Genomic DNA, 230,686 nt, shown 5'->3' on the forward strand with positions numbered 1-230,686 from the left:
ATGAAGGCGCGCATGGTCACCGACGCTCCCTCCGCCGACCTCGAGTTCGACGACGAGGTGTGGGATGCCGACCGCGTCCGCCGTTACGAGACGGGGTACGCCGGCCGGCACATGCTCGTGACGGCCGCGCAGCACGTCGACACCGGCGAACTCGCGGCGTTCAACGAACTCGTCATCGGCAAGGACCGTACGGCGGCGACCAGCCAGGAGGACACCCTCGTCGTCGCCGCGCACCGCGGACACCGCCTCGGCATGCTCGTGAAGTGCGCCGGACTGCTCGCGTGGCACGACGTCGCCCCGGATTCCCCCCGCGTGATCACCTACAACGCCGAAGAGAACCGTCCCATGCTCTCCATCAACGAGCGGATCGGTTTCGCACCGACGTCGTACGAGGGCGTGTGGAAGAAGGTGCTGGCCTGATCACGTGCGTCGCCGGCATCCGCCCGCTCGTCGGGGCGGACGCCGGCGGCCTGCGCCGGTCAGCGCATTCGCTGGCAGCGCGGGCAGAAGTGGCTGGAGCGGTTCATGAACGACACGCGCACGATCGGCCGCCCGCACCGAGGGCACGGTTGACCCGTTCGCCCGTAGGCATTGAGGGAGTGCGCGAAGTACCCGGCCTGGCCGTTGACGTTGACGTACTGGGCGTCGAAGCTCGTTCCCCCCTCGGCCAGGGCCTTCTCGAGAACGGACCGCACCTCGCCGAGGAGGCGGTTCACGCTCCTGGTCGGCAGATCGGATGCCGCGGTCTCGGGGTGGATGCGCGCCGCCCACAGCGACTCGTCGGCGTAGATGTTGCCGATGCCGCTCGCCGCGGTCTGATCGAGGAGAACGCGCTTGATACCCGACGAGGTGCGGGCGAGTCGTGCCCGGAACCGAGCCGCATCGAACGCGGGATCGAGCGGGTCCCGGCCGATGTGCGCGACCTGCGTGGGCACACGCGCCAGATCGGAGCCGCGCCCGCCCGCGGCGCCGTCGGGGGTGTCAACGAGGTGATCGATGGCGAGCGAGCCGAAGGTGCGCTGGTCGGCGAAGACGATCGACAGCGGGCCGTGCTCGGGATGCTCCAGCTCGATCCGGATGCGCTCGTGTCGCTCCTCGGGCGCACCCGGGACCCGCAGGAGCATCTGTCCGCTCATTCCCAGATGGGTGACGATGGCTTCGTCGCCGGCCACCGGCATCCACAGGAACTTGCCCCGCCGGACGGCGGCGACGATGCGCCGCCCCGTGAGCTCCGCCTCGAAGTGCGCCGCTCCCCCGGTGTGCCGCGTCAGGGCGCGTTCGTCCCGCACGTCGACGGACGCGATGAGCGCGCCGCGGACGGCGGGCTCGAGGCCCGCGCGCACGACCTCGACCTCGGGGAGCTCAGGCACGGGCGTCGAGCTCGCGCCACGCGGTGAGGGCGGCGGCCATCTCCGCCTGCTTCTTGCTGGATCCGGCACCCGAGGCGCGGAGGTCGCCGACCGTGACGGTGGCGGAGAAGCGCCGATCGTGATCGGGCCCGGTCGCGTCGACCCCGTACACGGGGGCGGAGAGCCCCAGCCGGGCGGCGATCTCCTGCAGACTCGTTTTCGGATCCATCGCGGCGCCGTAGCGGGCGGGATCGTCCAGGAGCGGTTCGACCAGCCGCAGCACCATGGCCGTGGCCGCATCGGGGCCGGCTGAGAGGTATGCCGCCCCGATGATCGCTTCCATGGTGTCGGCGAGGATCGAATCCTTGTTCCGGCCCCCGGTGAGGATCTCACCCCGGCCGAGGCGCACGTGCGCGCCCAGACCGATCGCCCGCGCCACCTCGGCGAGGGCGACGGTCGACACCACGCTGGCGCGCCGCTTGGCGAGGCCGCCCTCTTCGAGCTCGGGATGCCGCGTGAACAGGCGCACGGTGACGGCTTGCCCGAGTACCGAGTCTCCGAGGAATTCGAGCCGCTCGTTGTGGGGAATGCCACCGTTCTCGTAGGCGTACGACCGGTGCGTCAGCGCAAGAGAAAGAAGCTCGGGGTCGATGTCGACCCCGAGCTTCTCGGTGAGCGCACCGCGCTCGACGTTGTTAGGCGTCACGAATAGCCGATCAGACGTCGGCGACCTTGCGGCCCTTGTACTCGAGGAAGAGCTCGGTACCCTGCGAGTCGGTGACGACCTTCGCCTGGTGGGGGCGGCTGTAGACGACCTTGCCGTTCTCGATGGTCTTGACCAGCGGGGTGGCTTCGGCCTTCCACTGCGCGCGACGCGAGCGGGTGTTGGAGCGGGAGACCTTCCGCTTCGGGGGGTTACCTGCCATGGCTAGCTCTTCTCTGTCTTGGGGGCGGCGCGGAGCGCATCGCCGTCGTCTGGGGTGTACTGCTGGAGCGCAGCCCATCGAGAATCGACGGGCGTCTGCTCCGTGTCGCCGGTGCTTTCTGTCAGCCTCTCGCCCGTGTTCGGGTCGAGCCCGGGGCAGTCCGGCTGACACACCGGCTGGAACGGAAGCGACAGGACAATGGCGTCCCGGACCAGAATTTCAAGATCCACGTGGTCGTCTTGAACGTCGAAGTCACTCGCTTCATGTCCAGGGTACGCGAAAAGTTCTTGGAACTCGACTTCGACAGGCTCCTCGATGTCGATCAGGCAGCGTCCGCACACACCGGTGGCGATGGTGTCGACGGTGCCGGAGACGAGGATCCCCTCGTGCACCGACTCCAGACGCACCTCCAACTCGAGGGGCTCGGCCTCCGGAACGGAGACGAGTCCCTCGCCCCACTTCTCGGGCGCGGGGATCTCGAGACTGTGCTCGCGCATCTCACCGGGCTTGCGCTCGATGTCGCGCACGGGGAGCTGGAAGGGGCCGGGTCGACGAGTTCTCACGGTCGTCCATGCTACCCGGGCGCCCCTGGACGAGGGCCGGGCGGCGGGCACGTGTGCGCGGCGGGCACGTGGTGCGGTGCCGGGCGCACGTGGGAGCGCGCCCGCCCGCACGAGAACCAGGCGGCGGCATCCGATCGCCTGCACCCGAGGTGCCGCGCGGGGTCAGAAGCCGCGCGCGCCGGTGTCGAGGAAGCGCGCGACGGCGGGCGGCACGTAGGGCGACACGTCGCCGCCCAGGCCCGCGACCTGGCGCACCAGTGAGCTCGACACGAGGGCGTGCGAGGGGTCGGGCAGCAGGAACACCGTCTCGACGTGCGCGAGGTCGCGATTGACGATCGCCATCGGCGTCTCATAGGCCACGTCGACCTGTGAACGGATGCCCTTGACGAGAACCTTCGCGCCCACGTCCGTGGCGTAGTCCACCAGCAGCCCCATGCTCCACGCGGCGACGATCACATCGCCCTCGACGTCGGCCTCGGCGATGGATCGCTCGAGCAGACGCAGCCTTTCGGCGATGGGCAGCATGGCCTCTTTGCCCGGGTTGTGCACGACGAGCACGTGCAGCTGGTCGAAGAGCCCGGCCGCCCGACGGATGACGTCGAGATGACCGAGCGTGGGCGGGTCGAACGAGCCGGGGACGACGGCGATCCGGGGGTCCATGCCGCCAGCCTAGCGACGCGATCCGGCCGCGAGCCCGTCGTTCAGGACTTCGCCAGCGCGGCGCGCTCCTCCACGCCCACGCGGCGCTCGAGGGCGGCGGCGAGTCCGGGATGCCGAACCAGCGCCGGGTCGTCGGCGAGCAGACGCTCCCCCTCGGCGCGCGCCTCGGTGATGAGGTCGGCATCGGTCACCACCCGGAGCAGACGCAGCGACGAGCGCGCGCCCGACTGCGCCCCGCCGAGCACATCACCCTCACCGCGCAGCTCCAGATCGACCTCGGCGAGGGCGAATCCGTCGAGGGTGGCGGCCACGGCCTCGACGCGCGACCGCGACGACGTGCCCGGAGCCGCCTCGGTCACGAGGAGGCAGAGACCCGGCACTCCCCCGCGACCGACACGCCCGCGGAGCTGGTGCAGCTGGGAGACACCGAACCGGTCGGCCTCGAGGATGACCATCGTCGAGGCGTTGGGCACGTCGACGCCGACCTCGATCACGGTCGTCGCCACGAGGACGTCGATGTCGCCGCGCGCGAAGGCCTGCATGACGGCGTCCTTCTCGTCCGACGGCATCTTGCCGTGCAGGATCCGCACACGGATGCCGGAGAACGACGGCAGCCGGGTCAGCAGCGCCTCGACCTGCACGACGCCCCAACGGGTGCGATCGTCCTCCCCCGTCGCGGGCGTCGCGGCGGCGGGGGCATCGGCGGGCTCGTCGGTCTTGTCGCCGGCCGCGAGCTGTTCGGCGTCGATCGCGGCGCAGACGACGAACGCCTGGCGTCCCTGCGCCACCTCCTCGGCCACACGGTCCCACACCCGGGCGAACCAGCCCGGCTTCTCGGCCAGCGGGGCGACGAAGGTCTGGATGCCGGCGCGACCGGCCGGCATGGTGCGGATCGTCGAGACGTCGAGGTCGCCGAACACCGTCATCGCGACCGTGCGAGGGATGGGGGTGGCCGTCAGCACGAGCGTGTGCGGGGACTCGCCCTTGGAACGCAGCGCCTCGCGTTGGTCAACACCGAAGCGGTGCTGTTCGTCGACCACCACGAAGCCGAGATCGGCGAAGGTCGTGGTGGCGCTCAGGAGCGCGTGCGTCCCGACCACGATCCGCGCGTGGCCCGACGCCACGCGGAGGGCCGCACGACGCCGCTCGGCCGCCGACATCTGCCCGGTGAGGAGTGTCGGCATGAGTTCGGGGGCGAGGTCGGGTCCGAGCATCCGCGCGATCGACCGCAGGTGCTGACCGGCCAGCACTTCGGTGGGGGCGATGAGGGCCGACTGCCCTCCCGACTCGGCCACCTGCAGCATCGCGCGCAGGGCGACCAGCGTCTTGCCCGAGCCCACCTCTCCCTGCACGAGACGGTTCATGGGCCAGTCGCCGACGAGATCGGCCGCCAGCTGCGCTCCGACGCTCTGCTGGTCGGGGGTGAGCTCGAACGGCAGGATCGCGTCGAACCGCTCGAGCAGACCGCCCGGCGCGGCGGCGCGCTTCGTCGCGGACAGGGCGCGCACGAACTGCCGCTGCTGCAACAGCGCCGTCTGCAACACGAACGCCTCGTGCATGCGCAGGGTCGCCACGGCAGGGGGGATGTCGTCGTCGCCCTCGGGTCGATGGATGTGCTCGAGCGCCGCACGGGCGGGGAGGAGGCCTCGACGACGTCGCAGGTCTTCGGGCAGCGGGTCGTCGACCTCTCCGAGCGCGTCGAGCACGACCGCGATTGTCTTCTGCACGAGGGTGCTCGGTACCGAACTGGTCGCGGGGTAGATCGGGATCGGGCGTTTCGCCGTGACCTCCGCCTCGGCGCGGGCTTCGGCGATGTCATCGAACAGCTCGTAGTCGGGATTGGTGAGCTGCGTCTGCCTCCGGTACTCGCCGACCTTGCCCGAGAAGATGCCCCGCCGCCCCGGGGTGAGGTCTTTCAGCCGCCACGGCTGGTTGAAGAACGTCAGCGACATGCGCCCGTCACCGTCGCTGATGACGACCTCGAGGAGCGATCCTCGTCGATTCTGCATGCGACGCTCGGTGGCGGTGACGACCTCGGCCACGATCGTGACGGGTTCGCCCAGCGGCAACGACGCGATCGGGGTGAGTTCGCCGCGGCGGGCATAGCGGCGCGGGTAGTGCTCGAGGAGCTCGCCCACCGTCTTCATGCCGAACGCGCGATCGAACGCCGACGCGGTCTTGCCGCCCACGGCACCGTCGAGCCGGGAGGCGAGCGAGAGTCCGGGCATGCCCCGAGTCTAGGCAGGGGGCCCGACATCGACCTCGCCGCGCGTCCGGGACGGCGACGCGCCAGACCGCCCATCACCTCGGAACCGTAGGCTGGGACGGTGACGCGCATCATCTCCGGCCGCGCCGGCGGCACCGTCCTCGACGTCCCGCCGAAGGGCACGCGCCCCACCAGCGACCGTGTGCGCGAGTCCCTCTTCGGCGCGCTCGAATCAGCGGGAGTCCTCGACGACGCCCGGGTCGCCGACCTGTTCGCCGGCTCCGGTGCGCTGGGATTGGAGAGCCTGAGCCGCGGTGCCGCCTCCGCCGATCTGGTCGAGCTGTCGGCTCCCGCCACGACAATGATCCGCAGGAACGCCGACCGTGTGCGCGCAGCGGGTGTCGCCGCTCCCGCGCGAGTGCACCGGGCGAACGTGGCCACGTACCTCGCGGCATCCACCGGGGAGTGGGATCTCGTGTTCCTCGACCCGCCCTACGACTTCGCGGACCACGACCTCACGAAGGCGCTCGTCGCCCTGGCGCCGCGCCTGAGCCCGGATGCCACGGTGATCGTCGAGCGCGCGAAGCGTTCCGCGGCGCCCGATTGGGCGTCGGCGGGACTCGAAGCCGAGCGCGATCGCGCGTACGGCGACACCACGATGTGGTGGGGTCGCCCGCCGGCGTGACCCCTCGGCGCGGACCCCGAGAGGCGGGGACCACCGGCCTGGGCCCGCGGCCCTGAGCGGCTGACCGCGCCGCTCAGACCTCTGGGGAAGGAGTCAGCCCCGCCCGGCGTCCCAGTCCCGGTACGGGTCCCACCCGGACCGCCCCGTCCAGGGCGTGCCGTCGACCTCGATCGACGTCGCTCCACGCCGCTGTACGCTGCCGATGCGGCGGCCGAGGGGCTCGGCATCCGGGGCGAAGGTCACGAGGAAGCCGTGATCCTCCCCTCCGCCGAGCGCCCGCGCCGGGTCGTCGCCCAGGGCGGTCGAATCGATCGCGATCGTCACGCCCGAGGCGTCCGCCATCCGGGTCGCGTCGAGCGCGAGACCGTCCGAGACGTCCATCATGGCCGTGGCCCCCGATACCGCGGCGCGCAGCGCCTGGGCGAGGGGTGGGCGCGGGGTGAGCTGGCGCGACAGCGCCTTCGCCTCGGCAGGGTCGAGTGCGGCGCGAGCCTTGGATGTCACGGCGACGGGGACCCCCTCGGCATCCGTGAACCGCTCGAAGAGGATGTCGAGCCCGCGGGCCGCCTCCCCCAGCTCCCCGATGATGTAGACCTGGTCGCCGACCCGGGCCCCCGACCGCCGGACGGGGTCGCGACCGTCGAGGCTGCCGAGGGCCGTCACGGCGATCGTCAGTGTGTCGGAGACGGTCAGGTCGCCGCCCTCGACCGCGCAGCCGGGGGCCAGCTCGTCGCAGGCGGCGGCCAGTCCGTCGGCGAATCCGCGGACGAACGCCAGCGGCGTCGCATCGGGCATGGCCAGGGCCACGAGAAGCGCGACCGGGCGGGCTCCCATGGCCGCGACGTCGGCGAGGTTGACCGCCGCCGCCTTGAATCCCAGGTCGAACGGCGACGACCACGCCAACCGGAAGTCAGGGCCGTGGACGAGGGTGTCGGTCGTGGCGACAACCCGCCCGTCGGGAACCGACAGCACCGCCGCGTCGTCGCCCGGCCCGACCGGCGCGTGGGAGGGCGGGAGGCGGTCGAGGATGCCGCGAAGGATCTGTCCCTCGGACAGCTCCCCCACGGTGGTCTCACGGCTGGGCTCGGCGTCGGTCACCCTCCCACGCTATTAGCCTGGAGGAGTGCCCCGCTCCTCCCGCGCCCTCGCGCTCCTCGCCGTCGTCGCTCTGGTTCCGGGGCTCGCGGGGTGCGCGACGACCGTGGCGATGGAACCGGCGAAGCTGGCCAACGACCCCGCCTGCGCCGCGGTGATCTCGCGTCTTCCGCAGAGCATCTCGGGCCAGGAACGCCGCTGGACCGATGCGCAGGCGACGGGCGCCTGGGGCAACCCCGCCTCCATCCTCCTGACCTGCGGTCTCGAGCCCCCCGCGCCGTCGACCCTGCCGTGCCGCTCGTTCGACGGCGTGGACTGGCTCGTCGACGAGTCGCAGGCCGCCGACAACCGCTTCACTCTGACGACGTTCGGGCGCAGCCCCGCCCTGCAGGTCTACCTCGACCGTGACGCTGCCGGCAGTGGGGACGTCGCCCAGGCTCTCGGCCTCCTCATCCGCGAGTACCTCGAGCCGACCGGGTCGACCTGCACCGCGGCATCCGACACGACGCCCACGCCGACACCGGCGCCGTAGCCATCGGCGCCGACGCGCCTCAGGCCTTCGCGAGCGCCGCGTCGAGCAGGTCGCTGATCAGATCGGGGTAGCTCACTCCCGACGCGATCCAGCACGTGGGGAACATCGAGATCGGCGTGAAGCCGGGCATGGTGTTGACCTCGTTCACGAAGAACTCGGTGCCGGTGTAGAAGAAGTCCACGCGCGCCAGGCCCTGGCCGCCGATCGCCTCGAACGCCTGCGCGGCGATCCGCTGCATCTCGGCCAGCTCGCCGTCCGCGAGCTCGGCGGGGCAGACGAGGTCGACTCCCGGGGCGTCGAGGTATTTCGCCTCGAAGTCGTAGAACTCCCGCCCCGTTACGACGATCTCGCCGGCCACGCTCACGCGCACCGGTCCCCCGTCGCGACCAGGCAGTACGCCGCACTCGAGCTCGCGACCGACGATGGCCTGCTCGACCAGCACGAGGCCGTCCTCGGCGAAGGCGGTGTCCAGCGCGGCATCCAGGTCGTCCCAGCGCGAGACCTTCGTGACGCCGACGCTCGAGCCCGCCTCGTTCGGCTTCACGAACACGGGCAGGTCGAGCGCGCGCATACGGCGCTCCCACAGCCCCCGGTCGCGCTCGAGATCGGCACGCGTGACGGCGACCCACGGGACGACCGGCACGTTCGCCGACCGCAGCACGCGCTTGGTGACGTTCTTGTTCATACCGACCGCCGACATCAGCACACCGGCTCCGGCGTACGGGATGCCGAGCAGCTCGAGCAGCCCCTGCACGGTGCCGTCCTCGCCGAAGCGCCCGTGCAGGATCGGCAGCACGACGTCGACCTCGCCCAGGGAGCGTGTGCCCTCGGCATCCGTCACGGTCCACTCGCGCGACAGCGTCGAATCGGGCAGCCGCACGCGCGTGCCGTTGTCGACGACCTCGGGCAGGGCCTCCGGGCGCAGGGCGAACTTGTCGGGATCGTCGACCTCAAGCACGAACGCGCCGTCGCGGGTGATGCCGACCGGGATCACCCGGAAGCGGTCACGGTCGATCGCCCGCAGGACCCCGCCCGCCGTGGCGGAACTGATCGAATGCTCGCTGGAGCGCCCTCCGAAGAGCACCACCACCACCGGTCTGGTCATTCTGCGTCCTCTCGCCCTGCGGCTGGTCGTCGTCGGTCGTCAGGTGCGGCGCGATGTCGCGCGGGTCCATGGTGCCGTCCAGCACCATCTTCACCTGCTGCACGATGGGCATGTCGACGCCGACCTGCTTCGCGAGCTGGAGCACGGGGGCCACGGATGCCAAGCCCTCGGCGGTCTGCTGCATCTGGGCCACGACCTCTTTGTAGCCGTATCCCTGGCCGAGCAGGCGCCCGGCGGTGTTGTTGCGACTGAGCGGAGACTGGCACGTCGCGATGAGGTCGCCGAGACCTGCGAGCCCCTGCAGCGTCTCGGGCTTCGCCCCCTGGGCCACGGCGAAGTCGGTCATCTCGACGAGCCCGCGCGTGATGATCGAGGCCTTGGTGTTCTCGCCGTAGCCGACGCCGTCGACGATCCCGATCGCGACGGCGATGAGGTTCTTCAGCACGCCGCCGAATTCGGTGCCGATCACGTCGGTGTTGACGAACGAGCGGAAGTACCGGTTGCGTGCGCGCCGGGCGACGGCCTCGGCCGTCTCGGGGCTCAGCGAGCTGATGACCGCGGCCGTGGGCTGTTCGCGCGCGATCTCGAGGGCGAGGTTCGGACCGGATGCCACCGCGATCCGCGCCGGGTCGCACTCGAGCACCTGCTCGATGACCTGGCTCATGCGGAGTCCCGTCGACTTCTCGACGCCCTTCATGAGCGAGACGATCGGCACGTCGGTGTGCGCCACGAGTGGCTTGATCGCGGCGAGGTTCTCGCGCAACGACTGGCTCGGCACGGACAGGTAGATCTGCTCGGCGCCACGCAGTGCTTCGGCGAGGTCGGTGGTGGCCGTCATCGTCCGCGGCAGGTTGATGCCCGAGAGGTATCGGCTGTTGCGTTTGGACTCGGTGATCTCGGCGGCCAGCTCGGGGCGGCGCGCCCACATGACGACGGAAGCCCCACCGTCGGCGAGGATCTTGCCGAACGTCGTCCCCCAGCTTCCGGCTCCGACGACGGCGACCTTCGGCCCTGCGGCGGGCAGGGCGTTCTTACGACTCAAGGCGCCCCGTCTCGTTCTGTCCGTGCTTCGACGGATCCCAGCGTTCGGACGGCGCGGGAAGACCCCGGATACCGGACAGCATGTCCGCGATGCGGTTCATCGTCGTGTCGGTCGCCGCCATCAAGGTCGAAGGCTGAGTCGGTGTTGCGGCGTGGGCCGAGAGGTCGATCGCGGGCCCGAACTCCACGACGACGCGCGAGCGCCGCGGGAACCTCAGCTTGCCGTATCGCGGCAGGATCTGCTGAACACCCCACTGCGCCATCGGGATGAGCGGGAGGTCGCCGGCCAGGGCGAGGCGGACGGCACCGGTCTTGCCGCGCATGGGCCACAGGTCGGGATCGCGCGTGAGCGTACCCTCGGCGTAGACGATCACTCCGCGACGGTCTCGGGCGATCTGCTCGGCGGCCTTCATGGACTGGTTGGCGCCGGACGACGCGCGCGGCACGGGCACCATGCCGGTGGCCTTCAACGCCGCCCCCAGCACGGGCACGCGGAACAGGCTCTCTTTCGCCATGAAGCGCGGGGCGCGACCGAGCCGCCACACGGCGACCGCCACGACCAGCGGGTCGAACTCCGAGTTGTGATTCGGCGCGAGCACGTACGCCCCCTCGCGAGGGAGGTGCTCGGCGCCGCGGATCTCGATCCGGGCGAACAGCCCCACCGCCGGCACGACGATCGCCGCGAGCGGCCAGAAGACGCTCGGGCGACTCTTCTCGGGGGTCGCGCTCACCGACGTCACCCGACGACGTCGAAGTCGGCGTCGAGGGCGGTGAGCTTCTCGAGGAACTTCTCGTAGCCACGGCGGATGATGCCGATGTTGCGCACCGTCGACTCGCCCTGGGCGGCGAGTGCCGCGATCACATAGCTGTACCCGCCGCGGAGGTCGGGGACCTCGACGTCGGCCGCGTGCAGGGGCGTGGGGCCGTTGATGACCGCGGCCTGCTCGAGGTCGCGACGCGGAACGCGGCGATCCGGGCTGCTCAAGCCCTTCGGGTGCACGACGATGTCGGCACCCATCTTGTTCAGCGCCTCGGTGAAGCCGAGGCGGTTCTCGTACACGGTCTCGTGCACGACGGAGGTGCCGTCGGCCTGGGTGAGGGCCACGATGAGCGGCTGCTGCCAATCGGTCATGAAGCCGGGGTGCACGTCGGTCTCGACCATGACGGGCTTCAGCTCGTGCCCGCGACGGAACAGGATGCCGTCCTCACGGACGTCGAACCAGCCACCGGCCTTGCGGAAGACGTTGAGGAACGTGAGCATGTCCTGCTGGCGGGCGCCCTTGGCGAAGATCTCGCCGTCGGTGGCGAGGGCGGCGCAGGCCCACGACGCGGCCTCGTTGCGGTCGAAGATCGCCCGGTGGTCGTAGCCGTCGAGACGCTCCACGCCCTCGATGAAGATGACGCGGTTCGGCTCGTAGGAGATGATGGCGCCCATCTTCTGCAGCACCGCGATGAGATCCATGATCTCGGGCTCGATGGCGGCGTTGCGGAGCTCGGTGACGCCCTTCGCGCGGACGGCCGTCAGCAGCACCTGCTCGGTCGCGCCGACGCTCGGGTAGGGCAACGTGATGTTCGCCCCGTGCAGACCGTTCGGGGCCGTGATGCGGATGCCCTCGTAGCTCTTGTCGACCACGGCACCGAAGGCGCGGAGCGCGTCCATGTGGAAGTTGATCGGGCGGTCGCCGATGCGGCATCCACCGAGATCGGGGATGAGAGCCTCACCGAGCAGGTGCAGCAGCGGGCCGCAGAACAGGATGGGGATGCGCGAGGCACCCGCGTGCGCGTCGATCTCCTCGAAGTGCGCGGCCACCGCGCCGGAGGGGTCGAGGTGAAGGGTGCCCTCCTCGTCGCCCTCGGTGACGGTGACGCCGTGAACCTCGAGCAGCGAACGCACGACCTTGACGTCACTGATCATCGGCACGTCGCGCAGTGTGCTGGTGGTGTCTCCCAGGAGAGCCGCCACCATCGCCTTCGTGACGAGGTTCTTCGCCCCCTTGACCTCGACGGTGCCGCGCAGAGGACGACCGCCGCGGATCAGCAGGGTCTCGGCCGCCTCCCAGTCCGGCTGCCCGGGGGTGCGATCTCCGGAATCGGTGACGAGTGTGCTCATAGGGGGGTGGACCTCACTTCGTGGACGAGGGGCGGCGAGTCGACCCCGATCGGGTCGATCGGGACTCAGCGGACCGGGAGGGTCCGCGGCCGCCATGCCTCGCGGCGCGCCTCGAACTGCGTGATCTTGTCTTCGTCACGCAGCGTGAGCCCGATGTCGTCGAGCCCTTCGAGAAGCCGCCACCTAGTGTAATCGTCGATGTCGAACGAGACCTGGAGATCGCCGACCGTGGCGGTCTTGGCACCCAGGTCGACGGTCATCTCGATCCCCGGCTGCGCCTCGATCACGGCCCAGATGCGCTCGAGGTCGTCTTCGGTGATGACGCCCGTCACGAGCCCCTGCTTGCCGGAATTGCCGCGGAAGATGTCGGCGAACTTGGGGCTCAGCACAACCTGGAAACCGTAGTCGCGAAGCGCCCACACCGCGTGCTCGCGGCTGGAGCCGGTGCCGAAGTCGGGACCGGCGACGAGCACGGATGCCGAGCGGTAGGCGTCCTGATTCAGGATGAACTCCGGGTCCTGGCGCCAGTTGGCGAACAGGGCGTCATCGAAACCGGTCTTGGTGACCCGTTTGAGGAACACCGCGGGGATGATCTGGTCGGTGTCGACCGCGGATCGCTTCAGCGGAGCGGCGATACCGGTGTGCGTGATGAACTTCTCCATGTCAGGCCTCCGCCCCGGTCGAGACCGTCTGGTCGGTGCGAGCGGCACCGGTGATCAGTGTGCCGTCGTTCGAGACCGGGTCGAGGTCGGCGGGGCTCGACAGGGTGCCGCGGACAGCCGTGGCCGCCGCGACCAGGGGCGAGACGAGGTGCGTCCGACCGCCCTTACCCTGGCGTCCCTCGAAGTTGCGGTTCGAGGTCGAGGCGCAGCGCTCCCCCGGAGCGAGCTGGTCGGGGTTCATGCCCAGGCACATCGAGCACCCGGCGAACCGCCACTCGGCGCCGAAGTCGACGAAGACCTTGTCGAGACCCTCCGCTTCGGCCTCGAGGCGCACGCGCGCCGAACCCGGAACGACCATCACACGGACGTTCTCGGCCTTGGTGCGGCCGTCGATGACGGAGGCGAAGGCCCGCAGGTCTTCGATGCGGCTGTTGGTGCACGAGCCCATGAACACGGCATCCACCGGGATGTCCTTCATCGGAGTACCGGCTGCGAGGTCCATGTACTCCAGCGCTCGCTCGGCGGCGGCGCGCTCGTTCGGGTCGGAGATGTCGGACGGGGTCGGCACGACGTCCGACAGCGAGACGCCCTGGCCGGGGTTGGTGCCCCAGGTGACGAAGGGCTCGAGGTCGGCGGCATCCAGGAACACCTCGGCGTCGTAGACGGCGCCCTCGTCGCTGGGGAGCGTGCGCCAGTAGGCGACGGCGTCGTCCCAGTCCTGACCCTGCGGGGCGTGGGGCTTGTCCTTCACGTAGGCGAAGGTCGTCTCGTCGGGGGCGATCATGCCGGCGCGGGCACCGGCCTCGATCGACATGTTGCACATCGTCATGCGCCCCTCCATCGAGAGGGAGCGGATCGCGCTGCCGCGGAACTCGAGCACGTAGCCCTGACCGCCGTTCGCGCCGATCTTCGCGATGATCGCGAGAATGATGTCTTTCGCGGTGACGCCCGGCTTGAGGTCGCCCTCGACGGTGATCGCCATCGTCTTGAAGGGCTTCAGCGGCAGGGTCTGCGTGGCGAGCACGTGCTCCACCTCGCTCGTGCCGATGCCGAACGCCATCGCCCCGAACGCACCGTGCGTGGACGTATGCGAGTCCCCGCAGACGACGGTGATACCCGGCATGGTGAGGCCCAGCTGCGGGCCCACCACGTGCACGATCCCCTGCTCCTTGTCGCCCAGCGAGTGGATGCGCACGTCGAATTCGGCGGCGTTGCGGCGCAGGGTCTCGATCTGGGTGCGACTGGTGAGGTCGGCGATCGGCTTGTCGATGTCGAGCGTGGGGGTGTTGTGGTCTTCGGTCGCGATCGTCAGATCGAGCCGGCGCACGGGGCGCCCTTCGGCGCGCAGACCGTCGAAGGCCTGGGGGCTCGTGACCTCGTGCACGAGGTGCAGGTCGATGTAGATGAGGTCGGGCTGACCGTTCTCACCCTTGACGACGAGGTGGTCGTCCCAGACCTTCTCGGCCAGGGTGCGAGGGTTGTCGGGAATGGTGCTCATGTTTGCGTTTCTCCTCGGGAGGGGTGTGAGGCCCGCGACGAACTCCGCGACGAGAAAGGCCTAGAACAAGGTCTCGTCGCGGCCGCTAAGGAGGAGGCCGACGATCCGCACCTCGTCACGATACCACCGGGTCGGTCGGCGCCTCCCCCGTAACACGAGGCCGCATTCTTGGGCGATCGAGACGCCCGCGTGCGAGCCTGGGCCGACCCGAAGAAAGGAGCATGCCCATGACCGCAGACGCCGTCACCGGATTCTCGACGCGACAGGTGCACGCCGGCTCCGCCACCGCGCCCGCCACCCCGCGGGCGACGCCGATCTACCTGACCGCCGGATTCACGTTCGGCGACCTCGACGAATCCGCGGCGCACTTCGGCACGGGCTCGGGGTTCGGCTACACCCGCACCGGCAACCCCACGGTGCAGGCCGTGGAAGAGCGCCTCGCTTCGCTTGAGGGCGGCGATCAGGCCGTCCTCGTCTCCAGCGGGCAGGCCGCGGTGACCGTCGCCCTGCTGGCCCTCGCCGGCGCGGGCGACCACGTCGTGGTGTCGGAGCACATCTACGAGGGCACGCGCGGACTGCTCCTCGACAACCTCGCGCGGCTCGGCATCGAGACGACCTTCATCGACACGTCCGACCTCGACGCGTGGCGGGATGCCATCACTCCCCGCACGCGGGCGTTCTTCGCCGAGACATTGTCCAACGCGCGCAACGACGTGCTCGACGTGGCGGCCGTCTCGGCGATCGGCCGCGAGCACGGCATCCCTCTCGTGGTCGACAGCACCTTCACCACTCCGTACCTCCTGCGTCCGATCGAGCACGGCGCGGCCGTCGTCGTGCACTCCGCGAGCAAATTCCTCGCGGGCCAGGGTGCGGTGCTCGGCGGCGTCATCGTCGACGACGGCCGGTTCGACGCGGCGGCATCCGGACACCGCTTCCCCCACCTCGTGCAGACCGACCGCCTGGGAGGCGCGAGCTACGCCGAGAAGCACGGCGCGCGCGCCCGTGGTGCCTACATCCGCGAGAGCGTCGCCCCGCGCTTCGGTCCCGCCCCCTCGCCGCTGAACGCCTTCCTCATCGGCCAGGGCATCGAGACCCTGAGCCTGCGGGTGGAGCGCCAGTCGCAGAATGCGCTGACCATCGCCCGGTGGTTGCAGGAGCGCCCCGAGGTCGAGCGCGTCGACTACGTCGGACTGGAGTCCCACCCGCACCACGACCTCGGGCGGCGCTACCTCACGCGCGGCACCGGCTCGGTGTTCACCGTGACGCTGCGCGGCGGGCTCGAGGCCGCCCGACATGTCGTGCAGTCGGTGAAGCTGATCACGCACATGACGCACCTCGGGGACGTGCGTTCGCTCGTGCTGCACCCGCAGAGCACGTCGCACGCGGCCCGCACCGTCGAGGAGCGCGAGCACGCGGGCGTCTTCCCCGGCACGATCCGGCTGTCGATCGGCATCGAGGACATCGGCGACATCCTCGCGGACCTCGATCAGGCGCTCGTCGGGGTGCCCGCCCTCGAACGCGAAACCGTCGTGCTGTGAGCCACCTGCAGCACTTCGGGTGGTTCCTCGCCCGCGGCTTCGGCCCGCACGGCTGGGGGCAGCCCTCGCTGCGGTGGAACCATCGCTGGACCGAACCCGGCCTCTACCAGGACTCGGCCCGGACGCTCGAGCAGGCCGGCTTCGACCTGCTCATCATCGAGGACGCCCCGTCACTCGGCAGCGCCGAGACCATCGACCTGCGCGTGCGCCACGCGTTCGGCGGTCCCAAGCACGATCCGCTGCTGCTCGCGCCCTACCTCTTCGCCGCGACGCGGAACCTGGGCATCGTGCCGACGGTGAACCCCGCCGCGTACCTGCCCTACACGGCGGCCCGGCAGTTCGCGACCCTGCAGCACCTGAGCGGTCACCGCCTGGGGCTCAACGTCGTCACCGACACGGGCAGCGCGCGTCACTTCTCCACCGCGCCGCAGCTCGGGCACGACGCGGCGTACGACCGCGCCGAGGAGTGGCTGAGCGGCATCCGGGACCTTTGGCGCAGCTGGGGCGAGGGTGCGCTCGTCGTCGACGAGGAGTCGGGCGTGTACGCCGACGGGACGAAACTGGATGCCACGCGCCACCGCGGCGAGTACTTCGGCTTCGATGGGCCGCTGAACGCCGTGCCGTTCACCGACGGGGACCCGGCGATCGTCTCCCCCGGCGGGTCGGGCCGCGGGCTGGCGTTCGCCGGGCACAACTCCGACGTGCAGCTGGCGCTGGCCCCGCTCGACGAGCAGAGCATCCGCGGCTATCGGGGGCGCATCCACGCCGCCGCGGAGGCCGCGGGACGACGTCCCGGTGACATCAAGATCCTCTTCGCCATCCAGCCCGTGCTCGTGTCGTCGCCGGAGGAAGCCGACCGGCTGGTCGCGGCATCCTCGGATCCCTCCGAAGACGCCCTCATCACGATCGCCCGCAAGCAGTCGAGCGACCTCGAGACCGACCTGACCGGCCTCGACCTCGACAAGCCGCTCGACGGATCGATCTTCGGGGAGCATGTCTCGGAGGGCAGCATCAAACGGCTCGTCGGGAAGCATGATGCCGACGCACCGCTGCGCACGGTGCTCGCCGCGCACGCGCGTCTCGGGCGCCTGAACGACGGCACCGGTTTCGTCGGCACCGCCGACGAGTTCGCGGACCGCATCGAAGAGCTCGGCACGTGGGGTAACGACGGTGTCCTGCTGTGGGGCGACCTGCACCCGGTCACCGTTCACCGCGTGCTCGACGACCTGGTGCCGATCCTGCGCCGGCGCGGGATCCTCCGCGAGGAGTACGTCGACGGCGGCCTGCAGGCGAATCTGCGCGCGTTCTAGATCTCGGCTGCCGGGATCCCGGCGACGCAGACGGGTCGGTGCGTCTCTCCGACGGGTGTGGGAAACGCCGCCGGCGCTCGCGCCGGTGGCTGAGCCCGTCGAAGCCGCCGGAACCAGCGGCCCCCGGCCACAGGTGGCTGAGCCTATCGAAGCCACCGGAATCGCGGGCCCCGGACCCTTCGACGGGCTGAGGGTCCTCTCGCTCCTGGGCCGCGGGTCCCCTCGCTCTGGGGCCGCGGGTCAGTCCCGCTCGGGGTGCTCGACCGTCGCGGGGGTGCCCTTCTCGTCGGCGACCTGCGCCGCGGCATCCTGAGGTCCGGCGGCGGCGGGCTCGCGGCGGGCGGCGATCAGGCTCGCGACGGTGGCGACCGCCATCGACAGGACGATCACGGCCAGCGACACCCACGTCGAGATCTCGGGCGCCCACTCGATGGGCTCGCCGCCGTTGAGGAACGGCAGTTCGTTGACGTGCATCGCGTGCAGGATCAGCTTCACGCCGATGAAGGCGAGGATGAACGCGATGCCGTAGTGCAGGTACTTGAGGCGGTCGAGCAGGTCGCCGAGCAGGAAGTAGAGCTGACGCAGACCCATCAGGGCGAACAGGTTCGCGGTGAACACGATGAACGGGCTCTGCGTGATGCCGAAGATGGCGGGGATCGAGTCGATCGCGAACAGCAGGTCGGTCACGCCGATGGCGACGAAGACGATGATCATCGGCGTGAACAGCTTCTTGCCGTCGACGCGCGTGATGACCTTCTTGCCGTCGTACGAGTCGCTCATCGGCAGGACGCGACGCAGCGTCCGCACGATGAGGTTCTCTTTCTGCGTGTCGTCGTCGTGGTCGCCGCCGGGGAACGCCTGACGGATCGCGGTGTAGATGAGGAACAGGCCGAACAGGTAGAAGATCGGGCTGAAGTTCTCGATGATCGTCGCGCCGACCAGGATGAACGCCCCGCGCAGCACGAGCGCGATGATGATGCCCACCATCAGCACCTCCTGCTGATAGCGACGGGGGACGGCGAACTGGCCCATGATCAGCACGAAGACGAACAGGTTGTCGATCGAGAGGCTGTACTCCGTCAGCCAGCCCGCGACGAATTGCCCCGCGACCTCTCCCCCGGTGACGACCCACAGGATGCCGGCGAAGATGAGCGCGAGCGTGACGTAGAACACGACCCAGAGGGTGGATTCCTTCGGCGAGGGGATGTGGGGGCGCTTCAGGATGATCAGCAGGTCGGCGACCAGGATCAGCACGAGCACCACGAGGGTGACCGTCTGGAAGAGCGGGTCGAGCTGCAGCTCCATCGCGGGGCCTTTCGTCGGGGGAAACGCTCGAGTTTATCCGTCCGCTGCGACCGCCCGAGGGTTATGTAAGTTCTTCGCCCGGCACGGATGCGCGACGCACGCTCGTCGCCACTGCGCATGCCGCAGCGGATCGCCGTGAGACGATCCGCCGCCGCGAGACACCTCTCAGTGAGAGAGTGCTCACGAAGCCCGCCGAGCGGGGGAACGGATGCCATGACCGACGACGAGATCGACGACAGGGCGCTGGTCGCGCGTGCGGCCGGCGGCTCGGAACAGGCGTTCCGCGAGCTGTATCGCGCGTACGTCCGGCCCGTGTATTGGGTGGCTTTCGGGCTCGTCGGCGACGCCGCGGACGCGGAGGACGTCGCCCAGGAGACCTTCGTCGTCGCGTGGCGGAAGATCCCCTCGCTGCGGCTGGAGGGCGCGTCCCTCCTGCCGTGGCTCGCGACCGTGTGCCGTCTGCAGGCGCAGAATCGACTGCGCGCCCGACGCCGCCACAGCGCGCACGCCGAACTCGACGAACGGATCCCCGCCGTCGTCGACGTGGAGGCGCAGGTCGTGCAGGCGCAGACCGTGGCGGCCATCCTCGCCGCCGTCGAGCGATTGAGCGACCTGGACCGCGAGATCTTCCGCCTGTGCGCCGCCGAGGGCTACGGCTACGAAGCCGCGGCCGCGGCCCTCGGAGTGTCGCACGGCGCGGTGCGCAACCGCCTCTCCCGCATCCGTTCCCGGGTGCGTGCCAGCGCGATGGAGACGGAGACGCCATGACCACCCCCACACTGCCCTCACTGTCCGCCGAGCGAGTGGATGCCATCGAATCGGCCGTCTTCGGTCGCATCGCCGACGAGCGGCACCGCGTGCGCCGTCGTCGACGCACCGTCTGGACGGGCGTCGGCGCCGCCGCCGCGGTGGTCGTGATCGCGGCCGTGGTCGGTCCGTCGTTGACGTCGACGCAGTCGACCGGCGGGTCGACCGTGGTCGGCGCGAGCGGGGCGGAGAGCGCGCCGGACTTCTCGGGGCAGTTCGACCAGGGCAGCATCGAGGTCGTTCCCGAACAGGATGCCGCCGGATCGAGCTCCCTCCCCGAACAGTCCGCCGCGAGGGATGCCGGGACGCGCGACATCGTCGCCACCGGCTCCAGCACGGTCGAGGTCGATGACGTCCGCGCCGCACTCGACGAGGTCACCGCCGCTGCGACCGCGGCCGGCGGGTACATCGAGTCGTCGCAGCTCGGCGGCGGGATGACCGGGATCCCCCTCGAGGGGTCGGCGACGACCCCCACGGCATCCTCGGGATGGATCACCGTCCGAGTGCCCGCCGAGGCGCTGACGCAGGTCATGGACGGCCTCCGCGACGTCGGCGATGTCACGGCGACGAGCGTGAACCGCTCCGACGTCACCGAGCAGACGGTGGACCTGCGCGCGCGGGTCGCCGCCGGCGAGGCATCCGTCGCGCGTTTGACCGAGCTGATGGCGCAGGCCGCATCCGTGTCCGACCTCATCACCGCGGAATCGGCGCTGGCCGAGCGTCAGGCGCAGCTCGACAGCGACCGGCAGGTTCTGCAATCGGTCGAGTCCCAGGTGGCGATGTCGACGCTGAGCGTGCAACTGACCGAGCGCGCGGCATCCGTGACCGCGGATCCCGCGGGCTTCGGCGACGGGCTCGTCGCGGGCTGGAACGGTCTGGTGGCGACGCTGAACGGGGTCGTGATCGGCGTCGGGTTCCTGCTGCCGTGGATCGTCATCGCGGGCGTGGCCGCGGCGATCGTGTGGGGCGTCCGTCGACTCGTGCGGCGGCGCCGCGAGGGCTGACGCCGACGGCGGATGTGCGCGGCGGATTCGGATGCCGAGGGCTCGGGGATCGGGATCCGGATCCGTTGCGCCCATCCGCCGTCGGTGACGCCCCCGGGCGCTCCTGCGGCGCCTCGTCCAGCTACGGCACCCGTACGACAAAAAGGCCCCGACCATTCGGTCGGAGCCTTTTTCTTGTTGGTGACCCCAGCAGGATTCTCCCTTCGCCCCCTCCACACACCGCTTCGCGGTGCGCGGAGCCTCCGGGCGAGGGGGCCCCACCCGCACATGCGGCTCGTCGTCCAGCCGCGTTCGCTACAACGAAAATGAGCCCCGACCTAACGGTCGAGGCTCATTTTCGTGTTGGTGACCCCAGCGGGATTCGAACCCGCGTTACCGCCGTGAGAGGGCAGCGTACTAGGCCGCTATACGATGGGGCCGCGTTGCAACCGTTCAAGTATGCACTACGAATGACACGCACGCAAAATCGGCTCGGAACCGCGGAAATCCCGGGCGTGTTCGCACAAGCTACCGCGAAGCGGCGGCGCACGGAAGAGGAACGAGAAGCTGTTCACTCTCAGCGCCAGCGCTTGCCGCGCTCCCCCGGCGAGGAGTTGACTCGTCGACATGCGTCTCACGAAGCACGAACATGCCGCCCTTGTCGTCGTCGAGTCGGGCCAGTCTCTGGTCATCGATCCCGGCAGCTTCACCTCCCCGCTCGACGACCTCACCGGCCTGGTCGGCGTGGTCATCACGCACGAGCACCCCGACCACTGGACGCCCGAGCATCTCACTCGCCTGCAGAAGGCGCATCCGGGCGTTCCTTTCTACGGGCCCGAGGGCGTCGTGAACGCGGCCGCCGGGTTCGAGGTCACCGCGGTGCGCCCCGGCGACACCTTAGACCTCGGCCCGTTCCACCTCGAGTTCTCCGGTGGGCAGCACGCGGTCATCCACGAGTCGATCCCCGTCGTCGACAACGTGGGCGTCCTGGTGAACGATGCGCTCTACTACCCCGGTGACTCCTACACCGTCCCGAAGCACGCGAGGGTAAAGCTGCTCGCCGCTCCCGTCGGCGCTCCGTGGCTCAAGATCGGCGACGCGATCGACTACGTGCTCGCGGTCAAGCCCGAGCGGGTGTTCGCCACCCACGACATGACCCTCTCCGTGGCGGGGAAGCAGATGGGCGACGCGCGTCTGACCTGGGCCGTCGAGCAGAACGCCGGCTCGTTCGTCGACCTGAAGCCCGGCGACTCCGTCGACGTCTGAGCGGAGCGCTCGAGGCGTGATAAGCCGTTCGGGTCGTGATTTCGCCGCCCCGAGCAGCGGAATCTGCCCCGAACGGCGGAACCCGCCCCGAACCCCGGGACTACGCGCAGATCACCGTGAGCTGTCCGAGAAGCGCCGGTACACGCACGAACACCGGATGCCACGAGCCCTGGGCCCGTGGCATCCGGTGTTCTGTTGCGGAGTGCTTACTGCGCGTCGAGATCGGTCTCGAGGAGGGCGACGAGCTCGTCGAGCGCCTGCTCGGCACCCTCACCCTCGGCCTTCAGCGTCACGACGGTGCCGTGACCGGCGCCGAGGCCCATGAGCGACAGGATGCTGCCGGCGTTGAGGTCGGCACCGCCGTTCGCCGCGATCGTGACGGGGATCTTCTTCTCCTGCACGGCCTGCACGAAGAGCTTCGCGGGGCGGGCGTGCAGACCCGAGCTGCTCGCGATGGTGGCCTGACGTTCTGCCATGGTGAATCCTCTCGATTCGACGGGGGTCTTAGGCTGCGACCGTGACCGCGGGAGCGGTCTCGGCGACGGCGACGTCCTTCGCCGGACGACCGATGCCCTTGAGGGCGACGACGATGAGCGCCGTCACGACCGTACCCACAATGATCGCCAGCGGGAAACCCCACACCGGGTTGATCGCGAACAGGACGAAGATGCCGCCGTGAGGGGCGTACGACTGCACGCCGATCAGCATGCTCAAGCCACCGGTGATCGCGCCGCCCACCATCGAGGCGGGGATGACGCGCAGCGGATCGGCCGCGGCGAACGGGATCGCACCCTCGGAGATGAACGACGCACCCAGCAGCCAGGCGGCGGCGCCGTTCTCACGCTCGACCGGGGTGAACCGGCCGCGGGAGAGCACGGTGGAGGCCAGCGCCATCGCGAGCGGGGGCACCATACCGGCGGCCATGACCGCGGCCATGATCAGGTACGGCGTGGTGTTGGTCTGGGTCGCGGCGGCGAGGCCCGTGGTAGCGAAGACGTAAGCGACCTTGTTGACGGGGCCACCGAGGTCGAAGCACATCATCAGGCCCAGGATCACACCGAGCACGATGGCGCCGGCGCCGCTGGCCGCGAGTCCGGTGAGACCCTCGGTGAGGGCGGCCATGAGGCTGGCGATCGGACGACCGAGGAAGAGGATCATCAGACCCGAGGCGAAGATCGAGCCGAGGAACGGCACGATCACGACCGGCATGAGGCCGCGGAGCCAGCGGGGGGCGTTGAAGCGGCCGAGCCACCACGCGATGAAGCCGGCGAGCAGACCGCCGATGATGCCGCCGATGAAGCCGGCGTTCATGAGCACGGCGACGGCACCGGCGACGAAACCGGGGGCGATACCGGGACGGTCGGCGATCGCGTAGGCGATGAAGCCGGCGAGCACGGCGACGAGGAAGCCCATCGACGTCGCACCGATCATGAACGCGACCGAGCCGAGGTACTGGCCCAGCGGGCCGAACGACGAGGTGATGTCCTCGGTGGGGAGGTCCCACAGCGAGTTCTGGATGATCACGTTGGCCGCGTTCTGCGTGACCTGGTACCCGCCGAGCAGGAACCCGAGGGCGATCAACAGACCACCACCGGCGACGAACGGGATCATGTAGCTGACACCGGTCAGGAGCCACCGCTGGATGCGGCGACCCACCGACTGCTGCGCGACGGGGGCGTCGGAGACGGCTGCTCCGGCTGCTCCGCCGGGTACGCGCGGCGCGTTGGGGTTGTCGCTCGCGGCGACGGCCTCGGCGATGAGCTGCGTGGGCTGCTCGATGCCGCGCTTCACACCGGCGCGGATGACCGGCTTGCCGGCGAATCGCTGGGGCTCGCGCACGTCGACGTCGACCGCGAAGATCACGGCGTCGGCGTCGTCGATGACATTCTGGGGCAGCGCCTTGTAGCCGCTGGAACCCTGCGGCTCCACGATCAGTTCGACACCGTCGGCCGCCGCGCCGGCCGCGGTGAGCGCGTCGGCGGCCATGAACGTGTGCGCGATCCCGGTGGCGCACGCGGTGACGGCGACGATCTTCTTGGTCTTCGTCGCGGTGCGGGCCTCGGCGCGCGAGGTCGCCGGAGCCGCCGTCGGGGCCGCAGCGGCCGGGGCCACGGCCGGGGTGGGCTCGGCCGCGGGGGTGACGGCATCCGTGATGATGCGCACGGCGTCGGCGGGCGCCTGAGCGGCACGCAGGCCCGACATGAAGTCGTCCTTCATGAGGCTCCGGGCCAGCTGCGACAGCACCGCGAGGTGGGCCTCGTCCGCGCCGGCCGGGGCGGCGATGAGGAACACGATGTCGGCGGGACCGTCGGGGGCACCGAAATCGACGCCGGGCGTCAGACGGGCGAAGGCGAGGGTGGGCTCGGTGACCGAGGCGCTGCGCGCGTGCGGGATGCCGATGCCGCCGGGCAGGCCCGTCTCGTCCTTCTGTTCGCGAGCCCAGGCGTCGTCGAACAGTTGCTGGGCGCTGGTCGCGCGGCCCTGCGCGACCACGCGCTCGGCGAGGGCACGGATCACCGACTGCTTGTCGGTGCCCAGGGGCACGTCGAGGGTGACGAGCTCCGGAGTGATGATGTCGGACATTGTCATTGACCTCCGTGGTCAGGATGTAGCGATGGGGGTGGCGAAGTCGGTGACGACGATGCGGCCCGCGGGCAGATCGTCGGGTGTCGGGGCCTGTGTCCCCGGCAGGGTCGCGGCGGCGGCGCCGTAGGCGATGCTGCGCGCGAGGCGGTCGGGGGCCGAGGCCCCCTCGAGGTCGGCCAGCAGGTAGCCGGCGAGCGAGCTGTCGCCCGCGCCGACGGTGCTGGCGACCTGGATCTGGGGGGCGCGGCCGCGCCATTCTCCGTCGCCCGTGAACAGCAGGGCGCCGTCGGCCCCGAGGGTGACGAGAGCGGATGCCACGCGGCCCGGCACGAGGGCGCGGGCACGCCGGGCGGCCTCGGCGAGCACGTCGGTGTCGGCGGCGGCATCCTCGCCGACGAGCTCCGCGAGCTCTTCGTGGTTGGGCTTGATGAGATCGGGGCGGGCCGTCTCGACCACGGCGGTCAGAGCCGCACCCGACGCGTCCACCGCGATGCGGGGAGCGTCAGCGCCCCACCGAGCGCGCACGGCGACGATGAGGTCGGCGTAGAACGAGCTGGGCACACCCGGGGGCAGTGAGCCGGCCAGCACGAGCCAGGTCGCGCCCTCGGCGGCGGCGACGACCCCGTCGACGAGAGCCTCCGCCTCGGCGGCGGTGAGCTCGGCGCCGGGGAGGTTGAGCTTGGTGGTCTCGCCGGTCGGGTCGGTGATCGTGAGGTTCGCGCGGGCGCGCCCGGCGACCTCGACCGTCTCGAGGGCGATCCCCGTGTCTTCCAGCAGCATCCGGTACGGGTCATGGGCGTTCACGGGCACGACGGCGCGGGCGGGGGCGCCCGCGGCGGCGACCACCCGTGCAACGTTCACACCCTTGCCCCCGGCGTCTTCTCGCGACGACAGCGCGCGCTGCACCTCGCCGGGAGCGAGGGCATCGGCGAGTACGACGGCGCGGTCGGCCGACGGGTTGGCGGTCAGGGTGACGATCACGCGACACGCACCTCGACGTCGGCGTCGGCGAGAGCCTCCGCGAGCGGGGCGGGCGGGGCCGCATCGGTGACGAGGACGTCGATCTCGTCGAGTCGAGCGAAGCGCACGAGCAGTTCCTCTCCGAACTTGGCTGCGTCGGCGACGAGGATGACGCGACGGGCCGACTGGATGATGGCGGTCTTGACGGCCGCTTCTTCGGGGTCGGGGGTGCTCAGGCCGAATCCGGCGCTGAGTCCGTTGGTTCCGACGAACGCGATATCGGGGCGGAGTTGCCCGATCGCGCGCACCGTGTGCGCTCCCACCGCCGCGGCGGTGACCCCGCGGACGCGCCCGCCGATGGTGGTGAGCGAGAGCTGCTCCTCGCCCGCGAGCAGGTGGGCCGCCTCGAGCGAGTGAGTGACGACTTCGACGCCGTTCGCGCCCGCGTCCAGGGTGTCGGGCAGCATCGCGGCGACGGCAGCGGGCGTCGTGCCCCCGTCGAAGTAGATCGACCCGCGGAAGCCCGCGCCGAGAAGGGAGGCGGCCTCGAGAGCGATGGCACGCTTGGCCTCGCCTCGGCGGTCGCGACGCTCGATCAGCGTGGACTCGGCGGTGCTGGCGCGGTCGGTGCTCACCGCGCCGCCGTGCACCCGCCGGAGGGAGCCGGATCCTTCGAGGCGGTCGAGGTCGCGGCGCACGGTCTCGGTCGTGACGTCGAAGCGACGCGCGAGGTCGACGACGCTGACACGTCCGACGTCGCGCAGTTCGCGCTCGATGAGCTGCTGGCGCTCCATTGCGTACACGGAATCTCCTTCGAAGATTCCCACACGATACAACACAGAACCACACGGAGCAACAGGTTCACGCGACCGGATTTCCGCAGACGCGCCTGCGACCCCGCCGCGGCCACCGTCGTCGCCGTGCCACTCGCCTCACGCGCTGCGCACGCGCCCACGGCCGTCGCGCTGACGCGGGATCGGATGCCGACACCCGTGCGCGGACGGCCCCGGCGGTGACCCTCCCCGATTCCCACCGGTGGGGCGCCGCAGACGAGCGCGGCGACGACCCACGGCATCCCGAGCCGGCGCGCCTCGCTCGCGCGCGTCACCTGCGGCCGCACCGCCGGTGCGAGCAATGCGCGTCAGTACGGGACGACAGTGATCGTGAACGCGATCGTCCGACCGTCGGGCCCGGTGACGGTGGCATCCGTCGTCCCGACCTCACGGACGATGAACCCGGGCCGGAAGACAGCGCCCTCCGACGGACCTCCCGGGGAGAACTCGGCGATCGCGACATCGGCGGTCGTGCCGGTCCACTCCCCCTCGCTACCATCGGCGACGGCCAGCACGAGGGAGGTTCCGAGGATGACGCGGGCGTCGGTCCCCTCGAGATCGGCGGGAGCGACCGTCGTCGGGGGCAGCAGTTGGTCCGCCGCCGTTGCGGAGGGAACCGAAGATGCGTCGGCGCCTCCCGACGAGTCCTCCGAGGCCGATGGGGTGCACCCGGCGATCATCAACGGCAGGGCCACGGCGACCGCGGCGGTGGTGATGCGCTTCACGAGGACCTTCTTCCGACGAGGATGAGGATGAGGACGGCGCCGACGACGTCTGCTGCTCGGATGCTATCCCTCGAGCCCGCGACGCCTCGGAGGCGACGCCGTGTCGAACGCGCGCTCAGTCCGCGTCGGCCGCCTCACCGAGACCGTCCAGCGAGATCACCACGGAGGTCGTCGTGGTGCCGGCGAGGCCGAGCAGGTCGGTCGGCGCTGCCGCCCGCTGTTCGTCGTCGGGCAGAAGCTCTGCTCGGGTGCGCGGGCGCGCCGGTTCGCCCGGAAGTCCCGCCCACTCGCTCGGTTCCTCGGGTCGCTGTACGAAGAGTCCCATCTCTCCATTGTCTCCCTCGGCGACCTCAGGAGACGATCGTCGTCGGCACGGACGACGTCGGGAGGGCCGGCCCCCGCACCGCCACCCCCACCTGCGCACCCACTCCGGGGAGTTCCGCGTACCCCGAGAGCTCGAGCAGCGCGGTGCCGCCGTCGTCGAACACCACGCCGATCACGGCGCGGGAACCCTCGTCGTGGGCGGCTACGACGCGCGCACGGACGTGGGCCGACGCGTCGAGCACGAGCTGCTCGGGGCGAACCCCGACCCCGTCGCCTCCCCCCAGCACGTCCGGCAGCCGCACCACTTCCCCCGTCAATGCGGCCACAGTCGGCGTCGCGGGAGCGCGGTAGATCTGCGCGGGCGTCCCCAGGTGGGCAAGGTTTCCATCGTGGAAGGCCGCGACCCGATCACCGGACGCGAAGGCTTCGGCCCGATCGTGTGTGATCAGCACCGCCGCCACCCCCGCATCGCGGAGCAGACTCAGCACCCCATCGCGCACACCGGAGCGAAGGCCCGCGTCCAACGCATTGAACGGCTCGTCGAGCAGGACCACCGTCGGCTGCGGCGCGAGCGCACGCGCCACCGCCACGCGCTGACGTTGGCCACCCGACAGCTCATGCGGCATCCGGTGGGCGAGGTCGTCCACCTGCACGAGGGCGAGCAGGCGCCGCACCTCGGGATGCTCGGCGGCCCGTCGGGCGCGCACGCCGCGTAAGCCGTAGGCGATGTTCGCAGCGACGCTCAGACCGGGGAACAGCGCACCCTCTTGTGCGACGAGTCCGATCCGGCGTCTGTGGGCGGGCACGTCGGTCACATCGCGACCGCCCGAGACAATCCGACCGGACGTGAGGGGATGCAATCCCGCGATCATGCGCAGGAGAGTGGTCTTGCCGCTGCCGGAGGGCCCGAGCACCGACACGATCTCACCGCGCGGCACGTGCAGATCGACGCCCCGGATCACGGTGTCGGAGCCGTACCCGCCGGCGACGGCGTGCAGGTCGAGCGTCATCGCGTGTCCTCCCCGATCGAACGGATGCCGCGGGCGACGGCGAGCGCGGGCACGAGGCCGACGGCCACGAGCAGCAACGCCGGCAGGGCTGCCGCCCCGAAGGCGCCGACACTGGTGGCCCGCCACAGCTCGGTCGCCAGCGTGTCGACGCCGATGGGGCGCAGCAGGAGCGTGGCCGGGAGTTCTTTCATCACGGCGGCGAGAACGAGCACTCCACCGGCCAGCACGCCGGGAGCCGCGAGCGGGAACGTCACGCGCGCGAAGACGCGGGCCGGTCCGTCTCCGAGACTGCGGGCGGCGTCCTCGAGGTCGGGTCGCACTCCGGCCACCGCCGCGCGCGCCGAACCCACCGCTTTCGGCAGGAACAGCACCACGTAGGCCGCGACGAGGGCCGTCGGTCCTTGGTAGGCGGCCGGGGCGACGGCCAGCGTCAGCGACACGAGGGCGAGCGCCACCACCAATCCCGGCAGGGCGTGGCCGACATAGGTGACCGACTCCCACAGCGACACGATCCGCCCGGGCCGGCGGGCGGCGAGCCAGGCGACGGGGAGGGCGGCGACGACGGTGACGATCGCGGCCATCAGCCCGAGCGCGAGGGTGGTGACCGTCGCGCGGGCGAGGTCGTCGACCCCCGAGAGGTAGCGGTCGGCCGACGGCAGGCGTGCAACGAGCGCAGCCGGCGGAACGACCACGGATGCCACCGCCACCGTCGCGAGCGCCGCGGTCACCAAGGACGAACCGGCGGGGCCGAACGAACGCCGCACCGCGGGGACGACGCGTCCCCGCGCGAGCCGCGCCGACCTCCGCCGGAGCGCGCCCTCGGCCCCGACGCAGGCGAGGGCGAGGGCAGCGAGCACGAGAGCCATGGCGGCCGACAGCGATCGGTCGAAGCCGCCGGCGAACTGGGCGTAGATGCCGGTGGTCAGCGTGTCCACCCGCAGCAGGGCGGGAGCCCCGAAGTCCGAGAGCGAGTAGAGCGCCACCAGGAGGGTTCCGGCGAGCGCGGCGGGCAGCACCTGCGGAAGCGTCACCGTCACGAAGGCGCGCCACGGAGACCGACCGAGCGAGATGGCGGCATCCGTCACCGCCTGATCGGCGCGGACGAACGCCGCCAGGGTCGGCACGGTCACATAGGGCGCCGTCGAGAGCACCAGTACTCCCACGAGAGGGCCGATGCCCGACAGGCCGGGGAACACGCCCATCCATCCGAAGGCGGCGACGAAGCTGGGTACCGCTAGGGGCAGGCACGCGACGACGCGCCAGAGACCGCTCCAGGGAAGAACCACGCGGGCGAGCACCCACGCCGTTCCGACGCCCACCGCGAAGGCTCCGACGCTGGTCGCCAAGGTCACGACAACGCTCGTCGACAGCAGCTCGAGCGTGCGGGGGCGCAGGAGGACGGGCGCGACCCGCTCCGGATCAGCGCTCATCACGCGTACCAGCAGGTGGATCAGCGGGGCCGCCGCCGCGACGGCGACGAGACCGGCGGCGCACAGCAGCGCCGGGGTACCCGTGCGGCATGCACGAGTACCCCGGCGAGCGGGAGACACCGAGAGGGTCAGAGCAGACCCGTCGCCGTGAGCAGGTCGACCGTCTGCTGGACCGACGACAGCTGGGCGAGGTCGATGTCGGCGCCGCCGAGCTCCGACAGCGCCGGCACGCCCGCGGGAGCCGTCACGCCGTCGACGAGCGGGTACTCGAAGGTCTCCTGCGCGAAGTACTCCTGTGCGGGCACCGAGACGAGGTACTGCACGAACTCACGCGCCTCGGCCGATTCGGTGCTGCCGGCGAGCACTCCCGCGCCCGTGACGTTGACCAGGGACGAGACCGAGCCGGGCTCGCCGAACTTGAGCTGGGCACGCAGGGTCGTCGGGTCCTGCTCGGAGCGCGCCCAGTAGTAGTGGTTGATGAGGCCGAGGGGCACCGCACCGCTGTTGACGGCCTCGAGGATCTCGCCGTTCTTCGCGTAACGCTGCACGCCGTTGGCGACCATCGCCTCCACCCACTGGCGGGCGCGGTCCTCGCCTTCGGCGACGCGCAGGGCGGTCACGAAGGCCTGGAACGATGCGTTCGACGGGGCGATGGCGACCTTGCCGTTCCACTCCGGCTTCGTGAGCTCCCAGACGTCGGCGGGGATCTGATCGGCGGTGTACGTCTGGCTGTCGTACGCGACGACGCGAGCGCGGCCGGTCAGTCCGACCCACGATCCGTCGGTGGAGGTGTACTCCGCCGGCACGGCAGAGGTGATGTCGGCGGGGAGCGTCGCGAGCAGACCCTCGGCATCCAGCGCTCCGAGCGAGCCCGAGTCCTGCGACAGGAACACCTGCGCGGGGGTGCGGTCGCCCTCCTCGAGGATCTGCGCGGCGAGCTCGGTCGAACCGGCGTACCGCACCTCGACGTCGATCCCGGACGCCTCTTCGAACTGCTCGATGAGGGGGGCGACGAGTTCTTCGTCACGACCGGAGTAGACCGTCAGGGTTCGTTCTTGTGCGGCGTCGGCGCCGGCCTCGGCGGGAGCGGAAGCGGCCCCCGAGCAGGACGAGAGGGCGAGGGCGCCGGCGACCGCGAGCGCGAGCGCTGCGGCGACGGAGGGGGTACGGGACATGGGGACTCCTGGGATCGACGGTTCGGGTCGTCGCGACTCACTGAGGCTAGCCTTACCTCCACGGCATCCCTCCCCCTAAACTGAGGGGGTCATGACCTGGCCCGCCGCTCTCGACGCCCCCGTGCGGGTGCTCGTCATCGACGACCATCGCGTCTTCACGGACTTGCTCGCCTTCGCCCTGGATGCCGCGGCCGACACGGTCTGCGTCGGCACCGCCGCGACGGTGCCCGAGGGGCTTCGCAAGGCCGAGGCGTTGCCCGTCGACGTGATCGTGCTGGATGTGAGCATCGGCGACGAGGACGGCCTGTCTGCCATCGGCGACCTCCGACGGCTCTGCCCGCAGGCGCGGATCGTCGTGCTCACGGCACACCCCGTCGCCGCCGGGGCCGACGCCGCGCGGGCCGCCGGAGCCAGCGGGTACCTCGCGAAAGACGTCCGCCTCGACGATCTGATCACCGCATTGCGCACGGCGACGCCCGCGCGCCCGGTCATCGCGCGGGGACTCGTGCGCACCCCGCTCGATGACCTCACGCCGCGCGAGCACGAGGTGCTGGCGCTGCTGTGCGAGGGCCGCCGACCGACGGACATCGCCCGCGATCTGTCGCTGTCACCGCACACCGTGCGCGATCACGTCAAGCGGCTGCGGCTCACACTGGGTGCGCGTTCGCAGCTGGAGGTGGTCGCGAAGGCCCGTGACCTCGGCGTGAGCGCGCGGGGCGGACGATGACACGACCGGTGCCGAACGCGGCGACGATCGTGCGACGCCACCTGCTCGCGGCGGTGGTCATCGCGCTGGCGATCGTCGGGGCCGTGGTGGGCGTGGAGTGGTCCCTCGCGACCGCGGAAGCGGATCGGGTGACCAGGGCCGCCGCTACCCGTGTCGCGGAACGGGTCTCGTCCGTCCTTTCCGCTTCGGATTTCGCGCGCGACAGCATCGATGTGACCGCCCTCGACGGTCAGCTCGCTGGTTTCTTCGCCGCCGGCTCGGTCGCGCGCGTGAAGGTCTGGCGGATCGAGGGCGACACGGCACGGGTGGTCTTCTCTGACGAGCGCCGCCTGATCGGCGACCGACGGCCCTACTCTCCCGCGCTGGCCGAGCGCCTCGCGCGCGACGGCGTCGTGGTGTTCGAAGTTCCCGACGACGCGGAGCACCGCTTCGAGACGGGCGGCAGCGGCGAACTGCGAGAGGCGCTCATCGCCTTCGAAGACGCGGGCGGAGCCCCCTTGCGCCTCGAGGTCTACGTGCCGGTCTTCCGCGACGCGTGGGTGGCCTCGACCCTCGCCGTCAACGTCCCCGTGCTCGTCGGGGGGATCGCTGCGCTGATGGCCGTGCTGCTCCCCCTCGCCGTGCTGCTGGCGCGGCGACTCTCGGCGGCCGACGTCGACCGGACCCTCGCCATCGAGTTCGGACTGCGTTCGCGAGAGCGCGAGCGACTGCGGCTCGGCCGGCGCCTCCATGACGACGTGCTGCAGGATCTCGCCGGGTCCGCTCTCGCCCTCGACGCTCTGGCATCCGCCGCCCCCGACCCCGCGCGCCTTCGCGCCATCGCGGAGACACTGGCGGGAGATGCCCGCACGCTTCGCGGGATCCTCGACGGCACAGCAGTGGCACCCAGCCCTCCCGTCGGTGACGCCCTCGTCGAGGCGGTCTCCCCCGCCCGCGCCGCGGGAGTGACGGTCGACCTCGACGTGGCCGTCGACGAAGAACCGGATGCCGAGACCTCACGGCTCGTGATCGAGGCGGCGCGCGAGCTGGTGCGGAACGTCGTCGAACACGCCGGCGCCACCCGTGTCGAGGTGTCGGTGCGCGCGACCGTGTCGTCGGTGGCGCTCAGCGTGACCGACGACGGCCGTGGCTTCGCCACGGGGCGCAGCGCGGCATCCGGGCACGGACTTCGCCTGCTGAAGCGGGCCTTCGCCGAGGCGGACGGCGCCCTGACGGTGACCTCGACAGACGCTGGCACGCGCGTCGACGCGCGCCTTCCCGTGCGCGCCGCCGACATCGGTTGCCCCGCCACGGCGGCCGTGCTTTGATGAGCGAAGTCCTGGGGGATCGGGGAGCGCCGCGCCCGATCGTTCTGATGCGGCGCCGACCACGGCCGTCGTAGCCAGTGTCGCGAGTCGCCGCTCCGTGGGGGCATGGGAGGCGTCGAGCGAGCCAGAGACGTCCGACGAACCGCGCGCTCGCGCGCGGCCCAGGGGGGGGTACTCATCGTGTTCATTCATCGCGCCACGCGTTCGCTGGCCGGCGCACTGTCGTTTGTCGTGGCAATCGGATTGACCGGAGGGACCGCTGCGCACGCCGCCGCGGATCCCGTCGACCCGGACTCGTCGACGACGGCGGGACGCTGGCACACGGCCGAGGAGCGCGCGCAGTCGCGGGAGGAGCGGTCGGCGCCGGTCTCACCGAACCGTCTCTTCTCCGCCGCCGAGGCGCCCGCCAACGACATGCTCGCGAACGCGACGAAGGTGTCGTCGCTGCCGTTCCAGGTCAGTGGGCAACCTTATGCCGGTGCCACGTTAGAGGCGGGTGAGCCGGCGACGTGCCGGACCACCGATCCGGATCAGTCCGAATACTTCACGGACGGGGACCGATCGGTCTGGTACACCTACACCTCACCGGTCGCTCAGACGTTGTCGTTCGGCGGCGGGGTCAGCGGGGCCTCGAGCATGGTCATCGCTTACGCCGCTGCGGGGATGAGTGCCCTCACCCGCATCAGTTGCACGGAAACCAGCTACCGCGACGAGAACCATCTGCAGGCACGCGCCGGGGCCACCTACCTGTTTCAGGTGACCGACGATTCGTACGACGCAACGCCCTCGGACACGGCATCCCTGTGGATCCGCGCCAGTGCTCCCATCCCGAACCTCTCCCCCGCTACCTCGACGTCCCTTTCGGTGCCGAGCACCGTGACGGGATCGATCTCGAAGGTCGACAACAACTGGTACGCCCCGTACAACCGGACGTGCAGCGAGGACTTCGAGACGATGTTGGGGTCGCGATGGTACAAGTACGTCGCGACGACCACCACCGGGGTCAGGCTCGACCTCCGCGACAGCTTCTACAATGCGGATGCCGTTGTGTGGGCGTCCGACGGATCGGCACCGACTTCGCCCCTGTCGTGCCCGAGGGCGAATGCAAACGACCCGAGCACGTACTCCAAGGCAGATGCGTACGCGGACTTCGCAGTCGAACCCGGCAAGACCTACTTCATCCAAGTGGGCGGCTACCACTTCAGCGTCGGCGACTACGTCATGAAGCTCTCCACCTACCAGCTGCCCCTCCTGACGTCCACGCCGACACCGAAGATCACCGGCACCGCGCAGGTGGGCTCCACGCTCACCGCGAACCCGGGGACGTGGGATGAGGGCGCGACCCTCACCTACCAGTGGATGCGGGGTGGCGGCACGTACATCTCCGGAGCGAGGTCGTCGACCTACACGGTCAGCGCAGCCGACGTCGGGACGCAGATCACCGTCGCCGTCACCGCGAGCAAGCCCGGCTACTCCGGAGCGCGCAAGACCAGCGCTCCGACCGCCGTCGTGGCGAAGGGCGTTCTCACGTCGGCCACACCGACCCTCAGCGCGACACCGGTCGTCGGTACGGCGGTCACGGCCGTGCCGGGTGCGTGGGGGCCGTCGCCGGTGACCTACACCTACCAGTGGCTCCGCGGCGGCGCGTCGATCTCGGGCGCCACCTCTGCGACGTACACGCCGGTCGCCGCCGACGCGGGTACCCCGCTCGCTGTCACCGTCACGGGTGCGAAGAGCGGGTACACGACGAAGGCCGTGACGAGCGCATCGGCCACGGTCGCCAAGGGCACGTTGACCGGGGCGACGCCGACGATCTCGGGAACCGCGAAGGTGGGCTCGACCTTGACCGCCCGTGCCGGCACCTGGGCGCCCGCGCCCGTCGCGCTCAGCCACCAATGGTTGCGCAACGGCGCGGTCATCAGCGGCGCGACGGCGACCACGTACAAGCCGACCGCGACCGATAGGGGCAAGCGCATCACCGTCCGGGTCACCGGGACGAAGACGGGGTACACCACTCTGGTCAAGACCAGCGCCGCAACGGCCGCCATCGGCTGAGCGCCCTTCGCCGGCCGGACGCCCGCTGCCCTCGTGTATGACGCGAGGCGGCGGGCGTCCGTGTGCGGGCGGCGGGTGCCGTGGGGCCGTCGCGGATCGACAGACGCCGACCCCGAAGGACCTCGGACTCCCCGGAGTCCGGACGCCGGTCGGCATCCGCGGGACACGACACTCCGAGTCAGGGCGCGAACACGTACTGCAGGGAGATCTGCCCGGATTCGTCGATCACGACGTCCGCGCTGACCGTCATCCCGTCGACGAGCGTCGGCGGCAGGCTCACCGTCTGCGCGTCACCCTCTTCACGCGCCGCCTCGCCGACCTGAGCCTCGAGGGTCGCGAGGTCGCTCGCCGTCCAGCCCCACTCGCCAGCCCGTCCCTCGAGATCGGTGCGGATGGTGGTCCACGCACCGCTCGATCCGGGCGTCACCGACAGGGACGTCAGCCGGTCGTCGGCGGTCCCGAGGGAGAACCACGACACCCCGGGGAACGCGATGGCCGCCCCATTGCCCCGCACCTCGACCGTGAGCGGCACGAGGGTCTCGACGGGCGTCTCGCCCTCGGTGGGCAGCCCCAGCTCGCTCGCCCGCGCGGGAGCGGCGATGTCGACGGTAGCGAGGCGCTGTCGATTCAGGAAGTCGACGCCCGCGCGATCGAAACGCGACTGCCCGTCGGCGAGTTGCTGATCAGCGGACGGGGCAGGAGCGTCGGCCACCCACCAGGAGTTCGCCATCGCGTAGGCCCCGACACCCACCACCGCGCAGATGATCGCGACCACCGAGAGCGTGATCCAGGTGGCGCGACGCTCGCGGCGGGCGCGCCGTTCTCCGGGCGACATTCGTCGCGGGGGCGAGATCGTCGAGGCCATACATCGTGCCTACCACCGACGGCGGGAGGATGCCAGGCGAAGGCCGAAAGCAAAAGCCCCGGCCTCCCGCGCTTTGCGCGATGACCGGGGCTTTTCGTCTTGCTGGGGTACCTGGACTCGAACCAAGAACAACGGAACCAGAAACCGCCGTGTTGCCAATTACACCATACCCCAAGGCGCTGAGCCGCAACTCGTGCCGAGGGACAAGCTTACGTGAGATGCCGAGGTGAGCAAAATCGAGGCCCGTCCGCGCAGGTCGCTCGGTGCCGGATCACGCACGGGCGAACGATGCTCGCAGCTTTCGCCGCGGGATCTGCGAGGGTCGTCACCTTCTGCGAGCTTCGCGTGCGTCCGACCGTGCGCCGCCGCACCCGGCGCGCCCCCCACCGCACGCAAAACGCCGCGATCCTCGCAGCCCCCATGAGGGTATCTGCGAGGATCGCGGCATTCTGCGAAGCCGGACGTCAGCCCAGCTGCGCCGCCAGCGCCGCCAGGCGCCGCAGCGTCTCGTCCTTGCCGAGCAGCTCCATCGACTCGAAGAGCGGCGGCGACACGCGACGCCCGGTGAGGGCGACGCGCGGCGGGCTGTAGGCGACGCGGGGCTTGAGGCCCAGCTCGTCGACGAGAGCCGCCGACAGCGCCTCCTGCACCCCGGCGGCGGTGAAGTCGTCGACTCCCTCGAGGGCGCGGACGGATGCCGTGAGCACCTCTGCCGCGTTCGCGGGGAGTCCCTTCATCGCATCCTCGGCGTACTCCACGTCGGAGACGAAGAGGAAGCCGAGCATGCCCGGAACCTCGCCGAGCAACTGCACGCGCTCCTGCACGAGAGGTGCAGCCTGGGCGATGATCGCGCGATGCTCGGGCGACGGCTCCTCGGAGATCAGCCCCGCACCCGCGAGGTACGGAACGATTCGCGACGCGAAGTCGTCGGCATCCAGCATCCGGATGTGGTCGCCGTTGATCGCCTCGGCCTTCTTCTGGTCGAAGCGGGCGGGGTTGGGGTTGACGTCGGAGATGTCGAAGGCCGCGATCATCTCGTCGAGCGAGAACACGTCGCGGTCGCTCGCGAGCGACCAGCCGAGCAGCGAGAGGTAGTTGAGCAGCCCCTCGTGGATGAAGCCCTTCTCGCGCTGCAGGAAGAGGTCGGCCTGCGGATCGCGCTTCGACAGCTTCTTGTTGCCGGTCTCGCCGAGGACGAGCGGCATGTGACCGAAACGCGGGATGAACGTCGTGACTCCGGCATCCACCAGCGCCGAGTACAGCGCGAGCTGCCGGGCGGTGGACGGCATGAGGTCTTCACCGCGGATGACATGGGTGATGCCCATCAGGGCGTCGTCGACGGGATTCACGAACGGGTAGAGCGGCACTCCCCCGGCCCGCACGAGCACGAAGTCGGGGAAGGACCCCGCGGGGAAGGTGACGTCACCGCGGATGAGGTCGTCGTAGCTCAGGTCGTGGTCGGGCACGCGCAGGCGCCACGCGGGCTGACGACCCTCGGCGCGGAAAGCCGCCCTCTGCTCGTCGGTGAGGTCGCGGTCGTGGTTGTCGTAGCCGAGCTGCTTCGCGCGTCCGTTCGCCTCGTTGCGGGCGTCGATCTCTTCGGCGGTCGAGTAGCTCTCGTACACCGCTCCCGCGGCGACGAGCTTGTCGAGCACCTCGCGGTACAGCTCGTGGCGCTGGGACTGGCGGTAGGGCGCGTGGGGGCCGCCGACCTCGACGCCCTCGTCCCAGTCGATGTTCATCCAGCGCAGCGCGTCGAGAAGCTGCTGGTAGCTCTCCTCGCTGTCGCGCGCGGCGTCGGTGTCTTCAATACGGAAGACGAGCTTGCCGCCGTTGTGCCGGGCGTAGGCCCAGTTGAACAGGACGGTGCGAATGAGTCCCACGTGCGGCAGACCCGTCGGAGACGGGCAGAAGCGGACGCGGACGTCGGCTCCGGTGGCGGTCGTGGTGCGGGGATCGGGCGTGTCAGACATCCCCTCGATCCTACCGGCGGTACGCGGCGCGCCCCGAGGGCATCGGATAGTCGACGAGCACCTCGGTGAGGACCTCGAGCGCGACCCCCACCGCCGGCACGTTCTCAGCCCCACGGGCGGTGACGACGTGGAGCGTGCGGGCCTCGGCATCCGGAAGCCGAGGGGCGGCGATACCGGTGAGGAGGGGGAAGGATGCCACGGCCATGCGCGGCAGGATCGCGACGCCGACCCCCTGAGCGACGAGGTTCTCGACGGCGATGTAGTTGTCGGTCTCGAAGGCGATGTCGGGGACGAACCCCGCCCGGGCGCAGGCCTCGAGCAGGTGGCCGCGGCACTGGGGGCAGCCCGCGATCCACCGCTCCCCCGCGAGTCGCGAGAGGTCGATCGGGCCCTCGGCGGCCGGGTGATCGACCGGGAGGACGAGCACGGTGTCGTCGCCTCCGACGGTGCGCACCGCCAGTCCCGTGGCCGCGAGGTCGAGTTCGCGGCGGTCGCCGGGATAGCTGTAGGTGAGGGCGACATCGGCGCGGTCCTCTCGGACCGCCACGATCGCCTCGGGCGGCTCGGCCTCGACGAAGCTGATCGAGACTCCGGGGCGACGCGCCGTCACCGCCGCGATGACGCGCGGCACGACGGTGGACGACGCCGACGGGAACGCGGCGATCCGCACGCGCCCCGCGCGCAGGCCCCGGAGTTCGGCGAGGTCGCCCGCCGCGGCATCCAGGGCCGTCGTCACCGCGGCGGCGTGACGCGCGAGGACGCGACCCGCCTCCGTCAGGCGCACGCCGCGTCCGACGCGCTCGACGATCGGCATGCCCGCGCGTCGCTCGAGACGGCGCAGCTGCTGACTGACCGCCGGCTGGCTGTAGCCGAGGGAGCGGGCGGCGGCCGTGATCGATCCGGTGTCGGCGATCGCCTTCACCACCCGGAGGGAGTGGGCGTCGAGGTCGTCGTCGGCATCGGTCATGCTGACACATAAGCAGAGGCGATGGTTCTCATGCAACACCTGCTCTAGTCCAATGGACGGCGGCGCGAGAACCTGGATCCATGAGCAGCCTCGCATCGCGCTTCGCCGGCGGCCGCGACTACCTCGCCGCCTGCACCGTCGGTCTCCCTTCGCGCGACACGGTCGATGCCGTCCGCGCCGACCTGGATGCCGCGGCATCCGGTCGCCCCGATGTCGCTGCCGCGTCGCGCGCCGTCGACGACGCCCGCGCGTCTTACGCGCGCCTGGTGCACTCCCCCGTCGGCGAGGTGGCCATAGCGTCGCAGACGTCGGTGATGGTGTCGCTGATCGCGGCCTCCGTGCCCGACGGTGCCGAGGTCCTCTGCCCCGAGGGGGACTTCTCGTCGCTCGTCGCGCCCTTCGCCCTCGCCGGTCGCGGCGTTCGTCTGCGCACGGTGCCGCTGGTGGGACTCGCCGACGCCGTGACGGACGACACGTGGCTCGTCGCCTTCTCGCTGGTGCAGTCAGCCACGGGTGAGGTGGCGGATGCCGCGGGCATCGCCGCAGCCGCTGCTCGCTCCGGCGCCCGCACGTTGTGCGACCTGACGCAGGCGGCCGGATGGCTGCCGGTCGACGCGACCCTGTTCGACGCGACCGTCTGCCACGCCTACAAATGGCTGTGCTGCCCGCGCGGGGTCGGCTTCCTGACCGTGCGCCCGGACTTCGCGCGTCTGCTGCGCCCGGTGCAGGCGGGGTGGTACTCGGGAGACGATCCGTGGGCGTCGTGCTACGGCACCGGCGGGATGCTCGCGGCGGACGCGCGTCGCTTCGACGTCTCGCCGGCCTGGCAGGCGTTCGTCGGCGCGGCGCCGGCATTGCGGATGTTCGCCGACGCCGACATCACCGAGCTGTACACCCACACGACGGGCCTGGCGGCGCGATTCCGCGCGGGGCTGGGCCTGGCGCAGCCGGAGCGGCCGTCGGCCATCGTCACCTGGCCGGATGCCACGGGTGAGGCGCTCGCGCAGCTGACGGCCCACGGCATCACGGCGTCGGGCCGGGCCGGCCGGGCACGCGTCGCGTTCCACGTCTTCAACGACGTGTCCGATGTGGACCGCGCGCTCGACGCTTTGGGTGCAGAGGGCGAGCGGCGGGCGGAAAGCGCGCACCGCACGCTGACCTCGGAAAACCGGGGCGCAGCGTCCCTCGTCCACCCCTTGACCGGCCTCAGCTACTCGATCTGATCGCTGCAGCCGCGCGCACGCGGTCAGGGTGAGCGCGCGCACGTCTCTCGCACTCCGAGGCGAGAGGACACCGAACATCGCCCGTTCTGCCCGCCGGAGCAGCGCGGGCACCGGCGTGCGTGTCAGGCCGGGCGCACACGGGCGACGACGGCACCCGCGCACACCAGGGCGATCGGCACGAACGCCCACAACGCGAGCCCTCCGTATCCGACGAGGCCGAGGATCAGCCCGGCCAGCACCGACCCGACAGCAGCGGAGCCGGTCATCAGCGTGTCGCTGCGTCCCTGACGCCGCGGGCGCGCAGCGAGCGGCGTCGCTTCGGTGAGCAGGGCGGAACCGGCGACCGTCGCGGCGCTCCACCCGAGCCCGAGCAGCACGAGAGCGACGAGCACGCCCGCCTGCGCCTCGGCGAACAGCGCCGCCGTGACGAGGGCTCCCGCCAGCAGCACCTGCCCGAGCAGGATGACCGCGACCCGCCCGACACGGTCGGCCAGGATGCCGAACACCGGCGACAGGCCGTACATGCCGAACACGTGGAGCGAGATCGTGACGCCGACGGCGAGGGTCACGGCATCCGGTGACACGATGTGCGCCAGGTGCACGGGCGTCATCGCCATCACGGACGCCATGGTCACGTGCGAGGCGGCGACAGCGAGCATCGCGAAGCGCGCGAGGCGCGGTCGGTCGGTCTCGGGCGCCGTGCCAGGCGTCGGCGCCTTCTCGCGGTCGAGTCGCTGGGCGAGCAGCAGCGGGTCGGGCCGCAGGACGAGGACGTACAGGGCGAAGGCGCACGCCTGGGCGAGGAGCGAGAACAGGTAGGCACCGGTGAGCCGCGGCATGCCGATGCTCGCGCCGAGCAGCTCCCCCGGCGCCAGAAGCAGCGGGCCCACGACGCCACCGACCGTGGTCGCCCACACCACCGTCGACAGATCGCGCCCTCGCCGCGCCGTCGAGGAGAGGTCGGTCGCGGCGAAGCGCGACTGCAGGGTGGCCGCGTTACCCGCGCCGATGAGGGCGATGCCGACGAGGAGGAGCGGGAAGGCGCGCGCTGCCGCGGCGACGATGACGAGGGCGATGCCGGTCAGGGCCGCGAGATTGCCGGTCGTGAGCGCGAGCCGTCGACCGCGCCGAGCAGCAAGCCGTGCCAGCGGGATCGCCGTGAGGGCGGCGCCGAGCGTCACTGCCGCGGTCGCGAACCCCGAGAGAGCCTCCTCACCCGACAGGTCGGCGGCGAGGAGAGCTCCGAGCGACAGGGTCGACCCGAACGCCACGCCGCTGAGCACCTGTCCGGCCGCCAGCACCCGCACCGTACGGCGCTGCGTGGCGACGAGGTCGACCGCCGCGGGCGCCGCGGTGTCAGGCATCGCGCGCGGTGTTGCGCAGGATCCCGATGCCCTCGATCTCGATCTCGATCGTGTCGCCCGCGTCGAACGACCCGATGCCCGCCGGCGTGCCGGTCAGGATCAGGTCGCCGGGCAGCAGCGTGTACACCGCCGACGCGTAGGCGATGAGGGCCGGGATGCCGTGGATCATGTCGGACACCGGGCCGTTCTGGCGCACCTCGCCGTTGACCCGCGTGGTGATGACGGCCGCGTCGAGGTCGAGATCGGTCTCGATGACCGGACCCACGGGGCAGAACGTGTCGAAGCCCTTGGCGCGCGACCACTGGCCGTCGGTTCGCTGCAGGTCGCGGGCGGTGACGTCGTTGGCGACGGTGTAGCCGAAGATGTAGTCGTTCGCCCGCTCGGCGGGCACGTTCTTGGCGATGCGCCCGACGACGACCGCCAGCTCGCCCTCGTAATCGGTGTGGGAGCTGAGGCTCGTGGGCCGCACGATCACGTCGCCCGGGCCGATGACCGACGTGTTGGGTTTGAGGAACATCAGCGGTTCCGCGGGAGCCTCGCTGCCCATCTCGGCGGCGTGGTCGCGGTAGTTCTTGCCGATGCACACGACCTTGGAGCGTGGGATCACGGGCGCGAGGAGGGCCACCTCGGCGAGCGGGATGCGCTCCCCCGTGGTGTCGAACCCGGCGAACATCGGATCGCCGGCGAGGACCACGAGCTCGCCATCATCGACGATTCCGTAGCGAATGGCATCCTGGTGACTGAATCGCGCAATCTTCACCGGTTCAGCCTATCCGCGAGGTCCGACACGCGCCGGGGCGATCAACGACCCACCGCGGTGCGGCTTCATGACAGCGCCGCGCCCTCGGCAGGTGAACGCGTGTGCGGGCCCCGCCGAGCACGCATGAACACCATCCCTGTCCATGAACGCGCCGTCACCGTGTTTGCGGACACGGGTCGCGTTCATGCCGCAGTGGCTCGACGACACAGGCTTCGGCCCGCCGACGAAACCCGCAGCACCTCGCGGGAACGACGGAGGGACCCCCGGCATCCGGGAGCCCCTCCGTGAATCGCCGTGGCTTCAGGCGTCGAGGCGGTACAGCCAATCGTGCTTGTCTTCGGCGCGACCGTACTGGATGTTCGTGAGTTCTTCGCGCAGTTCGAGGGCGAGGGTGCCGGTGGGCTGCTCGTCGATGAAGTCGCGACCCTTGAGCGTGCCGATCGGGGTGACGACGGCGGCGGTGCCGCAGGCGAACACCTCGACGATGTCTCCGGATGCCACGCCCTCGCGCCATTCCGTCAGCGAGACGTTGCGCCCCTCGACGTGGTGGCCGCGGTCACGCGCCAGCTGCAGGAGCGAGTCGCGGGTGATGCCTTCGAGGATCGAGTCGGACTGCGGAGTGACGATGGTGCCGTCCTTGTAGACGAACACGACGTTCATGCCGCCGAGCTCTTCGACGTTGCGGTCCTGGTCGAGGAAGACGACCTGGTCGCACTCGTTCTCGTACGCCTCGGACTGCGGCAGCAGGCTGGCAGCGTAGTTGCCGCCGGTCTTGGCCGCCCCCGTGCCGCCCTTGCCGGCGCGCGAGTAGTCCTCGCTGAGCCAGATCGACACGGGCTTCACGCCGCCCTTGAAGTAGGCGCCCGCGGGGCTGGCAATGACGTAGAAAGCCACCTTGTGGGCGGGACGCACGCCGAGAAAAGCCTCTTTCGCGAACATGAAGGGCCGCAGGTACAGGCTCTGATCTTCGCCGGAGGGCACCCACGCACCGTCGACGGCGATGAGCTCGCGCAGAGCCTGCAAGAAGTACGGCACCGGCAGCTCGGGAAGCGCCAGGCGGCGGGCCGACCGCTGCAGACGCCGTCCGTTCTGATCGGGGCGGAACGTGTGCACCGATCCGTCGGCGTGACGGTAGGCCTTGATGCCCTCGAAGATCTCCTGCCCGTAGTGCAGGACGGCCGCGGCCGGATCGAGCGAGATGGGGCCGTAGGGCGAGACGCGCGGGCGGTGCCATCCGCCGCGGACCGACCAGCAGATGTCGACCATGTGGTCGGTGAAGCTCTGTCCAAAGCCGGGGCTGGCGAGAATGGCATCGCGGTCGGCGTTGCTCTTGGCCGCGAGGTTGCGGGTGACGGAGAAGTCGAGCGGGTCGAGTCCGGTGTCGGGGTCGGTGTCGATGGTGGTCATCTGGGGTCCAAAACTGTTCGTTGCACGGGGGTGATGCGGGCCGATCGGTCCAGGTTACGCCTGGACGCGTTCGGCGATGGCGTCACCGACCTGCGCGGTGGTGCGGGCGCCGGCGCGGCTCGCGATGTCGTCCTCGACCGCGCGGGTGACGCGTGCGGCTTCGTCGGTGAGCCCGAGGTGATCGAGCAGGAGGGCGACGGAGAGGATCGCGGCCGTGGGGTCGGCCTTCTGGGTGCCCGCGATGTCGGGCGCCGATCCGTGGACGGGCTCGAACATCGAGGGGAACGCGCCGTCGGGGTTGATGTTGCCCGATGCGGCGAGGCCGATGCCTCCGGTGACGGCGCCGGCCAAGTCGGTCAAGATGTCGCCGAAGAGGTTGTCGGTGACGATCACGTCGAAGCGGCCCGGGTTCGTGACCAGGAAGATCGTTGCCGCGTCGACGTGCAGGTAGTCTACGTCGACCTCCGGGAACTCGGATGCCACGGCATCCACGATCCGCTTCCACATGCCGCCCGCATGCACGAGCACGTTGGTCTTGTGTACGAGGGTCAGCTTGTGACGTCGCCGCTCGGCGAGAGCGAAGGCATATCGCACGACACGCTCGACGCCGTAGGCGGTGTTCACGGACGTCTCGTTGGCGACCTCGTGCGCCGTGCCGCGGCGGATCGAACCGCCGTTGCCGACGTAGGGGCCCTCGGTGCCCTCGCGGACGACGACGAAGTCGATCTCGCCGGGCTCCGCCAGCGGGCCGGTCGCCCCGGGGTAGAGCTTCGACGGGCGGAGGTTGACGTAGTGGTCGAGCTCGAAACGCAGCTTGAGCAGCAGACCGCGCTCGATGTTCGCGTCTTTCAAGCGGGGGTCGCCGGGGACCCCACCGACGGCGCCGAGCAGGATGGCGTCGTGCGCGGCGATCGCGGCGAGGTCGTCGTCGGTGAGGGTGTCACCGGTCTCGAGGTAGCGACCGGCGCCGAGGGAGAACGGCGTCTTCTCGAACGACACATCCGACGCGGCGGTGACGGCGTCGAGCACCTTCACGGCCTCGGTGACGACCTCGGGACCGATGCCGTCACCGGGAATGACGGCCAGCTTCACGACACGCGACATCGCTCTCCTCAGAGCTCGGGGCACGTCACTTCTTGGACGTGCTGCGGGTTCCTCCCAGGGTAGCGGCAGCGATCAGTCCGGCCAGGACGATCAGACCCGCACCGATGAGCGCGGTGACCACGACGCCGGAGTCGAAGGCGTGCGCCGCCGCCAGGCGCAACGACTCCGCCAGGGCGGGGTCGTCGAGCGTCTTCGACACGGCCACGGCCCCGGCGAGGGTCTCGCGAGCCGCCTGTGCTGCGGCGTCGGGCAGACCGGCGGGCAGCACGAGCTGCGTCCGGTAGAACGCGGCGAGGATTCCGCCGAGGACCGCGGTGCCGAGGACCGCGCCGATCTCGTACGCCGTCTCGGACACGGCGCTCGCGGCGCCCGCCTTGGCGGGCGGGGCGCTGGAGAGGATGAGCTCGTTCGACACGGTCTCGGCCGCTCCGATGCCGATGCCGAGCAGTCCGAAGGCCACGATGAGCAGCACGAGATCGGCGGTGGAGAAGGCGACCATCACGTAGGCCACGACCGAGAACGACAGCGCGATGGGTACGACGATGCGCGGGGCGAAGCGCTTGGCGACGGGCACGATCGCCAAGCCGGACACGATCATCAACACGAGCCCGGGGAGGAGGGCGAAGCCCGCGACCATCGGGGAGAGGCCGACGACCAACTGCAGGTGCTGCGCGACGAAGTAGAGGAAGCCGACGAGGCCGACCACGCTGAGCAGGTTCACCAGGATCGCGCCCGAGAAGGTGCCGCGGCGGAACAGCGTCATGTCGAGCATGGGGCTGATGAGGCCTCTCTGCCGCCGCACGAACAGCCAGCCGAAGACGATGCCGACGACGAAGAGCACGGGGGCGAGCGAAAGGGGTCCCTCGACCGCGAGCTTCTTGATGCCGTAGACGATCGGCACCATCGTCGCGAGCGAGAGGACCACGCTCATCGGGTCGAAGCGGCCCGGTGCCGGGTCGCGGCTCTCGGGCACGAAGAACGGAGCGAGGACCAGCAGCGGCACCAGGACCGGTACCGCCATGAGGAACACCGAACCCCACGAGAAGTGCTCGAGCAGGAAGCCGCCCACGATCGGTCCCAGGGCGGCACCGGCCGAGAAGCCGGAGGCCCACACGGCGATCGCGAACCGCCGCTGGTCGCGGTCGCGGAAGATGCTGCGCAGGAGCGACAGGGTCGACGGCATGAGCATGGCGCCGAAGACACCCATGAGTGCGCGCCCGGTGATCAGCAGCGCCGCCGTCGGGGCGAATGCCGACAATGCGGACACCGCGGCGAAGCCGGTGGCGCCGATGAGCAGCATGCGGCGACGGCCGAAGCGGTCGCCCAGCGTGCCCATCGTGACGAGCAGGCCGGCGAGGACGAGCGGGTAGACGTCGATGATCCACAGCTGCTCGATACTCGAGGGCTGCAGGTCGAGGGCGATCTCGGGAAGGGCGAAGCTCAGCACCGTGTTGTCGACCGAGACCAGCAGCACGGGCAGCATGAGCACCGCCAGCGCGAACCATCCGCGCCAGCCGGCGCGGGGCACGTTGATCTCTTGAGTGGGCAACGACGAGGTGAGCATGGTTCCGTTCCGTTTCTAAACCGTCCAGCCGGTATAGTAACAGATGAGCCGACCCGCCCACCAGTACGATCGAGGAGCCATGAGCCGCCCCCCACTCGCCCGCGACGCCGTCCTCGACGCGTTCACCCGCATCCTGGTCGACGACGGGGAACGCGCGGCCACCATGGACGCCACCGCCCGCACAGCGGGGGTGTCGAAGGGCGGGCTGCTCTACCACTTCAGCTCCAAGAGCGCCCTCGAGTCGGCCCTGGTCGAACGCCTCGAGCGTCTCGCCCAGGAAGACGTCGCCGAGATCGAAGAGTCCGACGAGGGCGTCGTCGCCGCGCACCTCCGCTCCTCCCAGAACACCGGCTCACCCCTCGACGTGACGATCCTCGCGGTGTCGCGCCTCGCACAGAACGGCAACGACGCGGCATCCGCTTCTCTCCGCCGCGTCCGTGAGCTCTGGGAAGACAGCCTCCGCGCGCACACGCGGGACGAGACCGCCCTGCAGATGGTGCTGCTGGTCAGCGACGGCCTCTACTTCAATGCCGTGCTCGACCTCAACGCCGTGCCCGGACCGACGCTGGAGGGCGCCGATCTCGACGCCCTCATCGCCCGGGTGGTCGCGGCGACCACCTGACGTAGGTCGCTTTCCGCGAGGACCTTTCTCACTTTCGCACGGCTCGACGGCCGCACGAATGGCTTACGCCGGCGTCTCTTTGGCTGACTCGATACGCCTCAGCTCCGCGAGCGCGGCAACGTCTCCGACAGAAGACACCCCGTCGTCCACTACCTAGAGATGCGAACGACAGGGTGCCGAGCCTTTGCTACTACTGTCGGCGAATAGGCCCCTCAGGTCCGAGGACGTCGCAGTCTGGCCAGGGCAACGATGCCCCCGCCGACCAACAGCACGCCCCCAACGCCCCCGAGGGAGCCCACGATGACATCGCTCGAAAGCGTGACTACTCCGACCGTGAGGAAGACCACCCCAAGGATGATGAGCATCACGCCGATGAAGCGAGAAGTGTTCACAGTCAGCCCCTCCTGAACCGGGCGGTGGAGTTCCAGAGATCCTTGCAAGGACCGATCAGGGCGGCACCCCCATTGAAAGCGCCGCCAAGAATCGCCATCCAGTTGCGGCCTGCAAGCCCACTCGCCAAGGCGAAACCACTCCCAGCGAGCCTCAGCTGACACTGCCCGAGCAGCGCCCTTTCGCGAGCGGTCAAATTTGGACCCAGCGTAGTGTAAACCGCACGACCGGTCGACGGGTCTGTATAACAGCCGACCGACGACGAACAGTATTGCTGAGGGGCGGGAGCGCCCCACTGGGCCGAGGCCGTGGACGCCGGTACCAGCGAAGCCGCCACGATGGACGCGACGACAAGGCCGGCCCGCAACCGCCGGCGCAGGCGGCAGGGGATGTGCGAGATGGTTCGACCACCGGGGACGCTAATTCACGATAAGAATTTTGACGCTTCATGGAGGCAGGCTGGCAGTTGCTGACGTGTCCCCCGTTCGGTGGACAATCGCCGCATCCCGCAGAAAATCAGGGTAGACAGAGGTGATCTCCGCGAAGGTTCTGCAAAACCTCACCTGACGAATCGCCCTGCCAGGAAGTTAGGGTCCTCCTACGGCTACCCAGCGCAACCAAACAGCACGTCGATCCCCGCGCGGACGTTGCGCAGTACTACGGAAACCAGCCCCTTCTTGGAAGGCCGCTTCTGCGGGGGCACGTGACACGCCGCACACGCGTGACGGATGTGTCGAGAGGGGGCCGCCGCAGCGACCCCCTCCCCCACGACCTTCGGTCGTCAGTCCTCGATGATGTCGATCTGTCGGAACAGGTCGGCGCCGACGGCCTCGCGCATGGCGCCGAGGATGTCGTCGGGCACCGGCGAGTCCACCGTGAGCACGGAGAGCGCACGGCCCGTGGCATCCGGAGCCGCCACCTGGAGACCTGCGATGTTGATGCCCGCCTCGCCCAGCTTCTGGCCGTAGATGGCGACGATGCCGGGGCGGTCGGCGTAGCGCATGACGAGGTGGTGCTTCTCGATGGGCACCTCGATGTCGTAGCCGTTGATCGAGACGACCTTGGGTACCATGCGGGTCCCGGCGAGCGTACCGGCGACCGTCAGCGTGGAGCCGTCGGCCAGGGTGCCCCGCAGGATCGTGATGTTGCGGTACAGCGGGCTCTCGGCCTCCACGACCAGGCGCGCCTCGACGCCGCGCTGCTCGGCGAACAGCGGGGCATTCACGTACGACACGCTCTCGCTGACGATGCGGCTGAAGTAGCCCTTGAGCGCCGCGAGCCGGTAGACGCTGACGTCGTACTGCGCGAGCTCGCCGCGCACCTCGATGTCGAGGCTCGTGAGCGCGCTGTCGGCAAGGCCGCTGAAGAACTGACCGAGCATCTCGACAAGGGCGATACCGGGACGCACGAACGGATCGATCGCGCCTCCGGCGACATTCACGGCATCCGGAACGAGGTCGCCCTCGAGAGCGAGCTTGACCGAGCGGGCGACCGAGACGCCGGCCTTCTCTTGCGCCTCTTCGGTGCTGGCGCCGAGGTGGGGGGTGACGACGACGTTCGGCAGATCGAGCAGCCGGCGCGCGGGGCCGTCCTCGGCGGGCGGCTCCGTGGAGAACACGTCGAGACCCGCCCCGGCGATCTCACCGGTGGTCAGCGCCTCGAAGAGCGCGTTCTCGTCGATGAGTCCGCCGCGCGCGACGTTGATGACGTACGCGGTCTTCTTCATGCGACGAAGCTGCTCGGTGCCGATCATGCCCGTGGTCTCGGGCGTCTTCGGCATGTGGATGGTCACGAAGTCGCTCTGCTCGAGCAGCTCGTCGAGCGAGACGAGCTGCACGCCGAGCTGCTGCGCACGGGCGGCCGTGACGTAGGGGTCGTAGGCGATGACACGCATGTCGAACGCCTGCAGGCGGGCGGCGATGAGCGCGCCGATGCGGCCGAGACCGATGATGCCGATCGTCTTCTCGAACAGCTCGGTGCCCGTGAACGAGCTGCGCTTCCACAGGCCCTGTGCGAGCGAGGCATGGGCGGCCGGGATGCGACGCGCGAGGCTGAGCACGTGACCCACGGTGAGCTCGGCGGCCGAGATGATGTTCGAGGTCGGCGCGTTGACGACCATGACGCCGGCAGCGGTGGCCGACTTGATGTCGACGTTGTCGAGTCCGACGCCGGCGCGTGCCACGACCTTGAGCGACGGCGCGGCCGCGAGGGCCTCCGCGTCGATCTGGGTGGCCGAGCGCACGAGCACCGCGTGCGCGTCGGCCAGGGCCGAGAGCAGCGCGGGGCGGTCGGTCCCGTCGACGTTGCGCACGTCGAAGTCGGGGCCGAGCGCGTCGATCGTGGCGGGAGAGAGTTCTTCGGCGATGAGCACGACGGGCTTCGTCACGGATGCGTCCTTCGAAACGGTGCTGGGGACTGGCGCGCACCGCCGCGCATCACCGGCGCGAGCCGGGCGCGCGGCCCGTGCGGGCCGTCTGCCAGCCTAGCGCGGAGGCGACGACCCCTCCGACCGCGTGTCGGCCGGCGACGGATGCCCTGCCCCGGCGCCGCCGGGCGCGCAGCGACAGAGCATCTCACTGGCATCTCGTCGGCAGCCTGCAACCGACTCGTCAGCGAGATGCCGTCTCGCGCCGCGGGAGGCGCGCTCAGCCCCCGTACAACCCGTACGACGTCGTGCCGTAGCCCACGATGGCGAGCCAGAATGCGGCTGACAGGGTCAGACCGGCGAGCAGCACGATGGCGAACTCCCCCACACGGCGCCGCCCGCCGATCGCGAAAGCGACTCCGAACGCGACGAGTGGGAACACGATCGGAAGGATGTAGACGAACCAGCCCAGGCCGTTGAGGCCGAGCGGCCCGTTGACCTGCTGGATCAGCAGCGCAACGGAACTCCACACGACGTAGGCGTAGAACAGCCCGAAGATCCCGGCGATCGTGACGACCAGCCAGGTGGGGAGGAGGCGCGTGCGTGCGACGTCGCTCATGCGAACGCTCCCAACGACAGGAAGGGCCAGGGAACGAGCAGCACGATCCCGAGGATCAACAGCAGGAACCGCTGCCAGGTTCGCCAGCTGCGCGTGAGCACGAGCACGGCGACGAACCACGCGATCGGCGCAAGAGTTGCGCCGACGGTGAGCGCGATGACGGTCACCGACGGGATGGGCAGTCCCAGTCCGCCGAGACGGAGTCCGGCGATCAGCCAGCCGATCGCGAAGAGCAGACAGGTCGCCGCGACCATGCCGATGCCCACGAGACCGACGTTGCCGAGGGGCGCCGCGTGTCCGGCCTCCTTCTCGTCGACGGCGGGCTCGATGTCGGATTCCGGATGCCGATGCCCCGGTGACTCTTCCGAAGCGCGCGGTCGATTCGGCTCGGGCGCAGACTGCAGGAGTTCAGGCTCCGCCGCCGCCGGGGTATGGACGCGCCCCGGTAGCGGGTCGGCGACCTCCGATGCCGAGGCACCGGCGCGGCCGGGAACGTGCTTCTCGCCGACGTCGAGCGTCGGATCGTCGTCGCCGCCCCACGAAAGGGCGTCGTCATCGCGCGGAGTGCTCACGCGTCCACGCTAGCGGCGCTCCCCCGCGGCCGACGCGCGCCCCGCCGAGCGGGTATACGCCCGGAATCCGATCGCGACGCGACCGGCGGGAACCGTGAACGCCCCGCGACCCCAGGAATCCCCCGACGCCGTTCACCCCCGTGAACCACGAACGCCCCGCGGCCGGAGCCACGGGGCGTTCGTGAGGAGAGGACTCAGCGCGCGGCCGAACCCTCGACGTAGTCGCTGTCCTGCTGCTTCCACGCGAACAGACCGCGCAGTTCCTTGCCGGTCGCCTCGATGGGGTGACCCTGCTCCTTCTCGCGGAGCTCGAGGAACTCGGTGGCGCCGTTGTCCTGGTCGTCGATGAAACGCTTCGCGAACGCGCCCGACTGGATGTCGGCGAGGACGGCCTGCATGCTCGTCTTGACCTCGGGCGAGATGACGCGGGGACCCGAGACGTAGTCGCCGTACTCGGCCGTGTCGGAGATCGACCAGCGCTGCTTGGCGATGCCGCCCTCCCACATGAGGTCGACGATGAGCTTGAGCTCGTGCAGAACCTCGAAGTAGGCGATCTGCGGCTGGTAGCCGGCCTCGACGAGCGTCTCGAAGCCGTACTGCACCAGGTGGCTCATGCCACCGCAGAGCACGGCCTGCTCGCCGAACAGGTCGGTCTCGGTCTCTTCGGTGAAGGTCGTCTTGATGACGCCGGCGCGGGTGCCACCGATGGCCTTCGCGTACGAGAGGGCGGTGTCCCAGGCCGTGCCCGAGGCGTCGCTCTCGACGGCGATGATGTCGGGGATGCCGCGGCCGGCGACGTACTCGCGACGCACGGTGTGGCCGGGGGCCTTGGGGGCGACGAGGATGATGTCGACGCCCTCGGGGGCGTCGATGTAGCCGAAGCGGATGTTGAAGCCGTGCGCGAACGCCAGCGTCTTGCCCTCGGTGAGCTTGTCCTTGATGGAGTCGGCGAAGATCGAGCGCTGGTGCTGGTCGGGCGCGAGGATCATGATGAGGTCGGCCCACTCGGCGGCGTCGGCGACGTTTCGAACCTCGAAACCGTCTTCCTGCGCCTTGGCGGCCGACTTGGAGCCGTCCTTGAGCGCGATGACGACCTCGACGCCGGAATCGCGGAGGTTCTGCGCGTGGGCGTGGCCCTGCGAGCCGTAGCCGACGATCGCGACCTTCTTGCTCTGGATGATCGAGAGGTCGGCGTCGTCGTCGTAGAAGATCTCTGCCATGGGGATGTTCTCCTTGGATTCAGGTCCCTGAACGTGTCGAAGGGACCGGGGGTGTGTGGACGAGTGGAGTTCGGGGCGTCGGACCCTTCGACAGGCTCAGGGACCGACGTGGTTCACGGTGTCGGCCCCGTCGACAGGCTCGGGGACCGACGTGGCTCAGCCGCGGAGGACGCGCTCGGTGATGCTCTTGCCGCCCCGGCCGACGGCGAGAAGGCCCGACTGCGCGAGTTCTTTCACGCCGAAGGGCTCGATGGCCTTGAGGAACGCATCGACCTTGCCCTTGTCGCCGGTGATCTCGATGACCATGGCGTCACTGGCGTAGTCCACGACCGAGGCGCGGAACAGGTTGACCACCTCGACCACGTTGGAGCGGGTGGCGTTGTCGGCGCGCACCTTGACCAGCACGTGCTCGCGCTGCACGGATGCCGCGGGGTCGAGCTCGACGATCTTGATGACGTTGATCAGCTTGTTCAGCTGCTTGGTCACCTGCTCGAGCGGCAGCCCCTCGACATCGACGACGACCGTGATGCGCGAGAGCCCGGGCACCTCGGTGGGACCCACGGCGAGGGATTCGATGTTGAAGCCGCGCCGCGCGAAGAGACCGGCGACGCGGGTCAGCAGACCAGGTTTGTCCTCCACCAGGAGGCTCAGCACATGCCTCGACATCTCAGTCCTCCTGCTCGTCGAACGTCGGCGAGTGATCGCGCGCGTACTGGACGTAGCTGTTGCTGACGCCCTGCGGGACCATCGGCCACACCATCGCGTCGGCGCTCACGACGAAGTCGATCACGACCGGGCGGTCGTTGGTGTCGAGGGCCAGCTGGATCGCGGCGTCGATCTCGTCTTCCTTCTCGACGCGGATGCCGAGGCATCCGTAGGCGTCGGCGAGCTTGACGAAGTCGGGGATGCGACGCGTGCCGTGACCCGTGTTCAGGTCGGTGTTCGAGTGGCGTCCGTCGAAGAACAGCGTCTGCCACTGACGCACCATGCCGAGCGAGGAGTTGTTGATGATGGCGACCTTGATGGGGATGTCGTTGATGACGCAGGTCGCGAGCTCCTGGTTGGTCATCTGGAAGCAGCCGTCGCCGTCGATCGCCCATACCGCGCGCTCGGGCTGGGCCACCTTGGCGCCCATCGCCGCGGGCACCGCGTAGCCCATGGTGCCGGCGCCGCCGGAGTTGAGCCACGCGTTGGGGCGCTCGTACTTGATGAACTGCGCCGCCCACATCTGGTGCTGGCCGACGCCCGAGGCGTACACGCCCTCCGGGCCGGTCATCTCGCCGATGCGCTGGATGACCTGCTGGGGCGAGAGCTGCCCGTCGGTCGTGGGCGCGTAGCCGAGGGGGAACTCCTCGCGCAGGCCGTTGAGGTAGGTCCACCACTCCGAGTAGTCGTGCGGGTGCTCGGTGTCTGCCGCGCGGAAGGCGGCATCGAGGTCGATGAGCACCTCGCGCAGATCGCCCACGATCGGAACGTCCGCGACGCGGATCTTGGAGATCTCGGCGGGGTCGATGTCAACGTGCACCACCTGCGCGTGCGGCGCGAAGAGCGCCGCCTTGCCGGTCACGCGGTCATCGAAGCGGGCGCCGAGCGAGACGATGAGGTCGCTCTCCTGCAGGGCGAGCACCGCGGGCACGGTGCCGTGCATGCCGGGCATGCCGAGGTGCTGCTCGTGCGAGTCGGGGAACGCACCACGCGCCATGAGCGTGGTCACGACGGGCGCACCGGTCGCCTCGGCGAGCACCTTCAGCTCGGCCGACGCGTTGGAGCGGATCGCGCCGCCGCCCACGTAGAGCACGGGCTTCTTCGACGTCGCCAGCAGCTGAGCTGCTGCCTGGATCTGCTTACCGTGCGCCTTGGTCACCGGGCGGTAGCCGGGTAGGTCGATCTTCGGCGGCCAGATGAAGGGCGCCTCGGCCTGCTGCGCGTCTTTGGTGATGTCGACCAGAACGGGGCCGGGGCGGCCGGTCGAGGCGATCTCGAACGCCGCGGCGATCGCGCCGGGGATCTCCTCCGCCGACTTCACCAGGAACGAGTGCTTGGTGATCGGCATCGTGATGCCCACGATGTCGGCCTCCTGGAAGGCGTCCGTCCCCATCAGGGTCGAGAATACCTGACCCGTGATGCACACCAGCGGCACCGAGTCCATGTAGGCGTCGGCGATCGCCGTGACGAGGTTGGTCGCACCGGGACCCGACGTCGCGATGGCGACACCGACCCTGCCCGAGGCCGCGGCGTAGCCCTCGGCCGCGTGGCCGGCGCCCTGCTCGTGGCGCACCAGGATGTGACGGACGTTCTCGTCGTCCATGAGCGGGTCGTAGACGGGCATGATCGCACCGCCGGGCAGACCGAACACGTCGGTCACACCGAGCAGATCGAGCGAGCGGACCACGGCCTGCGCGCCCGTCATGACGGGCGCCGGTGCGGTGCGAGCGGGCGGCCGGGGAATGGCCGCGGTGGGGGAATCGATGGACATGGGAGTACCTCGAGAACCAGGAGAGGGTGAGAAGGGGACGGCCGTCAACCCGTGACCGCGCCCTCCGCGGCGGAGTGCACGAGCTTGGAGTACTTGGCCAGAACGCCACGGGTATAGCGCGGGGGAAGCGGTTCCCAGCCGTTGCGGCGGGAACTCAGCTCGGCGTCATCGACGATCAAGTCGAGAGTGCGAGCGGCGATATCGACCCGTATCAGATCACCATCGCGCACGAAGGCGATAGGACCTGCGTCCACCGCTTCGGGAGCTATGTGGCCGATGCAGAGGCCGGTTGTGCCGCCTGAGAATCGACCGTCCGTCAAGAGTAGTACATCTTTTCCGAGACCCGCGCCCTTGATGGCCGCGGTGATGGCGAGCATCTCACGCATACCGGGACCGCCCTTGGGGCCCTCGTACCGGATGACCACCACGTCGCCCGCGGCGATCCGGCCCGCTTCGAGGGCGTCCATCGCCGCGCGCTCGCGCTCGAACACCCGCGCCGGGCCCTCGAAGACGTTGCCGTCGAAGCCCGCAGACTTCACGACCGCGCCCTCGGGCGCCATCGAGCCGTGCAGGATCGTGATGCCGCCGGTCGCGTGGATCGGGTTGTCGAACGAGTGGATGACCTTGCCGTCGACGGGGTCGGGGCTGAGATCGGCGAGGTTCTCGGCGAGCGTCTTGCCCGTCACCGTGAGGGCGTCGCCGTGCAGCAGGCCCTCGTCGAGCATCGCCTTCATGATGACGGGGATGCCGCCGTGACGGTCGACATCGTTCATGACGTACTGACCGAACGGCTTCATGTCGGCCACGTGCGGCGTCTTGTCGCCGATGCGGTTGAAGTCGTGCAGGTTCAGCTCGACCTCGGCCTCGTTCGCGATGGCCAGCAGGTGGAGCACGACGTTGGTCGAGCCGCCCAGGGCCATGGCCAGGGCGATGGCGTTCTCGAAGGCCTCTTTGGTGAGGATGTCGCGCGTAGTGATGCCCTGGCGCAGCAGATTGACCACGGCCTCGCCCGAGCGGTGCGCGAAGTAGTCGCGGCGGCGGTCGGCCGACGGCGGGGCTGCCGACCCGGGGAGGCTCAGACCCAGCGCCTCGGCGACGGATGCCATGGTGTTCGCGGTGTACATACCGCCACAGGCACCCTCACCCGGAGCGAAGGAGCACTCGATGCGCTTGAGGTCGGCCTCGCTCATGCGGCCCGCGAGGCACGCTCCGACTCCCTCGAAGGAGTCGATGATCGTGATCTCTTTCTCGGTGCCGTCGGAGAGCTTGACCCAGCCGGGGGCGATGGAGCCCGCATAGAGGAAGACGCTCGAGAGGTCGAGGCGAGCCGAGGCCATGAGCATGCCGGGGATCGACTTGTCGCAGCCGGCCAGCAGGACCGAGCCGTCGAGGCGCTCGGCCATCATGACGGTCTCGACGCTGTCGGCGATGACCTCGCGCGACACGAGCGAGAAGTGCATGCCCTCGTGACCCATCGAGATGCCGTCGGAGACGGAGATGGTGCCGAACTGCAGCGGGTACCCGCCGCCGGCGTGCACGCCCTCTTTGGCGCCCTGCGCCAAGCGGTCGAGGCTCAGGTTGCAGGGGGTGATCTCGTTCCAGCTCGACGCGATGCCGATCTGGGGCTTGTCCCAGTCGTCATCGCCCATGCCGACGCCGCGGAGCATGCCTCGCGAGGTCGTGGCTTCGATGCCATCGGTGATGACGCGACTGCGGGGCTTGATGTCGAACTCGCCGGTGTTCGGATTGTGCGGTGCGGGCATCCTCGAAGTCTATTGCGCACGCGCGACCCGCCGATGCGCCACGGACGATGAACGACGGATTAATCCGAGTGTGCAGGACGGTCGACGGGCGAGCGCCGCGGGACGGCGAACGCTCCGGGCGTCACCCGCTGTGCGCGCGGCGGAGTCGCGCGACGGCCTCCAGTACGGCGACGAACGCGTCGATGTCGTCGACCCGCAGGCTGGCCGCCGTCTCACCCCCGCCGACGCGGACGCCGAGGTCTTCCGCTCCGAGCGAGCGCAGCGCGTCCTCATCGGTCACGTCGTCGCCGGCGAAGAGCACAGCTGACGCCCCCACGCGGTCGCGGAGCCGCGCGATCGCGGAGTCCTTGCCCTCGTGACGGAACGCGAACTCGAGGATGTCGTGACCCGTCCGCCGACGCCAGGTCGGCGCCGCGCCCGCCACCAGCCCATCGACGAGCTCGCGCACCGCGCGGGCGGTCTCGGCATCCGCGGTGCGCGTGTGGACTCCGAGCCCGTACTCCTTCGGCTCGATCCACACGCCGCCCATCCCGCTCGTGCGGGCCGTCACTTCCTGCTGCAGGCGGTCGCGAAGCGCGAGGTCGGCGGTGTCGTCGGGCGTCGACTCGACGCCGGCGCCGGGAACCCAGAACTGCGCGCCGTGCGAGCCGGCGAGCCACACCGGCGAATCGTCGGTGTGCTCGGCGATCTCGCGAAGGTGACCGAGCGAACGCCCCGAGACCAGCGCCACGACGGTTCGCGGCAGCGCCGAGAGCTCGTCGATGACGGCGCGGGCAGCCGGGGTCATGCGCGCCGACATCGGCTGGTCGACCAGCGGCGAAAGCGTGCCGTCGAAGTCGAGGGCGACCAGCAGGGTGTCGGTGGTGGCCGCAGCCTCCACGGCGGCGTCGGCGGCGGTCATCCGGCATCCCTCTCGTCGTCGGCATCGGCGTCGGGGTCGACGGCCTCGACCTCGGCGGCACCCGCGGTCGACGGGCGGTCGTGGAACGCCGACAAGGCTTCGAGGAAGCCGCGCGACCAGTCCTCGACGTCGTGTTCGCGCACGCGCCTGCGCAGAGTGCGCATGCGACGGCCCTGCTCGGCCGCGGGCATGTCGATGGCGCGGATGACGGCATCCTTCAGCCCGTCGATGTCGTGAGGGTTGATGAGCAACGCGCTGCCCATCTCGTCGGCGGCCCCGGCGAACTCGCTGAGCACGAGCACTCCGCGATTGTCGATGCGGCTCGCGACGTACTCCTTGGCGACGAGGTTCATGCCGTCGCGCAGCGCGGTCACGAGCATGACGTCGGCGGCGAGGAAGAGCGCCACCATTTCTTCGCGGGGATAGGACTGATGCAGGTAGCGGATCGCGGTGTGGGTCGTGGAGTCGTAATCGCCGTTGATGCGCCCGACCGTCATCTCGATCTCATCGCGCAGCTGCATGTACGCGTCGACACGCTCGCGGCTGGGACTCGCGACCTGCACGAGGGTGGCGTCCTCGACGCTCGCGCGGCCGTCCTCGAGCACTTCCCCCCACGCCTTCAGGCGGTGTCGGATGCCCTTGGTGTAGTCGAGCCGGTCGACGCCGAGCAGGATCTTGCGGGGGTTTCCGAGACCCTCGCGGATCTCTTTCGCCCGCTGCTGGATCTCGGGGCGCTGGGCCATCTCGATGTACGACTCCGCGTCGATCGAGATGGGGAACGCCTTCGCGAGTGCGACGCGGGTGCCGCCGTCGCCGTCGGGGACGAGGATGCCGCTGGCCTTCGTCTCGTACCGCAGCTGCCGTCGCACGGCGCGGGCGAAGTTGCCGGCATCCGCCACCCGCTGGAAGCCGATGACATCCGCGCCGAGCAGCCCCTCGAGCACCTGCTTTCGCCACGGCAACTGCGAGTACAGGCCGTACGCGGGGAACGGGATGTGGTGGAAGTACCCGATCGTGAGGTCGGGACGCTGCTCGCGGAGCAGCTTCGGAACGAGCTGCAGTTGGTAGTCCTGCACCCAGACGATCCCGCCCTCGGCGGCGACCTCCGCGGCTGCGTCGGCGAACCGCTTGTTGACCTTGACGTAGGCGTCCCACCACGCGCGCTTGTAGGTCGGCGGGGAGATGACGTCGTGGTACAGCGGCCAGATCGTGTCGTTCGAGAAGCCCTCGTAGTAGAGCTGCACGTCGGCGGACGACAGCGTGACGGGCACGAGGTGCGTCCCGTCGAACTCGAAGGGGTCGACGTCCACGTCCGCTTGGCCGGCCCACCCCACCCACGCGCCCTCGGCGCGGCGCATGACGGGCTCGAGAGCGGTCACGAGGCCCCCGGGCGAACGCCGCCACCCCTCTCCGTCCGGGGTGCGGTCGACGGGCAGTCGGTTCGCGACGACGACGAAATCGGCCTGGGTCACAGGTCCTCCTCGGGGATCTTCCTCAGGCTAACAGCGGGCCTCCCGACCACACGGGGGGTAGACGCCGAGCGCTCCCGGCACCAGGGCGGTAAACGCCAGTCCTTTCGAGACAGGGCGCGTTGCGGCGTGTCTCGGCAGGGATCGCGTTTATCGGCGGGGGTGGGGCGCCTGTCAAGGCGCGGCATCCGGGACTCGGCCTCGGTAAGTTGGGCGCATGCGCCAGTACATCTTCGGAACGGGTCTCCTCAGCGCCATCACCGGCGGCGTCACGCTTCTTCGGGCGCTGCGAAACGATGAGCCCTTCATGTGGCGCACCGCGCTCGCGTGGCTCAGCTGGGGCATCACCCTGGCTCTCGCCGTCGGTGCGGTCGTCGACACACGTCGCGCCCGCCGCGGCAACGTGATCTCCGGCGACTCCCCCGTGTCGAAGAAGCAGCAGAAGCTGCTGAAGAAGCGTCTCGCGCGCTGATCCGTCGCGACGATCGGATGCCACGGCCTCGGGGCCGTGCAAAACGTTCGTCCGCGTGCGGGCCGAGGGCGCGGAGACCACGGGGACTCCGCGAGAGCACCCGGCGCGGTCCGGCCGGAACCGGCGATCTCGACGCGATCGGGTGATCTCGTCGCCCGGTGGTGCGGCGCGTGTCTCAGCGGGTGAGGATGAGCGCGTCGCCCTGACCGCCGCCGCCGCACAGGGCGACTGCGGCAGTGCCGCTCCCCCGTCGCACGAGCTCGTGGACGGCGTGGACGACGAGGCGGTTGCCCGAGGCACCGATGGGGTGCCCGATCGCGATCCCTCCGCCGTGCGGGTTGACGACGTCGTCGGAGAGTCCGAGTTCAGTCTGGGAGCGGGCGACCACCGCGCCGAACGCCTCGTTGATCTCGACGAGGTCGAGGTCGGAGGCCGAGAGCCCCTGCTTCTGCAGCGCCTGGGCGATCGCGCGGGCGGGCTGGTCGTGCAGCGAGTTGTCCGGGCCGGCGACCTGCCCTGCGGCACCCACGACGGCCAGGACGTCCCAGCCGTACTGCTCGGCGACCGCGCGGGTGGTCACGACCACCGCGGAGGCGCCGTCGGAGATCTGCGAGGCGTTGCCCGCCGTGATCGATCCGCCCTCCGCGAAGGCGGGGCGTAGCTTCGCCAGCGTCTCGACGGTGGTGTCGGCGCGGATCCCCTCGTCTGCGGTGACGACGACCGGGTCGCCTTTTCGCTGAGGGATGCCGACGGGCACGATCTCCGCGTCGAACAGACCAGCGTCGCGCGCCGCGGCCGCGCGCTGGTGGGATCGGGCGGCAACGGCATCCTGCTGCTCGCGTGTGACGCCGAATCGGGAGTTCGCCCGCTCCGTGGACGCCCCCATGCTCTCGCGGTCGTAGACATCGGTCAGACCGTCATACGCGAGATGGTCGAGCACCTCGACCGAGCCGTAGGCGTAGCCCCTGCGGGAATTCATCAGCAGGTGCGGGGCGCGGGTCATCGACTCCATCCCGCCGGCGATGACGACAGAGGCGTCGCCGACCCGGATCATGCGCGCCGCGTCGATGACGGCGGTGAGTCCCGACAAGCACACCTTGTTGACCGTCGCCGCGTGTACGTCCCAGCCGACCCCGGCCGCGATGGCCGCCTGTCGGGCCGCATTCTGACCCGCGCCCGCCTGCAGCACCTGCCCCATGAGCACGGCGTCGACGCGCGCAGCGGCTACGCCCGCCCGCTCGAGGGCACCGTCGATCGCGGCCCCACCGAGTTCGACGGCCGTCAGCCCCGCGAGCTGTCCGTTGAGCCGGCCCTGCGGGGTGCGTGCGGCGGCCACGATGACGATGTCGTTCTCGGTGTTCATGCGGTTTCGATCTCCTCGGTGAGTCTCACGGTCAGCGGGGGCTCGGTGGCATCCCGCACCTCCTCGACGCTCACCCCGGGGGCGAGCTCCACGAGCACGAGTCCATCCTGCGTCACATCGATGACGGCGAGGTCGGTGATGATGCGGTCCACGACGCCCCGGCCGGTGAGGGGCAGCGAGCACGTGTCGACGATCTTGGGGGAGCCGTCTTTGGCGACGTGCTCCATGAGGACGATCACGCGCGCCGCGCCGTGGACGAGGTCCATCGCCCCGCCGGGGCCCTTGACCATCTTCCCGGGGATCATCCAGTTCGCCAGATCTCCGGATGCCGACACCTGCATCGCCCCGAGGATGGCGGCGTCGATCTTCCCGCCGCGGATCATGCCGAAGCTCAGCGCCGAATCGAAGAAGGCGGCGCCGGGCAGGGTGGTCACCGTCTCTTTGCCGGCGTTGATGAGGTCGGCATCGACCGCCTCGTCCGCCGGGTAGGGGCCGACGCCGAGGATGCCGTTCTCGGAGTGCAGCACGACGGTCACCCCCTCGGGCACGTGATTGGGCACGAGGGTCGGCAGGCCGATGCCGAGATTGACGTACGCGCCGTCGGCGAGCTCGCGCGCCGCACGGGCGGCCATCTCGAGGCGGGAGAGGGGCATGTCAGATCTCCTTCGCGTTCATCGTCGTCCGGGTGCGAGGTCGTTGATCCCGCGGAAGGGACCGATATCCGCTCACCGCGCTCCCCCGCTCACCGTGCGCTTCTCGATGCGCTTCTCGACCTCGCCGACCTCGACGATGCGGTGGACGAAGACGCCGGGCAGGTGAACGGCATCCGGGTCGATCTCTCCGGGCTCGACGAGGTGCTCGACCTGCGCGATGCAGATGCGTCCCGCCATCGCGGCGAGGGGGTTGAAGCTGCGCGCGGCCTTGCGGAAGACGAGGTTGCCGTGGCGGTCGCCCTTCCACGCGTGCACGAGGGCGAAGTCGGTGGAGATCGCTTCCTCCAGCACGAAGTCGCGGGGCTCGCCCCGTACGTCGAAGCTCCGCACGTCTTTGGCGGGGGATGCCACGGCGATGCCGCCTTCCCCGTCGTAGCGGCGGGGAAGGCCGCCCTCCGCCACCTGCGTGCCGACGCCCGTCTGCGTGAAGAAGGCGGCGATGCCCGCGCCGCCCGCGCGCAGCTTCTCGGCGAGCGTGCCCTGGGGGGTCAGCTCGAGTTCGAGCTCGCCCGACAGGAACTGCCGCTCGAACTCCTTGTTCTCGCCGACGTACGACGACGTCATCTTGCGGATGCGGCCCGCCCCGAGCAGGATGCCGAGGCCCCAGTCGTCGACCCCGCAGTTGTTCGACACGACCGACAGATGGCGCGTCCCCTGCGCGAGGAGCGCCTCGATGAGGGCGATGGGGTTGCCGGAGAGACCGAATCCCCCGACGGCAAGAGACGCCCCGTCGGGGATGTCGGCGACGGCGTCGGCCGCCGACGGCCAGGTCTTGTCGATCACGCGCACTCCTTCGAACAGCGGTACTCCCATGTTGCGCCGCCTCCTGCGGCCGCACGTAGCCGCATCTTGCGATGTGGATGCCACGCCGCGTAGCGTCCACATGGTGGACACCCCATCCGGATCGCCCCCTCGAGCCGGGGTGCCCGGCGCTCAGGTCATCGCCCGCGCCGCGCACCTGCTACGCCTGGTGACCGCGGCGGGTGACGGCGGCGCGAGCGTCGGCGAGCTCGCGGACGATGCCGACCTGACCCGCCCGACGGCGCATCGCCTCCTCACCGCGCTGCGTGCGGAGGGACTGGTCGATCGTGACGACGCCTCCGGACGGTGGCTGCCGGGGCCGGAGCTGTATCTCATGGGGAGCGTCGCGGCATCCCGATTCGACATCACCGCCACCGCGCGCGACATCGTGCGCTCGCTGGCCGTTCGAACCGAGGAGAGCGCGTTCCTGTCGGTGCGGCGCGGCGACGAGACCGTCTGCCTCGTCCGCGAGGACGGGAGCTTCCCCATTCGCTCGTTCGTCCTGTCGGAGGGGGTGCGCTTCCCGCTCGGCGTCGCGTCGGCCGGACTGGCGATCCTCGCCTTCCTGCCGCCCCAGGATGTGGACGCCTATCTGGAACGGCATCCGGAGCTGGTGGAGCGGTGGGGGGCGTCGCACTCCCCCGCGCGCCTGCGCACGCGCATCGCCGATACGAAGGCCCGTGGCTACGCGGTCAATCCAGGGCTCATCGTCGAGGGAAGCTGGGGTCTGGGTGCGGCGGTGTTCACGCGCGCGGGCGATCCGCAGTGGGCGCTGAGTCTGACCGGAGTCGAGTTCCGGTTCGGCGGTGAGCGCCTCGCCGAGCTGGGGCGCGTCCTGTTGGCGCACGCGCATCAGCTGTCGACGCGGATCGCCGCGCGATCGTGACCTCCCGCGTTTAGATACCTTCGGTATATACCTGCGGTATGCTTTTCCCATGACCCGCGACGACGACCTGCAGACACTTCTACTCGCGGTGCACGCCCTCACGCGCATCGCGGCCATCGACACCCAGAACGACGCCCCGGCGGCGCAATGGCGCACGCTGACGCTCCTGCGCGACCACGGACCGCAGCGGCTCGGCGATCTCGCGACCCTGAGCCGGGTGACCCAGCCGGGTATGACGCGGCTGGTGCATCAGATGGATGCCGCGGGCCTCGTCGAGCGCGCCGCGCACCCGAGCGACTCGCGCGTCAGTGTGATCCGGGCGACGGATCAGGGTCTCGACGCCCTCGCGGGCTGGTTCGAGCAGTTCCGCGCCGCGCTCGCCCCGCACGTCGCAGACCTGTCGGAGTCGGAGTGGGAGGCGGTGAGCATGGCAGCTACCGCGCTGTCGTTGCGCGTCGGGCTCGTGCCCGTTGCCCCCGCCATCGGATCGACCGCGAACGACAAGGAGGTCGTCCGGTGAGCACGGCTACCGCAGCACCCCGCATCTGGCAGCAGCCCGCTCAAGTGTGGGCTGTCGCGTTCGCGTGCGTCGTGGCATTCATGGGCATCGGTCTGGTCGATCCGATCCTGCCCGCGATCGCCGATTCGCTCGAGGCGACACCGGTCGAGACCGAACTGCTCTTCACAAGCTACCTCGTCGTGACGGGCTTGGCGATGCTGGTGACGAGCTGGATCTCGAGCCGCATCGGCGCGAAGGCCACACTGCTGGTGGGCCTCGGCCTCATCGTCGTGTTCTCCCTCTTCTGCGCGCTCAGCGGCAGCGTCGACGCGATCATCGGCTTCCGCGCGGGCTGGGGTCTCGGCAACGCCCTCTTCATCTCGACCGCCCTCGCGACGATCGTGGGGGCGGCGTCGGGGGGAAGCTCCGCCGCGATCATCCTGTACGAAGCCGCGCTCGGCCTCGGCATCGCTGTGGGGCCGCTGCTGGGCGGCATCCTGGGTGAAGTGAGCTGGCGGGGCCCGTTCTTCGGCGTCGTCGTGCTCATGGCGATCGCGTTCGCGGCCGTGATGGTTCTTCTGCGCGGCCCCTCACCCGAGCGCACTCCCCTCGCCTTCAGCGCGCCGTTCCGCGCTCTCGGCCGCCCGGCGCTGGCGATCCTCGCCGCGACCGCGCTCTTCTACAACATCGGCTTCTTCACGTTGCTGGCGTTCTCGCCGTTCCCCCTCGGTTTCGGCGCAATGGGCATCGGCCTGACGTTCTTCGGCTGGGGACTGGGGCTGGCGATCACCAGCGTCTGGGTCGCTCCCCTGCTGCTGCGGCGCCTCCGGCTCACCACCGTGCTGCTCATCGCATTACCGCTCCTGGCCCTCGACCTCGTCGTCGCGGCGCTCGTCGTGTCGTCCGCGGCCGCCCTGGTCGCGTGCATCGTGGTGGGCGGACTCGTTCTCGGCGTCGTCAACACCGCGCTCACCGAAGCGGTGATGGAGGCGACCGACCTCCCCCGGTCGGTGGCATCCTCGGCGTACTCCGCCGTGCGTTTCCTCGGGGGTGCGGTCGCTCCCCCGCTCGCCGCGGTGCTGTGGCACACCTACAACGCCAGCGTGCCGTACCTGATGGCCGCGGCGGCCGTCGTGATCGCGACCGCCTGCATCCTGTTCGGGCGCCGGTTCCTCACGCACGTCGACGGCGCGCACGCAGATGCCGCAGACGTCGGAGCCGCGGTGCTGGTCGGCGACGCGGCCTGACCGCCGGCCCGCGGACGTCCTCCGGACGGCGTGACGCACGGGAGGCGCCGAGTACCGACACCCCGATCGAATTCGATCGGGTGCGGCACTCGGCGCCTCTCGCGTCAGCGGGTCAGCCCCAGATGGAGGCGAGACGCTCGGCCGTCGGCACGGGCGCCACCTCGTCGAGGTCGTCGAGGGTCATCGGCTCGAGCTTGCTGAATCCGCGGTCGCCCTTCGTGCTCTCGGATGCGCCGACCTCGGAGAACGAGTAGTAGGGCGAGACGCTGCCCGCGACCGAGGTGGTGTCCATGGCGAGGCCCGACCAGGTGCCGTGGAGCGAGTTCGCACCGATGACAGGCTGACCCCCCTCGTAGACCGGGTAGCGGAGCTGCCCCGTCTTGCCACCGACAACGAGCGTGTTGCGGAACTCGCCACCGCTGTTGTTGCCCGCGATGATGCCCTGATTCGTCGACTGGAACACCGCCGAATCCTCGATGACGACGTCGGTGATGGTCCCGTCGCCCGAGGTGGTGACGAACTGGATCGTGTCCGTGTGGGCGCTGGATCCGCGCGCTTTGTAGTGCGGTGCGGCGTACAGCCCCGAGAAGGTGAGCCCGGCGATGTCGTACCCGCCGGCGGACTTCACTTCCATCCGGTCGTACCCGGCCCCCTCCGCGGCTTCGGTACCGGCCACCACCTCGATGACCTGGGTGTCTCGAACACCCCCGGCGCCGTTCGCGGTGATCAGCAGCGTGCGCACGGTCGTGTAGCCGAAGCCGACGGCATCCACATTACGGAGCATCACGGAGGTGTCACCGAAATCGATGCCGACGATGGACACGCCGCGGAGGCCGACGAACGCAACGCCCTTGTCGCCGGCGGTCTTGACCGAGCCGACACCGTCGCACGGCGTCACAAGGATGCGTGAAGCACGGTTGGCATTACCGACGTCCTGGATGACGCCCTTCGCGCTGGACCCCGCGCCGTTGCCACCCGTGATGGTGCCCGGGGTGACGCAGACTGCCACGTTGTCGGAGGTCTTGGACTCCGTCGCGATGGCCGCGGAGATCGCGGCCCACGTCGGCTTCACCTCGACGACGCGCGCCTCTTCGATGCGCGGCGTGTTCTCGGGCCAGTGCGTGCCGTCGGGTCCGACGGTGCTGACAGGGCCGGCGGGGTCGGGCGCGGGCACACTCGGCTCGACGGGAGTCGGCGTGGGTTCGGGTGTGGTCGGCTCCGGATCCGTCGGCTCGATCGGCGGCGACTCGGGACCGGATTCGATGATGGGTTCGGCCGTGAAGGCGATGTCGACGAGGCCGCTTGCGGTCTGTCCGATGGTGGGGTACCCGGCCGAGGCCTTGTACACCCCGGCCTTCGCGGGCGTGACGATGCCGTTGGTCGTCTTCGCCTCGGCGAAGAAATTCTCGATGGCGGGCATGCGGCCGTCGTTGTCGAGCACGCTGACGGTGTACGTGACATCCGCCTCGAGGTCGAGCGCGACCGGCACCGTTCGCCAGCCGACCGCGGCCACCGGATTCACCGGGACCTGGGCGAGAAGAGCGCCGGTGGCCGACCAGACCGATGCGCTGACGACACCGGAGTTGGACGCGTTCTGATAGAAGCGCACCGCCGAGAGCGAGCCCGATTCGGCGGGCGAGAACGTGAAGCCGACTTCAAGGGGACCGGAGACCGGCATGGCGGGAACCTGCGGCCGGGCACTGTCGGGGAGGAGCCCGACGGGACCGGTGACGGCGGCGACGCTGGGCGTTGCGCTCCCGGCGACGAGGGCGGCGGCGACGGCGACGGTGGTGACCAGCAGGGTGCGTCGGTGGCGGGCGGACGGACGGGACGGAACACCGGAGGCGGCGTTGAGTTCCATGGGCGCATTGTGCTTTCGGCTCGTGCTCAGGGTGCGCATTGATTTTCGCTACGCCCCGCGGCGGGTGCAAATGTCAGGACCGCTGCGGTGCAGCAAAGCCGACCATATACCCCGCCCATTACGGGGTGATTAAAAATGGACCGCGCTCGCCCGCCATTTCATCTCTCCGCGGTTGACGCGTCACCGCTTCGACGGTGGCAGTGGGGCGGAGAATTCGGCGTCCCCGCGCAGGAAGCGAACAGTCGTCCGCGCGGCCGTCCCCCGATCCGTCGGGCCTGCATCCACACGAGGCGGGAAATTTCACGATTGACAGGGAGTCGCGAGGTGCAAGATGATATCGGTAACTTTGCCCAGGTCGCCGGATTCGTCATTTCCGCGCTCCCGCCACAAGTGCTCCCTCGGAAATGACGGCCGAACGCCCGATGAATAGACCGGGTATCTCACCGCACGGCCGACTCCGTCGCGCCGGAAGAATAACGGAATTCCTCGTCGATGACGGCTGTTCCGCCACCCGCGGCGGTCAGGGAGCTCCGGCGATGTCGGCCGCGCGGCGAACGAGCACGTCCCATAGCTGAGGGAATCGCGCGTTTCCGCCGTCTGTCGACCCGGAGGAGGGCGTCCCGGCATGCGGCGACCTGCGCCGGCTCGACGTGGCGACGAGAGTGCATCGGCAACTCGGAGCGCGTCGGCGGAACGACTCAGCCCCCTCCCGCACAAGAGTGAGGAAGGGGGCTGAGTGGGTGGTGCACCCCCTGGGACTTGAACCCAGAACCCACTGATTAAGAGTCAGTTGCTCTGCCGATTGAGCTAGAGGTGCGTTCCGTTCGGCCCGAAACTGACGTTCCGAACCGAGGGATTACGTTACCAGGCGTGACGTGAGGGCGCCAAATCGGCCGCGTGTCGACCGATATCCTTGAGCCGTGTCCCCGATCGAAGCGACGCCCCCGACCCTCACCGACGACCTCGCCCTCGCGCTCCGCCTGGCCGATGCCGCCGACGCCGTGTCGATGCAGCGCTTCGACGCGGCCGACCTCCGCATCGACACCAAACCCGACCGTACGCACGTGACCGAGGCGGACCTCGCCACCGAACGTGCGATCCGCCGGATCCTGGATGCCGAGCGGCCCGACGACGCGGTCCTGGGCGAGGAGTACGGCTCCTCCGGCGACACGGCCCGCCGTTGGGTCATCGACCCGATCGACGGGACGCACAACTACATGCGCGGCATCCCGGTGTGGGCGACGCTCATCGCCCTCACCGTCGACGGCGTTCCGCAGGTCGGCGTCGTGAGCCAGCCGGCCATCGACCGCCGATGGTGGGCTGCCGTCGGCCAGGGCGCCTGGACCACCACCGCGTCGGGCGAGACGCGTGGCATCCGCGTCTCGGCGGTCGATGAGCTCAGTGCGTCGAGCATCAGCTTCCAGAGCATCGAGCAATGGGACGGTGTCGACCTCCTGCCGACTCTCGAGAGGCTCACGCGCGCGGTCTGGCGCGACCGCGCCTACGGCGATGCCCTGCCCTACATGTGGCTCGCCGAGGGTCGGCTGGAGCTCGTCGCCGAGTTCGACGTGAAGGAGTACGACATCGCCGCAATCGCCCCCATCGTGCGGGAGGCGGGTGGGCGCTTCACCGCCTTCGACGGCTCGGACCGCCTGGACGCGGGATCATCGCTCGCAACGAACGGCACCCTGCACGACGATTTCTTCGCTCTCCTGCACGGCGAGGACTCCCGGTGATCGGCCCGCGTCGGCGTGCGACCTCCGCTGCGACCGTGGTCATTCTCGCCGTCATCGTGCTCACCGCCTGTACCAGCACCACCCCCGAATCCGCGCCGAGCGTCGCCGCGTCGGCCTCGGGCCCGGCTGTCGATGCGCCTCCGACGACGGCGACACCCGCGTCGGAGACGCCCGACCCGACGTGCGAGAACATCATTCCTCAGGCGACCGCCGACGACTTCAAGAGTCTGGGCTGGGTCTCGCAGCAGGAGCCGTTCCGCCTCGGAGGGACGGCGCTCGACGAGGGCATCCAGTGCAAGTGGGGCGATCAGAGGATCGCGTCGGACCGCGTGCAGATCTTCGGATGGGCGCCGATCGACGCCGCCACCGCGGCCACCGCTCAGAAGGAGCTCGTCGCCTCCGGCTGGAAAGTCGAGGTCGACGACAACGGCACCTACGTCACCGAGAACCCGGAATGGCTCGGCGGGCGCGGCGTCGACGGCTACGGCCTGACCTACCTGTTCGGTGACGGCTGGGTGAAACTGGCCGACACGCGGCAGAGCCTGATCCTCGTCGACGCCCCCCGCTGACCCGTCCGAACGGATGCCGATGACCCGGCGTCACCGGTACGGGTTCGCCGCGGCGGCATCGCGCGCTGCCGCGAAGCCCTCGTCCCACGCGTCGCCGCGCGCTTCGAGCCCGCGCCAGAGCTCGTCGGCCCGCAGGACGCGCTGGGCGAGGGCGACCCAGTCGCTCCAGCCGGCCTCGACCGGGATGTCGTCGCCACGGCCCACGGCCCGCCAGCGCGCCGCCTCAAGCACCGGTTCGAGGCGAAGGGGTCCGATGTCGATACGAGAGTTGCGCGGGTCGGGCATCTCCTGACGCTAGCCGGTTCACTGATCGCACGGGATTTTCCTGGACCGCCCGTTCGGCAAGAGCGCCCCCGAGCCTGACACCGCACCGTCCCGCCGCGATCGCGTCGAGCTGCACCGGACGCAGCGTAGGCTCGACCCTCGTGGCTATCGGCTCGACCATTCACACCTTCACGGTGCAGCTCTCCGACGTCGATCGCGGCGTGTACGACGAACTGCAGCTTCGTGTCGCCCGGCATCCGTCCGAGACCGCTCCGTACATGTTGACGCGCGTGCTCGCCTATTGCCTCGAGTACGAAGAGGGAATCGGCTTCAGCGAGGGCGTCGCCGCCACCGACGAGCCCGCGGTGATGGTCAAGGACATGACCGGCGCCCTCGTGGCGTGGATCGAGGTCGGAGCCCCGGATGCCGCGCGCCTGCACACCGGCAGCATGAAGGCCGAGCGGGTCGCCGTCTACACCCACCGCGATCCCGGGAAGGTGGCCGCGCCCTGGGCGGGCAAGCGCATCCACCGCGCCGACGAGGTGCTCCTGCACAGCTTCGACTCCGGCTTCATCGAGCGGCTCGCCGAGGGCATCGAACGCCGCAGCACGGCCACCCTGACCCGCACCGACGGGCGCGTGTACCTCGACCTCAACGACGTCTCCGGCGAGAGCGACATCCACACCCGCAGCGCCGCGGGCTGAGCGCGGCCACCGCTGGTGCCGACGGCACCGTCCTCGGGCGGTGGCACTCCGCGAACGGCCCGACGGTCGGGTCGCCCCCGGTGCGACGGCACGGACGGCCGAACGAAAGAAGCCCCCGCTCTCGCCGAGACGGGCGGGAGCAGGGACTTCGTCGTGCAACTCTTCGTGACAACGGCTCGTGGAGCTGGGGGGAATCGAACCCCCGTCCAACGCTGGGTCTCCGCGTTTTCTCCGGGCGCAGTCTGTGCAGACGTTCTGCTCGGCTCCGACCTTTGTCACAGACACCTAAGTCGACAAGCCCAGCCTGGGAAAAGTCCCGCGTGACGTCCAGACGCCGTCACGCAGCAAGACCCCTAAATGACGCCAGGATCCGTGGCGGGGTCGCACACGGTCTGACGGACTATCGGGCTCGCTTAGGCAGCGAGGGCGAAGTCAGTGCGCTTAGCATCGGCACTTATAGTTTTGCGGGGAGCGTTAACGAGTTAACCCCACATCCTCGGCCCGCTTCTCGCGGGTTCGCAGGCGCTGTCGAAACCGATCAGCCCCGGGAACTCCGTGAAGGAGCGGCCGTTGTCACGCTGTTGAGTTGCCACCTCGGGTGCCGAAGCATCCGAGTATCCCAGTCTACAACGGAACACGGCCCGGGGTGATTCCCGCTGACGGTCGCGCGGGGGCCGTCGCGTAGGCTCACCGCATGAGCGACGTCGTCATCACCGTCCGGGGCGAGAGCAACGCGCGTGTGCGCGCCGAAGAAGCAGCGGTGCGGGTCACCGTCACCACCGACGGCCCGTCGCGCGGCCCCGTGGTGGAGCGGGCGCAGGAACGGGCGTCGTCCGTGCAGGACGGCCTCGTGGCGCACCTGCGCTCCGGAGAAGTATCGGAGTGGTCCAGCGCCCGCGTCTCGGTGTGGTCCGACCGGCCCTGGAACAACGAGGGCGTACAGCTCCCCCTGGTGCATCACGCCAGCGTGGAGCTGTCAGCGACGTTCACCGATGCCGGGGCGCTGTCGTGGTGGCTCGGCGACGTCGCCGAGTCCGACGACGTTCAGGTCACGGCCGTGGAGTGGCGGCTCTCCCCCGACACTCGCGCCCGCGTCGAGCGCGAGGTGGCTGCCGAGGCCGTGCACGTGGCCGTCGAGCGCGCTGCGGCCTACGCGGACGCGCTGAACCTGGCATCCGTCGCCGCCGTCGAGATCGCGGATGCCGGCCTTCTCGGCACCCGCCCGCAGCCTCCGGCGCCGATGGGCGCCCGCCTGATGGCCGCGAGCGATGCCGGAGGCCCCTCGTTCAGCCTGCAACCGCCGGAGATCGTGGTGACCTCGGTCGTCGAGGGGCGCTTCCGCGCCGAGTGAGCGACGGGGCCTGCGGCCCGCACCGCGGCGAGCGAAAAGGAGTGGTCCCCGCGCCCGCACGCGATCGGAGGTCAGTCTCCCAGGCGGTTCTTGGTACGCATCGCGCGCTCCGCCTCGCGCTTGTCTTCGCGCTCGCGGATCGTCTGGCGCTTCTCGAACTCGCGCTTGCCCTTGGCGACGGCGATCTCGACCTTCGCGCGACCGTCGAGGAAATACAGACGCAACGGCACCAGCGTGTACCCGCCCGCGGAGACCGCGTGCGAGAGCTTGACGATCTCTTCCTTGTGCAGGAGGAGCTTTCGGGTGCGCTTGGCGGAGTGGTTGGTCCAGTGCCCCTGGGAGTACTCGGGAATGTGCACGGCGTCGAGGAACGCCTGCCCGCCGTCGATGTAGGCGTAGCCGTCGGTCAGATTCGCGCGGCCCTGCCGCAGCGACTTGACCTCGGTGCCGGTCAGGATCAGACCCGCTTCGTACGTCTTCTCGATGGCGTAGTCGTGACGCGCCTTCTTGTTGGACGCGATGAGCTTCTCACCTTGCTCACGAGGCACGGTGCCACCTCCTCATGATCATGGGCACACAGAGCCTTACAGACTACCTCACGCGACAGGCCGGCTCCGCACGGGGCGGCGGACGATCAGGTGCGCAGCCACCGCCGGATAGCGAAGCTGGCGCTGAGCGCGGCGAGGACCACACCGAGTACGACGATGACCGGGATGACGATGGCGACGTCGCCGACATCGACCCACGACGTGATGAAGCCGATGCGGTCCCGCAGATACTGATTCACTCCGACGCCCACGATGGCCCAGACCGCGACGCTCGCGAGCGCCGAGCCCACGAGAGCCGCGATGACACCCTCGACGACGAACGGCGTCTGGATGAAGCGGTTGGACGCACCCACCAGGCGCATGATGCCGAGCTCCCGTCGCCGGGCGAATGCGGACAGCCGGATCGTCGTGGCGATGAGCAGCACCGCGGCGATCAGCATGAGCGCGGCGATCCCGACGGCGACGTAGGTCGCGACCGTCAGCGCTTGGAACAGCGGTTCGAGGTACTGCAACTGATCGGTCACCTCTTCGACGCCGGTCTGGCCGCTGAACGCCTCGGTGATGACGTCTGACTGGCGCTGGTCGACGAGGTTGATGTTGAACGTGGCGTTGAACTGATCGGCCGTCACCACCCCCAGGATCTCCTCCGGCAACTGCTGCTGGGCGTCGGCGAAGACCTCGTCGCTGGTCTGGAAGGTGTAGTCGCGGATCAGTGGCGCAAGCGCCTCCCCGTCGAGGGTCGCGCGCACCGTGTCGATCTGCTCCTGCGTCGCCGGTTCGCCCGACGGACAGGTGTCCGTGTTCGACGACGACGCGCACATGAACACCGCCACCTGCGCCCGGTCGGCCCAGTACGACTGCATCTTGCCGATCTGCATCTGCATGAGCATCGCCGCACCGACGAAGGTCAGCGAGACGAAGGTGACGAGGATGACCGAGATCACCATCGAGGCGTTGCGTCGCAGGCCCGTGAAAGCCTCCGACAGGATGAGCCCGAGTCTCATGTCGTGGGCCCCACTTCGTTGCTGCTGTCTGTCTTCTTGCCGAGACCGAGGCGGTCCGCGAGTCCGAGCTCATCGACCTGGGGCGTCGTGACCGGGATGAACCCGGTGTTCGTCCCCGGCTCACGCGGCTGGCGAGGGGGCTCATCGGTGAGGGCTGGGGCGTCGGGTACCGCCGCAGAGGCGGAGGCCGCGGCATCCGAGGCCGGTTCCGCGGCCGGCGCGGGCGCGCCATCCGGGATCCGCTCCGCACGCGGCGCGGGCGCGGCGTCGGGTGTCGGCAGGGGCTGCAGAGGACCGGTGCGACCGGTGACCTCGCGCTGTACCTCGAGCACGGCCGAGAGGGCGGCCACAGCAGCCGCACCCTTCTCGACCTCGGGCGTCAGACGCGGGATGCTGGCGGTGTCGCCGTAGCCGCCGCCGCGCTCGTCGCGCACCATCTCGCCGCCGCTCAGTTCGATCACGCGACGCTGCATCTGGTCGACGAAGCCGGCCTCGTGCGTGGCCATGACGACGGTCGTGCCCCCGGCGTTGATGCGGGCGAGCAGCCGCATGATGTCGGTCGACGTGCCCGGGTCGAGGTTTCCGGTGGGCTCGTCGGCGAGCAGCACCTGGGGGCGGTTCACCAGGGCACGCGCGATAGCGACGCGCTGCTGCTCACCCCCCGACAGTTCGTGCGGCAGACGCTTCTCTTTGCCGTCGAGGCCGACGAGGGCGAGCACCTCGGGCACCGCCTGCTGGATGAAGCCGCGGGACGAGCCGGTCACCTGCAACGAGAAGGCGACGTTCTGGAAGACGGTCTTGTTGGGCAGCAGTCGGAAGTCCTGGAAGACCGAGCCGATCTCGCGACGAAAATACGGCACCTTGCGGTTCGACAGCGTGCGCAGGTCGCGGCCGAGAACGACGACGCGGCCCTCACTGGGCGTCTCCGCCCGCAGGATGAGCTGCAGGCACGACGATTTCCCCGACCCCGACGCGCCCACAAGGAAGACGAACTCCCCGCGCTGCACCTCGAAGTCGACGGCGTTCAGGGCGGGCTTCGCGGTGCCGCGATACCGCTTGGTGACGTTCTCGAACCGGATCATGGCTCGATGAGCCTAAGCGCGGGCCCTGAGCAGGCCGTCAGGACGCGCCGTGTCGCGGAACGAGAGAACCCCGTGGATGCCGGTGTGCGCGGCATCCACGGGGTTCTCGTCGGAGGGAGGAGGTGTCAGTCGTCGTCTTTGCGCTTGCGCCAGCGGATACCGGCGGCGATGAGTCCATCGAGATCGCCGTCGAAGACGACGGCGGGGTTGCCGACCTCGTAGCCGGTGCGGAGGTCCTTCACGAGCTGCTGGCCGTAGAGGAAGTAGGAGCGCATCTGGTCGCCCCAGCTCGCGGTGATCGTGCCGGCGAGCTCCTTCTTCTTGGCGGCCTCTTCTTCGCGCTTGAGCAGGAGCAGGCGCGTCTGCAGCACGCGCATGGCGGCGGCGCGGTTCTGGATCTGCGACTTCTCGTTCTGCATCGACACGACCAGCCCGGTGGGAAGGTGCGTGATGCGCACGGCCGAGTCGGTCGTGTTGACCGACTGACCACCGGGGCCCGACGAACGGAAGACGTCGACACGGATGTCGCCCTCGGGCACCTCGACCTCGACGGCTTCTTCCATGACGGGGATGACCTCGACCGCGGCGAAGCTGGTCTGGCGCTTGTCGGCCCCGCCGAAGGGGCTGATGCGCGCGAGGCGGTGCGTGCCGGCCTCGACCGACAGCGTGCCGTAGGCGTAGGGCACATCGACCTCGAAGGTCGCGGACTTGATGCCGGCGCCCTCGGCGAACGAGGTGTCCATCACCTTCACGGGGTACTTGTGACGCTCGCACCAGCGCAGGTACATGCGCAGCAGCATCTCGGCGAAGTCGGTGGCGTCGTCGCCACCCGCGCCCGAGCGGATCGTGACGACCGCGGAGCGCGGGTCGTACTCGCCGTCGAGGAGGGTCTGCACCTCGAGCTGACCGATCACGTCTTTCAACGAGGCGAGTTCACGACGGGCCTCGTCGGCCGACTCTTCGTCTTCCATCTCGATCGCGAGTCCGACGAGCACCTCGAGGTCGTCGAGGCGCTGCTCGATCTCGGAGACGCGCTTGAGCTCCGCCTGTCGGTGGCTCAGACGGCTGGTGATCTTCTGAGCGTTGTCGACGTCGTCCCACAGGTTAGGAGCGCCGGCCTCTTCGCTGAGTCGAGCGATGTCGGCGGTGAGTGCGTCGACGTCGACCACGGCCTGGATATCGGCGAAGGTCGAGCGCAGCGCCTGGATGTCGGCGGTCAAATCGAGTTCGAGCATTTGGTATCGAGCCTATCGTGGAGACGGTGACAGCCGACTCTCCCCGGAACGTGCTGGTGCGCTTCGCGCCGATGATCTACGGACCCACCCTGCTCTTCGCGATCGGCGAGGGCGCCGTCATCCCCCTCATCCCCGTGATCGCCGACCGTCTCGGGGCGGATGTCGCCCTCGCCGCCCTCGTCGCCGCAGCCCTCGTCGTCGGGCAGCTGTGCGGCAACATCCCCGCCGGATGGGCGGTGGCACGCTTCGGCGAGCGCATCACGATGGGCGTTGCCGGGATCGTCGTCCTGGGCGGACTGATCGGCATCGTCTTCGCCGCCTCGCTGGCCGTCTTCGCCGCCGCGGTATTCCTCATCGGCTTCTGTGCGGCGGCGTTCGCCCTGGCCCGGCACTCCTTCATGACCACGCGCGTTCCGCTCCGCTTCCGCGCTCGGGCGCTGTCGATGCTGGGGGGTACCTTCCGGGCCGGGATGTTCGTCGGACCGTTCATCTCGGCGGCGTTGCTGGGCATCTTCGGCGACGAGACGGCATCCATCGTCTTCTTCGCCGTGTGCCAGATCGCTGTGATCCTGCTGGTGTTCCTCGGACCAGATCCCGAGAAGGCGGTTCCGGTGCGGGCAACGGCCGGGTCACGAGCCCGCAGTGACGCGGCCGACGACAGCGGCGAGCCCGTCACGAGTGCGATCCCCGTACATCCGCGCGCCGGTGTCTTCCGCACGATGTGGCGCTTTCGGGGCGTGCTGGCGCGCCTGGGACTCGCGGCGGCGTCGCTGTCGGCTGTTCGCTCGGCCCGTCAGGTGGTGCTACCGCTGTGGGGCGTGTCGCTCGGTCTGGATGCCGGGACGATCGCCGTCGTCGTCGGCGTCTCCGGCGCGATCGACTTCGCCCTGTTCTACGCCAGCGGGCAGGTCATGGACCGCTTCGGTCGGCTGTGGGCGGCGCTGCCGGCGATGATCCTCATGGGCGCCGGGTTCATCGCGCTGTCGTTCACGCACGATCTGGGCTCCGCAGCCATGTGGTACGCGATGTTCGCCGCCGTCCTCGGTGTAGGCAACGGCCTCTCCAGCGGCATCCTGCTCACCCTCGGCGCCGACATCGCCCCTCCCACCGAGCCCGCCGCGTTCCTCGGGTCGTGGCGCACGCTCACGGATGCCGGGGGCGCAGTGGCGCCGCTCATCGTGTCGGCGCTCACGGCGGTGGCCTCGCTCTCGGTCGGGGTCGGGGCGATGGGCGCGATCGCGGTGCTCGGTGCCATCGGCTTCATCCGGTGGGTGCCGAGATACGTGCCGCGCACGCGGTGAGTCGGCCCGATGGCACCGAAAGGGGCGACGCGCGCGTCACCATCCGCTAGCCTCCCTCCAAAGCAAGTTCACAGGATGGAGATCCCCCCCATGTCCCAATCCCGAGCTCCACTTCGCACAGGCATCGCCGCCCTTGGCGCCGCCGCCTTCATCGCCGCGTTCGCAGTAGCGCCGGCAGGCGCCGCAACGGCCGCGACGCCCACCGCCTGCGGCAACCTTTCTGCACCTTCGCTGACGAAGGTGCAGGCGTGCATCGCGTCGATCGATCCCGCAATTCACCTCAAGGCGCTCCAGAAGATCGCCGACGAGAACGACGGCAATCGCGCGGCGACCACGAGCGGATACGACTCCAGCGTCTCCTACGTCGCGGGCGTCCTCGAGAAGGCGGGCTGGAAGGTGTCGTACGACGAGTTCGACTTCTTCGTGTCGCCGCCGCCGACCCTGCAGCAGACCTCGCCGACCGCGGCCGACTACGACTCGCTCGAGTCTGCCGGTACCGGTTACGGGTCGGTCACGGGTGACGTCGTCGCCGTGGACACCGCCCTCGCGCTTCCTCGCGACCCGGTGACGAGCGGTTGCGAAGCCGAGGACTTCGCCGCCTTCCCCGAGGGCGCGATCGCGCTCGTGCAGAGGGGTACGTGCTCCTTCCGGCAGAAGGCGCTCAACGCCGAAGCCGCGGGAGCCGTCGGCGTCATCATCTTCAACCAGGGGAACACGCCCGACCGCGAGCCGCTTTTCAGCGGCACGCTCCTGGGCACGCCCGACGACGCACCCCTGACGATCCCCGTGGTGACGACGAGCTTCGCCGACGGCGTGGCCCTCTCAGCCGGCACCACGGCGACGCTGACCATCGAGCCGCCGGTGAACAAGCCGCAGGTGAACGTCATCGCGGAGCTGCCCGGAAAGAACCCGGGCAACGTCGTCATGGCCGGCGCCCACCTCGACAGCGTCGCAGAAGGTGCCGGCATCAATGACAACGGCAGCGGCACGGCCGCCCTCCTGTCCGCCGCGCAGGCGTTCGGCAAGGTCACGCCGCAGAACACCCTGCGGTTCGCGTGGTGGGGAGCCGAGGAAGCCGGCCTGGTCGGGAGCACCTCGTACGTCGATGGGCTCGCACCCGAAGAGATCGAGAAGATCGCGCTATATCTGAACTTCGACATGATCGCGTCCCCGAACTTCGTCTACACCGTCTACGACGCCGACGAGTCGTCCTTCGAAGCGCCCGTTGAGATCCCGGAAGGGTCCGAGGCGATCGAGTCGCTCTTCGCGAGCTACTTCACCGCCCTGCGCCTCCCGTACGACGACTCGGAGTTCAACGGTCGCAGCGACTACGAGGCGTTCATCAACAACGGCATCCCGTCGGGCGGTCTGTTCACCGGCGCCGAGGAAGTGAAGACGCCGCAGCAAGCTGCACTGTGGGGCGGCACGGCGGGCGCCTCCCTCGACCCGAACTATCACACGGCCCTCGACACGCTCGCCAACTACTCCAAGAAGGCGTTGTACGTGAACACCGGCGCGATGGCCACCGCGCTGTTGACGTATGCGTACTCGACCGAGTCGGTCAACGGCGTCGCGGGCAAGAAGCTCCCGATCCCGCTCCCGAAGCCCGCGCCGCCGGCCGGAACCTTCGTCAGTGGCGGCGGCATGTCGGTCCCGCACACGTCGAACGAGTTCTGAGGCTCGACACACCCCTACCGGTGCGGGGTGACCCACGTCTGACGGCGTGGGTCACCCCGCACATTCCTGTCGAGATCGCGGGGTCTGCCTCTGCGTCCCCACCCGCGGCGAGGCGGGACGCTCCCCGCTCTCGGAATCACCGCAGCGGCCCTCCAGCCGTCGCGGGCGCCCTCACCTCGACGGAACGAGCCCCGGCCACGTCCTTCGGCGACGGATCAGTCCTCGTCGGACACGCGGATGAGCACCTTGCCCGTCGCCCCGTTCGCCACGGCGTCGTGCGCCGCCGCGGTGTCGGCGAGGGCGAACCAGGTCAGCGGCAGTCCGGCATCCTCCCCCACCGGGAGTGCCCCGTCGGCGACAGCGGCCGAGACGTCTTCGGCAGCGGCGCGCAGCGCGTCTTCGCCGACGGTGTACAGCAAGAGCCCCTGCCAGCGGACGTTCTTGGCGAAGCTCGCCCGGACGGCCGCAGAGAACCGGTCGCCCCCGTTGTCGGCGTAGTAACCGACCGTGCCGTGGTTGGCGATGACGTCGACGTCGAGGGCGGCGTTGTCGGCGATCGCGACCTCCACGATGTGGTCGACGCCGTTCGGTGCGAGCTCGCGGATGCCGTCGGCGAGCGCGTCGCTCGGGTACTGCCGCACGTGGTGGGCGCCGGCCGCGCGGGCGAGGGCTTCCTTCTCGTCGCTGCTGACGGTGGCGATGACCGTGGCCCCCGCCCAGACGGCGAGCTGGATCGCGGCGTGTCCGACGGCGCCGGCGCCGCCCTGTACGAGGACCGTGCGCCCCTCCAGCGCGCCGGGCGCGAGTCGCGACGGACCGTGCTCGTGCACCGTGAGCGCTCGGTGGGCCGTCATGGCGGGGACGCCGAGGCTGGCACCGAGAGCGAACGTCGCGTCGTCGGCCAGCGGCACGGCGCGCGCCGCCGGGATGACGGCGTAGTCGGCGGCGGTGCCGGTGGGGCGCTCGTGCTGGGCGAGGTAGATCCACACCCGCTGACCGACCGACACGGCATCGACGCCGTCGCCGACGGCATCCACGGTTCCCGCGCCGTCCTGGTTCGGCGTCACCTCGTCGAACGCGAAGGGCCGCCCGCCCTGACGGGCCTTCCAGTCGGTGGGGTTCACCCCCGACACGGCGACGCGCACGCGCACCTCGCCGGCGCCCGGCTGAGGCAGAGGACGCTCGACGAGCGAGAGGACGGAGGAGTCACCGGTCTGGGAGTACGTGATCGCCTGCATACGAGGGACAGCGCTCGCCGTGCCGCCCGCATTCCTTGGGCGTGTCGTCGGACGCCCCGCCACACTGAACCCATGAGCAGCCTCCTCGTCACCGACGGCATCCTCTTCTCGGCCGGTACGGTGCTGGATGCCGACTCGGTCGGCGTGCGCGACGGAAGGATCGTCGCCGTCGGGTCGCGCCGCGAGGTGCGGGACGCTCTCGGGACGGATGCCGACGAACTCGACGCCCGCGGAGGCCTCGTGACCCCGGGCTTCGTCGACGCGCATCTGCACCTCGGCGGCGGGGCCGTCGACGCCCTGCGCTGCGATCTGTCGGGAGCGGCCACCCTCGCCGAGGTCGATGAGCGGATCCGGTCGTTCGCGGCCGGTGCGACGGCGGCCTGGATCGTCGGAGGCGGGTGGGATCCCACGCTCTTCCCGCCCAGCGGCCCCACCGCGGCCCACCTCGACTCGCTCGTGGGCGACCGACCGGCCTTCCTCCTCGATGCCGACCACCACGGTGCGTGGGCGAACTCCGCGGCCCTGGCCGCCGCGAGCATCGACCGGGACACTCCCGACCCGTCCGACGGACGCCTCGAGCGCGCGCCCGACGGCAGCCCCACCGGCGCCCTCCGGGAAGGCGCGATGCAGCTCGTCTCTCCGCTGATCCCGCCGAACGACACCGACGACATCGCGCGGGCCCTGCTCGAGGTGTCGCGGTCGGCCCTCGCCGCCGGCATCACCGGCTGGCAGGAAGCGGCGCTCGGCGTCTACGCCGGGTACCCCGACTTCTCGCACGCCTACCTGGCGCTTTTGCGCGACGGGGCGCTGGTGGGGCGGGCGACGGGAGCCATCTGGGTGCCGCGGGATCTCACCGCCGCGGGCATCGACGCCTTCGTCGCCGAGACCGTCGACCGCGCCCGCGTCAACAGCGCGGCAGGCTTTCCCACGCGCACCGCGAAACTGATGCTCGACGGCATCGTCGAGACCCGCACCGCACACCTCTGCCATCCGTACCCCGACGGCTCGCACGGGCTGTCGTACTTCGCGCCCGACCTGGTGCAGCAGCTCGTGCCGGCGCTCAACGCCGCCGGCATCGCCGTGCACGTCCACGCCCTCGGCGACGCCGCGGTCCACGACGCGCTCGACGGGTTCGCGGCGGTCCCCTCCGCCGATCGCTCGCGCGTGCGCAACCACATCGCGCACCTCGAGCTCATCGCCCCCGACGACGTGGCGCGTTTCGCCGCCCTCGAGGTCACCGCGAACTGCCAGCCGTACTGGGCGTGCGCGAACGCCCTCGTGCGGCAGGTGACCCTGCCGCTCCTCGGACGTGAGCGAGCGGATGACCTGTACCCGTTCGCGGCGCTGCGCGAGGCGGGCGCCCGACTGGCGATGGGTTCCGACTGGCCGGTCTCGACGTTCGACCCCTGGCTCGGTGTGCACGTGGCCGTCACGCGCCGCCCGCCGGGGGAAGCGGATGCCGAGCCCCTCGGCGCCGCGCAGTCCCTCCCGCTGGAGACGGCGCTCGACGCTTACACGCGCGGTTCGGCGGATCTCCTCGGAATCGGGCCGGGCGTCCTGGAGCCGGGCGCAGCGGCAGACCTGGCCATCGCCGACCGCAACCCGTTCGCGGGGGCAGCCGCCGGCATCCACGAGACCCGCAACCGCGCCACGGTGGTGGCGGGGGAGGTCGTCGCGGTTTGACGGCTCGTTCACATCGAGCGAGGGCGCGGCCCGTTTAGACTGATGCCACTCGCGGGAGTGGTGAAATCGGCAGACACGCAGGATTTAGGTTCCTGTGCCTTCGGGCGTGGGGGTTCAAGTCCCCCCTTCCGCACGGTTACCCGCTTCACCCGCACCATCTCTCCGACCCGACGGGACCGATGTGATCCACACCACCGCCGCCCTGCTCCCGTGGCTCGACCCCGCGACGATCATCGACGCCGCCGGCCCCTGGGCCCTCGTCATCGTGTGCCTCATCGTCTTCGCCGAGACCGGCCTGCTGATCGGCTTCCTGCTGCCCGGCGACACGTTGCTCATCATGGCGGGCATCCTGTCGAACCCGGTCACGCACCCGCCTCACGGCGTCTTCGGCGTGAACGTCTGGATCACCGGCCTGCTGATCGGTCTGGCGGCGTTCCTCGGCGGCGAAGTCGGCTACCTCATCGGCCACAAGGCGGGCCCCGCGATCTTCGAGCGCAAAGAGTCGGGGTTGTTCAGCCGGAAGAACGTCGAGCGCACCAACGCGTTCTTCGTCCGCTTCGGCGGGCTCACCGTGATCCTCGCCCGCTTCGTGCCGATCGTGCGCACCTTCGCGCCGATCGCCGCCGGTGTCGGCCACATGAACAAGTGGAAGTACACGCTCTACAACCTGATCGGCGCCCTGATCTGGGGCTTCGGCCTCACCGTCGCCGGCTATCTGCTCAGCCTGATCCCCGGCGTCGGTGAGTTCGTCGCAGAGTACATCGACGTCATCCTGCTGACGGTCGTCGTCGGCACGGTCGGTTTCGTCGTCTTCCACTACTTCCGCGAGCGCGCCGCCGCGAAGCGCGACGCGGCGGCCGGACACGGCACCGTGACCCACGCCGAGGCCGAGGCGCTGACCCTCGACCCGAAGACGCTCGAAGACGGAGACCACCCGGCCCGCTGAGGCTCAGGACGCCTTCGTCTTCTTCTTGGCCGCCGGCTTCTCGTCGGCGGCCTTGTCGTTCTCCCCTGCCCGCGCGGCGCGGCTGCGTTCGACGCTCGCGCGCAACGCCTCCATCAGATCGATGACCTCGCCACCGTCGTCTTCCTCCTGCTTTCCGAAGGTGGCGTCGGTGTCGATCGCGTCACCCTGCTCGAGTTTCGCGTCGATGAGCGTGCGGAGTTCCGCCTGGTATTCGTCGGTGAACTCCTCGGGGTCGAAGTCCTTCGAGAAGCTGTCGACGAGGGACGCCGACATCTCCAGCTCCTTCGCCGAGATGCGCACGCTCTCGTCCAGCGCCGGGAAGGCCGCCTCCCGCACCTCGTCGGCCCACAGCAGCGTCTGCAGCACGAGCACGTCTCCGCGCACGCGTAGCGCCGCGAGCCGCGTCTTCTGCCGCAGCGAGAAGCGCACGATCGCGGTGCGTTCGGTCTGCTCGAGGGTCTTGCGCAGGAGGACGTACGCCTTGGGCGACGTCGAGTCGGGCTCCAGGTAGTACGCCTTGTCGAGCGTCAGCAGGTCGACCTGCTCGCTGGGCACGAACTCGACGACCTCGATCTCCCGACTGCGCTCGCTCGGAAGCGACGCGAGGTCGTCTTTGGTCAGCACGACGGTCTGCTCGCCGTCGTCGTAAGCCCGGTCGATGTCACCGTAGGGCACGACCTCACCGTCGACCTCGCAGATGCGCTGGTAACGGATGCGCCCTCCGTCTTTGTTGTGCACCTGGTGCAGGGAGACGTCGTGGTCCTCGGTCGCCGAATACACCTTCACCGGCACGTTGACGAGGCCGAAGGTCAGAGCGCCCTTCCAGATCGATCGCATGTGCCCAGTGAACACCGAAACGCCTCGGGATGCCGAGACCCTTGCGCCGCGGGTCGCCGGTTCCGCGCCGTCCACTGCCGCCCCCTGACACAACGCAGGAGATCCGACCGACCGACCGGCGGACGGGGCCGTACTGTCGGTCGGCGCAGCCGGAACTCCTGCGTTGTGTCCGGGCGCGGACGGAACTCCTGCGCTGTGTCCGGGCGCAGCCGGAACTCCTGCGCTGTGTCCGGGCGCGGACGGAACGCCGTCGGCATCCCGGACCTTCCCCGCTCTACGCTGGGGCGATGACGGAGCAGACGGTGCGGATCGGCGGTCGCCGACTGCGCCTGTCGAATCTCGACAAGGTGCTCTATCCCGAGACGGGGACCACCAAGGGCGAGGTGATCGACTACTACTCGCGCATCGCGCCGCTCCTGCTCCCCCACGTGCGCGACCGCCCGCTCACGCGCAAACGCTGGCCCGACGGCGTGGGCACCGAGGCCGAACCTGCCGAGCCGTTCTTCGCCAAGGCCCTCGAACCGGGGGCTCCTGCCTGGGTGCGGCGCCTGCCGATCGATCACTCCTCCGGGGCGAAGGACTACCCCCTCGTCGACGACCTGCCGACCCTCGTGTACCTCGCCCAGGTCGCCAGCCTCGAATTGCATGTGCCGCAGTGGAGATTCTCGCCCGGCGGCGAGCGCCGGAACCCCGACCGCCTCGTGCTCGATCTCGACCCCGGCCCGGGGGTGGGACTCGCCGAGTGCGCCGAGGTCGCCCGCTGGGCGCGGGCGATTCTGCGGGACATGGGCCTGGATCCGCTGCCGGTCACCAGCGGCAGCAAAGGCATCCACCTGTACGCGCACCTCGACGGGAAGCAGTCGAGCGATTCCGCCAGCGCGATCGCGAAAGAACTCGCGCGAGCCATCGAGGCCGACCACCCCGACCTCGTCGTCAGCCAGATGTCGAAAGCCGCCCGTCCCGGCAAGGTGTTCATCGACTGGAGCCAGAACAACGGGTCGAAGACCACGATCGCCCCCTACTCGCTGCGCGGCCGCGCACGGCCGACGGTCGCCGCCCCGCGCACCTGGGACGAGCTCGACGATCCCGGTCTGCGTCATCTGCTGTTCAGCGAGGTGCTCGAGCGCACCGTCGACCCCCTCGCCCCCGTCGAGCGCGACGACGGGCCCCTGCGGTCCTACATCTCCAAGCGCACCGCCGGCCGCACCCCCGAGCCCGTGCCTCCCGCACCGCACGGCGACGCCGCGCCCGAGGGTCTCCCCCGCTTCGTCATCCAGGAGCATCACGCCTCCCGCCTGCACTGGGATCTGCGGCTCGAGCACGACGGCGTGCTCGTCAGCTGGGCCGTGCCTCGGGGTGTGCCCGCGACGACGGCGAAGAACAGCCTCGCCGTCATGACCGAGGACCACCCGATGCAGTACCTCGACTTCGCGGGCGAGATCCCCCGCGGCGAGTACGGGGCGGGAATCATGACGGTCTGGGACACCGGCACCTACGACCTCGAGAAGTGGCGCGACGACGAGGTGATCGCGACCCTCCAGGGTCGGCCCGACGGTCCTCTCGGGCGCGTCCGGGTCACCCTCATCCGCACGCAGGGCGCCGGAGAGAAGTCGCAGTGGTTGCTGCACCGCATGAAGACGAATGCCGAGGGCCACGCGCAACGCGACGGGGCGCCGGTGGTCGCCCTCGACCATGCCGGTGCGAGCGCCGCCCCCGCCACCACCGCGTCGACCCCGCCTCGACCGATCACCGCGCCGTCGATGGCCGACCTCCGCCCCATGCTGGCGACGTCGGCCACCGCCGGGATCGCTCGCGCCGCGGCGAGCCGCTGGGGCGAGGCGTGGGTGGAGATGAAGTGGGACGGTATCCGGGGTCTGGGCGTGTGGGACGGTGAACGACTTCGCCTCCGTTCGCGTAACGGCATCGATCTGACCGCGGCCTACCCCGATTTGACGACGGTCGACCTGCGACTCGGCGAGACGCCGGCCGTGTTCGACGGGGAGATCGTCGCGCTCGACGCGGAGGGTCGACCGAGCTTCCCGCTGCTGCAGAAGCGCATGAACCTCGCCCAGCCACGCGAGATCGCGCACGAGGCGAAGCGCACGCCCGTGCAGCTCTACCTCTTCGACGTGCTGCGCGTGGGCGACGACGACGTGGCCGCGCTCCCCCTGGCCGACCGGCGCCGCCTCCTGGAGGACCTCGCAGGGAACGCCGGCCTCCCGGTGGTCGTACCGCCCGTCTTCGACGATGTGGATGCCGCGGTGGCCACCAGCGGCCACTTCGGTCTCGAGGGGGTCGTCGTGAAGGACCCCGGGTCGCTCTACCGCCGGGGAGAGCGTTCGGAACAGTGGTTGAAGATCAAGCACTCCCGGACGCAGGAGGTCGTCGTCGGCGGCATCCGGCCGGGGAAGGGCAACCGCGCCGGAACCATCGGATCCCTCCTCGTCGGCATTCCCGGTCCCGACGGGCTGCGCTACGCCGGACGCGTCGGTTCCGGTTTCGGCGAGCAGACGCTCGCCCGGCTGTCGGCCCTGCTCGAACCGCTGAGGGGCGAGACGGATCCGTTCGTCGGCGTCCCCGCCGCAGACGCGCGAGACGCCGAGTGGGTGCACCCGGAGCTGGTGGCCGAGGTGGAGTTCGCCGAGTTCACCCCGGGCGGAATTCTGCGTCAGGCACGGTGGCGGGGGCTGCGACCCGACAAGGACCCGGGCGACGTGGTGCGGGAAGACCTGCACTCCGACGTGTCTGTTCGCCGTCTGGGGTAGCCCCACCCGCGCCAACCTCTGCTTCGAACTGGTCCGACCGCCAGTGGTCACTCTGCCGAACGCCACGACCATCGTCGCCCCGAAGGGACCTCGAACACGTTAGCGGCGGCGCGTGCGCCCTCTACGACCGTTGCGCGACGAGATCCACCATGGCATCCACGACGTCGTCGAGGGACACCTGCCACATGTCCGGTGAGAGGTGACCCGTCGATCCCATGGTGGTAATGCCGTGTGCGCTGGTGAGCAGCATCGCCCCGTAGAGGTGGGCATACTCCTCACCGACGACGCTTCCCACGATCCGAAGAAACTGCTCCTGGGCGCGGAGGGCGGCGTCGATGGCTACTTCGGGGTTACTCGCCGGCACGGTGAACATTGCCCGGTAGACCTCCGGCTCCTCCGTCCCCACTTCGATGAGGGCGCGCAGCGCTGACTTCAAGAGAACGGCGCGATCAGCCGGTGGGGCGGCATGAATCTGCGCCAGTTGGTCGGTGATGCGATCCCAACTCTCCGCGCCGACTGCCGCCAGGAGACTCTCCTTGTCAGCGAAGTGCCGGTACGGAGCACCCCGGGAGACAGCGGCGCGGGCACCCACCTCTCTCAGGGTCACTCTGGAGGGGCCTCCCTCATTCAGGAGTTCCCGAGCAGCGTCCAGGAGAGACCGACGTGTTGCCGCGGAGGATTCGAGACGACTGACCATGGACAGATCATACAGTTGACAACGTCAACCGGAGTGATACAGTTCTGAGATGACAACGTCACCTCAAACCTCGGAACTCATCCTCGTCACCGGCGCCTCCACCGGCATGGGTGCAGCCACGGCCACCGACCTCGCTGCACGCGGCTACCACGTCATCGCCGGTGTCCGACGAGAAGCCGATGCCGACGCCATCCGATCCACCCGTATCCAGCCCGTCATCCTCGACATCACCCGCCCAGAGCAGATCGTCGAGGTGGCCGCACTCATCGAGGCCGACGGGCGACCGCTGCGCGCTGTCGTCAATAACGCAGGCATCGCGGTCAACGCCCCCGTCGAGGTCCTCCCCCTCGCCGAGTGGCGCCGACAGTTCGACGTGAACTTCTTCGGCCACATCGAGGTCACCCAGGCCGTGCTCCCCGCCCTGCTCAAGAGCGGCGGACGTATCGTGCTGATCAGTTCCATCGGCGGACGCGTCGCGCAGCCGACGTACGGGGCGTACTCCGGGTCGAAGTTCGCCCTCGAAGCGGTGGGCGACTCGCTTCGGCGCGAGCTCGCTCCCCACGGGGTGCAGGTCGTGATCGTCGAGCCGGGCGCCGTGCGTACGGAGATGGTCGGACGCGGCGGGGTCACCCTCAAGAAGCTCAGCGCCGACATGACTCCGACTCAGGAGCGTCGGTTCAGCGGGCTGATGCGCGCGATCCTGGCCCAATCGGAGGGCTTTCTCCGCAGCGGAGTGGATGCCTCCGAGGCCGGCAAGGCCATCGCCACCGCCGCGACCACGCCCCGCCCGAAGACCCGATACACGATCGGCCGAGACGCGGCCCTCCTGATCCGCCTGGCGCGGATCCTGCCCGACCGGGCGCTGGACAAGCTACTCGCCTCCGCCCTCCGTCGGCTCTTCCCGAAACCCCACACCTCGCTGAACGACTGACTCCACACACAAGACAACGACACCACGTCGGGAGAACACAATGAACACCACGCAGAATACGACCACGAGCCACGCAACCACACGTCCCGGCGGACGAATCGACATCGAAGACCGCGGCGCGGTGCTCGTGGCTCGTATCGATGGCGGCCCGCACGCACTCTTCGATGTCGCCATCGCGGAAGATCTGAAAACGCTCGTCGACCGCGCTGACAAAGATCCGAACATCCGCGCGGTCGTTTTCACCGGCACACATCCGGATCGATTCCTCAGCCACGCCGACGTCACCTGGCTACAGCAGGGCGGAGTGGGATTCCCGCCGATCAACACGCGCATCGCGGGTCTCGTGGCGCGGTTCGCCACAGCGATCAACAAGACACCGGGCGTCCGGGCTCTTGCCAAGAAGAGCCGGCTCAAGACGCTTCTGCAATTGGATGCCATCCATGCGACGTTCTTGAAGATGAACGCCAGCGGCACCATCTTCATCGCGGCTCTCAATGGTTCCGCACTGGCTATCGGTGCGGAGTTCGCGTGGGCGTGCGATCTGCGGATCATGGCAGAAGGGGACCATGTCATCGGCCTCTCGGAAGTGCTCCTCGGGCTCACGCCCGGCGGCGGCGGATCTCAGCGACTGCCTCGCCTCATCGGGCGCCAGCAGACGCTGACCGCAGTCCTCGAAGGCAGACCGTTCACTCCCGGTGAAGCTCTTGAACTCGGCGCTGTCGACGAAGTCGTGCCGCAGCAGGACGTCCTTGCGCGTGCCATCGAGCGCGCGGAGTACCTGAGCCTGCGCGCGAAGGGATCCCTGGGCGCGGCCAAGCGATCCATCTACTTCGGCGCCTCGATGCCCCTCACCGCCGGCCTGCAGTACGAGCACGCCGAGTTCCTCGTCAGAGACCAGCAGCCGCAGGCTCAGCAGCGGATGCTCGGCTACATCGCCGATGCCGAAGCCACCGGAGAACTCGCTCTGCTCAACCCCGAGAAGTACGCCGAGGCACTGCGCACCGGACGCATCGGCGCCGACAACTGACACAAGACCGACCCCGTCGACATCCGCACGCGGCTCATCCTGCTGCGCCCCTCACGCACGAACTCAGAACGGCATCCTCATGACCACCCTCACCAACGCCGTCGTCCTCGTCACCGGAGCGAACGGAGGCATCGGCACCGAGTTCGTCCACGCCGCCCTCGCCCGCGGCGCCGCCAAGGTGTACGCGTCCGCACGCACCCCCCGCACGTGGGACGACGAACGCGTCATCCCGCTCGAACTCGACGTCACCGACCCGGCCTCCGTCGCCGCTGCAGCCGCGGCCGCCGGCGACGTCACAATGGTGATCAACAACGCCGGCGGGCTGCCCCAGACGGCCAGTCTGCTCGAGGTCACCGAGGAAGACCTCCGCGGCGTCATGGAGATCAACTTCTTCGCGCCCGTCCGCGTGGCGCGAGCCTTCGCCCCCGTCCTGGTGTCCGCCGAGAACGCGGTGCTCATCGACATCCACTCCGTCGCGAGCTGGTACGCGGGTTCCGGCGCGTACGGCACGTCGAAGGCAGCTGTCTGGTCTGCCACGAACTCCCTCCGACTCGAACTGGCACCCCACGGCGTCCTCGTCACCGGGGTGCACATGGGCTACGTCGACACCGCGATGGCCGCCCACACCGACGACCCCAAGATGAAGCCCGCGGACCTGGTCGCCGCCGTCTTCGACGGTGTCGAGAAGGGCGAGTTCGAGATCGTCGCCGATGGGATCAGCGCTCACGTCAAAGCAGGACTCGCGGCTCCCATCGAGGCCCTCTATCCCGAGCTCCTGACCGGCCGATGAGCTCCACCCCGAAAACAGTGAGGAACCTCTCATGATCATCGCCTTCTTCATCGTCGCCGGTCTCGCCGCGATCGCCTTCGTCGGTTCCGGCCTTCTCAAGATCGTGCGCCCCGCGTCCGCGCTGAAAGCAAGCGGACTGACGTGGGTGGACGACTTCTCGCCCACGACCGTGAAACTGATCGGTCTCGCGGAACTGCTCGGAGGAATCGGGCTGATCCTTCCCGTCGTCACCGGAATCGCACCGGTTCTCTCTCCGATCGCGGGAGGTGCCCTTACCGTTGTGATGGTCGGCGCCGTCGTCGTCGACGCCCGCCACGCGCTGAGCATCGTGCCCGCGCTGACCCTGGTGCTGCTCGCGGTCGCCGTGACCGTTCTCGGCGTCATCGTGATCTCATGACCCGTCAGAGTCCGAGCGCCGAGCGAGGGGGCGATCAAGGGAGCGTCTCGCGGCGGTCCCGGAGCAGTCGCAGACCCCACACCGCAGCCGGCAGCCACCCGCCCCTGCCCGAGCGACGCGCCTAGGGCATCTCGACCGCGTCACCTTTCTCGAGCTCGGCGGCACGAGAGAGGTGACGGGCGAAGAAGCGGGCGGCGTCCTCACTCGCGAATGCCGGAACCCCCGTGTGTCCACCCATGCTGGCGTGGAGCGTCTTCTCGGTCGATCCGAAGGCGTCGAAGAGCTCGAGGGCCGTCGCTCGGTCGTTCCCCTCGTCGTCCCACTGCAGCAGCACGTGCAGGGGGATCGCGACCCGGCGGGCCTCCTCCACCGTCGCGCGCGGCACGGAGCTTCCGGCGAACAGTCCGACCGCCGCCACCCGCGCGCGCCAGGCGCCGAGCGGAGACGATTTGCCTTCGAGCGCGCTCGAACTCCTAACGTGCAGGTATGGCACCAGACGAACGAGGCCTCACGGTGGCGCAAATGAGCGCGGCGACGGGAGTGACGGCGCACACCCTGCGCTACTACGAGGGCGCCGAGCTCATCCGTCCCGTCGCGCGGAACTCCCGCAATGAGCGTCGCTACTCGTCGGACGACGTCGAGTGGGTCGGGTTTTTGCTGCGCCTGCGGCAGACAGGCATGCCGATCGCGCAGATGCGCGAGTACGCAGCCCTCCGGGAGCAGGGAGTCGCGACGACCGAGGCCCGCCTGCACCTGCTCGAAGCCCACCAGGCGGGGTTGCAGGAACAGATCGCCCGCCTCCGTGCTCACGAACAGGCGCTGGCGTCCAAAATCGCCACCTACCGCGACGGCGTCGTCGCCCTCCCCTCACGAAACGGAGCCCGACCATGACCAGATCGACCGAGCGACAGCAGAACTTCGCCCGAGGGAAGGCCGTGCTCGACGCGGTCGACGGCACCGCCGGCACGAAGGTCATCGACGCGCTCGACGACATCTCTCCCGAGCTCGCGCACCAGGTGGTCGCCTGGGGCTTCGGCGAGATCTACTCGCGCCCCGGCCTCGAACCCCGTGACCGGCAGCTCGTGACCCTCGGGATGCTCACCGCGCTCGGCGGATGCGAGCCGCAGCTCGAGGTGCACGTGAACGCGTCGTTGAACGTCGGACTGACGCCCCCGCAGATCGTAGAAGCCCTGCTTCACGCCGCCGTCTACTGCGGGTTCCCACGCGCCTTGAACGCGACGTTCACCGCGAAGAAGGTCTTCGCCGAACGCGGGCTCCTGCCGATCGAGTAATGGAGGGCCGCCGTTCCCCCGGTCACGCGTGACGCGAGTCGTGCTCGACGTGGCCGGCGGGCTCGAGCTGGAAGGTCGAGTGCTCCACGTCGAAATGATCGGCCAAGCACTCCTGCAGCGAAGCCAGGATGCCGGCGGCTCGACCATCCGCGAAGGCGGCGTCGTCGACGATGACGTGGGCGCTGAACACCGGCGCCCCGCGCGTCAGCTGCCACACGTGTACATCGTGCACGTCGACCACGCCCTCGGCCCCGCGCAGGTGGTCGCGGATCTCGGCGACGTGCACGCCCACCGGCGCCGACTCGGTCAGCACCACCACGACCTCGCGGAGCAGCCCGATCGCCCGCGGCACGATGAGCACCGCGATGAACAGCGAGGCGAGGGCATCGGCCTGCACGAACCCGGTGGTGAGGATGACGACCGCGGCGACGATGACCGCCACCGACCCGACCAGATCGCCCAGCACCTCGAGGTACGCGCCGCGCACGTTGATGCTGCGCTTCTGCGCCCGCCCGAGCAGCCACATCGACACGGCGTTGGCGACCATGCCGACCGTGGCGACGACGAGCATCAGCCCGCCCTGCACCTCCGCCTCGGCCGGAGCGAGCAGGCGCTGCACCGCTTCGAATCCCACCCACAGACACAGGACGATGAGGATGACGCCGTTCGCCAGCGCCCCCAGCACCTCGGCCCGCTGGTATCCGAACGTGCGGCGGTCGTCGGCGGGCCGCGCGGCGATCGCCGTCGCAACGAGGGCCACCACGAGAGCCGCAGCGTCCGTGAACATGTGGGCTGCGTCGGCCAGGAGCGCGAGCGATCCCGATACGACGGCCCCGACGATCTGAACGACCATCACCGTCGCGGTCAGGGCGAGGGCGGTAGCGAGCAGGCGCCTGTTACCGGCATCCCGGATGCCACCGGACGGCGCGTGATCGTGCATAGGTCCAGGGTAGGACGAGCACGGCATGCGCCGCGGGGATCGGGGGTAGTCGGGAATGAGAACCGCTGTCGGCTCGGGTCGGGCGGACGGCCGAGGCCGGAGGGCCCGCCCGGCCGGTCGCGCGTGATCCGTCACGCCCGGGTGCCGACCCCGACGCCGTCAGCTGCGCAGCGCCCGCAGCTGCGCCTGCACCCGGCGGTGCATGTGCAGTGCCGGGTAGACGCCCAGGAACACCGCCATCGGTGCACGCAGACGCACGTCGCGGATGTCGTGCGCCGCATAGGTGTTCTCGAAGCGGTCGATGTACCGCCGGAAATCGCGCGGGCGATCGTCGAGACGTCGTGCACCGATCGCCGCGACCATGTGCGAGGAGTATGCGATGCGTCGACCGCCGAGGGCGAGGTGCACCGCGATGTCGAGGTCTTCGTGCATGACGTCGTCTTCGTCGTCGCACAGGAACTCGCGCACGTCGCGCCACGCGTCCGCCCGCACCGCCATGTTGCTGCCGAAGAGGAAGACGAAGTCACCCGCGAGCCGCACCTGGAGGCGGCGGAAGGCATCGTCGACCTGCTGACCGATCGCCCGCAACGGAAGGTCGTAGTACTCCACCGGACCCGAGGCTGCATCGATCTCGCCCGACGCGAACACCCGCGACACCTGGGCGACCCAGTCGGGTTTCAGAGCGGTGTCGGCGTCGATCCGGCCGAGCACATCGCCGATCGCGGCGTCCATTCCCAGATTGCGGGTCGGGACCAGTCCCTGGCGGTCATCCTGGCGCAGCAGACGGATACCGGCATCCGGATGCCGCGCAATGAATCCCTCGACGACCGCCCGGGTGGCGTCGGTCGATCGATTGTCGACGACGAGGACCTCGACGGCGGGGACCGTCTGGTGAATGACGGCGTCGAGGCACTGGGCGATCACCGCCTCCTCGTTGAAGGCGGGGACGACGATCGACACCGAAGGCAGCACGGTCACCGATCCGGTCTACACGCTCAGAGTGACGCGAGAAGGGGCGCCAGCTGAACGAACGCCCGCGCGCGGTGCGAGTGCGCGTTCTTCTCGGCCGCCGTCCACTCGCCAACGGTGCGGTCGGCGCCCGCGGGCTGATCGTCGGGCACGAAGATCGGGTCATACCCGAAACCACCCGGTCCGGCGGGTGTCATCGCCAGGCGTCCGGGCCAGCGGCCCTCGACCGTCTGCTCGTCGCCGTCGGGGCGTACGAGGGCGATCACCGACACGAACTGCGCCGTGCGGTGCGGGTCGGCGACGTCGGAGAGTTGATCGAGCAGCAGCTCCAGGTTCGCCGCGGCATCCTTCTTGTGTCCAGCCCAGTAGGCCGAGAACACCCCGGGCGAACCGCCCAGCACGTCGACCGCGACGCCGGAGTCGTCGGCGAGGGCCGGGAGCCCGGTGTGCGCCGCCGCCGCGCGCGCCTTGATCAGGGCGTTGGCCGCGAACGTCACGCCGTCCTCGATAGGCTCGGGGCCGTCATAGCCGACGACCTCGAGGTCGGGACGGACGGCCGCGACGATCGCCTGGAACTCCTCGATCTTGTGCGGGTTGTGTGTGGCGAGGACGACGCGTGGCATCTCAGCCCTCGAGAGCCGCGGTCTGGATGCCGCGCAGCTCGGCGCATCCGTTGACGCCCAGTTCGAGCAGGCGGTCGAGTTCCGCCTTGTCGAAGGGCGCGCCCTCAGCGGTGCCCTGCACCTCGACGAACAGACCGCGGCCGGTGACGACGACGTTCATGTCGGTCTCGGCACGCACGTCCTCGACGTAGGCGAGGTCGAGCAGCGGCTCGCCGTCGACGATGCCGACCGACACCGCGGCGACCGAGTCGCGCAGCACCTCGGAGCGCTGGCCGATGAACTTCTTCTCGCGGCCCCAGGCGATGGCATCCGCGAGGGCGACATAGGCACCCGTGATGGCCGCGGTGCGCGTGCCGCCGTCGGCCTGGAGCACGTCGCAGTCGATCACGATGGTGTTCTCGCCCAGCGCCTTGGTGTCGACCACCGCGCGCAGTGCCCGACCGATCAGGCGCGAGATCTCGTGCGTGCGTCCACCGACCTTGCCCTTGATGCTCTCGCGGTCGTTACGGCTGTTCGTCGCGCGCGGCAGCATCGCGTACTCCGCCGTGACCCAGCCTTTGCCCTTGCCGCTCAGCCAGCGGGGCACGCCGTTGGTGAACGACGCGGTGCACAGCACCTTCGTACCGCCGAACGTGATCAACGCCGAGCCCTCGGCGTGCGCCGACCAGCCGCGCTCGATGGTCACGGGGCGGAGCTGATCGGCGGTGCGGCCGTCTTTGCGGGTCATGGATCCTCCAGGGGAACGGGAACGGATGCCACGCCTCAGCGCGGCAGGTCGATGGCGCCGGTCTGCACGAGCTGTACCTCGCGCACCTCACGGCCCATGAGGCGGTGCGCCAGGCGCAGGAAGTCGTCGGCCGACGAGCCGGTGGCCTCGTAGCGGTGGGAGGCCGTGGCATCCGGTCCCGCCAGGAGGTCGCGCGACACGAGCTGGCGGTACACGTCTTTCGCGGTCTCGCTGTCGCTCGAGACGAGGCTGACGTCGGAGCCCATCACGTAGCTGATGGCGCCCTCGAGGAATGGATAGTGCGTGCATCCCAGCACGAGGGTGTCGACGCCGGCGTGCCGGAGCGGGGCGAGGTACTGCTCGGCGGTGGCCAGCACCTCGGGCGAGTCGGTGACACCGGCCTCGACGAACTCGACGAAGCGCGGGCAGGCCTCGGCGAACACGGTGAGGCGCTCGTTGACCTCGAGCATGTCCTGATAGGCGCGCGAGCCGATCGTGCCGGCGGTGCCGATCACGCCGATGCGGCCGTTGCGGGTCGTGGACATCGCCGTGCGTACCGCGGGGCCGATGACCTCGACGACGGGCACGTCGTAACGCTCGCGTGCGTCGCGGAGCATCGCCGCCGAGGCGGTGTTGCAGGCGATGACCAGCATCTTCACGCCCTGCTCGACGAGGGTGTCGAGCACCTCGAGGGCATACCGGCGGACATCGGCGATGGGCTTGGGGCCGTAGGGAGAGCGAGCGGTATCGCCGATGTAGAGGATCGACTCCCGCGGAAGCTGCGCCGACACGGCCCGGGCGACGGTGAGACCGCCGACTCCCGAGTCGAAGATCCCGATCGGCGCGTCATCCATAGGAGACCAGCCTAACGGGCGGGTGGCGAGCGGCGGATGCCGCGACCCGCGGGTCGCGCGCGACGGTGGGGCCGGAGCGCGGGGCCGCGGGGGCGCGGGGGCGCGGGGGCGCGGGGGCGCGGGGGCGCGGGGGCGCGGGGGCGCGGGGGCTTGGAGCCGCGGGGCCGCGGGCCGAGGGCCGTGGGCGGGACACAACGCAGGAGATCCGGGATCGAGGTCGCGGAGAAACACGGCGCCGCGCCGAGCGGCGCCGGGGAGTCCTGCGTTCTGTCACCGGGGCCGGGAAGTCAAGGCGCCGCGCATCTCGCGGCGGGCCGGAACGGGCCGGAATAGGCTGACGCCATGACGCGCAGCACGGCCCTGCTCACCGACCGTTACGAACTCACGATGCTCGACGCGGCGCTGAGCGACGGCACGGCCGAGCGGCGATGCGTCTTCGAGGTCTTCGGGCGGCGACTGTCGGGAGGACGCCGTTTCGGTGTCGTCGCGGGCACCGGGCGCCTTCTCGAGGCCATCCGGGAGTTCCGTTTCGGCGACGACGAGCTGCGCTACCTCCGCGACGGCAGGATCGTGGATGCGATGACGCTCGACTTCCTCGCCGGCTACCGCTTCACGGGATCGGTGACCGGGTACCGGGAAGGCGAGGTGTACTTCCCCGGCTCGCCATTGCTGACCATCGAGGGCACGTTCGCCGAGGCCGTTCTGCTGGAGACGGTGGCGCTGAGCATCCTCAACTACGACAGCGCGGTCGCCACGGCCGCCGCCCGCATGAGCGTCGCAGCCGGCGACCGCCCGCTCGCGGAGATGGGCTCCCGTCGAGCGAGCGAGGATGCGGCGGTCGCGGCGGCGCGCGCGGCGTACATCGCGGGTTTCTCGGCGACGAGCAACCTCGAGGCGGGTCGTCGCTGGGGTGTGCCGACCATGGGAACCGCGGCTCACGCGTGGACGCTGCTGCACGACAGCGAAGAAGAGGCTTTCCGGTCGCAGGTCGACGCCCTCGGCAGCGGGACCACTCTCCTCGTCGACACCTACGACATCGCCGAGGGTGTGCGCACGGCCGTGCGCGTCGCCGGGACGGGGCTCGGCGGGGTCCGTATCGACTCCGGTGACCTGCCGATCGTCGCGGGCGAGGTGCGGGCACTGCTGGACGAACTCGGGGCGACCGGGACGCGCATCACCGTCACGAGCGATCTCGACGAGTACGCACTCGCCGCCCTCGCGGCGTCGCCCGTCGACGCGTACGGCGTCGGCACGTCGGTCGCGACCGGGTCGGGAGTGCCGACCGCGGGGCTCGTGTTCAAGCTCGTGGCCCGCGAAGCCTCCGACGGCTCCTGGGTGGCGGTCGCGAAGGCCTCCGCGCAGAAAGCGTCGCACGGTGGTCGCAAAGCCGCGTTCCGTGCCCTCGACGCGGGTACTGCCACGACGGAGCTCATCGTGGTCAGCGACGGATTCGAGGATCTGTCGACCGCCGCCGAGCATCCCGATGCGCGCCCGCTGCAGACCACGCTCATGCGCGACGGCGAGGTGGATGCCACAGCTATCGGCCACGCGGGCGTCGACGCCGCCCGTGCACATCATGCGCGAGTGCGCGAAGAGTTGCCGGTGCGCGCTCTGGCCCTCAGCAAATCGGAGCCTGCTCTGCCGACGGAGTACCGCGACGCGACATGAGGGGTGACCTCGCCAGCGAGGAGGTGAAGGCCGGACGGCGCCGCGCACTCCGCACGTCGCGAGGGGCGGGTGATCTGCAGGGTGATCGCATCGCGCATGTGCCGAGACGCGACCGATGGCCTGGATAGCGTGAGACCTTCCGCGACGCAGCCGACCGTGCCGCGGGAAAGGACTCTCATGCCGCGCCAGGCTGCCGCTCCCCTCGAACGGACTCGCCGCCAGGTGATCGCATCGGCAGCGTGGGCCGTGCCCGCGATCGTCGTCGTCACGGCGACCCCCGCGTTCGCGGCCTCGGGCGGGAGTGTCCCGGTGGCGAAGCTTCGACCGAGCTCGGACTTCGCGGCCGAGAACCAGCACCGGTACGACCCCGCGACGAACACCACTCGCGGGCCCATCTCCGTCTACGTGCGCGCCCGGTACGACCAGAACATCGTGTGGTGGCCACAGCGCGACCCCGACCTGGCCACCGTGCCGTACACCGTGCTGGTGACAGGGCCGCTCGGATCATCGTCGTTGACGGGTGTGCTCACCATCTCGATCGGCGGGTACGCCCAAGACGTCCGCAGCTATCCGTCGGACGGCACCCACCCCCTGCCCGCGGGTACGTACTCCTTCACGCTGGTGCTGTACGGCGGCGACGGATCGACGTCGACAACCACGACCGTCGAACTGATCTGACCGCCGAGGCGGGACCGCTCAGTTGATGAGCGACTCGTAGATTTCTTTGCACTGCGGGCAGACCGGGAACTTCTCGGGGTCGCGACCGGGGGTCCACTTCTTGCCGCAGAGCGCACGCACGGGCTTCCCGGTAATCGCCGACTCGAGGATCTTGTCTTTCTTCACATAATGCGAGAAGCGCTCGTGATCGCCGGGCTCGATGTTCTCTTCGCGGATGAGCTCCTCGAGCTCACGGTCCAGGGTCGCGAGACCCCCGCTGTCAGGTCTGTCGAGTGGCGTGCTCATGGAGAGCTAGTGTAGCCGTGGACCGCACCCGACGGTCGGGCGGGGACGTCATGACGCCTCCGCGAACTCCATGAGACGAGTGGCGCGGCTCTCGTAAAGCACCGCGCCCAGCGCGATGCCGACCACCAGCACGATCGCGCCGGCTCCGACACCGACCCACAGGGCGAACATCGCGTCGATGGCGGTGCCGTTGATCGCCTGCCATGTCAGCCAACCGGCGGGCGATGCCGTGAGCAGCGCTCCGAGCATGACGAGCCCCTGGGCCATCACACCGCCCGAACCCGTGCGCTGCGGCTGCTGGAACGGGCTGTCGCCCGGGCGCGAGACCGCGTACGGCGCGAGCACCGAAGAGACGCTCGACAAGCCGAGACCGCCGAGGAACAGCGCCGCGCAGACGCCCACCATGGCCGGGAAGATCGCCCAGCGACCGTGCGCGACGATCGCGAGCGGGAGGCTCACGGCCAGGATCGGGATGGCGATGAGCAGGACGGGCACGAGCCGCCCGATGCGATCCGGGATGCCGCGTACGCCACTGGCGATGTGCATCCACAGGGCGGTCGAGTCGTAGGCGAGGTCGTTGTGCGGCAGCCAGCCGAAGAACAGAGCCATGATGGGCACCGGCAGCAGGACGGCCAGTTCGAACGGCACTCCCGCAACGAGGAGCGGCACGGTCGAGACGACCGCCGCGATCGGCACGATCGCGACGTTGACGATGTAGCGCCGATCGCGCAGCCAGTACGACAGGCTCCGCGCGGCGACCGCTCCCCCGGGCGTGCCCGGAAGCAACGCGAACCACCCCAAGCCGCCGCGTTCACGAACAGCGACGGGGCGGCGGGTGGTGGTGAGCAGCACCTCGACCAGGGCGAACCACGCGAGCGCCAGCAGGGCGACGGTCGCGAGGGCCACGACGACACTGCCCAGCGCCGCCCCCGTCGTCGGTGCGAGGCCGATGGCCCACGCCGCGCCGATGGGCGTCCACGACAGGATCTCGGCGGCCGAGGCGAGCTGCGAGGGCACAGCGCCTCGCCACTCGAGCGACCCGAGGAACACCCCGATCGGCACGACCACGACGAGGATGGCGACGAGATAGACGCTCATCAACTCGCGCGATTGCCGAGGCCGCTGCACCAGCGCGCCCAGAGCCATACTGACGCGCGCGAAGAGAACGCACGTGGTCAGTCCCAGCGCAACGGACACCACCCCAGCCACCGCCGAAGCACCGTATGCACTCCACGCCACGGCGATGCTCACACCGAGCACCAGGGTCACGAGAACCGGGACGCTGACGAACCCGGCCAGGAGGAGCGCTCCGGCAAGACGGCGCGGTTCCGGACCGATCACGGCGAAGCGTCTCGGATCCAGCGGATCGACCGAGGCCGTGATGGGCGGTCCGACGGCAAATCCCAGGGTGACGGCGGAGCCGGCGAGCACGGTGACCACCGCGGTGGTGAGGCGATCGGCATCCGAGAGTCCGACGATGCTCACGGCGGCGAAGACGGTGGCAGCCACGAGCACGACGACGCCGATGGCTCGCCTGAGCACGTCGCGCCGGTCGCCCCGGAGGGCGCCCAGCATCATCGCCACTCTCAGCCGGAGAACGTGTGCAGCCACTCGAGCCCCTCCACGTCGCCCAGTCCACCCGACAATTCGCGGAAGCGCTCCTCGAGCGTGCCCTCACCGCGGACGTCGTCGACGGTGCCCTCGGCCAACACCTGACCGGCCACGATGACCGCGACCCGCGAACAGACCCTCTCGACCAGTTCCATGCCGTGGCTGGAGAGGATCACCGTGCCGCCGTGATCCACGTACGTGCGGAGGATGTCGAGGATGACTCCGCTCGAGACGGGGTCCACGGCCTCGAACGGCTCGTCGAGCACGAGCAGCCGGGGCGAGTGGATCATCGCTCCCGCGAGCATGACCTTCTTCGTCATTCCGGCCGAGTAATCCGACACCGGCCGCGCGAGCGCCTCGACGAGGTCGAACGCGCGGGCCAGGTCGGCCATGCGACTCTCTACCAGGCCGCTCGGCAACCCGCGGAGTGCGCCGTAGTACGACAGCAGCTGACGGCCGGTCAGCCGGTCGAACGTGCGGAGACGATCGGGCAGGACGCCGATCAGCTTCTTCGCCTCGCGCGCCCGCTTCTTGGCATCGACACCGTTGATGGTCACCTCGCCGGCGTCGGCGCGCAGCAGTCCGGCGATGATCGACAGGGTGGTGGTTTTACCGGCTCCGTTGGGGCCGACCAAGCCGTAGAAGGAGCCCGCGGGTACGGTCAGATCGATCGCATCCACCGCGCGCAGCTCGCCGAACGTCTTGGTGATGTGGCGGAGGGTGAGGGCCGGGGTCGCCGTCTCGACGCGGGGGTCACCGGTCGTCTGAGGGTCGGCGGGGTCCGCGACCGCGATCGCGTCACCGTCCGTCTCGATCGCGGCGGCGTCGTCGGGGGTCGGCACGGCCTCGGGCGTGTTGGGCGTGTCGACGGGCGCGACGATGACGGAAGTCGAGGTGGGGGCGGCGTCATCGAGCGCGTCTGCTCCCGAGGGCGTCGGTTCGACCACGGGGTCGGGCGTCTCCGCGGCGTCGAGCGAAGTCGCGTCGGAGAGAGGTTCGTCGCTCCCCGGGTCGAGCGTCTCGTCGTGGAGCGCGGTGGCCTCCGAGGGCGTCGTGTCGCGGACGGGGTCGATCGTCGCGGCAGCGTCCAGCGAAGTCGCCTCGGAGAGCGTTGTTTCGCCGCCAGGGGTGACCGTCGCGGCGGCGTCGAGCGAGGTCGCCTCAGACGGTGTCTCGTCGACCCCGGGGACGAGCGTCACTGCCGGGGGGAGAGCCTCGGCCGCCTCGTCGGTGCGCACGTCCGGCGGAGTGGGGTCCTCGGAGGAAGTGATGCCCACCGGCTCACGCTCACCCGTCTCGTCACGGGTCACGGCGGCGGCGGTCGCGTCGGCGACCTGGTCGTCGGACGCCGACATCGGATCGACGTCACCGTCGCTCGTCCCCAGCGGGGTGTCGATGACGACCTCGGGCTCGGATGCCGACAGGGCGAAGGAATCCCCCGCGTGCGCGTGGTCGGCGGCCCGCGAATCGAGGGGCGGGACTCCGGCTCTGTCCAAGGCGGTCGCCTGCTCCTCGACGGCGATGTCCGCCGGTGTCGGGTCGTCGGTGTGGGCGACATCGGCCGACAGCGACTCGATGCCATCGAATTGGTCGGCGCCGTCGGTGGACGTCGAGGGGGCCGGTACCTGGTCGATCGGTTCGAGCACAGGAAGAGGGGGACGCGGCGGGATGATGAGGTCGTCGAACACGACCGGCGACCCGGCGACGGCGGCAGACCCCGCGTCTGCGGACGCCGACGGGGCCACGGGGTCCGCAGGCGCCGACGACTCGGGATCCGATGGGAGCGCAGGCCCCCCGGCCGTACCGTCGGCCACCGGGACGGAGGCGTCGGGCGACGCGGACAGCGGAGCGAGTGGTTCCATCGCCGCCAGGTTCTGCCCGGTCTCCGACACGGCCGGCGTCACGACGGAGGCCGTCTCCACCGCGGGCGCCTCCACCGCGGGCGCCTCCACCGCGGGCGCCTCCACCGCGGGCGCATCCACAGCGGGCGTTTCCACCGAGGCCTTCTCCACCGAGGACGCGTCGACCGACGGCGTCTCGGCGGGCTGAGACGTGATCTCCGCTTCCTGCGTCCCGCCCGTCGCCACGGCTTTCGCCGCCGCGGTCTTCGAGGCGGCAGAGCCGCGCGGGCTGGCCGGCTTCTTCGCGGCGGGGCGCGCGGTCGTCGGCCCCTTGGCCGCGGGCGTGCGCGCTGCCGCACCCGACGTGCCCCGCGCCGCCGTCGTGCGCGGAGCTCGGGGCGTGCGCGGCTTGGGAGCCGGCTTCGGCGAAGCGGCACCCGTCGACTCGGACGCCGCGTCGCTCGGCGAGCCGGCGGCCGGACGCTTCGCCGCAGCACTGCGCGGCGCACGAGGCTTCGACGACGTGGGAGGGCCCGTGGGTTCGACGCTCGCCGCGGCGCCCTCGGTGTCAGAGGGGGACGAATCTCGGGGTTCCGGCAGCGACGCTGTCATCGCACCAAACTACCAACCCCCTCCGACACCGCCCGCCTCTTGCCGTCGCTCGCCCCGCATGCCTCGAGCGGTTGACAGCACGACCGCGTGCTCACGGAACCGCCGTCAAGTCTCGGCCCGCGTCAAGGCGTCCGGGAGAGGATGAGTCCATGGCTGAGAAGGTGCACCGCATACACTCGCTCCCCCAGGACGCCCCCTGGACGGGCGGGCTCCCCCCTGCGGGGTCGGACGAGCACCCCCGGACGATCCGCATGCTCGACCGCGTACTGTCGGTGCAGCGCCCGGTCGTGCTCGCGCACCTGCGCAGCATCCGTCTGCGGCATCCGGATGCCACGGTGGACGAGATCCTGAAGATCCTCGAGCGCCGCTACCTGGCCGCCGTCACGACGGGGGGAGCCGCGGTCGGCGCCACTGCCGTCGTGCCCGGCATCGGCACCGGCGTCACACTCGCCCTCAGCGGCGTCGAAACCGTCGGATTCCTCGAGGCGACCGCCCTGTACGCGCAGTCCGTCGCGGAAGTGCACGGAGTCGCCGTCGAAGACCCCGATCGTGGACGCGCCCTCGTTCTGGCGCTCATGCTGGGCAAGGAGGGGGTCGATCTGGTCTCGCAGCTCGCTGCGCAGGCGGCCGGTCGCGGCACCACCCGCGCCGGCTACTGGGGAGAACTGGTCACCAAGACCCTCCCGCGGGCGGCCGTCGGCCCCCTCGTCGACCGGCTCAAAACCCTGTTCGTTCGGCAGTTCGCCACTCGAGGCGGAGTGTCGTGGCTCGGCAAGGCCCTCCCGTTCGGCGTCGGCGCCGTGGTCGGCGGCGCCGGCAACCACATCCTCGGCCGGCGCGTGCTGGTCAACGCGCGGCGTGCGTTCGGCGCTCCCCCGCTCGCGCTGCCCCCGGACCTGGAGCCGCGCCCCGGCACCGCACGTCTCGAGCACAGCGCCGTCGGCGGGGTCCGCCGCGCGGGTTCGGCGATCGCCGACGCCGTCGGGTCCGCCGGACGTCGCACCGGCTCGGTGGCCCGCAAGGCGCTGCCCCGCCGGCATCGCCGCGACGACGGCGGCGGGGTGCGGGAGACCGGCGCAGACGACGACTCCACTGCGGCATCCTGATCTCTCTCATCGACACGGCCCCGCGCGCAAGTCCCGCACGATCGACGCGATGGCGCGTTAGCCTCACGGCATGGGCGACCTTCTCGATCTCCTCGCAATCTGGATGCCGCGTCAGCGCTGGTACGGCACGAAAGGTCGCGACCCGCGGCTGAGCGTCGTGGCCGACTGGCCCCTCGACGACGACGCGCGCGTGCTCCTCGTGCGCGACGAGGCCGTGAGGCCCGCCATCGTCTACCAGGTGCCCGTCGTGCAGCGCGCGGAGGGCTCCGTGCCGCCCGGCAGCCTCATCGGCCCGACCGGCGACGCACGGGTGTGGGCGGATGCCACGACCGATGCCGGCTTCACCGACCAGCTCTACGGGTGGGTCACCGCCGGCGGAGAGGTCGGAGCACCCGGGGACGGGTTCATCGGCTTCGCCCTCGCCACGGCGGAGGGCAGCGGTGCGCCACCGCGGGCGACCGCGAAGGTGCTGAGCGGAGAGCAGTCGAACACATCGGTGATCTTCCGCCCCGACGAGGGCGTCGACGGCGTGCCGATCATCTGCAAGTTGTTCCGACAGGTGAACCCCGGAATCAACCCCGACGTCGAGCTGCAGTCGGCCTTGGCTGCGGGCGGCGCGGAGTTCGTCCCCGCCGCCATCGGCGAGGTCCGCGGCTCGTGGATCACGCCAGAGGGAGTGCCGGTGAGCGGCTCGCTCGCCTTCGCGCAGGAGTTCTTCGAGGGTGTGGAGGATGCGTGGCGGGTCGCCCTGGATGCCGCTGCCGCCGGCGAGGACTTCGCCGCACGCGCCCACGCGCTCGGCGCGAGCATCGCCGGTATGCACGTCGCCCTCGCCGCACAGTTCCCCACCCGCGAGCCCGACGCCGCCGACCGTGACGCCGTGGTCGGCGCGTGGGACCGCCGACTCGCCATCGCCCTCGCCGAGGTTCCCTCCCTCGCCCCCTACGCCGATCGCATCCGCGCGGTGTACGCCGCTGCCGCCCGCGCTCCCTGGCCCGCGCTGCAGCGCGTGCACGGCGATCTGCACCTCGGTCAGGTGCTGCACACCCCGTCGAACGGCTGGGTCCTGCTCGACTTCGAAGGAGAGCCCCTGCGCCCGATCGAAGAACGACTGCTGCCGGATGTGGCGGTTCGCGACGTGGCCGGCATGCTGCGGTCGTTCGACTACGTGTCCGGCGCGGTCGCCGACGACGACGGCGCCGCCGTGCGCGCCTGGGTCATCGCCGCGCAGCAGGCGTTCCTCGCGGGTTACGCCGAGATCGCGGGCCCCGCGCACGCGGGCGGCGGTCCGCTCCTGGCGGCGTTCGAGCTCGACAAGGCCGTGTACGAGGCGATCTACGAGACCCGCAACCGCCCCGATTGGGTCGGCATCCCGCTTTCCGCGATCGGCCGCCTCGCCCCGCTCGGCTGACCCGCCGTTCCCGATCCGCGGGTCCACGGCATCCCGACACAACCTCAGCGATTCGCGCGAGGTCAGCCCCCTGAGACCTGAGGCGACTGAGACCGCGCAGATCACGGAGCATGCGCACACCCACACGACACAACCTCAGCGATCCGCGCGAGGTCAGTCCGCGGAGCCCCGGCACGACTGAGGTCGCGGAGGATCCGCACACCCACACGACACAACCTCAGCCATCCGAGCAAAGTCAGTCCACAGAGCCCCGGCACGACTGAGGTCGCGGAGGATGCGCACACCCCCCACGAACACGACGCCACCCCGCGAACCTGCCGCGGGGTGGCGTCGTGTCAATGAGCGCGGGGATCAGCTCGTGGGCATCGACCCCAGTGTGACCTCGGCGGTCTCCTCCTGACCGTTGCGGAGGTAGGTGACCTCGGCCTTCGCCCCCGCGGCGAGCGCGCGCACCTGGGCCGTAAGGTCGATGGAGTTCGTCACCGGGATGCCGTTGAAGTCGGTGATGACGTCGCCCGCGGTCAGGCCAGCGGCCTGTGCGGCGCCGCCGCTGACGGCCTCGGCCACGAGGGCGCCCGTGGTGGTCGCTCCCTGCTGTGCGGCGGCATCCTGAACCGACGCGCCCAACAGGCCGTGGGTGGCGGAGCCGTTCTCGATGATCTCCGACGAGATGCGCTTGGCGACGTCGGACGGGATCGAGAACCCGACGCCGATGTTGCCGGACTGCGCACCGGATGACGAGCCACCGGCGCTCGCGATGGCGACGTTGATGCCGATCAGCTTGCCCTCGTCGTCGACGAGCGCGCCTCCCGAGTTGCCCGGGTTGATGGCCGCGTCGGTCTGGATGACGGCGATCTTGATGGTCTGGCTCGCCGTCTGCGACTGCTGACCCTGGCCGAAGTCGAACCGGAAGGGGCTCTCCTGCCCGGGCTCGGTCTGCTGGTCTTCGGAGCCGTCGCTGGGAGCGGCCGAGGAAGCGACCTGGATGGACCGGTTCAGCGCGCTGACGATGCCGGTCGTGACCGTGTTGGGCAGGTCGAGGGGAGCCCCGACCGCGATGGTCGCGTCGCCGACGTTGAGCTTCGAGGAGTCCCCGAACTCGATCGGGGTGAGGCCCGACGCGTTCTGCAGCTTGATGACGGCGAGGTCGTAGGTGGGGTCGGTGCCGACGACGGTCGCGGCGTAGACCTTGCCGTCGGACGTGGTGACGGAGATCTTGGCGTCACCCGTCTGTCCGTCGAGGGTCACGACGTGGGTGTTGGTGAGGACGTAGCCGTCGTCGCTGAGCACGACGCCCGATCCCGTGCCGCCCGACTGCGTGCCGGTGGCACTGATGGTGACGACGCTCGGAACCACCTTCGAGGCGACCGCCGCAGTGGCGTTGACGTCCTGCGGGTCGTTGACGGTGATGGCGGTGGGTCCGGAGACGTTCGAGGCGTTTTCGCCGCCCCACAGGCTGAGTCCGGCATAGGTGCCGCCGAGGCCCGCTCCGCCACCGACGAGGGCCGCCGCGACCAGGAGGGCCGCGATGCGCGGTGCCGCACTCTTCTTGCGGGGAGGGGTGGATGCCGAGTCGGGCAGCGTCAGGGTGGGGTGCGCGCTCGTGGCAGCGGGGCCGAACGCGTGACCAGTGGGGTTCGGGGTGCCCGAGGGGGCCGAGGCATAGCCGCCGACCGCGGGGGACGCGGACTGCGGCGCGGCCGTTCCCGCGGCGGGCGGGGGCCACGCGGCAGCGGCCGCGGCGGGCGAGCGCGTGGGCATCGGCGGCACGTCGGAACGCGGCACCGACGCCGCGGGAGTGGACGCCTCGTGCGGCGTCGGCTGGCTGTGGTCGTTACCGTCGGGACGGTTGTCCGTGGTGTCGCTCATGGGATGCTCCTTCTTCCAGGCGCTTCTACGATGACCACGGATGCTGTGGGCCACCTATGACAGGAGTGAGCCGCCTCTATGGGTCTAGCAGCAACGCGCCCCGAAGCATTCCCCCTTGCCAGCGCGATGCGTGCGGCATGCTGGATCCATGCACCAGCTTCCCGGCGCCTGGCAGCGCACGGCCCGCGGCGCGGGCCTGCTCGCCCCCGACGGCTCCTCGGTCCCCACGATCTTCGCCGAGATGAGCGCGCTCGCCGCCTCCACCGGCGCCGTCAACCTGGGTCAGGGATTCCCCGACGAAGACGGACCCGAGCCCGTTCTCGAGGCAGCACGGGATGCCATCGCCCGCGGCGTCAACCAGTACGCACCCGGACGTGGCTTCCCCGACCTGCTGTCGGCCGTCGCCGAGCATCAGCGACGCTTCTACGGGATCGAGCTCGACCCCCAGCGCGAGGTCCTGATCACGGTCGGGGCGACCGAGGCTCTCGCGGCCACCCTGTTGGCGCTGATCGACTCCCCCGACGACGAGGTCGTCGTCTTCGAGCCCTACTACGACTCGTATGCGGCGTGCGTGGCGCTGTCGGGCGCGAAGCTCGTGCCGGTCCCCCTGCGGTGGCCCGACTTCCAACCCGACCTCGAGCAGCTGGCATCCGCGGTCACCGCTCGCACCCGGGTGATCCTCGTCAACGATCCGCACAACCCCACCGGCACCGTCTTCACGCGAGAGGTGCTCGATGAGGTCGTCCGCCTCGCTCACCTTCATGACGCGATCATCGTCACCGACGAGGTGTACGAACACCTCGTCTTCGATGGACCGCACGTGCCGATCGCCACCCTGCCCGACGCCGCTGAGCGCACGCTCTCGATCTCGTCGGCGGGGAAGACCTTCTCGCTCACCGGGTGGAAGACCGGGTGGGTCACAGGCCCTGCCGAGCTGGTGACGGCGGTGCTCGCCGTCAAGCAGTTCCTCACGTATGTGGGGGGTTCGCCCTTTCAGCCGGCGATCGCCGTGGGGTTGCGCCTGCCCGACGCGTTCTTCGCCTCGGTCGCCTCCGAGATGGCCGAGAAGGCCCAGCTGCTCGGCACCGGACTGCGCGCCGCCGGATTCGAGGTGTCGACCCCCGGCGGGTCGTACTTCACGGTGGTGGATGCCGCCCCGCTCGGCGCCACCGACGCCGACGCGTTCTGCCGCGAGCTGCCCGCCCGCGCCGGGGTCGTCGGCATCCCGCTCACCGCCTTCGTCTCACCCGCTCACCGCGCCCGATACGCCACGCTCGTGCGCTTCGCCGCGTGCAAGCGTGTCGAGGTGCTCGCCGATGCGTCGGAGCGGCTGGCCGGGATGAGGGTGGGCTGAGGCGGCTCCCCCTCCGAGCGAAAGTCGACCTGCTGGTCATCGCCGAGGCGGGAGCCAGGATATCGACGACGATCCGTCCGTCGCGACGTCGGCCCTGACCCCACCGACGCAAAGGTGCGGGCCGAAATGCCCGCGTGGTAATTTGAGCCTGGATCCCCCGAATCCGCCCCGGCCGCAAGGCCGTTGACCGATAGGGAAATGATGTCTCGCCGACGCACGCACCCCGACGTTCGTTCTGCCCGCATTCTTGAGCTGTACGGGAAGGACCTCCGCTGGATCGATGCCGATCAGGGGCTCCGCCTGGATCCCGACACAGCTGCACGCCTTCACGATGAGGGCTTCACGATGGCGACGGTGCGCATCGGCCTGTGGCGGACGAAGCGCGTCTCGCTCATCCGATGGGCCCAGCGGGAATCTGCCGCACCCTGACATCGCCGTGCACGGGCACGCCTCGACAGACGGTGCTGACCCGGATCGGGGCCGCCCCGCTCCGCTCGGGGCCATTCCCCCGCGCCTCAGCGCGGAGTGACGCGGAAACGCCGCAGCTCGAGGGCCGGGTTCACGCGACGGACGCGCGCGATGGCATCCGGATCGATATGGGCGACGGCGACGTCGGTCCCCGTCCCCACCTGCGCGACCATCACACCCTGCGGGTCGACGATCATCGAGTGACCGACCCCCAGGGGCGGCGGGTGGTCGGCGGCCGCGACGAAGAAGGTGTTCTCGATCGCACGCGCGTGCAGGAGCGTCCGCCAGTGGTGCTCCTTCACCGGTCCGCGCACCCACTCGGCCGGCACGAGCGCCACATCGACACCCGCGTCGGCGAGCGTGCGCGCGACCTCGGGGAAGCGGAGGTCGTAACAGGTCATCAGACCGAAGCGAAGGCCACCGGCGTCGAACGTCTGCGGTGGAGCGATCTCGCCCGGTTCCACCCAGTCGGACTCGCGTTGGCCGAAGGCGTCGTAGAGGTGCAGCTTGCGGTACGTCGCCCGGATGCCGTCGCCTCCGACGGCCACGACCGCGTTGCGGACCCGACGGCCGTCGTCGGCCTTCTCGAGCAGACCGGCCACGATCACGACGTCGAGCTCGCGGGCGAGGCCTGTCAGAGCGCGCACGAACGGGCCGTCGAGGTCTTCGGCGTTCTCGGCCAGCGTGTCGTCGAACGGATCGACGAAGTAGCTGGAGTACTCGGGGAACACCACCACGCGCGCACCCCGCGCGACCGCGGTGCGCGCGGCATCCGTGATGTGGGCGAGGTTCGCCTCGCGCGCGGCCACCGGCGCGAACTGCGCCACGGCGACACCGACAGCGTGGTCGTTCATCGCGCTGCTCCTCCTCCCCGGCGCCTGACGGACATCGGCACCACGACCCACAGTACGAGGATGACCGCGCCCAGCACGACTCCGGCCGCGATCGCCGCGACGAGGCTCACCACCACGTCGAACACGAAGACCACGACACCCACCAGCAGGAGCGACACGAGCGCGAGCGCGGCGCGCAGGGCGTTGTGACCGCTCCGGACGAGCGACGGCTTCACCTGCAGGTGGAACACCGCGCGGTGCAGCGCCACCGGCGCCAGGGCCACGACCGCGCTGAGCGCGGCGAGACAGACAAGGACCAGGTAGAACACCCGCTGCGCCGGCTCGAGGTCGACGAAGGAGGCCTGGAACGCCAATGCGAGAAGGAAGCCGGTGAGGATCTGCGTACCGGTCTGAAGGACCCGGAGTTCTTGCAGAATCTCGTTCCAGTTGCGATCGGCACGCTGCGCCGGGCTCTCGGGGCGCCCGTCGTCGAGATCGTCGAAAGTATTGCTCACCGGGATATTCTCTCGCGACACTCCCGGGCGGGGTGCGCGGATTTGCCATGTCACCCGACTCGGCGTAATGTTTTCTCTTGTGCCGCGGGGTGGAGCAGCTCGGTAGCTCGCTGGGCTCATAACCCAGAGGTCGCAGGTTCAAATCCTGTCCCCGCAACAAGCAGAAGGCCCCGGATCTCACGATCCGGGGCCTTCTGCCTTTCCTCGACGTTCCTCCGGTTCCACGCGGGGGTGCGTGCGGAACCGGAGGAAGCCGTCGTCAGCGGTAGCTGCGGTAGCGGCTGGATGCGGCCGCAGGCGCGGCCACGATCAAAGCGACGACGAGCAGGAAGACTCCTGCATCGCCGTGGGTGATGATCATCACGGCACCGGCCGCCGCCAGGACGATGACCGCCGTCCAGAGGATCACAGTGGCCAGAGGCGTCGCCCACACCGGCTGGTGGACGACATGGTGTGCGTAAGGGTGTTGCATTGCTCCTCGCCTTCGAGTTGCTATGAAGTGCCTGCCTAGGGGGATGCGGCAGGATCGCGCCGGACCACGACGTCGATTGCGTCGATGTTATGACCTTTTCGCTTCTCGGACGTACCGCTTGCGCGTGTCGCGTACGAATATGTCCGCGCGTCACCACGCGAATGCACCGCCGCGCGTCTAGCAAGGTCTCACTTGTCCCCCATTCGGTGGACACGTAAGATCAGCGGAGTCGGTTCGAAGTGTTCCATCGAGAACGCGAATCGGCCAAGGGGGATGGGGAAAGCGTTGAACGATGTTTGCACCACTTGCATACGCGAGGAATCTCGTGGATAGATTTCTGTACGGAGCGACCGAGGTGTCGTGCGAGACGTGCGGCGACTCGGTGCGACCCAGTCACGCGGTGTGGCGCAGTCGCCGGTCCTACTGCTCTGCGGCGCACGAGCACGCGGATCAGCTCTGACGGACCGGCCTCGTCCGGGTCAGCGCGTCGGCTCTTCCCAGTCGCCGACCCACCAGTCCGAGATCCGTGCCATGAGGTCGACGGCGTGACGATGGGCATCCGAGGTTTTCCACTCCTGGAAGTCCGCGGAGTCGGCGAAGGTCCCGTCCTCGACGATGATCGTGCCTTTGCGTTCGTCGAGCGACGTCGCGACGGTCCACGAAACGACGAGGCGATGCACGCCGAGCTTCCGCAGGCTCATCGTGGCGTCTGAGATGTCGTCGCTGTCGACACCATCTCTCACGCGGAACAGCACGACGTGGCGGAACATCAGCCCCGGAGCGACTGGACGTGGTCGCGGTACCAGGCGACCGTCCGTTCCATCCCCTCTTCGAGAGGAATCGATGCCGTCCACCCTGCTGCGGTGAGCGTCGAAACGTCAAGCAGCTTCTGAGGCGTGCCGTCGGGCTTGGAGGTGTCCCACTCGGTGGCACCGGTGAATCCCGTGACCCGGGCGATCGTCTCGGCGATCTCTCCTATCGTGACGTCGGAACCGGTGCCGACGTTGACCTGACCGGGCCCGTCGTAGTGCTCCATCAGGTGCAGACACGCATCTGCCATGTCATCCGCGTGAAGGAACTCGCGGCGAGGCGCACCGGTACCCCAATTGGTGACGGTGCTCGATCCTGCCTTCGTCGCCTCGTCGTACCGACGGATCAGCGCCGGCAGCACGTGCGACCCCCGCGGCGAGAAGTTGTCGTTGGGCCCGTACAGGTTGGTCGGCATCGCGCTGATCCACGGAAGCCCGTACTGACGGCGCACGGCCTGCGTCTGGAGGATGCCGGCGATCTTCGCGATCGCGTACGCGTCGTTCGTCGGTTCCAAGTGACCGGTCAACAGCGAGTCCTCGCGGATCGGCTGTTCGGCGAACTTCGGATAGATGCAGGACGAACCGAGGAAAAGCACCCGCTCGACCTCGTTCGCCAGTGCTGCATCCAGCACATTGACCTGAATGCGAATGTTCTCGCTGAGGAAATCGACCGGGTAGGTCGAGTTCGCCAGAATCCCGCCGACTTTGGCCGCGGCCAAGACGACGTAACGGGGCTTGATCTCGGCCATATAGGCGAAGACGGCCTCGCGATCCTTCAGATCGAGTTCTGCCGACGTCTTCCCGACGACATTCGCGAATCCTCCGGCCTGGAGCCGGCGTACGATGGCCGATCCCACCAGGCCGCGGTGACCGGCGACATAGAACGTCGCGTCGCGATCGAGCTCGCCCGGCATGTACGTCACCCCGTCGACGGCTGTCGTCACGCGCGAGCTCCCACGAGTTCGCGATTGCTCCAGCTGGGCAGCGAGACCGTGTCGATCCATTTCGCCCCCTGTTCCAGCGCGATGGTGTCGGCGTCGACCATGAGCCGGGCGAGTTCGTCGCCGTGGACGGCCGGCACCCAGCCGAGCTTGTCGGCCGCCTTGCTCGGGTCGCCGATGAGGGCGTCGACCTCGGTCGGGCGCAGGTAACGCTCGTCGAAGCGCACGTACTCGGCCCAGTCGAGCCCGACGTGACCGAATGCCACCTCGAGGAAGTCCTTGATGGTGAAGCCGACGCCCGTCGCGAGAACGAAGTCCTCAGGGGTGTCGGCCTGCAACATCCGCCACATGCCCTCGACGTACTCGGCGGCGTAGCCCCAGTCGCGGATCGAGTCGAGGTTGCCGAGGTAGAGGTGATTCTCCTCCCCCGCCTTGATGCGCGCGACCGCTCGCGTGATCTTGCGTGTCACGAACGTCTCGCCGCGACGGGGCGACTCGTGATTGAACAGGATGCCGTTGACGGCGAACATGTCGTACGCCTCGCGGTAGTTCTTCGTGATCCAGTAGCTGTACAGCTTCGCCGCCGCGTACGGGGAACGCGGATAGAACGGGGTCTCCTCGTTCTGCGGGGGCGGCGTCGCCCCGTAGAGCTCCGACGTGGACGCCTGGTAGAACTTCGTCTGGATACCGGCGAGGCGCACCGCCTCCAACAGCCGGATGGTCCCGGTGCCCGTGGTGTCGGCGGTGTGCTCCGGTTCGTCGAACGAGACGCGCACGTGCGACTGGGCGGCGAGGTTGTAGACCTCGTCGGGGTCGATCTGGCTCAGCAGCGTGACCATGCGCGCGCCGTCGGACAGGTCGCCGTAGTGGAGGAACAGCTTGGCCTGCGGGTCGTGCGGGTCGACGTACAGGTGGTCGATGCGGTGGGTGTTGAAGGTCGACGCGCGGCGGATCAGCCCGTGCACCTCGTAGCCCTTCGACAGCAGGAGTTCCGCCAGGTAGGAACCGTCCTGGCCGGTGATGCCGGTGATGAATGCACGCTTCGTCAAAGTACTTGTACCGATCTCGTTGGGGGTCAGATCAATGAACGCGCTCAGCGCCTACGGGGGCGGTCAGATTGTCGAGAAGACTACAGAACCGATCGATCGCATTTGTTTCCTCTAAAACCGTCTCTTTGTAACGTTTTCCGCTCGCACCGAACCGACGGCATCCATCGCGGTCGGCTGCGAGGACCTTCGCGCCGTCCAGAATCGCTCCCGCGCTGCCTGCCGCAACGACCAGACCCGCCCCTGCCGCGGTCACTTCCTGAGCGGTGATGCCCGTGGCATCGGTCGCCGCGAGCACGGGCCGGCCTGATGCGAAATACGACGTGAGTTTGCTGGGGACGGCCATTTCTGCCACACCGGGGAGCTCATTGACGAGCAGGATGTCGGCCGATTGCAGCGTCTCGGCGAACGCCATGTCGTCCAATGGCGGCAGGATCTGCGTCGTTGTCGGATGCTCATCGATGCGCTGCTGGAGCTCGTCGCGTTGGGCGCCATTGCCGACCAGGACGAAACGTACCCGCTCGCCGCGCTCGTGAGCCAGTCGACCGGCATCGACGACGTGGTGGAGTCCCTGTTTGACCCCCATGTTGCCGGTGTGGACCACGACGACGTCGTCATCGGACCACCCGTGCGCGCGCCGGACAGCGGACACATCCACGGGCGGCATCGGTGGAAGGTGAGTCCAGTTGCGGACGACGACGATGCGCTCGCGCGGGATCCCGAAGTCGTGATGGACGCGGTCGGCGAAGCGGTCGTGGATCACGACGATGGTCGACGCTGAGCGCAGCAGCCAGGCCTCCATGGCGCGAAGGGCGCGCGCGGCGAGCCCTCCGCCCTGCCCCGTCTCGACGACACCCAGGCCGTACAGGTCTTGGACCCACACCACGAAGGGCGTCTCGCGATGGGTCGCGAGTGCGCGGAGGCGGACGATGGCCGACGACAGAAGGGCCGGAGACGCCGCGACGATGGCCGACGGCTGACCCCATCGGACGAACGCCTGGCGCAGCCCGAAGCTCACCTCCGCGAGCGCGCGGGGCACCAAGGTGGGCCGGCGGGGCACGAAATGCAGGACGCGGTCGACGATGACGCCGTCCATTCTTTCGCGCTTCGACCACTGCCCGTAACCCGGCGCGATCTTCCACTCCGGATAATGAGGGTGCGCGACGACGGCACGAACTTGGCGCCCGCGCCGCGCGAGCCCGGCAGCCATTGCACCGGTGTACGGGGAGATTCCCGTAGTCTCCGGGGGGTAGTTCAATCCGAAGACGAGAGTTTGCGAAGATTGGCCCACAATGGCCCACTATACGGCTAGACAAAAGCATTGCACCGACCAAGAAAGGGGCGGCATGAACAGCAGCCCGGTGATCGATCTTTCGAAAGCCCCCGGGGAACAAGCCGCCTGGGACCAGCCGACCTGGAAGGTGTATCTTTGGGCCATCTGCGAGCTGATTTTCGTCACTAACCCCTGGCAGATCAGCTCGGCCGTCCGCATTTCCGTCTTGCGCGCTTTCGGTGCTCGCATCGGCCAGGGTGTCATTTTCCGCCCCCGCACCCGTGTGAAATTTCCGTGGAAGCTGCACGTCGGCGATCGCTCCTGGATCGGCGAGGGCGTCTGGTTCCACAACCAGGACGACATCCACATCGGGCACGACGTCGTGGTCTCGCAGGAGACGTTCGTCACCGCCGGCAGCCACGCCCACCGGCGCGACATGGCCCTCATCACTCGGCCGGTGCACATCGAGGACGGCGCGTGGGTGACCTCGCGCTGCGTCATCCTCGGCGGGGCGCGGATCGGTCGCAACTGCGTGATCACCCCTCTCAGCGTCGTCGACGGCCGCCCCGTGCCCGCCGGTGAGATCTGGGGCGGCAATCCCCTGGCCTACGTGGCGGATCGCGTCCTCGAGGATGGTCGGCGCCCGTGAAGATCGCCCACGTCGTCACCTTCACCTCCGCCGACGGCGCGTTCGGCGGCCCGACCCGTGTCGCCCTGGGACAGGCGAAGGCCCTCGCGAAACGGGGGCACGAAGTCACCGTTTACGCGGGCGCACCGGCCGGCGAGGCGAAAGACATCCGGCAAGACGGCTACCGGCTACGAACGTTCCCCGTCGTGAGGGTGGCCCCTTTCGGCGGCTTTGCGGCTCTGTGGCCGCGCGGCCTGCGATCGGCGCTCGCCGCCAACGCCCGCAGCACAGACGTCGCTCACATCCACCTCGCTCGCGACCTGGCGACCCTTCCGGCAGCGCTCACGCTCGGACGACTCGGTGTTCCGTACGTCACGCAGAGTCATGGAATGATCGACGACTCCGACAAGCGATCCGCCGCACTTCTCGACCGGCTAGCGACGAGACGTGCACTGTCGAGATCGGCGAGTTGGCTCCTGCTGACGGATGCCGAGGGAACTGATCTCGCTCGCATGGCAACCCCGAGGCGAACGACTCCGATCCGTAACGGGATCGAGGAGACTCCGCTGAGTTCCCTCGCCGATCGGTCACACACCGTTCTGTTTCTCGCGCGGCTACACAAGCGCAAACGTCCGCTCGCCTTCGTGCAGATGGCGCAGATGCTGTCGGAACGGCTGCCTCGAGCGCGCTTTCTCATCGTCGGACCGGACGAGGGCGAGGGCCCCGCCGTTGCTCGAGCTATCGAGTCAGCGGGGTTGGGAGACAGGCTCGAATGGGTCGGCGCTATACCTCCCGCGGAGACGATGTCAGCCATGTCGGATGCACGCGTTTACGTTCTTCCCGCCGTCAACGAGGTCTTCCCCATGTCGATATTGGAAGCTTTTGCAGCAGGCACGCCGGTGGTGACCACCTCGTCACTCGGTATCGCGGACGAATGCCAGCGATTCGGCGCGGCCATCATCACCGACGGCACCGCCCAACAGCTGGCAGATGCCACCTTGGCCGCCTACACCGACATCGACAGGGCTACGGCGCTTCGGGCCGGCGCGCGCGAGTATCTGCGTAGCGAACTCGACGTGGACGACGTGGCATCGACGCTCGAGCATGAGTACATCGCATCACTGAGTGCCCCCCGATGAGGCAGCCTCATCCCGGCGTCCCGTCGAAGCCGACCGCAGTACTCCTGCCCTGACGTTCCGTGCGGGCGCTCGGACCTCAGCGCTCACAATCTCGCACAGACCACTTACCGATCATTCTCGCCTCACGCCTGAACGGAAAGCCATGAAGCCCACTCGTCCCGACGTCATCGCCGTGGTGCAACCTTTCGTACCCACCTACCGCAAACCCCTCTTCGATGCCATTGACGCGGAGTTGCGGACGCGCGGTCTGCGCCTCGAGGTCTGGCATGACTTCCCCAAGGGCCGTGTTGCTGCTCGCGGCAACGCGGACCGAGGCTCGTGGAGTGTGCCGATCAGGCAGAGGCGTCTTTCCATCGGTCGACGCAACGTGACCTTCCGATCGGTCCACTCAGACGCGCGGCGGGTGCGTGCAGTGATCGCCGGATTGGCGAGCACGAACCTTGAAACCTACGCGCTAGCGGTGGACCCTCGCGTGAATCTCATGCTGTGGGGACACGGGAAGAACTTCACCGCGTCCAACAGCGGGTTGGACTCTCGCATCGAGCGATGGCTCGCCGATCGCTCGTCTCACGTCTTCACCTACACGGAGGAGGGCAAAGATCATGTCGTCGGACGCGGCCTGCCCGACCACATGGTGACAGTCGTGGTGAACACCACCGACACGGCCTCGCTGCGACGCGAGAAACACGCGACGACTCCGGAGATGTCCCGGGCCCTTCGTGACCGCTTCGATCTTGGTACGTCTCGCGTTGCCCTCTTCGTCGGAGCCTTCGATGCTCCCAAGCAGTTGCCTTTTCTCATCTCCGCCATGGACATCGTTGTGCGGGACCATCCGGACGTTGTCCTGGTCATGGCCGGTGCCGGACCCGATGATGCCGTGGTCCACGCCTTGGCGGAAAGTCGACCGTACGTGCGGGTGATCGGGCGACTCGAGGCATCCGAACTCGCGCAGTTCTCAACGATCACGGACCTCCTCGTGATGCCCGGCCGAGTCGGACTCGTCGCGGTCGATGCATTGGCCCTCGGCCTTCCTATCGCAACGACTTCCTACCCGTTCCACGCCCCAGAAGCGCGTTACCTGTCTGCCGGAACCGACTCGCTATGGACGAAGTTTGAGATCGAGGACTACGCGCGGGGGGTCTCAGGTCTGTTCTCTGGTCGTGAGGAGCTCTCGCGGCTGAGCAGCGGTGCCGCAGCGAAGGGCGCCGGGTTCTCGGTCGAAGCAAGCGCGCGACGATTCGCCGACGGTATCCTGCGGGGCCTCTGATGGAGACCGAGGTGACGACCGCCCGTGGCTAGTTCCAAACGGATCGCCGGTCAGTTCGCGTGGGCGTCTGCCAGCCGTGTCGGCGCGGCTCTCCTGCAGGCGCTCCTGTTCATCCTCGCGGCAAGGGCCGTCCCACCGGCTGAGTTCGGCGTCCTAGCGGCCATGCTCGGGGTGACGACCCTTCTGCAGACGATCTTCGACATGGGCGTGCAGACGTTCACGACTCGTGAACGCGCCGCGCGCGGTGACGTCGGGGCAATCGCAACCGCGCTTCGTTTCAACGCGCGCACCTCGGTGCTTCTCGCTGTCGTGGCAGCCGCGATCATCGTGGGAGCTGCCCTCGTCGTGGACCCCGCGTTCGCCCTGATGCTCCCGCTCGCGGTGTGGGTCAGTGCGGAACGGACGGCCGACGTGCGGCTGACGATATCGTTCGCCGACGGCGACGTCCGTGGCAACGCCATCAATCTCCTCAGCCGCCGGGCTCTGGCCATCGTGCTCTTCTTGGCCCTGGTCTTCGTCAGTGTCGAGCCGCTCCTGTCGTACGCCTTCGCCGTAGCCATCGCCGCAATCGGGTCTTCCATCTTCGCCAATCTCTATGTGCGCGGCCGTGTGACCGCTGTACCCGATATGAGTTACCGACAGCTGATGCGAGCGAGCTGGCCCTACTGGCTGAACTCGGTGGCGACGCAGGCGCGCAACCTCGATTCGGCGATAACGGCGGGCTTCGCCGGCGCGGTCGAGGCCGGATTCTTCTCGGTCGCCAGCCGACTCACCAGTCCTCTGCGCATTCTCCCCACGACACTGTCCAGCGTCCTCCTGCCAAATGCGGCCAAGTCAGATGGGTCTCGCGCGGACACCATCGCTCTGCTGCGGCTCGCCGGGCTCGCCTGGACCGCGACAACGGCGCTGTACGTCGCCCTGATACTCACGGCCCCGTGGTTCGTGCCCCTGCTGCTCGGCGCCGATTACGCCGGTTCGGTCTCCGCCGTCCAGATCGTCATCGCCGGGCTTCCTTTCGCCGCGCTCATCTCGCTTCTGTCGTCCATCCTCCAGGGCCACGGTCGTAAACATTTCGTCGCGACAGTCTCCACGGTCTCCGTCATCGCATGCCTGGCGATGGTCGCCCTCGGCTCATCCGCGTGGGGTGCCGAGGGTGCCGCCGCTGCTTTGACGGTGAACTTCGTGGCGCAGTCGATCGCTATCACGATCGGCTTCTACATCTACGTCTGGAAAGGGACGGGAGAAAACACGTGAACAGGTCTCAACGCCCCCGCCAGATTTTCTGCACGATCGCCGCTCAGCACGACAACCTCGGCGACATCATCATTCGCCAGCGCATGGTCGATCTCATCACCGCCCCCGACGCGCGTTTGCACGTCAGCGTCGGGAAGATGCCGCAGCCATACATCGATGCTTTCGATCTTCCCGACGATGCGAAGAAGTATCCGACGACCAGGGGATTCGTCGTCGCGTTCGTCACGTCCGCGCTCAGGAGGCGGACTGCGGTCGTCTTTCCTCCCGGCCCCTATCCCCTCACGTCGTGGCGATCGGCGGGCCGGGGTGTTCTGGCCATCACCATGAGCCTGCTCGCGAGGACGACCGGCGGAGCATCGGTCACGGTCGGCAAATCGGTCCGCGGTCGCCACCGTGGCGCGCGCGCGGTCGAGAAGGTCCTCATTCGGATCTCCAACATCTACGTGGCGAGGGATCGACTCAGCGCGATCTCCGTGGGCGTGCCTATCACCGCCGCTCCCGACCTGGCGCTCTTGGCCTCGCCCTCCGATTCGAGTACTCGACGCTTCGTGCCCCTCTCCTTCCGGTCCGACCGTCCGCTCGATGTCGAATTCCTCCGCGCGGTCGTCGACTGGGCCCGGACCGAAAGCCTCGTCCCCGTCTTCGTCACGCAGGTCGCGCGTGACGGTGCGCGCCACGCAGAACATGCCGCGGAGCTCGGAGTAGACCATCTCGAATGGGGTGCGAAGTCTCACCGTCAGCAGCTGATGGACATCACCGCTCTCTACTCCGAATCGTCCCTGGTCGTCACCGACCGACTACACGCCGCACTGCTCGGCGTCCTCGGTGGCGCCGTACCCGTGGCCGTGCGTCAGGGAGACTCCCCCAGCAAGATCGCAGACGCCCTCGATGGGGTGATGCCATATGCCACCCTCGATCGAGAAGACAGATCCGATGTGGTCGAGTCGCTCCATGCCGCGACGAGCTTGCGCGGGGCCGTCGTCGCGGGCCGGACGGCCGCCCGCGCTCGCTTACTGGAGATCCAGCGGGACGTTCGTCTGGCCACTGGTCTCAGATACTTGCAGCCTCCAGCTACCGCAACGCCCCCACACCGCGTGGGCTGACGAGCACGCTCGCTCGTGGGCGAGGAGGGCGGACCAGCAGGTACGCCCAGCGCAGGATCACCAGCAGGACGACGATTTGAGCAGCGATCCACAGCTGGGCGATCGTGTTGCCGCGGACCAGCTGCGGCATGAACGCGGCAAGCGCCAGCAGGATCAGCAACTTGTTGCCCGAGGCGCCCAGAAAGTTCGACTCGAATCGCGACAGGAGAATCCCGAGCAAAGTCATTCCGATGATGACGCCAGGGAGTCCGAGGTCGTAGAAGAGCACGCCGCTCACGCTGGGAACTGGACAATACGAGACTCCACAGGCCCCGCCGAACGCCTGAATCAAAATCTCATCACTCCATCGGGGCCCGAGACCCTTTGACAGAGCGGCCGGTAGGGGCGAGACGACGGCTTCCAACACGGTTCCGCGACCAAGGCCGTACTCGATCGTTCCCCCCAATCGTCGAGCGAGGAAGGCGATGTAGTTGAACATCTCAGTGTCGTAGGAGAGGAAGAAGTTCTCCAGTGTGCCGCCGATACCCTCTTCGCCGAAGTAATCGCCCATCGCGCCCAGAAGATCGGTCTTGCCTTGCCTCGACCCGGAGCTGCGGACGAAGGGAATGATGGACAACGCCAGAAAAGTCGCAACGGCGAGACCCACCATCCGCCAGGTGACGAGCTTGAACCAACTCGGTGGAAGTGCTCCGAGCACCGCTGCCAGGAGGGAGGGAAGAAGGAAACGGCGTGAGCCGAGCGCGGAAGGAGGGACGATCGTCACAACGATCATCAGCCAGTAGAGGATCGATTCCTGAACGGTAAGGCGCCGGAGTCTCTGAACTGTGATTCGGGCGTATGCGAGCACGAGCCCGGCGACCACAGGGAGGGCAGGGACGATGGCCGGTACGCCCGCCAGAGCGGCCTCACCGCCGGCGCCGCGTCCTTCGAACAGAACCACCAGGTAGCCGAATCCGCCGCCCGTCGCTGCCATGAGGAGCAACCATGCCAAAAGAATGGATGCGCTCGCCGCAGCCGCAGCCGCGATGCCGATCTCCGGCGCCGACCGATCGTGGGTTGTCGTGTATCCGAGCTCAGGCTCTTTCGCTCCCCTGGTCAACCGACCGAAGAAGTACCCGAACAGCACGAAGCTGACGGAAAGCAGCCCGACCCACGCCGCAATCTCGAAGCCCGACTCGACGTTGTTACCGCCGTAGAAGTTATACCTGTCGTACCCGACCATCATGACCGGCCGAATGCCGAAAATCGCCAACAGCATGAGCAGCGTCACCGACATCGGCGACACGAGTCCGCCCCGCCGCAAACCCGAGACGGCGATCAGACCCACGCAAGCGGTGACGATCGTGATCACGGGAACCACGATCGACGGTTGCGGGGTCACAGAACCACCCCAGCCCAAGACCGGAGACGGGCGCGCGTTCTGACGCGGATCAGGGCGGGCGTCGGCCGCTTCGAATCAACCCGCATCAGTTACACCCACCGTCCGCCGCCGCAGCGAGAAAGCGGCGAAGTACGTTCTCAGACTCAGCTTGATGAGGGCCGCCTGCGCGGCAAGACGCAGGCGCCTGCGCCCGGCCAAGACGGCCAGCTCCGACCACCGTACGAGCCGTCGACTGGGCGACGCTCGATGCAGCTGCTTCTGAAGGCGAGTTCCGGCGGACCTGCGCGCGAATTCGTTGACGACGGGAACGATGACATTCCGGTACTTGAACTCGATGAATGGGCCGTTCGCTTCCGAGGGTCCAGGTAACGTCGCGCGAACTTCGGTGGCGATGCGCAAGCAGGTCTCGAGGTCGCTCGAGTCGTACTCGTCGCTGTTCAGAATCGACCCGGGGTTCTGGAAGTAGACATATCGCGACACCGGAAGAGTCGCCACGGCCCTCGCCGCCGGAAGAATGCGGAGCATACCGCCGAGGTCGGAGTGCGCCCGCGTGGGCGGGAACGGATTCTCGCCCAACAGATCGCGTCGGAAGAGCTTGTTCCAAAGATGCCCCTGGAGGCGTCCGTCCAGGAGTCGGGTGAAGGCGACCGGGCCGGGGACGGTCTCCTCGATCGTCGCGTCGGTGATGAGACCCAGTCCGACGCCGTTCGGCGATCGCTTCGTCGCGTTGCAGACGACCACATCTGCGCCGGTCGTGCGTGCGCGCTCGTACATGTCGACGACGATGGTGGGGTCCCACGAATCGTCCGCATCCGTGAGCCAGACGTACGCTCCGGTGGCCACGGCAAGGGCCTGGTTACGTGCGTGCGCTACTCCACGTTGCCCGGCTGCCAGCACCGTCACCTCGCCCGGAAGTACGGCGCCCCACCCGTCGATGCGGAGGCGCGAGTCATCGACGGAATGGTCGTCGACGAGAATGAACTCGTAGTCGACACGCGTGTCCAGCGCTCGAAGATTCTCAAGCGTCCGATCGAGGTAGGAACCTGCGTTGTGAACAGGAACAATGACAGTGATCAGCGGCTTGGTGGCGTTCATCGGCCGGCGAGAGCTCGTTGGACCCGGCTCGTCAATCGGTCGTGCGCCCGCGCCGACTTTGTGACGACTTCTTCGTGTCGACCCACCTGAGCCGAGAGGAACTCCACTATGGCGGCCGTCGAGAGTCCGGCGACATCCAAGCTGAGTCCCTCGTACTCGATGGTGGCGAAATGCGTCCGAATCTTGGCTGCGGGCGCCGGTACGACCTCGACGGGCACGGCACCGGCCTTAGCCGCCAAGATCAGGACGTGGAGCCGGTCGCTCAGAACGTACGCGCAATCCTCGTACAACCGGCGGATCGCGTTCTCCTGGTCAAGATCGCTCCGATCTCCCCACGGAATGTACTCGGCGACGTCAGGGCCGAGCTGCGCGGCAACCTCCGCACAGCGCGCCTCGTCTTCATCCACCTGTGCCATCGTCACAATGCGCAGCCCCTGAGCCTTGGCGAATGTGGCGACGGCGGCAAGAGTCGCCGCCGTCGGGAGGGGACGCTTCCCCCGGAGCGTGATGAGAAGGCGATCGCGGCTTTCGAAGGGCGACCCGGCTGTGGCGGGCTCGGCGAAAGCGGTATCGGGCGTCAGCTCCCCCACGCGCATCCGCTCGAGCGACGGACGATCACGCCACAGCACAGTCTGCGAGATCCGTGCGCTGGCGCGATAGAACCATGCGGTAAGCGAGTCATACCCCCCGACCGCGCGTGGCGGACGGAAGATGTGCCCGCCCCGGAGACGCAGCAAGGCTGTGATGACCAGGAACATGATCTCGGACTTGAGATGTTCCCGACCCAGCGGGACCTCGCCAGGGTCCAACATGAGCAGGCGGCGACCACGTCCCAGCAGCAGACGGCGCAGCCACTCCCGTCGCTCTGCCGCACCATAGACAACCTCATCAGGCCGCATCTGGAGCTCTTCGACCCATCCAGCGGTCGTTCGGCCGACATAGGCGTGCACCCGTCCGAACGGCCGAGACCACTCAAGAACCCTCCGGCGGATCACTGCGTCGCCCAGGTTGCCACTCACGCCCGTCAGGATGACGAAGACTTCATGATCACGGGTCGTATCCACACTCATCTGTTCGAAACTTTCCGGATCAGCTTCCACGACTCGCGCTGAATCTTGTTGCGCACGCGAGTCACGAAGGTCATCTTGGTCTGACTTTGGTAGGAATCGATCAGCGGTTTGATCGCGTTGAGGTAGACGTTCAGGTCTCGGGCCTCCTTGGCGTCGGCGAATGCCGTCTGGCTGACCTCGGACAAATTCCGTCGATTCCTGATGAGTCCGACTCGTTCCTCCGATACGTGGTCGTAACCGGGCTTGACGCGCTTATCGGGCCGCCAACTGCCGTCTGCATCGTCGTCCGCCAAGCGCACGGCGAGCCCATCTCGCCGGTGCCGATAATTACCCGCCTGCGTCTTCGCGACACTGTCCGGGTCGAGTTCTTCAAGTGTGATCTGACCGACCTGAGCGCCCGCACGAAGGATCTCGTCGATGACCTCATTCCGGGTCACGACGACATTCGTGCCTCGCCAGTCGATCTCGTATTTGGAGAGCCATGCATCACCGAAGACGACGTCGGCGGTCTCGGCGAACACGTCGTCGCAGTAGTTGCAGGCGTTCAGCTGGAAGACGGCGTGGCCCCAACTGCCCCCGACAAGCGACAGCGTCTGCGCCTCTTCGAATCGATCCGAGCCCTTCGCGCGTGCTCCGAACTTGTACTGACGAGAGGTGAGCGACGGGTCTTTAATGCGAAAGTCAACGGTTTCGAGTTCGTCCGGTGCTATGCCGAGTTGCCAGGCGAAGGACTCGGGGTACGCCATCGTCTTCAGGTGGCCGCAGACGATCCCGAGGCAGAATGCGATCTGATCCCGCAGTGTCGAGTCCTGCTCGGTCACGTGGCGGAGAGCCTTGACCGCGCACGGGATGCCGATGAAGGCGTATCGGCGGCCATCGCCGCGAATCCCACGCAGCACTTCGTCGAAGGTCGCCGGGTAGTACTTCGACTTTCGTCCGTCTCGCAGTTCTCCGATGGTGGTGGACACGACGTAGCCGAACATCGGCTGTTCGACGTTCCCGACGTGGATGACTCCGTCGATGAGTCCTCGCTCCAGGAGTCGGGAAGCCGTCCAGCTCGTCAGCCCGCCTGAGCTACTGAACGGGATCTCGCCGTCGTCCGCGACACGGCCGGCGAAAAGCGAGCGATGGTGACCGATCCGGCCGTCTTTCGGCAGGTCGGGGAACAAGCGATGGGCGACCGTGTCCTCGTCTTCAGACTCATTCGTGAATGGGCAGACGCGGCTCGCCGTCGCGAGATCCGCCGGGGAAGCACCGGCGATGTCGGCCTCGTAGTACCCGCGTGGCCGGATGGTCACCGGGATTCGCCCACCCGTTGCGACACCGCACGCGCCGCATCCGACGCACATATTGCGCTCGATGACATTGACGATGCCCGGACGGGACGACGTTTCGGGAGTGGTCAACTGTGTCCTCGCTCAGATTTACGCGTAGAAGGTGGATGCAAGACGGCCGTGCGAGCTCCCGCTCGAAGATAGTGACACCGGAGCTCGGGAATCGACGAACCGTTCTCACCCTTGGACATTGAATACGACCCGAAGCGTCCGCTTCGTGGCTTTGTCTGAACGATAACAGGCGCGCGTCGCGTCGAAAGTCTCGGAGAGATGAACAGAGTATTTCTGCGGGCGAGCGGAGCCCCTTCCTTGACACAGACCGGCTCACCCGAGAGCCGTCCCGACGACAACCAGGACGAGGAAGGACACGTTGTAGACGAGATGCGCGAGCATCGCAGCCCACAGTCTTCCGGTCATGATGACCAACACCGCGGCCGCCGCTCCGACGAGGAAAAGCTGCAGCGCATCCGTCAGGGCCAACGGCGAGAAGAACGTGTGGAGCAAAACGAACCCGCCGGCGGATGAAAGAATCGCCGTCACACTCGCCGCCACGTAGCCCAAGCTGCGTCGGAAGATCTGGTAGACGGTGACAAGCACGACGGCGCGGAAAAAGAGCTCTTCGACGATGGGTCCGACGAGGGTCGTGGGAACCACCTGGACGGCCCACCCCCGGTACGCTTCTGAGCCTCCCTCGCCTGGGAGGACCGGAAAAGGCTTCGTGTCCGCCGCGCTCACCCACCCCTGCACAGCTCGGAGGGCGAGGCCAACTGCGACCCCCCAGAGGACATCAGTGCCGCGGAACCGGAAAAGACCCGCCGGTCGGCCCCGCACAAACGCGTAGATAACAGCCACGAGCAAGAATCCCCACAGCGACGCAATGCTCGCCGAGGCCGCCCACGCCACCTGGAACCTGCTGAGAACACCGGCCGCCATGACAGACAGGCCGCCCGCGACGAGAGCGACGGCGAGAACCTTGCCGTTCCATCGACGCACCGCCTGTCCCCCCTCGCGCCAGTCGATCCGTCTCCTGACGCGACGTCCACCCCCGTCAACGGCGCCCGAGGCTGTAGCCGCGCGCGCCGCCCCCTTACCCGCGTCATGTGAATGCGAGTCACTAAGCTGATCCGACACGTGGCAAAACTACCGCTCACCGCGCGAATGCGACGTCTGGCTCTCGACGAAATGGGTCATCGTGCTCGAAATTGTTGCTGTATGCACCGGCAATCTTTGCCGCTCGCCGTTGGCTGAACTCCTCCTTCGAACGCGCCTGTCGGACATGGGGGTTGCCCTGCGGAGCGTCGGAACTCGGACGCGAGACGGGATGCAGATGCCGCCAGAGGCCGCCGCTGTCGCTGCGGCAGGCGGGGTCGCCATCGAGCTCGTCGCCGCGCATCGCTCGCAGCGCATGCAACCGGAGCACATCCGCTCGGCCGACCTCATTCTGGCCATGGCTCGCGAGCATCGGCGAGAAGTGGTTGAGCTTGCCCCAGCCCGCGTGCGCAACACTTTCACGATTCGCGAACTAGGTCGTCTCTGCGCCGACATCACCGACGCAGACCTCCGTGCAGCCGCCACCTCGCACGCATCCGGAGGCGCCTCACCCCACCACAGGATCAGGGGGATGTTGGCGGCTGTTTCCGCTCGACGGGGCATGTCGCCACAGCCGGTGGGGCTGGATGAAGACGATGTCGTAGATCCGTTCCGTCACTCGGCGGCGACGTACCGACTCGCCGCCGAGCAGCTTACCCCCGGACTCGTTCACGTTGAACGACTGGTGCGACTCGCGCATTCGTAGCGCGCTTCGGTGGCGCGCGTTGCGGGCGGTTTCAAGACCATTGACTGCCCGTTCACTCGGCGATGAACTGAGGATAGTTTTGCGCCCCGTAAGCAAGTTCGAAACATTCCGTGTGCCAGACTGATGCCCTATTCTCATTCGGCCTCACAAGGCCGTCAGATCCTCTCCGAGAGGCACCATGGAGCTCAACGACTACGTCCGCACCCTCCGCAAGAATTGGCTCGTCATCGTCGTGCTCACTTTCCTCGGTCTCGGAGTAGCGACCGGCTACACCCTCACGCGCACTCCCACGTACGAGTCTGAGAGCACCGTCTTCGTTTCGACCCAGGTGGGGAGTACGGCCGCAGAACTGCAGCAGGGTTCGAGCTTCACCCAGGCGCGCATCAACACCTATGTCGGACTCGTCACGACTCCCGTCGTCCTCGACCCGGTGATCAGCACGCTGCGCCTGAATTCCACCGCGGCGACTCTGGGCGGGTCCATCGCCGCCTCCGCGGGGCAGAACTCAACTCTCATCACCGTGACGGCCACGGACACCAATGCGGTTCGCGCGGCCGACATCGCAAATGCTGTGGCCGCGAGCCTGTCTTCCGTGGTGCCGCAACTCGAGCCTGAGGCGGATGACGGCTCCAGCCCCGTGCGCCTGAGCCGAGTGCGGGACGCCGAGCCGGCGACACAGCCCGTGTCGCCCAACGTCACCATCAACCTGCTGCTGGGCACGATGGTCGGCCTCCTGCTCGGTGTGGGTATCGCTATCCTGCGCACGCGGCTCGACACGAAAGTCCGCACCCCTCGCGATGCCGAGGCGATCACCTCGGCACCCGGCATCGGAGCCATCGCCTTCGACGTCAGGGCGAAGGAGCGACCGCTCATTCTTCACGCTGACCCTCTCAGCCCGCGTGCAGAGTCTTTCCGCGCGCTTCGGACGAACCTGCAGTTCCTCGACATGGGGGGTCGCTCGAGCTTCGTTGTCACCAGCTCGGTGCAGAGCGAGGGAAAATCCACGACGACGATCAACCTGGCGATCGCTTTGGCGGACGCCGGCAAACGCGTGGCACTTCTCGACACCGATCTTCGCAAGCCGAAGGTCGCCGAGTACCTCGGCATCGAAGGCGGCGTCGGTTTGACCGATGTGTTGATCGGACGAGCCGATGTTCGTGACGTGATGCAGCCTTGGGGCGGTCGCAGTCTGTATGTGCTCCCCGCGGGCAAGATTCCGCCCAATCCGAGCGAGCTCCTCGGATCTCACCACATGGGGGCGTTGCTCGAGTCACTGGAGAACGCTTTCGACGTCGTCCTGTGCGACGCCCCTCCCCTCCTTCCGGTCACCGATGCCGCGATCCTTGCGCGGGTGACGAGCGGCGCGCTGATGGTCGTCGCCGCCGGCCGCACGACGCGCCATCAACTGACGGGGGCGACTGAAGCGCTCACCACGGTGGGCGCGAAGCTCGCCGGCTTCATCATGTCGATGGTGCCCACGCGCGGACCAGATTCGTACTACGCCGCATATGGATACGGCTACGGCTACGGCTACGGCTACAGGGAAGCGCCCGCCAAGGGCAGGTTCGGGCGGCGGGAACCACGGGTCGCGCGGCCGGATGGCGCCGCCGGTGCGAACGGTGGGCGGGAGGATTCGACCGGTACCAGCGCGGCTTCCCGCCGCACGGCGCGGAGCGTACGGCGGGAAGCGTGAACGAAACGCCCACCAGATCGGAGGGTCGGCGTCGCGAAGCAACGCGAACAGCTCAGGACCGCAACAAGACGTCGTCATCATTTCCCCTGGCGAATCGAAAAGCGGCGAGGATATCCGCGCTCGTCGTCGGGGCCCTGCTCATCGTGGCTGCTCTCCTGTCCGCGTGGGTGGGCGTGCGCGGCGCCCTGGCGTACCAGCACCTCTCGGCGATCCGCTCCCTCGCACCGACGGCCGCGGCATCCGTCACGTCCGATCCGAACCAGGCGACCCCTGCCCTCGAGCAGCTGGCCACGGAGGCGAGCGCGGCCCATGACCTGACGTCGGACCCCGTCTGGGCCATCGCGGCGAGCACCCCGTGGATCGGCCCGCAACTGGCGGCTTTCGCAACCGTCGCGTCCGCGTCGGACCGGCTGTTCGCCGACAGTCTTCTGCCGCTCGCCATCGCCGCGCGGGATGTCTCGCTCGATGACCTCCGTCCGCACGACGGCCGTCTCGACACCACGGCGCTGAGCACCCTGACCGCCCCCGCGCGGTCGGCCGCCGACGCGGCGACCGGCGCCGCGGCTGACGTCGACGCGATCGACCGGACGCCACTCGTCGGGGTGGTCGCGACCGCCGTTGACCAGGCCCGGTCGACCTACGACGCGGCGGCCAGCGCAATCGATGCCCTGCGGCGGGCGACAGAGCTGCTCCCCTCGATGTTGGGCCAGGACGGCCCCCGCACCTACTTGCTGCTCGTGCAGAACAACGCCGAGTGGCGCTCCCTCGGCGGCGTCTCCGGCACCGCCATCGAGCTCAGCGCTGATCACGGCGCCCTGTCGCTGGTCGAGACGCATTCCGCGACATCCCTGTCGCGGGGCATCTCGGGGCCCGTGGTCGAGCTTCCCTCCGATGTCCAGAAGATCTACGAGACACGACCTGCGCGGTACTTCCACAACCTCACGCAGATCCCGGACTTTCCGACGGACGGTCCTCTGGCGCGGGAGATGTACCGCCAGCAGACCGGGCGGGAGGTCGACGGGGTGATGGCCGTGGACCCGGTGGTGCTGTCGTATCTGCTCGAGGCCACCGGCCCGGTCGCACTGCCCGACGGCGAATCGCTCACGGGCGACAATGCCGTTCCCCTCCTGCTGGACGACACCTACCGGCGCTACGCGGATCCGGCCGCGCAGGACGCATTCTTCGCGGGCGCCACGGGGGCCGTCTTCGAGGCCCTCCGGGAGGGCCAGGGCTCCACGCCGGGGTTGATCGCCGCCCTCGCCCGAGGAGTCGAGGAACGCCGAGTGCTGGTGTGGGCGGCGGAGCCGACGGAACAATCCGTGATCGAGGGGACGACGCTCGCCGGGCAGCTGCCGGCGAGCAACGGACGAACCGCACGATTCGGCGTCTACCTCAACGACGGCACCGGATCGAAGATGAGCTACTACATCGCGCCGAAGGCCGACCTTCGCTGGGGATCCTGCCGAACCTCGGCGGACGCCTCCACGCGCGAGGTGACGCTGACCCTCACCCTGTCGAATACGGCTCCGGCGGACGCGTCGACCTCGCTGCCCGCCTACGTGACGGGCAACGGCGTGTACGGAACCGCGCCCGGCGTGGCCACCGTGGTCACCGACGTCTATCTTCCCGAGGGGTGGACCCCGGTCACGACGACGACCTCGTCCGGCACCGAGTTCACGCGTTCGACCCTCGATGGGCGCGAGGTCCTCACCGTCGGCGCAACCGTGGCACCCCAGGCGACGGCTCAGATCGAGATCACCGCGACGGCCGTCTCGACGGCAACCGAAGCCGAAGCCCTCCTCACTCCCACGGCGGACTCGACCCTGAGCCCCACCGTTCGGGCCGCGTGCACGGGCGCGGCGGGCGCCGTTCTGCGGTGACGCCGGTGGGCGGTCAGGGCCGTCCGCGGACGCGATCCCGAAAATTAATGTCGCGGAAATGCTTTCAGCTTGCGTCCATGAACCGCCTAAGCAATACTCAGGATGGTCTTTCAGTCAGTACATTCCCGCATCATTGTTGTCCTCCCCTTGCGTCGTTACGGGATAGCACGAACGCGGACCACCTATCCCTGGTTGCCCGAATTCGAAAGCAGACCTTCATGAAACTCACCCTCGCAAAAGCCGGCGCCTCGCTCGCCCTCGCCGGCGCACTCCTCGTCGCGACCCCCGTGGTCGCCCAGGCATACGTCCCCACCGCCCCCGGTTCGCAGACCATCACGGTCACGGAAGACGGCTCGTACGGCTTCGCCGGATACGAAGCCGGCTCGCAGGTCACCTTCACCCTCGTGGGCGTGGGCGTCACCGGCGCCAACATCGCCACCGCGGGTCAGCAGGTGACCGCCGCCTCGGTCACCAAGACCGCTGACGCGTCCGGATCCGCCGCGGCCGACGTCACCCTTCCCGACCCGCAGGTGGGCTCGTACAGCCTCACCGCCTCGGGCCCCCTCGCGTCCGGCGGCGGTGCGTCCGGCGGCGGCGCATCGGTCGGCGGCGGCACGAGCGGCGGCGGCACGACGAACGCCGGCGGTAGCGCCGGCGGAAGCGACTCGCTGGCTGTGACGGGTATGGACGCGAACTCGCTCCTCGGCTTCTGGGTCGGCGGTGGCGCCCTCGTCCTCGCCGGCGCGACGGTCGCCGTTGCCGCGACGGCCCGCCGCAACCGCCGCAGCAAGGCCTGACGCGCCAAGCGTCCTTGGAGGGCGTCGCCGACGAGAGTCGGTGGCGCCCTTCGGCGTTGTTCCGGGCGGCCCGTCCGTCAACCCTTCACCCGTGAGCGGTTTCGCAGATTGACTGGTCGCATGCACACGACCACCACCGCACCTCTCGATGACGATGGCCGCGTCGCCGACAGTCCGCCGACGCTGCCCTTCGTGCACATGTGGACCGGGCTCGACGGGAGGAGCCGACTCGACGAGTCGATCATGCGCGGCTTCGGCCTGCAGAGCGTCGGAGGCGGGGCTGACCCGCAATGGATGCGTCCTTTCCCGGGTGAGGTCTCCGCGGTGGTCTTCGCCGTGCTCCCCACCGGCTGGGTCGGGGACTGGCATCCATCTCCCCATCCTCAGTGGGTCATTCCGCTGCGCGGGCGCTGGTTCCTCGCGACGCAAGATGGCGCGCGGGTCGAGATGGGCCCTGGAGACATCCATTTCGGACAGGACGTCGAAACCGACGAGATCGACAGCGACCGCGGGCATCTCTCGGGCACAGTGGGCGACGAACCCTGCTGGCAGATGCTCGTGCAGTTCACCTCCTCCCCTGGCGCCCCGACACGGCATCCGTTCGGGTGAAGACGTCAACCCGCTCTTCACGCCGACGCCGGTCCGTTTGACTGGCGGAATGCCCCTCCCCCTCGACGGTCAGATCCTCCAGGCCCCCCGCTCCCCCGAGCCCGTCGACATCGCGCCGCCGCGCGTCTGGGACGAACGCCTCGCCGCCGTCCTCCCGCCGACATCGCGCCTGCTCTCGCTCTACGCCGACGCCACCTGGGCCGAAGGCCCCGTGTGGTGGCCCGAGGAACGATCCCTCGTCTTCAGCGACGTGATCGGACGCCGCACCCTGGCCTGGCGTGAGGACGGCAGCATCGTCACCGTCCGCGACCGCTCGAACTTCGCCAACGGCAACGCGATGGATGCCGAGGGCCGTCTGGTCCAGGCCGAGCACGGCCGGCGCGGCATCAGCCGCACTGACGCGAACGGCACCGAGCTGCTGGTCGACGCCTTCGAAGGCGAACCGCTGAACTCGCCGAACGACCTCGTGGTGGCATCCGATGGGGCGATCTGGTTCACCGATCCGACGTACGGGATCTCGGACCCGCGCGAGGGGTACCCGGCGAACCCGGCACTGCCCCACCAGAGCGTGTACCGGTGGCGCAGCGGTGCGGGTCTCCAGCGCATGGTCGACCTCGATCAACCCAACGGTTTGGCCTTCAGCCGCGACGAGCGCACCCTTTACGTCGCGGAGTCGAACTCCGAGGGACTCCCCCGGGTCGTGGCCTGCGACTGGGACGGCGAGACGCTCGGATCGCCGCGCTTCTTCGCCGGGGTGGATGCCGGCATCCCCGACGGCTTCGTCGTCGACAGCCGCGAGTGGCTGTGGATCTCGAGCGAGGCCGGCGTGGTCATCGTCGACGAGACGGGACGACGCCTCGGTGTCATCCCGACCCCGCACGTCGTCAGCAACTGCACCTTCGACGCGGACGAGAAGCGGCTGTTCGTCACCGGCGACAGCGACCTGTGGATGGTGCAGCTGGCGTAGCCGGGGAGACGGGATCGGCCGTCGCCCGGCGAAAATTCTCGTCCGCCGTCAAGTCGGCGACACCGACGTCGACGCAGGAGTTTCTCAAGGAAGCGACGGAATCGCAAGATCACCCAAGGAAATCCCGAAGCACCTTATCCGCCCTGTGGGGTCCACGTAACGTCGGTCACGTGACCCGCTCCACCCCGGAGGTTTCGGGGTTGCAGGACAGGGTCGAGGAGAGAAACACGATGAACATTTCCACGCGCATGCGAAACGGCGTCAACACGTTCCTGTACGGCAGCACCGCGGTCCGCTGCGAGAACTGCGGCGACACCGTCCCGTCCCACCGGGCCGTGTGGCGCGGATCGCGGTCGTACTGCTCCGCGGTCCACGAGCACGCCGACCTCGACACCGAAACTGTTCGCACACCCGTCTCCGCGTCACAGGCGCCGAGCGGCGCGAGTGTGCGAGCGAATGCGGAACTCGTCTGCTCCTGACGAAAACACCGCGGGGCGTTGACGCCACCCCGGACCCACCGCGGAAAATGTGCGTCACGCTTGGTCATTGAGCCTTCACGTCGCCGCCCGGCGCGCTGGAGCTCCCTGACCGAGGAATGGTGAGCACCGTTGACAGACGTCGAGATGGCATCCATCCCCGCCGGCCGCGTGCTGCGCGGCGACCAGCGAGGCGCGGAGCGCCGCGAGATCGTCGTCGAGGCTTTCGAGATCGGCGTCTACCCCGTCACCGAGGAGCAGCTCGCCGAACTCCTCGGCATCCCGTCACGTGATCCCCGGCGTCCGGCGACGCAGATCAGCTGGCTCCGCGCGATCCGCCTGTGCAACGCCCTGAGCGAGTGGGAGGGGCTCGATCCGGTGTATTCGTACGACGGTGAGGTCGTCGCGACGGATGCCGAAGCCGACGGCTTCCGTCTGCCCACCGAGGACGAGTGGGAGTACGCGTGCCGCGCCGGCTCCACCTCCTCCGCGTACGGCCCCATTCGCGAGGTGGCCTGGACCGCCTCGGACGGCGTCGGACACCCGTCGGAGGTGGGAGCCCGTCTGCCGAACCTGCACGGGTTGTTCGACACTCTCGGCAACGTCTGGGAGTGGTGCATGGATCCATACGATGCGGCGGGCGGCGACGACTCCCGGGTATTCCGGGGCGGGGGCTGGTCGGATGCCCCGGCACTCGTACGCGCGAGCGCGCGTCGCGGTGGGCGGCCACGCGACGCATTCGACGACGTCGGCGTGCGCGTCGCGCGGGGTGCGGTCGCTCAGCTGTAGAACAGGCGGGATCCGGACTCTTCGACAGGCTCAGGGACGTCCGGGCAGGCAGGCGGGCGGGAAGAAGCACCCGGCCCGGCGTCAGGCTCGGGGTCATCCGCCGACGGGGGCGATCAGTCCTGCGTCGTCAGGGCCTCGGTCAGTTCGTCCATGAAGCGGGTCACCGTCGCCAGCTGCGCGTCGTCGAAACGATCGGCGATCCCGCGCATGGCTCCGAGATGCACACCGAAGTGCCGGAAGAACTCCCGACGGGACTTCTCGGTGAGCACCACCACCCGCGCGCGACCGTCGGAGGGGTGGGGCCGACGCTCGAGGTGACCCGACGCCACGAGGCGGTCGATGAGCTTCGTCGTCGAGGCCGTCGAGATCCGCAGATGCGTCGCCACATCGTGCGGGCTGACCATCTGCCCTCGATGCTCGCGAATGGTGAGCATGCGCAGCGTCGCGAGGTCGCTGGCGTTCATGTCCATGTCGCCCTTCATGCCGCTGTGCATGCGATCCAGGGCGTCACTGAGCGTCTGAATGGCGCGCAGCGACCGGGTCACGGACGAGCGACTATCAAAGGTCGACGCAGGGCTTGTCACGGTGGACACCCTCTTTCCGGCTGGGTATAGTCAGGCTCACATCGCTAGCTAAACTAGCAAACGGGAGGCACGATGAGCGAGACCGAATATGTCGTCCTCCTGGACGACTTCGGAGGCGAGACCGGCACCGCGCCCAAGGCGAGTGTGCACGGAACCGACACACCTCTGCACCTCGCCTTCTCGTGCCACGTGATCAACAGCGACGGCCAGGTGCTCGTCACCCGCCGCGCGCTGCACAAGAAGACGTGGCCAGGAGTGTGGACGAACTCGTTCTGCGGCCACCCCGCGCCCGGAGAACCGATCGCAGCCGCCGTTCACCGTCGCGCCGACTTCGAGGTCGGGCTGCGGGTGGGCGACCTGGAGCTCGCCCTGCCGCACTTCCGCTACCGCGCCGTCGACGCCAGCGGCATCGTCGAGCACGAGATCTGCCCGGTGTACGTCGCCCGCACCGACGCCGAACCTCGGCCCAACCCCGATGAGGTGGCCGAATACCGCTGGGTCGACCCCCTCGACCTCGCCGCCTCGATCGCCGCCACTCCCTGGGCTTTCAGCCCCTGGCTCGTGCTGCAGGCTGAACAACTTCACCTGTTCAACGCTCCGCTCGCCGCGAGGAGAGCATCGTGATCGTCGCGGTCCCCTCCGCCCCCACCGCTCGGCAGGAGATCGAGGACGCGATCGACACGGCCCTCGAACGTCTGGAGTACCGCGTCGTCCCGCTCGGCGACGGCGCCCGCGCACTGGCATCCGCGATCCGGCGCGCGGCCTCCGGAGGCAAGCGCTTCCGCCCCCTGCTCGTCGCCGCCGCCTACGACACCCTCGACGGCGACGGCGTGGCCCTCTCGGCACTCTGGCAGGTGGCAGCGGCCTTCGAACTGCTGCACACCGCGTTCGTCGTGCACGACGACGTCATCGACCACGACCTCGAGCGACGCGGCATCCCGAACATCGGCGGCGAGTTCCGCCAGCGCGGTCTCGAGAAGGGCGCCGACGAAGACGGAGCCGCCCTGCTCGGCAACGCCGCGGGCATCCTGGCCGGCGACATGCTGCTGCACGAGGCGGGCCGCCTCGTCGCTCTCGCCGATGTGCCGGCCGGCATGCGCGCCGAGCTGCTGCGCCTCGTCGAAGAGGCGGTCATCGTCTCGGCCGCGGGAGAACTGGCCGACGTCGAGAACGCGGTCTCCGCGGGCGACGTCGACGCGATGACCGTGCTCAAGGCCACGCGCGACAAGACGGCCGTGTATTCGTTCTCGGCGCCACTGCAAGCCGGAGCCGTCATGGCCGGCGCGAGTGAGGCGTCGCTCCACGCCCTCGAACGCTTCGGCGAGCGTCTCGGCTTGGCCTACCAACTCATCGACGACCTCATCGGCGCGTTCGGCACCCCCGCCGTCTCGGGCAAAGACGAGGGATGCGACCTCCGCGAGGCGAAGAAGACGCACCTCATCTCCCTCGCCCGCGAGACCGCCGACTGGCCCGAGGTGAGTCAGGCGCTCGCTCAGGCCCACACCGGACCGGTCGCGATCCGTGCCGCGCAGGCCGCGCTGGCGGCATCCGGTGCACGCAAGGCCCTCGAGCGGATGGTCTACGAGACGCTCGAAGAAGCGACGATGATCGTCGAAGGCGCCACCCTTCCGTCGGGGTGCAAATCCATGCTGCTCGACCTCGTCGACACCGTGGCGGAGCGCGTTCCGTGAGCCCCGCCCACACGGGACTCGAACTCTATTCGCAGACGGCCGACGACGCCGCGGCCGCCGTCATCAATCGGTACTCCACGTCGTTCGGCGTGGCGACCCGGCTGCTCGGCGCCCGGCCCCGCCCGCACGTGCGGAACATCTACGCCCTGGTGCGCGTCGCCGACGAGATCGTCGACGGCCCCGCCCACGACGCCGGCCTCTCCCCCGAGCGCGAACGCGCCGTCCTCGACGGTCTCGAGACCGAGGTGATGGATGCCATCTCCTCCGGATTCAGCGCCAACCTCGTCGTGCACGCGTTCGCCCGGACCGCGCGCGAATGCGGCATCGGCGCCGACCTGATCGCCCCGTTCTTCGCCTCGATGCGCACCGACATCGACACCGCCGCCCACGACGACCTCTCGCACGACGAGTACGTCTACGGCTCGGCGGAGGTCGTCGGGCTGATGTGCCTGCAGGTGTTCCTCAACGCCGGGATGTCGGCCCCCGCCCGCCCCGCGGCCGACCTCGTCGACGGCGCCCGGCGACTGGGGGCGGCGTTCCAAGACGTGAACTTCCTCCGCGATCTCGCCGACGACGCCGACCGCCTCGGCCGCGACTACCTCGACGGCGCGGCCGACGACGACCGACGCATCGCGGTGCTCGACCGGATCGACGCCGACCTCGTCTCCGCGGCATCCGTCATCCCGCACCTGCCGCCCGACTGCCGCGCCGCCGTCACCACCGCGCACGACCTGTTCGCCGAGCTGTCGCGCCGCCTTCGCTCCTCTCCCGCCGGCGCCCCGCGCGTCCGCGTCCCCGACGGTGTCAAAGCCACCCTCGCCGCCCGCGCCCTCCTCGGGCGTCCTCCGAAAGGTTCCCGCTCATGAGCGCCCAGCGCATCGTCGTCGTCGGAGGCGGGATCGCCGGCCTCGGCACCGCGGCCCTGCTCGCCGACCGCGGACACGACGTCCAGCTCTTCGAGGCCCGTGACGCCCTGGGCGGTCGCGCAGGTTCGTGGGAGAGCGACGGCTTCCGCTTCGACACCGGCCCCAGCTGGTACCTCATGCCCGAGGTCTTCGACCACTTCTTCCGGCTGCTCGGCACGAGCGCCGCGGAGCAGCTGGACCTGGTGCGTCTCGACCCCGCGTACCGCGTCTACGGCCCTCCCGGGAAGGGCGACCCGATCGACATCGTCTCGGGACGCGAGGCCGTACGCGCCCTCTTCGAGGAGCACGAGCCGGGCTCGGGCGACAACATCGACGCCTACCTCGACTCCGCCAAAGACGCCTACGAGCTGTCGACGTCGAAGTTCTTGTACGACCCGTACTCGTCCACGAAGGGGCTGCGGGACCCGGCGCTCGTGAAGCGCCTCCCCACCCTCATCCCGCTGCTCACCCGCACCCTGTGGAAACGCGTGACGACGGACTTCACGAACAAGAGGCTGCAGCAGATCCTCGCCTACCCGGCGGTGTTCCTCGGCGGCTCGCCCTTCGAGGTGCCGAGCCTGTACCACCTGATGAGCCATCTCGACCTGGGCGACGGCGTGCTGTACCCCAAGGGCGGCATGACCGAGATCATCTCGGCGATCGAGAAGCTGGCGCGCGAACGCGGCGTCCGCATCGAGACGTCGACCCCGGTGGATGCCATCATCACCGAGTCGGGCACCGCCCGTGGCGTGCGCCTGGCCGACGGGCGGGTCATCTCGGCGGATGCCGTGGTCTCGGGCGCCGACCTGCACCACACCGAGAACGACCTGCTCGAAGAGAAGGACCGCCAGTACCCCGAGAAGTGGTGGAAGGACAAGGTTCCGAGTCCCGGTGCCCTGCTGCTGCTGCTCGGTGTCAAGGGCGAGCTCCCCCAGCTCACCCACCACACGCTGCTGTTCACCGACGACTGGCACACGAACTTCGACGCCATCTTCGGGGCGGACAAGAAGATCCCCGATCCGGCGTCGATCTACATCTGCCGACCGAGCGCCTCGGACGACTCGGTGGCGCCCGAGGGCCACGAGAACCTCTTCGTGCTCGTCCCCGTGCCCGCCGACCCCGAGAGCGGACGCGGCGGCGTCTCGGGCGCCGGTGATGCGCGCATCGAGGAGGCCGCGGACCGCGTCATCGCGCAGATCGCCGGGTGGACCGGCATCCCGGATCTCGCCGAGCGCATCGTCGTGCGCCGCACGATCGCGCCCGAGGACTTCGCGAACGACCTGCACGCGTGGCACGGCAACTCCCTCGGCCTCGCGCACACGCTGACCCAGAGCGCGATCTTCCGACCGAAGAACCGCTCGCGCAAGGTGCGCAACCTGTACTACGCGGGAACCTCGGTGCTGCCGGGCATCGGGCTGCCGATGTGCCTCATCTCGGCCGAGCTCGTGGTCAAGCGTCTGACGGGCGACACCACCGCCGGTCCTCTCGCAGAGCCCGTGCACGCGGCGGTCTGAGGTGCCGGGGATCTACCTCGGCGCGATCCTCTTCTCCCTGGCCGGCATGATCGCGATCGATGTGAAGTACTCGCTGGCGTTGCGCGTCGCGCCGGTCCGCACGACGGCGGCGGTACTGGTGTCGACACTGTTCTTCCTCGCGTGGGACCTCGTGGGCATCGCCACCGGCGTCTTCGTCAAGGGCGACAGTCCGCTTCTCATCGGCGTGACCCTCGCCCCGCACCTCCCCCTCGAGGAGATCTTCTTCCTGGTGTTCCTGAGCTACCTCGCCATCGTCCTGTACGCCGTGTTCCAGCGGCGGGCGGCGGCGCGACGCCTGCGGGAGCCCGCGTGACCTACCCGCTGATCGTCGCCCCCTTCATGATCGTCACCCTGCTGGTGACCCTCGCGACGCGACAGCATCCGCGCTTCGCCGAGCGGATGGCATCCTCGGGTCTCACCGCCCTCGTGCTGGTCGGGCTCACCCTGGTGTTCGACAACCTCATGATCGCCGCCGACCTGTTCTCGTATCCCGACGAACATCTGAGCGGATGGAAGCTGGGCCTCGCCCCGATCGAGGACTTCGCCTATCCCTTGTGCGCCGCGTTCCTCGTGCCGGCACTGTTCACCCTCTTCTCGCCGCGCAACCCGCGCCCGGCGGACTCCCCGACCTCGCCGCGTTCGTCTCGGAAGGGCACCGCATGACCTCCCCCGCCGCCCTGACTCCCGGCCGCGTACTGCGCGAACTGTTCGTGTCGTCTCGACCGGTGAGCTGGATCAACACGGCCTTCCCCTTCGCCGCCGCGTACCTGCTCACCACCCGGCAGATCGACGTGCCGCTGATCGTGGGCATCGTGTTCTTCCTCGTGCCGTACAACCTCGCGATGTACGGCGTGAACGACGTGTTCGACTACGAGTCCGACCTGCGGAACCCCCGCAAGGGCGGCACGCACGGCGCCGTGCTCGACAAGCGCATGCACCCGATCACGCTGTGGGCCTCCGCGCTGTCGTGCGTGCCGTTCGTGGTGTATCTGGTGATCGTCGGGTCGCCGCTGTCGTGGCTCGTGCTGGCGCTCAGCCTGTTCTTCGTGGTGTTCTACTCCGCCCCGCCGCTGCGGTTGAAGGAGCGGCCGTTCGCGGACTCGATGACCAGCAGCATCCACTTCTTCTCGCCCGCCGTGTACGGTCTCGTGCTCGCCGGCGCCGTCTGGACTCCGCAGCTCGTATTCGTGCTCGTCGCCTTCGCGCTGTGGGGCATCGCCTCGCACGCGTTCGGTGCCGTGCAGGACGTCGAGGCCGACCGCGCCGCCGACATCTCGTCGATCGCGACCGCCCGCGGAGCGCGGTGGACCGTGCGCTTCGCCCTGGTCGCCTACGCCCTGGCCGGCGTCGCGATGCTGTTCACCGCGTGGCCCGGCCCGCTCGCGGCGGTGCTCGTGATCCCGTACCTGGTGGTGTGCTGGCCCTATCGAAACGTGACGGATGCCGAGAGCGACCGCGCCACCGCCGGATGGAACCGCTTCCTCTGGCTGAACCAGATCGCCGGGTTCGGCACGACGATGCTGCTGATCTGGTGGTGGTTCCTGACCGCGTGACCCGGCGCGCACCGCGCCGGCATGGGGTCGCAGGTGTGGGGCCTGTCGTTGGGGTGAGTGTCCAGGACACGCGGACGCCCGTGAAACATACTCCGGGTGTTGTGGACACTCGACCCAGGATGCGTGCCCGGCGGCGCATCGTCACGCTCAGTGTCCACGACACCCGGACACCCGCGAAACTCCTCCAGGTGTTGTGGACACTCGACCGAGGTGCGACGGCACTCAGCGGCGCGGACGCCGCGCGGGACCGATGTCGCCCGCCGCAGGAGCCGGGCGCACGAACGACGCCGGCGCCCCGCAGAAGCGGAGCGCCGGCGTCGGTGAGGGATGTCAGCCCGCGGGCGTGGCCTCGGGCGTCGGGGTCGGGGTGGCCTCTCCGCCCTGGCCCTCCGCCTCGAGCGCCAGCAGGCGCTGGACGGCCGCGGTGAGGCGGGCGTCCTGCTGGGCGAACGCGGCCAGGTCACCGCTGGTGAGCGCGGCCTGTCGTGCCGTCAGCGCGTCTCCGGCTTCCTGAAGCGCAGCGGCGTAATCGCCGCCGGGAGCCGGCGTGGTACCGCCCTCGCCCGTGCCGCCCTCGCCCTGGTCGCTCGGGGTCACGGCTTCGTCTCCGGTGTTCGCACCCGAGTCGCCGCCGAACAGTGTGTCGAGCGCTTCGCTCAGCGTGTTCTCGAAGGCGATCTCATTGCCGAACGCGACGAGGACGCGGCGCAGCTGCGGCAACTTGGTGTCACCGGACGACTGCACGAACACAGGCTGCACGTAGAGCAGACCGCCGCCGACGGGGAGCGTGAGCAGATTGCCGTTGAGCACCTGCGACTGCCCCTGCTGAAGGATGTTGATCTGCGACGAGACGTTCGTATCGGAGTCGAAGGTGTTCTGCACCTGGCCCGGTCCCGGTACCGTCGTGGCCGCGTCGATCACCAGCATCCTGAGGCGACCGTAATCGTCGCGCTTCGTGCCCATCTCGTCGCCGGCGTTGGAGTCCACGGCGAGATAGCCGGTCAGGACGTTACGCGCCTGCCCACCCTGGGATGCCGGGATGAAGCTGGTGAACATCGAGTAGGTCGGTGCCTCCTGGCTCGGCATCTTCATCGTCAGGTAGTACGGCGGCTGGAAGGTCGCCGGGTCCTGCGGGTCGTTCGGGGTGGTCCAGCGGTTGTCCTGCTGGAAGAACGAGCGGGCATCGTCGACGTGGTAGACGCCGAGCATCGAGCGCTGCACCTTCATGAGGTCGGTGGGGTAACGCACGTGGCTCATGAGGTCGGCCGACATCTCGCTCCACGGCTTCAACGACGTCGGGTAGATGTTCTGCCACGCCTTGAGCAGCGGGTCCTCGTCATCCCACGCGTACAGCTCGACGGAACCGTCGTAGGCGTCGACGGTGGCCTTGACCGAGTTGCGGATGTAGTTGATGTCATCCAGCGCATACGTCGGTGCCGGGTTGTTGGAGTCGGCGATCGCGCGCGAGAGCGAGACACCCGAGGAGTACGGGTAGTTCGCGCTCGTCGTGTACCCGTCGATGACCCACTTGATGCGGCCGTCGACGACCGTGGGGTACGGGTCGCTGTCGAGCGTCAGGTAGGGCGCGACCTTCTGCACACGCTCTGCGGGCTTGCGGTCGTACAGGATCTGCGAGTCGGAGTTGACGTAGTCCGAGAACAGGATCTGCTCCGACTGGAACTTCAACGCGTAAATGAGTCGGTTGAACACGTTGCCCACGCTCGGACCGCCGTCGCCCGCGAAGGTCGTGCGCGTCTCGGTGCCGCCGTCGGCGCCCAGCGGGTAGTCGAGCTCGATCTGCTCGCCGCCCTCGGGCCCGCCGACGATGGAGTACGGCGGCGACTGCTCGCCGAAATACACGCGCGGCTCGTAGTTGAGGTCGGTGAGGAACCCGGTGCCGGGGATCGCCTGCTCGAGGAAGACGGGGTCACCGTCGGCCGTGCGCTCGTTGCCCGCGGCCGCGACCATGCCGTAGCCGTGGGTGTAGACGAGGGTGGTGTTCTGCCACGAGGCCGCGTCGCCCAGCTGACCGATGTTGAGCTCGCGCAACGACACCACGGTGTCCTGCGTCTGCCCGTTGATCGTGTAGCGGTCGACGTCGAGCGGGTTCTGGAACTGGTAGTAGGCACGGTACTGCTCGAGCTGACGAACGGTCGGACCGATGATCGCGGGGTCCATGATGCGCAGCTGCGCGGTGGACTCGGCGTCGTTGCGAAGCTGTCCGGCCTCGGCCTCGGTGGTGGCCTGGAAGTTCTCCTTCTCGACCTTGTCGATGCCGTAGGCGGCCTTCGTCCCCTCGAGGTTGCGCTGGTAGTACTGGCTCTCGAGCGCGAGCTCGTTCGGACGCACCTGGAACGTAGTGACGGCCCACGGGATCGCCGCGCCCACGACGATGGCCGACACCACGAGCAGCGCGGTGCCGATGAGCGGGTAGCGCCAGCGCCCGAGGAACGCCGTGACGAAGAAGGCCAAAGCGACGATGACGGCGGCGATCGCGAGGATCGTCTGCCCGGGGATAACGGCGTTGGCACCCACGTAGCCGGGGCCGGTGATGCGCTCGGACGGCTCCACGAGCGTGCGGAAGCGGTCGAGCCAGAGGCTCGCGCCCTGCAGCAGCAGGTAGAGGCCGGCCAGGATCGCGAGCTGGATGCGGGCGGCCTTGGAGATGCGCAGTTCGCGCTGACCGACCCGGACGGATCCGTACAGGTACGACACGATGCCGGTCAGCAGCAGGCACACCAGGACCACCGCGGAGGCGAACCCGAGGGCGGCGGCGTAGAACGGCATCCCGAACAGGTAGAACCCGGTGTCGAGGCCGAACTGGGGGTCGGTGACCGAGGTGGCCACTCCGTTCAGCCACAGCCACGTCGTCTCCCATTGCGCGGAGGCGGCGAAGCCGGCGAAGAAACCGAAGAAGATCGGGATCCCCCACATCGCCAGGCGGCGCAGCGGCTCCACGACCTCTTGGTAGCGATCGAGCTGGGAGTTCAGGCGTGCGTACACCGGACGCAGGCGGTAGGCGAGTTGGATGACGCCCCACACCGGCACCGCCATCGCCAGGAAGCCGACGACGAACATCACGCTGCGGCCGATCCACTGGGTGGTGAGCACGCCCGTGAATCCGAGCTGTGAGAACCACAGCCAGTCGGAGTACAGGTTGGCGAAGACGAAGAACGCCACGACCAGCGCTGCGATCACAGCGAGGGTGATCGAGACGATCCGTCGGGAGCGGTTAGGAGGCGTGGCCTGGTTCGGAACTGAGGTCGTGGTCACCCCTTCATCCTAGGCGTGGCCTTCTCGGGGTAAGCCGTGAATGCTACGATCCCGAGCCACACGTCGGCAGGGCGTCCAGGTCGCCCCCGTCGCGCACCGTCTCGAGCACCGTCAGGGACTGCTGCAGAGTCGAAGTCGAGAACACCCGGATGCCATCGGGCACATGGCCGACGACCTCGTTGCAGTTCGCCTCGGGCGCCAGAAAGAGCGTGGCTCCGGCATCCCTGGCCCCGTACAACTTCTGACGGATGCCGCCGATGGGGCCGACGTTGCCGTCGGCGTCGATCGTGCCGGTGCCGGCGAAGTGCTCGCCGCCGGTCAGGTCGCCGGGCGACATCTTGTCGATGATCCCGAGCGCGAACATCATGCCGGCGCTCGGACCACCCACGTCATTCAGCTGGATCGTGACATCGACGGGCAGATCGAACGAGATCAGGAGGCCGACACCCAGGAGGTACTGCGTCTCGCCGTCGGCCTCGGTCGCCCGCGGGGTGACCTGAACGGAACCGGCGATGCCGCCACGCTCGTACTCGATCTCGACGGGCGCCCCCGCGGCATCCTGGACCTTCGAACGGATGCCGCTGACGCTCGTGACGGCCGTGCCGTCGACGGAGGTGATGACGTCGTTCTGCTGCAGGGCGCCCGCGGAAGCTCCTGCCTCGTCGACCGTCATGACGGAGATCTGCTGGGGCACGTCGTAACCGAGTTCGCGGAGGGCGGCAGCGCTGGCCTCGTTCTGGGAGTCGGTCATGAGCGCGGCGTTCTCGGTGTTGCGCTGCTCAGTGCTCTGACCCGCGGGGAAGATCCGGTCGATGGGCACGACGGCGCGGGAGCGGTCGAACCACGCCGAAGCGAGCTCCAGCCAGCTCGGCGTGCGGTCGCGATTTCCGCTCACCTGGACCGTGAGCAGATCGAGCTGCCCTGTCGTGGTGGAGTCATCCTCGTCGGGAACGGAGATCAGCGGCACTTCCTGACCGTCGGCGTCGGTCGAGGTGCCCAGGGTGTTGAAGACCGGACCCGGCTGCTGGATGACGTACGCCGAGGGCAGGAAGGTGAGCACGAGCAGAACGATCGCGGCGACCGCGAGAGCCCAGACGCCGACGACCGTGCGACGGCGCCACCGCTCGCGGGGAGCGGGCACGACGGACACGTTCTCATCGAACAAGGTCACAGTGGGGGGTCCTTTGCCGGGTCGTTCGCGCGCGGCGTAAGCGGCGCGGGGCCGGGCCGGCAGATGCGGGGAAGCGTGCGACTAGCGTAGGACTCGTTCCCCCAGACCTGGCTGAAAGGCGGCCGAAATGGCAGACGAGAACCGCGGGCCCGACGACCAGAGCCCCGAGGAGGAATTCCAGGAGCTGATGCGCCGCCTGATGTCGGGCGACACCAGCGGAATCGATCCGGAACAGCTCTCGCGCCTGGCGGGGATGCAGATCGACCCCGCCATGCTCCAGCAGGTGATGAACCAGCTGCAGGGCGCGTTCGCGGGAACGCAAGAGGGCGTGGACTGGAGCCTGGCCCAGCGCCAAGCGCTGCACATCGCCAATCAAGACGGGCTCGGCGTGACCACCGGTCAGCAGACCGACCTCGATCAGGCCTTCACGCTCGCCGGTCTCTGGCTGGGCGAGGCCACCACCATCGCCGACCTGCCGCGCCCGCCCCGTGCCGTCACTCGCGGCGCCTGGGTCACCGCCACGCTGCCGGTGTGGCAAGAGCTCGCGGAACCCGTCGCCACCAGCATCGCCGACGCCCTGACCGCGGCCCTCGGCCAGCAGGTGCCCGATGACATGCAGGAGATGATCGCCGGAGCCGGACGCCTCATGCGCACGGTGGGCGGCTCGCTCTTCGCCACCCAGCTCGGCCACGTCGTCGGACGCCTCTCGACCGAGGTCGTGGGCGGGGGCGACGTCGGCATCCCCGTCATGCCCGACGGCGAAGCGGCCATCCTGCCGCAGAACTTCGCTGATTTCGGCCGCGACCTCGAAATCCCCGAGGACCAGTTGGCGCTCTACCTGGCCACGCGCGAGCTCGCGCACGCTCGCCTGTTCCGCCACGCGCGCTGGCTGCGGCTGCACGTCATCTCGCAGGTGCGCGACTTCGCCCACGGCATCCGCGTCGACACCGACGCCCTCGAAGACCTCGCCTCGCGTTTCGACCCGTCGCAGCCCGAAGAGCTGCGCGGCGCGCTCGAGAGTGGGGCGCTGCTGCCCGAACGCTCCGAGGAGCAGACCGCGGCCCTCACCCGGCTCGAGAACCTGCTGGCCACGATCGAGGGCTGGGTCGACGTCGTCACCGAGGACGCCACCTCGCGCCTTCCCTCCGCGGTGCGTATCGCCGAGGCCGTGCGCCGGCGCCGCGCGGTCGGCGGCCCCGCCGAGCAGGCCCTCGGCTCCCTCGTGGGCCTCGAACTGCGCCCCCGTCGCATGCGCGAAGCCGCCGCCCTGTGGCGCCAGGTGACCGACGCGGTCGGCGTCGAGGGCCGCGATGCCCTGTGGGACTACCCCGACCTCATGCCCACAGCCGACGACATCGACGACCCTGCCGCGCTGATTGCTCGTCTGACCGCCGCGTCGCGCGGCGAGGCCGCCCCCTCGGATGCCATGGACGACGCTCTCGCGCAGCTTCTCGCCGAAGAGGCGCAGGGCGGGCGGGACGAGGCGTCCTCGGGGGATGCCGGGGACGCGGGCACGTCGACCGATGAACGACCGGATGACGAGGGGGCCGCGCCCGGCGACCAGCGACCGGTGTAACACGCCGCAGTCGAACGCGCCCGGGGTCTCACTCCGGGCGCGTTCGTCGTGAGGCGTGATCGCGACGCGCGACGCGCGACTCGTGCGGGGCGCGACTCCCGACGCGTGCTGCGCGCGAGCGCGGGTGGAGCCGCCGGGTTGGGCGCGAGCGCGGGCGGAGCCGCCGGGCGGGGCCGCGAGCGCGGGTGGAGCCGCCGGGCGGCGCGCGAGCGCGGGTGGAGCCGCCGGGTTGGGCGCGAGACGCGATCGCGTGCGACGGCTGCGGCGCGGCTCCTCCCCAACAGCGGATGCACTCCGGAGGGTGGGGACAGCGGCATCCGGGTGTGACGAGCGGGTCAGGATCGAGCCATGATCCGACTCGATTCCTCCGCTCCCCCGCTGTGGCGCGACGACGGGCGCGTGCAGTTCGGCGCACCCGCCGTCGCGCGAGCCCCGATCGTCGCTCCCTGGGTCGATGTCGTGGTCGCCGCGCTCGTGACGGGGACGACGCGGGCAGAGGTGCGGGGTCTCGCGGGCCTGCACGGCGCCGCCGACGGCGAAGCAGACGGCCTGCTCGATGCGATCGCGCCCGCCCTCACGCGACGACGGCGGCAGGAGCCGATCGCCCTGCAGGTCGCCGACGACCTCCCCTCACGCGCGGCCCGCGCCGTCCTCGCCGCCCTGCCCCCACGCGCGAGCGTCCTGCCGTGGGCGGGGGCGGCCGCGCCCCGGGTGCCGGCGGGGACGCGGGTGGTGCTGCTGGGCGCCTACCGCGTCGATCCGCGACGCGCCGCCGGTCTCGTCCGCGACGACGTGACGCACGTCCCGCTCACCCTCGACGGCGGTGGCGCCACCGTCGGTCCCGTCGTGGTGCCCGGTCGCACCGCCTGCCTCGCCTGCCTCGATGCCCACCGTCATCGCGACGACGCGCAGTGGCCGACGATCGCGGCGCAACTCCTCGGGCGCCCGCGACCGGAAGTCGACGTCGCCCTCGCCGCCGAAGCGGGACGAGCCGCCCGGTTCCTGCTCAGCGCGCCGACCGAGCCGACGACGAGGTCGCTGCGCCTGCGCGCCGATTCGTCCCGGCGGGCCTGGGAGTTGCATCAGCCGAGCGAAGACTGTCAGTGCCGATCTCCCGGAGGAAGCGAGACGGAGATCGCTCCATCCGCCCCCGGCCTCGTGCCCAGCTCACCGATAGCGTCCGCGCTGCTCGCGTGACGCCGACGTAGGCGAGTCGGCGTTCCTCGTCGACTGCCTCGAACGTCTTCGCGTACGAAATCGGCAGCAGCCCCTCACTCACCCCCACGAGGTACACGTGGTCCCACTCCAGGCCCTTCGCCGCGTGCAGGGTGGCGAGCGTCACCGTGCGTGTGGTCGGCTCGTGCTGGTCGCGGGCACGTGCCTGCAGGTCGTCGGTGAACGAGCGCAGATCGGTCCCCTCCGACGCGTCTTCGGCGAGGCGGAGCAATGCCGCCCGCGCCTCCCATGCTTCGCGCAGCGCTCCGCCGGCCGCGGGCGGATCGTCGGTGAGTCCGATGCTTCGCAGCACGTCGCGCACCGTCGCGAGGAAGCCGGTCTCCATCGGGGCGACCGAGGCCGCGCGGAGGGCCATGAGGGCCTGGCGCACCTCGGGCAGGTCGAAGAATTTGCGCCCGCCGAGCACCGACGCCGCCACCCCGACGGCCGACAGCGCCGCGAGCAGGGCCACCGACTGCGCGTGAGCGCGGTAGAGCACCGCGACGTCGTGAGGGTCGACGCCGCGCGCGAGCGAGTCGGCGATGGACCGTGCCACCGCGGCCGCTTCGTCATCGTCGTCGTCGAACGCGCGCACGGAGGGAGTCGGGGTGTCCAGGGCGCTGGCGGCCACCAGTTCGAGAGCGCCCGCCCGACCGCGCATGAGGTCGTTGGCCACGGCGAGTACGGGGGCCGCCGAGCGGTAGTTGCGCTCGAGCCGTATGACGCGGGCATCTTCGTGCGTCCGCTCGAAGTCCAACAGGTAGCGTGCGTCGGCGCCCGTGAACGAGTACACCGTCTGACTCGCGTCACCCACCACGCAGAGGTCACGACGGTCGCCCAGCCACAGCTCCAACACGCGGTTCTGCAGGGGCGAGACGTCCTGGTACTCGTCCACGGTGAAGTGGCGGTACTGCTCGCGCACGGCCGCTGCGACCCGCGGCTCGGCCTCGATCATGCCCGCGCACGTCAGCAGCACGTCTTCGAAGTCCATCTGACGCCGATCGTCTTTCAGCTTCTCGTACGCGCGTTGCAAGGCGACGACCTGATCGACGCCCAGCCGCCCGACCCCCTCGGGACGATCCGCGGCGTACCGCTCGATGGAGCGCAGCGTGACCTTCCGCCACTCGATCGACGCGGCGACGTCGCGCAGCGTCGCGGTGTCGGGTGCGAGCCCCACGCCGTCCGCGGCGTGCGCCAGCATGCGCACCTTGTTGTCGATGATGGAGGGAGCCTGGTCGCCCGCGAGCGTGGGCCAGAAGAAGTTGACCTGCGCGAGCGCGGCGGCGTGGAACGTGCGGGCCGAGACGCCGGAGACGCCGAGGGCTCGAAGGCGTCCACGCATCTCCCCAGCCGCCTTCGCGGTGAACGTCACCGCCATGACCCGTTGGGGCGAGTACGCACCCGTGTCGACGCCGTGGGCGATCCGCCGCGTGATGACCCGCGTCTTGCCGGTCCCCGCCCCCGCCAGCACGCAGACCGGACCGCGCAGGGCGCGCGCTGCCTCGAGCTGATACTCGTCGAGTCCGTCGAGCGGCCCTGTCATGCGATCCCCCGATACCAGTCGTCGATGAGACGTCGCGCGATGGACGCCGCGCCGGGCAACTGCACGTCGGCCTCACCGCGGAGAGCCGCACCGACCTCGTCACGCGTGAACCACCGCACCTCGACGATTTCGTGGCCGTCGGCACGCGCATCACCGTCATCGACGACCCGGGCCCGGAAACCGAGCATCAGCGAACGCGGATACGGCCACGCCTGCGAACCCCGATACGCGATGTCGCGCAGCCGGACACCCGACTCCTCCTGCACCTCGCGCGCGACGGCGTCTTCGAGCGACTCCCCCGCCTCGGCGAAACCGGCGAAGCACGAGTACCGCTGGCCACCCCAGGCGGCGTTCGCCCCGAGGAGGATCCGATCGTCCGACTCCGCAGAGGTCACCAGCACGATGACGGCCGGGTCGGTCCGCGGAAAGTGCTCACGCCCGCACACCGGGCAATGTCGTGACCAGCCGGCGTGCCCGGTCAGCGTCCGCGAACCGCACGCGGGGCAGAAGGGCGCGTCGCGCAGCCACCCGGCCAGAGCGACCGCGGTGGTCAGCAGATCGGCCTCGCCGGCCGGCAGCTCGCCGCCCGCAGCGCGCAACGGCGCCCACACGGCATCCGGAACGAGCAGATCGGATGCGGAGTCATCGAGGACGGCCAGCACCACCGCGTGCCTGTCGTCGTCGCGGCCGAGGAACGCCCAGTGCCCCACGCCGGGGACGGCGGGGCACTCGCCGACGGACGGCTGCGCCTCGACGTCGGCGGCGGGGGACACCGTCGAGGCACCGTCCGTCGACGCACGCTCCACCGAGGCACCGTCCATCGACGCGCGGTCCATCGACGCGCTGTCCATCGACGCGCTGTCCATCGAGGCGCTGTCCGTCGAGGCGCCGTCCGTCGAGGCGACGGTCCCGGCGGCGAGCGGTTCGGCGCGGGCGGGGACGACCTCGACGTCGGAGGTGGTGCCGGTGGGGGAAGCCGCGCGTCGCAGCCGCGGCAGGTCCACCAGGGCGAGACGCCCCGCGGTCATCGGCGCGGCGTCGCGCCGGACGGCGAGGATCCGGGTGCCGGGCTCGGTGAGGACACGAGCCAGCAGGCTCTCGTCTTCGCGCTCCGCACCCGAACGGTCGACGCGCACCTCGGGAGCCGAGGACGGCGAGGATGCGGGAGACGACATGATGCACCTCTCTCACGGGTGGATGGGGGCGGTTCCCGCGCGACCTCCCCCCGTCAGGGCGTGGCGCGGACGACGGAGCGAGGGGCCCACCTACCCTGGGAGGCATGGCACGCTCGCCCCTCATTTTAGCTGCGTCGGCGACGACGGCCCTGCCCGGCACCGCGTTCACCAGTGCCCGGGCGCTCACCGAGAATGCGGCTGGACGTTTCGACTCGGCGCTCGCGCGCACCGGCGACGGCCACGAGGTCGTCGTGCGCATGCCCGCAGACGAAGAGGGTGCGCACGATCTCGCCGCCGAGTCGCGAGCCCTGCACGCCCTGACAGCCGGCGTCCGCGCCCTGCTGCCCTTCGCCGTGCCCCAGGTTCTCGGCGAGAGCGGTTCCGGCGCACAGCGCGTGCTCGTCGTCGACCACATCGAGGGGTACCGCATCGACCCCGCGCATCTGCCGAAGGGGCCTGGCTACGCTCCCGCGATCGGCGGAGCGCTGGCGGCGGTCCACGCCCTTCCGGCATCCATCGTGCGCACCGACGGGCTACCGGTTCGCTCGGCCGCGCAGGTGCGCGACGACGTCCGGCGCCTGCTCGATCGCGCGGACGCCACGCATCGTGTGAGCGACGACCTCATGCTGCGCTGGCGACGTGCGCTCGAGGTCGAGGAGCTCTGGCGGTTCGAATCCGCCGTCGTGCTCGGCGGGGCGTCGAGCTCCTCGATCGTCCTGGCCGACGACGCCGACGGCGTCCCGCACGTGGTCGGCATCCTCGAATGGTCGGGACTCAGCGTCGGCGACCCCGCCGTCGACCTGCGGTGGTTGGCATCGGCCCCCGCCGCCGACGACGACGTGCACGAAGGATACGCCGCCGCCGGCGACCGCTCCCCCGACCCCCTGCTGCGCGAGCGCGCCCGTCTGTACGCCGAGTTGGAGTTCGCCCGGTGGCTCGTCCACGGACACGACGCCGGTCAGGCCGATGTTGTCACCGACGCGGTGGCCCTGCTCGACGCCCTCGCCGACGGCGTGCGCGGCGACCACATCGTGCCCGAGACCCGCAGTGACATCGACGACGCCATGGCCTTGGTCGAGAGCGTGCCGCCCGTGTCGGCGGCGGGTGGCGTCGACACCTCGATGCAGACCGATGCGTACGACCCCGAGGCGCTGTCGTTGTACCTCGCTGCCGAACGCGATCGCGCGGCCGCCGCCGAGGCGCTCGCCGTCGCCATGGACGACCGCACGAATCCGGATGCCGAGACCGGCGCCATCCATGTCGACCAGCTCCCCCAGCCGGACGGCATCGACCCGGATGCCACCGCCCCCGTCGACCTCGACGGCTGGACCGGGGCTCCTGCCCGAACCGCGGATGACCGGAACGCCCCCGGAGCACCGAATCGCAGCAGCGCCCCTCCTCGCGAGGCGGAGGCAGGCGGAGAGTTCTCTGCCCACGAAGACTCCGTGTCGGCGAGCAGCGTCGATGACGACGAAGAGGACGCCGCCCGCGCGAGCCGTGCTGCCCTGCGCCGGTGGGGAGTCTCGGGCGACGCGTCGTGACGCGGACGCCCGAGTCGCCGCAGCGGAGGCCGTGGGTCGACGCCGACGGCTCCCCGTTCAGCCCCGCAGCACGAGCTCGTCACCCACGTAGAACAGCGTGACGTCGATCAGGTCGAGATCGATGCCGTGCTTGGCGTGGTACGCCTCGCGGTAGAGCTCGAGCTGCAGCATGCGGGCGCGCCGATCGGCCTCGGTGGTCGGTGGGCGGCCCGTCTTCCAGTCGACGATCTCGTACCGCTCGCCGCGTCGGTACACGGCATCCAGCTTGCAGATGATCACGTGCTCGCGCCCGTCGAGCCTGGTGGTGACGAAGTCGATTTCGGTCTCGACCTCGAGCGGACGCAGGCCCGCCCACTCGGATCGCTCGAAGCACTCACGCAGACGCTCCAGCTCTGCGGCATCCGCGACCGACGCGCCGACCTCGTCGTCGTCCCACAGGCCTTCGTCGTCCAGCCCGATTCCCGCACCGATGTGCCCCGACCGCCGCTCCACCCAGGCGTGGAAGAGGGTGCCCAGCCGCGTCTGCCGGTAGGGCCGTTCGGGCATCGGCCGACGGAGGTCGTCGATCGCCCGACCGTAGTCGGCGACGAAGTCCTTGAACTTCGACGCGGGGATCCGCGTGGGCGCGGGGGAATGCGAGGGTCGCAGTCGGTCGGCGCGTTCGGCCAGCAGCAGTTCGAGGTCGGCGTCGGCGCGGGCAGGAGGGTCCGAACGGGCGGCGTTCGCGGCCGCTGCGGCCGCCGTGATCGCGGTCCGGCGCGCACCCAGAGGGTCGAGCGGCCAGTGCAGGAGCCGGCGCTCCCCGTCGTAGGGGTCGTCACCGGGTTCGCCGGTCTCGAGGTCGATGCGCAGCGCGTCGGCAGCGTCCTCGAGGAAGACGCTCGGTCGACGTGGACGCTTCGTTCCCGACCAGCTCGACCCCGATAGCAGCAGATGATCGCGGGCGCGGGTGAACGCCACGTAGGCCAGCCGGCGGTCCTCATCGAGCTGACGCGCGCGGTTGTCCGCCACGAACGCCTCGATCGCGGCCTTGAGGTCTTGCTGGGTCTCGGCCCCGCGCCATCCGAGGACGGGGAGCCACGCGGAGTCGCCGCGGAACTCGGAGGGCAGGATGCCGAACCCCAGCCAGCCCTTGGTGTCGCGTGGCAGCGACGGCAGTTCGTCGGTCACGAGGCGGACGACGGCCACGGCATCCCACTCGAGACCCTTCGAGCCGTGGATCGTCAACAGTTGCACGACATCGGCCTCGGGCGGCTCGGTGCGCGGAGCGAATTCGTCGGCCTGCTCGGCGTGATCGAGCCACGCCAGCAGACTGGTGACCGAGCCCGACTCGTCGGCCGCGAGGAATCCGCGGATCTCGTCGACGAAAGCGCGCAGCTGAGCGGAGGCGATCCGCGCCGGCCCTCGCGACTCGTTGGCCGCGAGTTCGATATCGAGCCTCAGCTCGGCCTCGATCAGTCTCATCAACTCGGGGATCGGCGCGCCGATGCTGCGGCGCAGTCCGGCGAAGACGGCCCCCGCCTCGCGGAGACGCGAACGACCCTCGGGTGTGATGCCGGCCAACCAGCCGTGGCCGTCGGTCTGACGGGTGACGAAGTCGAGGGCGTCGACGAGCGAGGCCCGGTCGGCGCCCGGGGTGGTCCGCAGGCGGTCCACCACGTCGGCTTCGAGCGGTTGCAGGGAGACGTCGTGGGTGGCGAGGCGACGCGCCAGCTGCGCGAGCGCCCTCAGGTCGGCGAGCCCGATCGCCCAGCGCGGTCCCGCCAGCAGCCGGATCAGGGCCGAGCCCGCCTCGGGGTCGCTGATGACCCGAAGCACCGACACCACGTCGACCACCTCGGGCGTCGTGAGGAGCCCACCCAGCCCGAGGATGCGGTGAGGGATGCCCCGCCGGCCCAACGCGTCGCCGAACCGCACCATATGCTTCTTACTGCGGAACAGCAGCGCCCCCGTGGTCGCGCGTCCTTCCGCCGAGCGGGCGGCCCGCACGCCCACGAACCACGACGCGACCCGGTCGGCCTCGGCATCCAGATCGTTCTCGAAGACCGTCTCGACGACACCCGCCGGCGCATTCGGCCGCGGCCGCAGCTCCTCGACGGCGACGGCCGAGCGCGGAGCGAGCGGAGAGAGCACCGCGTTCGCGGCGACCAGCACACGCGCGCTGTTGCGCCAGCTGGTCAGCAGCGAGAAATGCAGACATCCGCCCGCCGGGGCGAAAGCCCCGGGGAACCCGCCCAGGTTTCCCGCGCTCGCGCCTCGCCAGGCGTAGATGGCCTGGTGCGGGTCGCCCACGGACATGACCCCGGTCCCGCCGAAGAGGGTGGACAGGAGATCGGTCTGAACGACGGAGGTGTCCTGGTACTCGTCGAGCAGGACGACGCGGTACCTTTCCCGGATCTCGTCCACGACCGCTGGATGCTCCCGGGAGATGCGGAGGGCTCCGGCGACCTGATCGGCGAAGTCCATGACGCCGAGACGCACCTTCTCCCGGTCGTACGCCGCTGCGAGGGTGGCGAGCAGGGAAAGCGCCGACACTTTGGCCGCCGCATCCGCGACCTCTTTGTACACGTCGACGCGGTTCGAGATCGACGGGCGTTCGACGATGCGCCCGAAATCGTCGGGGAACGCGGCGAGCCGGTCGAGGTCGACGAGATTGTCGACACCGTCACGGGCGATCCGCAGCGCCGCATCGATGAGGGAGCGCGGTGATTCCTGTCGGTCCTCGAGGCGGGGGTCGTCGGAGGCGAAGACGACGCGGCGCATGAGCAACCATGCCGCCGACTCCGACAGCACGGCGGACTCGGCATCCCGACCGATGCGCAGACCGTGCTCGCGCACGAGGGAGTCGGCGAAGCTGTTGTATGTCGACACCGTCGGACGGTGCAGCAGCTGATCGGCGTCGGTCGCCTGTTCGGCGGAGACGCCGATCTCCGCGGCGAGGGCATCGAGGGCCTCTCGCCGTGCGACGTCGCCTCGGGCGCCCTCCAGCTGCGCAAGGTCGCCGAAGACGGCGAGTCGTCCGGCCGCGTGGAGGTCGGGAAGGGCGGGCAACAGGCCGCGCGATTCGAACTCGGACAGACGCTGCAGACGCTTCTGGATGCGCTCCGCCAGCTCGCCGGCGGCTTTGCGCGTGAAGGTCAGACCGAGCACCTCGTCGCGACGGACGTGGGCGTTGGCGACGAGCCACACGACGCGACCGGCCATCGTCTCGGTCTTGCCGCTGCCGGCACCCGCCACCACCAGCGCCGGCACGAGCGGCGCCTCGATGACGGCTGTCTGCTCGTCGGTGGGCGGGAACTGCCCGAGCGCGGCCGCGATCGTCGCGGCAGACAGCCTGCCGCTCACGAGGCGCTCACCGCCGAGACCGTGTGGATGCGACACAGACCGTACGAGAACTCGTCGCGGCAGTGCACCTCGTAGGGGGCCGCGAAACTCGTCCCTCGCATGACGTCGACGGCGCGTTGCACGCGCGTGACGAACCCTTCGCGCTGCGCGTCGTCGAACGGGGGCTGTGTCGGCTCGGCGTACTCCTTCTTCGTCGCGCTCGGGCGCAGCACCAGCAGCTTCGCACCGCCGGACGGCAGACCAGCCACCTGCTCGATGGATCCCGACGAGAAGGCGAGCTGGTAGGCGGCGAGCTGCGGATTGTCGGCGACCTTCTGATCGGTCTGCGGCTCGTTCTTGCCGGTTTTGAGGTCGACGATCACGACCTCGCCCGCCGGGGTGATCTCGACGCGGTCGATGTCGCCGCTGAGCACAGCCCCGTGCACGCCCGCGTCGTCGATCGGGATCGGCACCTCGAAGTGCCGCTCCGCTCCCACGAGACGTCCGCCGGCGTCGTCGAAGCGACGCAGGTAGACGGCCAGGCGCCGCACGAGGTCGCGCGCCCGGGTGCGCTCGGCGCGCTCGCGCCAGACGGCGTCGAACGCGAGCTCACCCCAGCGCTCCTCCACGACCGCCCACAGGTCGTCTTCTGAGGGGGTTGCCGCCGTTTCGAGCGCCGCGTGGATGATTGTGCCGATACCGGCCGTCGTCCCCCCGCGGTCGCCGCCGAGGTCGGCGATCACCCAGTCCAGCTCGCACTCCTCGAGCGCGTGCAGGCGCGACGGCGAGACGCGGACGTCTTCGCGTTCGAGGTCGCGCAGAGGTGCCGTCGAGGTGGGCGGGGCGACGCCGTACCACTGCTCGCTCGCGGCCCCCGCGACGTCGGCCGCCGCGAGCAGGGCGAGCTGCGCGGCCGCGTGCGCACGCTCCGCCGCGACGACGCGCGGGCCGGTCAGCGAACGTCGGTGGCGCGCGACGAGTCCCCGCAGCGACAACGGGTGTTCCGGGATGGATGCCGCCGGCTCGGGCGCGGGAAGCATCTCGAACAGCACGCTGGGGCCGGTGTCGTCGTCGTCGACCGCGGTCACGACCACCCTCTGCTCGGCACGGCTGAGTGCCCGAACGAACAGTCGCAATTCGTCATGCATCGCCGCGCGGCGGCGGTCGAGCATGCCGGCGGCCGGGAGATCGGGGTTCTGCACGGCGTCGGCGAGGCGCCAGGTCTCGAGCAGTCCCCCGCGCAGACGGGTGTTCGGCCAGACGCCCTCCTGGACTCCGGCGATGATGACCGTGTCGAACGCCGTTCCCGCCGCCGCTGCGGGGGTGAGGATGCGCACCGTGTCGACGACGGCCGGCTGCTCGATACGATCTTCGGCGACGTCGCTGTCGATGACGGCCCGCAGAAACGTCGACGCTTCGCCGTCCGGCTCGCGTTCGGTGTAACGCTTGGCCGCCTGGAAGAGGGCGACGATGGCGTCGAGATCGCGGTCGGCTTGCTCCGCGAGGGGGCCATGCCCCTTCGACGCCTCTCGCCAGGTGCGCGCGAGCAAGCTGCGCTCCCATGCCGTCCAGAGCATCTCGTGAGCTGTCGCCCGCGACCGCGCCTGGGCGCCGAGCGCTGCGAGGGTCTCACCGAGCCGGATCGCTCGCCGCGCCTCGCGGGAGTCGACGCCGGCGAGTTCGAGCGGGAACCGCACCCCCGACACCAGCAGCTCCGTCGCCGGTCGTCCACCCCCGTCGGATACCTCCGCATGACGAAGGGCCGTGCGCAGCCGGCGCAGCTCGATCGGATCGAGGCCGCCGAAGGTACCGAGCAACGCGTCGACGACCGCATCAGGTACCCAGTCGGCGGGGTCGGTCATACCCAGCTCCACGACGCGCACGAGGTCGCGAACCGGACGCTGCACCCCGAGCGCGAGGCCGGGGCCGCTCGCGCGGGCCGGCACCTCGCGCGCCGCGAGCTCGGCTTCGAGGGTGGCCACCTGACGGGAGTCGTGCGCGATCACGGCACAGGACCCCCACGGCACCCCGTCGAGCACGTGTCGTTCGCGCAGCAGTCGGGCGATCGCGTCAGCCTCCTCGGCGGGCGAGCGCAGGAGATAGCTCCGCACCGACCCCTGCGGTGTCGCACCCACGGGCGCCCGACGATGCGCGACCACACCGGCCGCGCCGATGCGCGAAGCCACGTGGCGCACGAGGTCGACCTGCTCGGGCGTGCCGCGATGCGCCGTCCCCAGTGCGACCGTCGTGCCGAGCTCGCGCGCGAGACGGGCGAAGTTCTCGGGTGTCGCTCCGCGGAAAGCGCCAGACCCGACGTCGGGATCGCCGAAGGCCACCACGCCGATGCCGAGTGAGCGGCACGCACCGAGCACGTCGATACCTCCCGCCGTGAGTTCTTGCGCGTCGTCGACCAGGATGCAGCGCAGAGCCGCGAATCGGCCCAGCAGCTCGCGGTCCGCCCGGGCATCATCGAGAACGGAGACAGCCTCACGGGCGAGGTCGGCGGCATCTCGATGCGCCCCGCGCATCGAGGCCCGAACGGCTCGATACTCGTCGGAGAAGGACGCGAGCGAGGCCCACACGGGGAGATCGAGGTGCGTGGCCAGGTCGGTGAGGTCGGTCGACGACACCCCGAGGTCGGTGCACTCGGCCAGGAAAGCACGGACGTCGCCACGGAACCCGCGGGTCGCCCGAATCGCGGGCCCCAGCCACTCGGGCCAGCGCGAGACACCGCCGACCTCGTCGAGCGCGTCGCCGTCGAGCAGATCGCGGATGATCTGGTCTTCGTCACCGCCCGTGAGGAGTTGCGGCGGTTCCGCGCCACGGCGCACCTCTGCTCCACGCACGAGCTGGAAGGCGAACGACGCGACCGAGCGCGCGAGCGCGCCGGACGTGGCATGTGCCACAGCGAGCGCGAGGGGGTCGCGCAGAGCCGTCGCAGCCGGCCGCGTGGGGGTGAGGACCAGAAGATGGTCGGGATCGACCCCGGACGCCACGAGCTCGCGGACGCGTGCGAGCAGGGTCGAGGTCTTGCCCGAGCCCGGTGCGCCGACGACGACGCCGCTGACCTCGGCGGCCCACGACACGACCGCCTGCTGATCGGCGTCGAGGCCACCAGCGAGCAGAGGAGACGCTGCGGGCGCGGTGGCATCCGTGATCTGCATGCGTCCACGCTAAACCGGACCTCCGACATCGCTCCGCGCGGGTCCGGAGCGCCGCTCGATCTCCACGCGACCGCCCGGGCGAACAGCGGCCTCCGCGCACGTTCGCCGTCCGCGAAGACCCGCCCTCGCCGGGTCGTGGTGTCGCGCGCCTGCCCTAGAGTCGAAGGACGCGCCGGGCCGACCGCGGCCCCGCGAGGAAAGGACCCATCGTGGAGATCCGCATCGGCATCACCAACACCGGCCGCGAGCTGAACTTCGAGACCACCGAGAGCTCCGACGCCGTCAAGGCCGCCGTCGCGACGGCCCTCGACAACGCAGCCAGCCACGTCAGCTTCACCGACGTCAAGGGCAACTCCTACCTCGTGCCGACCGCTAACCTCGCCTTCGTGGAACTCGGCACAGAAGAGTCGCGCCGCGTCGGCTTCGTCGCCTGATCCCCCGGCCGTGCAGATCCTGATCGGCCTCATCCTCGGCGCCGTCATCGGTATCGCCGCGCACTTCGCGCTGCCGCACCGCGAACGGCGCGGCGCGGCACTCGCACCGCTCGCGGGCGCCGCCGCCGCCGCCGTGGTGTGGACCGCTCTGACGTGGGTGGGACTCGGAGTCGACTCGCCGATCCTCTGGATCGTTGCGGTGCTCGCACCTGCGGCGACCGTCTTCGCGCTCCTCCCCCTCGTCACCCGCGCGCGCGTCGCCCGCGACGCGACGGACCGCTCCCGGCTCGGCGTCTGACCTCGCGCCTCCCCCCGGCGCCCGCACGGTGCGACGTGTGGGTGGCGCACCTTCACCGCACAACGCGCGCTCCGCGATAGCCCGCGACGTCCAGTTCGGCGGCCACCCGCCACCGCGAGACCCTCGGCGTCAGGCCGCCAGGCCCATGGCATCCATCCGCCGCGCGTGCGCCCCCATCAGCTCGCTGAAGACGGGTTCCACCTTCGCCTCATCGGCGCGATCGAGATGGCCGTGCCGGAGCGCCGCGCGAGCGACGAGCAGCGTGTCGCCGACGAGGCGACGCCCCCACAGCGCCAGGAGCCAGCGCCACTCCTCATCGCTGTCGATGGTCCCGGCGAGGATGTCGACGATGGCCTGACGGTCGTCGTCGGCCTGCAGGATGCGGGCTACACGACGCCCCGTGTCGCCGTAGCTGGACGACAGGGCGAGGTAGAAGTCGTCGAGGAGCCCTGCCGTGATGTGCACGGTGAGCATGGTCTCCTGGGGGCGCACGCCGTGGGTGTTGCGGCGGAAGGCGTCGAGCGACTCTCGGAACGGCAGCATGAGCTGCGTCGGATCGGCCCCGCGGTCGCGGATCAGCGCGACCAGCTCTTGGTGTTTGATGAGGGCCGCCCCCGCCGCGCGCGAGAGCGACTCCTTCTCGACGAGCTCGGGCGTCAGCGCGATCAGTTCGCTGAGCGTTTCGAAGAAACCCAGCTGGAGATACGCCGCCTGCCCGAGAAATGTCTCGACGTCGGGCGCGAGTTCGGCGAAGTCGACGCGCATGGCCTCACCGAGGTCGCCGCGCGAGCGCAGTTGGAGCGTGCGGCCCACGGGGCGCTGACGACGACGGAACCACGCGAACACGTACGACAGCCTAGGCGTCGGGGGCGCCGGAGACACGCCGGGTAGAGTGGTCGAGTCCCGGCGATGGATCGGGACCCCGCGCCTGTGGACGAGTGAGGGCGTGGATTCGACTCCCCAGGCGGTCTCTCGCCGCCGGAACAGGCACGCTCATGACGACATTCGCCGAGCTCGGCATCGACCAGGACATCGTCGACGCCCTGGCATCCAAGGGCATCGTGGATGCCTTCCCCATCCAGGAGCAGACGATCCCCCTCGGTCTCCCCGGTCAGGACATCATCGGTCAGGCCAAGACGGGTACCGGCAAGACGTTCGGTTTCGGCATCCCGGTCGTCCAGCGCCTCGGGCTCGACCCCGCGCCCGGCGTGAAGGCCCTCATCGTCGTCCCGACGCGCGAGCTGGCCGTCCAGGTCTACGAAGACATGGACATGCTCGCGAGCAACCGCCCCACCAGCGTCGTCGCGATCTACGGCGGCAAGGCGTACGAAGGACAGATCGACCAGCTCAAGGCCGGCGCGCAGATCGTCGTCGGCACCCCCGGCCGCCTCATCGACCTGGCCAACCAGCGCCTGCTCGACCTGTCGAACGCGACCGAGGTCGTGCTCGACGAGGCCGACAAGATGCTCGACCTCGGCTTCCTCGCCGACATCGAGAAGATCTTCTCGAAGGTCCCGCCCGTGCGGCACACGCAGCTGTTCTCGGCCACCATGCCGGGGCCCATCGTCGCCCTCGCGCGCCGGTTCATGTCGAACCCGATCCACATGCGCGCCAACGACCCCGACGAGGGGCTGACCCAGGCCAACATCAAGCACCTCGTCTACCGCGCGCACTCGCTCGACAAGGACGAGGTCATCGCCCGCATCCTGCAGTCGGACGGTCGCGAGAAGGCGGTCATCTTCACGCGCACCAAGCGCGCCGCGCAGAAGCTCGTCGACGAGCTCGGCGACCGCGGCTTCAACGCCGCCGCGGTGCACGGCGACATGAGCCAGGAGGCGCGCGAGCGCTCGATGGCGGCCTTCAAGGCCGGCAAGAAGGACGTGCTGATCGCCACCGACGTCGCCGCCCGCGGCATCGACGTCAACGACGTCACCCACGTCATCAACCACACGATCCCCGACGACGAGAAGACCTACCTGCACCGCGCCGGTCGTACCGGGCGCGCCGGCAAGACCGGCATCGCGGTGACGTTCGTCGACTGGGACGACCTGCACAAGTGGGCGCTCATCAACCGCGCGCTCGAGTTCGGCCAGCCCGAGCCCACCGAGACGTACTCGTCCAGCCCGCACCTCTTCACCGACCTCGACATCCCCGAGGGCACCAAGGGCCGCCTGACGACTGCGCCCAAGGCCGTCGTACCCCGCCCCGAGAAGAAGGCCGAGGGGTCCGCGGATGCCGAGGGCGAACGCGGTCAGCGTCGTCGACGTCGCGGCGGCTCGCCGTCGGGTGCCGCGGGCGAGACCGTCGGCGCCGACCGCGCGGAGGCCGGTGCCGGAACGCACGACGGAGCCGGTAAGGAGCACCACGACGGCAACGCCGCCCCGCGTCGCCGCCGTCGCCGTCGCAGCGGCGGCAGCTCGGGCGCACCGACCGCCCCCGTCGCCTGATACGGAGACGCTCTGACGGCGCCGATCCCTCCGGGGGTCGGCGCCGTTCCGTCGTCGGGCGAGGCCCGTCCCGGCGTCAGGGGAAGACCGGCGCCGTCCCGCGGCCGAGGGCGAAGAGCCGCTCCACCATGTCATCCGGTGTCGTGTTCTCGCCCGGGAGGTTCGGCTTGCCGAGCCCGTGGTAATCGCTCGAGCCGGTGACGATGAGATCGCGCGCCGCCGCGAGGTCTGCCAGCAGTGCGGTGGGCCCGGGGAGGTTCTCCCGGTGGGCCAGCTCGAAGCCGGCGAGACCCGCGTCGAGCATGGACTCCAGGACGCTGTCGGGGAGGAGCGCCCGGCCCGCCGGGTGCGCGATGATCGGCACCCCACCGGCTCCCACGACCAGTTCCACCGCGGTCACCGGGTCGGGGGCGTACAGGGCGACGTAGTAGTCGCCGGACGGGTGCAGGATGCCGGCGAACGCCTCGGTTCGATCGGCGACGATGCCCCGCGCGACGAGAGCGTCGGCGATGTGCGGGCGCCCCACGGTCGCGCCGTCGGAGGTCTGCGCGGCGATGTCGTCCCAGGCGATGTCGTAGTCGTGCGAGATGCGTTCCGCCATGATCTGCGCCCGGTCCATACGCGATGAGCGGATGCGGTCGGTCATCGCCCGCAACCGCTCGTCATCCGGGTCCACGAGGTAGGCGAGCAGGTGGACGCTGCGCCACCGGTGTCGAGCCGACAACTCCATTCCCGGCACGAAGGTCATCCCGAGCGAGGTCGCCGCCTCGGCCGCCTCCGGCCATCCCGATGTGGTGTCGTGGTCCGTCAGGGCCACGGTGCGCAGACCGTGTCGATGGGCCGCCGCCATCACCTGCGCGGGCGGCTCGGTGCCGTCGGAGTGCGAAGAGTGCAGATGGAGGTCGCTCGGTCCGGTGAATCGGGGAACGTGCGGCACTCGTCGAGCGTAGCGCTCCGCTCCCGCGCTCGGACGGGGGACGCTCCCTCGTGGTACGCAGGCGGCATCCGGTCGACGTCGGTCGATCTCCCAGACGGCTGACCTAAGGTCGGGTGCGTGCGTCGGCTGGTGGGTTCTCTTGTCGTGCTCGTCGTGGCGGCGGGTGCCGCGGTGCTCACGTGGCCCTCGGTCTTCGGTGTGGAGCGCACGTTCCCGGTGGCCCAGCTGATCTCGTTCCGCGCACCGCTGGCGGCCGTGTTGATCGCCTCGATGCTGCTGATGCTGCTGTTCGCGCTGATCCGTCCGCTCCGGGTGCTGGCTCTGGTGCTGGCCCTCATCCTCGGCGTCTCGGGCGGAGTCAACGCCGCCGTCCTCGCGCAGCGCGGTCTGGGTTCCGAGGACTTTCCGGCCAAGACGGCCACGAGCCTGCGCGTCATGACGTGGAACACGGCGGGCTCTGCGACTTCCGCCGAGTCGATCGCCCAGTTCGCCGTCGGGATGCAGGCCGACGTCGTCACCCTCCCCGAGACCACGATCGACACCGGCGCTCAGGTGGCCGAGTTGATGCGCGACATGGGCCAGCCCATGTGGGCGCACCATGCGGAGTACGGCGAGTACGGCATCACGGGGTGGGATGCAACCTCCACCACCGTCCTGATCCGGCCCGAACTCGGCGATTACTCCGTCATCCAGTCTTCGCTCGACGGGTCGAGCAACACGTCGACCGTGCCCAGCGCCGTTGCGATGCCGGTCTCCGGCGACGGGCCGATCATCGTCGCCGCCCACGCTGTGGCCCCCCGCCAGGAGTACATGCCGCAGTGGCGCAGCGACCTGCAGTGGCTGGCGGACCAGTGCGCGGGCGACAACGTCATCCTCGCCGGGGACTTCAACGCCACGCTGGACCACATGACGGGGATGGGCGTCGACGGCGGCACCCTCGGTCGCTGCCACGACGCCGCCTCCGAAAGCGGCAACGGCGGCGTCGGCACCTGGCCCACCGATGCACCCGCGATGTTGGGTGCGCCCATCGACCACGTCATGGCGACTCCCGACTGGACGGTGTCGAGCTCGGTCGTCATGCGCTCGCTCGACGGCTCGGGCAGCGATCACCGCCCGATCGTCGTACAGCTCGAGCGCACCGGCGGCTGAGTCGGGTAGAGGGCGTGCGGGGCTGTCGCGGGGCCGACGCCGCTCCTCCCCCACCCGCAGGCGACCGGGCGCGTCGAGACACTCGTGCGCCCGTGGGGAACCGGTGCGAGACTGGAACGATGGATGCCCCCGCCACCAGCGACACCACCGCTCAGACCGCCGAACCCCAGGCTCACGACGACAAGCCGGTCGACGCCCCCAGCAACCGCAAGGCGCCGTTCCCCCGCGGCTTCCTCGAGACCATCTCGACGGGGTGGGCCGAACACCCCGACACCCTCCCGGAGCCGAGAGAGCAGGCCGCATGGGCGGCTCATCGCCGCGCGCGAGTGTCGGAGGCGTTCCCGGGGCGCCGGGTCGTCGTCCCCGCCGGCGGGCTGAAGCAGCGCAGCAATGACACCGACTACCCGTTCCGGGCCCATTCCGCCTTCGCGCACCTCACCGGCTGGGGCCGTGACGCCGAGCCCGACGCCGTCCTCGTCTTCGAGCCGCGCGACGAGGGTCACGAAGCCGTGCTCTACTTCCGCGAGCGGGCCGACCGCACCACCGCGGAGTTCTACTCCGACGCCTCCGTCGGCGAGTTCTGGATCGGTCCCCGCCCCGCCCTCGACGGCGTCGCCGCAGACCTGGCGATCGCCACCGCGCACCTGTCGGACTTCCAGCCCGGCGACGACGACCGCGCGGTCGGCGACGACGACGAGGTCACCCGCTTCGTCTCGGAGTTGCGCCTGGTGAAAGACGAGTACGAGCTCGCCGAGATGGCCCTGGCCGTCGAGGTGACGGGCCGCGGCTTCGACGACATCGTCGCCGAACTCCCCCGCATCATCGAGCACCCCCGCGGGGAGCGCGTCGTCGAGGGCGTGTTCCACCAACGCGCACGGTCCGACGGCAACAGCGTCGGCTACGACACGATCGCCGCGTCCGGCCCGCACGCGTGCTACCTCCACTGGACGCGCAATGACGGCACCGTGAAGCCTGGCGATCTCATCCTCGTCGACGCCGGCGTCGAGGTCGACAGCCTCTACACGGCCGACATCACGCGCACGATCCCCGTCTCGGGCACGTTCACCGACATCCAGCGTCGTATCTACGAGACGGTGCGCGAAGCGGCCGACGCGTCATTTGCCGCCGCGAAGGTCGGCGTGCCGTTCCGTCGTCTGCACGAAGCCGCGATGGAGGTCATCGCGGCGCGTGTGGCCGAGTGGGGCCTGATCCCCGTGAGCGCCGCTGAGGCACTGGATGCCGACAACGGCGGCCAGCACCGTCGCTACATGGTGCACGGCACCAGCCACCACCTCGGCATCGACGTGCACGACTGCGCGCAAGCGCGCCGCGACATGTACTACGACGGCCTCCTCGAGCCCGGCATGGTCTTCACGATCGAGCCCGGGCTGTACTTCCAGATCGACGATCTCACCGTCCCCGAGGAGTACCGCGGCATCGGCGCCCGCATCGAGGACGACATCGTCATGACCACGGACGGTCCGGTCAACCTGTCGGCCGCCATCCCCCGCACGGCCGACGAGGTCGAGGAGTGGATCGCCCGGCTTTCGCGATGACGTTCACGCCGCCGGCATCCTTCACCACTCGTCCGACCCTGCGGGGGACCTTCGGCATGTCCGCGTCCACGCACTGGACGGCGACGGCCACCGCGCAAGCGGTGCTCGAGCGCGGGGGCAACGCCTTCGACGCCGCCGTGGCCGCGGGGTTCGTGTTGCATCTGGTCGAGCCGCACCTGAACGGTCCCGGGGGCGACCTCGTCGCCCTCGTCCGACCGGCGGGGGCCGACGCTCCCGTGGTGCTGATGGGGCAGGGACCGGCTCCGGCGGCGGCGAGTATCGACCACTTCCGCTCACTGGGGCTCGACCTGGTCCCCGGCGCAGGCGGACTCGCCGCGGCCGTCCCCGGCGCTGTCGACGCGTGGTTGCTGCTGTTGCGAGACCACGGCACGTGGGAACTCGCCGAGGTGCTCGCCTACGCCGTCGGCTACGCCCGCGACGGTCACCCGCTCGTCGCGGGGGCGGCCGCCACGATCGCCCGGGTCGCCGACCTGTTCCACGCCCATTGGCCGACCTCGGCAGAACGATGGATGCCGTCGGGCTCGCCGCCCGCGCCCGATACGCTCACGCGCAATCCGGCCTGGGCGACGGTGCTGGACGCTCTCATCCACGCGGGCGGCACGGATCGCGAGTCGCGCACCGAAGCGGCGCGGGTGCGGTGGATGACCGAGGTGCTGCCCGAGGCCGCGACGTTCCTCCGGCGCCCGCACCGTCATGCCGACGGCGGCGATCACCCCGGCATCCTGGATGCCGAAGACCTGAAGTCGTGGCGGGCGGGCTGGGAACCCGCGGAGACGGTGAGCTTTCGCGGCTGGGACGTCTTCAAGGCCGGCGTCTGGTCGCAGGGTCCGGCCCTGCTGCAGACGCTGCGGATGATCGAGGACGCCGACGACGAGCATCTCGATCCGGGGACGGCCGAGGGGGCGCACCTGCTCCTCGAAGCGCAGAAGCTCGCCTACGCCGACCGCGACGCGTGGTTCGGCGACACCGAGGAGGCCGTGGAGATCGCGGCACTGCTCGACGACGACTACATCGCCGCCCGGCGTGCCCTCATCGGGCCCCGGGCATCGCCGGATCTTCGCCCGGGTGCCCCTGACGGTCGGCCTCCCGCTCTGCCGCCTCTGCGCACCGAAGCCGCGGTCGCCGACGGTTCGACGGGGGAACCGACGGTCGACCGCGCGGGTCAGACGCGCGGCGACACATGCCACATCGACGTCATCGACCGGTGGGGGAACGCCGTCTCGGCGACCCCGTCCGGCGGGTGGCTGCAGTCCTCACCGACGGTCCCCGCGCTCGGGTTCTGTCTCGGCACGCGGCTGCAGGCGACGTGGCTGGTACCGGGTCGCGCCGCATCGCTGACCCCCGGACGACGGCCCCGCACGACGCTGACCCCGACCCTGTTGACGCGGGGTAAGGAAGTGATCGCGATGGGCTCACCCGGCGGCGATCAGCAGGACCACTGGCAGCTGCCCGTGATGCTTCGGATGCTGGTCGGCGGCTACTCCGCTCAGCAGGCGATCGACGCGCCCACGCTGAACACGACCGCGCTCATCGACTCGTTCTGGCCGCGCACGTGGGTGCCGGCGGGCGCGTCCGTAGAGGACCGCCTCGGTGACGCCGTCATCAGCGCGCTGGAGGCGCGGGGACACCGCGTGCGCCGGACGGGCGACTGGTCGCTCGGGCGCGTCACCGCCGTGGGGCGCGACGCCGACGGCGTGCTGTGGGCGGCCGCCAACCCGCGAGGTGCGCAGGGGTACGCCGCCGGGCGCTGACGGCGCGCGGGGACTCGGCTTCATGGCCCACGTCGACTTATCCACAGGCTCGAAACGCTCGGACGACCGGCTCACTAGCATTCCAGCATGTCGTTTTCCGTACAGCCCGATGAGATCGTGGGCATCGCCGATCGCGTCCGTCTCGCCCTCGACGACATGCTCGAGCGCTCGAACGCACTGCGCGGCGCGGTCGATGCGCTGAGCGGCGCGCTCACCGGACTTTCGCCGGCACGAGCGGCGTTCCATCAGGTCGCCGGGGATCGGGCCGAACTTTCACGCGGCGTCGTCTCGCGTGGACGCGCCGTGGTCACCGCACTCCGATCGATCGTGCACACCTACATCGCCGCGGACGACGACATGGCGGCCACGACGTCGCGCGTCGAGGCCGCGACGCCGTTCTTCGACCCGTCTCGATTCGGGCGGCGACCGCGATGACCCCCTCCCTCAGCGATATCCCCCCGTGCCCGGCCGACCCCCTTGAATTGCGCAGATTAGCCGCATCCGTCGACACCGCGAGCTCGGCAATGCGACTGTCGACCGACCACGCGCTGTTCACGTGGGGACTCCTGCCCGGGGTGTATCACGCACCCGAGGCGACGCCACTGCAGCAGACCATGCGGCTGCTCGGACCCGCCGCGAGCGAGATCGACACCGGACTGCGCGCAGCACGTGCGGCGATAGAGACGCTGGCCGATGATCTCGAGGTGGTCAACCGTCGACGCGACGCTCTAGTCGAGGGGGTTCGGCAGCACGCGGCAACCGCGGTCCTGGATCTCCCCGAGTCGATCGACCCCTTCGGTCGACGTCTCCGCGACGCCGCGGACGCCCAGCGAGAGGCCTCGTTCCGACGGGACTGCGCCGCGCTCGTCGAGGGATGGGATGCCGCGGCGAGCGCGTGCGTCACGGCCCTGCGCGCGATCCCCGACGTGCCGTGGGCGCTCGTGCGCGACTTCCCCATCGACGCCGCCGTCCTGACCGCGCCGTCGGTGTCGATCCTCGACGAGGCTGCCCTCCCGCTCCTCCAGCGCCTCGCCGGCGAGGACGCCGGGGGCGCGGCTCGGCTGCTGCGCGAGAACCCTCGGTGGGTCGCCATCATCAGGCGCGGACGGCCCGAGGCCGTCGCGGAGTGGTGGTCGCGCCTCCCGTCCGAGGCAGCCTCCGCGCTCGTCTCCGGCGTGCCCGCGCTGATCGGCAACCTCGACGGCGTCGGCCTCAGCGACCGCGTGGCGGCCAACCGGGCCCGCGCCGCGGCGTACCTTTCGGGGCTGCGCGCGAAGCGCGACCGGGCGTTGGGCATACGCGGATCCATCGACACTCCCGGGTCTCGAGCCAAACCCTCCGCCGGACTCGTCGGTCTCAACAGAGAGCTCGCCTACTTGGAGGCCGTCGCGGCCGGGCACAAGCAGCTCTACGCGTGGGACCCCCGCCACGGCTCGCTCATCGAGATGGCGGGCGACCCGTCCACCGCGAAGTCGGCGCTCTTCGTGGTGCCAGGCACGAACACGACGACCGACTCGTTCTACGGCGAGAATCCCGTCACCCGATTCGCGAACTGGCAGGCCGTCCAAGCTTCCGGAGCGGTGGTGTCGTTCACCGTGATGACCGGCCCGATGCCCCAGCTCAGCCCGCTGATGCTCGATGGACCACAACTCAACACCTTCGCTACGAAGAGGGCACCCGAGTACTCCGCCTTCATCCGAGGAGTCTCGGCCTCGCGCCCCGACCTCTGGACTATGAGCTACGAGCACTCTTATGCGGGAGCGATCGGTAGTGCGGCCGAAAGCTACGGCGGAACGGTCGACGCGAGATTCATGGCCGCCGCCGTCGGGGCTGTCGGGCCGTACGTCCCCTCCCCCGACACGGCCTACTACGCGGCTCAAGGTCCAGACGACATTAATCGGTATTACGCCGGCCAACGCGTTGGGTACCTGGGCTTCGGCATCACGCCGGAGAGCTTCCCCGGGGTGGAGGTCGTCGATACCGGGCTCCCGGGTTTCGATCCGTGGAAACTCGCCGGAGCCTCTCCCCTCATCGTGAAGGACAGCATCGAGCATCACAACGCTCTGATGAGCGACGACGAAAAGGTGAACGGTCCTGTGCTCAAAGCAGTCCGGAGGATTCTGGCAAAGGAGATCTACGAATGAAGCGCTCGGCGTCTGTCGCAATCGCTCTTGCAGCAATAGCTACGTTGGCTGGGTGCTCAACCGGCGAACCTACCTATGCGCAGGTCCGCCATGAAACGATCGCGGCGCTGACGACGATCGTTGATCTGATTCCAGACCCCCGGGACGTCGACACCGGGGAAGAACAAGATCCATACGGCTGCTCTGACGCGCTTCTCGTCTCACAAGGCACGGGATGGTTCTACACCGGACACTGGACCGCCGAGGTCCCTCCGACCTTCGATGTCGCGGCATTCATCGACGCTCTGCCCACCACCCTGGGCGACGGATGGAAGCAGGAGGACCTCGGCATCGATGTGAACTTCGCCGCGGTCGATCTCGTCCAAGAGTCCACCGGTGTGAGCATCGCTGTCGAAGATCACTCGGTGGATGCGCGGCGGGTGATCGATGTCCTCGCCATCTCCCGCTGCGGCATCCTGAGCGACCATGACCGATCGCCGACGCCAATTGCTTCGAAGTCGCCGAGTCCGGCCCGCTATAAGCATTGAGGCGCGCCTGGACTCGGCGCTCCCTTCACGCTCCGCGCGCGAACTCCCCCACCACCGGCGCGAGACCCGCGCCGATCTCGAGCGCCGGCCGTCGCGCGCCCTTCACCTCGAAGGAGTGGTTCCCACCGACGATCCAGTGCACGCGAGCGTCCTGGCACGAGGCCACCACGTCACCGAACTGCTCGCGCGGGTGGATGAACGGGTCGTTCTCCCCCTCGACGAACAGCTGCGGGATCGCAATCGCGGGCAGATGCTCGCTCCTCGGCTTGTCCGGACGTCCGGGCGGATGCAGCGGATAGCCCAGATACGCCAGCGCGGAGGGGGCGATGGCTCCTTCGGAGCACGCAACGGACGCCATCCGCCCGCCGTAGGACTTCCCCGCGGCCGTCCACGGTCCGGGCGCCTCCGCAGCGAGCCAGGCCTGGACCCCTGTCCAGGTCTCGACCGCGCGGGCGGCGGGTCCGGGCATTCGTCGTCCCGCCTCGACGTAGGGGAAGACGAAGCGGAGCACCGACACGCCGTCCGCGACGAGCGCGTCGGCCAGTCCGGCCAAGAAGGGGTGTTCCATGCCGGCTCCGGCCCCGTGAGCGAGGGCGACCGTCGCCGTCGAAGAGACCGCCCGCGACCACAACCCCGACACGTCGGAGTTTCCCGCCTGCGAAGCGACGGCGATGCGAACGGACTCTGCGCTCACCGTTCCCTGGCGGCAGGGTCGCCGTCGTCGGTCCCGGAATCGCGAGAGCCGGAACCCTGGTCCCCTTGCGGAGTCGGCGCGACGCGCTCACCGTAACGGGGCGGATCGTCGTCGGTGGCGACCGGCGTCACCACGGGGGCGGGAGGCCGCGGCGGCGCCGCCGGTGCCGCGCCGCTCGGCGTCACACGCTCCCCGTATCGAGGCGGCTCGCCGTCGGCCGCGGGCGTCTGACCCGTCGGGCGCGCGGGAGCGACCGGCGCGTCGTGACCCGGCGTCACGCGCTCCCCGTAGCGAGGCGGCTCAGCGTCGACGGCGGGCGCCGCACCGGGCGGCCGCACCGGGGCCGCGGGGGCTTCCCCGCGCGTCGTCGAACGCTCGCCGTACTGCGGCGGCGCCGCATCCGTCGAGGCGGGACGCGAGACGACCGTGCGCGAAGAACCCGCCGGGCCGATGAGTCCCCGCGCCTTCTGTACACTCGTCGCAGCGACGCAGACGTCGTAATGGTCCGCGGCGACCTGCATCACCGAGGCGAAGTCGCGGCGGCGGCGCACGATCGAGTAGGTGCCGAGGCTGAGCAGCATCCCGAGGGCCATGCCCACCAGCAGCACACCGATGAAGGCGGAGATCTGCGCGGTGGGCGTGCCGAGCACGAAGATGAACGCGAAGAGCAGACCCAGCATGAGGCCGTTGAGGGCGCCGGAGCGGGCGGCCGTGGCGTAACCGAGCTTCCCGGTGATGCGTTCGATGGAACGCAGGCCCGATCCGACGATGGCGATGTCTCGCGCGGGCACCTCGCCGGCGATCAGCGACGAGACGGTCTTCTGCGCCTGCTCGTAGGTCGGGAACGACGCGACCTTCTCACCGACCTCGTCGCGGCCGGCCCCCGGACGCTGCGCGAACATACTCATTTCATCATCCTGTCACGCGCACCTGAGCCGTTCCGAGGTGTTGCGCATGAGGTGCGGACTACGCTGGACCGGTGAGCACGCAGAGGGTATTCGTCGCCCGCTTGGCGGGCTGCACGGTGTTCGACCCGGCGGGAGACCGTCTGGGCAAGGTACGCGACGTCGTGGTGATCTACCGCGCGTCGGCGGCGCCGCGCGTCGTGGGGCTCGTCATCGAGATCCCCGGACGCCGACATGTGTTCGTGTCCATCGGACGCGTCACCTCCATCCAGGCGGGCCAGGTCATCACGACCGGCCTGATCAACGTGCGCCGCTTCCAGCAGCGCGGCGGCGAAGTGCGCGTGATGGCCGAGATGCTCGGTCGCCGCGTGAGCCTCGTCGACGGCTCGGGCACCGCCGTCATCGAGGACGTCGCGATCGAGCGCAACCGCCTCGGGGAGTGGGACGTGGGGCAGCTGTTCCTGCGCCGTCCGCGCACGAGCGCATCGCCGTTCGCGAAGGGGGCGACGACGTTCGCCGCGTGGGGCGAGGTCCGCGAGAACCAGACGCCCGGTGAGGCCCAATCCGCCGAGCAACTGGTCGCCACGTACTCCGAGCTCAAGCCGGCCGACCTCGCCAACACGCTGCTCGACCTGCCCGAGGAGCGCCTCATCGAGGTCGCCGAGGAGCTCAGCGACGACCGCTTGGCCGATGCGCTCGAAGAGATGCCCGAAGACGAGCAGGTGCACATCCTCGAGCAGCTGGGCGACGAGCGCGCCGCGGACATCCTGGATGCCATGGAGCCCGACGACGCCGCCGACCTCCTGGGCCAGCTGCCCGAATCGCGCTCCGAGCAGCTCCTCGAGCTCATGGAGCCCGAAGAGGCCGACGACGTGCGCGCCCTGCTGCAGTACGGGCCCGACACCGCGGGCGGTCTGATGACGCCCGAGCCCATCGTATTGTCGGCGGATGCCACCGTCGCCGAGGCCCTGGCCCTCATCCGTCGTCACGAGCTGCACCCCGCCCTGGCGGCATCCGTGTTCATCACCCTGCCGCCGTACGAGACACCCACGGGCCGCCTCCTCGGCACGGTGCACTTCCAGCGGATGCTGCGCTACCCGCCCCACGAGCGGCTCGGCACAATCATCGACGACACGCTGGAGCCGGTACCCGCCGACGCCACGGCCGCCGAGGTCGCACGCCTGCTCGCCAGCTACAACCTCGTCTCGCTCCCCGTCGTCGACCAGGCCCACCGTCTGGTCGGCTGCGTCAGCGTCGACGACGTGCTCGACTACCTGTTGCCCGATGACTGGCGCACGCACGACGGCGACGATCCGCGGCCGCGGACGACGTCCCGGACGCCGGCGACGGCGAGCATCCCGAAGATCACCACCCAGACCCCGAGGAGGCGCTGATGGCACGCACCAACCGATTGCCCGCTCTCGACGCCCCGCGCGGGCGCACGGGCATGCTCGCGCCCCGCGCTCCCCAGCCCTCGCGCGACCGGTTCGGACGCTTCACCGAGTGGGTGGCCCGCGCCATGGGCACCCCCGCGTTCCTGCTGATGCTGAGCCTGTTCTGCGTGGTGTGGATGGCGTGGAACTCTCTCGCGCCCGACGAACTGCGCTTCGACTCCGCCGCGATCGGCTTCACGGCCCTCACGCTGGTGCTGTCGCTGCAGGCGTCGTACGCCGCGCCGCTGATCCTGCTGGCGCAGAACCGTCAGGACGACCGCGACCGCGTGCAGATCGAGCAGGACCGTCAGCGGTCCGAGCGCAATCTCGCCGACACCGAATACCTGGCTCGCGAGATCGTCGCGCTGCGCATGGCCATCCGCGATCTGACCGACGAGGTCATCACGAAGGACACGCTGCGCGCCGAGCTGAAGGCCACCCTCGAACGCCTCGACGAACACGACGAGACCTCGCGGGTCACCCCGTGACCGACCCGCTCACCGGCCGGGTGCGCGCGGCGGTCTCCGCCGTGACCGATCCGGAGCTCCGGCGTCCACTGGGCGATCTCGACATGGTGCGAGGCATCGCCGTCGACGACGGTGTGGCCGCGGTCGGTATAGCGCTGACGATCGTCGGGTGCCCGGCCGCCGACCGCATCGAACGCGAGGTCAGGGATGCCGCGGCCTCGGTCTCCGGCATCCACTCCGTCGACGTGACGGTCGGTGTCATGTCGCCCGACGAGCGCAGGAGCCTGACCGAGAAACTCCGCGGCGGACGCGCGAAGCGGGAGATGCCCTTCGGTCCCGACTCGCTCACCCGGGTGATCGCGGTGACCAGCGGTAAAGGCGGCGTCGGCAAGTCGACCGTCACCGCGAACCTCGCCGTGGCCCTCGCGGCCCGCGGGTTGCGAGTCGGACTCGTGGATGCCGACGTGCACGGCTTTTCGATCCCGGGTCTGCTCGGCCTGGTCGACGCCGACGGTCTGCCGCCCGCGCCGACGAAGCTCGACGATCTCATCCTCCCGCCCGTCGCGTACGGCGTGAAGGTCATCTCGATCGGGATGTTCCTGCGCCGCCCGGGAGAAGACGCCGCGGGCGCCGTCGCGTGGCGCGGTCCGATGCTGCACCGCACCGTGCAGCAATTCCTCACCGACGTGTTCTTCGGCGACCTCGACGTGCTGTTGCTCGACATGCCCCCGGGTACGGGCGACGTGGCGATCTCGGTCGGCCAGCTCCTCCCCCACGCCGACGTGCTCGTCGTGACCACCCCGCAGGCCGCGGCGGCCGACGTGGCCGTCCGATCGGGGCTGGTGGCGCGCCAGACGGGTCAGCGCCCGATCGGCGTGATCGAGAACATGGCCGCCATGACCCTGCCCGACGGGACGGTGCTCGACCTGTTCGGCGCCGGCGGGGGCGAGGCCGTGGCTCGTGCGCTGTCGACGCAGGGCAACGAGGTGCCCCTGCTGGCATCCGTTCCCCTGAGTACGGCCCTGCGGACGGGAGGCGACGACGGACGCCCCGTGGTCATCGCTCAGCCCGACGATCCGGCCGCCCGCGCGATCGAGGCCGCCGCGGCCGCTCTGGCCGTGCGCCCCCGCGGTCTCGCCGGCAAGCCGCTCCCCCTCGGCGTCTGAGACCATCCCGACCTGTTCCCCCAACCGAGGTGGCTGAGCCCACCGAAGCCGGCGCCGGTCCCTTCGACAGGCTCAGGGACCTCCCACGTACACAGCACCACCCCAACCGAGGTGGCTGAGCCCGTCGAAGCCACCGAACCGGGCGCCGGTCCCTTCGACAGGCTCAGTGACCTCGCGTTGAGCTCGGGGACCTCTCGTTGGGCTCAGGGGACCTCACCTCGGACTCGAGAACCCTGTCGAGGTTCGACCGCGCGTCAGGTGGACTCGTCGTCGAACGGCGGGCGCTCCCCCGCGACGAATGGCGTCGTGTCCGGCTTCTCCCGGGCGGCCAGAGCCGCCGCACCGGCCGCGCGCATGGTCGCCGTGGGGGTGTCGTCGAGAAGGGCCTCTTTGATGATGCGGCGCGGGTCGTACTGACGCGGGTCGAGCTTCTTCCAATCGACGTCGTCGAACTCCGGACCCATCTCGTCGCGCATCCGCGTGCGCGCGCCCTGCATCGTCTCTTTCGCGCGCTTGGTGAACTTCGCCAACGCCTCTGCGTAGCGGGGAAGACGCTCGGGTCCGATGAGCACCGCGGCGATCACGCCGATCAGCATCAGCTTCTCGATCGTGAGGCCGAAGAACATGGCTCCAGATTACCGGCCGCGCCTGGGGGTCCCGCACCGATGGGCCGTCTAGCCTGAAACCAGGAGGTCCACGTGAGCGGTCAACAGGCGAACGAGCGGTTCGTGCAGGAGTCGACGGTCGAACCGGAGCACATCGCTCGCGCTCGGGCGCACGCCCTCGAGCTCGGCGCCGCGCCCATCAGCGCGGCCGTCGGCGCGCAGACGGCCGTGATCGCGGCGGCATCCCGTGCCCTGAACATCGTCGAGGTGGGAACCGGCGGCGGCGTCTCGGGGCTGTGGCTCCTCCACGGCTCGCCGCGCGCGACCCTCACGACGATCGACAACGAGCCCGAGCACCTCGGAGCCGCTCGAGCCGCTTTCGTCGACGCACGGATCCCCGCGGCGCGGGCCCGGTTCATCACCGGACGCGCGTCCCACGTGCTGCCGCGCATGAACGAGGCGTCGTACGACATCGTGTTCATCGACGCCGACCCCGAGGGCGTGATCGAGTACGTCGAGCACGGCCTCCGCCTGGTGCGCGCCGGCGGAACCGTCCTCATCCCCCGCGTGCTGGCGAACGGAGCGGTGGCCGACCCCGTGCGCCGCGACGCCGTGACCACGGCGTATCGCTCGCTCATCCAGGAGATCCAGACCTCGCCCGCCGTCATCGGCGCCCTCTCGACGACCGGTGAAGGCCTGCTGCAGCTGACCACGCGTCCCACCGACGCCTGAGCGCGCCCGGAGTCTGCAACAGTCGGACGCGGGAGCACGCTCAGGGCTTGCGGGCGGGACCATGCCGAGGAGCCTCTGCTACCCGTCGGCGTCGCCGTGCAGGAACGCGCAACAACACGGAAGGCCGACCCCCTCGGGGGCCGGCCTTCACACGTGGCTGGTCGTCAGGCGGTGACGACGCCACCGAGGACGTCGTAAAGTTCTTTCGCCTCGGCGTCGTTCACGGACACGACGAGTCGTCCGCCCCCCTCGAGCGGTACCCGCACGATGATCAACCGACCCTCCTTCACGGCCTCCATCGGTCCGTCACCGGTACGTGGCTTCATGGCTGCCATCGCGGCCCCCTTCTCATGATTGCTCTCCGACTAGTTTAGTCGGTCGTCGGCGCAACCCGCCGTCACGGGTCGCGGAGCGACATTCAGCGGTCAGGGAATCTGCCAATAGGTGTTGCCGAGGGCGTACATGTTGTAGATCCACCACCACTGCCCGACGAGGGCGAGAGCGAGCACTCCCAGCCGCCACGGCGTCGAACGCGGAACCGCGAACGCCCCCCACAGCGGTGAGATCGGCACGAACAACCGGAAGACGCTCGACTGGGGGAAGAACACCAGCAGCAGATAGACGAGATAGCTCGCCGACCACAGGCGCACCTCGATGCCGAGCTTCTTCACCTGCGGAAGCAGCAGGAGCCCCGCCGCGACCGCCACGACGAGCATGAACAGGGCGATGTAGCCCATCTCGGGGCCGAGACCCCACTGCGTGAACCAGAAACCCGAGGCCTGGACCCACCCGTCGACCGGGATGAATCCGCTCTCCCCGCCCAGCCAGTTCCGGCGCCAGGCGAGCTCGGTGGCCAGGTATGCCCCCGGGTCACCCGTCACGGCCGCGGCGATCCACTGCCAGGAGAAGCCCACCAGGGTGGCGAGCGCTCCGAGCGCCACGATGTGCACCACATCTCGCGTCGGCAGCGCCTCGGCGCGTCGGCGCAGGAACCGATGGATGCCGTAGAGCCCGAGGAAGAGGGCGAAGGCCAGGATGCCGGGACGCGTGAAGCCCATCGCGGGCACGAGCAGGTACAGCCAGCCCCACCGGCGCTGTTGCACGCACCAGATCGACAGGAACAGCAGGAAGAGGAAGAGCGTCTCGGCGTAGCCGACCTGGAACAGCGCAGCGAGGGGGCCGCACGAGAAGAACACGACCGCCCACATCGCGGCATCCGCGCCGATGCGCTCCCGCAGCATGGCGTACAGCACGACGCACGCGCCGTAACCGGAGACGAGCGAGATCACGACGGCCCCCGCGCCCCACGACCCGAGGACGACGCCGAGACCGGCGGAGAGGTACGAATACAGCGGCATGAACGCCCAGGCGTTCTCGGCGACGTGTCCCGCCTCGGCGAGCGGGAGCTGCGACGGGTAGCCCGACACCGCCACCGTCCAATACCACTGCGCGTCCCAGCCGACAGCCAGATCCGACAGCGACGGCGCGATACCGAAACGCGACCCCTCGGTCGACAGCGACGCGGCGAAGAGGAAGAGCGCCGTCGTGATCAGACGAGCGATCACGTAGACGATGGCGATCCGCGCCGCCACGGGCAGTCGCATCCACCCGCGCTCGGCCGTGGAGACCGCGGCCGGGGCGGTCACGACGCGCTCAGCCAGGCGCGGAGGCCCCGCTCGACGTCCTCGATCTGCGACACGGGGACGCTCTCCTGATCATGGTGGGCGAGGTGCGGATCACCGGGTCCGTAGTTGACGGCCGGGATACCGAGCGCCGAGAACCTCGCCACGTCGGTCCAGCCGTACTTCGGCTTGGGCGTGGCGCCGACGGCATCCACGAACTCCTTCGCCAGCGGGGCGTCAAGACCGGGCCGCGCACCCTCGGCGATGTCGACGATGTCGACCTCGAATCCGGTGAACACGTCGTGCACGACGCGCGAGGCGGCGGCGGCGTCACGGCTGGGGGCGAAGCGGTAGTTGACCTCGACCTCGCAGGCATCGGGGATCACGTTGCCGGCCACGCCGCCCGAGATGCGCACGGCGTTGAGTCCCTCTCGGTACACGAGACCCTCGACCTCGATCTCACGGGCGCGGTACTCGGCGAGGCGCGCGAGGATGGGTGCGGCCTTGTGGATGGCGTTCTCGCCGATCCACGAGCGAGCGCTGTGCGCCCGGACGCCGTCGGTGCGAATCAGGGCGCGAAGGGTGCCGTTGCACCCGCCCTCGACCTCGCCGTTGCTGGGCTCCCCGAGGATCGCGAAGTCCCCCTCGAAGAGATCGGGGCGGTTACGCGAGAGCCGTCCGAGGCCGTTGAGGGTCGAGTCGACCTCTTCGTGGTCGTACCACATCCACGTGATGTCGACCGCGGGAGCGGCGAGTTCGGCGGCGAGTTTAAGCTGCACGGCGACGCCGGCCTTCATGTCCACGGTGCCGCGACCCCACAGCACCGCCCGCCCGTCGACCTCGCGGTCTTCGACGGGCAGGTTGCGGTTGATCGGCACGGTGTCGATGTGCCCGGCGATGACCACGCGTCGGCTGCGGCCGAGCGAAGTACGCGCGACGATCGTGTCGCCATCGCGGATGACCTCGAGGTGGTCGTAGGCCGAGACAGCGGCCTCGATGGCATCCGCGAGAGGGGTCTCGTCATCGGACACGCTGGGGATGTCGCAGATCACCCGGGTCAGGTCGACGGAGGAGGCGGTGAGGTCGAGCGCGGGCATGCCCCCGATCATTTCACACGCGCCCGCGCCGGTAGCCTGAGGGTGTGAGCAACGAACGACGCATCAGCGCTGCCGGCCTCTCCACGCGAACCACCGACGGGACGATCCTCGACGCCTGGTTCCCGAAGCCGGTCCTCGGCTCCTCCCCCGACCTGGATGCCGACAAGGCTGCGCTCGAAGCGTCGGCCGGCCCCGATGAACGACGCGGCGTGGTCGTCGAGACGGTGCAGCTCACGATCGACGCCGACGCGGCCCCCGCCTCGACCGTCGACGCCTACCTGCGCCTGCACGCTCTGTCGCACCTTCTCGTGCGACCGAACGAGATCAACCTCGACGGCATCTTCGGCCACCTGCCCAACGTCGCGTGGACCACAGCGGGCCCGGTCCACCCCGACGACGCGGCACGCCTGCTCCCGCAGCTCAAGCGCCACGGCATCCAGCTCCAGGGCCTCGACAAGTTCCCGCGCCTCACCGATTACGTGCTGCCCGCGGGCGTCCGCATCGCCGACGCCTCGCGCGTGCGCCTGGGCGCGCACCTCTCCCCCGGGACCACCGTCATGCACGAGGGCTTCGTGAACTTCAACGCTGGCACCCTGGGCTCCTCGATGATCGAGGGCCGTGTCTCGCAGGGCGTCGTGATCGGCGACGGCACCGACATCGGCGGTGGCGCTTCGATCATGGGCACCCTGTCCGGCGGCGGCACGCACCGCGTCTCGATCGGGGCGCGCACGCTGCTCGGCGCGAACGCCGGCATCGGCATCTCCCTCGGCGACGACTGCGTGGTCGAGGCGGGCCTCTACGTTACGGCCGGCACGAAGGTCAAGGTGGGCGACGAAACGGTCAAGGCCGGCGAGCTGTCGGGCCGCGACGGCATCCTGTTCCGCCGCAACTCCCTCACCGGTGCCGTGGAGGCCTCGGCCCGCGCCGGCGTCGGCGTCACGCTGAACGAGGCGCTGCACGCCTGAGCGCCCGCCGCCGTCTCTCTTCTCGAGAAACGCCGTTCCTCCCCACACACGCCACCTCGCGCCGTGTCTCGAGAGGAACGGCGTTTGTCGTCGCGCGGGCGGCGCGTGACGCGCGCAGAGCGCGAACGGTCGGACCGCCGACGACGAAACGCCCCGCCCCTCACGTGGAGGGACGGGGCGTCGAGGCGCGGCGGGTCAGCCGACGCCGGGGTAGTTCCGCTCGGAGGCACCCGTGTACAGCTGCTGCGGGCGGCCGATCTTCGTCTGCGGGTCGGTGATGGCCTCGCGCCACTGCGCGAGCCAGCCGGGCAGGCGACCGATGGCGAAGAGCACCGTGAACATACGCGTCGGGAAGCCCATGGCCTTGTAGATGACACCCGTGTAGAAGTCCACGTTCGGGTATAGACGACGCTCCTTGAAGTAGTCGTCCTCGAGGGCGATCTGCTCGAGTTCCTTCGCGAGATCGAGCAGCGGGTCGCTGACACCGAGGGCTTCGAGCACCTCGTCGGCGGCCTCTTTGACGAGCTTCGCGCGCGGGTCGTAGTTCTTGTAGACGCGGTGCCCGAAGCCCATGAGCTTGACACCCGCTTCTTTGTTCTTCACGCGCTCGACGAAACGCTCGACACTCTCACCGGAGTCCCGCATGCGGCCGAGCATCTGCAGCACGGCCTCGTTCGCGCCGCCGTGCAGGGGACCCGAAAGCGCCTGGATGCCGGCGGACACCGACGCGAACTGGTTGGCGCCGGTGGAGCCCACCAGGCGCACCGTCGAGGTCGATGCGTTCTGCTCGTGGTCCTCGTGCAGCATGAGCAGCAGGTCGAGGGCCTTGGTCATGACGGGGTTCATCTCGTACGGCTCGCTCATGACGCCGAAGTTCAGCTTGAGGAAGTTGTCGACGAAACTCATCGAGTTGTCGGGGTACAAGAAGGCCTGCCCGATGCTCTTCTTGTGCGCGTAGGCCGCGATCACCGGGAGCTTGGCGAGCATGCGGACCGTGTTGAGCTCGACGTGCTCGGGGTTGTGCGGGTCGGACTCGGCCTCGTAGTACGTCGACAGGGCCGCGGTCGCTGCCGACAGCACCGACATGGGGTGCGCGGTCGGCGGAAGCGACGAGAACAGGCTCTTGAGATCCTCGTGCAGCAGGGTGTGACGGCGGATGCGCTCGTCGAAGGAGGCGAGTTCGGATGCCGACGGAAGCTCACCGTAGATGAGAAGCCATGCGACCTCGAGGTACGTGCTGTTCTTCGCGAGCTGCTCGATCGGGTAACCGCGGTAACGGAGGATGCCCTGATCACCGTCGATGTAGGTGATGTCGGACTTCGTCGAGGCGGTGTTCACGAAGCCGTAGTCGAGAGCCGTGTGACCGGTCTGCTTGGTCAGCGACGCCATGTCGATGCTCGGTACGCCGTCGGTACCTCGCAGGACCGGGAATTCGGCGGTGGTACCCCCCACCGTGAGGGTGGCCTTGTCCTGCTGCGTACCCGCGTCGCTCACCGCGCCTCCTTGCGATTTCTGGTCGCCCGTGTGGTCGATCGCGGGTCCAGAGGCTCCCGCGGTCATTCGACCGATGGATGCCACGGGAGTGTCATCCGGGTCGGCACGCGCACGGATGGTGACCCGGGCACAGTGCTTTTACAGCCTAGTAGTCACGCCGACGTACAGATGACACCGCCAAAGGATGTCCCCATCGAATGGAGGGATCCTCCTTGTCACGCCGCCGTCGCCCTGGCATCCGCTCATAGTCGTGTCTTCGGCACCACCAGCGGTGTGCCCGACTCTGGGTCCGTGATGATGCGGCACGGCAGGTCGAAGACCTCCTCGACCGCGGCGGCGGTGAGCACGTCCGCGGGCGAGCCGTCGATCACTATTCGGCCCTGCTTCAGCGCCACGATGCGATCGGCGTAGCGCGCCGCGTGGTTCAGATCGTGCAGCACGGCCACGATCGTTCGACCTCGTTCGCGGTGAATGCGGCGGAACAGCTCGAGCGCGTCGAGCTGATGGGCGATGTCGAGGTACGTGGTGGGTTCGTCCAGCAGCAGCGTGTGCGTGTCCTGGGCGAGCGCCATCGCGAGCCACACCCGCTGGCGCTGGCCACCCGAGAGCTCGTCGACGTCGCGCCCGGCGAGGTCGGTGACGCCGGTGTCCGCCATCGCGTCTCGCACCGCGGTCTCGTCGGCGTGCGTCCACGCGGCGAAGGGGCGGCGATGCGGGTAGCGGCCCCGGGCGACGAGGTCGGCGACGCGCATTCCGTCGGGTGCGGTACTGGACTGCGGAAGGATCCCCAGCGAGCGGGCGAGTTCCCGAGGCGATCTGGTGCGCAGGTCCTGTCCGTCGAAGACGATCGAGCCGGCGGTCACCGGCACCAGCCGGGCAATCGCCCTCAGCAGCGTCGATTTGCCGCAGCCGTTGGGCCCGACGATCGCCACGAACGATCCCGCACGGATGCCGAGCGACAGAGCATCCACGACGGTCGGTCCGTGGGGGTAGGCGATCGACGCCTCGGTGACGGTGATGACCTCGGGCACGGCATCCGGAGACGGGGTCACAGGAGTCCTCTCTCGGCGAGCAGGTCTTCGAGGCGGTCGGTCTGCACGGCCTCGTCGAGATCGGTGGCGAGCACCTCGTCGATCGCCCGGCGGAGGTCCGGCCCGGCCGCGTCGAAGCGCGCAGCCCAACGCTCGCTGTCGCGGCGCCAATACCCCATCGTCATCCACCGGTGCGTCGGGATCCGCAGCTCGCGCCGCAGCGTCGAGCGCACGGCGCGCATGTCGGCGGCCTCGCCCGCGAACCAGACGTAGGCGGCGGGGTCGTGGGCGGCCACTCGCTGCGTCTCGGCGACCAGCTCCTCCGCCCGGCACCACCGCACGTCGTCATCCGAGCGGACCGAAAGACGCTGCCGGTCGGCCGGATCGTCGACGCAGACCAGCACCGTCACCGGGGGCGTCGGCTCCTGCGCGCGCGCCCGTTCGTCCAGGATGCGGCCGATTGCCGGCAACGCCGTCGCATCGCCGCTGAGCACGACGCGCGTGGCATCGCGCGGGGGCGCGTAATGCCCCCGGGGTGCGTCGAACGACACCGCGTCGCCGACGGCGGCGCGCGCCGCCCACTCGGTGGCCGGGCCATGGCCGTGCAGCAACAGGTCGACGACGATCTCGCCCGCCTCGGGATGCCGCTCGCGGACGGTGTAGTACCGCTTGACCGGGGTGGCATCCGGGCCCGGTACCCAGAGCCCGAAGAACTCGTCGGCCGCCTGCGGCGGGGCGAGCGCCGTCCCGTCGATGCTTCGCACGTCGCCGAACACCACGCGCACCATGTGGGCGCTCACGCGTGACACCGCCACCACGACGGCGGCGAAAACGGGGCGATCGTCTCGATCGGTCATCGGTCCTCCTTCTGTCGGCGGGTGAGCAGCCACGCGAGATAGACCCCGCCGAGACACACCGTCACCAGGCCCGTGGGCAGCATGGCGGGGGCGAGCAGGCGGGAGGCGAGCAGATCGCTCGCGCTCAGGAGCGCGGCACCGATCAGCGCCGATGCGCCGAAGGGGATGGCCCCGGTGTGCCACAGCCGCCGAGCGATCTGCGGCGCCGCCAGGGCGACGAATCCGATGGGCCCCGTCACCGCGGTGGCGACCGAGATCATCCCGACCCCGGCCACCATCGCCGCCCACCGCGCGGTCGCCGGGCGCACGCCCAGGCCGGCAGCCCGGTCGTCGCCGAACTCCAGCGCCTGCAGGGCCGGCGCCCCCGCGGCGACGACGACGGCTCCGACGACGAGCGCCACCCCCGCGGGCAGGATCCACGCCGCGTCGACCCCGTTGAGCGAACCCGTCGCCCACACCGCCGCCGCCCGGGCGCGCACGTCGTCCAGACGCAGGACGAGCACGACGTTGACCGCCCCGAGCATCGCGGTGACGCCGATCCCCGTGATCACGACGGTGAACCCGCGAAGACCACCGCGGGCGCTGAGGCCGAACACCACCACCGCAGCCACCAGGCCGCCGGCAACGGCCCCGCCGGTCAGCGCGATGAACGACGTGGCCCCGGCGACCGTCACCAGCAGAACGCCCGTGAACGCCCCGACCGAGAATCCGAGGATGTCGGGACTGCCCAGCGGGTTGCGCGTCACCGTCTGGAACAACGCCCCCGACAGGCCCAGGAGGGCCCCGATGACGAGGCCCAGCACCGCCCGGGGCAGCCGCCACTCGCGCACCACGAGAACCGTCCCCGGGTCGCCTCTACCCGCAAGCGCAGCCAGCGCGTCACCCGGCGCGACGCCGAGGTCGCCCAGGGCCAGGGTGCCCAGGCTCACCGCAGCCAGGACGATCGCGCACACCGTCCACGCGACGGCGCGGCGGCGGCGCAGGGACGGGTGCGCGCGGATCGCGGAAGTCACGAGACTCTCCGCCGTCGGCGCACGAGCGCGATGAGCACGGGGGCGCCGAGGAAGGCCGTGACCACACCGAGCGGCAGCTCACGGGGGGCGATGACCGTGCGGGCGAGCAGGTCGGAGGCCAGCAGCAGGACGGGACCCGCGACGACGCTGACGGCCACGGTGCGCACCTGGTCGGCTCCGGTGACCGCGCGCACGGCGTGCGGCACGAGCAGTCCGACGAAGCCGATCGGACCGACGGCGGCCGTGGCGGTGCCGCACAGCAGCACGATCGCCACGAGTCCCGCCGCACGCACGCGCGTGACGCGCGCGCCGAGGCTGTGCGCGGCATCTTCCCCCAGCACGAGCAGGTTCAGCCCGGGGGCGATCGCGACGGCGAGCACGAGACCCGCCGCGATCAGGGCGGCCACGAGCAGCGCGATGGGCGTGTCGCGCGCGGCGAGCGACCCGGCCTCCCACACGCGGATGCGGGCGTACTCGGCGGGGTCCACCAGGCTCAACGCCTGGGTCACCCCCGACAGCACCGCGCCGAGGGCCACACCGGCGAGGACGAGCCGGGCGACGGATCCCGAGCGCCCGACTCCGCCGAGGAGGGCGACGGCGAGGCCGGCGACACCGGCGCCCACGAAGGCGAACAGCAGCGTGGTGCCGAAGCCGTGCAGACCGAGCCCGACGAAGGCGACCGCGACCGCGAACGACGCGCCCGCGTTGACCCCGAGCAGCCCCGGCTCGGCGAGCGGGTTGCGGGTGAGCGCCTGCATGACGACGCCGGCCACGGCGAGCGCGGCGCCGACAGCGATGGCGAGGAGCGCGCGGGGCACGCGGAGGGTGTGCACGATGATCGAGGCCGTCGAGGCGTCGGGATGCCGCAGCAGATCGAACACCTGCCCGGGTGAGAGGAGGGGATCGCCGACGCACAGCGAGGCGACGGCGAGAGCGGCGACGGCGATCATCGCGACGGCGGCCAGGCCCCGGGCGCGCGGAGGGGTCGCCGAGGAGGGTCGCGTGAGACGACCCGCCCCGACGGAGTCGACGGTCACCGGCTGAGCGGCTGCAGGACGTTGTCGACCAGTTCGTGCACCCACTGCTGGGCCGTCTCGTAGTCGGTGACCGACGCGCGCATCGCGTAGATGTTTCCCGTCCGAGCGACGTCGAGGCTCTGGAAGAGCGGCGAGGACCGGATCTCCTCGATCCCGTCATACGGCGTGCCGTCGATCGCCGAGAAGGTGAGGGCGTACGTGACCTGGTCGAAGACGGTGGGCAGTTGCTCGAGCGGGAGCGAGACGTAGCCCCGTCCGTCGGTGTCGACGAGCGATGCGGCCCCGGGGCCGTACTCGAGGCCCAGCTCGTCGACCACGAGATCGCCCGTGGCGCCGGTCGGGAGCTGTACCGAGAACTGCCCCGGTTCGTCGCCGAACGAGAAGGTGACCCACCGGTTCCCCTCGATCACGGCGCGGTAGGTCTCTCTGGTCTCATCGCGCACGGTCTCGAAGGCCGCCTTGCTCGCGGTCCAGGTGTCGGTGGTGCCGGTCGCCGCGGCGGTCTGCTCGGTGATCTGCTGCCAATCCCCGCGGTCGGCGCCCCCGACGATCACGGTCGGCGCGATGGTGCTCAGGCGCTGATAGGTGCTTTCGTCGACCTCATCGGCGTCGCCGACGATGAGATCGGGCCGGGCGGAGGCGAGAGCCTCGAAGTTGATCTCGCCGTAGGTTCCGACCTTCGTCGCGTCGGAGATGTAGTCGATCTGCTCGGCCGTGTAGCTGTCGGCCCATCGCGAGTAGTCGATCGTTGCGACGGGCTTCACCCCGAGCGACATCAGCTGCCACGGGGTGTCGTACGACACCCCCGCGACCCGTTGCGGATGCTCCGGCACCTCCACCGGGCCGTACACCGACTCGACCGTCGCGGAGGTCGGGGGCGCCGACGTCTGGGCGGGTGAGGCGCATCCGGTGAGGAGGGCGAGGGCGAGCGCGGCGGTGGCGGCGACCACGCCGGGGCGGCGTCTGAGCACGGGAAACTCCTTGAAGTAAAAGTAAGGGTTACCTAATTATTCCGAGCGGTGTCGCCCCGTGCGGGCAGGAGCATCTCCCCGTCAGCCGACTTCTTTCGCGAATCGGTCATCTCGACGCCCCAGGGCGAACTCCCGCGGGCTCGCCCCGACACTGTCGCGGAACGCCGTCGAGAACGCAGCCGGTGAGTCGTACCCCACTCGCCGGGCGACGACGGCCACCCCGGCGCCCGCGGCGAGCGCGGCCATGGCCGCCTGCATGCGCAGTTGCACGCGCCAGCGAGAGAACGACATTCCCGTCTCCTCGCGGAAGCGCCGTGCGAAGGTGCGCGGACTCACAGCGCTGACCCGGGCCCACTCCTCCACCGTCCGCGCGTCGCCCGGGGCACCGGAGAGCGTGAGCGTCACGGCGCGAAGCCAGGGGGTGCGCGGTTGGGGCAGCCCGGCGTCGGGCCGGGCGCCCAGAGACAGCAGATCGAGCGCGAACGCCTCGGCCCGCGCGCGGCGCTCGGGCGCGCGCTCCGGGTCGGAGTACTCGGAACTCAGGTGCGCCAGCACGTCGTCGAGCAGCGAGGAGGTGGTCAGCACCGCCGGACGGGCGAGGGCGTCGGGCACGGCACCGGGCAGGAACCAGGTGCACCGCATGACGTTTCCCGGGCTGGCGTGCACCGCGTGCGCGGCGCGCGCGGGGATCCAGATCGCCGCCCCGCGCGGCACGACGAACACGGCGTGATCGGTCGTGACCGTTACCGCACCCGTGACCGACGACAGCAGTTCGTGTTCGTCGTGGTCGTGGGCGGCCCACCGGTCGCCCGCTTCGTCTCGGCTGGGTGTGGCGATCTCGATCGAGTGCAGTCGGGGACTCCCCGGGTCCGGCGGCATCCACTCTTCACCCATCGCTGTCTCGCGATCTGGCCGCGTAGGCGGCCGGAGTCACCCCGAAACGCGTGCGGAACGCGGAGATGAAGCTGCTCACCGAGTCGTAGCCGACCGCCGGTGCGACCTCGCTGACCGCATCACCGCGCAGCAGCAGTCCGACCGCGGCGTGCAGGCGCGCCCGCACCCGCCACTCGCGGAAGGTGCGGCCGGTGTCGGCGACGAAGGCCCGCGCGACCGTCTTGGCGCTCACCCCCTCCCGCGCCGCCCACGACGCCAGGTCGCGGTCGTCGTCGGGAGCCGCCATCAGCGCGAGCGCGATCGAGCGGGCGCGCGGGTCGTGCGGCAGGGCGACCACCTCGCGGGCGATCGGGGCGTCGGCGACCAGGTCGCTGAGCAGCGCGAAGCACGCTTGGCGACGCGACTCGGTCAGACCGGTGGCGGCGAGATGGCGAAGCAGTGCTCCCCCCAGTGGCTCTAGGGAGAGCACGCGGGCGCGGTCCCACCCCCGCGGCGCGGGGCGGTGTCGCTGATCGATGTAGGCGCTGACCAGTTCGCCCGGCTCCGTGAAGCGCATCTCGTGTCGCACCCCGGTGGGGATCCACACCGCGTGGTCGCGACGCAGGTGCCAGCGGTCGGTGCCGACCGACACCTCCATCGACCCGGATGCCATCCACGCGAGCTGGTCTTCCTCGTGCCGGTGCGGGGCGAACCCGCTGCCCGCCTCCAGCGGTATCGACGTCGCCGCGAATTCGGCGGATGTCCATTGGCGAACAGGCTCCGCGACGTCATCCGCGTTTTCGGGATGCCGGTGTTCGCGAGACGACAGACCCGTGTCCTCTATCAGCATTCGATGTCTCCTCGGGCGGATGGTGAGCGGGGTTAGGCAAGGCTAACCTAGCGGCGCTTCACCCACCCGAACGGAAGTCCCCACATGCCCGACACCCGCCCTCTCGTCCGCCTCGCCGCCCTGGGCGCCGCCCTCGCCGTGACGGCGGCGCTCCTCACCGGCTGCGGCGGCGCCGCCACGGCATCCGCCGAGAACGCCACGTACTCCACCGAGCCGAGCGACACGTTCCCCGTGACCGTCGCCCATCAGTTCGGGGAGACGACCATCGCCGCCGAACCGCAGCGGGTCGTCGTGGTCGGACTCACCGAGCAGGACATCCTGCTCGAGCTCGGCACTCCCCCGGTGGCGACGACCGAGTGGTACGGCGAACAGCCTTTCGCCGTCTGGCCCTGGGCGACCGATCTGCTCAACGGCGCGGAGCCCACCGTGCTGCAGGCGACAGACGGGTTCGAATTCGAGAAGATCGCATCGCTGAAGCCCGACCTCATAGTCGGCACCAATGCGAACATGACCGCCGACGACTACACCAAGCTCAGCGCCATCGCGCCGACGGTGACCAGCGTCACCGGCGCCGACCGCTACTTCTCGGCGTGGCAGGACCAGACGCGCCAGATCGCCAAAGCCATGGGGCGTACGGCCGAGGGCGAGGAGCTCATCGCCGGCGTCGAAGACTCCTACGCCGAGGCCGCCGCGGCCCACCCCGAGTTCGCCGGACGGTCGGCGTCGTTCTCGCAGGGCGGCCCCTACGAGGGCAACATGTACGTCTACCCCGACGGCCTGAACACGGACTTCCTCACCGACCTCGGCTTCGTCATGACGCCCGATCTCGAGAAGTACGCCGCGCAGCCCGGCCAGCAGGCGCTCATCTCGGGTGAGAACATGTCGCTCATCGACGCCGACGTGATCGTCTTCGCGACGGAAAACGCCGAGTCGCTGCCCGACCTGCTGTCGTTCGGCACCACATCGTCGCTGAAAGCCGTGACCGAGGGGCGCGCGGTGTACACCGACGGCGAGCTCGCCGGAGCGATCTACTTCCTCACGCCGCTGAGCCAGAAGTACGTGCTGGAGCAGCTCGTCCCGCGCCTCGAGAAGGCCGTCGCGGGTCAGTCGCCGCAGAGCATCGACGGTTGACGTTTCGTGTCATCGTCCACGGCGGTCGCGTCGCGTCCTGCGCGGCGCGACCGCCCCCCGGTGGGGCAGCTGGCCGCCGTCGTGTTCGGCGGCGCCGTGCTGCTGAGCATCGCGTGGCCGCTGGGGATCGCCGTCCTCGTGGGCGCACCCCTGCTGCTGTGGCTGACCGATCGCGCGGGCTCGACCCTGCGCGCGCGCAGCGGCGACGAGCAGCAGGCCGCGGCGACCGCCGCCGGCCGCGCCGCCGACCTCATGGCCGGGTACCGCGTGATCCGCGGGATCGGCGCCGAGGCAGAGGCATCGCGCCGCTACGCCCGTGCGAGTCGTGCGGCCCTGCACGACACCCTGCGCGCGCGCCGCGCCGAAGGGGTGTTCGGGGGCGTCATGAACGGGGTCGCCGGTCTCTTCCTCGCGGCGGTCGCCGTGGGCGCGGCCCTCCTGACCGTCACGGGCGCCCTCGGACTCGGCGAGTTCATCGCTGTCGTCGGACTCGCCCAGTTCCTCATCGACCCGCTGCAGTCGCTCGCCCTGTCGACCGGAACGTGGTGGGCATCGGCGACCGCGTCCGCTCGCCGCATCCTGGACGAGCTGCGGGAGGAGGATGTTCCCGACGACGCCATCCCCGTCGCAGCGTCGTCCGTGAGCGTCATCGCACCGGGCGAATTCGTCGTCGTCGCGTGCGAGGGGAGCTCCGCCCCCGGGGTGCTCGCCGGCATCCGCGACGCGCACCCCGATGCGCTCGTCGTGCCGCACGACGCGCACCTCTTCGCCGGAACGGTGCGCGAGAACGTCGCCGGTCCGCCGACGCCATCCGGGCGGACGGATGCCGAGCCTGCCGAGACCCCGCGCGTGGCATCCGCTCTGCACGCCGCCGCGTGCGACGACCTCGAGAACGTGCTCGCCGCCGGATGGGACACCGCGGTGGGCGAGAACGGCACGGCGCTCTCGGGCGGTCAGCGCCAGCGCGTGGCGTTGGCACGGGCCCTCGCGCGCGACGCCGACCTCCTCGTGCTGCACGACCCGACGACGGCGGTCGACGCCGTCACCGAGGCGCGGATCGCCGAGCGCCTGCGGGCCTCCCGCCGCCACGCTCGCACGGTGGTCGTTACGCGGGCACCGGCTTTCGTCGCCGTCGCCGACCGCGTCGTGCACTCCCTCGAGGAGAACCCGGCATGACGGTGCCGCTTCCCACCGCCTCCGCGCGCGAGGTGGCCGGCGCCGTCGCGCGAGCGCTCCCCCGTGGCCGGTGGCGCCTGCTGGTGCTGGCAGTCGTCGTGCTCACCGCCGCGACCGCCGGCGTCGTCGGTCCGCTCGCGCTCGGCGCCGTCGTCGACGCGGTGGCGGCCGGCGATCGCTCCCCCCTCCTCGTCGCGCTGCTGGCCGGGGTGATGGGCGCGGCGGTGATCGTCGGCGCGGTGCTCGGCGCCGTCGGCCTGATCGCCGCATCGCACCTGTGCGAGATCGCGCTGGCGAATCTGCGCGAACGCATGGTCGAGGTGGCGCTCCGCCTGCGACAGGACCGGGTGGAACGCGCCGGCACGGGCGACCTGATCGCCCGCGCGGCCGACGACGTCGCCGAGGTCAGCGATGCGATCCCCCGCGTGGTGCCCGCGGTGGTCGGCTCGGCGTTCACGATCGTCGTCACGCTCGCGGGTATGGCCCTGATCGACCCCTGGTACGCCGTCGCGCTCGCGGCCCTCGCCCCCGTGCACGTCTGGGCGGTCCGCCGGTACTTGCGCACCGCGCCCGCGGTGTACGCGGCGGAGAGGGCGGCGATGACCGATCGCTCGCAGCAGTTGCTGGATGCATTGCGCGGTCGCGAGACGGTCCGGGCATTCGGGCTCGCAGACTCGCGGCTCGCCCGAATCGCCGACGCGTCATGGACCGTGGTGTCGTGGAGCATGCGGGCCCGCGGCATCCAGAATCTGTTCTTCGCCCGGTTGAACGCGGCGGAGTTCCTCGGCATGGCGGGACTCCTCGTCGCCGGCTTCGCTCTGGTGTCCACGGGGGCGGGGACCGTGGGCGGCACGATCGCCGCGATGCTGCTATTCCTCCGTCTGTTCGGACCCGTCAACCAGCTGCTCTTCGTCACCGACGACCTGCAGTCGGCCCTGGCCTCGCTCGGCCGCATCGTCGGCGTCATCCGCGCGGACGAGGCCGCCGTCGACGCTCTCCACGGCGACGGCGTCACCCTCACCGCCATCGAGCACTCCTTCGCCGCCGATCATCCCGTGCTGCACGGGGTGTCGCTGCGGATCGCCCCCGGCGAGACGGTCGCGGTGGTCGGCGCATCCGGCGCGGGAAAGACGACGCTCGCCGCGATCGCCGCGGGCGTGCACACGCCAGTGCGTGGCGAGGTGCGCCGCCCCCGCTCGCGTGCCCTCGTGACGCAGGACGTGCACGTCTTCGACACCACCCTGCGAGAGAACCTGCTCCTCGCCCGGCCTGGATCGACGGATGCCGAGCTCCACCGCGCGCTGAAGGACGTCGGGGCCGATGCCCTCTCCGCACGGCTCCCCCTCGGCCACGACGAGCCCATCGGAGCCTCGGGTACCCCCGTCACCCCGGCCGAGGCGCAGCAGATCGCGCTCGCTCGCGTGCTGCTGGCCGACCCCGCGTTCGTGGTGCTCGACGAGGCGACGGCCGAAGCGGGCTCCAGCGACGCCAGCCGGCTCGAGGAAGCCGCCGAGACCGTCGTGCGCGGACGCACGGCGCTGGTGGTGGCGCACCGTCTCAGTCAGGCCTCGCGAGCCGATCGGATCGTGCTCCTGGAGGAGGGACGCATCCGCGAGGAGGGCACGCACGACGAACTGCGCTCAGCGGGCGGTGAGTACGCGCGGCTGTGGGCGGCGTGGAGCACACCTCGCTCGAGCTGACCGCCCGCCGAACCCCTGTATCGACGTCGGGCGGCTGCGCCCGGAGCGGCTGTGGGCGGCGGGGACCGCACCTCGCTCGGGCCGAGCCGCCGCCGCTCAGACCGAGCCACCGCCGGGGACCGCAGCTCATTCGGGCCCAGTCGCCGCCGCTCAGGCCGAGCCACCGCCGGGAACCTCAGGTCGCTCAGGCCGAGCGAGCTGCCGGACCCACACGCCGACGCGGGACGGCTACGCCCGGAGCCGCTCCGCCGCCGCCGCGACCCGCTCATCGGTCGCCGTGAGCGAGAAGCGCACGTGGTTCGGAAAATGCTCGCCGTAGAAGTGCCCCGGACCGACCAGGATGCCGAGATCGGCCAAGCGCCCCACGCTCTCCCACGCGTCGCGCCCCTCGGTCGCCCACAGGTACAGCCCACCCTCGCTGTGATCGATCGTGAATCCGGCTGCCTCGACCGCGGGCTTCAGCACCGCGCGGCGGCGGGCGTAGAGCTCGCGCTGCGCGGCGACGTGCGCGTCATCGCCGAGGGCGACGGTCATCGCCCGTTGCACGGGAGCCGGCGGCATGAGGCCGAGGTGCTTCCGGCCGGTCAGCAGGCGCGCCACGAGCGCCGGGTCTCCGGCGAGGAAGGCCGCGCGATACCCGGCGAGATTGGACTGCTTGCTGAGCGAGTACACCGAGAGCACGTCGGTGAGGTGGTCGCCCACGACGGCCGGGTCGAGCACGCTGGGCACGCGTTCGGTGTCCCACGGTGCGTCCCACCCGAGCTCGGCGTAGCACTCGTCGGATGCCAGGACGGCGCCGATCTCGCGGGCCCGGGTCACGGCATCCTGAAGCTCGTCGACCGAGAGCACCCGACCGTCGGGATTTCCGGGCGAGTTGATCCACACGAGCTTGGTGTGAGCGGGCCACTCGTCCGGGTCATCGGATGCCACGGCCTCGGCGCCCACGAGACGGGCACCGACCTCGTAGGTCGGGTACGCGGCGCGGGGGTGCACGACGACGTCACCGGGGCCGAGGTTCAGCAGGAGGGGCAGCAGCGCCACGAGCTCTTTGGAGCCGACCGTGGGAAGAACGTTCGCGGCCTCGAGACCGGGGACGCCGCGACGACGGTGGTACCACTCGGCGATCGCCTCGCGAAGCGCCGGTGTACCGGCGGTCTGCGGGTACGAATGCGCGTCGGTCGCGTCGGCGAGTGCCTCGGCGACGACCGCCGGAGTGGGATCGACGGGTGAGCCGATCGACAGGTCGACGATGCCGTCGGGGTGACGTCGAGCGCGCTCCGCGTAGGGTGCGACCGCATCCCAGGGGTAGTCGGCGAGGTCGGCGACGCCCACGGCTCAGTGGCTCTGCGGGGGCAGCTGCGAGATGACCGAGTGGTCCTTGGCGATCACGCCGACCTTGGCGGCTCCACCGGGCGAGCCGATGTCGTCGAAGAACTCGACGTTGGCCTTGTAGTAGTCGGCCCACTCTTCGGGCAGGTCGTCTTCGTAGTAGATCGCCTCGACGGGGCACACGGGCTCGCAGGCGCCGCAGTCCACGCACTCGTCGGGGTGGATGTACAGCGATCGTTCACCCTCGTAGATGCAGTCGACGGGGCACTCGTCGATGCAGGCGCGGTCCTTGACATCGACACACGGGAGGGCGATCACGTAAGTCACCCGCCCAGTCTAATCGCGACCGGGCGACCGGCCCCGCCGCCCGAGCCGCGGACCTAGGATTCGGCGGGTCGCCGCGCCTCGCGCAGGTTCGAGAAATCGGGCCACATCGCCACGAGCACCATCAGGGCCGGGCCCACCACCGTCCACACGAGCGGAATCCACTCGGTACCGACCGTCGGCGCCGCGACGATCGCCGAGCCGCCCGGGCTCACCTGCGAGAAGAGGAACGTCGCCGCGGTGATGCCGAGTCCGCCCGCCAGCGCGTTCACGCGGTCACCGGTCAGGGTGCGCAGCGCCACGAGGAGAGCGGCGCTGCCGATGGTGGCGAGGATCAGCCCGAGCGGAATCGGCCCGACGAGGAACGCCTGGCCGACCGTTCCCGCCGTGCCGTAGAACGCGCCGATCAGGAAGGCGACGGCCCACCCGACGACGCGCGTAATCAGGGAACTCACGCGCGTCAGTCTAGGTGCGACACCTATGCGCACACCCGAGAGCAGAGGCCTCCCCGATCCGGGATGCAATCGGTGACGACGCTCCGAGACCCCACACGGTCACACCGCCCAGCCCCACCACCGCAGCAAGGCCGCCGTGAGGGCGGCGGCCGCGACCACCACGAGGAACGGCGCGCGCGCCCAGAGCAGCAGCGCCGCGACTCCGACGGCCGGTACCCGCGCGTCGATCACGATCGCGGGGCCGGCGGCGAGGGTCTGCACCATGACGAGTGCCGCCAGGAGTGCGACCGTGAGCAGGTCGGCGATCCGCGCGGGGCGCGGTGCCTCGAGCCATCGGGCGGGGAGCAGATAGCCGACCGCTTTCAGGGCGACGCAGATGACGGATGCCAGCAGCACCGCGTTCCACAGGGTCACGGCATCCCCTTCTCTTCGGGCGTGCCGGATGGAAGCGGTGTGGGGCGCTTCGGGTCGAACAGGCCGACGACGACAGCGACGGCGGCCGCGGCGATGACGGGGATGCCCGGCATCAGCACGGGCGTCAGCAGGGCCGCTACCACGGCCGCGGCGGCGGCGACGGCGAGGGGCTGACGACCGCGCAGGCGAGGCCAGAGCAGAGCGAGGAAGGCGGCGGCTGCGGCCGCGTCGAGACCGTATGCGCGCGGGTCGCCGAGCACGTCGCCGAGTAGCGCGCCGAGGAGCGTGGACAGGTTCCAACCGATCCAGATCGCGATGCCCGTGACCCAGAACCCCGCGCGGCGAGCACCCGGGGTGTCCTGCGACATTCCGACCGCGACGGACTCGTCGATCGTGAACTGCGTCGCCGCGGCCTTCCGCCAGAAGCCCCCGCCGATAACAGGCGCCATGCGCATGGCGTAGGCGGCGTTGCGCACGCCGAGCAGAGCGGACGACGCGATCGCCGCCGGAGCCGCGGCGAGGCCGCCCGCCGCCAGGACGCCGACGAAGGCGAACTGCGACCCGCCGGTGAACATCAGCAGGCTCAGCACGCAGGTCTGCCACACGTCGAGACCGGACGCCACCGACAGGGCGCCGAATGAGACGCCGTAGGCGCTGGTCGCGAGGGCGACGGCGAGACCTTGACGCGAGGCTATGCCCTCGGGTGTTCGGTAGAACGAACGCATGAACATCATCGTGAACGACGCACTGTCGTTCGTCAAGTCGAACAATCGCCGAGCATAATGAACGGATGAGCGATCTCGGCGACCGCATCGCGACGACGCTTCGGCGCGAGCGCGAACGACGCGATCTGAGCGTCTCGGAACTCGCGCGCCGCGCGGGGGTGGCCAAGGCGACGGTGTCGCAACTCGAGAACGGCGGGGGCAACCCCAGCGTGGAGACGCTGTGGGCTCTGGCCTCCGCGCTGGACGTGCCGTTCGCCGTGCTCGTCGACGAGGGGGTCCGCTCCCCCACCCTGATCCGCGCGGGCGAGGCGGCCACCGCCGTGCCCTCGTCGGCATCCGACTATCTCGCCGTCCTGCTCTCGGCGAGTCCCCCGCACGCCCGTCACGACATCTACCTGCTGAGCGCCGAACCGGGCTCCCCGCGCCTGTCCGACCCGCATCCCCGCGGCACGGTCGAGCATCTGGTCATGGTCACGGGTCGCGGTCGCGTCGGCCCGGCCGACGATCCGTTCGAGCTCTCCCCCGGCGACTACCTCTCGTATCCCGGTGACGCTCCCCACGTCTTCGAGGCGCTCACTCCCGGCATGAGCGCGGTGTGCGTGGTCGAGTCGCACTGACCCTCTCGACGCCGTCGTCGCGCAGAACGGCCGAGGCGCCCCGCGATGTGCCGAGCGCCCGGCGCCCTGAGCTATCGTGCGGAGCATGTCGCGCATCTTCGACACCGCGTTCTCCGCCGTGTATCCGCTCTATCTCGCCAAGGTCGAGCGCAAGGGGCGGACGAAGGAAGACCTGGATGCCGTGATCACCTGGCTCACCGGCTTCGACGACGCGGCTCTCGAGCGTCACCTGGCCGAGGGCACGACCTTCCGCGCCTTCTTCGACGAGGCGACGCTGAACCCGCACGCTGATCTCGTCACCGGGGTCGTCTGCGGCATCCGCGTCGAGCAGATCGAAGACCCGCTGATGTACCGCATCCGCGTGCTCGACAAACTCGTCGACGAACTCGCGAAGGGACGCCCACTCGCGAAGGTGCTGCGCGGGCCCGCGGCGACGGCGGCGTCCGCGGGCTGAGTGTCCACAACACCCGGAGCCCCCGACAACCCTCCCGGGTGCCTTGGACACCAAAGCCGCACACAGCGCCGGACCGCCCTCGGCACGAACCGCACCGCGCCGAACCCCGGCATCCATCCATCCGCCGAGTGTCCACAACACCCGGAGCCCCCGAGAATCCGCCCAGGTGTCTTGGACACCGAAGCCACACAACGCCGGACCGCCCTCGGCACGAACCGCACCGCGCCGAACCCCGGCCCATCCGCCGAGTGTCCACAACACCCGGGTGTCGTGGACACTCAGCCGGCCGAGAACGTGGAACGGCCCCGCCGAGCGAGAGCTGGGCGAGGCCGTTTCGACGAGAAGTCACTTACGCGTTGGCATCCTGACGCTTCAGGCGCGAAGCGCTGCGACCGCGCTCGGTCGCGTCGAGCACGACCTTGCGGATGCGCACGGCCTCGGGCGTGACCTCGACGCACTCGTCGTCGCGGGCGAATTCGAGGCTCTCCTCGAGCGTGAGCAGACGCGGCGGCGTCATCGACTCGAAGGAGTCGGAGCTCGCCGCACGCATGTTGGTGAGCTTCTTCTCTTTGGTGATGTTGACGTCCATGTCGTCGGCGCGCGAGTTCTCGCCGATGACCATGCCCTCGTAGACCTCCTGCGTCGGCTGCACGAAGAACGACATGCGCTCCTGCAGACCGATCATCGCGAAGGGGGTGACGACGCCGATGCGGTCGGCGACGATCGAGCCGTTCTGACGGGTCGAGATGTGACCGGCCCAGGGCTCGTAGCCGTGCGAGATCGCGTTGGCGATACCGGTGCCGCGCGTGGTGGTGAGGAACTCGGTGCGGAAGCCGATGAGGCCGCGCGAGGGGACGACGAACTCCATGCGGACCCAGCCGGTGCCGTGGTTCGTCATGTTGTCCATGCGACCCTTGCGTCCGGCGAGGAGCTGCGTGATCGCGCCGAGGTACTCCTCGGGCGAATCGATGGTGAGGTGCTCGAACGGCTCGTACGTCTTACCGTCGATCTTCTTCGTGACCACCTGGGGCTTGCCGACGGTGAGCTCGAAGCCCTCGCGGCGCATGTTCTCGACGAGGATCGCGAGGGCGAGCTCTCCGCGGCCCTGCACCTCCCACGCGTCGGGGCGTCCGATGTCGACGACCTTGAGCGAGACGTTACCGATGAGCTCGCGGTCGAGGCGGTCCTTGACCATGCGCGCGGTGAGCTTGTGACCCTTGACCTTGCCCATGAGCGGCGAGGTGTTCGTGCCGATGGTCATCGAGATGGCCGGGTCATCGACCGTGATGGCCTTGAGGGGCCGCACGTCTTCGGGGTCGGCGATGGTCTCGCCGATGGTGATGTCGGGGAAACCGGCGATGGCGACGATGTCTCCGGGGCCGGCGTCGTCGGCCGGGTAGCGCTCCAGCGCGCGGGTCTTCAGCAGCTCGGTGATGCGGGCGTTGCTGGTGGTGCCGTCGGCGCGCACCCAGGCGACCGTCTGGCCCTTCTTCAGCGTGCCGTTGAACACGCGAAGGAGCGCGAGGCGACCGAGGAAGGGGCTGGAGTCGAGGTTGGTGACCCACGCCTGCAGCGGCGCCTCGTCGTCGTACGAGGGGGCCGGGACGTGCTCGAGGATCGCACCGAAGAGGGGCTCGAGGTCGTCGTTGTCGGGAAGCGAGCCGTCGGCGGGACGGTTCAGCGACGCGGCGCCGGCACGACCCGAGGCGTAGACGACGGGGACGTCGAGCAGGGCGTCAACGTCGAGGTCGGGAACGTCGTCGACCAGGTCGGATGCGAGACCCAGCAGCAGGTCGTGCGCTTCTTCTTCGACCTCGCCGATACGCGCGTCGGGACGGTCGGTCTTGTTGACCAGCAGGATGACGGGGAGCTTCGCCTCGAGCGCCTTGCGCAGCACGAAGCGCGTCTGAGGCAGCGGGCCCTCGGACGCGTCGACCAGCAGCACGACGCCATCGACCATGGACAGGCCGCGCTCGACCTCTCCGCCGAAGTCGGCGTGGCCCGGGGTGTCGATGACGTTGATCGTCACCGGCACGTCGCTGTGGACGCCGTTGTAGGTGATCGCCGTGTTCTTGGCGAGGATCGTGATGCCCTTTTCGCGCTCGAGGTCGTTGGAGTCCATCGCGCGTTCTTCGATGTGCGCGTGGTCACCGAACGAGCCGGTTTGGCGGAGCATGGCGTCGACGAGGGTCGTCTTGCCGTGGTCGACGTGCGCGACGATCGCGACGTTACGGAGGTCAGGACGAAGGGCGTGCGCCATGGAGGGTCTCCAGGAAAATTCGGGGTTGCGCCCGGAATCGGGCCTTCCTAGTCTACCGGGCGGTCGCGTCCCTGCCTGGCAGGCAGCACAGAGGGGCGGAATCCGCGCGGACCCCGCCCCTCCGATGCGTTCTCAGGATGCCGGGGTGTCCCGCAGCAACTCGTGCCGAAGCGCGCGGCGCGCGGCCTGCACCTCGACGTCGGGAACCGGGATCGCCGCGATGAGGCGCTGCGTGTACGGCTCCTTCGGAGCGCGCAGAATCTCGTCGCGCGTGCCCTGCTCGGCGATCTTGCCGCGGTTCAACACGACGATGCGGTCGGCCATGGCATCCACCACCGCCAGGTCGTGGCTGATGAACAGGCAGGCGAAGCGGTGCTCCTTCTGCAGTTCGCTCAGCAGCTCGAGCACGCGCGCCTGCACCGACACGTCGAGGGCGCTCGTGGGCTCGTCCGCCACGAGCAGCCGGGGCTGGAGAGACAGTGCGCGTGCGATGCCGACGCGCTGCTTCTGCCCGCCCGACAACTCGTGGGGGTACCGGTTGCGATAGCTGCGGGGCAGACGCACCTCGTCGAGGAGCTTCTCGACGCGGGCGTCCAGGGCTGCGCCCTTGGCCTCGCCCGCCAGGAACAGCGGCTCTCCGATCGACTCTCCGATGGGAAGCCGCGGGTTCAGCGACGAGGACGGGTCCTGGAAGACGATTCCGACACGGCGACGCAGCGACTTGATGAGCTTGCGCGATCCGCTGGAGATGTCGACGCCGTCGACGATCAGCCGTCCGTCGGCGATGGGCTGGAGCCCGATGGCCGCGCGGCCGATCGTGGACTTCCCGGAGCCCGACTCTCCCACGAGGCCGACGATCTCGCCCTCGGCGATGCCGAGCGTCACATCGTCGACGGCACGGAAAGCCGCGACGCGGCCCTTCTTGCCGTACTCGATCGAGACGTTGTCGAGCTGCAGGACCGGATGCGCGATCTCAGGCGCCGCCGCCGCGAAGACGAGCGCCTCCGTGCGGGCGGGACCCTCCGCCACGGCCGCGGCCAGCGCTTCGACCAGGTCGACGGTGGCCTCGCCCTCGAGCGTCTCCCCCAGACGCGGCACGGACGCCAGCAGTTCCTTGGTGTAGGCATCCTGCGGCGAGCCGAGCACCTGTGCGGCCGGGCCCTGCTCCACGACCTGGCCCGACTTCATCACCACGATCCAGTCGGCGAGGTCGGCGACCACGCCCATGTCGTGCGTGATCAGAAGTACGGCCGAGTCGAGGCGGTCGCGCAGGTCGCGGATGAGGTCGAGGATCTCGGCCTGCACCGTCACGTCGAGAGCCGTCGTCGGCTCGTCGGCGATCAGCAGGGCGGGCTCGAGGCTGATCGACTGGGCGATCATGGCGCGCTGGCGCTGCCCGCCCGAGAGCTGGTGCGGGTAGGACGCGAACGCCTTCGCGGGGTCGGGGAGGCCGACCATTTCGAGCAGCTCGAGCGCTCGGGCTTTCGCCTGCGTCGGCGCGATCGGCGTGTGCGCGCGCAACGCCTCGATGATCTGCGAGCCCACGGTCAACACGGGGTTCAGTGCCGTCATCGGCTCCTGGAAGATCGCCGCGACCTCCGGGCCGCGCAGTTGTCGCATCTGCGACGACGACAGGTCGGTGACCTCGCGGCCGTTCACCTTGATGCTCCCGGTCACGCGACTGTTGCGCGGCAGCAGGTCGAGCACGGCCATCGAACTCACGCTCTTGCCCGACCCCGACTCGCCCACCACGGCCACGACCTGACCACGGGCGATCGAGTACGTGAGGTGCGTGGCGGCGGGAACCCAGACGTCGTCGACCGCGAAGTCGACGCTGACGTCGGTCATTTCCAGGGCCGGGACGCCGGCCTTCTCGGTCGTGCTCATGAGAATGTCCTCTCCGTCCCGCTCAGCGGGAGTGAGTGATCGGGGAATGAAAGAATCGAGGGATGCCACGCCAGACGTTCCGTTCGACGTTCACCCGTGTCCTGTGCGCGATCGTGTGGGCGGTCATCGCCGTCGTGGCGATCGGCCTTCTGGTCACGCCCGCGGTGACCGAGGCTCCCGCCCTGATCATCGTCGGCGGTCTGGGGGCGGCGGCCCTGGTCACCGGCATCCTGTGGTCGCCGTCGGTGTCCGTCGACGACGACGGGGTGCAGGTCGACAACATCGCGATGCGCTACCGCGTTCCGTGGGCCGCGCTCATCCACGTCGACACGCGCTACGCCCTGCAGCTGCACACTCCGGGTCGGCGCATCGCCGTGACCGCTGCACCGGCGCCCGGTGCGGCCGGCTCCCTCCGCGCCGCGCGCGCCCATCGCCGCAGCGAGGACGCGGCCACCCCGCAGATCCGTCCGGGCGAGCTGCCCCAGACCGACTCCGGTCGTGCGGCGGCGATGGTGCGCACCCGCTGGCACGCGCTTCGCGATGCGGGACGCATCGAGGCGGGCGTGGCCGAGAGCTCGCGCGTGGACGCGACCGTCCGCGTCGACAACCTGCTGCTGCTGGTCGCCGGCGCGGCCGGTCTCGTCGCGGCGATCGCTCTGGCGTAAGTCGCGCCCGGAGACGACCGTCATGACGTCGGGGTCTCCGGATGCACGCGCGCCTGGGTGCTCGCGGGAGCGGACGTCGCCGTTCCCGTCTGCTCCTTCGTGCGGCGCAGGGAGAAGCGCTTCTGACGGGGGTCGAACGCATCGCGGAGACCGTCGCCGACGAAGTTGACGAGGACCGCGAGCAGCACGATGAACACCGCAGGCCACCAGAACAACCACGGCCGCGTCGAGAACGCCGACTGGTTGTCGGAGATGATCAGGCCCAGCGACACGTCGGGCGGCCGCACACCGAGCTGCAGGTAGCTCAGAGCCGTCTCGAGCAGGATCGCCGAGGCCGCGAGCAGGGTCGCCGCCACGATGACCACGCCGATGGCGTTGGGCAGGATGTGCTTGAAGATGATGCGCGCATCGCTGGCACCGGCGACGCGGGCGGCCTCGACGAACTCGCGCTCGCGCAGGGACAGGAACTCCGCGCGCACGAGTCGCGCGATGGTGGTCCACGAGATCATCGCGAGGAAGAACGCCAGGGGGATCACGCCGAGGCCACCGGTGGCGCGGCCCACGACCGCACCGATGACGATGATCGGGATGACGATGAACACGTCGGTGATGCGCATCAGCACGGCGTCGACCCAGCCGCGGTAGTACCCCGCGAGGGCGCCGATCACGGTGCCCACGGTCGTTCCCACGACGCTGATGATGAGCATCACCAGGATCGAGTTCTGGATGCCGCGCATCGTCATCGCGAAGTAGTCGATGCCGATGCGGTCCTGACCGAACGGGTGGTCGCCCCAGGTGAACGGGAACACCGACAGGGTCGGTGCACCGCCGTCGTTCTGCGGGTTCAACGATGTGAAGTCGTACTTCCACCACCCCGGGATCGGACCGAGTCCGATGGCCGAGACGGAGAACACGGCGAGGAGGAGGAAGAGGATGCCGGACACGACGGCGACCTTGTTGGACAGGAACCGGCGCAGGACGAGCCGACCCTGGCTCACCCCGACGGTGTTGCGTTCATCGGCGGGAGCCGGCGCGTCGACGTTCGCGGGCTCGGGCAGCATCTGGGTCATCGGGAGACCTCCGGGAATCGGACAGCGGCGATCATGCGACCACTCGCACGCGGGGGTCGAGCGCGGCGTACGCGAGATCGGCCAGGAAGTTGAAGACGATGGCGGTGATCGCGATGACGATGAAGTACCCCATCACCGGATTCACATCCACGCGTCGGATCGACGAGACGAACAGCTGCCCCATCCCGGGGATGGCGAAGACCTGCTCGGTGATGACCGCTCCACCGAGGATGGCACCCACATCGGTCGCCACCAAGGTGACGATCGGGATGAGCATGTTGCGCAGACCGTGACGCATCACGACCGTGCGCTCGGGAAGGCCCTTCGCTCGCGCGGTGCGGATGTAGTCCTGGTTCATCACCTCGAGCATTCCGGCACGGGCATAGCGCGTGTAACCCGCGAACGAGATGAGGAGCAGCGAGATCGTCGGCAGCAGCAGGTGGGTGAAGGTGTCGATGCCGCTGATCCACATGTCGCCGTTGAACCCCGGGGTCGCCGCTCCCACGGTGGCGATCGGGCGGCCGTTGATACGGGGATTGTTCACGTACGCGGGCCAGGACTGCATGTAGCGGTCGAGGATGACGAGGGCGAACGAGAAGAACGCCACGATCGCGCCGATGCGCGCCGTCATGCCCCGATCGGGGGCACCCAGCAGGAAACCGGTCACCAGACCGATCACCACGGCGACCACGCCGAGGATGATGATCGTGGCGACGGTCGAGATGTCGAACAGGCCCTGGAGGGTGAAGTACGCGATGTAGGCGATCACTCCGTTGATCGCCGCGACCAAGAGGGCCCGGCGGTTCGACAGACCCGCGATGAGAGCCGTCGTGATGACGACGACACCGCCGATGAGGAGCAGCAGCCCGATGGGGCCGAACCCGGGGTTGCGGAACCAGTCGGTGACGTTGAAGTAGATCAGGAGGGCGACGGTCGCGGCCGCGGCCGTTCCGGCCACGATCACGCGGCGTCGCGCCGCTCCCCCGACCATGGCCTGCCAGACCACGGCCGCGACGACCGCCAGCAGGACGATCACCCAGATCGGTATGGACGTCGCCGATTCGAGGAAGCTGTTGAAGCCGAGCGCCAGGAACTCCTTGAGCAGCACCGCGACGAGGAACGAGGGCAGGGAGAAGAGGAAGAAGCTCAGCAGCGTGATACCGAAGTCGAAGCCGCTGTACTGACGCAGGGCAGATACGACGCCGACCACGATGCCCAGCACGATCGCCAGCACGAACGACGCCGTCACGAGCTGGAGAGTGGATGCGACCGCGGTCGGGAGGATGTCGAGAACCGGGGCGTTGCTGATTGTCAGCCCCAGATTGCAGGCGCCGGTGAAGGGGACGAGGCAGCCGGCCGCTCCGCCGAGCCAGAGGAAGTAGCGAAGCGGGGCCGGCACGTTCAAGTCGAGTGCGGCGACGCGCGCGGCGATCAGTTGATCGCGGTTGGCGGCGGTGCTGTCGCGGAGGTCCTGGAGGGGGTCGCCGGCGTTGGCGGCCAGCACGTACATGATGAACGACGCGGCGAGGAGAACCAGGATCGAGACGGCGATGCGCCTGAGGATGAATCCGACCATCGCGGGAGGACTTCTTTCGATCGGGTGACGGGCGCGGGACGGCGCCCTGGAAAGGATAGTCGCGGGGCACAGCATTGATGCGCGCCGCGCGCAGACGACGTAAGGCGCCGGAGCCGAGCGATCGACTCCGGCGCCTTACGAGGGATCAACGGGTCATCAACCCGCCAGCGTCCACTCCTGCGCGTTCCACACGATGCCCGTCTGGCCGCCGAAGTACTCGACGCCCGTCACGGACCCGTTGTCAGCGAACAGACCGGGCGACTGGAACAGCGGCAGACCATAGAAGTCCTTCGCCGTTGCGGTGTCGATCTGCACCTTGATGTCAGCGAGCTCGTCCGCGTCGACCGTCACCTGGCTCTCGTCGACGAGGGTGTCCACCGCCGCGTTGCTGTAGTTGTTGTAGTTTCCGCCGCCGCCGCTCTTGAAGATCTGCGGAAGGGCGGCGTTGCCGGCACCCGGGGAGACCCAGCCGAAGATCGCGACGTCGTAGCTGCCGCTGCCGAGCAGCGAGCTCCAGTCGGGCGAACCGGCGTCCTGGATCACGAAGCCGGCCTGCTGCGCCGACTGCTGGATGGCGCGGAAGCTGTCGACACGGTTCGGGTTGTTGGTGTTGTAGAGGATGCGCACGGTGGGCGTGGCACCGGCGAGCAACGCCTTGGCGCCCTCGATGTCCGGCTCGGTGAAGGCGTCGTATCCGCTGGACGCGACCGAGGTCGTGTACTGGTCGCCGTCGGTCGGCAGGAAGATCTGCGAGTTCAGGACCTCGGCGTCAGGATTGACCGGCTTGACGATCGAGTCGAGGATCTGCTGGCGCGGAATGGTCTTCAGGAACGCCTCGCGGACGTTGGCTTCGGCGAAGACGCCGCCGAAGCTCAGGTCCACGTGGTCGTACGCGAGCTGGTCGCCGGGGTGGACCGTGGCGTTGGCGTTCTCGAGCGCGGTGAGCGTGTCAGCCGAGGCCTGCGGCTGGATGGCCTGCACCTCACCGTTCTGGAGGGCGGTGACCTGAGCGTTCGAGTCGCCGATGAAACGGATGATCAGCTGGTCGTACGCGGGCGACATCTCACCCTTGTAGTTGGGGTTCTTGCCCAGCGTGATGCTCTGCTCGGGAGTGAAGTCGGTCACGATGAAGGGACCGCTCGCGACGAGCAGGCTCTCGTCGGTCGGCATGGCGGTGACGTCGTAGCCGGTGTTCCAGAAGTCGGCCGCGGCCTTCAGGGTCGCGTTCGGCGCGACGGGCGCAGCGGTGTCGCCCTTGGGGAGCGTCGAGAGGAGCTCGATGAAGTCGGCCTCGGAGACGCCGGCCTTCTCGGCGAGCACGTGGGCGGGCTTGCCGATCGGGTTGACGAGCTCGTAGTCGACGTACGGGGTCGCGTAGGTCAGCGTCATCGACATGTTGTCGTCGCCGATCTCGGGGAACGCCGTGGTGTCGAGACCCGCGGTGCTGCCGGCGAGGCTGAAGTACTGCGTGCCGCCGTTGGTGATCTCGCTGGTGGCGGGGTCGAGCACGGCGTCGTTGTAGTAGCCCGAGTTGATGGCCCAGTTGACCAGCATGTCGTCGGCGTTGATGGGTTCGCCGTCGGACCAGGTCAGACCCTCGTTGATCGTGTACTTGACCGTGAGGGGGTCTTCCGACACGGTCTCGTAGGTGCCGAAGTCGGTGTTGTTCAGAACCGTGAAGTCCTTGTCGAGGCGCTGGAAGCCGCCGAGGCCGAGACCGCCGCTGACACCGGTCAGGTAGCCGACCATGCCGTTGGTGTCGAGGTTGGCCTCGGGGGTGTCGCCGTTGAACGAGGTGAACGCGTTCGTGGTGGCGATGGTGATGGTGCCACCGGCGTTCGATTCACCTTCGGGCGTGGCCGTGGTGGTGCATCCGGCGAGTGCCAGAGCCGCGACCGCGACTCCTGCTCCCGCCGTGAGGGCGCGTGCGCGCCGGGTCTTTTCAGACACTTTGCCTCCAGTGCAAGGTTGACGAGCACCCCACCGCGCAGAACAGCCCGGGGGGAGCCGTGGATACCGAAACGATAGATAAACGTCACCGGATGGTCAAAACATTTGGATGTTTCGTTACAGACCTTTAACCTCGCCCGCACTCGTTCGAGCATTTTGACAAACGCGGGCACGGTGACCCGAGCCTCACCATTTCTGCGGGCGCCGGTCTGCAAAGCCCGTGAACGCGGGCCGGACACCCGTCCGCGGTGTTGAATGTGTCACATGTCCCGGCACTCCTCGGTCCCCCTTTCGGGCGCGGCCGGCCCGTCGACGCCGCCGCAGACGGCCGACCCCTTCCCCCCGCCGATCGGCAGGTCCGACGGCTACGCCCGCCGGCGGCTGATGTGGGAGATCGTCATCGTCCTGCTGATCAGCGTCGGCCAGTCCGCGATCTACTCCGTCGTGTCGTTCGTACGCGCGACGACGCGCGCGCCCATCTCGCAGCAGCAGACGCAATTGAATCCCTCGCGCAGCGCGGAGCCGGTCTGGGACGCGATCTACCAGTTCCTCGACATCTTCTTCTCGCTCATGCTGGTCGCCCTCGCGGTCTATCTGCTGTGGGAACCGGCGAACAACGCACTCCGTCGCATCGGTCTCGATTTTCGTCGCTTCGGTTCCGACGTTCTCCGTGGCCTCGCGCTCGTGCTGCTCATCGGCGTCCCCGGCATCGGCGTGTACGCGATCGGTCGGGCGATCGGGCAGAGCATCGCGGTGGTCCCCGCACCCCTCGACTCGTCGTGGTGGGTCATCGCGCTCCTCGTTCTCGCAGCCCTCCGAGCCGGCCTCACGGAGGAAGTGATCTTCCTCGGGTTCCTCTTCGACCGTCTGCGCCGCTTGGGCTGGTCGTGGACGGGGATCATCGTCTCGACGGCGCTCCTCCGGGGCAGTTACCACCTGTACCAGGGGTGGCCGTCGGCACTCGGCAACGTCGTCATGGGGCTGGTGTTCGGATGGTGCTACAAGCGGTGGGGGCGGGTCATGCCGCTCGTCGTCGCGCACACCGTCATCGACATCATCGCCTTCGTCGGTTACCCGCTCGCCGCCGCGTGGTGGCCGGGGATCTTCGCCCCGCCCAGCCCCTCGGCGACCCCCACGCCGTCCGGGACGCCGTGAGCGCTCGATCGGTGCGGACTACTGCTGTGGAGCGGACCAGCTCCAAAACGCCGGCGGCACGCCATCGGGTTCGGAGGTGTAGTCCACTCCCCCGACGCCCTCGGCGGTGACGACGGCGCCGGTACGTTCGAGCAGCGGCACCCCTGCGAACGCCGCGAACAGGGAGCGGTCGATCTCTTTGGCGTCGGAGAGCACGTCCACCGGGTCGGTGTGCACGGTGAGCTGAGCGAACAACTCATCCGTGGACGGACCGTCCACTCCCTCGGCGAGTCGATCCCGCGCAGAGCGATAGAGGCTCTCATCTTCTCCGACCCATGACAGCGTGGCATCCGGGGTGTCCTCCGCCGTCGCGGCGCGGACGGCGATCCCGGCGCGAGCGCCCATGGACACCAGCCGCGAGAAGACCTGCGACGACGTTTCGTCGGTCGCCTCGTAGGCGACGCGCAGCACGGCGGCGCGATCGCCGAGCGCGGTGCGCGCGGCATCCACATCGCTCCCGGTTCCCGGTGCGCCGTTGCCCGCGATCAGGTCGGCGTACAGCTGGCCCGTTGCGGGCGATGACAGGAACGACTGCAACGGCTGCGCATCGGGGCGCATGGGGCCGAGCACGTCGCGCACGATAGCGGAGCGGTCGATCGCCAAGGTCATCGCCTGGCGGAGATCGGATGCCGTGCCGTCGGCGTAGCGCAGGTGCAGCGTCTGCGTGGTGGGCCCCACCTGGACCTGATAGCCGGCATCGGTGAGCGTCTTGCGCTCGGCCACATCGATGTCGCCCACGTTGGCGATGTCGACGACTCCTGCCTCGATCGCTGACAACTGCGCCGAGCGATCCGCGAAGAAGCGCACGGTGAGGCTCTCGAGCCCGGGGAAGTGCGCACCCTGATAGGTGTCGCGCCGCTCGAGCGTGAGCGAGTCGGTGGCGGACTCGGTGACCGTCCACGGCCCGGCTGAGACGACACTCGCCGGGTCGACAGCGGTGCCCGCGGGCACGTCGAAGCCGGTGTTCCACGCCTGCGCGGCCGCGGCGAGCACCGGGTTCGGCTCGGCGGGAGCCTGCGGGTCGCCCTCGGGCGCGGTCAGGATGGCCGTGAGCAGATCCTTCACGCTCACGCCGGCGCGCTGGGCGACGACGTGCACGGGCCGGTCGAGCAACCACTGGCGGTTCCAGTCGGCGAACGGTTCGTCGTAGGTGAGGGTGAGGGTGTCATCCGCACGGTCGACGCTCGGACGGGCGGTCCGCGCGTTCGGGTCCGCGGGCATCGCGGTGTCGAAGTACCTCGTGCCGGACACGATCTGACCGGACTCGTCGTAGACGGCGTCGTCGAAGAAGTGGGAGGTGACGGCCCACCCGAAGAGGAGGTCGTCGATGCTGACGGGGGTTCCGTCCGACCAGACGCGATCGGGGAACAGTTCGTAGCTGACTTTCAGGGGGTCGGCCTGCTCGCGGGTGATCCGGCCGAAGCCGTCGTTGGGAACCACCTGCAGATCGCCGTCGAGGGATCCGAGTCGCTCGTCGAGCAGAGACGACACGGCCCGGTTCGCGGGGGTATCACCCGAGGCTGTGGCCGCGTTCATGCTGGTGAGCGATCCGACCACTCCCACCGTGACGGTGGTGGGCGGCACCTCCTGCTCGGTTTGCGGGGCAGGTTCGGGTGCGGAGCACCCGGCGAGGATGATCCCCGCGGCCGAGAGAAGGGCGATCAGGCGAACCGCGCCGCCCCGTCGTCGAGTCGGTCGAAGATCCTCATTCAGGCCGTGGTGCACATCGGAACCTTACTAAACGCCCGCTGTGCGAATCCGGGGTGGGAGCGACGCGGACGTGGGCGAGCTCCCCGTCGCGGCTCCGGCGCGCGCACGCGCACGACGTCCGCGGCGTGGCTCCCCGCCGTGGGTCCGGCGGCGGCGGCAGCGGCAGCGGCAGCGGCGGCGGCAGCGGCAGCGGCAGCGGCGAGACTGCATCTGGCCGACATCCCGACCGCAGGCTGCAACCGCCTCGTCAGCGACACGCAGTCTCACGCACCCAGCACGCCCACCGTCACCCCGCGTCCGGACATTGGGTGCCATCCTGCACAGGATGCCATTGCGCCGGGCCGTCCACCGATGCGGTCCTCACGACTGCGCGGCGGCGGCGTGGCACTGCACAGTGGACCGCATGTCGGTCCTCCCCCACGCTCATCGTCCCTCGGCTACCCTCGTGCTCGCGCGGGATCTTGTGCACTCGACGCGCAGCGTGCGCCGAGGCGAGGTTCTGCGGATCAACCGCGGCGTTTACGCCCTCCGAGACGAGTGGACGCGTTTGGCACCGTGGGAGCAGTACGTCACGCGCGTGAAGGCGCACGCGTTATGGCATCCGGATGACGTCCTGTGTCTGGAGTCTGCGGCGGCGCTCGGCGGATTGCCGGTGATCGGTGGCAGCCACGACATCCACGTCCTCGACTCGCGCGCGGCGACGACGCGTCGCGCGGTCGGCGTCCGTGTTCACACTGCGAGCTCAGACGATCGTCGCATCGTCGAGCGGGACGGCATCCGGATGACTTCCGTCGCAGACACGTGCATCGACATCGCACGATCTCGTCACGCGGCCGTCGCCCTCGCCGTCGCAGATGCCGCCGTCACGTGCGACGCGGCCCTCCGCCCTATCGATCTGGTCGCGATGAACGAGGACCGCGCGTCCAGCAGGGGCCGTAGGTACGCGCGCTGGCCACTGCACCGCGCGGATCCCGGGGCTGAGTCCGCGCTCGAATCGCTCAGTCGAGCGTGTGTCGAATGGCACGGCTTCGCCGACCCGGAGCTACAGGTGCGCTTCGGCTCGGGTGACCGGGCCGACCTGTGGTGGCCGTCTCATGCGGTGGTGGGCGAAGCCGACGGCCATCTCAAGTACGACGGACGGTTCGGAGATGCCGTCGATGCTCTTCGCGCTCGAGAGGCGCGAGACAGACGGTTGCGCGGTTGCGGAGTCCGCGCCGTCGTGCACTGGACGTGGGACGACATCGTCCACCCCACCTCGCTCAGCGCGATGTTGCGGGGCGCGGGGCTGCCCGTTCTCGCTCCACCCGATGAGGGACGCCTCGCTTCACTGAGACGGATCCTTCGTCCATCGCCGGCGCGCGAGACTGCGCCTCGCTGACATGTCGGTTGCAAGCTGCAAAGGAATTGCCAGCGAGGCGCAGTCTCATGCTCGGAGGCACGGGACGAGGGCCCCCGGAGACGCCGCACTCCGCCGCGCGCTATGCGAAGGCCTCCGGCGGCGGGCACGAGCACACCAGGTTGCGGTCGCCGTACGCCTGATCGATGCGGCGCACCGGCGGCCAGTACTTGCCGCGGATCAGCGAACGCAGGGGGTACACGGCCGTCTCGCGCGAGTACGGGTGCTCCCACTCGCCCACCACGACCGTCTCGGCGGTGTGCGGGGCGTTCACGAGCGGATTGTCGTTCGCGGGCCACTCCCCCGCGGCGACGGCGAGCGCCTCGTGCTTGATCGCGATCATGGCATCCACGAACCGATCGAGTTCGGCGAGGTCCTCGCTCTCGGTCGGCTCGACCATGAGGGTGCCGGCGACGGGGAACGACATCGTCGGAGCGTGGAAGCCGTAGTCGATGAGGCGCTTGGCCACGTCGTCGACGGTGACGCCGGTCTGTTCCTTGAGCGGACGCAGGTCGAGGATGCACTCGTGCGCGACCAGGCCGCCCTCTCCCGAGTAGAGCACCGGGTAGTGCTCCCGCAGGCGGGTGGCGATGTAGTTCGCCGACAGCACCGCCGCGGCGGTCGCCTGGCGGAGTCCCTCGGCGCCCATCATGCGCACGTACGCCCACGAGATCGGGAGGATCCCAGCCGAGCCGTGGGGTGCCGCCGACACGGGGCCGCCGTCGAACGTGCCCCCGGCGTGATCGGCGCGCTGCGAGAAGGGGTGCGACGGGAGGTGGGGCGCGAGGTGCGCCTTCGCGGCGACCGGGCCGACGCCGGGTCCGCCACCGCCGTGCGGGATCGCGAACGTCTTGTGGAGGTTCAGGTGCGACACGTCGCCGCCCAGGTCGCCGAAGCGGGCGAAGCCGAGAAGCGCGTTGAGGTTCGCCCCGTCGACGTAGACCTGGCCGCCGGCGTCGTGGACGGCCTGCGTGATCTCGAGCACGTCGTGCTCGTACACCCCGTGCGTCGAGGGGTACGTGATCATCAGGGCCGACAGCTCGGCGGCGTGCTGCGCGATCTTGGCGCGCAGGTCGCCGAGGTCGACGTTGCCGGCCTCGTCGCAGGTGACGACGACGACCTTCATGCCCGCGAGGATCGCGGAGGCGGCGTTCGTACCGTGCGCCGACGAGGGGATGAGACACACCGTGCGCTCGGTGTCGCCGTTCGCGAGGTGGTAGCCGCGGATCGCCAGCAGGCCCGCGAGCTCGCCCTGCGAGCCGGCGTTTGGTTGAAGCGACACGGCGTCGTAGCCGGTCACCTCGGCGAGCCACCGTTCGAGCTGGTCGATCATCTCGAGGTAGCCGTGCACGTCGGCCTCGGGGGCGAACGGGTGCACACGTGAGAACTCCGGCCACGACACAGCCGCCATCTCGGTCGCGGCGTTCAGCTTCATCGTGCACGAGCCCAGCGGGATCATGCCGCGGTCGAGCGCGTAGTCGCGGTCGGCGAGCGACTTGAGGTAGCGCATCATAGCCGTCTCGCTGCGATGCGTGTGGAACACGGGGTGGGTGAGGTACTCGTCGTCGCGGTGCAGGGAGTCGTCGACGCCGCGCAGAGCGGTCCCCTCCGGCAGATCCTCGGTCGCGAGGCCGAACGCATCGAGGATGGCCGAGATATCGGCATCCGTCGTCGTCTCATCGACCGAGAGGCCCACGGTCGCGTCGTCGACCCAGAGCAGCTGGTACCCACGTTCGCGGGCGCGGTCGACCACGTCTTGCGCGCGCCCCGGCACGTGAACGCGCACGGTGTCGAAGAACGCATCGCTCGCCAGCATCAGGTCGTAGGAACGGAGGGCGGATGCCAGGGCGTCGGCCCGCTGCGCGACCCGCGTCGCGATGCTCTTGAGCCCCTGCGGGCCGTGGTACACCGCGTACATCGCCGCCATGACGGCGAGCAGCACCTGGGCCGTGCAGATGTTCGAGGTCGCCTTCTCGCGCCGGATGTGCTGCTCGCGCGTCTGCAGCGACAGGCGGTAGGCGGGGGCGCCGACGGCATCCTGGGATACGCCCACGAGACGCCCCGGGAGCTGGCGCTCGAGGCCGGCCCGCACGGCCATGTACCCGGCGTGCGGGCCACCGAAGCCGAGCGGAACGCCGAAGCGCTGGGTGGTTCCCACCGCGACGTCGGCGCCGAGGGCGCCGGGCGAGCGCAGCAGGGTCAGCGCCAGGAGGTCGGCGGCGGCGACGACGAGACCGCCCGCGGCGTGGACGGCGTCGGCGACGGCCGAGAAGTCCCACACGCGCCCGGTTGCGCCGGGGTACTGCACGAACGCTCCGAACGCCTCGGGGAGGTCGCCGTCGAACGAGGTCTCGTGGATGACGATGCCGACGGCCGCGGCGCGGTGGCGCAGCAGCGCCTTCGTCTGCGGCAGGGCGTCGACGTCGACGAGGAAGACTCCGGTCTTGGCTTTCGACGCGCGACGGGCGACGAGCATGCCCTCGACGACAGCGGTGGATTCGTCGAGCATCGACGCGTTCGCCGTGGCGAGGCCCGTCAGGTCGGTCACCATCGTCTGGAAATTGATGAGCGCTTCGAGACGCCCCTGCGAGATCTCGGGCTGGTAGGGCGTGTACGCGGTGTACCAGGACGGGTTCTCGAGGACGTTCCGCGCGATCACCGACGGGGTGAAGGTGTCGTAGTAGCCCAGGCCGATGAGCGGGCGCGCCGAGCGATTCGCGGTCGCGAGTTCGCGGAGTTCCGCGAGGGCCTCGGCCTCGGTCGCAGCCGGCGGGATCGAGCTGGTCGCGCGCGGTCGGACGTGGATGGATGCCGGGACGGCGGTCTCGACGAGCGCCTCGACGCTGTCGTACCCGACGACCTCGAGCATGCGGGCCTCGGCGTCGGCGTCGATGCCGATGTGGCGATCGACGAACCCCTCGACACGCTCAGGGACCGTCTGAGGGACGGCATGCGTCCGGGGAGGAAGAAGAGTGCTCATGCGGTGAGGCCCTCGTAGGCGGCGCGGTCGAGGAGGTCGCCGGGCAGCTCGCCCTCGACGCGGATCTTGATGAGCCAGCCCCCCGCGAAGGGTTCGGCGTTCACGAGCGAGGGGTCGTCGACCACGGCGTCGTTCACCTCGACGACGGTGCCGGTCAGGGGTGCGTAGAGCTCGCCGACCGACTTCGTCGATTCGATCTCGCCGCAGACGTCGCCGGCCGAGACCGCGGAGTCGGCGCCGGGCAGCTCGACGAAGACGACGTCGCCGAGCTTGTCGGCGGCGAAGTCGGTGATGCCGACGGTCGCGATGTCCCCCTCGAGGGAGATCCACTCGTGCTCGGACGTGTAGCTGAGGGCGGTGAGGTCGGTCATGCGTTTCTCCGATAGAAGGGAAGGGCGGTGACGATGGCGGGGATGCGGGTTCCGCGCACGTCGATGGTCAGTTCGGTGCCGATTTCGGATGCCGCGGGGGCGACGAACGCCATTGCGACCGGGTGACCGAGGGTGGGGCTGAGGGCGCCGCTGGTGATCTCGCCGACCCTGTCGTCGCCGTGCAGCACCGCGTAGCCGGCGCGACCGGCGCGGCGGCCTTCCGAGACGAGCCCCACCAGCACGGGCGCATCGGCGGGTCCGGAGGAGAGGCCGTCCTTTCCGACGAATGCCTCCTTGTCGACGGCGACCACGCGACCGAGACCGGCCTGGGCGGGAACGATGTCGCGGGAGAGCTCGTGTCCGTACAGCGGCATGCCCGCTTCGAGTCGCAGGGTGTCGCGCGCGGCGAGACCGCACGGCACCAGACCCTTCTCGGCGCCCGCGGCGAGCGCGGCATCCCATAAGGCACCGGCCTGGGCGGTGGGGATGAGCAGCTCGTAGCCGTCCTCCCCGGTGTACCCGGTGCGGGCGACGAACAGAGGCGCACCCTCGAACGTCCCGTCAGTCCACGCGTAGTAGCCGAGTTCGTCGAGCGCCGTACCGGTGATCTCGACCCCCGGCGTGGAGCTCAGGATGCCGCGCGCCTCGGGGCCTTGGAGGGCGACGAGGGCGAACTGGTCGGTGACGTCTTCGACCCGCGGGATAGCCCCACCGGATACAACGGCGTAGTCGGTTCCCTCGAGCGGGCCGTCGATGAATGCTTGCGTCGCGGACCACGTGGCACGGGCGCCGTCGAACGCCGCGGCCACGGCATCCCGGTTTCCCGCATTCGCGATCACCAGGAAGTAGTCCTCGCCCGTGCGGTAGACGATCACGTCGTCGATGATCCCGCCGTCGTCGGCGAGCACGAAGGAGTACTTCGCTTTGCCGATACGCATCGTGGAGATCCGGCCTGCGAGCACGAAGTCGAGGAAGGCGGCAGCACGTCCGCCCTGCACCCAGAACTCGGCCATGTGCGAGATGTCGAACAGGCCGGCGGCCGTGCGGACGGCGTGGTGCTCGGCGAGGTCGGAGGTGTAGCGCACGGGCATGTTCCATCCACCGAAGTCGGTGAACGAGGCGCCGAGGGCCTCGTGCCGATCGTGCAGCGGCGACGTGCGCGGTGGAGCGGGGGTGTTGGTCATGAGTTCTGCCGTTCGCGATGACGGACAGACGCCGGTCAGCGCCTGAAGAACTCCCCCTCTGTCATGGGCCTGAGAGTTTCGCCCGCGGCGTCTTACGAAGACGCGGGCTTTCACCGTCGGCGGATCCGGCGCAGTGCACCCGGATCACTTTCCAGAGTGGCCCGATCGACGCGGTACGCGTACCTGAGAGATTGGCGGGGAGGCTTGCTCCTTCGGTGCCCGGCTGTGTGCGCCGGAGCTCTCCCGCATCGATCATGGGGCCGGTGTGGACTTGTGGGGCCAGCTTACTGGAGCGGGGTGCGGGGTACAGCCCTGGTGAGCGTCGATCGAGGGTGCGTTCTAGTACTTGTCGCCACGCCACACGTCCTCGGGGAGGTAAATGCACGGCGAGAACGAGACGATGCGGATTTCGGCTTGAACGGGGTCGTAACGCACAATCCAGAATGAGCTGTGAGGCCCCGCGATGTCCACGAGGGAATCCTCGTCTTCGACGCGTCGGCTCACCGACATATCGGCCTTTTCCGAGAACTGTTCTTCGATGTTCCCCAGAAGTTCGTCGGGGAGCACCCCCGGTCGCGCTTTGGCGGTAAGGCCGCCCGCCCACTGCTCCCCGCCACCCCGAGAGCACGCGAGGAAAGTGCCTGTCTCCTTCTGCTCGACAGAGTAGACAAGCTCGCTCGGCATGGCCTCTACGATCTCGCGCTCGATGGACTGTGTGTGAGCCTTCGCATCGGGCAGCGACAGATCGCGGTCAACGACGTCGACGATGCTTACGCATCCCGAAAGGCTGCCCATGAATGCAACGAGCAACGCCAGGGAAGCTCTGGTCCTCATCTCTGGTCCTTCATCATCGTTTCGCTGATGGCAGCGGCTGCCGGATAGTTCTCCGGCCCAGCGGAGGCGATCAATTAGTGGTTCGCAAAAGGGTCCAAGGAGATTCTTATCGACGGTCCATCCGGAACGAGGAACGGCGCCAGATCGCCACCTAACGGCACGTCGTAATCTCCCGGCCGATCGTAGACACGGCTCGTGAAACCGGGAGTGACGTCGGGGTTGCGTCCCTCCCCCACCCATCCCATGTCCTGCGCCATGGACAAGAAGTCGGTGTAACTCCAATGAAAGTACGTCGTCATCGGATCGGCAGTCCATCCTGTCGGGACCCACGCTCCTGCCAATGAGTGGACAGCGTCGTACCGCGTACCTGCGACCTCTGAGCCCGTCACCGCGACGAGGCCCCAGCTATATCCAGCCGCGATCTGACTCGCTCTCGAAATCTGTGGATCGCTGCGCATCTCCGCCGAGAAGCGAGCAAGCTCTTCGCCTGCCGGAACTGACCGAGATTGCGCGTTCGCTTCCACGATGCCCTTCAGCTGCTCGGCCAGAACGGGGCCTTCGTCGTCCCCCGGGAATTCCGCGCCCTTCCATACGAGCGCCACCATCCCGTCATCCTGATCTGCCAGCCATGCTGTCATCGCCTGCACCCCGCCCCCGTAGAAGCTGTCCACCGACGTGAACGTTCCTGGCACGAACGTCAGCACCCGCTGCGTACTGGGTCCAGGCGTTCCGATCATCTCTACGATGCGGTTCTGTTCGGGCTCATACAAGACGAGCTGCGCCTCCCCGGCCACGACGCGGTCGAGGTACCGGCGCTCCGCGGTGAGGCGGTCGAGAGCGCTCCGCCGCTCGGCCAGCAGGGTAGCCATCGCCCCCTCATCAAGCAGCGACTCGAGACGCGCGATCTCCCGCTCCACCGCCGGCAGCCGATCACGCGCGACGACGCGGTTCGCCGCGACGCGGGCGAGCGGCGGCACGCCTCCGAGCGCCCCCACCACCTCGGGCGCTCCATTGACGAGCGCCGTTTGCCGACCGGGCGGCAGCGCGTCCCACCACGCCTTCACCGTCTCCGGTGCGGGGGGGACGCCGACGGAGCCGCTCCACCCAATCGGGATGTTCGGCGAGGATCTGCTTCATTCGTCCGGCTCCACCTCGGGCGATCTCGACCAGCGGTGCGAGCATCGCCTCGACGGCGACCGCTTCGGTGCGCATCTGCCAGGTGATCCGCGGACCGATCGGCGGCGACACCGCTCCGGTCGCCGCCAGGGGCAGCGGGGGCGGCTCGGCGATCCCGGCAAGGTCACGGCACGCGTCGTCGATCACGGCGGCGACGTCGGACCGCAGGCGTGCGATGGCCGACTCGACGTCGGCGTGATCGGACGCCGGGTCTTTCGTCAGGAGAGCGGTTGCGGCAGCTTCGTCGAGGAGCAGAGAACGCCTCCACTCGAGAATCGCGAGCGCATCGGCGAGTTCACCCAGCACCGCACCCACTCGCGCAAATGCCTCACTCGTCTGCCGTCCGCCCGCCGAGAGGCTGTTCATCCTCTCCGTGAGCTCCGCCGCCTCGGGAGCGTCGTAGAGCGTACCCAGGTCACGCCACTCCACGACGACCTCGTCGGCCGTCGATGTGACCGCGGCCGCGCGATCGCGCAGGCGATGCGCGGCATGCTCGAGCTCGTCAGAGCGAGCGGGCAGGGACGGTACGTCGAAACTCTGCTGGTTCACGAGACCGTCCAGCGTCCGTGCCCGCGTGAATCAGCGGCGCGATCGGTCTCGACGGCCATCGCGGCATCCGCTCGGCAATATTCGACGACAGCGCGCTCGGCGGCCCACAGAACCGCTCCCCCGTGCTCCGCCAACGCCGTCGCGCGCTCCAGCCAGGGGTCGACGGCTCTGGACAAGGCGCGAGCGAGATCGGGCGCGAGGGACACGGCATCCCGCATGTCGTTCGCGACGAACATCACGCCGAAAACGGCCTCGGCGAGGGAGTCGAGACGCCGTGCCGTCCGCGCAGCCAGGTCGAGGAAGCCGTTCACGTCGATCGCATATCGGTCAGCCATGCGGCGACCCTAGAGAAATGCGTCCGACGGCCTCGATAGTTCTCCACAGGCCGCGCGGGGTGAACACCTGGTCCCGCGTTTCAGTATCTCCCACATGAAGAGTGAAGCCAGCGGGTCCCCTGGGCGTGACACGGTCATGCGCGCCGCCATCTACGCCCGTCTGAGCGCCCCACAGGTGGGCGAGCAGTCCACGGAGGAGTCAGACAGCATCGCCAACCAGGTGCGGGACCTGAAGACCATGGCGCAGCGCTTGGGCTACGACGTCGTGCACGTCTTCGCCGACGACGGCATCAGCGGATACAAGGGCAAGCACCGCCCGGGCTTCCAGAGGCTCCTCCGCGCGATCGCTGACGGCGAGGTGGACGTGATCCTCTCCCGCCATCAGGACCGACTGGAGCGCAACGAGGAGGAAGGTTTCAAGATCCGCGTGGCGAGCGTCAAGCACAAGGTCACGTGGGCGTTCGCATCCGGGATGACTATGAACCCCTCTACGGCCGAGGGTGGGCTCCTCGCCAAGATCCTCTCCCCAATCTCTGAGTTCGAGTCGCACGTGAGGGCCCAGCGCCTCCTCATGCACTACGAGGGCAAACGGATCTCCGGCACCTTCCAAGCTCCCCCGGGCACTTTCGGATACGAGCGCGAGAACGTCGTGGAGTGGGAGGCACAGCTCATCCGAGAGGCGTACGAGGCCATCGACCAGGGCCGCACCATGGGCTCAATCGTCCGGCAGTGGAACGCCGCAGCGGTTCCGCAGCGCAAGAAGGGCAAGAACGACTGGAGTGACGCGCACATCCGGAGCATCCTCCAGCGACCGCGCCACGCCGGTTTGATGGCCGACAAGGACGGCGTCATCATCGACGGCCTGGTGGGTCAGTGGGAGCCCATCGTGGACGTGGAGCTGTGGCAGCGCGTCAACCACGTCATCAGCGACCCGAAACGGCGCAGCTCCCCGGGGATTCGCTCCGCGCTGGTTGGGCGCCGGACACGCGAAGTGCGGGATCTGCGGTCGATCGATCAAGTCGAACACGGTCTCCGACAACCGAGCAGGCACGCGCTACTCGATCCTGAAGTGCTCGCGTGTGGACAAGTCCGACGGCGTACGTCATCCCTCAGCGCGAAACGGGCACCTGGACGCGCTCATCCGCGCTGAGGTCGTCGAGGCCTTCGCCTACGGACCCGCCTTCCTCTTCCAGGAGGAGGGAGGTCCCGACATCGGCACCATGCAGAAGGAGCTGACCAGGCTCTCCGCCAAGCGCGAGGAGATCCGAGCGGACTACCACGCCGAGATCACGACGCGCGCCGAGTATGTCGCGGATCTGAATGCGACCGAGGCTCCGATGAAGGCCCTCGAGGAGCGCCTGGACGCCGCTGTAGCGACCTCAGCGAGCGCCTTTATGCTTGTGGACCTCCGCGCGGGTCTGAGGGGCGCAGACGGCCGCGCGTCCTACGAGCACATCTCGGAGCTGAAACACGAGCTGGGACGTCGCTTCGATGCCCTCGACATCGAGCAGCGGCGTCGTCTAGTCGGGCAGCTCCTCAACATCCGTGTGAACGGCGGTCGTATGGAGACGAACCCGAGAAAGTACGTCATCACGCATCTGCGTGTTCAGAGCCTCAACGAGGCGGCGTGACCATCAGCTCACGCGTCGAGGCGAGTCGTGCTCGGGTCCGTCTTCGTCGTCGAACCGCCAGATGATCGTGACGATGCGGATACTTAGCCCCAGGCGCGCCTCTGTGTAGATCTCTAGCAACTCCCCCGCCTTGAATCTGCGCGGTAGCTCGCCTTCCACCCTCAGCAGCGGCTGGGCCTCCTGCGGTGTCACGTCCAAGCGCGTCACTACGATCGGACGCTCCGAGGTGTTGCGAAATGTCCGGAGGTCGCCGGGTCCGCGCTTGACGTCGCTCCACGCCTTCGGGCGGTGTGCTTGGGCCACGACCTCCTGGGCGGCGGCGATGCGTTGCCAGGCCGCGTTCGAGTCTGCGGCGAGCGCAGCCGCGTCGGCGCTGGACTTCCGCGCCTCGTCTCGTGCCCGTCTTGCGTCGATTGCCTGCCAGATGGCGACCCCGGCACCCGCGATCGCGGCGGCGCCCCCGATGATGCCGACGATGTCCCCCATGTCCATGGCGCGATCCTATGGGCGACGCCAGCGTCGGTTAGCGCGAACGCGCTGTTAGGAACCCTGTGCATATCCAGCGCGTACTCTGCGCGAACAGGTTTCCCCTGGTTAGCGCGATCTTTCACGAAATAGACAGGGCTTCTGCGGCGGGGCTACAGTGCACCCAACACCGCCGCGGGCTGGCAATGAGAAGCCGCCCCCGTCCTGCAAGACGAGAGCGGCTGAAGAGTTGGATTCTCGATGTCGATCGTACCCGAACGCCCGCCCGCTGTCCCGGCTAGCGCGAATGCTCAACCGCCGCGCAGGCATACTCTCGCCGAGATGTGCGCCAGGCTTTCGCCATCACGAAGGGCTTCGATCTCAATCGGTCCAAGCTGATGAAGATCGCCACAAAGGATGGGGCTTCCGAGGATGACCCCCGGCTCCTCGCCCTCCCGGATCAAGCGGACAAGCTGTATACGATCGTGGCGGAGGGGCTCGCCCCGCTCGCGATCCTCGGACCCGCTGAAGTGGCGAACGCATACGCCGACATGCAAGCGGCGTACGAAGCCGACGACGAGGCGCTGGGTGACGCCGAGATCGGATTCCGAGACGCCGCCCGCAAGGCTCTCCGGGTGAGGGGTTGAGCCCGTGGCTATCTCGGGTCGCCCGGGAGCCCAGGAGCCCAGGAGCCCAGGAGATGAGCTGAAAGGGTTCCCAGATCGATTCTTGGCAAAGCGCCCGCGAATCGATAATGAGTTCGTGCCAGACCGCCGTGCGCCGCGCCCACTTCAGAGCTTCGGGGTGTTCGGCGATGACGTCCTGTTGACGATGAGTCGCGCTTGGGCGGAGCAGACCGCCGAACAACTTCGCGTCTCGAAGGACTGCCGACGCCGGTACGAAGCGATCGAATCCACGTTCGAGCGCATGGACCATGACCCGGAGGAGGTTCGAAGCCGAACCCCTCGCGATATGGCGCCGCTCACGCATCTCTGGCTATTCGTGGGAAACGGCTCCTCCGTCACACGGTGGGACGCATCCGCTGGATGGCAGGTGCTGTCTTACGCGGAGTAGGAGAACATCAGGGACCTGGCTCGCTCTCCGTCTCATCCTCGCGCGCAGACTGTCGGTCACGTTCCGCAGGCTCGTGACTGTCGGCGGTTCGTGTGTCGTGTATCCGATTCCAGAACGGGACGAAGGCCAGGCGGAGAACGAACCACCAGCAATAGAGCGCGTGCACAGAGCCAACCGAGGCGTCGCTCACGAATCCGTGCGCGAAGTCGTTCCGCAGATTCGGCCCGATCGGGCCACAGAACAGCGCCCGGATCTCGAATGCGATGTCCTCCCCAAAAATCTCGGATACGGCTTCGCGGCCCATCAAAGCGGACAGGCCAATCTCCTGCTCCACGCCTCGATCCATAGTGCTGGTTTGCTGTCCGGCATTGCGGAGGTGCAGTCTCACGATGTTCTCGACCTGCGGGGCGAGTAGCTGCGCGGCAGTGAGGAAGTCGCCGTCGTACCCGTAGTACAACGCCTGCGCTATGAGCCGTTCCCTGTCCGACGGGATGATCGAGCTTCCATGCATGATCGCGACGAAGTCTCCGAGCATCAAACGGTGCTCGTTGCTGAGCGCCATCCACGCAGGCGCGAGCATTCCCTGCACCGTCAAAGAGACCTTGATCTCGTATGCCTGGATCATCTGCCGCCAGGTCGCCGGATCCTCGCCATAGATTGGCTCACCGCCCTGCCCGCCCGACCTATGTACTACTCGCCGTCGCTCGCGAAGTGAATATTCGAGAAAAGAGTTTGGAGCGGGTGCTCCGCGAGCAGTTGGTCGGCTCGGTCGCGCTCGTCCCGCAGTGAGCTGAAGGACGTGAGGTTGACGAACGCCCTCAGTGCTTCGAGAGCGTCTTTGCCGCTCACGGCCTCAATACTGTGGTCTCGCGCCTCTGATAGGTCAACCGACTCTGACTCGAACACCCCCATCGTTCCTAGCGTTGCTGCGCCGGCCGCCCGTATGCGTCTACCCAACTCGGTCGTCAGCTCGGATACCCCGAGCGTCTCCCGCCGCTTTCGAGGAATCATGCGGAGCGCCTTCATCGCTCGTTCGTACAGGTATCCCGACCGCGGATGCGAACCGGTATCCGCTCCAACATCGAGACCCTCAGCCTCCGCGATCAGGCTGGTTACAACTGCTAGACGGTCAACTGAGACCTCATCGGGGTCTCCAGCTACCTCGTGCCACCTCGCGGCGCGGTCGCGATAGCCGCGCGCCGCCTCCGTTTCTGCCGACAAAGCGAGATCGCGCATCCGCTTAGCTAAGGCGTCCGCCCGATCGCGCGCGAGGCTGTGCTTGTCAAGCAAGTCCGCAACCGAGCCGGGGAACTCCGAGAGGTCTGCGGTCAACGCGTGATCGGTCAGGGCTCCCGCTAATGCGTCGAGGCTGGCAGCCATCGGCTTTCCACCGCGACGACCCACCAGGAGCGCTCGATCCCACATGTCGCGATCCCGATGCCACCTCTCGCCTCCGAGCGTTGCTTCGATGACAGCGTTCATTTCGGCCTGGTACCAACGCGCACGATCCGAGCCCGCCGCGCTTCGGATAGCCAGCACGTCAAACACCCGCGCACGGAGCAAGGCGTCAGGCAGGACACCCGAGACGACCACGAGTACGTCGATCTGTGAGTCAGTTAGGTCGCTCGGCATCGCGGTGCGGCCCTCGATCATGTTTAGCATCGGCTCGTATGGGGCCGCCCAATCATCGGCTCGCGGGCTGAATGACGCCACTTGGCTCAGCAGGCTTGCCAGCTCCACCACGTCGTCGGAGCCTCCGGTGTCCTGAGCCTCGCGGAGCCGTAGCCATAAGGAAGGAAGCCGGTCCTCGTCATCAGCCGGAGTCACTCGGAAAACATCGGAGGCTTCCAGGTCGTCCAGTGCTGCTCGCCATCGCTCCGCAAACTCGCTATCAACTTCACCGGATCCGGTCATACCCAGCAAGCTAGCGGTCACCCTCGACACGCGGTGCACCTAACTCGCTGCCCGCCCTCTGGTCGGGCGGACGCCCGCCAGATGCGCGCACCTCTCGAAGGGGAGCTAGCGCACGTCTACACGCATGTCAGGCATCTCCGAGGTGCGCGCGGATGAAGCTGAACACAGCGCCATCCCCGTTGCTACCGCGCCAGGAGGTGCCATGGTTGCGAGACTGCGTGACGGCAAGATCCAGCACATCGCGGAGCGCAACAGCCCACTCGCGGTCGGTGACCCCCGGCGCGAGTTGCTCACGCACCTCGGGTGACGTCGCCACCATCCGAAGGGCGGGATTTGCGCGCTCTTGATTGAGCGCTGCTGCGCTCGGGTACAGGCGATACGAGAGGTCGTCCGCGCCTATTGCCATGACGAGGCACCAGAGGATGTCGAACCGGGCAAGCGAGTCAAGTAGCTCGTCGACCGGGTCGGCCGCGTCGCGGAGCAGGATGTCGTCAGCGAGAATCTCTACCTCTGTCGCATGTTCGCGCGCCATCGACAGCACCAGGGCATCGCCATGATTCTCTTCCGCGAATAATCGTGCACGGGACGCGTACACAATGCCGTGCCGAAGCCACGATGGGTATTTTTCCCCACCGCCCAAGTCCACTGGGCGCAGCGCCAGGAGCCGGATGGAAGCCCAGTCTCGTTCACGTTCCGCGGCGGCACCGATGAGCCAGACCCGGACCAGCACCTCACGCCAATGCGCCGCGATGGGAACCTCGAAGATGTTGAGGCTGGTGGTCGAGTATTCGTTGACCGGCCCGCCAGACTCATACACCCGGTGTAGTGCCGCGATCACAGCTTCAAACAGCTCTGGTCGCCGGGAGCGCATGGTTTCGATGCCAGCGAGCGCGAGCTTGTCGAGGATCGCGCCGCCCTCGTCAGGATCTGCCGTCTGGTTGTAGCTCGCGGCTCGGCGCGCCTCGCGAAGAAACCGGGTGATCGTCGCGTTGCTGCCCGCGTCGATGTGCTGACGCAGCGCTTCGACAAACGATTCCGGGTCCATTTCCAGCAGCAGCGGCGGGAGGGAGGGAGCACCAGGTGAGGACGGCCCGAGGCTCTCGACGAAGCGCCGAATGAGCATGTCAGCACCTTCGCGAGCTTCAGCGAGAAGTCGCGACCGATAACGGCTTAGAAGAGCATCCCAGTGGGCATCAGATGCAGCGACGTTCCGCGTACCCTCGCGTGTGTAGACGACGCCTTGCTGAAAAACCGTCTTCTTCGTCTTCCCGTCGCCCGCGTCGTACTCGCCCACCTTGCTGACGATGACGGGCAGCCCGGAAAGTGACGGTGCTACATGCACGAGCACCATGACCCTCTCCTCGACCTCGTGCACCTGAGATGTGACGCGGGGTTGAGCCACGATGTGACGTGCCACAAGCGCTCCGAGGTTTGCTGAATCGAACCGGCCCGCATCCAGGGGCGCGCGGTCGTGTGCTGGCTTGCCGTTGTCGTGGGCACCAAGCACGATGAACCCGCCCGCGGCGTTCATCATCGCGATTATGTCGAGAACGAAACCGAGCTTCCGTTTTGCGTCTAGGAGATCGAGGGTCGCCTTGAAATCGAGCTCATCGTGCTCGGCGCCGATGGCGAGCAGTTCAAGAAGCTTTTCACGGTCGAGACGACCGTCCACGACGACAGGGGATGCCATGCTCAGAGCCTATGGCGGGCTCGGCCGTGGAAGCACCGAGAGATGGCAAGCGCTCTGACGCCGCTGCCGCACGGACTCCAGCGGCGACACATGGACCCACCGATGTCGTGCTGACGCCGCGTTGCGAGCCGCGCACTTGTCCTCCTGGTTCCGCCCTCAGGCTCAGTGTGCAGGTGTGCCCAGAAGGGCGGAACCATGACCATCAGACACACTTCAGGCAGGCGGCGCCGCTGAGCCCTCCGCCGCTTCGCGGTAGCCGTCGATGAACTTGATGAGTGGAATAGACGACCATGCCTCTTCGAGCACGGCGTTCTCAGAGAGCGTTAGTTCCCAACCGTCCCCTGCCAGCACTCCGGGGCCGGTGAGCTGATTGGGCGCGTCGGCGAACAGCGCATCCAGTTCGTCGGCGGGCGCTGTGACGATCTGCTCCAGGAGATCGATCCCGATGAACGCTGTCGGCACGTTGGCGGTTGTATAAAGCTCGCGCACGTCAGGTGCGTTTGCGAGGTCGAAGTTCCCCAGCGTCACCACCAGACCAACCATGGGTCTGTCGGCAGGAATGACGTGCATCTCCTCGGACTGGCCGACCACCGCGGCGGCAGAACGGTTGATCTGCTTCAACGGCTTCTCCAGACGGTCGTGCATCTCTGCGAGCGAGCCGATCCCTTCCTGCATATCCCGCCGCGGCATCATCGCCTTGCACTCAATGAGAAGGACGACGTGAGGCAGAACGAGGAACCAGTCAACCGACTTCATGCGGCTCTTCCGTGGCCCGTACTCAATCTCGTGCACCACCTCGGCGCCTTCGACGAGCCGAAGGTGGCGTCCGACGTACTGTTCAAAGAGCTGCCCGACGTCGTGAGTGAACGCCTCTCGCCACCGCTCAATACCCGAATAAGCGATGCCGTAAACGGTCGAGCGAACCTCGATAGCGGGCACACATGGGGAAAGGAACAAGTCGTCGATGCCCCCGATTAGCGGCGTCGTGTGAATAGGGTTGTACGAGAACGGCTCGCGGGTGAACTGCTGCGCCGAGGAGCCGGGGTAGTTAGCCGTGATCTCTCGTCGGGTGCGATGAAAGTCGTCCAGATTCGTCGAGAATCCTCGACGAACCACAGTGTCGAAGGCATCCGGGCCTCCCAGCGCTGTCAGCGCAGCAGCGATTCCCGGCTCCCACGCGAAGGGGTACCGGCTGCCCTGATGAATGGCAGCCGAGTGCAGTGCGAAACCGACCGAACTCCACACGCCGACTGAGCAGCCGAGTAGATCTTCCTCCCAGCTGTCGCTCAGAGCTTCAGGCTGGTACCCCTTGGGGGAATGGCGTCTGTTCGAAGAGCGCCACAGGGCGCGCCCAGCTCGCCAACTGCGCGGAGCGCTGGTACGGAATCTGTTGGTACAGCAACCGCAGAATCTTCTTGGTCCCGAAGTCCTCTTCGCCCTCGCCGGGGTGTTCGAGCTGAAGGTGCATATGACAGAGAGCACGAACGTCATCTAGGGTCGCGACTCGCCCTCCGGACGTCCCCCATTGGAGCGTTGTTGCCGTGATGCCAGCGATGTCCCAGGGGAGAAATGAGCGGGTTCTCCCCCGCTCGTCATGTGTGGAGCCGTCCCAACCGCGCGATACAACGCTAAGCAGTCGAAGAAGGTTGTCGCGGTCGAACCGCCTACATGCGGCCCGAAACTCCTGATACCTGACTGTGCCGTTCACACCAGAGACCCTTTCGCTCCGCTCTTCGTGGACGATTTCTCACGAGCCCGTGGACGCCTGGTCCTCGTCGGAGAAGGGCCCCCCTGTCTCAAAGTTGATCTGAGGCTCGCCGCGATCCACTCGATTGATGTTCTCCTGTACGTGCGCTATCCGGGCCTCCCAATCCCGGCCGTCCGAGACGCCGCCGGTGAGCAGGAGGTTGCGGCGCTTGATGAGTTCGTCGGCCTCCCGGAACAAGTCCTCGTTCTCATCGGCCACCCGTTCGATGAGCCACCCAATGTGCTCCCACATCGCCGAGAGGTATGGGCCGAGGATCGGAGAAAGCGGCACCCTGTCGCCGCTTGCCAAGATGAACGTCTTAGCATCCGCCGTCCACGCGGTCTTGTTCTCCAAGAGGGCTTCTACTTCGAGGGCGACCACGGCGCTCGATATCGGTGGATCGGTGGTGAACTGGCCGTTGAACACCCACGGCGCAGCGATGCTGTGCAGCACGTAGTTTCGCAGCTTGCCCAGGAATGCGGCACCCGCCACGGTGTCCAGCAGCTTGCGCGAGCGCTCGTCGTACTCATGCCTCAGGGTTGCAGATTGCCCTTTGCTGATGTTGCGCCCGTGGTCAATGACGGCGCCGAGACCGGCTACGTACGCGATTGTCGCCTGGTCTAGCGCGCGGATGATTTGGTCGCGACCCGATCCGGGGCCGACATTCGCGATTAGCTCCTTATGCATCTCCTCTTTCGTCTCTAACGCCCAAAGAAGCGCGCTCAGGGCCTGTGAGAATCCGGCCCAAGCCTCCAAGATTCTTCGAAGGTCGCGGAGCCTGAAGTGGAGGCGATGTCCGGGATGTTCACTGATTTCCGCCTCCACCGAGCGAATCTCTTCTTCGTCCGGATGTGTCCGCATGTACGCGATTTCTTGGTCGCCCGCGGTCTCGCCGCGAATCTCGGCAGAGGTCACGAATCGCGCTCGGCCTTCGTCGGGAACGGCACATAGCGCGGATCCGCGGCGGGGTCCCTAGTCGCCTCTCGCAGTTCTTCTAACAGACGCTGATACGCGGTCCGGGACATCCGCGCGGCCTCCTCCTTCTCCCGTGCGAGCCGTTCCTCATCGGCTCGCTCCCGCTGCTCGTACGCCCGGTTGACACCGGAGGCAGCGACGAGTTGCTCTAGCGTTCCCTGAACTACCTGCCGCGTCTGCATCTCGCTCAGTGCGGTCTGCGCTGTGCGTGCCCGCGCCTGATCGGCGCGGATCAGAGATACGACGGCGAGCACCGTGGCGGCGAACCCACCGAGAGCCGCAATGTAGTTCGGAAAGATGGCACCCCAGAAGTCCATGCCCGAAGACTAGTGCGGGCCTGCGTACAGAGGCACGTCGCCCTCTCTGTACCGAGGGGCGTACTTCAAGAGGGCGTCGTCGCGGCTGAGCTTGAAGTCGCGCCCGGGAGCCTCACGCGCCATCCAGGCGGTGACTAGGTACTCGCCGAGCTGGAGATGGCTGTTCATCCACTCCAGCTCTGTGAACCGGTAGGACCCTCCTAGCAGCGACTCATCATGGTGGAGAGCCCAGCCGCTGATGGCTCTGCGTCCCTCCTTCGACCTTTCCACCGTGCCCGCGAGGTGCGCGTTGACCCAGATGTCGCGGGCCTCCTGCTGAAGCACCACGGGCACGTCGAGCGCAGCGCCCTCCCCCGCCGCATTGAGCTTGCTCATTGCGCGCTGAACGTGCATTCGTGCCCGCCCGAGCGCGTCGAGAAGGGTCTGACCGTAACGCTCGCGTCGAGCCTGCCGACTTTGCGCCGACCCGACTGCGAGCGTCACGAGCCCGCCGACCACGGCGCCGATGATCGCGGCGACGAGGGGCGAGCCCCAGTCCTGCATGAGGTCGGCGAGGGTCTTCGAGTCCAGCATCCTCCGAACCTAAAGGACCCGAGCCAGTTAGTCGGAAGATGTGGAAGTTGACAAAGTGCGGTCCCTCACGTCTGGGCCCCGGCGGACGCACCGACAGCGCCGGCACTTCCGCCAACCGGCTCGACTGCGGAGGGCCGGTTGACCGCCGCGCGCCACGGATGACAGGGGCGCCCGATCTCCGAGCTCAGCCCCGCGTGCAACTCCCGGATGCCACCGGCGCCGTCAGCGCGTCGATCTGCCCCATGACCGGCTCGAGCTCGACCGGCGTCATGGCGTACCCGACGTTGTCGTCGGTGTCGGAGCGGGCGAACACGATGCCGCCGACCTCACCACCCGTGGTGAGAAGCGGTCCGCCGGAGTTACCGGGGCGGACGATCGCGGCCAGGGCGTAGATGTCGCGCGGCGCGGACGAACCGTCGTAGATGTCGGGGACGGGAACCGTTCCCTCCGACAGCACCTGGGCGCTCCCCGAAGTGAACGGACCTCCGCCGGGGTATCCCTGCACCACGGCCGGCGAGCCGACGTCGAGTGTCGAGACGACGGGGAGGGGCGCGGCATCCAGACCGTCGACGGCGACCACGGCGATGTCGTCGATGGGATCGAAGTAGACCACGCGTCCCTCGCGGGCGGGGCGACCGGGCAGTTCCACGACCGGGGTGTCGACACCGGCGACCACGTGGGCATTCGTCATCACGCGGTCAGCGGCCACGACGAATCCCGACCCGCTCGATGTCACACCGCACGCGTACGCGGTGCCCGAGATGCGGGCGACCGACTGCGCCGCCTGCGTCAGGGCCGGATCATCGAGCGCGACCGCGGGGGCGCTCGGCACGGGGCCGATCTGGATGAGTTGCCCGAGACGCGGGATGCCCTCGGCGAAGACGGTTCCGCGGAGCTCCGCGAGCGCCCCGCGTACCGGCGCCGGAGTCAGGTCGTCGATCGTTCGCACGACGGTCGAGGAACCGAGCGCCGCCGACACGACCGGCACCCCCACGTGCGTCAACGATCCGGCGGCGAACGAGATGGCGAGCGCTGCGGCGGCGACGTTGACCACTCCGCCGAGGAGGCGCTCGGGCACCCGGAGCTTGATGCGATCGGCACCGCGACGGATGACACCGCCCACGGCGGTGCCGAGGCCCGACCCGATGAGCAGGAACAGGACGCCGGTGAGGATCATCGCCGGGCCGCGCCAGGACGGCGAGGTGACCCACTGCCCCACGAACGGGGTCGCCCAGTAGGCGGCGACGGCGCCGACGGCGAGACCGGCGAAGAAGCCGATGGTCGCGAGAAATCCCCGTGCCAGGCCCGTGATGAGCGCGATCACCAGCAGGGCGATCAGAACGATGTCGATGATCGGCATCCGACCTCCCCAATCCGACTCTCACGCTAAGCCGCGCGTCTGAGAGAACCCTTTCGACGCGGCCGGAGCTGGTGGAGTGGCGGGCTCCGGCTCCGCGTCGGGCTGACGCTCGGTTGTGGGGCACGATCGGCGCGTTGGGGCGGGCGAATCGCGCCCCGATGCGCGGATCCCGCCCCAAACCCGCCATCCTCGCCCAGGGCGGGAGCATCCGGCCCGCGCGAGCCGACCCACCCGGCCGACGGGTTCCGGGGCGCCTTATGTGCAGTGGGGCGGACGTCCCCCGCCCCACTGCACGAAACGCGCCCCGGACAGCCTGCGCCACCCCGAGCCCACTCGCCCCGCCGAACCGCCCCCGGACCCCTCCCCAACCGCCCCAGGTCCGTCCCCAACCGCCCCAGGACCCCTCCCCAACCGCCCCAGACCCTGCCCCGAGCCCGCAGAACAACGCCGATTCGCCCTTCGAGTCGAGATGACACTAAGATCGATGCTGGAGATATGGTCACAATGACACGAACCCCTGAACCCGAGCCCCGCGGCGCCGACGTGCGCGTCGCGGTGTCGACCGTGATCTTCAGCGTGCGCCGCGACGCCGACGACGAGCCCGTGCTCTCGCTCCCCCTCGTCCGCCGCACGCGCGATCCCTTCGACGGACGATGGGCGCTGCCCGGCGGGTGGCTCGACCCCACCGAGGAGCTCGACGTCGCGGCATCCCGCACCCTGGCCGAAACCACGGGCCTGACCCCCAGCTACCTCGAGCAGCTCTACGCCTTCGGCGCCGTCGACCGCTCCCCCGCCCGCGTCGTGTCGATCGTGTACTGGGCGCTCCTGCGCTCCGACGAGGTCGACGCGCAGGTGGCAGCGCACGCCCGCGGCGGCGACGCCCCGGAGAACGTCGAGTGGTTCGACGCGACCGATCTGCCGACGCTGGCTTTCGATCACAACCACATCGTCGACTACACGCTGTGGCGCCTGCGTAACAAGGTCGGCTACAGCCGCATCGCGCACGGACTGCTCCCCGACGAGTTCACGCTCGCGGACCTCCGCGAGGTCAACGAGACCATCCTCGGCAAGCGGCTGGATCCGGCGAACTTCCGGCGCCAGGTCGACACGTCCGACACCCTCATCCCCACCGAGCGCTTCCGCACCGGAAGCCACCGCCCCGCCCGTCTGTACCGCTACAACCGCGATGTGGAGCTCGCCGACCGCGGCCCGCTCCCCACCCGTCACTGATCGGAACGCCCATGGCCGCCACACCCCTCACCCTGCAGCCCCGCCCCGCGATCGACCCGAGCGTCGATCACGCGATCCAGGCGATCGTCTCCGGCGCGTCGATCGACGCCACGTGCACCACCGACCTCGCCGTCGGCCCGTGGGACTTCGACACGCGCCCCGGGTACGGCCCCGGCTCGTCGATGGGCGACGTCATCCCCACGGGTGCGCCGCGCCAGGGAGAGCTGCCGCAGCGGTACCGCGACGCGTCCGACGACGAGCTCGATGCGCGGATCCGCGCGGCGAAGCAGACGCTCGGCGATCGCGTCGTCGTGCTCGGGCACTTCTACCAGCGCGAAGAGGTGGTGCGGCACGCCGATTACGTCGGCGACTCGTTCCAGCTCGCCAATGCGGCCCTCGAGCACCCCGAGGCCGAAGCGATCGTCTTCTGCGGCGTGCACTTCATGGCGGAGACCGCCGACCTGCTGTCGACGTCCGAGCAGGCCGTCATCCTGCCGAACCTCGCCGCCGGGTGCTCGATGGCCGACATGGCCGACATCGACCAGGTGGAGGAGTGCTGGGAACAGCTCGAAGACGTGCTCGGCGACCTCGACACCCCGGATGCCGAGGGCCTGGTTCCCGTCATCCCGGTGACGTACATGAACTCCTCCGCCGCCATCAAGGGATTCGTCGGGCGGCACGGCGGCATCGTCTGCACCTCGTCGAACGCCCGCACGGTCCTCGAATGGGCGTTCGCGCGCGGGCGCCGCGTGCTGTTCTTCCCCGACCAGCACCTGGGCCGGAACACCGCCAAGGCGATGGGCGTGCCCCTCGAGCAGATGCCCATGTGGAACCCCCGCAAGCCGCTCGGCGGGTCGTCCGACGCGCAGATCGTCGACAGTCGCGTCATCCTGTGGCACGGGTTCTGCTCGGTGCACCGGCGCTTCACCGTCGACCAGATCGACAAGGCCCGCGCCGACCACCCCGGGGTGCGCGTGATCGTGCACCCCGAGTGTCCGATGGACGTGGTGGATGCCGCCGACGAGGCGGGGTCGACCGACCTGATCCGCAAGGCCATCGCCGCTGCGACCGAACCCACGACCTTCGCGATCGGCACCGAGATCAACCTCGTGCAGCGTCTCGCCGCGCAGTACCCGCAGCACGAGATCTTCTGCCTCGATCCCGTCGTCTGCCCCTGCTCGACGATGTACCGCATCCACCCCGGCTACCTCGCCTGGGTGCTGGAGTCGCTCGTCGCGGGTGAGGTCGTCAACCGCATCACGGTCCCCGCCGACGTCGCCGACCCCGCCACCGTCGCCCTGGAGCGTATGCTCGCGGCCAAGCCCAGCGGTGCCGTGAAATGACCACCGTCGTCGTGGTGGGCAGCGGCATCGCCGGCCTCACGGCGGCGCTGCACGCGGCCGAGAACGGATGCCAGGTCACGGTCGTGACCAAGGGGTCCCTGTCGGACACCAATACGCGTTGGGCGCAGGGTGGTGTCGCCGCCGTGACCGACCCCGGCGACAGCGTCGCCTCCCACGCGGCCGACACGCTCACCGCCGGCGCGGGACTGAACGACCCGACCGCGGTAGACGTGCTGGTCGGCGAGGGCCCGGAGCGCATCGCCGAGCTCGTCGCGCGCGGCGTCGACTTCGACCGCACGCTCGGCGGCGACTTCGCCCGAGGGCTGGAGGCCGCGCACGCCGTGCCGCGCGTGCTGCACGCCGGTGGAGACGCGACCGGCGCCGGGATCCAAACGGCGCTGGGCGCCGCCGTACGCTCCGCCGGGCTGACCGTGCGCGAGAACGCGCTGCTCTGCGACCTCGTGCGCGACGGCGGCCGGGTCGTGGGCGTCGAGCTCGACGGCGGCGAGCGCATCGAGGCCGACGCGGTGATCCTCGCGACGGGCGGCGCGGGCCAGCTCTACGCGCACACCACCAACCCTCTCGGCGCGACCGGCGACGGAATAGCGGCCGCCCTGCGCGCGGGGGCCGAGGTCGCCGACCTCGAGTTCGTGCAGTTCCACCCCACCGCCCTCGCCGCGGGCGCGCCCTTCCTCGTCTCCGAGGCCGTGCGCGGGGAGGGCGCGACCCTCATCGACGATGCCGGACGCCGCTTCTGCTTCGACGCCCACCCCGACGGCGAGCTCGCGCCGCGCGATGTCGTCGCCCGTGCGAACGCCCGCGCGATGGCCGCCCAGAACGGTCGCCCCGTGCGTCTGGATGCCACGGCGCTGGGAGCCGAGCTTCTCGCCCAGCGCTTCCCCACCATCGACGCCGCCGTGCGCGAGCGCGGTCTCGACTGGGCGCTCGAGCCGATCCCGGTCACGCCGGCGGCGCATTACCTGATGGGCGGGGTCGTGACCGACCTCGACGGGCGCACCACCGTGCCGGGCCTGTACGCCGTGGGCGAGACCGCCCGCACGGG

General features: G+C 69.5%; 213 protein-coding genes, 5 tRNA genes, 1 other RNA gene and 1 riboswitch (2 of these 220 only partly in view). Of the genes, 89 read left to right on the forward strand and 130 right to left on the reverse strand.

The window, feature by feature from the left end; translation table 11 throughout:
* Positions 1-420: the 3' portion of a GNAT family N-acetyltransferase gene (locus MT347_RS03415; protein ID WP_243498091.1), read on the forward strand. The gene continues 657 nt to the left of window position 1, outside the view; the window shows 420 of its 1,077 coding nt (coding positions 658-1,077); its start codon lies off the left edge, out of view; the stop codon is at positions 418-420.
* A 59-nt stretch (positions 421-479) separates the two neighbouring features.
* Here the strand turns inward: MT347_RS03415 and mutM are convergent, their stop codons facing one another.
* The 6 genes from mutM to MT347_RS03445 all read right to left on the reverse strand — a co-directional run bounded on the left by mutM (position 480) and on the right by MT347_RS03445 (position 5,726).
* A complete protein-coding gene (gene mutM / locus MT347_RS03420) occupies positions 480-1,370 on the reverse strand; it encodes a bifunctional DNA-formamidopyrimidine glycosylase/DNA-(apurinic or apyrimidinic site) lyase (protein WP_243498093.1) in 891 nt (296 codons plus the stop codon).
* Entirely contained in the window at positions 1,363-2,055 is a 693-nt protein-coding gene (gene rnc / locus MT347_RS03425) for a ribonuclease III (protein WP_243498095.1), read from the reverse strand. The genes mutM and rnc overlap by 8 nt, the downstream gene beginning before the upstream one ends.
* A gap of 10 nt (positions 2,056-2,065) precedes the next feature.
* On the reverse strand, positions 2,066-2,275 hold the full coding sequence (gene rpmF, locus MT347_RS03430; protein WP_208503539.1) for a 50S ribosomal protein L32: 210 nt from the start codon (positions 2,273-2,275) through the stop codon (positions 2,066-2,068).
* A gap of 2 nt (positions 2,276-2,277) precedes the next feature.
* Positions 2,278-2,772: a DUF177 domain-containing protein gene (locus MT347_RS03435; protein WP_243499018.1), complete on the reverse strand. Its 495-nt coding sequence runs from the start codon at positions 2,770-2,772 to the stop codon at positions 2,278-2,280.
* 228 nt (positions 2,773-3,000) lie between these two features.
* On the reverse strand, positions 3,001-3,498 hold the full coding sequence (gene coaD / locus MT347_RS03440; RefSeq protein ID WP_243498097.1) for a pantetheine-phosphate adenylyltransferase: 498 nt from the start codon (positions 3,496-3,498) through the stop codon (positions 3,001-3,003).
* Between the two features lie 41 nt (positions 3,499-3,539).
* Entirely contained in the window at positions 3,540-5,726 is a 2,187-nt protein-coding gene (locus MT347_RS03445; RefSeq protein WP_243498099.1) for an ATP-dependent DNA helicase RecG, read from the reverse strand.
* A 99-nt stretch (positions 5,727-5,825) separates the two neighbouring features.
* On the opposite strand from MT347_RS03445, the gene rsmD reads away from it, so the two are divergent.
* Positions 5,826-6,389, forward strand: a complete 564-nt coding sequence (gene rsmD, locus MT347_RS03450; RefSeq protein WP_243498101.1) for a 16S rRNA (guanine(966)-N(2))-methyltransferase RsmD — start codon at positions 5,826-5,828, stop codon at positions 6,387-6,389.
* Between the two features lie 93 nt (positions 6,390-6,482).
* Here rsmD and thiL read toward each other — a convergent pair whose 3' ends face one another.
* Positions 6,483-7,487 carry a thiamine-phosphate kinase gene (gene thiL, locus MT347_RS03455; RefSeq protein ID WP_243498103.1) on the reverse strand — a complete coding sequence of 335 codons (1,005 nt, stop codon included), beginning with the start codon at positions 7,485-7,487 and terminating at the stop codon, positions 6,483-6,485.
* Positions 7,488-7,512: 25 nt separating this feature from the next.
* Between thiL and MT347_RS03460 the strand changes: the two genes are divergently transcribed.
* Complete coding sequence (locus tag MT347_RS03460; protein ID WP_243498105.1) at positions 7,513-8,016, forward strand: DUF3515 family protein; 504 nt, start codon at positions 7,513-7,515, stop codon at positions 8,014-8,016.
* A gap of 19 nt (positions 8,017-8,035) precedes the next feature.
* Here the strand turns inward: MT347_RS03460 and MT347_RS03465 are convergent, their stop codons facing one another.
* From MT347_RS03465 to leuC, 6 genes are all read right to left on the reverse strand, one after another.
* Positions 8,036-9,121, reverse strand: a complete 1,086-nt coding sequence (locus tag MT347_RS03465; RefSeq protein ID WP_243498107.1) for a D-alanine--D-alanine ligase family protein — start codon at positions 9,119-9,121, stop codon at positions 8,036-8,038.
* Positions 9,021-10,163, reverse strand: a complete 1,143-nt coding sequence (locus MT347_RS03470; RefSeq protein ID WP_243498109.1) for an NAD(P)H-dependent glycerol-3-phosphate dehydrogenase — start codon at positions 10,161-10,163, stop codon at positions 9,021-9,023. Before MT347_RS03470 ends, MT347_RS03465 begins: the two co-directional genes overlap by 101 nt.
* Positions 10,153-10,902 (reverse strand): lysophospholipid acyltransferase family protein, encoded by a 750-nt coding sequence (locus MT347_RS03475; RefSeq protein ID WP_374206489.1) that lies wholly within the window; start codon positions 10,900-10,902, stop codon positions 10,153-10,155. Before MT347_RS03475 ends, MT347_RS03470 begins: the two co-directional genes overlap by 11 nt.
* On the reverse strand, positions 10,899-12,272 hold the full coding sequence (gene murA, locus MT347_RS03480) for a UDP-N-acetylglucosamine 1-carboxyvinyltransferase (protein ID WP_243498113.1): 1,374 nt from the start codon (positions 12,270-12,272) through the stop codon (positions 10,899-10,901). Before murA ends, MT347_RS03475 begins: the two co-directional genes overlap by 4 nt.
* A 65-nt stretch (positions 12,273-12,337) precedes the next feature.
* Positions 12,338-12,934, reverse strand: a complete 597-nt coding sequence (leuD, locus tag MT347_RS03485) for a 3-isopropylmalate dehydratase small subunit (protein ID WP_243498115.1) — start codon at positions 12,932-12,934, stop codon at positions 12,338-12,340.
* 1 nt (position 12,935) lies between these two features.
* The gene (gene leuC, locus MT347_RS03490) at positions 12,936-14,432 is read right to left on the reverse strand and encodes a 3-isopropylmalate dehydratase large subunit (RefSeq protein WP_243498117.1); all 1,497 of its coding nucleotides are present in this window, start codon (positions 14,430-14,432) and stop codon (positions 12,936-12,938) included.
* A gap of 227 nt (positions 14,433-14,659) precedes the next feature.
* Between leuC and MT347_RS03495 the strand changes: the two genes are divergently transcribed.
* Together MT347_RS03495 and MT347_RS03500 are read left to right on the forward strand one after the other, a co-directional pair.
* Positions 14,660-15,970, forward strand: a complete 1,311-nt coding sequence (locus tag MT347_RS03495; RefSeq protein ID WP_243498120.1) for an O-acetylhomoserine aminocarboxypropyltransferase/cysteine synthase family protein — start codon at positions 14,660-14,662, stop codon at positions 15,968-15,970.
* A complete protein-coding gene (locus tag MT347_RS03500; protein ID WP_243498122.1) occupies positions 15,967-17,280 on the forward strand; it encodes an LLM class flavin-dependent oxidoreductase in 1,314 nt (437 codons plus the stop codon). The genes MT347_RS03495 and MT347_RS03500 overlap by 4 nt, the downstream gene beginning before the upstream one ends.
* Positions 17,281-17,520: 240 nt before the next feature.
* Here the strand turns inward: MT347_RS03500 and MT347_RS03505 are convergent, their stop codons facing one another.
* The gene (locus tag MT347_RS03505; protein WP_243498124.1) at positions 17,521-18,585 is read right to left on the reverse strand and encodes a TerC family protein; all 1,065 of its coding nucleotides are present in this window, start codon (positions 18,583-18,585) and stop codon (positions 17,521-17,523) included.
* A 213-nt stretch (positions 18,586-18,798) separates the two neighbouring features.
* Here MT347_RS03505 and MT347_RS03510 point away from each other — a divergent pair, with 213 nt between their 5' ends.
* Positions 18,799-19,353 carry an RNA polymerase sigma factor gene (locus tag MT347_RS03510; protein WP_243498126.1) on the forward strand — a complete coding sequence of 185 codons (555 nt, stop codon included), beginning with the start codon at positions 18,799-18,801 and terminating at the stop codon, positions 19,351-19,353.
* Positions 19,350-20,396 carry a DUF4349 domain-containing protein gene (locus MT347_RS03515; protein WP_243498128.1) on the forward strand — a complete coding sequence of 349 codons (1,047 nt, stop codon included), beginning with the start codon at positions 19,350-19,352 and terminating at the stop codon, positions 20,394-20,396. Before MT347_RS03510 ends, MT347_RS03515 begins: the two co-directional genes overlap by 4 nt.
* 343 nt (positions 20,397-20,739) lie before the next feature.
* Here the strand turns inward: MT347_RS03515 and MT347_RS03520 are convergent.
* Positions 20,740-20,815, reverse strand: a tRNA-Glu gene (locus MT347_RS03520).
* Between the two features lie 187 nt (positions 20,816-21,002).
* On the opposite strand from MT347_RS03520, the gene MT347_RS03525 reads away from it, so the two are divergent.
* A complete protein-coding gene (locus tag MT347_RS03525) occupies positions 21,003-21,641 on the forward strand; it encodes an MBL fold metallo-hydrolase (protein WP_243498130.1) in 639 nt (212 codons plus the stop codon).
* A 206-nt stretch (positions 21,642-21,847) separates the two neighbouring features.
* Here MT347_RS03525 and MT347_RS03530 read toward each other — a convergent pair whose 3' ends face one another.
* The 9 genes from MT347_RS03530 to MT347_RS03570 form a co-directional block, all read right to left on the reverse strand.
* Positions 21,848-22,117: an HPr family phosphocarrier protein gene (locus MT347_RS03530; RefSeq protein ID WP_243498132.1), complete on the reverse strand. Its 270-nt coding sequence runs from the start codon at positions 22,115-22,117 to the stop codon at positions 21,848-21,850.
* Between the two features lie 28 nt (positions 22,118-22,145).
* Positions 22,146-24,224 carry a fructose-specific PTS transporter subunit EIIC gene (locus MT347_RS03535; protein ID WP_243498135.1) on the reverse strand — a complete coding sequence of 693 codons (2,079 nt, stop codon included), beginning with the start codon at positions 24,222-24,224 and terminating at the stop codon, positions 22,146-22,148.
* An 18-nt stretch (positions 24,225-24,242) separates the two neighbouring features.
* Complete coding sequence (locus tag MT347_RS03540) at positions 24,243-25,208, reverse strand: 1-phosphofructokinase family hexose kinase (RefSeq protein ID WP_243498137.1); 966 nt, start codon at positions 25,206-25,208, stop codon at positions 24,243-24,245.
* Positions 25,205-25,990 (reverse strand): DeoR/GlpR family DNA-binding transcription regulator, encoded by a 786-nt coding sequence (locus MT347_RS03545; protein ID WP_243498139.1) that lies wholly within the window; start codon positions 25,988-25,990, stop codon positions 25,205-25,207. The genes MT347_RS03540 and MT347_RS03545 overlap by 4 nt, the downstream gene beginning before the upstream one ends.
* Positions 25,991-26,328: 338 nt before the next feature.
* The gene (locus tag MT347_RS03550) at positions 26,329-26,745 is read right to left on the reverse strand and encodes a hypothetical protein (RefSeq protein WP_243498141.1); all 417 of its coding nucleotides are present in this window, start codon (positions 26,743-26,745) and stop codon (positions 26,329-26,331) included.
* A gap of 115 nt (positions 26,746-26,860) precedes the next feature.
* The gene (locus MT347_RS03555) at positions 26,861-27,070 is read right to left on the reverse strand and encodes a hypothetical protein (RefSeq protein ID WP_243498143.1); all 210 of its coding nucleotides are present in this window, start codon (positions 27,068-27,070) and stop codon (positions 26,861-26,863) included.
* Between the two features lie 25 nt (positions 27,071-27,095).
* Entirely contained in the window at positions 27,096-28,079 is a 984-nt protein-coding gene (locus tag MT347_RS03560; RefSeq protein ID WP_243498145.1) for an ABC transporter ATP-binding protein, read from the reverse strand.
* Positions 28,076-29,629, reverse strand: coding sequence for an iron ABC transporter permease (locus tag MT347_RS03565; RefSeq protein ID WP_243498148.1), 1,554 nt, complete (start codon positions 29,627-29,629; stop codon positions 28,076-28,078). Before MT347_RS03565 ends, MT347_RS03560 begins: the two co-directional genes overlap by 4 nt.
* A gap of 8 nt (positions 29,630-29,637) precedes the next feature.
* On the reverse strand, positions 29,638-30,684 hold the full coding sequence (locus MT347_RS03570) for an iron ABC transporter substrate-binding protein (RefSeq protein WP_243498150.1): 1,047 nt from the start codon (positions 30,682-30,684) through the stop codon (positions 29,638-29,640).
* 91 nt (positions 30,685-30,775) lie between these two features.
* Between MT347_RS03570 and MT347_RS03575 the strand changes: the two genes are divergently transcribed.
* The 3 genes from MT347_RS03575 to MT347_RS03585 all read left to right on the forward strand — a co-directional run bounded on the left by MT347_RS03575 (position 30,776) and on the right by MT347_RS03585 (position 34,773).
* Positions 30,776-31,411, forward strand: coding sequence for a response regulator transcription factor (locus MT347_RS03575; protein WP_243498153.1), 636 nt, complete (start codon positions 30,776-30,778; stop codon positions 31,409-31,411).
* Positions 31,408-32,718 carry a sensor histidine kinase gene (locus MT347_RS03580; protein WP_243498155.1) on the forward strand — a complete coding sequence of 437 codons (1,311 nt, stop codon included), beginning with the start codon at positions 31,408-31,410 and terminating at the stop codon, positions 32,716-32,718. Before MT347_RS03575 ends, MT347_RS03580 begins: the two co-directional genes overlap by 4 nt.
* 180 nt (positions 32,719-32,898) lie before the next feature.
* Positions 32,899-34,773 carry a hypothetical protein gene (locus tag MT347_RS03585; protein WP_243498158.1) on the forward strand — a complete coding sequence of 625 codons (1,875 nt, stop codon included), beginning with the start codon at positions 32,899-32,901 and terminating at the stop codon, positions 34,771-34,773.
* A 178-nt stretch (positions 34,774-34,951) separates the two neighbouring features.
* Here MT347_RS03585 and MT347_RS03590 read toward each other — a convergent pair whose 3' ends face one another.
* The 4 genes from MT347_RS03590 to MT347_RS03605 form a co-directional block, all read right to left on the reverse strand.
* A complete protein-coding gene (locus MT347_RS03590) occupies positions 34,952-35,638 on the reverse strand; it encodes a hypothetical protein (protein ID WP_243498161.1) in 687 nt (228 codons plus the stop codon).
* 102 nt (positions 35,639-35,740) lie between these two features.
* Positions 35,741-35,812: transfer RNA gene (locus MT347_RS03595), tRNA-Gln, on the reverse strand.
* Between the two features lie 290 nt (positions 35,813-36,102).
* A complete protein-coding gene (gene gltX, locus MT347_RS03600; protein ID WP_243498163.1) occupies positions 36,103-37,611 on the reverse strand; it encodes a glutamate--tRNA ligase in 1,509 nt (502 codons plus the stop codon).
* Between the two features lie 10 nt (positions 37,612-37,621).
* Complete coding sequence (locus tag MT347_RS03605; protein WP_243498166.1) at positions 37,622-38,578, reverse strand: LysR family transcriptional regulator; 957 nt, start codon at positions 38,576-38,578, stop codon at positions 37,622-37,624.
* An 80-nt stretch (positions 38,579-38,658) separates the two neighbouring features.
* Here MT347_RS03605 and MT347_RS03610 point away from each other — a divergent pair, with 80 nt between their 5' ends.
* Positions 38,659-39,801 (forward strand): aminotransferase class V-fold PLP-dependent enzyme, encoded by a 1,143-nt coding sequence (locus tag MT347_RS03610; protein ID WP_243498168.1) that lies wholly within the window; start codon positions 38,659-38,661, stop codon positions 39,799-39,801.
* Positions 39,802-39,923: 122 nt separating this feature from the next.
* Here MT347_RS03610 and MT347_RS03615 read toward each other — a convergent pair whose 3' ends face one another.
* From MT347_RS03615 to MT347_RS03635, 5 genes are all read right to left on the reverse strand, one after another.
* Positions 39,924-41,165, reverse strand: a complete 1,242-nt coding sequence (locus MT347_RS03615; protein WP_243498169.1) for an MFS transporter — start codon at positions 41,163-41,165, stop codon at positions 39,924-39,926.
* Entirely contained in the window at positions 41,158-41,925 is a 768-nt protein-coding gene (locus MT347_RS03620) for a fumarylacetoacetate hydrolase family protein (protein WP_243498172.1), read from the reverse strand. Before MT347_RS03620 ends, MT347_RS03615 begins: the two co-directional genes overlap by 8 nt.
* Before the next feature lie 300 nt (positions 41,926-42,225).
* Positions 42,226-43,332 carry a branched-chain amino acid aminotransferase gene (locus MT347_RS03625; RefSeq protein ID WP_243498173.1) on the reverse strand — a complete coding sequence of 369 codons (1,107 nt, stop codon included), beginning with the start codon at positions 43,330-43,332 and terminating at the stop codon, positions 42,226-42,228.
* 54 nt (positions 43,333-43,386) lie between these two features.
* Positions 43,387-44,436, reverse strand: coding sequence for a 3-isopropylmalate dehydrogenase (locus tag MT347_RS03630; protein WP_243498176.1), 1,050 nt, complete (start codon positions 44,434-44,436; stop codon positions 43,387-43,389).
* Positions 44,437-44,461: 25 nt separating this feature from the next.
* A complete protein-coding gene (locus MT347_RS03635; RefSeq protein WP_243498178.1) occupies positions 44,462-46,000 on the reverse strand; it encodes an MFS transporter in 1,539 nt (512 codons plus the stop codon).
* Between the two features lie 79 nt (positions 46,001-46,079).
* Here MT347_RS03635 and MT347_RS03640 point away from each other — a divergent pair, with 79 nt between their 5' ends.
* Positions 46,080-46,622 carry a TetR/AcrR family transcriptional regulator gene (locus MT347_RS03640; RefSeq protein WP_243498180.1) on the forward strand — a complete coding sequence of 181 codons (543 nt, stop codon included), beginning with the start codon at positions 46,080-46,082 and terminating at the stop codon, positions 46,620-46,622.
* A gap of 212 nt (positions 46,623-46,834) precedes the next feature.
* Here the strand turns inward: MT347_RS03640 and MT347_RS03645 are convergent, their stop codons facing one another.
* The 10 genes from MT347_RS03645 to MT347_RS03690 form a co-directional block, all read right to left on the reverse strand.
* Positions 46,835-47,014, reverse strand: a complete 180-nt coding sequence (locus tag MT347_RS03645; RefSeq protein ID WP_243498182.1) for a hypothetical protein — start codon at positions 47,012-47,014, stop codon at positions 46,835-46,837.
* 779 nt (positions 47,015-47,793) lie between these two features.
* Positions 47,794-49,398, reverse strand: coding sequence for a phosphoglycerate dehydrogenase (gene serA / locus MT347_RS03650; RefSeq protein WP_243498183.1), 1,605 nt, complete (start codon positions 49,396-49,398; stop codon positions 47,794-47,796).
* Between the two features lie 259 nt (positions 49,399-49,657).
* Positions 49,658-49,996 (reverse strand): bacitracin resistance protein, encoded by a 339-nt coding sequence (locus tag MT347_RS03655; protein ID WP_243498185.1) that lies wholly within the window; start codon positions 49,994-49,996, stop codon positions 49,658-49,660.
* On the reverse strand, positions 49,993-50,568 hold the full coding sequence (locus tag MT347_RS03660; RefSeq protein WP_243498187.1) for a DNA polymerase III subunit gamma/tau: 576 nt from the start codon (positions 50,566-50,568) through the stop codon (positions 49,993-49,995). Before MT347_RS03660 ends, MT347_RS03655 begins: the two co-directional genes overlap by 4 nt.
* A 194-nt stretch (positions 50,569-50,762) precedes the next feature.
* On the reverse strand, positions 50,763-51,788 hold the full coding sequence (gene ilvC, locus MT347_RS03665) for a ketol-acid reductoisomerase (protein ID WP_243498189.1): 1,026 nt from the start codon (positions 51,786-51,788) through the stop codon (positions 50,763-50,765).
* Between the two features lie 156 nt (positions 51,789-51,944).
* Positions 51,945-52,454 (reverse strand): acetolactate synthase small subunit, encoded by a 510-nt coding sequence (gene ilvN, locus MT347_RS03670; RefSeq protein WP_243498191.1) that lies wholly within the window; start codon positions 52,452-52,454, stop codon positions 51,945-51,947.
* A 1-nt stretch (position 52,455) separates the two neighbouring features.
* A complete protein-coding gene (locus MT347_RS03675) occupies positions 52,456-54,264 on the reverse strand; it encodes an acetolactate synthase large subunit (RefSeq protein ID WP_243498193.1) in 1,809 nt (602 codons plus the stop codon).
* 44 nt (positions 54,265-54,308) lie between these two features.
* On the reverse strand, positions 54,309-56,027 hold the full coding sequence (gene ilvD, locus MT347_RS03680) for a dihydroxy-acid dehydratase (protein WP_243498195.1): 1,719 nt from the start codon (positions 56,025-56,027) through the stop codon (positions 54,309-54,311).
* A gap of 121 nt (positions 56,028-56,148) precedes the next feature.
* Complete coding sequence (gene otsB / locus MT347_RS03685; protein ID WP_243498197.1) at positions 56,149-56,928, reverse strand: trehalose-phosphatase; 780 nt, start codon at positions 56,926-56,928, stop codon at positions 56,149-56,151.
* Complete coding sequence (locus MT347_RS03690; protein WP_243498199.1) at positions 56,925-58,400, reverse strand: trehalose-6-phosphate synthase; 1,476 nt, start codon at positions 58,398-58,400, stop codon at positions 56,925-56,927. Before MT347_RS03690 ends, otsB begins: the two co-directional genes overlap by 4 nt.
* A 214-nt stretch (positions 58,401-58,614) precedes the next feature.
* On the opposite strand from MT347_RS03690, the gene MT347_RS03695 reads away from it, so the two are divergent.
* The gene (locus MT347_RS03695; protein WP_243498201.1) at positions 58,615-58,869 is read left to right on the forward strand and encodes a hypothetical protein; all 255 of its coding nucleotides are present in this window, start codon (positions 58,615-58,617) and stop codon (positions 58,867-58,869) included.
* A gap of 175 nt (positions 58,870-59,044) precedes the next feature.
* On the opposite strand, the gene MT347_RS03700 is transcribed toward MT347_RS03695, so the two are convergent.
* The 3 genes from MT347_RS03700 to MT347_RS03710 all read right to left on the reverse strand — a co-directional run bounded on the left by MT347_RS03700 (position 59,045) and on the right by MT347_RS03710 (position 61,728).
* A complete protein-coding gene (locus MT347_RS03700; protein WP_243498203.1) occupies positions 59,045-60,232 on the reverse strand; it encodes an acetyl-CoA C-acetyltransferase in 1,188 nt (395 codons plus the stop codon).
* Entirely contained in the window at positions 60,229-60,885 is a 657-nt protein-coding gene (locus MT347_RS03705; protein WP_243498205.1) for a CoA transferase subunit B, read from the reverse strand. The genes MT347_RS03700 and MT347_RS03705 overlap by 4 nt, the downstream gene beginning before the upstream one ends.
* 72 nt (positions 60,886-60,957) lie before the next feature.
* Positions 60,958-61,728 carry a CoA transferase subunit A gene (locus tag MT347_RS03710; RefSeq protein ID WP_243498206.1) on the reverse strand — a complete coding sequence of 257 codons (771 nt, stop codon included), beginning with the start codon at positions 61,726-61,728 and terminating at the stop codon, positions 60,958-60,960.
* Between the two features lie 100 nt (positions 61,729-61,828).
* Here MT347_RS03710 and MT347_RS03715 point away from each other — a divergent pair, with 100 nt between their 5' ends.
* The 3 genes from MT347_RS03715 to MT347_RS03725 are packed head-to-tail and all read left to right on the forward strand — an operon-like array spanning position 61,829 to position 64,378.
* Complete coding sequence (locus tag MT347_RS03715; RefSeq protein ID WP_243498208.1) at positions 61,829-62,632, forward strand: IclR family transcriptional regulator; 804 nt, start codon at positions 61,829-61,831, stop codon at positions 62,630-62,632.
* A 49-nt stretch (positions 62,633-62,681) separates the two neighbouring features.
* Complete coding sequence (locus MT347_RS03720) at positions 62,682-63,152, forward strand: MarR family winged helix-turn-helix transcriptional regulator (protein ID WP_243498210.1); 471 nt, start codon at positions 62,682-62,684, stop codon at positions 63,150-63,152.
* The gene (locus tag MT347_RS03725) at positions 63,149-64,378 is read left to right on the forward strand and encodes an MFS transporter (protein ID WP_243498212.1); all 1,230 of its coding nucleotides are present in this window, start codon (positions 63,149-63,151) and stop codon (positions 64,376-64,378) included. The genes MT347_RS03720 and MT347_RS03725 overlap by 4 nt, the downstream gene beginning before the upstream one ends.
* Before the next feature lie 112 nt (positions 64,379-64,490).
* Here MT347_RS03725 and MT347_RS03730 read toward each other — a convergent pair whose 3' ends face one another.
* Positions 64,491-66,239 carry a DUF4082 domain-containing protein gene (locus tag MT347_RS03730; protein WP_243498214.1) on the reverse strand — a complete coding sequence of 583 codons (1,749 nt, stop codon included), beginning with the start codon at positions 66,237-66,239 and terminating at the stop codon, positions 64,491-64,493.
* A gap of 741 nt (positions 66,240-66,980) precedes the next feature.
* Positions 66,981-67,056, reverse strand: a tRNA-Lys gene (locus tag MT347_RS03735).
* Positions 67,057-67,168: 112 nt separating this feature from the next.
* Here MT347_RS03735 and MT347_RS03740 point away from each other — a divergent pair.
* Together MT347_RS03740 and MT347_RS03745 are read left to right on the forward strand one after the other, a co-directional pair.
* The gene (locus MT347_RS03740; RefSeq protein WP_374206502.1) at positions 67,169-67,975 is read left to right on the forward strand and encodes an inositol monophosphatase; all 807 of its coding nucleotides are present in this window, start codon (positions 67,169-67,171) and stop codon (positions 67,973-67,975) included.
* A 35-nt stretch (positions 67,976-68,010) separates the two neighbouring features.
* A complete protein-coding gene (locus tag MT347_RS03745; RefSeq protein ID WP_243498218.1) occupies positions 68,011-68,544 on the forward strand; it encodes a hypothetical protein in 534 nt (177 codons plus the stop codon).
* A gap of 30 nt (positions 68,545-68,574) precedes the next feature.
* Here MT347_RS03745 and MT347_RS03750 read toward each other — a convergent pair whose 3' ends face one another.
* Positions 68,575-68,829, reverse strand: a complete 255-nt coding sequence (locus MT347_RS03750; protein WP_243498220.1) for a hypothetical protein — start codon at positions 68,827-68,829, stop codon at positions 68,575-68,577.
* A 140-nt stretch (positions 68,830-68,969) separates the two neighbouring features.
* Between MT347_RS03750 and MT347_RS03755 the strand changes: the two genes are divergently transcribed.
* Positions 68,970-69,512, forward strand: coding sequence for a YaeQ family protein (locus MT347_RS03755; RefSeq protein WP_243498222.1), 543 nt, complete (start codon positions 68,970-68,972; stop codon positions 69,510-69,512).
* A gap of 176 nt (positions 69,513-69,688) precedes the next feature.
* Here the strand turns inward: MT347_RS03755 and ssrA are convergent.
* Positions 69,689-70,058, reverse strand: a transfer-messenger RNA (tmRNA) gene (ssrA, locus tag MT347_RS03760).
* A gap of 148 nt (positions 70,059-70,206) precedes the next feature.
* On the opposite strand from ssrA, the gene MT347_RS03765 reads away from it, so the two are divergent.
* The gene (locus MT347_RS03765) at positions 70,207-70,863 is read left to right on the forward strand and encodes an SIMPL domain-containing protein (protein ID WP_243498224.1); all 657 of its coding nucleotides are present in this window, start codon (positions 70,207-70,209) and stop codon (positions 70,861-70,863) included.
* Positions 70,864-70,934: 71 nt separating this feature from the next.
* Here MT347_RS03765 and smpB read toward each other — a convergent pair whose 3' ends face one another.
* The 4 genes from smpB to prfB form a co-directional block, all read right to left on the reverse strand.
* Complete coding sequence (gene smpB / locus MT347_RS03770) at positions 70,935-71,411, reverse strand: SsrA-binding protein SmpB (RefSeq protein ID WP_243498226.1); 477 nt, start codon at positions 71,409-71,411, stop codon at positions 70,935-70,937.
* Between the two features lie 86 nt (positions 71,412-71,497).
* A complete protein-coding gene (gene ftsX, locus MT347_RS03775) occupies positions 71,498-72,415 on the reverse strand; it encodes a permease-like cell division protein FtsX (RefSeq protein ID WP_243498228.1) in 918 nt (305 codons plus the stop codon).
* Complete coding sequence (gene ftsE / locus MT347_RS03780) at positions 72,412-73,497, reverse strand: cell division ATP-binding protein FtsE (protein ID WP_243498230.1); 1,086 nt, start codon at positions 73,495-73,497, stop codon at positions 72,412-72,414. Before ftsE ends, ftsX begins: the two co-directional genes overlap by 4 nt.
* 125 nt (positions 73,498-73,622) lie before the next feature.
* Entirely contained in the window at positions 73,623-74,732 is a 1,110-nt protein-coding gene (gene prfB / locus MT347_RS03785) for a peptide chain release factor 2 (protein ID WP_243498232.1), read from the reverse strand.
* Positions 74,733-74,803: 71 nt separating this feature from the next.
* On the opposite strand from prfB, the gene MT347_RS03790 reads away from it, so the two are divergent.
* A complete protein-coding gene (locus MT347_RS03790; protein WP_243499020.1) occupies positions 74,804-76,033 on the forward strand; it encodes an MFS transporter in 1,230 nt (409 codons plus the stop codon).
* 90 nt (positions 76,034-76,123) lie between these two features.
* The gene (locus MT347_RS03795; protein ID WP_243498234.1) at positions 76,124-77,710 is read left to right on the forward strand and encodes a M28 family peptidase; all 1,587 of its coding nucleotides are present in this window, start codon (positions 76,124-76,126) and stop codon (positions 77,708-77,710) included.
* Between the two features lie 215 nt (positions 77,711-77,925).
* Here the strand turns inward: MT347_RS03795 and MT347_RS03800 are convergent, their stop codons facing one another.
* Entirely contained in the window at positions 77,926-78,948 is a 1,023-nt protein-coding gene (locus MT347_RS03800) for an NADPH:quinone reductase (protein ID WP_243498236.1), read from the reverse strand.
* Between the two features lie 72 nt (positions 78,949-79,020).
* Between MT347_RS03800 and MT347_RS03805 the strand changes: the two genes are divergently transcribed.
* The 3 genes from MT347_RS03805 to MT347_RS03815 all read left to right on the forward strand — a co-directional run bounded on the left by MT347_RS03805 (position 79,021) and on the right by MT347_RS03815 (position 81,577).
* Positions 79,021-80,631: an amidohydrolase gene (locus MT347_RS03805; protein WP_243498238.1), complete on the forward strand. Its 1,611-nt coding sequence runs from the start codon at positions 79,021-79,023 to the stop codon at positions 80,629-80,631.
* Between the two features lie 51 nt (positions 80,632-80,682).
* A tRNA-Leu gene (locus tag MT347_RS03810) sits at positions 80,683-80,764 on the forward strand.
* A gap of 48 nt (positions 80,765-80,812) precedes the next feature.
* Positions 80,813-81,577 carry a DedA family protein gene (locus tag MT347_RS03815; RefSeq protein ID WP_243498240.1) on the forward strand — a complete coding sequence of 255 codons (765 nt, stop codon included), beginning with the start codon at positions 80,813-80,815 and terminating at the stop codon, positions 81,575-81,577.
* Between the two features lie 3 nt (positions 81,578-81,580).
* Here MT347_RS03815 and MT347_RS03820 read toward each other — a convergent pair whose 3' ends face one another.
* Complete coding sequence (locus MT347_RS03820; protein WP_243498242.1) at positions 81,581-82,435, reverse strand: Ku protein; 855 nt, start codon at positions 82,433-82,435, stop codon at positions 81,581-81,583.
* 287 nt (positions 82,436-82,722) lie between these two features.
* Between MT347_RS03820 and MT347_RS03825 the strand changes: the two genes are divergently transcribed.
* Positions 82,723-85,200, forward strand: coding sequence for an ATP-dependent DNA ligase (locus tag MT347_RS03825; RefSeq protein WP_243498245.1), 2,478 nt, complete (start codon positions 82,723-82,725; stop codon positions 85,198-85,200).
* A 121-nt stretch (positions 85,201-85,321) separates the two neighbouring features.
* Here MT347_RS03825 and MT347_RS03830 read toward each other — a convergent pair whose 3' ends face one another.
* Positions 85,322-85,897 (reverse strand): TetR/AcrR family transcriptional regulator, encoded by a 576-nt coding sequence (locus MT347_RS03830; RefSeq protein ID WP_243498247.1) that lies wholly within the window; start codon positions 85,895-85,897, stop codon positions 85,322-85,324.
* Between the two features lie 49 nt (positions 85,898-85,946).
* Between MT347_RS03830 and MT347_RS03835 the strand changes: the two genes are divergently transcribed.
* The 4 genes from MT347_RS03835 (at position 85,947) to MT347_RS03850 (ending at position 89,042) form a co-directional block, all read left to right on the forward strand.
* Complete coding sequence (locus MT347_RS03835; protein ID WP_243498249.1) at positions 85,947-86,828, forward strand: SDR family oxidoreductase; 882 nt, start codon at positions 85,947-85,949, stop codon at positions 86,826-86,828.
* Between the two features lie 40 nt (positions 86,829-86,868).
* A complete protein-coding gene (locus MT347_RS03840; protein WP_243498251.1) occupies positions 86,869-87,855 on the forward strand; it encodes an enoyl-CoA hydratase/isomerase family protein in 987 nt (328 codons plus the stop codon).
* A 79-nt stretch (positions 87,856-87,934) separates the two neighbouring features.
* Complete coding sequence (locus MT347_RS03845) at positions 87,935-88,645, forward strand: SDR family oxidoreductase (protein WP_243498253.1); 711 nt, start codon at positions 87,935-87,937, stop codon at positions 88,643-88,645.
* Between the two features lie 31 nt (positions 88,646-88,676).
* The gene (locus MT347_RS03850) at positions 88,677-89,042 is read left to right on the forward strand and encodes a DoxX family protein (RefSeq protein ID WP_243498255.1); all 366 of its coding nucleotides are present in this window, start codon (positions 88,677-88,679) and stop codon (positions 89,040-89,042) included.
* A 121-nt stretch (positions 89,043-89,163) separates the two neighbouring features.
* Here MT347_RS03850 and MT347_RS03855 read toward each other — a convergent pair whose 3' ends face one another.
* Positions 89,164-89,535, reverse strand: coding sequence for a hypothetical protein (locus MT347_RS03855; RefSeq protein WP_243498257.1), 372 nt, complete (start codon positions 89,533-89,535; stop codon positions 89,164-89,166).
* A gap of 29 nt (positions 89,536-89,564) precedes the next feature.
* Here MT347_RS03855 and MT347_RS03860 point away from each other — a divergent pair, with 29 nt between their 5' ends.
* Complete coding sequence (locus MT347_RS03860) at positions 89,565-89,933, forward strand: MerR family transcriptional regulator (RefSeq protein WP_243498259.1); 369 nt, start codon at positions 89,565-89,567, stop codon at positions 89,931-89,933.
* Entirely contained in the window at positions 89,930-90,334 is a 405-nt protein-coding gene (locus MT347_RS03865) for a carboxymuconolactone decarboxylase family protein (protein WP_243498261.1), read from the forward strand. The genes MT347_RS03860 and MT347_RS03865 overlap by 4 nt, the downstream gene beginning before the upstream one ends.
* Positions 90,335-90,356: 22 nt before the next feature.
* Here the strand turns inward: MT347_RS03865 and MT347_RS03870 are convergent, their stop codons facing one another.
* The 5 genes from MT347_RS03870 to murI all read right to left on the reverse strand — a co-directional run bounded on the left by MT347_RS03870 (position 90,357) and on the right by murI (position 94,447).
* Entirely contained in the window at positions 90,357-91,274 is a 918-nt protein-coding gene (locus MT347_RS03870) for a cation diffusion facilitator family transporter (RefSeq protein ID WP_243498263.1), read from the reverse strand.
* Between the two features lie 159 nt (positions 91,275-91,433).
* Positions 91,434-92,252 carry a glycosyltransferase family 2 protein gene (locus MT347_RS03875; protein WP_243498265.1) on the reverse strand — a complete coding sequence of 273 codons (819 nt, stop codon included), beginning with the start codon at positions 92,250-92,252 and terminating at the stop codon, positions 91,434-91,436.
* 17 nt (positions 92,253-92,269) lie between these two features.
* Complete coding sequence (gene rdgB / locus MT347_RS03880; protein ID WP_243498267.1) at positions 92,270-92,866, reverse strand: RdgB/HAM1 family non-canonical purine NTP pyrophosphatase; 597 nt, start codon at positions 92,864-92,866, stop codon at positions 92,270-92,272.
* Between the two features lies 1 nt (position 92,867).
* On the reverse strand, positions 92,868-93,593 hold the full coding sequence (rph, locus tag MT347_RS03885) for a ribonuclease PH (protein ID WP_183419992.1): 726 nt from the start codon (positions 93,591-93,593) through the stop codon (positions 92,868-92,870).
* Between the two features lie 35 nt (positions 93,594-93,628).
* The gene (gene murI / locus MT347_RS03890; RefSeq protein WP_243498269.1) at positions 93,629-94,447 is read right to left on the reverse strand and encodes a glutamate racemase; all 819 of its coding nucleotides are present in this window, start codon (positions 94,445-94,447) and stop codon (positions 93,629-93,631) included.
* Between the two features lie 342 nt (positions 94,448-94,789).
* On the opposite strand from murI, the gene MT347_RS03895 reads away from it, so the two are divergent.
* Complete coding sequence (locus MT347_RS03895; protein ID WP_243498271.1) at positions 94,790-96,115, forward strand: nicotinate phosphoribosyltransferase; 1,326 nt, start codon at positions 94,790-94,792, stop codon at positions 96,113-96,115.
* A 177-nt stretch (positions 96,116-96,292) separates the two neighbouring features.
* Entirely contained in the window at positions 96,293-96,793 is a 501-nt protein-coding gene (locus MT347_RS03900) for a hypothetical protein (protein ID WP_243498273.1), read from the forward strand.
* An 18-nt stretch (positions 96,794-96,811) separates the two neighbouring features.
* On the opposite strand, the gene MT347_RS03905 is transcribed toward MT347_RS03900, so the two are convergent.
* From MT347_RS03905 to MT347_RS03915, 3 genes are read right to left on the reverse strand one after another with little or no spacing between them, the layout of a single operon-like run.
* Positions 96,812-97,078, reverse strand: coding sequence for a DUF3039 domain-containing protein (locus MT347_RS03905; protein ID WP_243498275.1), 267 nt, complete (start codon positions 97,076-97,078; stop codon positions 96,812-96,814).
* 48 nt (positions 97,079-97,126) lie between these two features.
* Complete coding sequence (locus tag MT347_RS03910; protein ID WP_243498277.1) at positions 97,127-98,689, reverse strand: hypothetical protein; 1,563 nt, start codon at positions 98,687-98,689, stop codon at positions 97,127-97,129.
* Complete coding sequence (locus MT347_RS03915) at positions 98,665-101,142, reverse strand: ATP-binding cassette domain-containing protein (RefSeq protein ID WP_243498279.1); 2,478 nt, start codon at positions 101,140-101,142, stop codon at positions 98,665-98,667. The genes MT347_RS03910 and MT347_RS03915 overlap by 25 nt, the downstream gene beginning before the upstream one ends.
* A 149-nt stretch (positions 101,143-101,291) precedes the next feature.
* Between MT347_RS03915 and MT347_RS03920 the strand changes: the two genes are divergently transcribed.
* Positions 101,292-102,248 carry a hypothetical protein gene (locus MT347_RS03920; protein WP_243498281.1) on the forward strand — a complete coding sequence of 319 codons (957 nt, stop codon included), beginning with the start codon at positions 101,292-101,294 and terminating at the stop codon, positions 102,246-102,248.
* Between the two features lie 70 nt (positions 102,249-102,318).
* Positions 102,319-103,659, forward strand: coding sequence for a phosphotransferase (locus MT347_RS03925; protein ID WP_243498283.1), 1,341 nt, complete (start codon positions 102,319-102,321; stop codon positions 103,657-103,659).
* A 351-nt stretch (positions 103,660-104,010) separates the two neighbouring features.
* Here MT347_RS03925 and MT347_RS03930 read toward each other — a convergent pair whose 3' ends face one another.
* The gene (locus MT347_RS03930) at positions 104,011-105,528 is read right to left on the reverse strand and encodes a S1C family serine protease (RefSeq protein ID WP_243498285.1); all 1,518 of its coding nucleotides are present in this window, start codon (positions 105,526-105,528) and stop codon (positions 104,011-104,013) included.
* 148 nt (positions 105,529-105,676) lie between these two features.
* On the opposite strand from MT347_RS03930, the gene MT347_RS03935 reads away from it, so the two are divergent.
* Together MT347_RS03935 and MT347_RS03940 are read left to right on the forward strand one after the other, a co-directional pair.
* A complete protein-coding gene (locus tag MT347_RS03935; RefSeq protein ID WP_243498287.1) occupies positions 105,677-106,882 on the forward strand; it encodes an aminotransferase class I/II-fold pyridoxal phosphate-dependent enzyme in 1,206 nt (401 codons plus the stop codon).
* Positions 106,883-107,080: 198 nt separating this feature from the next.
* Positions 107,081-107,311 (forward strand): hypothetical protein, encoded by a 231-nt coding sequence (locus MT347_RS03940; protein ID WP_243498289.1) that lies wholly within the window; start codon positions 107,081-107,083, stop codon positions 107,309-107,311.
* Between the two features lie 86 nt (positions 107,312-107,397).
* On the opposite strand, the gene MT347_RS03945 is transcribed toward MT347_RS03940, so the two are convergent.
* Positions 107,398-108,204, reverse strand: a complete 807-nt coding sequence (locus MT347_RS03945) for a carbon-nitrogen hydrolase family protein (RefSeq protein WP_243498291.1) — start codon at positions 108,202-108,204, stop codon at positions 107,398-107,400.
* On the reverse strand, positions 108,201-108,698 hold the full coding sequence (locus MT347_RS03950; RefSeq protein WP_243498293.1) for a DUF6328 family protein: 498 nt from the start codon (positions 108,696-108,698) through the stop codon (positions 108,201-108,203). The genes MT347_RS03945 and MT347_RS03950 overlap by 4 nt, the downstream gene beginning before the upstream one ends.
* A gap of 83 nt (positions 108,699-108,781) precedes the next feature.
* Between MT347_RS03950 and MT347_RS03955 the strand changes: the two genes are divergently transcribed.
* Positions 108,782-108,855: transfer RNA gene (locus MT347_RS03955), tRNA-Met, on the forward strand.
* A 102-nt stretch (positions 108,856-108,957) separates the two neighbouring features.
* On the opposite strand, the gene MT347_RS03960 is transcribed toward MT347_RS03955, so the two are convergent.
* The 5 genes from MT347_RS03960 to MT347_RS03980 all read right to left on the reverse strand — a co-directional run bounded on the left by MT347_RS03960 (position 108,958) and on the right by MT347_RS03980 (position 113,257).
* Entirely contained in the window at positions 108,958-109,170 is a 213-nt protein-coding gene (locus tag MT347_RS03960; protein WP_243498295.1) for a hypothetical protein, read from the reverse strand.
* 479 nt (positions 109,171-109,649) lie between these two features.
* Positions 109,650-109,940, reverse strand: coding sequence for a Dabb family protein (locus MT347_RS03965; protein ID WP_243498297.1), 291 nt, complete (start codon positions 109,938-109,940; stop codon positions 109,650-109,652).
* Positions 109,940-110,893 (reverse strand): GDP-L-fucose synthase, encoded by a 954-nt coding sequence (locus MT347_RS03970; RefSeq protein WP_243499022.1) that lies wholly within the window; start codon positions 110,891-110,893, stop codon positions 109,940-109,942. The genes MT347_RS03965 and MT347_RS03970 overlap by 1 nt, the downstream gene beginning before the upstream one ends.
* A gap of 26 nt (positions 110,894-110,919) precedes the next feature.
* Positions 110,920-111,969, reverse strand: a complete 1,050-nt coding sequence (gmd, locus tag MT347_RS03975) for a GDP-mannose 4,6-dehydratase (protein ID WP_243498299.1) — start codon at positions 111,967-111,969, stop codon at positions 110,920-110,922.
* 31 nt (positions 111,970-112,000) lie between these two features.
* Positions 112,001-113,257, reverse strand: a complete 1,257-nt coding sequence (locus tag MT347_RS03980; protein WP_308194199.1) for a glycosyltransferase — start codon at positions 113,255-113,257, stop codon at positions 112,001-112,003.
* Positions 113,258-113,312: 55 nt separating this feature from the next.
* Here MT347_RS03980 and MT347_RS03985 point away from each other — a divergent pair, with 55 nt between their 5' ends.
* The 5 genes from MT347_RS03985 to MT347_RS04005 all read left to right on the forward strand — a co-directional run bounded on the left by MT347_RS03985 (position 113,313) and on the right by MT347_RS04005 (position 118,630).
* Complete coding sequence (locus MT347_RS03985) at positions 113,313-113,888, forward strand: acetyltransferase (RefSeq protein WP_243498303.1); 576 nt, start codon at positions 113,313-113,315, stop codon at positions 113,886-113,888.
* Complete coding sequence (locus MT347_RS03990) at positions 113,885-115,006, forward strand: glycosyltransferase (protein WP_243498305.1); 1,122 nt, start codon at positions 113,885-113,887, stop codon at positions 115,004-115,006. Before MT347_RS03985 ends, MT347_RS03990 begins: the two co-directional genes overlap by 4 nt.
* A gap of 142 nt (positions 115,007-115,148) precedes the next feature.
* Positions 115,149-116,273, forward strand: coding sequence for a glycosyltransferase (locus tag MT347_RS03995; RefSeq protein WP_243498307.1), 1,125 nt, complete (start codon positions 115,149-115,151; stop codon positions 116,271-116,273).
* Positions 116,274-116,297: 24 nt separating this feature from the next.
* Positions 116,298-117,527: an oligosaccharide flippase family protein gene (locus tag MT347_RS04000; protein ID WP_243498309.1), complete on the forward strand. Its 1,230-nt coding sequence runs from the start codon at positions 116,298-116,300 to the stop codon at positions 117,525-117,527.
* Positions 117,528-117,850: 323 nt separating this feature from the next.
* Positions 117,851-118,630: a polysaccharide pyruvyl transferase family protein gene (locus MT347_RS04005; protein ID WP_374206503.1), complete on the forward strand. Its 780-nt coding sequence runs from the start codon at positions 117,851-117,853 to the stop codon at positions 118,628-118,630.
* Here the strand turns inward: MT347_RS04005 and MT347_RS04010 are convergent.
* From MT347_RS04010 to MT347_RS04030, 5 genes are all read right to left on the reverse strand, one after another.
* Entirely contained in the window at positions 118,599-119,981 is a 1,383-nt protein-coding gene (locus tag MT347_RS04010; RefSeq protein ID WP_243498311.1) for a hypothetical protein, read from the reverse strand. The genes MT347_RS04005 and MT347_RS04010 overlap by 32 nt on opposite strands.
* Before the next feature lie 105 nt (positions 119,982-120,086).
* Complete coding sequence (locus MT347_RS04015; protein WP_243498313.1) at positions 120,087-121,106, reverse strand: glycosyltransferase; 1,020 nt, start codon at positions 121,104-121,106, stop codon at positions 120,087-120,089.
* The gene (locus tag MT347_RS04020) at positions 121,103-122,206 is read right to left on the reverse strand and encodes a hypothetical protein (protein ID WP_243498315.1); all 1,104 of its coding nucleotides are present in this window, start codon (positions 122,204-122,206) and stop codon (positions 121,103-121,105) included. The genes MT347_RS04015 and MT347_RS04020 overlap by 4 nt, the downstream gene beginning before the upstream one ends.
* Complete coding sequence (locus MT347_RS04025) at positions 122,173-123,582, reverse strand: Coenzyme F420 hydrogenase/dehydrogenase, beta subunit C-terminal domain (protein ID WP_243498317.1); 1,410 nt, start codon at positions 123,580-123,582, stop codon at positions 122,173-122,175. The genes MT347_RS04020 and MT347_RS04025 overlap by 34 nt, the downstream gene beginning before the upstream one ends.
* A 252-nt stretch (positions 123,583-123,834) precedes the next feature.
* On the reverse strand, positions 123,835-124,503 hold the full coding sequence (locus tag MT347_RS04030) for a CPBP family intramembrane glutamic endopeptidase (protein ID WP_243498319.1): 669 nt from the start codon (positions 124,501-124,503) through the stop codon (positions 123,835-123,837).
* Between the two features lie 199 nt (positions 124,504-124,702).
* Between MT347_RS04030 and MT347_RS04035 the strand changes: the two genes are divergently transcribed.
* The 6 genes from MT347_RS04035 (at position 124,703) to MT347_RS04060 (ending at position 131,251) form a co-directional block, all read left to right on the forward strand.
* Positions 124,703-125,305, forward strand: a complete 603-nt coding sequence (locus tag MT347_RS04035; protein WP_243498321.1) for a low molecular weight phosphatase family protein — start codon at positions 124,703-124,705, stop codon at positions 125,303-125,305.
* A gap of 178 nt (positions 125,306-125,483) precedes the next feature.
* The gene (locus tag MT347_RS04040; RefSeq protein ID WP_243498323.1) at positions 125,484-126,998 is read left to right on the forward strand and encodes a polysaccharide biosynthesis tyrosine autokinase; all 1,515 of its coding nucleotides are present in this window, start codon (positions 125,484-125,486) and stop codon (positions 126,996-126,998) included.
* Between the two features lie 143 nt (positions 126,999-127,141).
* Positions 127,142-128,878, forward strand: coding sequence for a DUF4012 domain-containing protein (locus tag MT347_RS04045; protein ID WP_243498325.1), 1,737 nt, complete (start codon positions 127,142-127,144; stop codon positions 128,876-128,878).
* 218 nt (positions 128,879-129,096) lie between these two features.
* Positions 129,097-129,675, forward strand: coding sequence for a hypothetical protein (locus MT347_RS04050; RefSeq protein ID WP_243498327.1), 579 nt, complete (start codon positions 129,097-129,099; stop codon positions 129,673-129,675).
* Positions 129,676-129,795: 120 nt separating this feature from the next.
* Positions 129,796-130,284, forward strand: a complete 489-nt coding sequence (locus MT347_RS04055) for a hypothetical protein (protein WP_243498329.1) — start codon at positions 129,796-129,798, stop codon at positions 130,282-130,284.
* A gap of 49 nt (positions 130,285-130,333) precedes the next feature.
* A complete protein-coding gene (locus MT347_RS04060) occupies positions 130,334-131,251 on the forward strand; it encodes an SMP-30/gluconolactonase/LRE family protein (protein WP_243498331.1) in 918 nt (305 codons plus the stop codon).
* Between the two features lie 166 nt (positions 131,252-131,417).
* Here the strand turns inward: MT347_RS04060 and MT347_RS04065 are convergent, their stop codons facing one another.
* Positions 131,418-131,798, reverse strand: a complete 381-nt coding sequence (locus MT347_RS04065; protein WP_243498333.1) for a hypothetical protein — start codon at positions 131,796-131,798, stop codon at positions 131,418-131,420.
* Positions 131,799-131,859: 61 nt separating this feature from the next.
* Between MT347_RS04065 and MT347_RS04070 the strand changes: the two genes are divergently transcribed.
* The gene (locus MT347_RS04070) at positions 131,860-132,516 is read left to right on the forward strand and encodes an SUMF1/EgtB/PvdO family nonheme iron enzyme (RefSeq protein ID WP_243498335.1); all 657 of its coding nucleotides are present in this window, start codon (positions 131,860-131,862) and stop codon (positions 132,514-132,516) included.
* A 113-nt stretch (positions 132,517-132,629) separates the two neighbouring features.
* Here the strand turns inward: MT347_RS04070 and MT347_RS04075 are convergent, their stop codons facing one another.
* Positions 132,630-133,061 carry a MarR family transcriptional regulator gene (locus MT347_RS04075; protein ID WP_308194200.1) on the reverse strand — a complete coding sequence of 144 codons (432 nt, stop codon included), beginning with the start codon at positions 133,059-133,061 and terminating at the stop codon, positions 132,630-132,632.
* Between the two features lie 111 nt (positions 133,062-133,172).
* Between MT347_RS04075 and idi the strand changes: the two genes are divergently transcribed.
* The 7 genes from idi to MT347_RS04110 are packed head-to-tail and all read left to right on the forward strand — an operon-like array spanning position 133,173 to position 138,784.
* Entirely contained in the window at positions 133,173-133,724 is a 552-nt protein-coding gene (idi, locus tag MT347_RS04080; protein WP_243498336.1) for an isopentenyl-diphosphate Delta-isomerase, read from the forward strand.
* On the forward strand, positions 133,721-134,791 hold the full coding sequence (locus MT347_RS04085) for a polyprenyl synthetase family protein (RefSeq protein WP_243498337.1): 1,071 nt from the start codon (positions 133,721-133,723) through the stop codon (positions 134,789-134,791). Before idi ends, MT347_RS04085 begins: the two co-directional genes overlap by 4 nt.
* Positions 134,788-135,657, forward strand: a complete 870-nt coding sequence (locus tag MT347_RS04090; RefSeq protein ID WP_243498338.1) for a squalene/phytoene synthase family protein — start codon at positions 134,788-134,790, stop codon at positions 135,655-135,657. The genes MT347_RS04085 and MT347_RS04090 overlap by 4 nt, the downstream gene beginning before the upstream one ends.
* Positions 135,654-137,210, forward strand: coding sequence for a phytoene desaturase family protein (gene crtI, locus MT347_RS04095; RefSeq protein ID WP_243498339.1), 1,557 nt, complete (start codon positions 135,654-135,656; stop codon positions 137,208-137,210). Before MT347_RS04090 ends, crtI begins: the two co-directional genes overlap by 4 nt.
* 1 nt (position 137,211) lies before the next feature.
* A complete protein-coding gene (locus MT347_RS04100) occupies positions 137,212-137,544 on the forward strand; it encodes a lycopene cyclase domain-containing protein (RefSeq protein ID WP_243498340.1) in 333 nt (110 codons plus the stop codon).
* Positions 137,541-137,894 (forward strand): lycopene cyclase domain-containing protein, encoded by a 354-nt coding sequence (locus MT347_RS04105; RefSeq protein WP_243498341.1) that lies wholly within the window; start codon positions 137,541-137,543, stop codon positions 137,892-137,894. The genes MT347_RS04100 and MT347_RS04105 overlap by 4 nt, the downstream gene beginning before the upstream one ends.
* Entirely contained in the window at positions 137,891-138,784 is an 894-nt protein-coding gene (locus tag MT347_RS04110; protein WP_243498342.1) for a prenyltransferase, read from the forward strand. The genes MT347_RS04105 and MT347_RS04110 overlap by 4 nt, the downstream gene beginning before the upstream one ends.
* A gap of 330 nt (positions 138,785-139,114) precedes the next feature.
* On the opposite strand, the gene MT347_RS04115 is transcribed toward MT347_RS04110, so the two are convergent.
* Both MT347_RS04115 and MT347_RS04120 read right to left on the reverse strand, forming a co-directional pair.
* Positions 139,115-142,057, reverse strand: a complete 2,943-nt coding sequence (locus tag MT347_RS04115) for a UPF0182 family protein (RefSeq protein ID WP_243498343.1) — start codon at positions 142,055-142,057, stop codon at positions 139,115-139,117.
* Between the two features lie 43 nt (positions 142,058-142,100).
* Positions 142,101-143,228 carry a S16 family serine protease gene (locus tag MT347_RS04120; RefSeq protein ID WP_243498344.1) on the reverse strand — a complete coding sequence of 376 codons (1,128 nt, stop codon included), beginning with the start codon at positions 143,226-143,228 and terminating at the stop codon, positions 142,101-142,103.
* 127 nt (positions 143,229-143,355) lie between these two features.
* Between MT347_RS04120 and MT347_RS04125 the strand changes: the two genes are divergently transcribed.
* Complete coding sequence (locus MT347_RS04125; protein WP_243498345.1) at positions 143,356-144,804, forward strand: zinc-dependent metalloprotease; 1,449 nt, start codon at positions 143,356-143,358, stop codon at positions 144,802-144,804.
* 1,006 nt (positions 144,805-145,810) lie between these two features.
* On the opposite strand, the gene MT347_RS04130 is transcribed toward MT347_RS04125, so the two are convergent.
* Positions 145,811-147,562: an ATP-dependent helicase gene (locus tag MT347_RS04130; protein ID WP_243498346.1), complete on the reverse strand. Its 1,752-nt coding sequence runs from the start codon at positions 147,560-147,562 to the stop codon at positions 145,811-145,813.
* Positions 147,559-148,737 carry an NAD(+) diphosphatase gene (gene nudC, locus MT347_RS18345; protein WP_308194201.1) on the reverse strand — a complete coding sequence of 393 codons (1,179 nt, stop codon included), beginning with the start codon at positions 148,735-148,737 and terminating at the stop codon, positions 147,559-147,561. The genes MT347_RS04130 and nudC overlap by 4 nt, the downstream gene beginning before the upstream one ends.
* Before the next feature lie 104 nt (positions 148,738-148,841).
* Here nudC and MT347_RS04140 point away from each other — a divergent pair, with 104 nt between their 5' ends.
* The gene (locus MT347_RS04140; protein ID WP_243498347.1) at positions 148,842-150,278 is read left to right on the forward strand and encodes an aminoglycoside phosphotransferase; all 1,437 of its coding nucleotides are present in this window, start codon (positions 148,842-148,844) and stop codon (positions 150,276-150,278) included.
* 57 nt (positions 150,279-150,335) lie between these two features.
* Here the strand turns inward: MT347_RS04140 and MT347_RS04145 are convergent, their stop codons facing one another.
* Together MT347_RS04145 and MT347_RS04150 are read right to left on the reverse strand one after the other, a co-directional pair.
* Complete coding sequence (locus MT347_RS04145; RefSeq protein WP_243498348.1) at positions 150,336-153,623, reverse strand: ATP-dependent DNA helicase; 3,288 nt, start codon at positions 153,621-153,623, stop codon at positions 150,336-150,338.
* The gene (locus tag MT347_RS04150) at positions 153,620-156,766 is read right to left on the reverse strand and encodes an ATP-dependent DNA helicase (RefSeq protein WP_243498349.1); all 3,147 of its coding nucleotides are present in this window, start codon (positions 156,764-156,766) and stop codon (positions 153,620-153,622) included. Before MT347_RS04150 ends, MT347_RS04145 begins: the two co-directional genes overlap by 4 nt.
* Positions 156,767-156,975: 209 nt before the next feature.
* On the opposite strand from MT347_RS04150, the gene MT347_RS04155 reads away from it, so the two are divergent.
* Both MT347_RS04155 and MT347_RS04160 read left to right on the forward strand, forming a co-directional pair.
* On the forward strand, positions 156,976-157,200 hold the full coding sequence (locus MT347_RS04155) for a DUF3107 domain-containing protein (protein WP_243498350.1): 225 nt from the start codon (positions 156,976-156,978) through the stop codon (positions 157,198-157,200).
* 10 nt (positions 157,201-157,210) lie between these two features.
* Positions 157,211-157,498 (forward strand): hypothetical protein, encoded by a 288-nt coding sequence (locus MT347_RS04160; RefSeq protein ID WP_243498351.1) that lies wholly within the window; start codon positions 157,211-157,213, stop codon positions 157,496-157,498.
* Between the two features lie 129 nt (positions 157,499-157,627).
* Here the strand turns inward: MT347_RS04160 and MT347_RS04165 are convergent, their stop codons facing one another.
* Positions 157,628-158,344, reverse strand: a complete 717-nt coding sequence (locus MT347_RS04165; protein WP_243498353.1) for a ferritin-like fold-containing protein — start codon at positions 158,342-158,344, stop codon at positions 157,628-157,630.
* Between the two features lie 149 nt (positions 158,345-158,493).
* On the opposite strand from MT347_RS04165, the gene MT347_RS04170 reads away from it, so the two are divergent.
* Positions 158,494-159,945: a DEAD/DEAH box helicase gene (locus MT347_RS04170; protein WP_243498354.1), complete on the forward strand. Its 1,452-nt coding sequence runs from the start codon at positions 158,494-158,496 to the stop codon at positions 159,943-159,945.
* Between the two features lie 76 nt (positions 159,946-160,021).
* Here the strand turns inward: MT347_RS04170 and MT347_RS04175 are convergent, their stop codons facing one another.
* Entirely contained in the window at positions 160,022-160,882 is an 861-nt protein-coding gene (locus MT347_RS04175) for a PHP domain-containing protein (protein WP_243498360.1), read from the reverse strand.
* 117 nt (positions 160,883-160,999) lie between these two features.
* On the opposite strand from MT347_RS04175, the gene MT347_RS04180 reads away from it, so the two are divergent.
* The 6 genes from MT347_RS04180 to MT347_RS04205 all read left to right on the forward strand — a co-directional run bounded on the left by MT347_RS04180 (position 161,000) and on the right by MT347_RS04205 (position 168,030).
* Positions 161,000-162,031, forward strand: coding sequence for an endonuclease/exonuclease/phosphatase family protein (locus MT347_RS04180; protein ID WP_243498363.1), 1,032 nt, complete (start codon positions 161,000-161,002; stop codon positions 162,029-162,031).
* A 119-nt stretch (positions 162,032-162,150) separates the two neighbouring features.
* The gene (locus MT347_RS04185; RefSeq protein ID WP_243498365.1) at positions 162,151-163,587 is read left to right on the forward strand and encodes an aminopeptidase P family protein; all 1,437 of its coding nucleotides are present in this window, start codon (positions 162,151-162,153) and stop codon (positions 163,585-163,587) included.
* Positions 163,584-165,359, forward strand: a complete 1,776-nt coding sequence (locus tag MT347_RS04190; protein WP_243499029.1) for a gamma-glutamyltransferase family protein — start codon at positions 163,584-163,586, stop codon at positions 165,357-165,359. The genes MT347_RS04185 and MT347_RS04190 overlap by 4 nt, the downstream gene beginning before the upstream one ends.
* An 87-nt stretch (positions 165,360-165,446) precedes the next feature.
* A complete protein-coding gene (locus MT347_RS04195; RefSeq protein WP_243498367.1) occupies positions 165,447-165,794 on the forward strand; it encodes a hypothetical protein in 348 nt (115 codons plus the stop codon).
* A gap of 47 nt (positions 165,795-165,841) precedes the next feature.
* The gene (locus MT347_RS04200; RefSeq protein WP_243498369.1) at positions 165,842-167,503 is read left to right on the forward strand and encodes a hypothetical protein; all 1,662 of its coding nucleotides are present in this window, start codon (positions 165,842-165,844) and stop codon (positions 167,501-167,503) included.
* Positions 167,500-168,030 (forward strand): hypothetical protein, encoded by a 531-nt coding sequence (locus tag MT347_RS04205; protein WP_243498371.1) that lies wholly within the window; start codon positions 167,500-167,502, stop codon positions 168,028-168,030. Before MT347_RS04200 ends, MT347_RS04205 begins: the two co-directional genes overlap by 4 nt.
* 25 nt (positions 168,031-168,055) lie before the next feature.
* Here the strand turns inward: MT347_RS04205 and MT347_RS04210 are convergent, their stop codons facing one another.
* Both MT347_RS04210 and MT347_RS04215 read right to left on the reverse strand, forming a co-directional pair.
* The gene (locus MT347_RS04210) at positions 168,056-168,724 is read right to left on the reverse strand and encodes an alpha/beta family hydrolase (RefSeq protein WP_243498373.1); all 669 of its coding nucleotides are present in this window, start codon (positions 168,722-168,724) and stop codon (positions 168,056-168,058) included.
* A complete protein-coding gene (locus MT347_RS04215; protein WP_243498375.1) occupies positions 168,721-169,632 on the reverse strand; it encodes a general stress protein in 912 nt (303 codons plus the stop codon). The genes MT347_RS04210 and MT347_RS04215 overlap by 4 nt, the downstream gene beginning before the upstream one ends.
* A 71-nt stretch (positions 169,633-169,703) precedes the next feature.
* On the opposite strand from MT347_RS04215, the gene MT347_RS04220 reads away from it, so the two are divergent.
* Genes MT347_RS04220 through MT347_RS04230 form a run of 3 tightly spaced genes read left to right on the forward strand, consistent with a single transcriptional unit; the run spans position 169,704 to position 172,695 of the window.
* Entirely contained in the window at positions 169,704-171,023 is a 1,320-nt protein-coding gene (locus MT347_RS04220; protein WP_243498377.1) for a magnesium transporter, read from the forward strand.
* Positions 171,023-171,550: a DUF1003 domain-containing protein gene (locus MT347_RS04225; RefSeq protein ID WP_243498379.1), complete on the forward strand. Its 528-nt coding sequence runs from the start codon at positions 171,023-171,025 to the stop codon at positions 171,548-171,550. Before MT347_RS04220 ends, MT347_RS04225 begins: the two co-directional genes overlap by 1 nt.
* A complete protein-coding gene (locus tag MT347_RS04230; RefSeq protein ID WP_243498381.1) occupies positions 171,547-172,695 on the forward strand; it encodes an Mrp/NBP35 family ATP-binding protein in 1,149 nt (382 codons plus the stop codon). The genes MT347_RS04225 and MT347_RS04230 overlap by 4 nt, the downstream gene beginning before the upstream one ends.
* A 254-nt stretch (positions 172,696-172,949) precedes the next feature.
* Here MT347_RS04230 and MT347_RS04235 read toward each other — a convergent pair whose 3' ends face one another.
* Positions 172,950-173,321, reverse strand: a complete 372-nt coding sequence (locus MT347_RS04235; RefSeq protein WP_243498384.1) for a Sec-independent protein translocase TatB — start codon at positions 173,319-173,321, stop codon at positions 172,950-172,952.
* A gap of 72 nt (positions 173,322-173,393) precedes the next feature.
* Here MT347_RS04235 and MT347_RS04240 point away from each other — a divergent pair, with 72 nt between their 5' ends.
* The gene (locus MT347_RS04240; protein WP_243498386.1) at positions 173,394-174,032 is read left to right on the forward strand and encodes a class I SAM-dependent methyltransferase; all 639 of its coding nucleotides are present in this window, start codon (positions 173,394-173,396) and stop codon (positions 174,030-174,032) included.
* 164 nt (positions 174,033-174,196) lie between these two features.
* On the opposite strand, the gene MT347_RS04245 is transcribed toward MT347_RS04240, so the two are convergent.
* The 3 genes from MT347_RS04245 to dapE form a co-directional block, all read right to left on the reverse strand.
* Positions 174,197-174,367 carry a DUF3117 domain-containing protein gene (locus MT347_RS04245; RefSeq protein WP_074615842.1) on the reverse strand — a complete coding sequence of 57 codons (171 nt, stop codon included), beginning with the start codon at positions 174,365-174,367 and terminating at the stop codon, positions 174,197-174,199.
* Positions 174,368-174,457: 90 nt separating this feature from the next.
* A complete protein-coding gene (locus MT347_RS04250) occupies positions 174,458-175,636 on the reverse strand; it encodes a hypothetical protein (protein WP_243499031.1) in 1,179 nt (392 codons plus the stop codon).
* Positions 175,637-175,674: 38 nt separating this feature from the next.
* Positions 175,675-176,751, reverse strand: a complete 1,077-nt coding sequence (gene dapE, locus MT347_RS04255; protein WP_243498388.1) for a succinyl-diaminopimelate desuccinylase — start codon at positions 176,749-176,751, stop codon at positions 175,675-175,677.
* A gap of 44 nt (positions 176,752-176,795) precedes the next feature.
* On the opposite strand from dapE, the gene dapD reads away from it, so the two are divergent.
* The gene (gene dapD / locus MT347_RS04260) at positions 176,796-177,716 is read left to right on the forward strand and encodes a 2,3,4,5-tetrahydropyridine-2,6-dicarboxylate N-succinyltransferase (protein ID WP_243498390.1); all 921 of its coding nucleotides are present in this window, start codon (positions 176,796-176,798) and stop codon (positions 177,714-177,716) included.
* A gap of 195 nt (positions 177,717-177,911) precedes the next feature.
* Here dapD and MT347_RS04265 read toward each other — a convergent pair whose 3' ends face one another.
* From MT347_RS04265 to MT347_RS04300, 8 genes are all read right to left on the reverse strand, one after another.
* On the reverse strand, positions 177,912-179,210 hold the full coding sequence (locus MT347_RS04265) for a citrate synthase (protein ID WP_243498392.1): 1,299 nt from the start codon (positions 179,208-179,210) through the stop codon (positions 177,912-177,914).
* Between the two features lie 242 nt (positions 179,211-179,452).
* Positions 179,453-180,262: an ABC transporter ATP-binding protein gene (locus MT347_RS04270; protein ID WP_308194203.1), complete on the reverse strand. Its 810-nt coding sequence runs from the start codon at positions 180,260-180,262 to the stop codon at positions 179,453-179,455.
* Positions 180,259-181,098 (reverse strand): siderophore-interacting protein, encoded by an 840-nt coding sequence (locus MT347_RS04275; protein WP_243498395.1) that lies wholly within the window; start codon positions 181,096-181,098, stop codon positions 180,259-180,261. Before MT347_RS04275 ends, MT347_RS04270 begins: the two co-directional genes overlap by 4 nt.
* Entirely contained in the window at positions 181,095-182,111 is a 1,017-nt protein-coding gene (locus tag MT347_RS04280; protein ID WP_243498397.1) for an iron chelate uptake ABC transporter family permease subunit, read from the reverse strand. The genes MT347_RS04275 and MT347_RS04280 overlap by 4 nt, the downstream gene beginning before the upstream one ends.
* Complete coding sequence (locus MT347_RS04285) at positions 182,108-183,148, reverse strand: iron ABC transporter permease (RefSeq protein WP_243498399.1); 1,041 nt, start codon at positions 183,146-183,148, stop codon at positions 182,108-182,110. The genes MT347_RS04280 and MT347_RS04285 overlap by 4 nt, the downstream gene beginning before the upstream one ends.
* Complete coding sequence (locus MT347_RS04290) at positions 183,145-184,119, reverse strand: ABC transporter substrate-binding protein (protein ID WP_243498401.1); 975 nt, start codon at positions 184,117-184,119, stop codon at positions 183,145-183,147. Before MT347_RS04290 ends, MT347_RS04285 begins: the two co-directional genes overlap by 4 nt.
* A gap of 81 nt (positions 184,120-184,200) precedes the next feature.
* Positions 184,201-184,998, reverse strand: a complete 798-nt coding sequence (locus tag MT347_RS04295; protein ID WP_243498402.1) for a helix-turn-helix transcriptional regulator — start codon at positions 184,996-184,998, stop codon at positions 184,201-184,203.
* Between the two features lie 7 nt (positions 184,999-185,005).
* The gene (locus MT347_RS04300; RefSeq protein WP_243498404.1) at positions 185,006-185,842 is read right to left on the reverse strand and encodes an AraC family transcriptional regulator; all 837 of its coding nucleotides are present in this window, start codon (positions 185,840-185,842) and stop codon (positions 185,006-185,008) included.
* Positions 185,843-185,926: 84 nt separating this feature from the next.
* Between MT347_RS04300 and MT347_RS04305 the strand changes: the two genes are divergently transcribed.
* Genes MT347_RS04305 through MT347_RS04315 form a run of 3 tightly spaced genes read left to right on the forward strand, consistent with a single transcriptional unit; the run spans position 185,927 to position 189,849 of the window.
* Positions 185,927-186,973 (forward strand): iron-siderophore ABC transporter substrate-binding protein, encoded by a 1,047-nt coding sequence (locus MT347_RS04305; RefSeq protein WP_243498405.1) that lies wholly within the window; start codon positions 185,927-185,929, stop codon positions 186,971-186,973.
* Between the two features lie 6 nt (positions 186,974-186,979).
* Entirely contained in the window at positions 186,980-188,149 is a 1,170-nt protein-coding gene (locus MT347_RS04310) for an ABC transporter ATP-binding protein (protein ID WP_243498407.1), read from the forward strand.
* Entirely contained in the window at positions 188,146-189,849 is a 1,704-nt protein-coding gene (locus MT347_RS04315; RefSeq protein WP_243498410.1) for an ABC transporter ATP-binding protein, read from the forward strand. Before MT347_RS04310 ends, MT347_RS04315 begins: the two co-directional genes overlap by 4 nt.
* A gap of 228 nt (positions 189,850-190,077) precedes the next feature.
* On the opposite strand, the gene dapC is transcribed toward MT347_RS04315, so the two are convergent.
* The 5 genes from dapC to MT347_RS04340 all read right to left on the reverse strand — a co-directional run bounded on the left by dapC (position 190,078) and on the right by MT347_RS04340 (position 193,096).
* Complete coding sequence (gene dapC / locus MT347_RS04320) at positions 190,078-191,181, reverse strand: succinyldiaminopimelate transaminase (protein WP_243498411.1); 1,104 nt, start codon at positions 191,179-191,181, stop codon at positions 190,078-190,080.
* A gap of 3 nt (positions 191,182-191,184) precedes the next feature.
* Positions 191,185-191,505 (reverse strand): ferredoxin, encoded by a 321-nt coding sequence (fdxA, locus tag MT347_RS04325; protein ID WP_243498413.1) that lies wholly within the window; start codon positions 191,503-191,505, stop codon positions 191,185-191,187.
* A gap of 53 nt (positions 191,506-191,558) precedes the next feature.
* Positions 191,559-191,957, reverse strand: coding sequence for a DUF6113 family protein (locus tag MT347_RS04330; RefSeq protein WP_243498415.1), 399 nt, complete (start codon positions 191,955-191,957; stop codon positions 191,559-191,561).
* 99 nt (positions 191,958-192,056) lie between these two features.
* Positions 192,057-192,371 (reverse strand): AzlD domain-containing protein, encoded by a 315-nt coding sequence (locus MT347_RS04335; RefSeq protein WP_243498417.1) that lies wholly within the window; start codon positions 192,369-192,371, stop codon positions 192,057-192,059.
* Positions 192,368-193,096, reverse strand: coding sequence for an AzlC family ABC transporter permease (locus MT347_RS04340; protein ID WP_243499035.1), 729 nt, complete (start codon positions 193,094-193,096; stop codon positions 192,368-192,370). Before MT347_RS04340 ends, MT347_RS04335 begins: the two co-directional genes overlap by 4 nt.
* 65 nt (positions 193,097-193,161) lie before the next feature.
* On the opposite strand from MT347_RS04340, the gene MT347_RS04345 reads away from it, so the two are divergent.
* Together MT347_RS04345 and MT347_RS04350 are read left to right on the forward strand one after the other, a co-directional pair.
* Entirely contained in the window at positions 193,162-193,713 is a 552-nt protein-coding gene (locus MT347_RS04345) for a helix-turn-helix domain-containing protein (protein ID WP_243498419.1), read from the forward strand.
* A gap of 85 nt (positions 193,714-193,798) precedes the next feature.
* A complete protein-coding gene (locus MT347_RS04350; RefSeq protein WP_243498421.1) occupies positions 193,799-194,167 on the forward strand; it encodes a DUF2200 domain-containing protein in 369 nt (122 codons plus the stop codon).
* Between the two features lie 349 nt (positions 194,168-194,516).
* Here MT347_RS04350 and typA read toward each other — a convergent pair whose 3' ends face one another.
* Positions 194,517-196,427 (reverse strand): translational GTPase TypA, encoded by a 1,911-nt coding sequence (gene typA / locus MT347_RS04355; RefSeq protein WP_243498423.1) that lies wholly within the window; start codon positions 196,425-196,427, stop codon positions 194,517-194,519.
* A gap of 132 nt (positions 196,428-196,559) precedes the next feature.
* Positions 196,560-198,314, reverse strand: coding sequence for an ABC transporter ATP-binding protein (locus MT347_RS04360; protein ID WP_243498425.1), 1,755 nt, complete (start codon positions 198,312-198,314; stop codon positions 196,560-196,562).
* 62 nt (positions 198,315-198,376) lie between these two features.
* On the opposite strand from MT347_RS04360, the gene MT347_RS04365 reads away from it, so the two are divergent.
* A complete protein-coding gene (locus tag MT347_RS04365) occupies positions 198,377-198,979 on the forward strand; it encodes a PH domain-containing protein (RefSeq protein ID WP_243498427.1) in 603 nt (200 codons plus the stop codon).
* A gap of 20 nt (positions 198,980-198,999) precedes the next feature.
* Here the strand turns inward: MT347_RS04365 and MT347_RS04370 are convergent, their stop codons facing one another.
* The 3 genes from MT347_RS04370 to MT347_RS04380 all read right to left on the reverse strand — a co-directional run bounded on the left by MT347_RS04370 (position 199,000) and on the right by MT347_RS04380 (position 203,575).
* Positions 199,000-200,049: an ABC transporter permease gene (locus MT347_RS04370; RefSeq protein ID WP_243498429.1), complete on the reverse strand. Its 1,050-nt coding sequence runs from the start codon at positions 200,047-200,049 to the stop codon at positions 199,000-199,002.
* Positions 200,050-200,080: 31 nt separating this feature from the next.
* Positions 200,081-201,625: an ABC transporter permease gene (locus MT347_RS04375; RefSeq protein WP_243498432.1), complete on the reverse strand. Its 1,545-nt coding sequence runs from the start codon at positions 201,623-201,625 to the stop codon at positions 200,081-200,083.
* 156 nt (positions 201,626-201,781) lie between these two features.
* Complete coding sequence (locus MT347_RS04380; protein ID WP_243498434.1) at positions 201,782-203,575, reverse strand: ABC transporter family substrate-binding protein; 1,794 nt, start codon at positions 203,573-203,575, stop codon at positions 201,782-201,784.
* 384 nt (positions 203,576-203,959) lie between these two features.
* On the opposite strand from MT347_RS04380, the gene MT347_RS04385 reads away from it, so the two are divergent.
* Positions 203,960-204,730 (forward strand): CPBP family intramembrane glutamic endopeptidase, encoded by a 771-nt coding sequence (locus MT347_RS04385; RefSeq protein WP_243499037.1) that lies wholly within the window; start codon positions 203,960-203,962, stop codon positions 204,728-204,730.
* 18 nt (positions 204,731-204,748) lie between these two features.
* On the opposite strand, the gene MT347_RS04390 is transcribed toward MT347_RS04385, so the two are convergent.
* Positions 204,749-206,353, reverse strand: a complete 1,605-nt coding sequence (locus MT347_RS04390) for an ABC transporter substrate-binding protein (protein WP_243498436.1) — start codon at positions 206,351-206,353, stop codon at positions 204,749-204,751.
* Positions 206,354-206,882: 529 nt separating this feature from the next.
* Here MT347_RS04390 and MT347_RS04395 point away from each other — a divergent pair.
* The gene (locus MT347_RS04395) at positions 206,883-207,857 is read left to right on the forward strand and encodes a hypothetical protein (RefSeq protein ID WP_243498438.1); all 975 of its coding nucleotides are present in this window, start codon (positions 206,883-206,885) and stop codon (positions 207,855-207,857) included.
* Positions 207,858-207,957: 100 nt separating this feature from the next.
* Here MT347_RS04395 and gcvP read toward each other — a convergent pair whose 3' ends face one another.
* From gcvP to MT347_RS04430, 7 genes are all read right to left on the reverse strand, one after another.
* A complete protein-coding gene (gene gcvP / locus MT347_RS04400) occupies positions 207,958-210,744 on the reverse strand; it encodes an aminomethyl-transferring glycine dehydrogenase (RefSeq protein WP_243499039.1) in 2,787 nt (928 codons plus the stop codon).
* A gap of 107 nt (positions 210,745-210,851) precedes the next feature.
* Positions 210,852-211,226, reverse strand: coding sequence for a glycine cleavage system protein GcvH (gcvH, locus tag MT347_RS04405; protein ID WP_191914863.1), 375 nt, complete (start codon positions 211,224-211,226; stop codon positions 210,852-210,854).
* Positions 211,223-212,410, reverse strand: a complete 1,188-nt coding sequence (locus MT347_RS04410; RefSeq protein ID WP_243498440.1) for a glycine cleavage system aminomethyltransferase GcvT — start codon at positions 212,408-212,410, stop codon at positions 211,223-211,225. The genes gcvH and MT347_RS04410 overlap by 4 nt, the downstream gene beginning before the upstream one ends.
* Before the next feature lie 161 nt (positions 212,411-212,571).
* A riboswitch (glycine riboswitch) is annotated at positions 212,572-212,666 on the reverse strand.
* Between the two features lie 83 nt (positions 212,667-212,749).
* The gene (locus MT347_RS04415; protein WP_243498442.1) at positions 212,750-213,244 is read right to left on the reverse strand and encodes a hypothetical protein; all 495 of its coding nucleotides are present in this window, start codon (positions 213,242-213,244) and stop codon (positions 212,750-212,752) included.
* Positions 213,245-213,318: 74 nt separating this feature from the next.
* The gene (locus MT347_RS04420) at positions 213,319-214,242 is read right to left on the reverse strand and encodes a hypothetical protein (RefSeq protein WP_243498444.1); all 924 of its coding nucleotides are present in this window, start codon (positions 214,240-214,242) and stop codon (positions 213,319-213,321) included.
* Positions 214,175-214,969: a hypothetical protein gene (locus MT347_RS04425; RefSeq protein WP_243498447.1), complete on the reverse strand. Its 795-nt coding sequence runs from the start codon at positions 214,967-214,969 to the stop codon at positions 214,175-214,177. Before MT347_RS04425 ends, MT347_RS04420 begins: the two co-directional genes overlap by 68 nt.
* Complete coding sequence (locus MT347_RS04430) at positions 214,966-215,304, reverse strand: DUF6507 family protein (protein WP_243498449.1); 339 nt, start codon at positions 215,302-215,304, stop codon at positions 214,966-214,968. The genes MT347_RS04425 and MT347_RS04430 overlap by 4 nt, the downstream gene beginning before the upstream one ends.
* A 94-nt stretch (positions 215,305-215,398) precedes the next feature.
* Between MT347_RS04430 and MT347_RS04435 the strand changes: the two genes are divergently transcribed.
* On the forward strand, positions 215,399-216,454 hold the full coding sequence (locus tag MT347_RS04435) for a recombinase family protein (protein WP_243498451.1): 1,056 nt from the start codon (positions 215,399-215,401) through the stop codon (positions 216,452-216,454).
* On the forward strand, positions 216,384-216,935 hold the full coding sequence (locus MT347_RS04440; protein ID WP_243498453.1) for a hypothetical protein: 552 nt from the start codon (positions 216,384-216,386) through the stop codon (positions 216,933-216,935). The genes MT347_RS04435 and MT347_RS04440 overlap by 71 nt, the downstream gene beginning before the upstream one ends.
* A gap of 3 nt (positions 216,936-216,938) precedes the next feature.
* On the opposite strand, the gene MT347_RS04445 is transcribed toward MT347_RS04440, so the two are convergent.
* Positions 216,939-217,427 carry a hypothetical protein gene (locus MT347_RS04445; RefSeq protein WP_243498455.1) on the reverse strand — a complete coding sequence of 163 codons (489 nt, stop codon included), beginning with the start codon at positions 217,425-217,427 and terminating at the stop codon, positions 216,939-216,941.
* Positions 217,428-217,744: 317 nt separating this feature from the next.
* Here MT347_RS04445 and MT347_RS04450 point away from each other — a divergent pair, with 317 nt between their 5' ends.
* Positions 217,745-218,047 carry a hypothetical protein gene (locus tag MT347_RS04450; RefSeq protein ID WP_243498457.1) on the forward strand — a complete coding sequence of 101 codons (303 nt, stop codon included), beginning with the start codon at positions 217,745-217,747 and terminating at the stop codon, positions 218,045-218,047.
* A 434-nt stretch (positions 218,048-218,481) separates the two neighbouring features.
* Here MT347_RS04450 and MT347_RS04455 read toward each other — a convergent pair whose 3' ends face one another.
* The 8 genes from MT347_RS04455 to MT347_RS04490 form a co-directional block, all read right to left on the reverse strand.
* The gene (locus tag MT347_RS04455; protein WP_243498459.1) at positions 218,482-219,099 is read right to left on the reverse strand and encodes a DUF4209 domain-containing protein; all 618 of its coding nucleotides are present in this window, start codon (positions 219,097-219,099) and stop codon (positions 218,482-218,484) included.
* Between the two features lie 65 nt (positions 219,100-219,164).
* Positions 219,165-220,388 (reverse strand): hypothetical protein, encoded by a 1,224-nt coding sequence (locus MT347_RS04460; RefSeq protein WP_243498461.1) that lies wholly within the window; start codon positions 220,386-220,388, stop codon positions 219,165-219,167.
* Between the two features lie 127 nt (positions 220,389-220,515).
* Positions 220,516-222,078, reverse strand: coding sequence for a helix-turn-helix domain-containing protein (locus tag MT347_RS04465; protein ID WP_243498463.1), 1,563 nt, complete (start codon positions 222,076-222,078; stop codon positions 220,516-220,518).
* Between the two features lie 213 nt (positions 222,079-222,291).
* Positions 222,292-223,323, reverse strand: coding sequence for a nuclease-related domain-containing protein (locus MT347_RS04470; protein WP_243498464.1), 1,032 nt, complete (start codon positions 223,321-223,323; stop codon positions 222,292-222,294).
* Between the two features lie 502 nt (positions 223,324-223,825).
* On the reverse strand, positions 223,826-224,740 hold the full coding sequence (locus MT347_RS04475) for a hypothetical protein (protein ID WP_243498467.1): 915 nt from the start codon (positions 224,738-224,740) through the stop codon (positions 223,826-223,828).
* The gene (locus MT347_RS04480) at positions 224,737-225,117 is read right to left on the reverse strand and encodes a hypothetical protein (RefSeq protein ID WP_243498469.1); all 381 of its coding nucleotides are present in this window, start codon (positions 225,115-225,117) and stop codon (positions 224,737-224,739) included. Before MT347_RS04480 ends, MT347_RS04475 begins: the two co-directional genes overlap by 4 nt.
* A gap of 9 nt (positions 225,118-225,126) precedes the next feature.
* A complete protein-coding gene (locus tag MT347_RS04485; RefSeq protein ID WP_243498471.1) occupies positions 225,127-225,690 on the reverse strand; it encodes a hypothetical protein in 564 nt (187 codons plus the stop codon).
* A gap of 184 nt (positions 225,691-225,874) precedes the next feature.
* Positions 225,875-227,050, reverse strand: coding sequence for a MarP family serine protease (locus MT347_RS04490; protein ID WP_243498473.1), 1,176 nt, complete (start codon positions 227,048-227,050; stop codon positions 225,875-225,877).
* Between the two features lie 504 nt (positions 227,051-227,554).
* Between MT347_RS04490 and MT347_RS04495 the strand changes: the two genes are divergently transcribed.
* The 3 genes in view from MT347_RS04495 to nadB are tightly spaced (at most 11 nt apart) and all read left to right on the forward strand, a layout consistent with a single transcriptional unit that may run on beyond the window.
* The gene (locus MT347_RS04495) at positions 227,555-228,280 is read left to right on the forward strand and encodes an NUDIX domain-containing protein (RefSeq protein ID WP_374206490.1); all 726 of its coding nucleotides are present in this window, start codon (positions 227,555-227,557) and stop codon (positions 228,278-228,280) included.
* 11 nt (positions 228,281-228,291) lie between these two features.
* Positions 228,292-229,623, forward strand: a complete 1,332-nt coding sequence (gene nadA, locus MT347_RS04500) for a quinolinate synthase NadA (protein ID WP_243498477.1) — start codon at positions 228,292-228,294, stop codon at positions 229,621-229,623.
* Positions 229,620-230,686 carry the 5' portion of an L-aspartate oxidase gene (gene nadB, locus MT347_RS04505; RefSeq protein WP_243498479.1) on the forward strand. The gene runs 442 nt beyond the window's last position, so 1,067 of the gene's 1,509 nt are visible here — the first part of the coding sequence; the start codon lies at positions 229,620-229,622; the stop codon falls past the right edge of the window. The genes nadA and nadB overlap by 4 nt, the downstream gene beginning before the upstream one ends.

Source organism: Microbacterium sp. VKM Ac-2923 (genome assembly GCF_022815605.1).
Classification (GTDB): domain Bacteria; phylum Actinomycetota; class Actinomycetes; order Actinomycetales; family Microbacteriaceae; genus Microbacterium.

Coding starts and splice junctions, on each gene's coding strand:
- ilvD (WP_243498195.1), bottom strand. CDS start 56,027: ATGCCCGCACCGCACAATCCGAACACCGGCGAGTTCGACATCAAGCCC.
- MT347_RS03840 (WP_243498251.1), top strand. CDS start 86,869: ATGAACACCACGCAGAATACGACCACGAGCCACGCAACCACACGTCCC.
- MT347_RS03435 (WP_243499018.1), bottom strand. CDS start 2,772: ATGCGCGAGCACAGTCTCGAGATCCCCGCGCCCGAGAAGTGGGGCGAG.
- MT347_RS03905 (WP_243498275.1), bottom strand. CDS start 97,078: ATGAGCACGCCACTCGACAGACCTGACAGCGGGGGTCTCGCGACCCTG.
- MT347_RS04295 (WP_243498402.1), bottom strand. CDS start 184,998: ATGCCGCCGGACCCGGGGAGTCCCCGACTGCACTCGATCGAGATCGCC.
- MT347_RS03925 (WP_243498283.1), top strand. CDS start 102,319: ATGGGCGACCTTCTCGATCTCCTCGCAATCTGGATGCCGCGTCAGCGC.
- rdgB (WP_243498267.1), bottom strand. CDS start 92,866: ATGCCACGCGTCGTCCTCGCCACACACAACCCGCACAAGATCGAGGAG.
- MT347_RS04460 (WP_243498461.1), bottom strand. CDS start 220,388: ATGACCGGATCCGGTGAAGTTGATAGCGAGTTTGCGGAGCGATGGCGA.
- MT347_RS04305 (WP_243498405.1), top strand. CDS start 185,927: ATGCCCGACACCCGCCCTCTCGTCCGCCTCGCCGCCCTGGGCGCCGCC.
- nadA (WP_243498477.1), top strand. CDS start 228,292: ATGGCCGCCACACCCCTCACCCTGCAGCCCCGCCCCGCGATCGACCCG.
- MT347_RS04415 (WP_243498442.1), bottom strand. CDS start 213,244: ATGAGGACCAGAGCTTCCCTGGCGTTGCTCGTTGCATTCATGGGCAGC.
- MT347_RS03730 (WP_243498214.1), bottom strand. CDS start 66,239: ATGGAACTCAACGCCGCCTCCGGTGTTCCGTCCCGTCCGTCCGCCCGC.
- MT347_RS04465 (WP_243498463.1), bottom strand. CDS start 222,078: ATGGCATCCCCTGTCGTCGTGGACGGTCGTCTCGACCGTGAAAAGCTT.
- MT347_RS03845 (WP_243498253.1), top strand. CDS start 87,935: ATGACCACCCTCACCAACGCCGTCGTCCTCGTCACCGGAGCGAACGGA.
- MT347_RS03765 (WP_243498224.1), top strand. CDS start 70,207: ATGAGCGACGTCGTCATCACCGTCCGGGGCGAGAGCAACGCGCGTGTG.
- leuD (WP_243498115.1), bottom strand. CDS start 12,934: ATGGAGAAGTTCATCACGCACACCGGTATCGCCGCTCCGCTGAAGCGA.
- MT347_RS03695 (WP_243498201.1), top strand. CDS start 58,615: ATGCGCCAGTACATCTTCGGAACGGGTCTCCTCAGCGCCATCACCGGC.
- MT347_RS04315 (WP_243498410.1), top strand. CDS start 188,146: ATGACGGTGCCGCTTCCCACCGCCTCCGCGCGCGAGGTGGCCGGCGCC.
- MT347_RS04185 (WP_243498365.1), top strand. CDS start 162,151: ATGGATGCCCCCGCCACCAGCGACACCACCGCTCAGACCGCCGAACCC.
- MT347_RS03800 (WP_243498236.1), bottom strand. CDS start 78,948: ATGCAGGCGATCACGTACTCCCAGACCGGTGACTCCTCCGTCCTCTCG.
- MT347_RS04345 (WP_243498419.1), top strand. CDS start 193,162: ATGAGCGATCTCGGCGACCGCATCGCGACGACGCTTCGGCGCGAGCGC.
- MT347_RS04370 (WP_243498429.1), bottom strand. CDS start 200,049: ATGACCCAGATGCTGCCCGAGCCCGCGAACGTCGACGCGCCGGCTCCC.
- leuC (WP_243498117.1), bottom strand. CDS start 14,432: ATGAGCACCATTCCCGACAACCCTCGCACCCTGGCCGAGAAGGTCTGG.
- MT347_RS03615 (WP_243498169.1), bottom strand. CDS start 41,165: ATGCCTGACACCGCGGCGCCCGCGGCGGTCGACCTCGTCGCCACGCAG.
- MT347_RS03510 (WP_243498126.1), top strand. CDS start 18,799: ATGACCGACGACGAGATCGACGACAGGGCGCTGGTCGCGCGTGCGGCC.
- MT347_RS03625 (WP_243498173.1), bottom strand. CDS start 43,332: ATGACCACCATCGACACCGACCCCGACACCGGACTCGACCCGCTCGAC.
- ilvN (WP_243498191.1), bottom strand. CDS start 52,454: ATGTCGAGGCATGTGCTGAGCCTCCTGGTGGAGGACAAACCTGGTCTG.
- MT347_RS03445 (WP_243498099.1), bottom strand. CDS start 5,726: ATGCCCGGACTCTCGCTCGCCTCCCGGCTCGACGGTGCCGTGGGCGGC.
- MT347_RS04110 (WP_243498342.1), top strand. CDS start 137,891: ATGACCTCCCCCGCCGCCCTGACTCCCGGCCGCGTACTGCGCGAACTG.
- MT347_RS04125 (WP_243498345.1), top strand. CDS start 143,356: ATGGCAGACGAGAACCGCGGGCCCGACGACCAGAGCCCCGAGGAGGAA.
- MT347_RS03515 (WP_243498128.1), top strand. CDS start 19,350: ATGACCACCCCCACACTGCCCTCACTGTCCGCCGAGCGAGTGGATGCC.
- MT347_RS04300 (WP_243498404.1), bottom strand. CDS start 185,842: ATGCTGATAGAGGACACGGGTCTGTCGTCTCGCGAACACCGGCATCCC.
- MT347_RS03750 (WP_243498220.1), bottom strand. CDS start 68,829: ATGCCCGACCCGCGCAACTCTCGTATCGACATCGGACCCCTTCGCCTC.
- MT347_RS03715 (WP_243498208.1), top strand. CDS start 61,829: ATGGTGGACACCCCATCCGGATCGCCCCCTCGAGCCGGGGTGCCCGGC.
- MT347_RS04395 (WP_243498438.1), top strand. CDS start 206,883: ATGTCGGTCCTCCCCCACGCTCATCGTCCCTCGGCTACCCTCGTGCTC.
- MT347_RS04250 (WP_243499031.1), bottom strand. CDS start 175,636: ATGCGACTGCCCGTGGCGGCGCGGATCGCCATCGTCTACGTGATCGCT.
- MT347_RS03805 (WP_243498238.1), top strand. CDS start 79,021: ATGAGCAGCCTCCTCGTCACCGACGGCATCCTCTTCTCGGCCGGTACG.
- MT347_RS03985 (WP_243498303.1), top strand. CDS start 113,313: ATGAACAGCAGCCCGGTGATCGATCTTTCGAAAGCCCCCGGGGAACAA.
- crtI (WP_243498339.1), top strand. CDS start 135,654: ATGAGCGCCCAGCGCATCGTCGTCGTCGGAGGCGGGATCGCCGGCCTC.
- MT347_RS04130 (WP_243498346.1), bottom strand. CDS start 147,562: ATGACAGGGCCGCTCGACGGACTCGACGAGTATCAGCTCGAGGCAGCG.
- MT347_RS04455 (WP_243498459.1), bottom strand. CDS start 219,099: ATGATCCAGGCATACGAGATCAAGGTCTCTTTGACGGTGCAGGGAATG.
- prfB (WP_243498232.1), bottom strand. CDS start 74,732: ATGCTCGAACTCGATTTGACCGCCGACATCCAGGCGCTGCGCTCGACC.
- MT347_RS04215 (WP_243498375.1), bottom strand. CDS start 169,632: ATGAGTATGTTCGCGCAGCGTCCGGGGGCCGGCCGCGACGAGGTCGGT.
- MT347_RS04235 (WP_243498384.1), bottom strand. CDS start 173,321: ATGTTCTTCGGCCTCACGATCGAGAAGCTGATGCTGATCGGCGTGATC.
- MT347_RS03640 (WP_243498180.1), top strand. CDS start 46,080: ATGAGCCGCCCCCCACTCGCCCGCGACGCCGTCCTCGACGCGTTCACC.
- MT347_RS04245 (WP_074615842.1), bottom strand. CDS start 174,367: ATGGCAGCCATGAAGCCACGTACCGGTGACGGACCGATGGAGGCCGTG.
- MT347_RS04360 (WP_243498425.1), bottom strand. CDS start 198,314: ATGAGCACGACCGAGAAGGCCGGCGTCCCGGCCCTGGAAATGACCGAC.
- MT347_RS04015 (WP_243498313.1), bottom strand. CDS start 121,106: ATGAACGCCACCAAGCCGCTGATCACTGTCATTGTTCCTGTTCACAAC.
- otsB (WP_243498197.1), bottom strand. CDS start 56,928: ATGACCGCCGCCGACGCCGCCGTGGAGGCTGCGGCCACCACCGACACC.
- MT347_RS03830 (WP_243498247.1), bottom strand. CDS start 85,897: ATGGTCAGTCGTCTCGAATCCTCCGCGGCAACACGTCGGTCTCTCCTG.
- MT347_RS04005 (WP_374206503.1), top strand. CDS start 117,851: ATGAGCCTGCTCGCGAGGACGACCGGCGGAGCATCGGTCACGGTCGGC.
- MT347_RS03930 (WP_243498285.1), bottom strand. CDS start 105,528: ATGAGCGACACCACGGACAACCGTCCCGACGGTAACGACCACAGCCAG.
- MT347_RS03850 (WP_243498255.1), top strand. CDS start 88,677: ATGATCATCGCCTTCTTCATCGTCGCCGGTCTCGCCGCGATCGCCTTC.
- MT347_RS03935 (WP_243498287.1), top strand. CDS start 105,677: ATGCACCAGCTTCCCGGCGCCTGGCAGCGCACGGCCCGCGGCGCGGGC.
- MT347_RS04140 (WP_243498347.1), top strand. CDS start 148,842: ATGGCACGCTCGCCCCTCATTTTAGCTGCGTCGGCGACGACGGCCCTG.
- MT347_RS04055 (WP_243498329.1), top strand. CDS start 129,796: ATGCACACGACCACCACCGCACCTCTCGATGACGATGGCCGCGTCGCC.
- MT347_RS03675 (WP_243498193.1), bottom strand. CDS start 54,264: ATGTCCATCGATTCCCCCACCGCGGCCATTCCCCGGCCGCCCGCTCGC.
- ftsE (WP_243498230.1), bottom strand. CDS start 73,497: ATGATCCGGTTCGAGAACGTCACCAAGCGGTATCGCGGCACCGCGAAG.
- MT347_RS03960 (WP_243498295.1), bottom strand. CDS start 109,170: ATGCAACACCCTTACGCACACCATGTCGTCCACCAGCCGGTGTGGGCG.
- MT347_RS03575 (WP_243498153.1), top strand. CDS start 30,776: ATGACCTGGCCCGCCGCTCTCGACGCCCCCGTGCGGGTGCTCGTCATC.
- MT347_RS04375 (WP_243498432.1), bottom strand. CDS start 201,625: ATGGTCGGATTCATCCTCAGGCGCATCGCCGTCTCGATCCTGGTTCTC.
- MT347_RS03495 (WP_243498120.1), top strand. CDS start 14,660: ATGACCGCAGACGCCGTCACCGGATTCTCGACGCGACAGGTGCACGCC.
- MT347_RS03825 (WP_243498245.1), top strand. CDS start 82,723: ATGACGGAGCAGACGGTGCGGATCGGCGGTCGCCGACTGCGCCTGTCG.
- MT347_RS04350 (WP_243498421.1), top strand. CDS start 193,799: ATGTCGCGCATCTTCGACACCGCGTTCTCCGCCGTGTATCCGCTCTAT.
- MT347_RS03915 (WP_243498279.1), bottom strand. CDS start 101,142: ATGACAGCGTCGCTGCCGGAACCCCGAGATTCGTCCCCCTCTGACACC.
- MT347_RS04445 (WP_243498455.1), bottom strand. CDS start 217,427: ATGGACATGGGGGACATCGTCGGCATCATCGGGGGCGCCGCCGCGATC.
- MT347_RS03610 (WP_243498168.1), top strand. CDS start 38,659: ATGAGCAGCCTCGCATCGCGCTTCGCCGGCGGCCGCGACTACCTCGCC.
- MT347_RS04040 (WP_243498323.1), top strand. CDS start 125,484: ATGGAGCTCAACGACTACGTCCGCACCCTCCGCAAGAATTGGCTCGTC.
- MT347_RS03535 (WP_243498135.1), bottom strand. CDS start 24,224: ATGTCCGACATCATCACTCCGGAGCTCGTCACCCTCGACGTGCCCCTG.
- MT347_RS03900 (WP_243498273.1), top strand. CDS start 96,293: ATGCCGCGCCAGGCTGCCGCTCCCCTCGAACGGACTCGCCGCCAGGTG.
- MT347_RS03790 (WP_243499020.1), top strand. CDS start 74,804: ATGATCTACGGACCCACCCTGCTCTTCGCGATCGGCGAGGGCGCCGTC.
- gltX (WP_243498163.1), bottom strand. CDS start 37,611: ATGTCTGACACGCCCGATCCCCGCACCACGACCGCCACCGGAGCCGAC.
- nudC (WP_308194201.1), bottom strand. CDS start 148,737: ATGTCGTCTCCCGCATCCTCGCCGTCCTCGGCTCCCGAGGTGCGCGTC.
- MT347_RS03970 (WP_243499022.1), bottom strand. CDS start 110,893: ATGCCGGGCGAGCTCGATCGCGACGCGACGTTCTATGTCGCCGGTCAC.
- ilvC (WP_243498189.1), bottom strand. CDS start 51,788: ATGGCAGAGATCTTCTACGACGACGACGCCGACCTCTCGATCATCCAG.
- MT347_RS03995 (WP_243498307.1), top strand. CDS start 115,149: ATGAAGCCCACTCGTCCCGACGTCATCGCCGTGGTGCAACCTTTCGTA.
- MT347_RS03570 (WP_243498150.1), bottom strand. CDS start 30,684: ATGTCCCGTACCCCCTCCGTCGCCGCAGCGCTCGCGCTCGCGGTCGCC.
- MT347_RS03940 (WP_243498289.1), top strand. CDS start 107,081: ATGATGTCTCGCCGACGCACGCACCCCGACGTTCGTTCTGCCCGCATT.
- MT347_RS04430 (WP_243498449.1), bottom strand. CDS start 215,304: ATGGCTGACCGATATGCGATCGACGTGAACGGCTTCCTCGACCTGGCT.
- MT347_RS04435 (WP_243498451.1), top strand. CDS start 215,399: ATGAAGAGTGAAGCCAGCGGGTCCCCTGGGCGTGACACGGTCATGCGC.
- MT347_RS03865 (WP_243498261.1), top strand. CDS start 89,930: ATGACCAGATCGACCGAGCGACAGCAGAACTTCGCCCGAGGGAAGGCC.
- idi (WP_243498336.1), top strand. CDS start 133,173: ATGAGCGAGACCGAATATGTCGTCCTCCTGGACGACTTCGGAGGCGAG.
- typA (WP_243498423.1), bottom strand. CDS start 196,427: ATGGCGCACGCCCTTCGTCCTGACCTCCGTAACGTCGCGATCGTCGCG.
- MT347_RS03605 (WP_243498166.1), bottom strand. CDS start 38,578: ATGACCGATGCCGACGACGACCTCGACGCCCACTCCCTCCGGGTGGTG.
- MT347_RS04205 (WP_243498371.1), top strand. CDS start 167,500: ATGAAGCGCTCGGCGTCTGTCGCAATCGCTCTTGCAGCAATAGCTACG.
- murI (WP_243498269.1), bottom strand. CDS start 94,447: ATGGATGACGCGCCGATCGGGATCTTCGACTCGGGAGTCGGCGGTCTC.
- MT347_RS04195 (WP_243498367.1), top strand. CDS start 165,447: ATGTCGTTTTCCGTACAGCCCGATGAGATCGTGGGCATCGCCGATCGC.
- MT347_RS03555 (WP_243498143.1), bottom strand. CDS start 27,070: ATGGGACTCTTCGTACAGCGACCCGAGGAACCGAGCGAGTGGGCGGGA.
- MT347_RS03870 (WP_243498263.1), bottom strand. CDS start 91,274: ATGCACGATCACGCGCCGTCCGGTGGCATCCGGGATGCCGGTAACAGG.
- MT347_RS04385 (WP_243499037.1), top strand. CDS start 203,960: ATGTGGGAGATCGTCATCGTCCTGCTGATCAGCGTCGGCCAGTCCGCG.
- MT347_RS03835 (WP_243498249.1), top strand. CDS start 85,947: ATGACAACGTCACCTCAAACCTCGGAACTCATCCTCGTCACCGGCGCC.
- rph (WP_183419992.1), bottom strand. CDS start 93,593: ATGACCCGCAAAGACGGCCGCACCGCCGATCAGCTCCGCCCCGTGACC.
- MT347_RS04170 (WP_243498354.1), top strand. CDS start 158,494: ATGACGACATTCGCCGAGCTCGGCATCGACCAGGACATCGTCGACGCC.
- coaD (WP_243498097.1), bottom strand. CDS start 3,498: ATGGACCCCCGGATCGCCGTCGTCCCCGGCTCGTTCGACCCGCCCACG.
- MT347_RS04365 (WP_243498427.1), top strand. CDS start 198,377: ATGCCACGCCAGACGTTCCGTTCGACGTTCACCCGTGTCCTGTGCGCG.
- MT347_RS03465 (WP_243498107.1), bottom strand. CDS start 9,121: ATGACCAGACCGGTGGTGGTGGTGCTCTTCGGAGGGCGCTCCAGCGAG.
- MT347_RS03795 (WP_243498234.1), top strand. CDS start 76,124: ATGTCCCAATCCCGAGCTCCACTTCGCACAGGCATCGCCGCCCTTGGC.
- gcvP (WP_243499039.1), bottom strand. CDS start 210,744: ATGCTCGAGGTCGTCGGGTACGACAGCGTCGAGGCGCTCGTCGAGACC.
- MT347_RS04480 (WP_243498469.1), bottom strand. CDS start 225,117: ATGGACTTCTGGGGTGCCATCTTTCCGAACTACATTGCGGCTCTCGGT.
- MT347_RS04150 (WP_243498349.1), bottom strand. CDS start 156,766: ATGCAGATCACGGATGCCACCGCGCCCGCAGCGTCTCCTCTGCTCGCT.
- MT347_RS03580 (WP_243498155.1), top strand. CDS start 31,408: ATGACACGACCGGTGCCGAACGCGGCGACGATCGTGCGACGCCACCTG.
- MT347_RS04190 (WP_243499029.1), top strand. CDS start 163,584: ATGACGTTCACGCCGCCGGCATCCTTCACCACTCGTCCGACCCTGCGG.
- MT347_RS04065 (WP_243498333.1), bottom strand. CDS start 131,798: ATGACCAAGCGTGACGCACATTTTCCGCGGTGGGTCCGGGGTGGCGTC.
- MT347_RS04340 (WP_243499035.1), bottom strand. CDS start 193,096: ATGCGTTCGTTCTACCGAACACCCGAGGGCATAGCCTCGCGTCAAGGT.
- MT347_RS03860 (WP_243498259.1), top strand. CDS start 89,565: ATGAGCGCGGCGACGGGAGTGACGGCGCACACCCTGCGCTACTACGAG.
- MT347_RS04275 (WP_243498395.1), bottom strand. CDS start 181,098: ATGACCGATCGAGACGATCGCCCCGTTTTCGCCGCCGTCGTGGTGGCG.
- rpmF (WP_208503539.1), bottom strand. CDS start 2,275: ATGGCAGGTAACCCCCCGAAGCGGAAGGTCTCCCGCTCCAACACCCGC.
- murA (WP_243498113.1), bottom strand. CDS start 12,272: ATGAGCACACTCGTCACCGATTCCGGAGATCGCACCCCCGGGCAGCCG.
- gcvH (WP_191914863.1), bottom strand. CDS start 211,226: ATGACCGACCTCACCGCCCTCAGCTACACGTCCGAGCACGAGTGGATC.
- MT347_RS04050 (WP_243498327.1), top strand. CDS start 129,097: ATGAAACTCACCCTCGCAAAAGCCGGCGCCTCGCTCGCCCTCGCCGGC.
- ftsX (WP_243498228.1), bottom strand. CDS start 72,415: ATGAGACTCGGGCTCATCCTGTCGGAGGCTTTCACGGGCCTGCGACGC.
- MT347_RS03635 (WP_243498178.1), bottom strand. CDS start 46,000: ATGCTCACCTCGTCGTTGCCCACTCAAGAGATCAACGTGCCCCGCGCC.
- MT347_RS04060 (WP_243498331.1), top strand. CDS start 130,334: ATGCCCCTCCCCCTCGACGGTCAGATCCTCCAGGCCCCCCGCTCCCCC.
- MT347_RS03630 (WP_243498176.1), bottom strand. CDS start 44,436: ATGTCGCGTGTCGTGAAGCTGGCCGTCATTCCCGGTGACGGCATCGGT.
- MT347_RS03720 (WP_243498210.1), top strand. CDS start 62,682: ATGACCCGCGACGACGACCTGCAGACACTTCTACTCGCGGTGCACGCC.
- MT347_RS03700 (WP_243498203.1), bottom strand. CDS start 60,232: ATGAACACCGAGAACGACATCGTCATCGTGGCCGCCGCACGCACCCCG.
- MT347_RS03655 (WP_243498185.1), bottom strand. CDS start 49,996: ATGAGCGACGTCGCACGCACGCGCCTCCTCCCCACCTGGCTGGTCGTC.
- MT347_RS04490 (WP_243498473.1), bottom strand. CDS start 227,050: ATGCCGATCATCGACATCGTTCTGATCGCCCTGCTGGTGATCGCGCTC.
- MT347_RS04410 (WP_243498440.1), bottom strand. CDS start 212,410: ATGACCAACACCCCCGCTCCACCGCGCACGTCGCCGCTGCACGATCGG.
- MT347_RS03590 (WP_243498161.1), bottom strand. CDS start 35,638: ATGGCCTCGACGATCTCGCCCCCGCGACGAATGTCGCCCGGAGAACGG.
- MT347_RS03920 (WP_243498281.1), top strand. CDS start 101,292: ATGGCTGAGAAGGTGCACCGCATACACTCGCTCCCCCAGGACGCCCCC.
- MT347_RS03560 (WP_243498145.1), bottom strand. CDS start 28,079: ATGACGCTCGACCTGCACGCCGTCGCCGGCGGGTACGGCTCCGACACC.
- MT347_RS03820 (WP_243498242.1), bottom strand. CDS start 82,435: ATGCGATCGATCTGGAAGGGCGCTCTGACCTTCGGCCTCGTCAACGTG.
- MT347_RS03530 (WP_243498132.1), bottom strand. CDS start 22,117: ATGGCAGAACGTCAGGCCACCATCGCGAGCAGCTCGGGTCTGCACGCC.
- MT347_RS03525 (WP_243498130.1), top strand. CDS start 21,003: ATGCGTCTCACGAAGCACGAACATGCCGCCCTTGTCGTCGTCGAGTCG.
- MT347_RS03705 (WP_243498205.1), bottom strand. CDS start 60,885: ATGCCCCTCTCCCGCCTCGAGATGGCCGCCCGTGCGGCGCGCGAGCTC.
- MT347_RS04495 (WP_374206490.1), top strand. CDS start 227,555: ATGACACGAACCCCTGAACCCGAGCCCCGCGGCGCCGACGTGCGCGTC.
- MT347_RS03965 (WP_243498297.1), bottom strand. CDS start 109,940: ATGTTCCGCCACGTCGTGCTGTTCCGCGTGAGAGATGGTGTCGACAGC.
- MT347_RS04485 (WP_243498471.1), bottom strand. CDS start 225,690: ATGCTGGACTCGAAGACCCTCGCCGACCTCATGCAGGACTGGGGCTCG.
- MT347_RS03945 (WP_243498291.1), bottom strand. CDS start 108,204: ATGAACGACCACGCTGTCGGTGTCGCCGTGGCGCAGTTCGCGCCGGTG.
- dapE (WP_243498388.1), bottom strand. CDS start 176,751: ATGCCCGCGCTCGACCTCACCGCCTCCTCCGTCGACCTGACCCGGGTG.
- MT347_RS04225 (WP_243498379.1), top strand. CDS start 171,023: ATGGCACGCACCAACCGATTGCCCGCTCTCGACGCCCCGCGCGGGCGC.
- MT347_RS03895 (WP_243498271.1), top strand. CDS start 94,790: ATGACGCGCAGCACGGCCCTGCTCACCGACCGTTACGAACTCACGATG.
- MT347_RS03505 (WP_243498124.1), bottom strand. CDS start 18,585: ATGGAGCTGCAGCTCGACCCGCTCTTCCAGACGGTCACCCTCGTGGTG.